The organism is Nocardioides sp. CPCC 206347, assembly GCF_048654605.1.
GTDB lineage: Bacteria > Actinomycetota > Actinomycetes > Propionibacteriales > Nocardioidaceae > Nocardioides.
The window spans coordinates 1010956-1238835 of sequence record NZ_JBMCYZ010000001.1 but is presented as its reverse complement, the minus strand read 5'-3'; the positions used below and the strand labels follow the sequence as shown (position 1 = coordinate 1238835).

Sequence of the window (227880 nt, the reverse complement as noted above, 5' to 3'; positions counted from 1 at the left end):
GCGCCTGCGTGGTCACCGCGGTGACCGCCCAGGACACCACCGGCGTGCGCGCGATCCACCCGGTGCCGCTCGACGTCGTCGCGGCCCAGCTCGACGCGGTGCTCGAGGACCTCGACCCGGTGGCCGTGAAGACCGGGATGCTCGGCACCGCCGAGGTGGTCCGCCTGGTCGCCGAGCGCTGCGCCGGACGGATCCTCGTCGTCGACCCCGTCCTCGTCGCGACGTCGGGCGCGGTCCTCGCCGATGCCGCCGTCGTGCAGGCGTATCGGGACCACCTGCTGCCGGTCGCCACGGTGAGCACCCCCAACGAGGAGGAGTTCATCGCGCTCGGCAGGCCCGACCGGCACGGCGTGATCGTGACCCGCGGTGGCGACATCCCGACCACCAACGACCACGGCACCGGCTGCACCCACAGCAGCGCGCTCGCCGCCCACCTGGCGCTCGGCGCCGACCTCGCCACCGCGGCCGAGCGCGCCGCGGCGTACGTCTCACAACAGCTGAATCTCGGCAAGGACTGGAAGCTCGGCCGCGGCCGAGGACCCGTCGCACACATCCAAGGAGAACACCGATGACCGTCCACCCCGCCCACACGCGGATCCTCAAGAGCGACGACCACAGCGACATCGAGGTCCCGTTCACCCGCGTCGCGCTGACCAACGGCGAGACCTTCGACCGATACTGCACCGAGGGCCCCGGCTCCGAGCCCGAACGCGGTCTGCCCCCGCTGCGTGACGGCTGGATCGAAGGCCGCGGCGACACCGGGACGTACGACGGCCGCGAGCCCCAGCTGCTCGACAACGGCCGCGCGGCGCTGCGTCGCGGTGAGGCCCAGGGGGAGTGGCAGGGCGAGCGTCGTGCCCCCCGCCGCTCGACGGGCGCTCCCGTCACCCAGATGGCCTACGCACGCGCGGGCATCGTCACCGAGGAGATGCGGTACGTCGCCGCGCGCGAGCAGTGCGACGTGGAGCTGGTGCGCAGCGAGGTCGCCGCCGGCCGCGCGATCATCCCCGTCAACGTGAACCACCCCGAGTCGGAGCCGATGATCATCGGCAAGCGGTTCCTCGTGAAGATCAACGCCAACATCGGCAACTCGGCCGTGACCAGCAGCATTGCCGAGGAGGTCGACAAGCTCACCCACGCGATCACGTGGGGCGCCGACACCGTGATGGACCTGTCGACCGGCGACGACATCCACACCACCCGCGAGTGGATCATCCGCAACAGTCCCGTGCCCATCGGCACCGTGCCGATCTACCAGGCCCTCGAGAAGGTCAACGGCGAGGCCGACAAGCTCACGTGGGAGATCTTCCGCGACACCGTGATCGAGCAGTGTGAACAGGGCGTCGACTACATGACCGTCCACGCCGGGGTGCTGCTGCGCTACGTCCCGATGACCGCCCGCCGCGTCACCGGCATCGTCAGCCGCGGCGGCTCGATCATGGCCGGGTGGTGCCTGGCCCACCACGAGGAGAACTTCCTCTACACGCACTTCGACGAGCTCTGCGAGATCTTCCGTCAGTACGACGTCAGCTTCTCCCTCGGCGACGGACTCCGCCCCGGCTCGACCGCCGACGCCAACGACGAAGCGCAGTTCTCGGAGCTCCGGACCCTTGCCGAGCTGACGAAGCGCGCCTGGGAGTACGACGTCCAGGTGATGGTCGAAGGTCCCGGCCACGTCCCGCTGCACCTGGTCGAGGAGAACGTCCGGCTCCAGCAGGACTGGTGCCACGGCGCGCCGTTCTACACGCTCGGCCCGCTCGCCACCGACATCGCACCCGGCTACGACCACATCACCTCGGCCATCGGCGCCGCGACGATCGCCATGCACGGCACGGCGATGCTCTGCTACGTCACGCCCAAGGAGCACCTCGGCCTGCCGAACCGCGACGACGTGAAGACCGGTGTGATCACGTACAAGCTGGCTGCCCACGCCGCCGACCTGGCCAAGGGCCACCCCGGCGCCCGCGACTGGGACGACGCCTTGTCGAAGGCCCGCTTCGAGTTCCGCTGGCGCGATCAGTTCGCCCTGTCCCTCGACCCCGTCACGGCTGAGGAGTTCCACGACGAGACCCTGCCCGCCGAGAACGCCAAGACTGCGCACTTCTGCTCGATGTGCGGCCCGAAGTTCTGCTCGATGAAGATCAGCCAGGACGTGCGGGACCGGTTCGGTGCGGACCTCTCGCCCGAGGACGCCGTGCTCGGGATGAAGGAGAAGTCCGAGGAGTTCCTCGAGCTGGGGGCGTCGGTGTACGTCGAGCCGTCGGCCGGGGTCGTCGAGTAGTCCGAGGGGTGTCTCGTCCGGCGCCTGCGGCGCCGATCCCACCTCGGTCAGGTGCGGGGTGCTTCGGCAGCCTTGGCGGCTGCAGCGGCGCGTTCGACCCACTTGGGGACGTCGCCGTAGCGCTGCATGGGGATGAGTTGTCCGGCGGCGGAATCCTCCACCAGTTGGGCCATCCGGCGGTCGCGGGTGGTTTCCTGCTTGGCGGAGAGGACCCAGTTGGAGCAGACCTTTCGGTAGGTCCTGGTCGCTGCTTGCCAGAAGGCGGTGGCGGCCGGGTTGGCGGCGAGGTCGGCGGCGTAGGCGTCGGGCAGGACGATCTCGCCGTCGACCTCGTGCGTGTACGGCGCCGGGTCGGTCTTGCGCTGTTCCCAGATCGCCAGTCCGCTCGGCTGCATGCGGCCCTCGGCCTTCAGCTGCTCGACGAAGTCGAGGTTGACCTTGCTCCAGTTGCTGGTCTTCTTGCGCGGGCTCCAGCGTTGGCGCCGGGTGTCCTCGTCGATGCGCTGCGCGATCGAATCGATCCACCCCCAGCACAGGGCCACGGGTACGGCTTCCTCCCAGGTCAGCCCACGCTCGGGGACGTGCTTCTTGTTCAGGCCCATCCAGAGCTCGGTCTCGGTGTCGTGGTTCGCTGCGAGCCACGCGTCGAACTCGGCGGCGTCGGCGAAGAAGCGCGCCGGGCGCTCCTCGCTGCCACCCATGCGACCGGGCACTCGATCCTTCGCCATGGCGCCAGCCTGCCACTCGTCACCGACAACCAGGCCCGTGCGACATGCTGGTCCCCATGACCCGACCCACCGTGGCCATCGGTGCCCTCGGCGGCACCATCGCCTCGACCTCCACCGATGGGGCAGAGGTCGTGCCCACGCTGTCGGCCGCGCTGCTGGCCGAGGCGGTGCCCGGCCTTGCCGAGATCGCGGACATCCGGGCCGAGACGCTGGCGATGCTGCCGAGTCCGTCCCTCGACGAACCGACCATCCTGCGGGCACTTCGCTGGGCGCAGGCCGCTGTCGACGCAGGAGCGACGGGCGTCGTACTCACGCAGGGGACGGACACCCTGGAGGAGGCGGCCTACCTGCTCGACCTGTTCTGGGACCGTCCCGAACCGCTCGTGCTGACCGGTGCGATGCGGTCTCCACAAGCGGCTGGGGCCGACGGTCCTGCGAACCTGCTCACGGCGGTGCGCTGTGTCCTCGCGCCGTCGTCGCGTGACCGGGGCGTCCTGGTTGCCTTCGACGACGAGATCCACCAGGCGCGGTGGGTGGCGAAGACCGACTCGATGTCGACGAGCGCCTTCCGTTCGGCGGTGTTCGGGCCGATCGGCCGGTGTGTCGAGGCCGAGGTCGCGTACGGCGTCCCGGCCGGCCGGGTGGCGCCCCTGCGCCTGTCGGCAGGGCAGGAGGCCGACGACCCGCGGGTGCCGCTGCTGGCGACCTACCTCGGGGACGACGGGTACGTCGTCGACGCGATCCGTCCCGATGACGTGGACGGACTCGTGATCGCCGGGTTCGGTGCCGGCCACGTGTCCGCCGCCATGGCCGAGGCGGTCGGCCGGATCGCCCGGCAGGTGCCGGTGGTGTTCGCATCCCGTACCGGCTCGGGGCCCACCGGGCGGGCGATGTATGGCTACCCGGGCTCGGAGATCGACCTCGTCGCCCGCGGCGCGGTCGGGGCCGGCTGGCTGTCGCCGGTCAAGGCCCGGCTGCTGCTCTGGGCGCTGGCATTGGGTGGTCCGCCGAGCCGGCAGGATGTGCTCGACGCGTTCGAGGTCCGCGGCCGCCCCTAGCTCGCACCTCAACCACCGGTGGGCGTCGGGGTGTCGGAGGGCCGGTCGGGCAGGACGTGGGCGACGTAGTCGCGGGCGGAGTCGAAGATGTTGACCTCGTGCCCGGCGACGTCCGACAGCGCCCACCGGTGCTCCATCACCTCGTGGAAGAACTCCGCCGGTGCGATCTTGCGCCGCTGGTCGATCGGCAGGATCTCGACGATCGGCGTGTAGACGGTGGCCAGCCACCGTCGCGCCACCGTCTCGCGGTCCTCGTCGTCGTACCCGCCGTGGGCGGTGAACGCGGCCAGGTCGTTGAGCAGCTTGCGGGCCTGGCTGTCCTCGACGTCGAGGCCGGTCAGCTGGCGCAGCTCGCGGCAGTGGTGTCCGGCTTCGACCACCCGGGGCTGGATCCGGACGCGGTCGGACCCGGCCTGGACGTCGAGCTCGTCGACGTCGAAGCCGAGGTCGTTGAGGCGCCCGATCCGCTGCTCGATCCGGTACCACTCGTCGGTGCCGAACTCCTCCGCGACGGTCAGCTCGTCCCACAGGGCGTGGTAGCGATCGCCGAGCTGGGTGACGATCTCGAAGCCGTCGATGACGACGTCGGTGTCGCCGCTGGCCTGCAGGTCCATCAGCTCCGCGAAGATGTTCTCGGTCGCGACGGTGACGTCGTGCTCGCGCATCGCGTCCGACACGGACTCGTGGTGCTCGCTGGTCTCGGCGTCGACGAGGTAGGCCGCGAATCCCCCTGCACTGCGGCGGAAGAGCGCGTTCGACAACGACACGTCGCCCCAGTAGACGCCGGCCAGGTGCAGCCGGACGAGCAGCACCACGAGCGCGTCGATGAGGGCAGGAACCTGGTCGGGACGCAGGCCGTGCTGGAAGACCGTGCGGTACGGCAACGAGTAGTGCAGGTGCTCGGTGAGCAGCGCCGTCGGCAACGGGTTGCCCTCGATGTCGGTGCGTCCCCGCACCACACCCCGCGGTACGACGGCGGGCTGGCCGAGGCGCTGCAGCGTTCGCAGCATTTCGTACTCACGCAGCGCGATCGCCTCTTCGGTCTCCTTGACCGCGAGGAACTGGTGGTTCACCTGGACCACCCGGACGACGTGTCGCGACAGGCCGAGCGGGAGCGGGACGACGTACTGCCTGTCCCACTCGGCCAGCGGCGTTGACCACGGCAGCTGGAACAGCGCGGGATCGGTGCGGGCGGCCACGACATGGAGCGCCATGACCCGCAACCTACGCGTAAAGGTTCGGCCTCGACAGACGCCAATGATGGACAACACCCCCTCGGCTGCGGTAGGCCTGAGTGACGCAACCCACACTCGGAGGGGGTGGTCTGGTTGATGTTTTCGACTCAGGGCAGACGGCGTCGGAAGGTCGCTCTCGCGGCCACGGCGGTCCTGGCCGCCGGCGCTCTCGCTGCATGCGGTGGCTCCGACAAGCCGGTGCTGAACTGGTACGTCAACCCTGACGGGGTCCCCGTCTTCGAGAGGTACGCCGGGGAGTGCAGCACCAGCGACTACGACATCGAGGTCCAGCTGCTGCCCACGGGCGCAACCGACCAGCGCACCCAGCTCGCCCGCCGGCTCGCCGCGGAGGACTCGTCGACCGACCTGATGAACCTCGACCCCGTCTTCGTCGCGGAGTTCGCCAACGCCGGTTGGCTGAAGGAGGTCGAGGGCCCGATCGCCGACAAGGTCGCGGCCAGCATCGAGGGTGAGGGCGAGTACCTCGCCGGAGCGGCCGACACCGTCACCTGGCAGGACCGGGTCTACGCGATCCCGCTCTGGGCCAACACCCAGGTGCTCTGGTACCGGAAGTCCCTGGCCGAGGCCGCGGGGCTCGACATGTCGAAGCCGGTGACCTGGGACCAGGTGATCGACGCGGCTGCCGACAACGGCGGGACGGTCGGGGTCCAGGCGGACAAGTACGAGGCCTACGTCGTGTGGATCAACGCCCTCGTCCAGGGCGCGGGCGGCTCCATCGTCTCGGACACCGAAGCCGGCCGGGACGCCAAGGTCGACATCGGCTCCGACGCCGGTCGGAAGGCCGCTGCGATCGTCCAGAAGCTCGCGGACTCGAGTGCTGCGCAACCGGACCTGAGCGTCTCGCGTGAGGGCACCAGCCTGGGCCAGATGTTCCCGAAGGAAGGGCCCGGCGAGTTCATGACCAACTGGACCTTCGTCTACAAGAACTACGAGGGCGTCGTCGACAAGCCGGGTGGGCCGACCAAGGAACAGTTCGCCGACCTCGGCTGGGCCCGCTACCCGGCCACGGTCGAGGGCGAGGCCTCCAGGCCCCCGGTCGGAGGCATCGACATCGGGGTGGGTGCCTACTCGGAGCACCCGGACTGGGCCACCGAGGCGGCCGAGTGCATCACCTCCCAGCAGGCGCAGGTGGACCTGGCGCTCGAGGCGGGACTGATGCCCTCGACGAACGCGGCCTACGACGAGGTCGCCGCGAGCGGCCAGTTCCCCAAGGACCTGATCGAGCTCTACCGGACCAGCGTCGACGAGGGTGGCCCCCGTCCGAAGAGCGCCTTCTACGCGATGATCTCCGGCGCCGTCCAGGCCCGGTGGCACTCGCCGAACTCGGTCGATCCGGACAGCACCCCTGAAGATTCCGCGAAGTACCTGAAGGACGTGCTGGAAGGGAAGTCGCTGCTGTGAGTGCCGTGACCGCGCCCAAGACGGGCAAGCCGGCCCTCAGCGACCGGGCCAGGGCAGAGACCAGGCTGGGGCAGAAGCTGGTGGCGCCGGCGATCGTGTTGATGCTGGTCGTCACCGCGTTCCCGATGCTGCGGGCGATCTATCTCTCCACCTTCGACTACGCGCTGACGGCCCCGGACGATCGTGAGTTCGTGGGGCTGAGCAACTACCTCACGGCGCTGAGCGACCCGCTCTTCTGGCAGACCACCGGCGTCACGGTGCTCTACATGGTGGTCACCGTCGCGGTGGAGCTCGTCATCGGCTTCATCTTCGCGATGGTGATGCATCGGGTGATCTTCGCTCGCGGTGTCATCCGTACGTCGATCCTGATTCCCTACGGCATCATCACCGTGGTCTCGGGCTTCGCCTGGCAGTTCGCGTTCTCCTTCCAGAACGGCTTCATCAACGGCTGGTTGCCGTTCATCGGCGACGACTTCAACTGGTTCGGCGAGACCACCCCGGCCGTGGTGGCGATCATGGTCTCGGAGATCTGGAAGACCACACCGTTCATGTCGCTGCTCCTGCTGGCCGGCCTCGCCCAGGTCAGCGAGGACATGCTGGAGGCCGCGAAGGTCGACGGCGCCACCTGGACGCAACGGCTGACCAAGGTGATCCTGCCGAACATGCGGGCGGCGATCATGGTCGCGGTCCTGTTCCGGGCCCTGGATGCGTACCGGATCTTCGACAACATCTTCGTGATGACGTCCGGTGCCGTCAGGACCGAGTCGATCAGCTTCCTGACCTACCGGCAGACCATCGAGCAGTTCCAGGTCGGGATGGGCTCGGCGTTGTCGGTGCTGCTCTTCCTCTCCGTCCTGCTGATCGCCTTCGGAATCGTCAGACTCTTCCGCGTCGACCTGGCCCAAGCACGGCAGGAGTCCTGACATGAACAGTCGCATCACGAGTCGCGTCGGACTGGTCGTGGGCTGCACGTTGATCATGATCTGGTGCCTGCTGCCCGTCGCCTGGATCATCTCGCTGTCCTTCAAGTCCGAGACCGCGATCACCAACGGCAGTCCCGGGTTCTTCCCCGCTGACGGCGGCGGCGCCGGATGGGCCAACTACGAGGCGGTCTGGGACAACGAGCAGTTCCGGCGGGCGATCTTCAACTCCATCGGCATCAGCCTGATTGCCACGGTGCTCTCGGTCGTGGTGGCCACCCTGGCGGCGTACGCCATTGCCCGCCTGGAGTTCCAGGGCAAGAAGCTGGTGCTGTCGTTGTCCCTGGCGATCGCCATGTTCCCGGTGGTGTCCCTGGTCGGTCCGCTGTTCGACATGTGGCGCGTGACCGGTCTCTACGACACCTGGCCCGGACTGATCATCCCGTACATGTCCTTCACGCTCCCGCTGGCGATCTGGACCCTCTCGGCGTTCTTCCGGGAGATTCCGTGGGAGATGGAGCAGGCGGCCCAGGTCGACGGTGCCACGTCGTGGCAGGCGTTCCGCAAGGTGATCGTCCCGCTGGCCGCCCCGGGTGTGTTCACCGCGGCGATCCTGACCTTCTTCTTCGCCTGGAACGACTTCGTCTTCGGCATCTCGCTCACCTCGACCGAGAACGCCCGACCGATCCCGGCCTCGCTGTCGTTCTTCGTCGGCGCCGACCCGTTCAACCGACCGGCGTCGTTGCTGGCTGCCGGCGCCGTCATCGCCACGATCCCGATCATCATCATCGTCCTGATTTTCCAGCGCAAGATCGTTGCCGGGCTGACCTCCGGCGCAGTGAAGGGATAGGTGCTGCTGCCATGGCCGCCATCACGATGAGCCACATCGTCAAGAAGTACGGCGACGGCTTCCCTGCCGTGAACGACATCTCGATCGATGTCGCCGACGGGGAGTTCATGATCCTCGTCGGTCCCTCGGGCTGCGGGAAGTCCACCCTGCTGCGGATGATCGTCGGGCTGGAGGACATCACCTCGGGCGACATGGTCATCGGGGACCGTCGGGTCAACGACCTCGCGACCCGCGACCGCAACCTGGCGATGGTCTTCCAGAACTACGCGCTCTACCCGCACCTGACGGTCTACGAGAACATCGCGTTCCCGCTCCGGCTCGCCAAGATGCCCGAGGCGGAGATCGACAAGCTGGTGCGCGAGGCGTCGACCACGCTCGAGCTCGACGAGCACCTCGAGCGCAAGCCCGGCAACCTGTCCGGTGGACAGCGGCAGCGCGTCGCGATGGGACGAGCGATCGTCCGGCAGGCCGACGCCTTCCTCTTCGACGAGCCGCTGTCCAACCTGGACGCGAAGCTGCGCGGACAGATGCGCACCGAGATCTCGCGACTGCAGAAGCGGCTCGGCATCACGACGGTCTACGTCACCCACGACCAGACCGAGGCGATGACGCTCGGCGACCGCGTCGCCGTCCTCAAGCGGGGAGTCCTCCAGCAGCTGGCCACACCGCGTGAGCTCTACGAGAACCCGGGCAACCTGTTCGTGGCGGGCTTCATCGGCTCGCCGCCGATGAACTTCCTGCCGGCGACGGTCGAGGGGACCTCGGTGCAGCTGCCGTTCGGGAAGGTGGAGATCCCGGCGGACAAGGCCGAGCGGGTCGCCGGCCGTGGGCTGCTCATCGCGGGCGTCCGCCCCGAGCACTTCGAGGACGCCTCACTGGCGTCCGAGGAGGCCCGCACGGGCTCGACGTTCCGCGCCAAGGTCGACGTCGTCGAGTGGCTCGGCAACGAGACCTACGCCTACATCCCGTTCGAGTCCCCGCCCGAGGTGACCCAGCAGCTCCAGCAGCTCGAGAAGGACCTCGACGGTGAGGGCATGCGCACCCAGCTGGTCGTCTCCCTGGACGGTGCGAGCCGGATCAAGGAGGGGGAGGAGGCCGAGATCTGGGTCGATGGCCGCCGCATGCACCTGTTCGAACCGTCGACGGGCGAGAACCTCACCGTGGACCTCGCGAACGCCGGGCGGGTGCTCGGCGCGGAGGCGACCGTCTAGGTCCGCGGTCGGGGCCGCGACGCGTCGTACCTCGCCCACGCGATCGCGGCCTGGAGGTCGGCCAGGTCGCGGAACCAGGTCTCGACCTCGACCTGGCAGGCGACCACCTGCACCTCGGTGTCGTACTCGCTGCACTCCGCCGTGGTCTCCGACAGCGTCGGCGGGAAGAGCGTCGTGCCGTCGTGGTGATGGATGGTGAAGCCGTTGTCGGCGTCGCCCTCGACGGCCACGATCGTGTCGCCCGCCGGCTGCCAGCGCGGTCCGCGGTCGCCGCTCGCTGCGTCGCCGGGCCACGCGAGCACCCCGGCGACCAGGGCCGCGACCACCATCGCCAGCCCTGCCGGCACACCGAATGTCCTCAGTCCCATCTGCACTCCTCGGTCCTCGTGCGCCGACCTGTCCGGCGCGGGAGGCAGACACTAGGAGTGCCGGACCGACCCCGTCGTCCGGACGTGGACGTGCTGTGGAGGACGAGGTCGGAAGCGGCGAGCTGTGGAGACGCGATGGCCCTGCGGGAGGCTCAGGAGGCGGGTGGGGTGGCGCGGTCGGCGTTGCTCCGGATGGCCGCGGTGTACGTCGGGAACAGCGCTGCCGGCATGTCGTGGCCCCAGCCGCTGATCAGGGTGACGCGAGCGCCCGGGATCGCGGCGGCGGTGGCGCGCCCGCCCGAGACGTGCACCATCTTGTCGGCCATGCCGTGCAGGACCACGGTCGGCACCGTGAGGCCGGCGAGTGCCCGGGTGCGGTCGTCCTGGGTGAGGACCGCCATCATCTGGCGCAGGACGCCGGCGCGGGACACGCCCCGGTCGTAGGTGTCCCCGGCGCGCGAGCGCAGCTTCTCCTCCGTCTGGGGGAACCGCGGGGAGCCGATGATCTTCCAGACCGCGACGCTGCCCGCGATGTACGCCTCGCGCTCCGGACCGCGCTTGGCGATCAGCGTCGGGATCAGGCTCGGGTGCTGGCGTCCGACACTGCGGCGCCCGGTCGTCGACATGATGCTGGCCAGGCTGCGCACCCGTTCGGGTGACTCGAGCGCCATGGTCTGCGCGACCATCCCTCCCATCGACACACCGGCGACGTGCGCCGACTCGATGCCGAGGTGGTCGAGCAGCCCGAAGGCGTCGCCCGCCAGGTCGGCGATGGAGTACGGCGCCGCGGTGGGTGCGCCGACGAAGGCCCGGACCAGGTGACCGCGACGCACGCGGCCGGGGCTGCGGGTGGACTTGCCGGTGTCGCGGTTGTCGTAGCGGATGACGTAGAAGCCGGCGGCGGCCAGCTGGGTGCACAGCTCGGTGTCCCACCACGTCATGGGTCCGCCGAGGCCCATCACCAGGAGCAGGGGATCGGAGCCCGGATCGCCGAACGTCTGGTAGCACAGCTCGATGGTCGGGGTCACTGGTGCGAGCAGTTCATCCGAGATGGTCACTTCGGGTGGGGTCGCGTTCTGCGTGGGGCCAGACATGGCTCCAGTGTGCCCAATTGCCGGAAGTTGTCGTTTCAACCACGTAACATCCCGAACGTGAGCAACACGATGGCGCCCTGGTTGCTGCCCGACGGCTACGGCCGCCCGGCACTCGCGGCGCTCCTGCGCGAGGGCAGCGTGGTCACCGAGGCCGGCCGCTTCGCGGTCCGCCGTGGCGCCGCCCGGCACACCCGTCGTCGTACTCCCTTCGCAGGAGGGGCTGCCGCCCGCGCCGCGGAGCCGGTGCTGCTCATTCCCGGATTCCTCGCCGGTGACTGGACGCTGGCCGGGATGAACAGGGAACTGCGCGAGCGCGGTTTTCGCACCTACCGCTCGCACATCCACGCCAACGTCAACTGCACCCTGAAATCGGCGCTCGACCTCGAGGCGCGACTCGAGCGGCTCGTCGAGCGACGCGGCTCGCGGGTGCAGATCGTCGGGCACAGCCTGGGCGGCATGATCGGCCGCGGGCTCGCCGCCCGCCGCCCCGACCTCGTCGCCGGACTGGTGACGATGGGGAGCCCGATGCGCGCCCCGGCCGCGCACCACGCCCTGCTGACCCGCGGCGTGCGCGCCCTCAACCTGCTCTCGGACGCGGGCCTGCCCGGCGTCATGTCGAGCGACTGCGTCGGCGGTGAGTGCGCCCACCTGAGCTTCGTCGAGGTCCAGGAGCCGCTGCCCACCGACGTGCAGATGACGAACATCTACTCCAGGCGCGACGGCATCGTCGACTGGAAGGCCTGCATCGACCCGGAAGGTCGCGCCGTCGAGGTCCGCGCCTCGCACGTCGGACTCGCCGTCGACCCACGGGTCATCGACATCGTCTCGGCGTCACTGCTGCAGCAGAGCGCGGCGTTCGCCCGCGACCTGACGGCGGTCGCAACCGCCTGACGTCGTCGGCCGATCCACCCAAGGAGCGGCTTCGCGTCTCCGCCGGCTCGTCCTGCGCCGTCTCCGACGCAGTTCAAGGCGCTTCGGTGGATCCGTGGACGAGCCTGTGGATGGCCAACTGCAAGGAAGTCGCTGCGATGTGACGATCATCCGGTGCGCGAGGAGACCGCCGACGATCGATCGGTCCTCCTGCATGCGCTGAAGGCCCTCGGAGGAGTGGCGTCCCGCGCCACCTTGATACGAAGCACGTCACGACGCCATGTCGACCGCGGGCGACGCGAGGGGTGGATCAGACAACTCGCCCGCGGCGTGTACGGGCTCCCGGACGTCGATGATGCCTTGTCCGTCGCCGCGTCTGCGCGCGGCGTGCTCAGCCTGACGAGTGCGGCACTGTGGCATGGATGGGCGGTCAAGGCCGTGCCTGAGCTCCCGCACGTGACCCTGGCGCGCGGACGCCAGGTTGCGCCGGACCTCGTCGGTCGGGCGCAGTGGCATCGCTGCGACCTGCATCCTTCGGAGATCGAGGCGGGGATCGTCACCTCGAAGGAGGTGACGCTGATGCAGTGCCTGCGAACGCTGCCGCCAGATGAGGCGCTGGCCATCGCGGACTCCGCTGCCCGCGCCGGGGAGTGGTCCCTGCTGCGGCGCGTGGCGGCGTCGGCTCGTGGCCCGGGCAGCCGACAGCTCCGGGAAGTGGTGAGCGCCGCCAGCGACCAGGCCGCCAACCCGTTCGAGTCGGTGCTTCGCCACATCTGTTCGACCGTGCCCGGTCTGGGCATGGTGCCTCAGGTGTGGATCGAGAGCCACGAGGGACCGGTGCGCCCCGACCTGGTCGATCGCGACAACAGGATCATCGCCGAAGCGGACTCGTTCGAGTGGCATGGCGGGAGGGCGGCCCTGCGTCGTGACGCTCGGCGCTACAACCTGCTCGTGATCGACGGTTGGTGGGTGCTGCGGTTTGCGTGGGAGGACGTCATGTTCGACCCCGACTACGTCCGCCTGGTCCTCACGCAGACCGTGCTCCTCGCACAGCGATCCACCGAACTGCCGTGCCGGCGGTGCGACGCTGCCTGATCGCGCCCCGTCGCTCGCCGTTGGGTGGATCGGACTACGAGCAGGCGTCAGTCGAACGCGATGCTGGAGTAGCCGCGCAGCTTCGAGAGCTGGTGCTCCGAGGTGATGGTGCGGATCGTGCCGCTGCGCGAGCGCATCACCAGGGACTGGGTGGTGGCGCCGCCGGCGCGGTAACGCACGCCGCGGACCAGCTCGCCATCGGTGATGCCGGTCGCGACGAAGAAGCAGTCGTCGCCGGTGACCAGGGTGTCGGTGGTGAGGATGAAGTCGGGGTCGAGGTTGTGGCCGGCGTCGATGGCGCGCTGGCGCTCCTCGTCGTCGGTCGGCCAGAGCCGGCCCTGGATGGTGCCGCCGAGGGCCTTCATCGCGCAGGCCGCGATGATGCCTTCGGGAGTTCCGCCGATGCCGAGCATCAGGTCGATGCCGGTGTCCGCGCGGGCGGCCATGATGGCGCCGGCGACGTCGCCGTCGGAGATGAACTTGATCCGCGCACCGGTGGCCCGGATGTCCTCGACCAGCTGGTCGTGGCGCGGGCGGTCGAGCAGCACGACCGTGACGTCGGACGGGTTGGAACCCTTGGCCTTGGCAACCTGGTGGATGTTCTCGGCGACGGGGTAGCGGATGTCGACGACGTCGGCTGCCTCCGGTCCGGTGACCAGCTTCTCCATGTAGAACACCGCGGACGGGTCGTACATGGTGCCGCGCGGCGAGACGGCGAGGACGGCGATGGAGTTGGCCATGCCCTTCGCGGTCAGGGTGGTGCCGTCGATCGGGTCGACCGCGACGTCGCACTCGGGTCCGGTGCCGTCGCCGACCTGCTCGCCGTTGTAGAGCATCGGGGCGTTGTCCTTCTCGCCCTCGCCGATGACGACGGTGCCGTTCATGCCGATGGTCGAGATCATCACGCGCATGGCCTGCACGGCCACGCCGTCGGCGCCGTTCTTGTCGCCCCGGCCGACCCAGCGGCCCGCTGCCATCGCGGCGGCCTCCGTGACGCGCACCAGCTCGAGGGCGAGGTTGCGGTCGGGTGCGGGCGGCTCCACGGTGAGGGCGTCGTTCATGGGGCGAACCCTATCTGGACGAAGCGTCCAGTCGTGACTTTGGAGGGCGTGCCGGACAACGTCTCGGTGCTAGTGCGCGTAGACGTCGACCTCGGTCGCCTTGACCACGAACGTCGCGATCATCCCGGGGGCCAGCCCGAGCTCCGCCACCGACGCGAGCGTCACGTCGGCGGCGAGGTCTCCGGCGCGGACCCGCACCACGTCGCCGACGGGTTCGAGCTCGGTGATCTGCACCGGGATCGCGTTGCGCGGACTGCCCCCTGGTGCGTCGCGGTGCACGGCGACGGCGGAGGGCCGGAAGACGGCCACGGCGGCGGAGCCGTCGAATGGTGCGGGGTCGGCGGCGGTGCCGTGCAGCACGGTGCCGTCGGGTCGTCGTACGCCTTCGGGGGTGGCGAGGCCGGACACCAGGTTCAGGCCGGCGAAGCGGGCGGCGAACGCGCTCCGCGGCCGGGAGAGTACGACGTCCGCCGGGCCCTGTTCCGCGATCCGACCGCCCTCCATCACCACGACCCGGTCGGCCAGGAGCAGGGCGTCGAGGACGTGGTGGGTGACGATCACGGTGGTGCGGTCGGCGAGGACCCTGCGGAGCAGCTGGCGCAGCGCGGGCGCGACGGAGATGTCGAGCGCGGCCATCGGTTCGTCGAGCAGCAGCAGCCGGGGCTCGGCCGCGAGGGCGCGGGCGACGGCGACGCGCTGGGCCTGGCCACCGGAGAGCTGCGCGGGTCGCCGGCCGGCCAGGTCGCCGGCGTCGACCTCGGCGAGCCAGCGTTCGGCCGTGGTGCGTGCCTCCCGTCGGCTGGCGCCGGTGCTGCGGGGACCGAACGCGACGTTGTCGAGGATGCTCAGGTGGGGGAAGAGCAGCGCCTCCTGGGCCAGCAGGGCGGTGCGGCGGGCGTGGGGCCGGACCCAGCGGTCCGGTCCGGTGACCTCCTCGCCGCCGATCACGACACGGCCGGTGTCGGGCCGGAGCAGGCCGGCGAGCACGGCCAGTGCGGTGGACTTCCCGGCGCCGTTGGCGCCGAGCAGCGCGACGGTCTCGCCCTCGGCGACCTCGAAGGCGATGTCGACGCCGCGGTCGGCGACGGTGGCCTCGATGAGGGCACTCATGATGCCGCCCGAGGACGGACCAGGCCGATGACCAGGACGGCAACCACGACGAGCAGCAGGGACATCGCCACGGCAGCGTCGGCGTCGGTCGCGCGGAGGTTGTAGATCAGCAGCGGCAGGGTCCGGGTGGTGCCCTCGAGGCTGCCGGCAAAGGTGATCGTCGCGCCGAACTCGCCGAGGGAGCGGGCGAAGGCCAGCACCGCGCCCGAGGCGAGGCCGGGGAGGACCAGGGGCAGCGTGACGCGGCGCAGCACGGTGGTGGGTGCTGCGCCGAGCGAGGCGGCCACGACGTCGTACTTCTCTCCAGCGGTGCGCAGCGCCCCTTCGAGGCTGACCACCAGGAAGGGCAGGGAGACGAAGGTCTGGGCGAGGACGACCGCGATGGAGGTGAACGCGATGCGCACCCCGAAGGCCTCGAGGTGCTCACCGAGCAGGCCCTGGCGGCCGAAGGTGGCGAGCAGGGCGATGCCGCCGACGACGGGAGGCAGGACAAGGGGCAGCAGGACGACCGAGCGGAGCAGCCCCAGCCCACGGAACTCGCTGCGCGCGAGCACCACCGCGAGGGGGACGCCGAACAGCAGGCACAGCAGGGTGCTGGCGGCGGACGTGCGGATGCTCAGGCCGAGCGCGGACATCGCCGCGTCGGAGGTGATCAGCGAACCGAAGTCCGCCCAGTTGATGCGGGTGGCCAGCGAGGCCACCGGGAGCACCACGAACACGACGGCCAACAGCGCCGGGATGAACACCCAGCGCGGCAGGCCGACGTGGCGAGTACGAGTCATGACGCCGGCGGTCCGAACCCGGCGTCGGCGAACACCTGCTGGCCCTCGGCGCCGAGGACCAGGTCGACCCATTCCTGAGCGAGGTCGGCGTGGTCCGAGCCCTCGACCACGACCAGCGGGTAGTGGTTGACGGCCGAGGCGGCCTCGGGGAGCTCGATGCCCTCGACCTTGTCGCCGGCGCCCTTCACGTCGGTGACGTAGACCAGTCCGGCGTCGGCCTCGCCGCTCTCGACCTTGGCGAGGACGTCGGTCACGGACTGCTCCTCGCTGACCGGCTCGAGCGTCAGTCCGGCACCGTCGGCGACCGTCCTGGCGGCGTTGCCACAGGGCACCTCGGGTGCGCAGAGGACGAGCTGGAGGTCGTCCCTGGCCAGGTCCGCGAGTGTCTTCACCCCGGCCGGGTTGCCCGGCGGCACGGCGATGACCAGGGTGTTCGTCGCGAACTCGGCCGGGTCGCCCGCGGCGAGGTCGGCCTCGACCAGCTTGGCCATGTTCTTGTCGTCGGCCGACGCGAAGACATCGGCCTCGGCGCCCTCGGTGATCTGGGCGACCAGGTCGGACGAACCGGCGAAGGAGAGCCTGACGTCGACGTCCGGGTGGTCGTCCTCGTACTGCTTCTCGAGCTGTTCGAAGGTCGTGGTCAGCGACGCCGCAGCGAAGACGGTGAGCGTCTCCTTCTCGCCGTCGTCGTTCCCGCAGGCCGCCAGGGGCAGGGCCAGGAGAAGGAGCAGCAACGCCAGGACCCGCGTCATCGGACCGGCCTCTCGACGACGACGTTGGTGGACTTCACCGAGGCGATCGCGCGGACGCCCGGCTCGAGGCCGAGCTCGAGGGCGGCCTCGGTGCTCATGAGGGACACGACGCGGTACGGGCCGCACACCATCTCCACCTGGGCCATCACGGTGTCGGTGACGACCCGGGTGACGATGCCGGTCATCCGGTTGCGGGCGCTGACCTCTCCGGCGCGGGTGCGGTCGTGCTCGGCGTCGTCGAGCAGGGAGGTGGCAAGTGCCGCGAGGTCGGTTCCCGCGATGGCGGTGCGGCCGTCGGCGGTGCTGCTCGGCACCCGGCCGGCGTCGATCCAGCGCCGCACGGTGTCGGTGCTGACGCCGAGGAGCTCGGCTGCCTCGGCCACGCGATAGTCGCTCATGCGTGCATTCTCTCGCATCTGCGTCTGTTTTGGGCCAGAGGGGGCGCATTTGCGTGTACGACGTCCCCGACTGCCGTCCGTCGAGGAGCCGCCGGGATACTTGACCCGTCATGAGCACCCCGAAGACAGAGCCCACCGGAAAGGCCGGCCGCTACCAGCGATCCGCCGCCGGCCTGGTGACCTCGCTGGTCGTGACCGTGATCGGCCTCGGAGCGCTGCTGTACTTCACCGGCGCCTTCCGGCACGACCTGGTGATCAAGCCCGAGGCGATCGACTACGCCGGGACCATCGCATCGGCGCAGCAGGCCGGGCTCACGCCGGTCTATCCCGCGACCCTTCCCGACGGCTGGATCGCGACGGGTGTCGACATCGTTCCCGGCGACGACCCGGTCTTCATGGTCCGCCTGCTGACCGACGACGGCGACTTCGTCGGCGTCCGTCAGGAGGACTCGACGATCCCGGCGCTGCTGGCGAAGTGGGTGGACGAGGAGACGCAGGTCGCCGACGCCTACACCGTTCCTGCCAGCGTGACCGCGCCGGTCGTGCGTGATTGGAAGGGCTACACCGACGACGGTGGTGACACCGCGTTCGCCGCCGAGCTCGGCGACGACTCGCTGCTGGTGTTCGGGTCGGCCTCGGCCGGGGACCTCCAGGTCGTCGTCGACAGCTTGACCACCGAGCCGATCAAGAACTGACCCGGCGGGTCAGTCCTCGTCGGCAGCCTCGAGCACGGCGTCGAGCCGGGCCCGTGCGCCGTCGATCCAGTCCTGGCAGATCGTGGCCAGCTTCTCGCCGCGCTCCCAGAGCGTGAGCGACTCCTCCAGCGTGGTGCCGCCGGCCTCGAGCTGCCGAACCACCTCGACCAGTTCGGCCCGGGCGTCCTCGTAGGACGGGGTCTCGTCAGGCGATTCACTCACGGGTTCTCCTCGATCAGTTCGGTCGTGGTGGCGGTGGCGTTGATCCGGCCGTCGGCGACGCGGACCGTGAGGGAGGCGCCGGGGGCGATGTCGATGGCCGAGGTCACGACGTGGCCGTCGGCGTCCTGGAGCACGGCATATCCGCGCTGCAGGGTGGCCAGCGGGGAGAGCGCCTTGACCCGCGCCCGCCGGTGGTCGATGTCGTCGGCCGCCCGGTCGAGTCGGGTCTCGAGCTGGCGGCGGATCCGGATCCGCCAGTCATCGAGCTCTTCGGCCCGGGCGTTGAGCAGGGTGCGGGGGTCTGCCAGCACCGGGCGGGACCGGATCGCGTCGAGCTGGCCCTGCTCCCGGTCCAGCCGCATGGTCACGGCCTGGCGGATGCGCGCGCGGGCCTCGATCACCCGGCTGCGTTCCTGGAGCATGTCCGGAACGATCAGCTTGGCCGCATCGGTCGGGGTGGATGCGCGGAGGTCGGCGACCAGGTCCAGCAGCGGCGAGTCGGGTTCGTGGCCGATGGCGGAGACGACGGGCGTGCGTGCGGCGGCGACCACCCGGATCAGTCCTTCGTCGGAGAACGGCAGGAGGTCCTCGACCGAACCGCCACCGCGGGCGATCACGATGACGTCGACCTCGGGGTGCGCGTCGAGGCGACGGACCGCCTCGATCACCTCGGCCGCGGACTTGTGGCCCTGCATCGAGGCGTAGGCGATCTCGAAGGACACGGCCGGCCACCGGCGGGTGGCGTTCTCGACCACGTCCCGCTCGGCGGCCGACTTGGGCGCGGTGACCAGCCCGACCCGGCCGGGGAGCGTGGGCAGGCGGCGCTTGCGCTCGGACGAGAACAGGCCCTCCGCGGCCAGGAGCTGCCGGCGTTGCTCCAGGCGGGCGAGCAGCTCGCCCAGTCCGACCATCCGGATGTCGCGCGCCTGCAGGGACATGCTGCCGCGGTTGGCGTAGTACGTCGGCTTCGCGTGGATGACCACCGAGGCGCCCTCGGTCACGGGCGTGGCGAGCCCGTCGAAAAGGACCCGCGAGCAGGTGACCGGCACCGAGATGTCGGCGACCGAGTCGCGCAGCGTGAGGAAGACCGTGGCCAGCCCCGGACGGCGACTGATCTGGGTGACCTGGCCCTCGACCCACACCGCACCCAGCCGGTCGATCCAGCCCGAGATCGCGTTCGCGATCGCACGGACCGGAGCCGGCTTCTCGAGCGAGGTCTCCAGGGTCACGCCCGCGAGCCTATTTGATCGGGCCGACATCGACGGCACAGTGGGGGCGTGACGACAGCCCTGGTGATCGGTGAAGCGGTTCTCGACGTGGTCCAGGCTCCCGGAGCGGCGCCCGTCGAACGGCCCGGCGGCTCGGCCGTCAACGTCGCCGTCGCCCTGGCCCGGCTGGGTCGCCCGGTCCGGATCGCGACCGCCTACGGGCCCGACGCGGCAGGCGAACTCCTCGAAGGGCACCTGCGGACCGCCGGGGTCGACCTCGCGGCCGATCCGCACGTGCTGGCAGCCAGCCCGCGCGCGGACGCCGTCATCGGCGCGACCGGCGCGGCGTCGTACACGTTCGAGGTGGGGTGGCAGCTGCCCGCCGACGTACCGACCGATGCGCCGCACGTGGTGCACGTGACGTCGCTGGCGCCGCTGATGGCGCCCGGCGCAGCGGACGTCCTCGCGCTGGTGGAGCAGCTGAGGGCCACCACCACGGTGTCGTACGACGTCAACCTCCGCCCCGCGATCACGGGCACCGGTCCCGAGGTGCTCGCCGGCGTGAACCGGATGGCGGCACTCGCCCATCTGGTGAAGGCCTCCGACGAGGACCTGCTGGCGCTCTGGCCTGACCAGGACCCGGGGGAGTCGGCGTCCCGGCTCCTCGAGCTCGGTCCGTCGGCGGTGGTCGTGACGCACGGTGACGGCGGCGCGTCATGGCACTCGCGGTGCGGCTGCGACTGGTGCACCGGTGGCATCCACGCCCAGACGGTCGAGGTCGTCGACACCATCGGCGCGGGCGACACGTTCGGTGCCGCACTGATCGACCACCTCTGGCCACTGCTCGGTGCCGGCGGTGCCGACCGGATCGCAGCGCTCGAGGCGGAGGAGTGGATCGCTGCGCTGGAGTATGCCGCCAAGGCAGCCGCGATCACCGTCGGTCGGGTCGGTGCGGACCCGCCGACCCGCGCCGAACTGGGCTAGGGCCCTACGATTCACGCGTGCGGTTGCGGATCGATCTTGCCTATGACGGCACCGAATTCCGGGGCTGGGCCACCCAGCCGGGACTGCGGACGGTGCAGGAAGAACTGACGTCCGCGCTGACGACGGTGCTGCGCATCCCCGACGGTTCGCTCATGGTCACCGTCGCGGGGCGGACCGATGCGGGTGTGCACGCCCGGGCGCAGGTCGCCCACGTCGACGTCCCCGACGACGCGCTCGCCGTCGCGCCCGACCAGATGTACCGGCTCGCGCGCCGCGTCAACGGCGTGCTGGACCGCGACGTCCGGGTGCACCGGATCGGGCCCGCGGCGGAGGGCTTCGACGCGCGCTACTCCGCGCTGTGGCGGCGCTACTCCTACCGGATCGCCGACGCACCGGCCCTGATCGACCCGCTGCGCCGTCGCGAGGTGCTGCGCTGGGGACGGCACCTCGACGGTGACGCGATGAACGAGGCCTCGGCCTCCCTCGTCGGACTCCACGACTTCGCGGCGTTCTGCAAGAAGCGCGAGGGCGCGACGACGATCCGCACGTTGCTCGACTTCGACTGGCGCCGGGACGACAGCGGGATCCTGGTCGGCCACGTCCGCGCCGACGCGTTCTGCCACTCGATGGTGCGCGCACTCGTCGGGTGCGTCGTGGCCGTCGGCGAGGGACGGCGGCCCGTCGAGTGGGCGGCCGAGGTGCTGACCGGTCGTCGACGCGACCAGGGCGTGACCGTCGTACCCGCGCACGGGCTGGTGCTCGAAGAGGTCCGGTATCCCGAGGACTCCGAACTGGCCAACAGGGCGCAGCAGACCGCCGCCCGCCGTACTTCCACCGAGGCGCCCTCATGAGCGACGAGCACTACTTCACCGCCGATCCCTCGGTGCCGTTCCAGCGGGAGACGGCGTACGCCGCCGTCTGGGGCCTCGAGCTCCAGCTCCAGAGCGGGTCGGGCGTGTTCGCCAGGGGCCGCCTGGACAGCGGCACGTCGATCCTCTTCCGGGAGACCGAACCGCCCGCGGGAGGCCGGATCCTCGACCTCGGTTGCGGGTACGGCGTGATCGGGCTCGCCGTCGCGGCGGCGGTGCCGGACGCGGTGGTCACGGCCGTCGACGTCAACCAGCGCGCCGTCCTGCTGGCCAACGAGAACGCGGAGTCGCTCGGGGTCACCGACCGCTTCACGGCGTCGGTGCCCGAGGACGTCCCGGCGGACGCGGAGTTCGATGAGATCTGGTCCAACCCGCCCATCCGGATCGGCAAGGAAGCCCTTCACGAACTGCTGCTGACCTGGCTGCCGCGGCTGGCACCCGACGGCCGCGCCGTGATGGTCGTGGGCAAGAACCTCGGCGCCGACTCGTTGCAGCGCTGGCTCGGCGAGCAGGGATTCCCGACCACCCGGCTGGCCAGCGCCAAGGGCTTCCGGGTCCTCGAGACGCGCCGCGGCTGACCGGCCGCTGTCTAGGGTGGGCGCATGCCCACCGAGTTCACCGTCCGCGGTTCGCACGTCGCCTTCCAGAGCCCCGAGCGGGGCACCGTCCGGGCCACGCTCGGCTTCGAGGGTCCGGCCCTCAAGCCCGTCTACAACCGGGTCGTGTCCGACCTCGACGCCGTGAAGAAGTCGATCCAGGTGCTGCACAACCCCGAGCACGGTCCGGTCACGTGGTGGGCGACCAAGCACATCCGCACCTGGGCCGAACGCCCGTGGAACCAGGACGGCAAGCAGCTGCCGCTGGTGCACCACGCGAGCATCAGCCTCGAGGTGAAGTTCCAGGACTTCACGAAGCTCACCGACTGGGTCGGCCGCAACGTGACCGGGACGGCCGGGTTCAGCCTCGACGGCGTCGTGTGGGCACTGACCGAGAACAACCGGCAGGACCTCGAGAAGGCGGTCCGCACCCGCGCCGTCCAGGACGCCGCGCGCCGAGCCCAGGAGTACGCCGACGCGCTCGGCCTCGGACAGGTCCGGCCCGTCGCGGTGGCCGATGCCGGCATGCTCACCATGGGCATCTCGCCCATGGACGGCGGCGGTGCGGCGCCGTACATGCGCATGGCCGGCATGGCCAAGGACTCCTCGGGAGCCAGCGAACTCGAGCTCTCGCCCGAGGACATCGAGGTCTCCGCGCAAGTCGATGCGCGGTTCGTCGCAGAGTGAATCTCTCCGAGGTGGCGCGGCTGCTCGACCGGCAGGGCGGGCTGACCCACGAGCGCGCCGCCGTGCTCCAGCAGGCGGCGGCACCCGACCGGGCCGGAAGCTACAAGTGCGTGCACCCCGAGCTCGGCGGGCACGGGTGGTCGCACCCGTGGCCCGACGAGGAGATGACGCCGCACGCCTGCTGTCGCGAGCACGAGCACTGCCCGGCCGAATGGGCCAGGCAGTGACGGGCTACCTGCCTACTGCGGCGTCTGCTCGGAGTCGAGCGACACCTTGAGGGTCGAGCCGTAGGGCATCGCCTGCACGATGCGCATCCGCGCGAGCGCCGGGTGCTCGTCGAGCAGCTTCGCCGCGTTGGCCAACGACCGCAGGGCGGCTGTCTCGGCACGCGCCTGCTCGAGCTGGACCTGGGCCTGCTGCTTGGCGGTCACCAGGCTGGCGTAGGCCGTTCGGAGCTCCACCGGCAGCATGACGTCCTTGACCGCGACGTCCGAGACCTCGATCCCGACCGTTTCGGCGGCTGCTCGTGCGGTCGCCGTCAGTGAGGGCCCGAGACCACGGACAGCGGTCAGGGCTTCCTCCACGGGGACGCCGACCAAGGCGTCTCGCAGGGTGACCTGAACGGCCAGGTAGACGACCGCCAGCGGTTGGGCGGTGTGCTCGGTGAACTGGACGGCATCGATGACGCTCCAACGAATCACGGCGGTCACCTTGACCGCGACGCCGTCGGCGGTGAGGACCTCTTGGGGGGAGACCTGCTCCAGCCGTTCGCGGACGTCGACAGGGAAGTACGTCGCGCCGCGGCGCCGCCGATGCTTGCCCGGCTCGAGTGCGCGTGTCGGGTGCCCCGGTCGTTGCTCGAGGAGCCGTTCCCCGGGCGAGGCAATGGTGGTGAAGAGGGACATGACGGCTTCTCCTTTCGCGTTGTCGGCCATCGGTTGAGCTTGTGGAGGTGACGCCGGACGAAGACACACCACCAGCGGGACCGGAACGTCGTACCGACCGTTCCGGTCGCAAGGCTGGGAAGTGCTGATCTCTCCGTCCGACGCCACCAATGCAGAGGATTTGAACCTCGGGCGCTTGCGCGCCTTGCCAGGTGCCTTCGCAGGGCGTTGCGAGGTACAACGCGCAGAATCTGGTTCGGCACGCCGAACCGCCTGCTGATCTCGCAGGGAGAGGCTACGGCGAGAGCGGGCCGGGCACCTACGGATTGATGGGACCGCTCAGCCGACCTTGCCGTACTTGCGGTGGATCGTCTGCTTCGTGACCCCCAGGAGAGTCCCGATCTCCGCCCAGCTCAGGCCGGCGTGGCGCGCCCGCCGCACGGCGACCTCCTCGCGGCGGGCAAGAACCCGTCGTGCCTCGGCGACAGCGGCCAGTTCGGGGACCACCTCGCCGCCATCGCCTGTGCCGACTGCCGTTCTCATGCCGTCAGCATATGCTGACGGTCAGGGTGCGACAACCGCTGTGGCCAGAACGGCAGCGGCATCGCCCTCGACGGGCTTGCGCTTCCACAGCATCAGCAGCAGGTCCGCAGCAGGCGCGGACAGCTCAGCCACCGGCTCGCCCTCACCGAGGTCGAGCGAGCGGTCGAGGTCAGTCGCCACGAACCGCACCGTCCCCTGCAGGGGTGCGGTCCGGCCGAGCTTGATCTGGCGCGGGTAGAACAGCGTCGCGACCTCGTCGACGCCGTCCCACGCGAGCTCGGGGGAGATCGACCACTCCGCTTCGCGTCCCTGGGAGGCGAGGGCGTCGTACAGGTGGATGGTGACTTCCTGGGTCTGGCGGCGGCGCCAGAAGATGCTCCTCGGCTCGGGTCCGAAGGTCCAGACGGTGTCGTCGGGCGCGGTGGTCCGCAGCGCGTCCAGCAGGGTGCTGGCGGCGGCACGGTAGCCCGCTACGAGTGCCGCCCGATCGGTGCCGACGGCCACGGTGTCGCCGTCCGGAGTGCCGGCCGTGATCGCGTGCGCCGCCCATGCGTGCACCCAGCGGGTGTGCTCTCCGAGATCGGCCAGCGTCCAGCCGGGGCAGGCAGGGACCGGTGCTGTCAGGTCGCCGCCTTCCAGCACCTCGGCGAACCGGTCGGTCGTCGTCTGCAGCAGGTCGATCCACTCCATGGCCGAATCCTTGCAGCAGACTCGCAACAGGATTGCGGGTTGCAGCGTTGGAGGTGTGTGGAAGCAGTGATGGAGTCGAGCGGGGCGGACCCGGCCGCGTTCACCGACGCCCCGGCGTTCGATGACTGGGTCGCGGCGCGTGGCCCGGCATTGCTGCGTCTCGCCTACGTGCTGACCGGCAACGCGGCCGATGCGGAGGATGTCGTCCAGGACGCCCTGTCGCGTGCGTTGCCGCGTTGGGACCGGATCGCCCGCGTCGAGAACCCCGACGCGTACGTCCGCCGGATGGTGGTCAACGCGCACACCTCGTGGTGGCGGAAGTTCCGGCGTCGCGAGTCGCCATCGGAGTTCGTCGGTGGCGGCGAGGTCGTCGCCGGTCCGGGCGAGGGTCCCGGGCACGACGAACGGGCGCGGATCTGGGCGGCCTGCCAGGCGCTTCCCGAGGCGCAGCGGACCGCCGTGGTCCTGCGTTTCTACGAACAGCTCGAGTACGACGAGATCGCGGCGTTGACGGGGGTCCGCGAGGGCTCCGTCCGCTCGCGGGTGTCGCGCGGGATCGCCGTACTCAGGACCGAGCTGGGCAACCTGAACGAGCAGGACAGGGGTGAGCGAGATGACTGACTTCGAGGAGCAGGTGGGCGCAACGCTCGCCGCCGTCGCCGAGGAGGCGCCGGACGCGTCCGGCCTGACCGCCGGCGCCCGCCGTCGTCATCGCGTACGACGCCAGCGGCGGATCGCCGTGGGGGGAGTCGCGGCCGCGCTCGTCGTGGCGGTGTCGGCTGTGGCCCTCGGTGCTCGCGACGGCGGGTCGCCTGACATCGCGGAGGATCCGACCGAGACGCCGTCTGCCGCCTGGCAGACGATCTCGGAAGGCGATCTCCGCGCCTCGTTGCCGCCCGACTGGAAGGCCTACGACTGCGGGGGCGACAACGCCGCGGCGAGCCGCAGTGTCTATGCGGCACCCGGTGAGGATCCGTGCGCCGACGGGAGGGGGACCTCCTTCGAGGAGTTTGAGACCTACGAGCCCCTGGATGCTGCGGGGGTGGTGGTTCGGCGGCCGGGCGACGGCCGTGCGTACTGGACCGCCTACGTCCATGTCGATGAGTGGATCTTCAACGTGACCTCCGCCGACCGCGACCTCACGCGCCAGATCCTCGCGACGGCTCGGCTCGACGGGCAGCCGGTGATCGACGGCTCGCAGTGGGTGTCGTTCGAGCGCAACGGCATTGGCTACGACATCCCTGCTTTCTGGGGTGTCGGCGAGAAGGGGGATCGCAGTGGCTATGCCGTCTGCGCGGTGCCGGGCGCGGCGGGTGAGGGGTCAGGTGAGCAACTCGATGACCGGCACTACGGCTTCAACAGGCCCTTCGGGAACCTGCAGGTCACGGTCACTGCGCCGACTCAGGCTGTGGCCGAGATCGTGTGGGCATCACTCAACGAGGCTCCTGACGCGGTCGGTGGCGGGTGTGTCGAGGAGGACTTCAACGTCGGCCTGCTGCCGCCGGAGGGTGGTCCCGGCAAGCCGGTGGAGGGCTCGGAGTCGGCTTCGGTTCCGGGCACCACCGCCGATGCCGCCATTGCGTTCGGTGCGGATCTGGCGCGGTTCCACGCCGCAGGCGAGGACTATCCGATCGACATGTTCGCTGTGGAGAGCCTCATGAAGGACGGCGACCTGGCACCGTTCCAGCCCGGCAACCGGCTCAACATCTACTTCCGGCTGAGGACGCAGCCGGGCGTCCTCTTCTGCCTCGTCAACGAGACCACGGGCGAATACGCCGCCTACGACAGCACGGCGGGCGGATTGATCGGTCAGGGCACCACGGACCCCGGTGGCGTGTCGACCTTCGATGACCGGTGTGCCGCGGAGATCAACGACGGCTGAGGGGGCGATTTCGCGCAGGGGGCAGTTGCGAGGACAGACCGGAATTGAAGGACGACGGCCGCCCAGGATCTCTCCTGGGCGGCCGTCGTTGTGGTGCGGGCTGTGGCCCCACTCCTCAGCCCGCGTCGGTGGTAGCGCAGTCAGCGGTTGGCGGTCATCTTGCGGCGGGCCAGGACAGAGCCTGCTGCGGTCAGTACGCCGCCGCCGGCGAGAACCCACGCCAGGTTCATGCCTTCGTCGTCAGAACCGGCTCCGGCGTCGATGCGGTTCGGGACCTGGACGTCGTCGGCGTCGGAAACGTCGTTCCCGGCAGCCGGCGCCTTGTCGGCCGGCACCTCGTCAGCGGGGACGTCCTCGGGCTTGTCGCCCGGCTCACCGTTGGTGAGGTCGTCGGGGCCTTCGGGGTCGTTGTCGTCCTCGCCGTTGGTCAGGTCGCCGGGGCCCTCGGGGTCGTTGTCGTCCTCACCGTTGGTGAGGTCGCCGGGGCCGTGCGGCTTGGGGTCGTCGTTGTCCTCCGGGTTGGTGATGTCACCGGGACCCTGGGGCTTCGGGTCGTTGTCGTCCTTCGGGATGGCGATGTCGCCGGGGCCCTGCGGCTTCGGGTCCTCGTCGTCCTTCGGGACGGCGATCTCGGCGGGGCCCTCGGGCTTCGGGTCCTCGTCGTCGTGCGGCTGGACGATGATGACCGGGCCGGGCTCGAAGCCGTCGGCGTGAGCGGTTCCAGCGAAGCCGCCGAAGGCGATGGCGCTCGCGGCGAGCGGGGTGGCGATGAGCAGGCGGAGCGCGGTGCGGGTGGTGGTGTTCATGGTGTTCTCCTCAGGTGGTGGGGTCCGTGTGGTTCCCGGTGGCTTGGTGTTCTTGGTGGTAGGAGCGCGTCGGCCTGAGGACCTTGCAGAAACTTCGAGAACCTTCTGGATTCTTTTACGGGGCGTCGGTGGAGTCGCCCCTTCTCGCGGTGAAGTGCCAACACGGGACTGCGCCGAGTGCGGAAGATGAGTGCGGATGCAGCGCGGTGACGCGTACGACGTCACCCGGGCCGTCGGTCACCGGGCATGCCGCTGGCCCCGCTGGTGGGCGGGGTGCGGGGCGTGGTGGCTATTGCTCGGGGTCGGCTGGGTCGACAGTGCGGGGTGGGTCGAGGGCGCGGGTGCCGTCGGGTCCGACGAGGAAGTGGTGGCCTTGGGGGCTGGTCCACAGGTAGTGGCCGGGCAGGACGATCACGTAGCGCCACTTGGAGAAGGTCTTGGCGCGGTGATGTCGTCTGCACAGCGGGACGAGGTTGCAGGGGCAGGTCGCGCCGCCTTGGCCGTGGGGTGTCGCATGATCGAGATCGCAGCGCGTGGCTTGTTTCGGGCAGCCGGGGAACCGGCACGTGTGGTCGCGTAGTTCGACCCGGTGGCGGAGGCGGTCGGGGATCTCGTAGGAATCCACGGGGACGCAGTCGGCGAGGTCGATCACCGGGCGCACGATCACGGTCGTGTTGGGGGCTTGGAGCCATTCCTTGATCTGCGCCGTGCTCACCGGGGCACGGCCTTGCTCCCACCGGCCGACGGGGTTCGCGAACGGGTTGTCCTCGTTGAGGCTGGTGTCGGTGATGTGGACGCTCAGGACGACCTTGCGGCCGGGGTCTCGAGACGGTTGCTGCGCAACCTCCTCGACCTCCGGGTCGTCGGCGAACAGCAGGTCAAGGCCGAGGTCCTGACGGGCCATCTCGCCGACAGACTTGGCCCGACGGACGTCGAAGGAGTCGGTGTCGCCGAGTTGTCCGCGGAGCTTCGCTCGACGGGACAGGGCCTGGTCGAAGTCATGGGCGTCGGCGGCGTCCAGGATCGCGTGGGACTCGACCTGCCCGTTCGCGTCCACGTCGTCGAGGTCCACTCGCCGTCGGTCCGCGGCGGCTTGGCGCTCTTGCTCGGCGCGTTCGGGGTCGAAGCGGATGACCGCTTCGGTGACGAGGCGTTCCAGTTGCGCCCAGCCGACCCCACCAACCGCAGCCAACTGGCGGTCCACAAAGGCCGCGGCGTCGGCGTTGAGCGGGCGGGTGAGGTCCGCGATGCGTTCGGCACGCCACGGCTCCAGGCGACCTTCAACCACTGAGGCGTAGATGCCGGGCAGGCGCCAGGCGCACTCGATGATCCGCCCGACGTACGCCCGCCCACCGTCAGGGGACCTGCCGAGGACGGCGATGAACTCCATCAGGTTGAACTCCGAGACCAGTGGTGCACCGTCGCCGGCGATCGGAACACCGGTGTCGATGACGCCGTCCATGATCGTGGCCGCACCCTCGGTGGTGGTCACGACGTTGTCGGTGGCCCAGTCCACGACGTCGATCCATTCACCGACCACCAGCTCCTGGCGGGTGCGGACCTTGGCCCGGAGATCGGTGAGGATCTCGGCCGTCGTACGGGCACCGTGGCTGCCCGTCAGCGAGGGCTGGGTTCCGAGATCCATACATGTATTAGATCACCGAGGTCCGACATCGCGAAGCGTCGCGAGCCTGCCTGTGGACAGGCGAACGTCCACAGGCAGGCTTGTGGGGAGTTGGTGGACGGTGCGGGGGTTTCGAGGCTCGTCGCTGGCGCTCCTCGCACCTCAACCACCGTGCCGGGTGGTCTCGAGACGGTTGCTGCGCAACCTCCTCGACCAACGGGCAACCGTCGCTCCTCGACCACCGACCGACCTAACTCGGTCGCACCTGCTGGCCCCATGACGGACAATCAAATCTTGTGGGTCACGTAGAGGTCGCAGGTCTCCGGTACGAACTGCCCGATGGGCGGGTCCTTCTCGACGACGTCGCGTTCCGGGTGGGTGAGGGCGCCAAGGTCGCGCTGGTCGGGGCGAACGGTGCGGGCAAGACGACGCTGTTCCGGATCATCACCGGCGACCTCTCCCCCCACGCGGGCGTCGTGACGCGCTCGGGCGGGCTCGGCGTGATGCGCCAGATGGTCGACCGGGGTCTGGCCGAACAGCCGACGGTCGGCGACCTGCTCCTCAGCCTTGCCCCCGAGCGGGTGCGTCGCGCGCAGGCGGAGGTCGACCGGTGGGAGCTCGCGCTCATGGACACCGACGACGAGAAGACCCAGATCGCCTACGCCACGGCGCTGTCGGAGTACGCCGACGCCGGCGGGTACGACGTCGAGGTCATCTGGGACGTCTGCACGGTCAAGGCGCTGGCACTCCCGTACGACCGCGCGAAGTACCGCGAGCTGCGCACCCTGTCCGGCGGAGAGCAGAAGCGGTTGGTGCTGGAGTACCTCCTCGCCGGGCCGGAGGAAGTGCTGCTGCTCGACGAGCCCGACAACTTCCTCGACGTGCCCGGCAAGATCTGGCTCGAGCAGCGGATTGCTGCATCGGACAAGACGATCCTCTTCATCAGTCACGACCGCGAGCTGCTCGCCAACACGGCCACGCACGTCGTGACGGTGGAGCTCGGGGCGGGTGGCGGTGGCAACAGCACCTGGACGCACGCGGGCAACTTCACGTCGTACCACGAGGCCAGGAAGGACCGCTTCGCCCGCTTCGCAGAGCTGCGGCGTCGGTGGGACGAGGAGGAGGCGAAGCTCAAGGCACTGGTGCTGCGGCTGAAGATCAAGGCCGAGTACAACGACGGCATGTCGTCGCAGTACCGCGCCGCGCAGACCCGCCTCCGCAAGTTCCAGGAGGCCGGACCGCCGACCGAGCAGCCGCGCGAGCAGCAGGTCACGATGCGGCTGTCCGGCGCCCGCACCGGCAAGCGCGCCATCGTCTGCGAGGACGTGGAGCTCACCGGCTTGATGAAGCCCTTCGACCTCGAGGTCTGGTACGGCGACCGGTTGGCCGTGCTCGGATCGAACGGCTCCGGCAAGTCCCACTTCCTGCGGCTGCTCGCCACGGGCGGCAGCGACCCCGACATCGAGCACCAGCCCGTCGGTGACGCGGACATCGCTCCGGTCCACCACACCGGCCGAGCCCGGCTCGGTGCGCGGGTGCGCCCCGGATGGTTCGTGCAGACCCACGAACACCCCGAGCTCTCGGGCCGCACGCTGCTGGAGATCCTGCACCGCGGAGACGGCTCGCCGAACGGGCGCAAGGGCATGGGGCGTGAACAGGCCGCTCGGGTGCTGGACCGCTACGAGCTGGCGGCGAGCTCGGAGCAGAAGTTCGAGTCGCTGTCGGGCGGCCAGCAGGCGCGGTTCCAGATCCTGTTGCTCGAGCTGTCGGGCGCGACCCTGCTGCTGCTCGACGAGCCGACCGACAACCTCGACGTCCAGTCGGCCGAAGCCCTGGAGGAAGGGCTTGCAGCCTTCGACGGGACCGTCGTCGCGGTCACCCACGACCGCTGGTTCGCCCGCGGCTTCGACCGGTTCTGCGTGTTCGGGTCCGACGGTTCGGTCTACGAGTCGGACGATCCCGTGTGGGACGAGGCGAGGGTGGTGCGGACGCGATGAGCGAGCTGCAGATCACCGAGCTCCAGCGCGGTGACGAGGCAGGCCTCGCGGCCTGGTCGGACGTGGCGGTCGCCGCAGAACGGCACGATCTCGGCGACAACGCCGAGTACTGGACCCGCGACGAGCTGCTGCCCATGCTGGGCGCTACGACGGGACGCCGTCAGTTCCGGCTGTTCAGCGGAGCGCTGGACGGTGAGGTCGTCGCGGCTGGCCGGATGCTGGTGCCGCTCAAGGACAACCTCGACCTCGCGGAGGTCCACGTCGCCGTTCGGCCCGACGTACGCCGGCGCAGGCTCGGCAGCCAGCTCGTCAGGCACATCGAGGGATGTTCACTGGCTGCGGGGCGTACGCGGCTGGACGCCTTCCCCTCCTGGCAGCACGACAGTCCCGAGGACGGTGCCGGCACCGCGGGCGCGGAGTTCGCCCGGGCCCACGGCTTCACGCTGACGCTCGGCGACATCCAGCGCCAGCTGCACCTTCCGGTCGCCGACGAACTGCTGGAACGGTTGGCGCGGGAAGCGGCGCCGCACCACCTGGGCTACGAGCTCCGGTCCTGGGCGGGGCCGATTCCCGAGAACCTCGTCGTGAGCTGGCTCGAGCTGTCCTCGACCCTGGCCACCGAGGCGCCGAGCGGCACAGGAGTCCACGAGAACGACGCCGTGGACGTTCCGGCGTTCCGGGAGTCCGAGGCCCTCCAGACAGCCCAGGGCCGGACGATGTGGCACACAGTGGCGCTCGACGACACCGGTCGGGTGGTCGCCTACACCCAGCTTGCCGAGACCCTTCGCGACAACCCGTTCCTCTTCCAGTGGGGCACGCTGGTCCATCGGGACCACCGCGGCCACCGACTGGGACTGGCCGTGAAGGTGGCCAACCATCGCGCCCTCCAGGCAGGCAGCGACGTGGCGGGTCGTCGTACCGTCACCTGGAATGCAGGGGTCAACGACCACATGATCAGGATCAACGAACGACTGGGTTTCGTCCGCGGAGCCCGTGGCGGCGAGTTCCAGAAGAAACTGACCTGATCGGTTCCCCGTTGTGCGACTACGGTGGAACCGTCACCGTCCGCACCGAGGAAGGAATGCCCCCATGGCTGCCAGCAACGCGAACGACGACCTCAAGGCCAAGATGCGCGAGGCGCTCGACCGCAAGAACAACAAGGGCAAGACCCTGACCGAGGAAGTCCCGGGCAAGGAGAAGGCCCACGGCTCCGAAGTCGTCGGCGGCGCTCCGAAGATGCACCGCCGCAAGGCCGGTGGCGGCGGCTCCTGACCCTCAGGACCGCCAGGGACCTCAGCCGTCCGAGCCGAGCTTCAGGTCGGTCGTGCTCTCCTTGCCGCCGCGCAGGTAGGTGACCTTCACGGTGTCACCGGGGCGGTAGGAGCGCACGGTCGCAATCAGGCCGTCGCTGTCCTCGATGCGGCGGTCGTCGATCGCGGTGATCACGTCACCCGCCTTGAGGCCGGCGTCGGCGGCGGCCGAGCCGTTCTCCGTCTCCTCGATCTTCGCGCCGGAGACGGTGGTGTCGCTCGAGCCGGCGGTACCGGCGGCGTTGGAGACCTGGATCCCGAGGCGGGCGTGGGTGGGGGCCTCGCCGCCGCGCAGCTGCTCGATGATCGGCAGCACCTCGTCGATCGGGATCGCGAAGCCGAGCCCGATCGAGCCGGACTCGGCGCCCGCTCCGGATCCCGTCGAGCGGATCGAAGCGTTGATGCCGACGAGCTGGCCGTCCATGTTGACCAGCGGGCCACCGCTGTTGCCGGGGTTGATGGCGGCGTCGGTCTGGATCGCCGGGTAGGCGGTCACGTTGCCGTTGGCGTCGCGCGCCACCTGGACCGGACGGTTCAGGGCGCTCACGATGCCGCTGGTGACGGTCGCGTCCAGGCCGAAGGGTGAACCGATGGCGACGACCTGCTCGCCCACGTCGAGGTTGCTGGACTTGCCGAGCGTGATCGGGGTCAGGTTGTCGACGCCCTCGACCTTCACCAGCGCGGTGTCGGTCAACGGGTCCGTGCCGACGATGGTCGCCCGCGCCTTGGTGCCGTCGCTGAACGACGCGGTCACCTCGGCCTGCTTGGCGTCGATCTCCCCGCCCAGCGTGACGACGTGGTCGTTGGTCAGGATCAGGCCGTCGGCGTCGAGGACGACGCCCGAGCCACTGCCCGAGTTGCCGCCCCCGCTCACGTCGAGCGCCACCACGGAAGGCAGTACGGCGGCCGCGACTCCTTCGACGCTGCCGGACGCCGCCTGCTTGTCACCGGTGTCGGCGACCTGCAGCGGAGCGCCTCCGCTCGAGCTGCTCGAGCCGTCGGTCGCGGCGTCGTAGATCGCCGCACCACCGACTCCGGCCCCGCCCCCGACCAACAGGGCTCCGGTCAGCACCAGCACTGCGAATCCCGACCGCCTCGGCCGCCGGAAGGGGGGCGACGGCTGCGCGGGGGATCCGTGGGGGAACAGTGGCGGTGCTGGCGGCGGGGGCAGGACCTGAGTCATGCCTCTACTTTGAGGAGCCTCCCTGTGACTGCGCTGAGACCAGGTTGAGGACTTGCCCTGAGAGTCCTACACCTGGCGGTCGCGCGAATCCCAGTACGGCTTGCGCAGCTCGCGCTTGAGGATTTTGCCCGTGGGGTTGCGGGGGAGTGCCTCGACGAGGTCGACCGAGCGGGGCGCCTTGAAGCGGGCCAGCCGCTCACGGGTCCATTCGATCAGCTCGACGTCCGAGGTGTCGGAGCCGGGCTTGAGGGCAACGACGGCCTTCACGGACTCGCCCCACTGGTCGTCGGGGACGCCGATGACGGCAACCTCGAGGACGTTCGGGTGCTCGGACAGCACGCGCTCGACCTCGGGGGAGTACACGTTCTCCCCGCCGGTGATGATCATGTCCTTGAGGCGGTCCGACACGAACACGTAGCCGTCCTCGTCGACATGGCCCATGTCGCCAGTGCGGAACCAGCCGTCCTCGACCAGGACCTCGGCGGTCGCCTCCGGCTTGTTCAGGAAGCCCTTCATCAACTGCGGTGTGCGGAGCCAGAGCTCGCCGTGCTCGCCGGTCGCCACTTCCTCGAGCGTGGCGGGGTCGACGATGCGGACCTCGCACTCCGGTACTGGCTTCCCGGCTGACAGCAACCGCTCCGGGTGCCCGTCGGTGATCGCGTTGCGGTGGTCCTCGGGCATCAGGTGGGTGGCGACCCCGGACACCTCGGTCAGGCCGTAGACCTGGATGAAGTCGGTGTCCGGCCAGGCCTCCATCGCGGCGCGCAGCAGTGGCGGCGGCATGGGGGCGGCGCCGTACGTGTAGGTCTTGAGGGCGCTGAACAGCTTGACCGCGTCGGGCCCGGACTGCAGCACCTGGGCGAGCACCGCCGGGACGAGGAAGGTGCGGTTGGCACCGGCCATGATCGCGCCGGCGAGCGAGGCGGCGTCGGGCTCGCGGGTCATCACGCTCGGGATGCCGTCGTGGATCCCGAAGAGGACGTACGACGACCCGCCGACATGGAAGAGCGGCATGGCGACCATCGACTTGTCGCCGGGCTCGAATCCCCAGCCGTCGTGGGCGTTCACGGTGTGCTTGACCATGTTGCGGTGCGTGAGCATCACGCCCTTGGGCCGACCGGTCGTGCCCGAGGAGTACATGATCAGGCAGACGTCGTCCTCGAGGACGTCGGGACCGTCGTCGCAGACCACCGAGTCGGCGAGGAACTGCTCGTACTCGTCGCCCTCGGCGCCGTCGGGGGTCACCTCGATGATCTTCTGGACGTTCGGGAGCCGGTCGCGGATCGCCAGGATCGTGGGCATCAGCTCGCTGCCCACGAAGAGCACCTTCGCCCCGGAGTCGTTGACGGCGTAGTCGATCTCGTCGCCCGCCGAACGCCAGTTGATGATCGCGTTGGCGGCGCCGATCGAGCTGGCAGCGAGGCTGATCTCCACGCAGGCCGGGTGGTTCTTGTCGAGGAACGAGACGACGTCACCGCGGGCGATGCCGAGCTCGCGAAGCCCCCCGGCCGCGCGATGCACCCGTTCGTGCCACTGGGCCCACGTCCAGGTCCGGCCGAGGTAGGTCATCGCCTCCGCGTCGGGTGTCGCCGCCGCCCAGTAGTTGAGTCGGTCGTCGACGTACGTCGGCTCCGAGGGGTGGGCCGGGGGCCAGGCCCGGGTGGCTGAAGAGGACCCTGATGGTGACGTTGTCGTCGCGCTCACGTCCCGGATTGTGTCCCAGGTCACAAGGATGCACAACGACCCCCTCAAGGTGTGGCCACTCTCCGTTCACCTCCGTCCACCACGATGGAGAGGTGAATCTCGCGTCGTCGCCCCTTCTCCGCGGCGACGAAGCCCCCGCTGCGAGCACGCTCGTGGAGATCTTCCGCCGTACTGCCGCCGACTTCCCGGACGCGATGGCCCTCGACAGCGGCAACGACACCGTCACCTATGCCGAGTTCGGCGAGGCCGCGGACGTGGTCGCCGACGACCTGGCGGACCTCGGCATCGGAGCCGGCGACAAGGTCGGTGTCCGGCTGCCGTCCGGCACGACCGACCTCTACGTCGCGATCATGGGCATCCTGTTCGCCGGCGCCGCCTACGTGCCGGTCGACGCCGACGACCCCGAGGAACGCGCCCGTCTGGTCTTCGGCGAGGCCGACGTCGCCGCCATCATCGGTGCCGGTCTGGTCATCGAGCCGCTCCGCGAGCGCGGGCCCCGCGACCGTCGCGACCCGCTGCCCGAGGACGACGCCTGGGTCATCTTCACGTCCGGCTCGACCGGGACGCCCAAGGGTGTCGCCGTCTCCCACCGCAACGCGGCCGCATTCGTCGACGCCGAGGCCGGGATGTTCCTGCAGGACCAGCCGCTCGGACCTGCGGACCGGGTGATGGCCGGCCTCAGCGTCGCGTTCGACGCGAGCTGCGAGGAGATGTGGCTGGCCTGGCGGTACGGCGCCTGCCTGGTCCCCGCGCCGAGGGCGCTGGTGCGCAGCGGCGTGGATGTCGGCCCGTGGCTGGTGGCCAACCAGGTCAGCGTCGTGTCGACGGTGCCGACGCTGGTGAGCCTGTGGCCCGACGACGCGCTCGAACACGTCCGGCTCCTGATCTTCGGCGGCGAGGCGCTCCCGCCCGAGCTGGCCGCGCGCGTGATCCGCGAGGGCCGCGAGGTCTGGAACACCTATGGGCCCACCGAGGCGACGGTCGTCGCGTGCGGTGCCCTGGTCACGGCTGACGGCCCGGTCCGGATCGGTCTGCCCCTCGCGGGCTGGGACCTGGTCGTCGTCGACGCCGATGGGCACCCGGTCGCCGAGGGCGAGCGCGGCGAGCTGATCATCGGCGGCGTCGGCCTGGCCCGCTACCTCGATCCGGCGAAGGACGCCGAGAAGTACGCCCCGATGCCGACCCTCGGCTGGGATCGTGCGTACCGCAGCGGCGACATCGTCATCAACGACCCGGCCGGCCTCCTGTTCGCCGGTCGCGCCGACGACCAGGTCAAGGTCGGGGGGCGCCGTATCGAACTGGGCGAGATCGACTCCGCGCTGCTCGCCCTGCCGGGCGTCAGTGCCGCGGCTGCCGCCGTCCGTCGTACGACGACCGGGAACCAGCTCCTCGTCGGCTACATCACCACGACGGGCGCCTACGACAGCAGCGCGGCCACCGCACACCTGCGCGCCACGATGCCGGCGGCCCTCGTCCCGCGGCTGGCCGTCGTCGACGACATCCCGACCCGGATCTCCGGCAAGGTGGACCGCGACGCACTGCCGTGGCCGCTGGCCACGGCCGACCCGGCCGACGTCGGACTGCACGGCACGTCCGCACGGATCGCCGAGGTGTGGCAGCGGGTCATCGGGGCCGCCCCCGACGGCCCGGACTCGAACTTCTTCGACCTGGGCGGCGGCAGCCTCACAGCGGCCCAGGTCGTCACGATCCTGCGCGCCGACCACCCCGAGCTGACCGTCGCGGACATCTACGAGGTGCCGACCGTGACGGGCCTCGCCGCGCTCCTCGACACGCTCGAGCCGTCGGCGCTGGCGGAGCAGAGCCGCAAGGTGATGCCGATCCCGCGCAAGACCCAGCTCGGCCAGGTCGTGGCCGTACCGCTGTTGCGGGCACTCGCCGCGCCACGGTGGATCGCTGGCACGCTCACCCTTTCCCGGCTGCTGCACGACGTCCTCGACGTCGCCTGGCTGCCCGCCGTGTCGTGGTGGGTGCTGGTCCCGCTGCTCGTGGTGTTCGTCAGTCCGGTCGGCCGGATGTTCATGGCGGCCAAGCTCGCCCGGTTGGTCCTGGCCGGCGTCCGGCCCGGGAGCTATCCGCGCGGCGGCAAGGCGCACCTGCGGATCTGGGCCGCTGAACGCCTGGCCGACGAGCTGGGCGCGACCCGGATGGCCGGAGCGCCGTACATCACGTGGTACGCCCGGTTGCTCGGCGCGAAGATCGCACGCGGTGCGGACGTGCACTCGCTGCCGCCGATCACCGGCCACCTGACCGTCGGCAAGGGCGCTTCGATCGAGCCCGAGGTCGACCTGACCGGCTACTGGATCGACGGTGACACCCTGCACGTCGGCGGGATCCGGATCGGCGCCCGCGCGCGCGTCGGCACCCGTTCCATGCTGTGTCCCGGCGCGGTCGTCGGTGACGACGCCGAGGTCGCGCCCGGGTCGGCCGTGTTCGGCGACGTCCCGTCCGGGGAGTTCTGGTCCGGTGCGCCCGCGACCCGTGCGAGCTCCGCCGCGCGCGGCCCCTGGGCCGAGCGGCCCGCGGCCTCGCGGCGGTCCCTCCGCCTCTGGGCGGTGTCCTACGCCGCGGCCGCTGCCGGTCTGGCGCTGCTGCCCTCGATCGCGGTCACCGCGATCGTGCTGCCGGTCCTGCTGCTCGCCGACCTCGACGGGACCGCCGATGCCGGTGAGGCCCTGCGCGCGCTGGCGCCCTGGTTGCTGCCCGGCGTCGTCGCGGGCTGTGTCGTGCTCGCCGGCCTGATCCTCGTCGTCGTGCGCCTGCTCGGCCGCGGCGTGCTCCCGGGCGCGCACCCCCTGCAGAGCCGGCCCGCGTTGAGCGTGTGGGCCACGATCCGCGTGCTCGACGAGGCACGGACCTGGCTGTTCCCGCTCTACAGCTCGCAGCTCACGCCGGGGTGGCTCCGGCTCCTGGGCGCCCGCATCGGCAAGGACGTCGAGGCGTCGACCGTGCTGATGATCCCGTCGCTCACCACCGTCAGCGACCAGGCGTTCCTCGCCGACGACACCCTCATCGGCGGCTACGAGCTCGGCGGCGGCTGGCTGCGCGCCGGCACCGTGAAGGTCGGCAAGCGCGCCTTCGTCGGCAACTCGGCGATGGCGGCCCCCGGCCGCAAGGTCCCGAAGCGATCCCTCGTCGCGGTGCTGTCGGCCGCTCCCGCCCGTCACACGATGAAGGCGGGGGAGTCGTGGCTCGGCAGCCCGCCCGCCCCGCTGCGTCGTGCCACACAGGGCGCCACCGACGAGCGCACCTACGCGCCTCCGCGCCGCCTCAAGGTCGCCCGTGCGTGCTGGGAGATCGCCCGGCTGGTGCCCGTCGCCCTGACCGTCGCCCTGCACGTGGCGGTCGTCCTGGCCACCGTCGCCGTCTGGGCCGAGTACGGCGCCGTGGCCGGCGTGGTCGTCGTACCCGTCGCGTTGTGGCTGGCCGGCCTCGTTGCCGCCCTCGTCGCGATCGCGGCGAAGTGGCTGCTGGTCGGCCGGGTCCGCGCCGGTGCCCACCCGTTGTGGAGCTCCTTCGTGTGGCGCAACGAGCTGGCCGACACCTTCGTCGAGGTGCTCGCGACCCCGTGGTTCGCCGGTCTCGCGACCGGCTCGCCCCTGATCAACCTGTGGTTCCGGGCGATGGGTGCGCGGGTCGGCCGTGGCGTGTGGTGCGAGTCGTACTGGCTGCCCGAGCCCGACCTCGTCGAGCTCGGTGACGGCGCGACCGTCAACCAGGGCAGCGTCGTGCAGACCCACCTGTTCCACGACCGGCTGCTCGTCACCGACACCGTGCAGCTGCGGCGCGGTGCCACCCTGGGCCCGAACTCGGTCGTGCTGCCCGCCGCGGTGCTCGGCCGGCACGCTACCGTCGGCCCGGTGTCCCTGGTGATGAGAGGCGAGACCGTGCCCGACAAGACCCGCTGGATCGGCAACCCGATCGGTCCGTGGGCGGAGTAGTGCCCGAACTCCCGACCGCGGACCCCTATCTGCCCGGCCACGGCGACCCGTCGTACTCGGTCAGGCACTACGACCTCGACATCACCTACGTCCCCGAGGGCAACCGGTTGCGCGGCACCGCTGTCCTCGACGTGGTCGTGGCCACCGAGACCAGCCGGCTGGTCCTGGACCTCGCGCACCTGCAGGCGGGAAAGGTGCGGGTCGACGGCGCGCGCCTGAAGAAGTGGGCCGCGCGCGACGAGCGGCTGGTGCTCCAGCTGGCAGGACCTGCGGCCGAAGGTACCGAGCTGCGGATCACCGTCGCGTACGCCGGTACGCCGCTGCCCGTCATCGACGAGCACCACGGCGACGCCGGCTGGGAGGAGCTCACCGACGGCGTGATCGTCGCGGCCCAGCCCCACGGGGCCCCGACGTGGTTCCCGTGCAACGACCGGCCCGACGACAAGGCGACCTACCGGATCACGGTGTCCGCGCCGACCGGCTACACCGTCGTCTCGAACGGCACGCTGGCCGACCACCGCCGCAGGGCCAGCGTCGAGACCTGGCGCCACGAGATGGACAAGCCGATGGCGACCTACCTCGCCACCGTCCAGATCGGCCGCTACGTCACGGTGCAGCACGACGAGAGGACCCGCACGATCGGGACGCAGGACGCCGATCTCGCCGGCTCCTTCGACCAGCAGCCCGCGATGATGGAGTTCTTCGAGCGCGCCTTCGGCCCGTACCCGTTCGATGCGTACGCCGCCGTCATCACCGACGACGACCTCGAGATCCCGCTCGAGAGCCAGAGCCTGTCCACCTTCGGGCGCAACTTCTGCACCGACGACTGGTCGCACGTGCGGCTGATCGCCCACGAGATGGCGCACCAGTGGTTCGGCAACGCCGTCACCCTCGCGCGCTGGCAGGACATCTGGCTGCACGAGGGTTTCGCCTGCTACAGCGAGTGGTTGTGGTCCGAGGAGTCCGGAGGCCCGCGCACCTGCGACGAATGGGCGCGCCACCACCACGACAAGCTGGCCGACCTCGACCAGGACCTCCTGCTCGCCGACCCCGGCCCCGCTCTGATGTTCGACGACCGCGTCTACAAGCGCGGTGCGCTGACCCTGCACGCGCTCCGCGCCGACGTCGGTGACGACGCCTTCTTCGACGTGCTGCGCGGCTGGGCCGCCCAGCAGGCGGGCGCCTCGGTCACCACCGAGGAGTTCCTCGCCTTCGCGACCGACCGCACCGGCCGCGACGTGGCTGCGTTGCTGGAGCCCTGGCTGTACGACACCGACCTGCCGCCGTACCCGGGCTGAGGCCGGAAAACGGCAGACGCCCCGCGTGGATCACGCGGGGCGCCTTACCGGTCGGGAACCGGAGAGCGGTGGGCTCAGGCCCAGCGCTCCTCGGCCGGCACGAAGTCGAGCGTGCGCGGACCGGTGTAGATCTGCTTCGGACGAGCGATCTTCTGCTCCTTGTCCTGGACGAGCTCCAGCCACTGTGCGAGCCAGCCCGGCGCGCGGCCGATGGCGAAGAGCACGGTGAACATCTCCGGCGGGAACTCCAGGGCCTCGTAGATCAGGCCCGAGTAGAAGTCGACGTTCGGGTAGAGCTTGCGCTTGACGAAGTACTCGTCCTCGAGCGCGATCTTCTCGAGCTCCTTGGCGATCTCGAGGAGCGGGTTGACCCCGGTGACCTCGAAGACGTCGTCGCAGGCCTTCTTGATGATCGTCGCGCGCGGGTCGAAGTTCTTGTAGACCCGGTGGCCGAAGCCCATCAGCCGCTCGTTGCCGGCCTTCACGCCCTCGATGAACGCGGGGATGTTCTCCTTGGTGCCGATCCGGCGCAGCATCTTGAGCACGGCCTCGTTGGCGCCACCGTGCAGCGGGCCGTAGAGGGCGCCGATGCCGGCCGCGACAGCGGAGTACGGGTCGACCTGCGAGGAGCCGACGGAGCGGACCGCGTTGGTCGAACAGTTCTGCTCGTGGTCGGCGTGCAGGATGAAGAGCACGTCGAGCGCCTTGGCGATGCGCGGGTCGGCGGCGTACTTCGTCTCGCTCATCTTGAAGAGCATGGAGAGGAAGTTCTCCGCGTAGGACAGCTCGTTGTCGGGGTAGACGTACGGCTTGCCCTGCGCGTGGCGGAACGACCAGGCGCCGAGGGTCGGCATCTTGGCGATCATGCGCACGATCTGGATGTGCCGGTTGTCCGGGTCCTCGATGTGGCGGGACTCGGGGTAGAACGTCGAAAGGGCCCCGATCGACGCCATCAGCATCCCCATCGGGTGCGCGTCGTACCGGAACCCCTGCATGAAGCCCTTGACGTTCTCGTGCACGAACGTGTGGTACGTGATCTCGTGCACCCAGGCGTCGTACTGCTCCTTCGACGGCAGGTCGCCGTGGACGAGCAGGTAGGCCACCTCGAGGAAGTTCGACTTCTCCGCGAGCTGTTCGATCGGATAGCCCCGGTACTCGAGGATCCCTCGCTCGCCATCGATGTAGGTGATGGCACTGCGGCAGGAGGCAGTGTTGACGAAACCGGGGTCGTAGACAGCCAGGCCGGGGTTTTCCTCATCGGCCTTGATCTTCCCGATGTCGGCGGCCTTGATGGTGCCGTCGACGATCGGGATGTCGTACTCCGCTCCGGTGCGGTTGTCGCGTACGGTGAGAGAGTCAGTCACCCCTGCAACCTAGTCGCCCGCGTCACATCGCGGAAAGACGGTGTCCCGAGGCGTGGCCTGGGACAGATGTCACACCGGCTGCTCCTGGCAGAGGTGTTCGCGGCGTTTTGACCGTGTCCGAGACCCCGCCGTAGTCTTTCCTGCGCGTCTCCTGCCGCTCCGCGCTGCCGTCCTGTACGGCGCCGGGGCAGTCCCGGATCGCCCAACGTCTTCATGAGGCAGTGCCTCCCTGGAGCAGATCGCCGTGAGGCGAGCATGAGTGGGCCGGGCTGAGTTCGTCAGAAGACGTCGCCTGCACGGTGCATCCGCACCGGCGGCAGGCAAGCCCGATCGACATTCGCCGAACGGGTCCACGAACTAACCGAAGAGAGTGAACGCATCATGCGTACCTACGCTCCCAAGCCCGGTGACGTTGAGCGCGCCTGGCTCGTGATCGACGCCACCGACGTCGTCCTGGGCCGGCTGGCCGTCACCGCCGCTGGTCTCCTCCGCGGCAAGCACAAGCCGATCTTCGCGCCGAACGCCGACACCGGTGACTTCGTCGTGATCATCAACGCCGACAAGGTCGCGCTGTCCGGCAAGAAGCGCACCGACAAGATGGTCTACCGCCACTCCGGCTTCCCGGGTGGTCTGACCGCGACCCCCATCGGTCAGGTCATCGACAAGGACGCCCGCAAGGCCGTCGAGCAGGCTGTCTGGGGCATGCTGCCCAAGAACCGCCTCGGTCGCCAGATCATCACGAAGCTCAAGGTCTACAACGGCCCCACGCACCCGCACCAGGCGCAGCAGGCCGTTGCGTACGAGATCACCCAGATCTCCCAGTGACTTCTCAGAGCTGACCAGGACTAAGGACTTTCATCGTGACTGAATCGCAGAACACCGAGGTCGAAGAGACCTTCGAGACCGACGACCAGGGCCTCGCGTACACCAGCGAGACCTCGCCGTCCGACGCCACCCCCGCCGTCCCGGCGACGATCGCCCCCGGCGCGGCCACTGGCCGTCGCAAGGAAGCCGTCGCCCGCGTCCGGATCGTTCCGGGCACCGGCACGTGGACCATCAACGGCCGCGCGTTCGAGGACTACTTCCCGAACAAGCTGCACCAGCAGGTCGCCAACGAGCCCTTCGCGACGCTCGGCCTCGAGGGCCGCTTCGACGTGATCGCCCGTATCCACGGCGGCGGCATCACCGGTCAGGCCGGCGCCCTGCGCCTCGGCGTGGCCCGCTCGCTCAACGCGATCGACATCGACGCCAACCGTCCGGCCCTCAAGAAGGCCGGTCTGTTGACCCGTGACGCCCGCGCGACCGAGCGCAAGAAGGCCGGTCTCAAGAAGGCCCGCAAGGCTCCGCAGTACTCGAAGCGCTGATCTGCCGCAAGGCAATCACGACGACGGGGCCACGCACCGCAGCTGCGGTCCGTGGCCCCGTCGCCCGTTTTCGCAGACAGTCTCACCACCACACGAGGGAGAGCACGTGCCCCGCATCTTCGGCACCGATGGTGTCCGCGGCCTCGCGAACGCCGACCTGACCGCCGAGCTGGTCCTGGACCTGTCCGTCTCCGCCGCCCACGTGCTCGCGGAGCGGGGCGCCTTCGCCGGCCACCGGCCGTTCGCGGTCGTCGGGCGCGACACCCGGATCTCCGGCCAGTTCCTCGAGGCGGCCGTGGTCGCCGGGCTGGCATCGGCCGGGGTCGACGTACTGCTCCTCGGTGAGCTGCCCACCCCCGGTGTGGCGTACCTGACCGCCTCGCTGGGCGCGGACCTCGGCGTGATGCTCTCCGCCTCCCACAACGCGATGCCCGACAACGGCATCAAGTTCCTCGCCCGCGGCGGGGTCAAGCTCGACGACGCGATCGAGGACGCCATCGAGGCGCGCCTCCGGGAGCCCTGGGAGCGGCCCGTCGGCGGCGACGTCGGCCGGGTCACCCCGCACCTCACGGCGATCGACGAGTACGCCGCCCACCTGGTCGCGACCGTGGGCGACCTCGGTCCGGCGTCCGGCGAGCGACGCCTCAAGGTGGTCCTGGACTGCGCCCACGGCGCCGCGTCTGTCGCGGGCCCGAAGGCACTGCGCGACGCCGGCGTGGACGTCGTCGCGATCTGTGCCGAGCCCGATGGCCTCAACATCAACGACGGCTGCGGCTCGACCCACCTCGACGTCCTGCAGAAGGCCGTCCTCGAGCACGGCGCCGATGTCGGCTTCGCGCTCGACGGCGATGCCGACCGCTGCCTGGCCGTCGACGCCGAAGGCTCGATCGTGGACGGCGACCAGATCCTCGCGATCCTGGCCCTGTCCCTGCGCGACGCCGGCCGTCTGGTCGACGACACCGTGGTCGCCACGGTCATGTCCAACCTCGGCTTCGTCCAGGCCCTCACTGCAGCCGGTGTCGTCGTACGGCAGACGGCCGTCGGTGACCGCTACGTGCTCGAGGACATGAAGAACGGCGGGTACTCGCTCGGCGGCGAGCAGTCCGGCCACGTGATCATGAACGAGCACGCGACCACCGGCGACGGCGTCCTCACCGCCCTGCAGGTCCTGCACCGGATGGTGGCCACCGGGTCGTCGCTGCGCGAGCTGGCCGGTGTGATGACCCGCCTTCCGCAGGTGCTCGTCAACGTGCCTGGCGTCGACCGGGCCCGCACCGACGACGCCGAGCTCGTCGCGGCCGTCGTTGCTGCCGAGGCCGAGCTGGCCGGCACCGGCCGGGTGCTGCTGCGGCCCTCCGGCACCGAGCCACTCGTGCGCGTGATGGTCGAGGCACCCACTGCCGAGCAGGCTGACTCCATCGCGCACTCGCTGGCGGACGTCGTACGCCTGCGGCTCACCCTTCCCTGACACTAGGCTCCCCAGCCATGGGGGCTATTCCGGCAGCTGGTGACACGTTCGGTCGATATCGGATCGAAGGCACGCTGGGACAGGGCGGCATGGGAGTCGTCCTCCGCGCACGCCATGTCGAACTCGACCGTGTCGTGGCCCTCAAGCTGATGCTTCCCGAGATGATCGGGGCCGATGACCGGGTGACCCGTTTCCGTGGCGAGGCGATGGCGCTGGGCCGACTCGAGTCTGCCCACGTCGTGCAGGTGTACGACGCAGGCGAGCACGACGGCTGGCTCTACATCGCGACCCAGTTGGTCCCGGACGGCGACCTCTCCGCGCTGCTGGCGGCCGAAGGTCCGCTCGGGCCGGCTGCGGCCCTCGGTCTCATCGACCAGGTCCTGTCCGGCCTCGCGGACGCGCACGCGGTCGGTCTGATCCACCGCGACGTGAAGCCGAACAACGTCCTGCTCCGTCGCGAGACGGCTGGACTGCGGGTCTTCCTCTGCGACTTCGGCATCTCCCAGGTCATCGACTCGGCCTCCCACACCGTCGGCGTGATCGGAACGTGGGCGTACCTGGCTCCCGAACGACTCCGCGGCGAGGCCGCCACTGTGCAGTCCGACCTGTATGCCGTGGGCTGCCTGCTGTGGGAGTTGCTCAGCGGGGCGGCGCCGTACGCCGGGACGATGGCGCAACTGGCGGTTGCCCACGAGACGGCGCCCCTTCCCCAGATGCAGCCCACGGGACCGTGGGCCACCGCTGTCAACCAGGTCCTCGTCCGGGCCATGGCGAAGCAACCCCAACACCGGTTCGCGAGTGCGAGCGAGATGCAGGATGCCGTGCGCGATGCGGCGGGCCGGGCCCATCGTGCCGCGCCAGCCGAGGGCGCGGCGCCCGTCACGGAACTCGGTGGCGCGAATGCAACGGTGTTCGCGGCCTCGGCCCCGGTGATCTCGCCCCCGCCGTCCCCGCCGTCCCTGCAGCCCTCGCCCTCGTCGTACACGCAGCCGGTCTACCCGATGGCTCCGCCCAGGGTGCCCGCGGCGACGCCGCCGCCCCGGAAGGGCAAGGTGCTCGCGATCATCGCTGCGTGCTTCCTGGCCGTGGCCCTCGGCGTCGGGGCAGCGGTCGCCCTGGTGCAGTTGACCGGCGACGACACGGTCACGACCGCGAACGACGACGTCACGACGCGAGGCACCGACAACAGCGCGGGCACCGACACCGCCGCCAGCGCCGGCCCGACCGACGAACTGACCTCGCCCGCACCCGAGCCGGTCGGCGACGTCACCTGCTGGGACGGATCGCGGGTCGTTCGCGTCAGCAACTGCGACCCGACCCCGACGGGGCAGGCTGGTCTGACGTGGGTGTTCCCATCGATGAAGGACCAGGACTGCACCGGCGGTGAACTGACCGGGGACCGCGCGGAGGTGTGGTCGTGCGCCACCACGTTCAACGGCGAGCGGGTGAGGCTGTCCTATTCACGTTGGGACAGTGTGGCGACGGCTCGCTTCGCCTTCGACGCGGAACTCGGCAGCAGTCACACGATCCGCAATCCCAAGGACACCGAGGACGTGTTCGAGGAGTGGATCGCTCCGGGGCGTGGAGGCCATGTCTTCGTGCGGGTCTACGTCGGCTTCCCGTACAGCGTCGAGGTCGAGTCGACGATCCCCTACTCGGGCCCGGACATCGCCATCGACGGGTACGACGTCAACGGCGCCAAGCTGGTGAGGTTCCGACCGCACCGCAGCTTCGCAGGGAACTCCTGACCGGCTCGGTGGAACGACGTCAGTCGAGCCGTTGGTCGAGGAACGCGACCGCGTTCTGGACGGCCTGGTCGTGCCGGGCGTCGAAGATGTGGCGCTCGCCCTCGTAGAGCTCCAGGTCGGCGTCGACGCCGGCCGTCCGGAGCACCCCGAGCGTTGTCTCCGACCACTTCAGGGGGCACACGGGGTCCGCCGTACCGTGCTGGATCAGCACGGACGCGGTGATCTTCGAGAAGTAGGTACGCGGCGACAGGTCTCGATAGAAACCGGGGTTCGCGCTCGGTGCGCCGAACTCGTCTCGGACGGCGTTGCGGTCGGCCGGACTGCCGAGGCTGGCCAGGAGTGCGGTCGCCTGGGCGAAGGTCGAGCTGATGGGGGACAACAGGACGGCTGCGCGGGCGAGGCCGGGGTGGGTCACCAGGACGTTCATCGCGATGCCGCCGCCCATCGACCGGCCGAGTACGCCGATCCGATCAGCGTCGACGTAGTCCTGCGTGCGGAGCGTGGCCAGCGCGTTGATCGTGTCGCGGGTGTAGCCGACCATCGTCTGCTGGTCGAACGGGCCGAGAGGGTCAGAGCCGGCGTGGCCCCGGAGGTCGGTCTGGAAGACGACGAATCCCGCCGCCACGAGGGCGTCCTGCTCCACCTCCAGCCCGCCGCCGGTGCGGTACGCCTTGATCGGGACGCGACCGTGCACGATGACGACGGCCGGGAACGGGCCCTTGCCGCGAGGTCGGAGGAGCACGCCGGTGATGGTCAGCCCGTCACTGCGATAGCGGACCTCCTCGCGGATGTGCCGCCGGGTCGATCCGGCCTCGCGCAGGACGACGAGTTCGCCGGCGTCGGGCGCCTTGGCTGCGATCGCCGGGAGTGAGTACGTCGGGTCGGGCCCGCTGTTCTTCGGCGAACCGGATGCTTCGGGGGCGGGTGTCGTGTTGGCGTTCGCGGCTGGGGTGCGCGAAGGCCCCGCGCCAGGAGCGTCGGGCGCCTCGGTGCCACAACCAGCCGCCGACAGGGCGAATACGAGAGCGGCGCACAGGGCCACGAGGCGTGGGCGGTTCTGTCCCGGTGTCACGGCGCCCCGCGTCAGATCTTGCGCAGGCGCACGTAGCGGACGGAGTGGTCCGCGGTCTTGCGGAGCACCAGCGTCGCGCGGGAGCGGGTCGGCAGCACGTTGCGCTCCAGGTTGGGCCCGTTGATGGAGTCCCAGATCCGGCGCGCCTCGTCGACTGCCGTGTCGTGGCTCAGCGCGGCGTACTTGGCGAAGTAGGACCCGGGGTCGCGGAAGGCCGTCTCGCGCAGGCGCAGGAAGCGGTCGACGTACCAGTCCCGGATGTGGTTGGTGTTCGCGTCGACGAAGATCGAGAAGTCGAAGAAGTCGGACAGGCCCAGGGTGATCCGGCCGTCCTCGCGCACCCGCGCCGGCTGGAGGACGTTCAGGCCCTCCACGATGACGATGTCGGGTCGCTTCACGACCACCTTCTCGTCCGGCATCACGTCGTAGATGAGGTGGGAGTAGACCGGTGCCTCGACCTCGTCCTTGCCCGACTTGATGTCGATCACGAACTTGAGCAGGGCGCGCCGGTCGTAGGACTCCGGGAAGCCCTTGCGCTCGAGCAGGCCGCGCTTCTCGAGCTCCGCATTGGGATAGAGGAAGCCGTCGGTGGTCACCAGGGCGACGTTGGGGTGCTCGGGCCAGCGCGCCAGCATCTGCTGGAGGACGCGCGCGGCGGTCGACTTGCCGACGGCCACCGACCCCGCGAGCCCGATCACGAACGGCGTGCGGGGCGGGGTGAGGCCGTGCAGGAACTCCTCCTGGTCCTGGTGCAGCGCCGAGGCACTGCTGACGCGCAGGCTCAGCAGCCGGGAGAGCGGGAGGTAGACGTCGCGGATCTCGTCGAGGTCGAGCGACTCGCCGAGGCCGCGGAGGCGGTCGAGCTCCTCGGTGGTGAGGGGGCTCTCGGTCTCCGACGCCAGCTTCGCCCACGTCGCCCGGTCGAGCTCGACGTACGGGGACGACTCTCGCTGCGACTCGTCACCAGCCTGAGTCGTGGGGAGGTTGTCCGCCGTGGGACCGGTCACCATGACGACGATTCTTCCAGTGCGCCCCTGCGCGCCTGCGGGCGCGTCCACCGTAGACTCCCTGATCATGTGCGGGATCGTCGGATACATCGGGCCCAGGTCGGCTCAGGACACGATCATCGACGGTCTGCGCCGGCTGGAGTATCGCGGCTACGACTCGGCGGGGGTCGCGGTGGTCAGCGACGGTGACCTGTTCATCGAGAAGAAGGCCGGCAAGCTGGCCAACCTCGAGAAGGTCCTCGATGACGAGCCCATGCCCACCTCCGGGATCGGCATCGGCCACACCCGCTGGGCGACCCACGGACCGCCCAACGACGTCAACGCCCACCCGCACACGGGCTCGGCCCGCCGGGTCGGCCTCGTGCACAACGGCATCATCGAGAACTTCGTCGAGCTCCGCTCCCGCGTCGAGGACGACGGCCACGAACTGCTCTCCGCCACCGACACCGAGATCGTCGCGCACCTCGTCGAGCTCCAGGTCCAGTCCGGCGTCGACCTGATCACCGCCATGCAGCGCGTCTGCCAGCAGCTCGACGGTGCCTTCACGCTGGTCGCGATCGACAGCCAGGACCCCGACACGGTCGTCGCGGCACGCCGCAACTCGCCCCTCGTCGTCGGCCTGGGCGAGGGCGAGAACTTCCTCGGCTCCGACGTCGCCGCGTTCATCGAGTTCACCCGCGAGGCGCTGGAGCTCGGCCAGGACCAGATCGTCGTGATGACCCGCGACGAGGTCCGGGTCACCGACTTCTGGGGCCGGCCGGTCGAGGCCAAGCGCTTCCACGTCGACTGGGACCTCTCCGCTGCGGAGAAGGACGGCCACGACTGGTTCATGCGCAAGGAGATCTTCGAGCAGCCGCGCGCCGTCGCGGACTCGCTGATCGGCCGTCGTACGGCGGCAGGGCAGCTGCAGCTCGACGAGATGCGCCTCGCGGACGAGGAGCTCCGCGACATCGACAAGATCATCATCATCGCCTGTGGGACGTCGTTCTACGCCGGCATGGTCGCGAAGTACGCCATCGAGCACTGGACCCGCACGCCGGTGGAGGTCGAGCTCGCCTCGGAGTTCCGCTACCGCGACCCGATCATCGACTCCACCACCCTGATCGTCGCGATCAGCCAGTCGGGGGAGACGGCCGACACGCTGCAGGCGATCATCCACGCGCGCTCGCAGAAGGCCAAGGTCCTCGCGATCTGCAACACCAACGGGTCCTCGATCCCGCGGGAGTCCGACGCCGTCATCTACACCCACGCCGGACCCGAGATCGGCGTCGCGTCGACCAAGGGATTCCTCACCCAGCTGGTCGCCTGCTACCTCCTCGCGCTCTACATCGCGCAGGTCAAGGGCACCCGCTTCGGTGACGAGATCGACGAGATCATGGAGCAGCTCGAGGCGATGCCCGGGCACATCGAGACCGTGCTCAAGGACGCCGAGTCCGTCTACGAGCTCGCCCGCAAGCACGTCGACACCCGGTCGGTCCTGTTCCTGGGCCGGCACGCCGGCTACCCGGTCGCGCTCGAGGGCGCGCTCAAGCTCAAGGAGCTCGCCTACATCCACGCCGAGGGCTTCGCCGCCGGCGAGCTCAAGCACGGCCCGATCGCCCTGATCGAGGAAGGCCTCCCGGTGTTCTGCGTCGTGCCGCCCAAGGGCCGCGACCAGCTGCACGGGAAGATGCTCAGCGGCATCCAGGAGGTCCGGGCCCGCGGTGCGCGCACGATCTGCCTGGCCGAGGTCGGCGACACCTCCATCGAGCAGTACGCCGACCACCTGCTCCTGCTGCCCAAGGTGCCGGTGCTGCTGCAGCCGCTGGTGGCGGTGCTGCCGCTCCAGCTGTTCGCGTGCGAGCTGGCCACGGCGCTCGGCCACGACGTCGACCAGCCCCGCAACCTCGCCAAGTCCGTCACGGTCGAGTAACGCCTCATGGCCGTGGTGGGGGTCGGGATCGACGTGTGCGAGATCGCCCGGTTCGAGGAGTCGTGTCGTCGTACTCCCGCGCTGGTGGAGAAGCTGTTCGTCGAGGCCGAACGCGGCCGGCACATCAGCTCGATGGCCGCACGGTTCGCGGCCAAGGAGGCCCTCGCGAAGGCGCTGGGCGCCCCCCGCGGGATGGCCTGGCACGACGCGGAGGTGGTCTCCGAGGAGTCCGGTCGCCCTCGCTTCGTGATGCGCGGGACGGTGCTCGCCGAGGCCGATCTGCTCGGCGTGCGCTCGGTGCACCTCTCGCTGACCCATGACGGCGGCATCGCCTCGGCGGTCGTCGTCCTCGAGGACTGACAGTGATCCGCGCGCACACCGTCGAGCAGGTCCGGGCTGCGGAGGCGACGTTGCTCGCCGAGCTGCCGGACGGTGCGTTGATGCAGCGGGCGGCGCACGGTCTCGCATACGCAGTGCTCGACTTCCTCGGCTCCGCCTATGGGCGGCGGGTCGTGCTGCTCGTCGGGTCCGGCGACAACGGCGGTGACGCGTTGTACGCCGGCGTCGTGCTCGCACGGCGGGGCGTGCAGGTCGAGGCGTGGTTGCTCTCGGAGCAGGCGCACGCGGGCGGAGTGGCGGCGCTCAGGACTGCCGGCGGCAGGGTGTGCCCGTTGGTTGAGGTGCGAGGAGCGCCAGCGACGAGCCTCGAAACCACCGGGCCGTTCGACGTCGTCATCGACGGGATCGTCGGGATCGGCGGCCGGCCTGGACTGCGCCCGAACGCCGTGGCTGCACTGGCCGCGCTCGAGGGGATCCCGGTCGTCGCGGTCGACGTGCCGTCCGGGGTCGACGTCGACACCGGCGCCGTGGACGGGCCGCACGTCACGGCGACGCTGACCGTCACCTTCGGCACCCACAAGGGCTGCCACCTGCTCGATCCGGCCGCCCAGGCGTGCGGGGCGATCGAGCTCGTCGACATCGGCCTCGGGCTTCGAGGCTCGCAGGCTCGCACCTCAACCACCGGGTGGAGCTCCCTCGAGGCGCTCCAGCCTGCCGACGTGGCGGCGCTGCTGCCACGCCCCGGCCCGGTTTCGCACAAGTACACCCGCGGTGTCGTCGGCGTGCGCGCCGGCTCCGCGGCCTACCCGGGCGCCGGACTGCTCAGTGTCGACGGCGCGGCGTGCGGCCTCGCCGGGATGGTGCGCTACGACGGCGACCCCGCCGTGAACGACCGGATCCGCGATCGCCATCCCGAGGTCGTCGGTGCCGGTCGGGTGCAGGCCTGGGTCGTCGGGTCGGGCAGCGACACCCACGCGGAGCAGTCGCTGCGTGACTCGCTGGCCGACGACGTGCCGCTCGTCGTGGACGCCGATGCCCTCGCCTTCGCCGAGCTGGCCCGCGGGCGGTCGGCGGTCCTCACGCCGCACGCCGGCGAGCTGGCCCGGATGCTCGGCGTCGAGCGCGCGGCGGTCGAGGCCGAGCCGCTGGCCTTCGCGCTCCGCGCCGCTCACGAATACGACGCCGTCGTACTCCTCAAGGGGCGGCACACCGTGATCGCCGAACCGGGCGGGCGGGTCCGGGTGACGACGTCCGGCACGCCGTGGCTGGCGACGGCCGGGGCGGGCGACGTCCTCGGCGGCCTGATCGGCGCGTTGCTGGCGGGCGCCCTCGATCCGTTCGACGCCGCCTCGGTCGGGTCCTGGTTGCACGGTGCCGCAGCCACGCAGGCAGCGGCGGGAGGCCCGATCGTCGCGTCCGACGTCGCGGTCGCACTCCCGGCCCTCATCGCATCCCTCGACACGGAGTGATGGGAGGATCGGAGCCATGTCCAGCACGTCGGCGCCCCTGGGCCCTGCCGAGATCGTCGTCGACCTCGACGCGATCCGGGCCAACGCGCGACTGCTGCGCGAGACCGCGGGCGTCCCGCTGATCGCGGTGGTCAAGTCCGACGGCTACGGCCACGGCATGGTCGAGTGCGCCCGCGCAGCCCGCGACGGTGGTGCGGAGTGGCTGGCCACGGCCACCATCGAGGAAGCCCTTGCCCTGCGCGCAGCCGGCGTCGACGGTCCGTTGCTGTGCTGGATCACGGCTCCGGGCGCCGACTACGCCGCGGCTGCGGACGTCGACATCGAGGTGAGCGCCTACTCCGTCGACGAGCTCGATGCGATGGCGGCCGCGTTCGCGGGCCGGACCAGCCCGGCGCGGATCCAGCTCAAGGTCGACACCGGCCTGTCCCGCGGGGGAGCACCGCGAGCCGCGTGGGCCGAGGTGTTCGACCGGGCGCGGGTCGGCGAGGAGGCCGGCCACTGGACGGTCACCGGCATCTGGTCGCACTTCGCCTGCGCCGACGAGCCCTCGCACCCGGCCAACGATCGCCAGGAGCGGGCCTTCCGTGACGCGATCGCCCTGGCCGAGGCGCACGGCCTGCGTCCCGGGCTGCGGCACCTGGCCAACTCGGCCGCAACGATCCTGCGCCCTTCCTCGCGGTTCGACGCCGTGCGCTGCGGCATCGCGCTCTACGGCTTGGACCCCGCACCGGGCCAGGCCACCGACATCGGACTGGTGCCGGCGATGACCGTTCGTGGCCCACTGGTGATGGTCAAGGACCTCGCCGTCGGCGACGGCGTCTCCTACGGCCACCACTGGATCGCCGACCGCCCGACCACGGTCGCCCTGGTGCCGATCGGGTACGCCGACGGCATCCCGCGGGCGGCTTCGCGACCCGGCTCGCCCGAGGCCGCAGCGCAGCTGGGGATCGCCGGCAAGAACCGACCGATCCGCGGCACGGTCTGCATGGACCAGGTCGTCGTCGACCTGGACGGTGACTGGCCGTCGGTCGGGACCGAGGTGATCGTGTTCGGTCCACCGTCCGCCGGTGGTCCCACCGCGCAGGACTGGGCCGAGGCGTGCGGCACCATCAACTACGAGATCGTGACGAGGATCGGTGGCCGGATGACGCGACGCTACGTGGGGGTCTCGACAGGCTCGACCACCGGGGACGACTCATGAGGCGCGGTCGGATCCTGGGGTCGGTGGCCGGTGCCCTCGGCATCGCCGCGGCCGGTACGGCGGTCGGAGTCGTCCGCCAGCAACGGCAGATCGGTCGCCGGGCCGGCGAGGACATCCCGTTCGGCACCCTGCGCTCCCCGGAGGTCACCGTCGTCGCCGAGGACGGGGTGCGCCTGTACGTCGAGGTGGACGAGGTCGGCGCCGCGCCCGCCACGGCACCGGCCGGTCCGCTCGAGCGCCTGCTTCGTCGTACCAAGGACGATGCACTGCCGGTCACCGTGGTGTTCGTCCACGGCTTCTGCCTCAACCTCGACTGCTGGCACTTCCAGCGTGCGGCCTACCGCGGGCTGGTGCGGACGGTCTACTACGACCAGCGTTCGCACGGCCGGTCCGGCAACTCCGGTCGCACGCACTCGACCATCGAGCAGCTGGGCCGCGACCTCAAGGACGTCATCGAGGCCGTCGTTCCCGACGGCCCGATCGTCCTCGTCGGTCACTCGATGGGCGGCATGTCCATCGTCGCGCTGGCCGAGCAGTTCCCCGAGTTGATCGGGACCCGCGTGGTCGGGGCCGGCCTGGTCTCGACGACCGCCGGCGGGCTCGACCCGAGCCGGATCCTGCTCCCGATGCTGCCGGCGCGGCTGACGGGCCCCTTCGCCATGGGCGCCGTCCGGACCCTGCACCTGGGCCATCGTGCCGTGGACGTGCTGCGGAAGGCAGGCAGCTCGATCGCCACGGTCGCCACCGACCGGTTCGCGTTCGGCGGCCCGGTGCCACGGGGGTACGTCGAGTTCGTCGACGAGATGCTCGGGGCCACGCCGTTCGAGGTGGTCGCCGACTTCTTCCCGCACTTCGCGAGCCTCGACAAGTTCGACCACGTCGAGAGCCTCGGCCGGATTCCCACGTCCATCATCTGCGGGACCAACGACAAGATCACCTCGATCGGCCACTCGCGCAAGCTGCACTCCCGCATCGCGGACTCCCGGCTGCTCGAGTGCGAGGGCGCCGGGCACATGGTGATCATGGAGCGGCACGAGCTGGTCAACGCCGAGCTCGACCAGCTGATCACCGCAGCGACCGCGAGGGCCGCGACGCGGTGAGCCTCGAGGTCACCGTGGTCGGCCAGGAGGCCGCCGCCGAGGTACTTGCCGTGGTCCGCGCCGCTTTCGCCGCGCGGCCCGTGCTGGACCCACCCGCCGACGCACTCAGCGAGACCGAGGCCTCGATCGCGGCGCTGCTCGCCCCCGGTGGTGGCCTGCTCGCGCGCCTGGACGGCCGCACGGTCGGCGCCGTCGTCCTCGACCCGGACGGCGACGCGCTCTACCTGCGCCGGTTCGGCGTGGACCCCGGCGCTCAGGGCCGCGGCATCGCCCGGGCCCTGGTCCGGGCCGCCCTCGCCGAGGCCGCGCAGCGCGAGGGCCTGCGCCGCCTGGTCATCCTGGCCCGTCAGGAGCTCCCGCTCACCGTGCAGTTCTGGCGCGACATGGGCTTTGCGGGAACGGCCCGGCGGCCGCCGTACGTCGAGATGGCGCGGCCGGTGCCGCACACCGTCGAGGTCCCCACCGCCGACGCGATGCGCGCCCTGGGCGAGCACCTGGCGTCGGTGGTGCAGGCCGGTGACTTGCTGGTGCTCAGCGGTGAGCTCGGCGCCGGCAAGACCACGTTCACCCAGGGCCTGGGCGCCGGGCTCGGCGTCCGCGGCGGCATCACCTCGCCGACCTTCGTGATCGCCCGGGTGCATCCCTCGCTGGCGGACGGCCCGTCCCTGGTGCACGTCGATGCCTACCGGCTCGGCGGCGCTGCCGAGCTGGACGACCTGGACCTCGACACCGACCTCGACGACGCGGTCACGGTCGTCGAGTGGGGGAGCGGCCTGGCCGAGGGGCTGGCCGACGCGTGGCTCGAGGTCCGCATCGGCCGCGCCACGGGCGGCACCGTTGCGGCCGACGTCATCGACCCGGAGGCAGATCCGCGGGTCGTGGAGCTTGACCCGGTCGGCGTGCGCTGGCTCGGCGTGGACCTGCTGGCGCCGTAACCGGATTTCCCCTCTGTAGAGCCTGATCCGGGACCCCGGTCCCGGGACCCCGGTCCCGGGGACCCCCATCCCGGGTCGGCCGTCCATGCGGGTCATGCGAGGTCGTCCGCGCGCAGGTGCCGCGGACCCATCGCTCACTCCTAGCCTCGAATCGAGGGTCAAGGGGAGTGGATCAGATGAGTCTCATGATGAGATGTCGGGCACTGGTTGTGGCGCTGGCGTGTGTCGCCGCGATCGGCCTGCCCATGGACCAGGCCGTGGCACAACGCCAGTCGTCGCCCGCTCTCGACCGCCCCGTCCAGCGTGCCTCGTCCGTGCTCTTCACCGGTCGCTCCTCGCCGCGGGCCGTGGTCCGGCTCCAGGTGCGCGGAACGACCCGTTGGGTGACGGTCCGTACGACGCGCGCGGCGCGTTCCGGCACCTACCGGATCGCCATCCGCTACCCGACGCGGATCCGCAAGTACCGCGTGGTCTCCCGTGGCCGCGCCAGCGGCGTGCGCCAGGTCGGGCCACGCAAGGTCGCCACTCCCGCAGCAGCGCCGACGCCGGCTCCCGCGCCCAAGGACGAGTGCGGTGTCCGGCCCCGTCGCGCGGACGGCTCCTACTACGCCTGCACCTTCCGCGACGAGTTCGACGGGACGGCTCTCGACACGAGCAAGTGGCTGGTCCAGGAGACGTCGTACAGCGGAATGAGCAGCGGCAACCGGGACTGCTACGTCAACGATCCGTCGACGATCGCCGTTGCGTCCGGAACGTTGAGGGTGTCGGCCCGCCGGAACCTCGACGCGTTCACCTGTGCGAGCCCGTTCGGCGCCTTCGAGACCACCTCCACCGCCGGCACCGTGACGACACGGGACCGGTTCGGGCAGACGTACGGTCGCTTCGAGTTCCGGGCGAAGATGCCGGCCGGTGCGGGCATTCCCGGCGCGCACTCGGCCCTGTGGCTCTACCCCCAGGCCCACACCTACGGCCAGTGGCCGCTGTCCGGCGAGGTGGACGTCGCCGAGTGGTTCAGCGCCCGCCCCGGCAAGGTGTATCCCTCGGTGCACTACTCCGGCGAGGTGCCCCTGCTGAGCACCGGCGCCAACTGCCCGATGCCGACCTCGACCAGCGCCTTCCACACCTACGCGGTCGAGTGGACCTCCCAGCAGATGCGGTTCTTCTACGACGGCAAGCTCTGCTTCTCGCACTCCTGGATCCCGCTCGGGCAGATCCGGCCGAAGCCGTTCGACCAGCCCTTCAACCTCGTGGTGACCCAGGTCTGGGGCCACCTCTGGAACGCGCCGACCGACCAGACGGCCGACGCAGCAACGGTCGAAGTGGACTGGGTCCGCGCCTGGCAGTGAGGGCCACCGGGTCGGGCCGGTAGCCTCGACGCCGTGCTGCTCGCCTTCGACACCGCGTCGCCGTCGGTCACCGTCGCCCTGCATGACGGGACCGAGGTGGTCGCTGCCGCGACGGCGGAGATCGGGATGCGGCACGGTGAACAGCTGGCGCCGCTCATCGAGCAGGTCCTCGCCTCCGCCGGCATCACGCCGGCCGGCGTGACCGGCATCGCCGTCGGTGTCGGCCCCGGTCCGTTCACCGGGCTGCGGGTCGGCCTGGTCACGGCCCGGACCCTGGCCCACGTGCTCGACGTCCCCGTCCACGGCGTGTGCTCGCTCGATGCCCTCGCTGCCGAGGCGGTCGCCACGGGGGTGGTGGACGGCGACTTCCTCGTCGCCACGGACGCGCGACGCAAGGAGGTCTACCTGGCGTCGTACGACGGCAACGGGAGGCGTCAGTCTGCGCCGGTCGTGGAGCGCCCGGCGGTGCTCGCCAGTGACCTGCCGGTCGTCGGCGAAGGTGCCGCGCTCTACCCGGACGCGTTCCCGAACGCGCGGACCCCGTTGCGACCGGACGCCGCCTGGCTGGCCCGCGCGGTGATCGCGCAGCAGGTGGAGGTGCTGGGGCCCGAACCGCTCTACCTGCGACGTCCTGACGCCGAGATCCCGCGGGCCGCCAAGGCCGTGCTGCCCGACGGAGCGCCGGCGAAGTGACCTCCCCGGTCGTCCGTGCGGCCCTCGCGGCGGACGTGCCCGCCATCGTCGAGCTGGAAGCCGACGCGTTCCCGCTCGATCCCTGGTCGACGAACCTCGTCAGTGAAGGGGTCAGCGGCTCCCTTCCGACCGTTGCCTACGTCGTCGCCCACGTCGCAGGCGACTTCGCGGGCTACGCCGTGGTCAGTGTCGTCGATGTCGCCGAGCTGCAGCGGATCGCCGTACTGCCGGGGCTTCGGCGCTCGGGTGTCGCCACGGCGCTGCTGGCGGCCGTCCAGGCCCTGGCCGCGGAGGGTGGCGCGGACCGGCTGCTGCTCGAGGTCCGCGAGGACAACGCCGCGGCCCGCGGGTTCTACGAACGTCACGGCTTCACCGAGCTCGGCAAGCGTGCCCGCTACTACCGCGACGGCACCACAGCACTCGTCCTGGCCGCACCGGTCACAATGGTCCCGTGATTCGCGACGAACCGCTGGTCCTCGGCATCGAGACCTCCTGCGACGAGACCGGTGTCGGCATCGTGCGGGGCCACACCCTGCTGGCCGACTCCGTCGCCAGCAGCGTCGAGGAGCACGCGCGCTTCGGTGGCGTCGTACCCGAGGTGGCCAGCCGTGCCCACCTCGAGGCGATGGTCCCCACGATCCAGCGGGCATGCGAGACGGCCGGCATCCAGCTGGCCGACGTCGACGCGATCGCGGTGACCCACGGTCCCGGCCTCGCGGGCGCGCTGCTGGTGGGCGTCGCCTCCGCCAAGGCCCTGGCCCTGGGCCTGGGCAAGCCGATCTACGGCGTCAACCACCTCGCCGCCCACGTCGCTGTCGACCAGCTCGAGCACGGCCCGCTTCCGGAACCCTGCCTGGCGCTGCTGGTGTCCGGTGGACACTCCAGCCTGCTCAAGGTCACCGACATCACCGGCCACGACGGCGGCATCGACCCCATGGGCGCCACCATCGACGACGCGGCGGGCGAGGCCTTCGACAAGGTCGCTCGGCTCCTGGGCCTGCCGTTCCCGGGCGGGCCGCACATCGACCGGGTCGCACGCGAGGGCGACCGGATCGCCATCGACTTCCCGCGCGGGCTGTCGACGCGCCGCGACCTCGAACGGCACCGCTTCGACTTCTCCTTCTCGGGACTCAAGACCTCGGTCGCCCGCTGGGTGGAGGCCCGCGAGCGCAGCGGTGAACCGGTTCCGGTCGCCGACGTCGCCGCCTCCTTCCAGGAGGCCGTCTGCGACGTCCTCGTGCGCAAGGCCCTCGATGCCGCCAAAGCCGAAGGCATCGAGGACCTGATGATCGGCGGCGGCGTCGCCGCGAACTCGCGCCTGCGGGCGATGGCCGAGGAGCGAGCCGGCAAGCTCGGCATCCGGGTGCGGGTGCCCAGGCCCGGACTGTGCACCGACAACGGTGCCATGGTGGCCGCCCTCGGCGCGACGATGGTCGAACGAGGACGTCCACCGTCCCCGCTCGACCTGCCGGCAGACTCGAGCCTGCCGGTCACCGACGTCCTCGCGGGCTGAACCCGGGCCGGGCCGGCCCGGCAGGCCAGGTCAGCCGAGCACGCCGGGCCCGGTGCCCTCGTCGTCGATCCAGTCCTCACCGTCGTCGAAGAGGTCGCGGTCCGGTGACGGGTCACCGTCGCGCTTGCGGCGTGCTCCTCCCGTGCCACCGATGCCACCGATGCCGCCGCGACCGCCGGCACCGCCGCGTCCTCCGCGGCCGCCGGTGCCGCCCGGAACGGCGCCGCCGCCGCGGCCCGTGCTGGTGCCGCGTCCCGCAGCAGTGCCCGGGGCTGCGCCCGAACGACCGAGGGAGCCGGGCCCGCCCGTCCGGCCGCTGCTGCCGATCGAGCCGATGCCGCTGGCCGGGCCGCCGCGACCCAGCAGGTTGCGGATCCCGTTGATCGCGCCCGGGCCGCCGAGCCCGGCCGCGGCCAGGCCGCCACCGATCACGCCCGGATGGGTGAGGCCGCCGGGAAGGCCCGGATCGACCGGATCGACCGGGTCCACCGGATCGACCGGATCGACCGGGTCCACCGGGTCCACCGGCTCGACCGGCTCGACCACCGGAGGCCACACGGGCGGAGGTGGTGGCGGCGGCGGTGGCGGTGGGGGCGGCGGAGGCGGAGGCGGAGGCGGCGGGGGCGGCCAGTCCACGAGCTCGACCGGGTTGAGCGGGTCGTCGTTGGTGCGGACGTCGCTCCCGACCACGACCGGCAGCCGGGGATCGCCGTGGATCGTCTTCATGACGAGGATCGCCTCGGAGTACGCGTCGTTCAGCCTGGCGAGCTTCGCCTGCGCGTCCAGGTCCGCGTTGTTGTAGGCGATCACGCCGGTGTTGTACTGCGCGGCTGCGACGGCGTACTCGATGCTCGCGACCACGGGGAGTCCGGGAAACTGTTCGGGCTTGGGGGGAGTGTCCGACGGACGTTCCGGGGCGCCGGCCTGGGCGGACTGGGCCTCGACCATCGCGGTGTGGACGGACAGCAGTACGTCGGCCGCCCGGATCATCTTCGCCTCCTTGTCCTTGAGGCGTCGGGCGACGAGGCGGAACGCCCGGGCGGCGGAGTCGGCGACACCGGACTCCTCACCGAAGCCGTCGCCGATGTCGTGGGCAGCCTGCTTCAGCGTCCGCCGGACGTCGGTCAGCGACCCGGAGCCCTTGTGCCAGGCGCCGCGTGCCTCCAGGACGTCATCGGGGTCCATCCCCGCCGTCCAGCGCTGCAAGCGCTCCAGGTTCTCGCCGGCCATCAGTTGGTCCCCCCGTCGTTCTGGTGCTCGACCTGCGCGTCGCGGTACGCGTTCGCACCGAGGTCGATGCTCTCGGTCTTCGCCAGCACCAGCTGGATCTCGCCGACGGCCTCCTCGTCCTTGTCGCGGATCAGGTCGCGTGCCTCCCGGACGGCGGTCCGGAAGTCGCGCAGGTCCTTGCGGAGGTCGACGAGGGTGTCGACCACGACGCGGTGGGCGCGCTCGTGGTGGTCGGCCAGGAGGGGCGAGGGCGGTCCGCCGCCGAACGCGCGACCGGAGATGTGTCCCCTGACCGGGAAGTCGACGTCTTTGAGGTTCCTCAGCTCCTCGTTGAGGACCTTGATCACCTTGGTGATCTCGCTCTCGACAACCTTGAGCTCCCGGGGACCGGCGGAGGCGAGGTCTGCTGAGGTGAAGCCGGCAAGATCCAGAAGCACCATGCTGAACGATCCTTCGCCCGAGTTGGAATGACTGAGGCCCCGATACCCGGCCCCCACACCCCCGAAACCGGACCGGCCGGTGGCTAGGGTGAGGAAATGCGTTCTCGGGTCATCGCGGCACTGCTGTTCGTGGTCATCGTTGGCGCCGCGGGCGGCTGCACGTCCGACGACGATCCGGACGCAGGCCACTCACCCGGGCCAACGGGTACTACGTCGACCGCAACGTCCGCCGCAACCTCCACCACGTCCGACGTACCGGTGGTCGATCCGGCGAGCGGCGAGCAGGCCGTCCTCGGCGAGTCGCTGAGCCTCCGGCTGCCGTCCCAGGGCGACTGGTACCTCGACGACAGCGGCGGTTCGATCTTCGCCACGGCGACCGTCGACGGCGTGACCGTGGACATCGGCGGGAGTGACGTCCTGTCCGACGTCGACGCGCTCGACGAGGGGGCGTCGCTCGCCCTCGACGTGCTGGACGACCAGCCCGGGATGACCTATCGACGCGGCGACGACATCACGGTTGCCGGCAAGGTCTGCTGGGTCATCGACGGGGAGAGTGCCGGGAAGCGGTTCAAGGAGGTGGGGACCCTGCACAACGGGCGCATCGTGCACTTCGACTTCACCATCCGCGCCCCCGACGAGCCCGCCTTCGCCAAGGACCTCATCGCATCGGTGATTGCCAGCGTCGAGTGGATGTGACGGTTGCCGAGCGGTCGCTAGGTTGGTGACTCCGGTCATCCAGTGCAGGAGGCAGCATGCAGCAGGTCCGCGCCGTCATCGCTCGCAGCAAGGGAGCGCCCGTCGAGATCGCGACCATCAACGTCCCGGACCCCGGTCCGGGCGAGGCCGTGGTGAAGGTACTGACGTGCGGGGTGTGCCACACCGACCTGCACTACCGGGAGGGCGGCATCAACGACGACTTCCCCTTCCTGTTGGGGCATGAGGCCTCCGGGATCGTCGAGGCCGTCGGACCCGAGGTGACGGGCCTGGAGCCCGGGGACTTCGTGGTCCTGAACTGGCGCGCGGTCTGTGGCGACTGTCGGGCGTGCCGGCGCGGGGAGCCGCACTACTGCTTCAACACCCACAACGCCACGCAGAAGATGACGCTCGCCGATGGTGAAGGCGCCGGCACGGAGCTGTCGCCCGCCCTGGGCATCGGCGCGTTCGCCGAGAAGACCCTCGTGGCTGCCGGGCAGTGCACCAAGGTCGACCCGCAGGCACGCCCCGCGGCGGTCGGCCTGCTCGGGTGTGGGGTGATGGCCGGCATCGGTGCGGCGATCAACACCGGCGCGGTGACCCGCGGCAGGAGCGTCGCGGTCCTCGGTTGCGGCGGCGTCGGCGTGGCGGCGATCGCCGGCTCTGCCCTCGCGGGGGCGAGCCCGATCATCGCGGTCGACATCGACGCGAAGAAGCTCGAGACCGCCCGCCGGATGGGCGCGACCCACGTGGTCGACTCCTCGGTGGTCGATCCGGTCGAGGAGATCAAGCGGATCTGTGCGGAGACCTACGACGGCGCGGACGGCGCCGACGTCGTGATCGAGGCCGTCGGGCGGCCCGAGACCTGGAAGCAGGCGTTCTACGCCCGCGACCTCGCCGGCACGGTCGTCCTGGTCGGCGTACCGACGCCGGACATGAAGGTGCCGGACATTCCGCTGATCGACGTCTTCGGTCGCGGGGGTGCGTTGAAGTCCAGCTGGTACGGCGACTGCCTGCCCAGTCGTGACTTCCCGATGCTGGTCGACCTGTACCGCCAGGGCCGACTCGATCTCGACGCATTCGTGTCGGAGGAGATCGGCCTGGGTGACATCGAGGCCGCCTTCGACAAGATGCACCACGGCGACGTGCTGCGCTCGGTCGTGGTCATCTCATGAGCGGCGCAGTTCGGGTCGACCACGCTGTCACGAGCGGCACCTTCTCCCTCGACGGGGAGACCTTCGACGTCGAGAACAACATCTGGGTGGTCGGTGACGACGAGGAGTGCATCGTGATCGATGCGCCGCACTCGGTCGACGACATCATCGCGGTGGTCGGGACGCGCAAGGTCCGGGCGATCGTGTGCACCCACGCGCACGACGACCACGTCCGGGTCGCACCCGAGCTCCGGGAGCTCGTGGTCGCGCCGATCCTGCTGCACCCCGACGACCGGACGCTGTGGACGATGACCCACCTCGACCACCTCTGGGACGTCGACCTGTCGGACGGCCAGGTCCTCGCGGTTGCCGGTACGACGTTGCGGGTGCTGCACACGCCCGGCCATGCGCCGGGCGCGGTGTGCCTCTACGCGCCGGACCTGGGGTGCGTGTTCACGGGCGACACCCTGTTCCAGGGCGGGCCGGGTGCGACCGGTCGTTCGTTCAGCGATCGTCCGACGCTGGAGGCATCGATCCGGGCGAACCTGTTCGCGCTGCCCGACGACACGGTCGTGCACACCGGCCACGGGGCCGACACCACGATCGGCGCAGAGGCCGCGACACTCGGTCGCGACTGATCCCGCGCGGGCCCGGCGTCAGCGCCGGGCGTTGCGGAACGGCCGGATGAGCAGGTCGTTCACGGCGGCGACGAGCGACCGCAGGGAGATCCGCACGTCAGCCCCTGGTCGCGAGGACGGCGGCCACGATGATCAGGATGATCCCGAGGATGCCGAGGATGGGCAGGCCCGTCGTGCGGTGCCCGCGGTGGGCGCCGGCGTCGGCGGCGTTGGCGGCACGCTCGATGGCGGGCATCGGTCCTGTCGCGCGGTGCTTGACGGTCACGTGGTTGGACATCTCTCACTCCTTGGTCCCGAGGTGTTCGAGAGTCCAGACGCGCTGGGCCCCGGAACATCACGCGATTTCCGGAGAAGGTTCCCTGACGCCGGCCGGGACGTGGCTCAGAACGGCTGGACGAGGAGGGCGGTGCCCTCGCCGGCAACGCGGGTGAGCACGATCGTGCCCTCGTTGTCGCCGCTCAGTGCCAGCCGCTTGCGCAGCTGCTCGGGGACGACGTCGACACCGCGCTTCTTGATCGTCAGTCGTCCGATGCCGCGTTCGCGCAGCGCCGCCTTGAGCTGCTTCTCCCGGTAGGGGAGCTCCTCGACGACCCGGTAGCCGCGTGCAAAGGGCGAGCGGAACGCGGAGTCGCCCATCACGTACGCGATCTTCGTGTCCAGCAGGCCACCGTCGACGCCGGCCGCGACGGCGGTGACCAGGCCTGCGCGGATGACCGCGCCGTCGGGTTCGTAGAGGTAGGCGCCGACCGGCCGTACGCCGACGGCCGCCGGGCCGGGGTCGTCCTCGTCGGTCAGGCTGGCGAGTCCGCCGGACCCGATGACGGTCGCGCGGCGGGCCACGGTCGCGGTCCGCCCTGCCCACAGGGCGGCTTCCTTGACCTCGCCCTCGTCACTGACCCATTCGGCCTCGACGCCTTCGGGGATCAGCGTGTGCGGGATGCCGGGGGCGACCTTGACGCAGGCGTCGCGCCGGAGGAGTCCTTCGACCCAGGTCCACGGCGGGGTCCAGTCCTCGACCCGGAAGCTGCGCCCCGCGCCGGTACGACGCGCGGGATCGGCGAAGGCGATGTCGAAGGCCCGGTGGTCGATCTCGGTGGCGTCGGCGACCTGCACCGCTCCGGCCAGGCCAAGGGCAGCAAGGTTCGCTTCGGCGACCGCCACCCGCACCGGGTCGAGGTCCACGCCGGCGCACACGATCCCGGCCCGCGACGCAGCGATCAGGTCGCCACCGATCCCGCAGCCGAGGTCGATCAGGCTGGTCGCCTCGAACGCCGTGTAGCGGCCGGCCCGGTGCTCGGCGACCCGGAGCCGCGTGGACTGTTCCAGCGCGTCCGGCGTGAAGTACATCCGCGGCGCGAGGTCACCGAACTTCGCCACCGCGCGGACGCGCAGGTCCACCTGCGTGAGTGCCGTTGCCGCGCGTTCCGCGGACGTCGTACGACGAAGGGCGGAGCCCGCGGCCAGGGCGCTCGCGCCACTGTCGACGAGCGCGGTCGCCTCCGCGAGGAGGGTCTGGCCGTCGTCGGTCAGCAGCCACCGGAAGGCATCGAGGTCCACCCGGTGATCCTGTCAGGTCGTGACGGACTCCGGAGTCGCGCTGTCGGTGTCCTGGTGCGCGTCCTTGGTCGCATCGCCGTGCCCGGGCCACCAGGCAGCGTGTCCCAGGAGCGAGGTCAGCGCCGGCGTGAAGAACATCGACATGACGAACGCGACGATGAGGATGCCGACCGCGAGCGCGAAGCCCATCGACACGATCAGCGTGTTGCCGCCGAGCATCAGGGACGCGAAGGTGCCGGCCAGGATGACGCCCGCGGCGGCAATCGTCGGCCCCGCGTGCGTCACGGCCTGGGCGGCCGCCTCGTGCGGATCGCGCCCTTCCCGCGCCTCCTCGCGCAGTCGGGCGATCATCAGGATGTTGTAGTCCGTCCCGAGCGCGGTGACGAACAGGTAGATGTAGATCGGCAGCATGAAGATCAGGCCGGACTCCCCACCGATGAACTGGAACGCGATCACGGTGAGGCCGAGGGTCGCTGCGAAGCCGAGGGCGACCGCGGCCATCAGGAACCACGGTGCGACCAGGCTGCGCAGGAGCAGCGCGAGGATCACCATGATGACGAGCGCGGCCACCGGGAAGACCACCTTGTAGTCACGGGCCATCGCTGCCGACATGTCGGCGAAGATGCCGGGCGTACCGCCGACATAGGCCTCGGTCCCCTGGGGAGCGGCCTCGTGGGCAGCGTCGCGGATGGGCCCGCTGACGTTGTCCTGGGCGACGTCGGAGACCGGGTCGTCGGACAGGGTCAGGTAGTACTGGAAGGCGGACTGGTCCGCGGACGGGACCGGACCGGCCACCTCGTCCACGCCCTTGGCCTTGCCGAGGGCCGTCTTGAACGCCTCGAGCTGGTCAGGCGTGACGGTGGTGCCCTTGGCGTCGACGAGGACCGGGACGGGTTCGGCGGCACCGGCGGAGAAGTGCTCCTGGAAGGTCTCCATCGCCTCGGTCGACTCGACGCCGTCCGGCAGGCTCGAGTTGAAGTCGAAGGACGGGTTGAAGCTGAGGGCGAAGATCGCGAGCACCGCCATCGCTCCGCCCGAGACCAGCGCTGTGCGTCCGGGGTGGCGGCCGACGGTGTTGCCGAGCTTGATGAAGGTGCCGTGCTTCGGCTCCTTCTGCCACGACTTCGAGGGCCAGAAGAGCGCCTTGCCGAGCAGCGACACGAGGGCCGGCACCAGGGTCAGCGCCGCGATCAGCGTGACGAACACGGCGATCGCCAGGGCCGGGCCGATCGCCCGGAAGATGCTCAGCGAGCTGAGGATCAGCGCCATGAACGCGACGATCACCGCGCCGCCGGCCGATGCGATGGCCTCGCCGGCCCGGTCGAGGCTGTGGACGACGGAGTCGCGGACAGCGGCGCCCTGGCGCATCCGTTCGCGGTGCCGGAACAGGAAGAACAGGATGTAGTCGGTGCCGACGCCGTACAGGACGACGATCAGGATCTGCTGCACCGACGAGTCGGCCTTGAGGTCGAAGATGTCGTTGGCCCAGGCGATCGCGCCGGTGGCGATCGAGGAGACGAGGCCGACGACCACGATCGGGAGCAGACAGATCAGCACGCTCCGGAAGATCAGGGCGAGCAGGCCGACGATGAGCACGACCGTCGCGATCGCGACGATCAGCAGGGTGGTCTCGCCCGATTCCTGCGAGTCGAGGCCCTGGGGCACCGCGCCCGTCGTACGGATCTCGAGGTCGGTGCCCTTCTCGAGGTCGCCCAGTTCCTTGCGGAGGTCCTTGGCGTCGTCGAAGGCCTGCGGGTCGTACCCGGTGGCGCCGTCGGCGAGCGGGACGATGCCGAACATCACCGTCTCGTCGGCGGACAGGTTGGGCTTGCCCTCCTCGTTCTGGGTGATGACCAGCTGCTGGAAGGTCTTCTTGCCCAGCGTCGGGGCGACCTCCTTCGCGATGTCGGTGGCCGCGGTCTGGTCGGCGGCGGTCAGCTTCGCGCCGTCCTTGCGCTCGATGACGAGGATCGCGCCGGGGGAGAAGGCGTCGGAGAACTTGTCCTCCTGCAGCTTCAGGGCCTGGATCGACTCGTAGTGGTCGGGCAGGAACTCCGAGTTGTCCTGGGTGGACTCGAGGGCGGGTGCCGTGGCGCCGACAATGACGGCGATCAGCACCCACGCGGCGATGACGAACCAACGGAACCGAGTCACGAACCGACCGAGCGCAGCGAACATGCTGGAACGCTATCGGCGCAACGGTGCTGTCGGTCAACCGACTTTGGTAGGGCCGTGCCGGAACTTCGGGCATCTCGACCAGGGGTCGCTCTGGCACTCCCTTGCGGAGAGTGCTAGTTTCGTGGTTGGCACTCTCGGACCGAGTGTGCCAATGCTGACCGGGAAGTCCGCTTCCCGGCTCACGCCCACCGAACCCAAGCAGTCAGCTCAGAAAGTGGAGGTCGACATCGTGTCGGTCAACATCAAGCCCCTCGAGGACCGGATCGTCGTCAAGCCCCTCGAGGCGGAGCAGACCACCGCGTCCGGCCTGGTCATCCCCGACACCGCCAAGGAGAAGCCCCAGGAGGGCGAGGTCCTGGCGATCGGCCCCGGTCGCATCGACGACAACGGCAACCGCGTGCCGCTCGACGTTTCCGTCGGCGACAAGGTCATCTACAGCAAGTACGGCGGCACCGAGGTCAAGTACTCCGGCCAGGAGTACCTCATCCTCTCTGCGCGCGACGTCCTCGCCGTTCTCGCCTGATTCCGTTTCCTCCGTTGAAGGCGCTGCGCTGATTCGCGTGGCGCCTTCAGCACTTCCCAAGGAGTAGCAATGCCCAAGATCCTGGAGTTCAACGAGAACGCCCGGCGTGCGCTCGAGCGCGGCGTCGACGCCCTCGCGAACACCGTCAAGGTGACGCTCGGCCCGAAGGGCCGCTACGTCGTCCTCGACAAGAAGTGGGGCGCGCCGACCATCACCAACGACGGCGTGACCGTCGCGCGTGAGATCGAGCTGGACGACCCGTTCGAGAACCTTGGTGCCCAGCTCACCAAGGAGGTCGCGACCAAGACCAACGACGTCGCCGGTGACGGTACGACGACCGCGACCGTCCTGGCGCAGGCGCTGGTGCACGAGGGCCTGCGCGCCGTCGCCGCCGGTGCGAACCCGATGGGCCTCAAGCGTGGACTCGATGCGGCTGCTGCCGCTGTCGGCGACGCGCTCAAGGACGCCGCTCGCGAGGTCGACGACGAGAAGGACATCGCCTCCGTGGCGACCGTCTCCTCGCGCGACAGCCACATCGGCGACCTGCTCGCCGAGGCGTTCGGCAAGGTCGGCAAGGACGGTGTGATCACCGTCGAGGAGTCCAACACCCCTTCGACCGAGCTCGAGTTCTCCGAGGGCATGCAGTTCGAGAAGGGCTACATCTCGGCCTACTTCGTCACCGACGCGGAGCGCCAGGAAGCCGTCCTCGACGACCCGTACATCCTGATCAACCAGGGCAAGATCTCGGCGATCGCCGACCTCCTGCCGCTGCTGGAGAAGGTCATCCAGGCCGGCAAGCCGCTGTTCATCCTCTGCGAGGACGTCGACGGTGAGGCGCTGTCGACCCTGGTCGTCAACAAGATCCGCGGCACGTTCAACGCGGTTGCCGTCAAGGCGCCTGCGTTCGGCGACCGTCGCAAGTCGATCCTCCAGGACATCGCGGTGCTCACCGGCGCCACGGTCATCTCGCCCGAGGTCGGCCTCAAGCTCGACCAGGTCGGTCTCGACGTGCTGGGCAGCGCCCGCCGCATCGTCGTGACCAAGGACAACACCACGATCGTGGACGGTGCCGGCGACGCCGCTGCCGTCGCGGGTCGCGTCGAGCAGATCAAGAAGGAGATCGAGACCTCCGACTCCGACTGGGACTCCGAGAAGCTGCAGGAGCGCCTGGCCAAGCTCGCCGGCGGCGTCGTGGTCATCAAGGTCGGTGCCCACACCGAGGTCGAGCTCAAGGAGAAGAAGCACCGGATCGAGGACGCCGTCTCCGCGACGCGCGCCGCGATCGAGGAGGGCATCGTGCCCGGCGGTGGTTCGGCCCTGATCCACGCCGTGTCGGTGCTGGACGACGACCTCGGCCTCACCGGTGACGAAGCCACCGGCGTCCGGATCGTCCGCAAGGCCGCCGACGAGCCGCTGCGCTGGATCGCCGAGAACGGCGGCGTCAACGGCTACGTCATCACCAACAAGGTGCGCGAGGGCTTCGCCGAGAACGGTGCGAGCTTCGGCTACAACGCCGCCACCGGCGAGTTCGGCGACCTGGTCGCCCAGGGCGTCATCGACCCGGTCAAGGTGACCCGGTCGGCGCTCGTCAACGCGGTCTCCATCGCGGGCCTCCTGCTCACGACCGAGACGCTGATCGTCGACAAGCCGGTGGACGAGGAGCCCGACGCGGGCGGCCACGGACACGGCCACGGTCACGGCCACTGATCCACGGCCCTGATCGACTGATCAAGCACCGACCCGTCGTACTCCGGTACGGCGGGTCGGTGTCGTTTTCGGGTTGCAGGAATCCCCGCCTCAGCGGGGATTCCTGCGCTTCCTGGCTGTTGCAACGGCCAGGAAGCGCAAGCACAAGTCAGGGAGTACGACCCGCGGGGCGGAAGCGACGGGTGGTACGACGGTCACTCGCGCCCGCGGAGGAAGCTGACCCGCATCGGGCGCAGCTCCGGCGTCATCAGGCCGGCGGCAATGGCTGGATCGGCCTGCATGATCGCCCGAGCGGCGTCCTCGTCCTCGGCGTCGAAGATCGTGATTCCGGTGTTGGTGTCGCCGAAGGTCGGACCAGCGAGGACCAGGGCTCCCTCGGCCAGCTGCTGTTCGAGGTAACCCGCGTGCGCCTGCATGAGCGCGGACTCCTCCTCGGTGATCGTCTCGATGAAGCGGTCCCGCGGGGGATGGAGGAAGTACACCCAGCTCGGCATGGCCCAAGGCTGCCACGGACTGGCTCACTGCAAGAAGGTGTTCGTCGCAACATTGGTGATCGCCTGCTGTCACCTCGGTCCGGCATAGTGAGCACATGTTGTGGCGAGTGCGTGCCGGATTGCCCGATCGACCGGGGGCCCTGGCGGAGCTCGCTGCGGCGTGCGGCCGGGCCGGGGTCAACATCCAGACCGTCCAGGTCTTCCCCGACGAAGGCTCGGTGACGGACGAGCTCGTGCTGCAGGTGCCGGCGGACTGGACCCGTGACCACTTGCTCGACCTCGTTTCCAGTGCCGGCGGGGCCGCGGTCTCCGCGGTGCCGGTGACCACCGCCGCGCTCGAGGACCAGCCGACCCGTTACGTCCAGGCCGTGCGCGCGATCATCGCCCAGCCGGCCACCTTCCCCGACGTGGCGGCCCACCTGTTCGACGCCGACGTCGCGGCCAGTGACGCCTCCGCCGACGTCCTCGAGATGACGGTGGGTGGTTCGGCGACGATCCAGATCCGTCGTACTCCGCCCTTCACGGCGACCGAGCGCGCCCGCGCAGCTGCGCTGGCCGAGCTGGTCGGGGAGGTGCTGGACGCCCAGGCCCCGCCCGCCCCGCACCAGCCCGGTGCGGGCGATCCCGACTACGTCCGGGACGGCTCGGTGGTCTCCGCGCTCGCGGGCGGCAAGGTCGCGGGCCGTGCCGAGGTGACGGTCGGGGAGAGCGCTGACCACCCCTGGCCGGTGGACCTGTGGGTCGATCCGGCCTGGCACCGCCGGGGCGTCGGGACCCGTCTGCTCGCCGAGGTCGCGCGGGTGGCGCGGGCCCAGGGTGCCGAGGAGATCGTGCTCACCGCGCCCTCCGAGACCCGCGCCGTGCTCCCGATGGTGCTGGCTGCGGGTATGCGCGGACGGATCCGCATGGCGGGGGATTCGCTCACCGTGCGGATCGCGATCACCGACCTCCGAGGGTGAGCAGCGCAACACCGCAGTGACTTTGTGAAAGTATTCACAAGGCGGTAGCGTCGACTCCGTGTTGACCCCCGATGTCGTCACCAGCGTCCTTGCCGAATTCACGGCCCATCTCGCCACCGAGGCCGAGCCCGCGGGCCTGCTCCCGGCTCGCCAGCAGATGGCGCTCTCGTTGGGCTGGCACATCATCCTGGCCTGCTTCGGCGTCGCGTTCCCCGCGATGATCTTCGCGATGCACGTGCGCGGCATCCGCCGCAACGACCCGGTCGCTCTGGGCCTTGCCCAGCGCTGGGCGAAGGTCTCCGCGGTGCTGTTCGCCATCGGCGCCGTGTCCGGCACCGTGCTCAGCTTCGAGATGGGCGTGCTCTGGCCCGGCCTGATGGGGACGTACGGCGACGTCCTGGGACTGCCGTTCGCCTTCGAGGGCCTGGCCTTCTTCCTGGAAGCGATCTTCCTCGGCATCTACCTCTACGGCTGGGGCCGGATGCCTCCGAAGCGGCACGTGATGATGGTGCTGCCGATGGCGATCACGGGGATCATCGGCGCCTACTGCGTCCTCGCGGTCAACGCCTGGATGAACGTCCCGACCGGGTTCAAGATGGTCGACGGCGAGGTGACCGACGTCCAGCCCTGGGCGGTGCTGTTCAACCAGCACGCGTTCCTGCAGTTCGCCCACATGTGGGTCGGCGCCTACATGCTCGCCGGGTTCTCGGTTGCCGGCGTGTACGCCGTCGGGATGCTCCGCGGTCGCCGCGACGCCCACCACCGGCTCGGCTTCATGGTGCCCTTCGTGTTCGCGTCGATCGCCGCCGTCACGCAACCGTTCGTCGGCCACGTCCTGGGCTTCGGGCTCGACGACCGGCAGCCGGCCAAGCTGGCCGCGTTCGAACTGGCGGAGACGACCGAGAGTCCCTCACCCCTGCGGCTCGGTGGCGTGCTCGTCGACGGTGAGGTCAAGGGCGCGATCGACATCCCGTACCTCGGCTCGCTGATCGCCATGAACTCCCCGGACAAGCCGGTCCCCGGCCTCGACACCATTCCCGAGGACGAGCACCCACCGGTCAACATGACCCACCTCGCGTTCCAGACCATGGTCGGCATCGGCACCCTGCTCGCCGGAGCCGTCGTGCTGTTCTGGGTCCAGCGACGGCGCGGCAAGGACCTGCTGGAGAAGCGCTGGTTCCTCCGCTTCGCGGCGGTCGCCGGGCCCCTGGCCGTGATCGCCCTGGAGTCCGGGTGGATCGCCACGGAGGTCGGCCGCCAGCCCTGGGTCGTGTACGGCGTCATGCGCACCACCGACGCCGTCGGGGACTACACCGCGAGCCTGTGGTGGCTGCTCGGGACCACGACCGTCGTGTACTCGCTGATGACGTGGGGTGCGGTCGTCGTACTCCGGTCGATGGCGCGACGCTGGCGCGAAGGGGCGATCGACCTGCCGAGCCCCTACGCGCCGGATGTGCGGGCCGAGCGATGAGCATCGAGGTCGCCGTCGCTGCGGCGCTGTTCGTCGGGATCATTGCGTACGCCGTGCTCGGCGGTGCCGACTTCGGGTCCGGCTTCTTCGACCTGACGGCCGGGAGCAGCCGCCGTGGAGCGGAGCTGCGGACGCTGGTCGACCACAGCATCGGGCCGGTGTGGGAGGCCAACCACGTCTGGCTGATCTACGTGCTGGTGATCTGGTGGACGGCGTTCCCCGAGTCGTTCGCGGCGGCGATGTCGACGCTCGTTCTGCCGCTGCTCCTCGCCCTGCTCGGCATCGTGCTGCGGGGAGCGAGCTTCGCGTTCCGCAAGTTCTCCGAGACCCTGGGCCAGGCCCGCCTGTTCGGCGTCATCTTCGCCGCGTCGTCGATCATCACGCCGTTCTTCCTGGGCACGGTCGCGGGCGGCATCGCGTCCGGCCGGGTGCCGCTCGAAGGCACGGGGGACCGCTGGTCCTCGTGGGTCAATCCGACGTCGCTGTTCGGGGGCGTGATCGCTGTCGGCACGTGTGCGTTCCTCGCCGGGACGTTCCTCGTCGCCGATGCGGCGCGGTCCGGCCAGGCCCGGCTGGCCGACGAGCTGCGCATCCGCGCACTGGGTGTCGGCGTGGTGACCGGTGCGGTGGTGTTCGCGGCGCTGGTGCCGATCGACCACGATGCGCCGACGCTCGCGGCCGGCCTCGAGGGCCGGGCGGCACCGCTCGTGGTGCTTGCTGCGCTGGCCGGCCTCGCCACGCTGGTGCTGCTCTGGCGCCGGCGTTATTCCATCGCCCGGCTCGCCGCGGTCGTCGCCGTGGCGTCGGTCGTGTCCGGCTGGGGCGTCGGGCAGTACCCCTGGCTGCTCGTCGACGAGGTGACCATCGTGGACGCGGCAGGAGCGCAGGCGACCCTGCAGGCTCTGCTGGTGGCCGTCGCGGTGGCGGTCGTGGTCGTCGTACCGCCGTTGGCCTATCTGTTCCGGCTCACCCAGTCGGAGGAGTGGACGCGCCCGGACCACTGACGGCACGAGGGCTCGGCGTCCCGTCGAGCCACCTCGCTCCGGCCCGCCACGCCGCGAGGCCGAGGACGACGAGCGACAGGGGCTGGGCGACCAGCATGGTCAGGATGTAGCCGATCCACAGCGTGCCGCTGATGGCGCTGTCCTCGGCGACCGGGACCAGTGCGTCCACCACGAACAGCACGAGCAGCAGGGCCGGGAGGACGCCGACCAGCGCGAGGCGGCGCCGGCCGGCCCGGTGCAGCAGGACGGCGATGCCGACGAGCCACGCCGCGACCAGGTGGTTCGCCATCGGGAGCAGCGCCTGCGTGCCGATCATGTGGGTGCCGAGGTAGGCGGACTCGGCCCAGCCCCGGTCCGTCTCCGCGATGTAGCCGATGGTCCCGTGCGAGGTGTGCCGGATGATCCCGGCGAACAGGTAGCTCGCGCCGGCGATGACCGCCAGGGTCGTCACGGTGAGCAGGCCCAGTCCGAGGTCACCGCGTCGGGCCACCGCCTGGGCGAAGCCCAGCGCGGCCACGATCAGCGCCGTCCCGCACACGACGAGGGCGAAGCCCGCGAGGCCGTAGCGGTACGCCGATTCGTCGAGGAAGCGCAGGCCGTCGGCCGCGTTGTCGGTGTCTCCGCGCGCCGTTCCGGCGAGCTCGATGACCGGGGCCGCCCCGAGCATGACTCCGGCGATCGCCGCCGCAGCGGCAGGCGCCCTGTCCATGCGGCGATTCTCGCAGAGAACAGCGATTCTGGCGCTAGGCGTGGTTACCGAGGCGCCAGCCGCCGATGGGGAGCGCCAGTGCCGTCGCCGGTCCCCACGAGCCGGGCTCGTAGGTCTCGGTCGGCGGCCGCCGGTCGAGCACCGGCTGGAAGATCTCCCAGAGCCGGTCGACCTCCTCGGAGCTGATGAACAGCGTCCGGTCACCGCGCATCACGTCGAGCAGCAACCGCTCGTAGGCCTCCAGCGGGTCGGCGTCGGGGACGTCGCAGACGAGGTCGAGGCGGAACACGCCCTCCACCAGCGCCATGTCCGGGCCCGGTCGCTTGGCACGCACGTCGATCGCGATCCGCGGCTGGTCCGCGAGCTCGATGACCAGCTCGTTCGGCTCCGGCGTGCCGCCGTGGGCGGGCTTGAGCCAGCGGTGTCGCGGGTCGCGGAACCGGACCGTGATCGTGCGCCGGCCGTCGGCCAGTGCCTTGCCGGTGCGCAGGTAGAACGGGACGTCACGCCAGCGGTCGTTGTCGATCCAGAGCTCGGCGGCGACGAAGGTCTCGACGGTGGAGTCGTCGGCGACGTCGGGCTCGTCGCGGTAGCCGTCGTACTGGCCGAAGACGACGCGCTCGGGGTCGATCGGGCGCAGTGCCGAGAAGGTGGCTGCCTTGGCGGCCCGGATCGCCGAGGCACGGAAGGCATGCGGGTCCTCCAGTGCGACGAAGCCGAGGAGCTGGGTGAGGTGGGTGGTCACCATGTCGCGCAGGCACCCGGTGCCCTCGTAGAAGCTCCCGCGGCCCTCGACGGTCAGCTTCTCGGGTACGTCGATCTGGACCGACTCGATCGTGTGCCGGTTCCACGCGGGCTCGAACAACCCGTTCGCGAAGCGCAGCGCGAGGATGTTCTGCACCGCTTCCTTCCCGAGGAAGTGGTCGATGCGGAAGACCTGGTCATCGGCGAAGGCCGAACCCAGCACCGCCTGGAGGTCGCGGGCCGTCGCGAGGTCGGTGCCGAACGGCTTCTCGGCCACCAGGCGCGAGCGGCTGACGAGATCCTCGCGATCGAGCATCCCGACCATTCCCTTGACGGCGCCCGGCGGCACCGAGAGGTAGAACAGGCGTCGTACGTCGCCCAGCAGGCACTGCGCGTCCTCCAGGAGCCGGTCCTCGGCAGTCTCCACGGCGCGCGCCAGCTCGGTGCCGTCATCGGCGGTCGACGCGACGAAGCGGATCCGGTCGAGCAGGGGCTCGGCGATCGCCTCGTCGACCTCGCCGACGAACTCGGCGAGCGCGGCCCGGACGTGTCCGCGGAACTCCTCGTCGGTGCCGGGGGAGCGGCGTCCACTGCCGATCACCGCGAAGTGCGTGGGGAGTCGCCCGGCGGCGGCGAGCCGGTAGAGACCGGGGAACAGTTTGCGGCTCGCGAGATCACCCGTGGCGCCGAACAACACCAGGACGTGCGGGGGCAGGTCAGAGGTCACACCCCCAGAGTGTCGGATCAGTCAAGCCCTGCCCCTAGAATGTGGGAGTGGAGGTCCCCGACAAGTTCGCAGCCCTTGGTCTCACCTACGACGACGTGCTGCTGCTGCCGGGTCATTCCGACCTCGCGCCGGACGACATCGACACGAGTACGCGCCTGACGCGCGACATCATGATCAAGGCGCCGCTCATCAGCGCCGCCATGGACACCGTGACCGAGTCGCGGATGGCGATCGCCATGGCCCGCCAGGGCGGCATCGGCATCCTGCACCGCAACCTCTCCGCCGAGGAGCAGGCCTACCAGGTCGACCTCGTGAAGCGGACCCAGACCGGGATCATCTCCAACCCGGTCACGATCGGGCCCGACGCGACGCTCGAGGACCTCGACCGGATCTGTGGCGAGTACCGCGTCTCCGGCCTCCCGGTCGTCGACACCGACAACCGCCTGCTCGGCATCTGCACCAACCGCGACCTGCGCTTCACGCCCGTTGCGGAGTGGGCGACCACCAAGGTCGACGAAGTGATGACGCCGATGCCGCTGATCACCGGCCCGGTCGGCATCAGCCGTGACGACGCCACCCTGCTGCTGCGCCAGCACAAGCGCGAGCGCCTTCCCCTCGTCGACGAGCAGGGTCGCCTCGGCGGCCTGATCACGGTCAAGGACTTCGTGAAGTCCGAGCAGTTCCCCCTCGCGTCCAAGGACGCCAGCGGCCGCCTCCTCGTCGGCGCGGCCATCGGCTACTTCGGCGACGCGTGGGAGCGGGCCACCAGCCTGATCGATGCGGGCGTCGACGTACTCGTTGCCGACACGGCGCACGGCCACGTCACCCTGCTGCTCGACATGGTCCGTCGTCTCAAGACCGACCCGGCCACCCGGCACGTCCAGGTCATCGGCGGCAACGTCGCGACCCGCGAGGGCGCCCAGGCGTTCGTCGACGCCGGCGCGGACGCGGTCAAGGTCGGCTTCGGCCCGGGCTCGATCTGTACGACGCGCGTGGTCACCGGCTGTGGTGTCCCGCAGGTCACCGCGGTCTACGAGGCCGCTCTGGCCGCCCACCCGGCCGGCGTCCCGGTGATCGCCGACGGTGGCCTGCAGCAGTCCGGCGACATCGCGAAGGCGATCGTGGCCGGTGCCGAGTCCGTGATGATCGGCTCCATGCTCGCCGGTTGCGAGGAGTCGCCCGGCGACGTCGTCTTCCACCTGGGCAAGCAGTACAAGGCGTACCGCGGCATGGGTTCGCTCGGTGCGATGTCCTCGCGCGGCAAGAAGTCGTACTCGAAGGACCGGTACTTCCAGGCCGAGGTCACCAGCGACGACAAGATCGTCCCCGAGGGCGTCGAGGGCCAGGTCGCCTACAAGGGCCCGGTCTCCGGTGTCGCCCACCAGCTGATCGGTGGCCTCTCGCAGTCGATGTTCTACGTCGGCGCGCGCACCGTTCCCGAGCTCCAGGAGAAGGGCCGGTTCATCCGGATCACCTCCGCCTCCCTCAAGGAGAGCCACCCCCACGACGTCGAGATGACGATCGAGGCGCCGAACTACCACCGGAGCTGAGCCTCTCGGATCTCCCTCCCCTTCGGCCGTCCTGAGCGTTTCGCCGCCGGGTTTGAAGGTCATTCCGTACGGGGTAGGACTGACCACCGGTCGACGAACGAGAGGGACAGGCATGCCGAGTGGAAGTGGCGAAGGCTTCGGAGTTGAAGTCGGACGTGTGTGGCGTGCGGGAGCAGTGCTTCTCCCCAAGGTTTCCGGAGTCCTCGGGGAGGCGAGTCGTCCGCTCACCGACAGCCACAGTTGGCTGATGTCACGGACCCCGGGCCTGGGCGAGGACCCGAGTGCGAAGTTCGACGCGCTGCAGAGCCTGATCAAGAAGGCCGTCGACGACTCTCGCGACGCCATCGACACCTGTGCCCAGGCGCTGGTCTGGGCTGCCGAGGACTACGAGCTGACGGACCAGGCGGCACGCGATGCCTATGTGCGGGAGAAGCAGCGGGTGGACTCGTGACGTTCAGCGAATATGACCTTCCGGGCCGGGCCAGCGAGCTCCTGGCGGCACAGAAGGACGCCCTGGAGGATCATGGCGAGGACTGCGACCAGTACGACATCCCGTCGGACGAGATCCTCGGCATCTACGACGACTTCGCGTCGCTGCCCTCGCCCGACAACTTCGGCACGTACACCGACGGACTGCTGACCACGATGGAGAAGCTCGCAACAGGCGGCTACAGCACGGGCCAGACCGACGGGTCGACCGGGGTGGCGAGCAGCGTGCTCGACCTGACCATCTCCGCGGGCGACGAGGTCGACGACTGGACGGGCAAGGGCGCGGACCAGTTCAACATCTGGACTGACGGCTGGAAGACCGGTGTCTCCAACCAGTTCGCCGCGACGGTCGCCCTGCGCATCCTGCTCAATGCCGAGGCCGCCGTGTGGACCGGAGTCCTGAAGGACCTCGATGACCTGTCGAACGCAGCGACGAAGGCGATGAAGGCGGTCACCGAGTGCAATGGTGACGACGTGACGATCGCGCTCAGTGTCGCGACGGCCGTCGTTGGCATCGCTGCTGCCATCCCGACTGCGGGCACGTCACTCTCGCTGGTCGCGGTCGCCGGTGCTGGTCTCGGTGTCGCCAGCACTGGAATGCAGGTCTACGACGCAGCTTCCAAGCCGGAGCCCAAGATCAGCTCGTGCTGTCCGCGTTGTTGCATCGACGATGTCAAGGACGCCCTCAAGGACATCAAGACGCACACGCGCGAGGCCGAGGAGAAGATCGCCAAGGACCTGGACAAGAACATCAACATCATCAACGGAGCCTGGTCGGAGTTCTGCAAGCCGGCCCCCGCGTTGGGCAGTGTGCCGCGCAAGAACGTTCATGGCTATGACGGACTGGGGAGCTTCCCGGGATGAGCGACACCAACGAGTTCCGCGAACGGTGGGACGAGACCGTTGTCGTCACCGAATCGCCCAACGGATCGGTGATCGTCCAGAACCGCGCTGACCAGGTCATCGAGGTGCGTATTGACGACGGCTACTTCAACCGGGCGTCACTCGACCAGCTGCGCACCCAGGTCACGGCCGCGCTGCGCCTCGCTGTCGCCGATCGCTTCCGGGCCTACCGCTCGATGCTGCGTGACGTTTCCGGCCTCCCGTTCGGGCAGGCAGAGCGAGGCCGCCGGCCGCACGCCGACGAGAAGCGCCGGAAGTCGGAGGAGCTCCACATCGAGGGATCCTCGGCCGACGGGACGGTGACGGTCAGTGCGATCGGACTGCAGCACATCACGGTGTCGATGGATGGCGGCCTCTGGGCCTCCGGCGATCGTCACACCCTTGAGAGCAACCTGGGCGCTGCCTGCACCAGCGCGGTCCAGGCCCAGTTCGCAGGCATGAAGGAGCTCACGCACTGATGGCATCGGTCAGGAACACGGTCGCCCTCGCCGCCGGCGCCGTCGTCGTCGCCGTGGGGCTCACTGCCTGTCAGAGCAGCAGTGACACCGGTCGGGTGCTGGACGAGCGGCCCGCCGGCGTGGAGGGTGACGACCTCACGGTTCGGGTCCCGAGCGCCGAGATCGTGTTCACCGTCGGATCGCCAGTCGACGAGGTCGACGGCGTCGACGCACCGGGGAACGGCGCCATCGTCCCGATCGGCTGGAAGGTGACCAGGCAGCCCGCCGGCCCGTTTGCAGGCTTCACCGCGGAGTCCGAGGTGGAGGTCGTCACCGACGAGGGGTCCATCGACCTGGTGACGATCGACGACGAGTCCGGTGCCGACGCGGCCGCCTGGGTCGTCGTACCCGGAAACGGTGAGGACGTCGAGCTGCGCGTGACCTACGACGGCGTCGCGCAGACGGTCTCGACCGGCGGAGAGAGCGAGTACGGCGCCGCGGCGGCGTACTACGACCCGGCCGCCGACGGCATCGACGTCCCCTGTGGTGCAACGGTGTGGAAGCGCGAGGACCTGCTCCTCGAATGCCGTACGACGGCATGGGTGCTGCCCCATGCCCCCGATTCCGGTTGGGCTGACGAAGGGTCGGTCTATGCCGTCGTCCAGCCTCGCCTCCGGCTGGAGCGCATCCTCGACGCCACCCAGCGTCTCGAGACGGTCTTCGTCCAGGACCGGTCGACGCTCGACGGGAAGGCACCGGCTGTCGCTCTCGAGCGCGGCGACTCGGGCACGGGCTCGGTCGGCGGTGTCCTGGTCGCGCAGGTGCCGTCGGGCGGAGACCACGTCTGGCAGGCCAGCCTCGGCTTCGAGATCACCGAAGGCGCCCGTAAGGGTGAGGCCGTCGCCCTGGAGGCGGACCTGCCGTTCCGTGGCCGATAGGCTGCCCCAGTGACTGACATCGAGATCGGCCGCGCGAAGCGCGCGCGCCGTGCCTATTCCTTCGACGACATCGCCATCGTGCCGTCGCGGCGCACCCGCGACCCGGAGGAAGTCAGCATCGACTGGCAGATCGACGCGTACCCCTTCACGCTGCCGATCATCGCCGCCCCGATGGACTCGGTGATGTCGCCGTCGACGGCGATCGCCTTCGGTCGCCACGGCGGCCTCGGCGTGCTCAACCTCGAGGGCCTCTGGACCCGGTACGACGACCCCGAGCCGTTGCTCGAAGAGGTCGCCGGGTTGCAGGGCGAGGAGGCAACGCGTCGCCTGCAGGCGATCTACACCGAGCCGATCAAGCCCGAGCTGATCACCGCCCGGTTGCGCGAGATGCGCGACGCCGGTGTGACGGTCGCCGGTTCGCTGTCGCCGCAGCGCACCAAGGAGTTCGCCAAGGTCGTCACGGACGCCGGCGTGGACCTCTTCGTCATCCGCGGCACCACGGTCTCTGCCGAGCACGTCTCCAGCCAGGCCGAGCCGTTGAACCTCAAGGAGTTCATCTACGAGCTCGACGTCCCGGTCATCGTCGGCGGCTGCGCCACCCACCAGGCGGCGCTGCACCTGATGCGCACCGGTGCTGCGGGCGTGCTCGTCGGCTTCGGTGGCGGTGCCGCCCACACGACGCGCACCGTCCTCGGTGTCGCCGTGCCCATGGCCAGCGCCGTGGCCGATGTCGCGGCCGCGCGCCGTGACTACCTCGACGAGTCGGGCGGCCGCTACGTCCACGTGATCGCCGACGGTTCGATCGGCACCTCCGGCGACCTGTCGAAGGCAATCGCCTGTGGCGCGGACGCCGTGATGGTGGGCTCGCCGTTCGCGCGCGCCACCGATGCGCCGGGTCGCGGCTTCCACTGGGGTGCCGAGGCGCACCACGCCGACCTCCCGCGCGGCCAGCGCGTCCAGCTCGAGCAGGTCGGCACGATCGAGGAGATCCTCTTCGGCCCGTCCCGCGTCGCCGACGGGACGATGAACCTCATCGGTGCCCTCAAGCGTTCGATGGCCACCACCGGCTACACGGAGCTCAAGGAGTTCCAGCGGGTGGAGGTCGTCGCCACCTGATGTCGATCGTCGCAGTCGCGTGAGCGTCGACAGCGCCCGGGAGGAGCCCGGGACACTGGCGATGGGCACGGCTGCGGGTCGATGGGTCCTGCTGGCCACCGTCCTCGGGTCGGGACTGGCCATGCTCGACGCGACGGTCGTCAACGTCGCGCTCGGCCGGATCGGGGAGGACCTCGAGGCGGGATTCTCCGGCCTGCAGTGGACGATCAACGCCTACACGTTGACCCTCGCGGCACTGATCCTGCTCGGCGGCTCGCTCGGCGACCGGTTCGGTCGACGGAGGGTCTTCCTCGTCGGGGTCGTGTGGTTCGCCCTCGCCTCGGTGCTGTGCGGCCTGGCGCCGAACATCGAGACCCTGATCGCGGCCCGTGGCCTGCAGGGTGTCGGTGGTGCGCTGCTGACCCCGGGCAGCCTGGCGATCATCGCGGCGTCGTTCCATCGCGACTCCCGTGCGGCCGCCGTCGGCGCGTGGTCAGGTCTCGGCGGGATCGCGGCTGCCATCGGACCGCTGGTCGGTGGCTGGCTCGTCGAGCTGCACTGGCGCCTGGTCTTCCTGGTGAACGTGCCGGTGGCGTTGCTGGTCGTCCTGGTCACGCTGCGCCACGTGCCCGAGAGCCGTGACCCGAACGCCGCGGACCGGCTCGACGTCGCCGGCACGGTGCTCGCCGCTGTCGGCCTCGGTGCGATCACCTTCGGGCTGACCCGGGCCGGCGACGTCGGTTTCAACGGGTCCGTGATGGGAGCCTGCGGCGCCGGCCTGGCCTGTCTGGCTGCGTTCGTGGCGGTCGAGGCCCGGTCGACGCACCCGCTCGTGCCCCTCGACCTCTTCCGCAGCGCCCAGTTCAGCGCTGCCAACGTCGTCACCTTCATGGTGTACGCCGCCCTGGGCGTCGTGTTCGTCTTCCTGGTGCTGCAGCTGCAGGTCGTGACGGAGTGGTCGCCGATCAAGTCGGGCTCGGCGATCCTGCCGGTCACGGTCGTAATGCTGCTGTTCTCGGCACGATCGGGTGCCCTGGCGCAGCGGATCGGGCCGCAGCTGCCGATGACGATCGGCCCGCTCCTGGCGGCCGCCGGCGTGCTCTGGATGGGTCGCATCGATGCCGGGTCGTCGTACTTCGTCGACGTGCTGCCGCCGGTCGTGCTGTTCGGTGCCGGACTCACCCTGCTCGTGGCGCCGCTGACCGCGACGGTGCTCGACGCGGCCGAGAGCCGTCATGCCGGTGTCGCATCGGGGGTCAACAACGCGGTCGCGCGCACTGCTGGGTTGATCGCGGTCGCCGCGATCCCGGTCGCCGTGGGGATCGGCGGCGTGGACTACGCCGACCCGGTCGCCTTCGACGCGGGGTACGGGCATGCGATGACCATCAATGCCGCACTGCTGCTGGCCGGCGCGGTCCTGTCGGCGTTGTTCATCCGGCGGCCGCTGGCCGCGGATCGGCTCGCGATCGAGGAGTGCGCGCACTGCGGCGTCACCGCGCCGCAGCTGCACCCGATCGAGCACGACTAGCCAACGGGGTCAGGGCGCAGGCCGCGGGTCAGCGTCGCGGAGATCCGGTCGACCCACGCGTCGTCGAGCTCGTCCGGTGTGAGCAACAGGCCGGCGAGCACGGCTCCGATCGCCAGGCGCAGGACGTCGTCCGCGCGCGCCTCGGAGTGGGCGTCGCCGTCGGCGACGGCCTTCTGCAGTCGCTGCTCGAGGGCCGCGAACACCCCGGAGAACCGCCGCATCATCGCTGCGTGGAGGTCCGGCCAGGTGCCGACCTCGGCGAGCAGTCCGGGGAGTGCCGCGGCGCCGATCGGTGAGCACAACGTGTCCCGTGTTCCGCGGACGACGCCGACGATGTCGGAGGCGAGGTCGTTGCCCAGGACCAGGTCCTGGGCGAGCTCGTCGGGGAACGCGGCCTCGTGGATCAGGTGGGGGAGCGCCGGCCACCGGCGATACAGCGCCGCCTTCGTCGTACCGGCTCTCTCGGCGACCGCCGCGACGGTCACCGCGGCGTAACCGCCCTCGGTCAGCAGGTCGCGTACGGCGGCCAGCAGTGCCTGTTCGATGCGCGGATCCCGCGGGCGCCCAGCGCCGCGGACCACCTCGTCGATGTCGTTCCCCATGGCCTCTTCCCCTATTACGACACCGAAGGTACCGTAATCCTCCGTTGACAACTAGAACACGTTCTAACAGGCTGAATCCAGGAGGCCCCCATGTCGCAGTCAGAGTTGCCTGCCGAGATGACGTTGCAGCGCTCGAGCCGCGACCAGTCCGCAGTCCACGACCAGCTCGAAGCCTGGTTGACCACGGTGCTGCCCTCGGGGTCCGACCCGACGGTGACCCTGCTCGCCGGCGTCGACAGCAACGGCATGTCCAGCGAGACCGTCCTGCTCGATGTCACGGTGACGGAGGGCGGGGAGCGGGTCACGGGCGCCTACGTCGCCCGCGTCGCGCCCGCCCCGGAGGACCTGCCGGTGTTCGCGGAGTACCGCCTCGGTGACCAGTACGACGCCATGCGGCTCGCCGCCGAGCTCACCGACGTCCCGGTCCCGGCCGTGCGCTGGTTCGAGCCGACCGGCGACGTCCTCGGCACGCCGTTCTTCCTGATGGACCGGGTCGAGGGCGTCGTACCGCCGGACGTCCTGCCGTACACGTTCGGTGACAACTGGCTCTTCGACGCGACGCCCCAGCAGCAGCAGCATCTCCAGCAGTCCAGCGTCGAGGTGCTCGCGAAGCTGCACGCCATCCCGGATGCGGCCACGACCTTCGCCTTCCTGGACCCGGCCGTTGCCGGCCACCAGGGGGCGACGCCGCTCGCCCGCAACCTCGCCCGCACGCGGTCCTGGTACGACTACGCGCTCTCTGCCGACGCGGACAGCGTGCGCTCGCCGCTCATCGAGCGCGGACTCGCGTGGCTCGAGACGAACCTGCCGTCCGACGAGGGCGAGCCGGTGCTCGTGTGGGGCGATGCCCGCATCGGCAACGTCATGTACGACGACTTCGCCCCGGTGGCCGTGCTGGACTGGGAGATGGCCACGGTCGGCCCGCGAGAGATGGACCTGGCGTGGATGGTCTTCGCGCACCGGGTCTTCGACGAGATCGCCCGGATGCTGGGGGTGCCCGGCATGCCCGACTTCCTGCGCGCCGAGGACGTCGCGTCGGCGTACACGGTGGCCAGTGGCGTCGAGGTCGGCGACCTGACCTGGCACCAGATCCACGCCGCGGTGCTGTGGGGCTGCGTGTTCCTGCGCACCAGCGCCCGCCAGATCCACTTCGGCGAGATCGAACGGCCCGAGGACCCCGAAGCGGTCTTCCACCACCGGCCTCTGTTCGAGGCGCTCCTGGAAGAGGTCGGCGCATGAGCAGTGCGCACGGCGAGTACGTCGGCCTCGGTCCGCTCGACGAGTACCCGATCCACCAGCTGCCGCGTCCCGTCGCCTGGGCGGGCAGCAGCGACCGCAACTTCTACGACCGCTGCTACCTCAACGCCCACGACCGCACGGGGGACCTGTTCCTGATCACCGGGCTCGGCTTCTACCCGAACCTCGGCACCAAGGACGCGTTCGTCCTGCTCAGCCGGGACGTCGACGGGCGCCGGGAGCAGACGGCCGTGCACCTCAGCGACGCGGCCGACCCGCGCGGCGCCGACCGGATGCAGCAGCAGGTCGGGGACTACCGGATCGAGGTGATCGAGCCGCTGCGGAAGCTGCGCGTCGTGCTCGAGGAGACCGAGGGCATCGCGCTCGACCTGACGTGGGAGGGCTCCTTCGACGTCGTACAGGAACTGCCCCACGTGATGCGCCAGGGGTCGAACACCATCCTTGACGCGCAGCGGTTCGCGCAGGTCGGCACCTGGGAGGGAACGATCAACGTCGACGGCTCCGACATCGCGGTGACGCCCGACCGCTGGGTCGGCAGCCGCGACCGGTCGTGGGGCATCCGTCCGGTGGGCGAAGCGGCCCCCGGCGGCAAGCCTGCGGACCCGGCCTTCGAGGGGATGTGGTGGCTCTACGTCCCGATGCGGTTCGAGGACTTCTGCGTCGTGATCATCATCCAGGAGACGCCCGACGGGTTCCGCACGCTGAACGACTGCACCCGAGTGTGGAAGGACGGTCGGGTCGAGCAGCTCGGCTGGCCCCGCGTCGAGATCCGGTACGCGGCCGGCACGCGTGTCCCGACCGGCGCCACCATCCACTGCACCACTCCCTCGGGGGAGGGCCTCGTCCTCGAAGTCACCTCGAAGCTGCCCGTGCCCATCCACGTCGGCGGTGGGTACGGCGGTGACTCCGACTGGACGCACGGCGTCTGGAAGGGCGCCGGCTTCACCGAGCGCCTCACCTACGACATGAACGACCCGGCCGTCGCCGGACGGGTGATGTTCGGGGTGATCGACCACGTCGGCCATGCCGTCGCCCACGGCGCCGGAGTCGACGTACCCGGTGGTGCCGAGGGGTGGGGGCTCTTCGAGCACGGTGCCCTCGGCCGCCACGATCCCAGCGGCTTCGCTGACTGGTTCGACCTTGCGTGATCACGAAGTGTGGGAAATGGGGGTGCGAAGTGTGACTAGTTGCCACATCTCGCACCCCGATCTCCCACACTTCGTGCCCCCATTTCCCACACTTCGTGCAACCAAGGAGACCCCATGACCCTCGACCGCGACGCACTCTTCATCGGTGGTGCGTGGACCAAGCCCGCGACGGATGCCGTGCTGGAGGTGGTCTCGCCGCACTCGGAGGAGGTCGTGGCGCGGGTGCCGGAGGGCTCGACGGCGGACATCGATGCCGCCGTGGCCGCTGCCCGGCGGGCCTTCGACGAGGGCCCGTGGCCGCGGATGGCGCCGGAGGAGCGGATCGCGATCATCCAGAACCTCTCGGGCCTGTACGCCGCACGACTCGACGAGATGGCGAGCGTGATCAGTACCGAGATGGGCTCGCCCATCTCGTTCAGCAGCCTCGCCCAGGCACCGGCCCCGTGGATGCAGATCGAGGCGTTCCTCGCGATCGCGCGGGAGTTCCCGTGGGAGTCGACGCGCCCCGGCGTGCTGGGTGCCGACGTCCTCGTGCGCCACGAACCGGTCGGTGTCGTCGCCGCGATCCCGCCGTGGAACGTCCCCCAGTTCACCGTGCTGTCCAAGCTGATCCCGGCGCTGCTCACCGGCTGCACCGTCGTCGTGAAGCCCGCGCCCGAGACGCCGCTCGACTGCTACCTGCTGGCCGAGATGCTGATCGAGGCCGGTGTGCCCGAGGGTGTCGTCAGCATCGTCGCGGGTGGTCGCGAGGTGGGAGAGCACCTGGTCAGCCACCCGGGCGTCGACAAGGTCGCGTTCACCGGATCCACCGCGGCCGGCCGGCTGATCGGCGCGATCTGCGGCCAGCAGCTGAAGCGCGTCTCGCTGGAGCTCGGCGGCAAGTCGGCCGCGATCATCCTCGACGACGCGGACGAGACCACCGCGATCGAGGGGCTGAAGTTCCTCGGCGTGATGAACTCCGGCCAGGCGTGCGTCGCCCAGACCCGCGTGCTGGTCAGCCGCGACCGCCACGACGCCTTCGCCGATGCCCTCGCGGCCGCGATCGGCGGCATGGTCGTCGGCGACCCGATGGACCCCGCCACCGAGATCGGTCCGATGGTTGCGGCGCGCCAGCAGGAGCGCGTGGCGTCGTACATCCGGATCGGCCAGGACGAAGGTGCCCGGCTCCTCACCGGCGGCGACGGCCGTCCCGAGGGCCTCGACACGGGCTGGTACGTCCGCCCGACCGTCTTCGCGAACGTCGACAACAAGATGCGGATCGCGCAGGAGGAGATCTTCGGCCCCGTCCTCTCGGTCATTGCGTACGACGACGTGGCCGATGCCGTCCGGATCGCCAACGACTCGGACTACGGACTGGCCGGGACGGTGTGGACCGCGGACCACGAAGCCGGCCTCGAGGTGGCCCGCGGGGTGCGGACCGGCACCTACGGGATCAACACCTACACGATGGACTTCGCTGCGCCGTTCGGTGGCTACAAGGCCTCGGGCACGGGGCGGGAGTTCGGTCCGGAAGGGCTCGCGCAGTACACCGAGATGAAGTCGGTCTACCTGTCTGCGCCGGCCATGTAGCGGACCCGCAACAGCAGCGCGAGTGACGGGGTTCCGGGATCGTCTACATCGACGACCGCGCGCAGCAGGGTCGGGTCGTCGCCGACCACCATCAGGCCCTCGACCTTGGCGACCTCGCCGTCGACCAGCGGCAGGGGTAGGACATCTGTCACGACGCCGTCGACGAGCAGTGCCAACGCGCTGCCCGTGACCGGGCCGTCGTCGATCACGTTGGGGCTGTCCTCGGCCGCGGCGCTCACCAGCACGCTGCCGTCGGGGAGGGTGACGGCGTCGGTGATGGCCAGGCCGATGCCGTTGACGTCGCCGAGGTCGTAGGTGCGGGCGTGGGTGATGTCGATGGCGGCTGGATCCAGCTGGCCCGCCAGGGCGGCCAGGACCTGGTTGACGTCGAGGTCGACGCTCCCGGACGGCATGCCAGCTGACGGCAGGCCGCGCTGGAACCACCGCAGCGCACCGCGCACCAGGCAGCTGCCTTCCAGGTTGAGGACGGCGACGTCGACATCGAGTTCTTCGGCAACCTTCGCGTAGAGCGGCGTCATGTCCGTGGCGGAGATGTGGGGCCGGCCGTCCCTCAGGACGGCCAGCGCCCAGCGCATCCGCGCCGGTGACGAACCGGAGCCCATCATCAGCACCGCTTGCTCGCCGTCGACCTCGACCGGACAGGCCGCCTCGAGGTCGGGCTTGAGGTGCTTGGTCCCCGCGTGCTTCTCGAAGGTGTCGAGGCCCTCGACGGCTTCGAGGAGCCGGACGGCCGTCACGGCGTCAGGCGTGCACCAGGCCGCGTGCGTCGCGTCGTCCTGGACGACGAGGAACCCCGCGCCGAAGGGCGCGACAGCGGACGCCGCGCGGACGGGCGAGCCGTCGGGGAAGCGGAGCGGGGTGACGTCCTCCAGTTCGACCTGCACGGGGGGAGTCTTGCGCACCCGGGCGGCATGCAGGACCTGGGCAGCGGTCTCGCGACGGCCACCCAGGCAGCCCCGGCAGGTGAGCATGGAGCACCTCGACCACCGGGCTGCAAGGTCACTGCAAGGCTGTCCCGGCACGCTCGGTCCTGTCAGGATGAGACGAGCCGAGGAGCCGAACATGTCCCAGCCATCAGCGGTCGACCGCTTCCTGGAGGCCGTTCGTTCCGGCCGGATCGACGAGTGTGACGCCTGGTCGCCGGACGCCACCCTGGACGCCACGGTGCCGAACTGGCGCTTCCACCGGACCGGCGCGGACCAGATCCGTGAGACCTACCGCGGGTGGTTCGCCGACCCGGGTGCGTTCGAGCAGTTGCGCCGCGAGCCCACGAGCAGGGGTGAGGTCGTCGACTACACGTTGTCGTGGACCGAGGGCGGGATCCCGCATGCCGCCCACCACGCCCACCTGCTCGACGTCGTCGACGACCAGATCGTGGCCGACGTGGTGCTGTGCGGCGGCCGCTGGCCGGCGTCGTTGCTGGCCGAGATGGAGGCCGCAGATGTCTGACCTCCACCCGGTCCTCGACTCCGTCGACGCCCTGCTCGTCGGCGCCACCGACTGCACTCCGCTGGACGCGCCCGGCAAGTCGGGCGCCGTGCTGGACCGGGTCACGATCGACGGGGCGTCCTACGTCGTGAAGTACCTCGACCACGACGGCGACTGGTCGCTGCGGGCAGCGGGAGTCCCCGGCAGCTCGACGGTTGCCCTGTGGCGACGCGGCATCCTGGCCGCCCTGCCCGACGAGATCGTGCAGCCGATCGTCGCGGTCGCCCACGATCGCGAACGGCCGACCCTGGCGGCCGTGCTGATGCACGACGTCGGGGAGACGCTCGTGCCGGCCGTCGACGACCCGATCACGACGGAGCAGAACGACCGGTTCCTCGACCACATGGCGGCCGTCCACGCGGAGTTCTGGGAGACCGACCTCGACATCGACGTGGTCTCGCCGACGGATCGCTACCTGGAGCTGTCGCCGCGGATGGCGGCTGCGGAAGCGGCGCTCGGTTCCGACCACCTCGTCCCCAGGCTGGTGGCGCAGGGCTGGCCGCTGCTCGAGACCGTCGCGCCCAAGGCAGCGGCCATCGTCGTACCGCTGGTGCATGATCCGGCGCCGCTGGTGGACGCCCTCGCCGCGACGCCCAGCACGCTCGTCCACGGCAACTGGAAGCTCGACAACCTCGGCACCGACGCCGACGGCCGCACTGTGCTGCTCGACTGGGAGACGCCGGGTCGGGGAGCAGCAACGGCCGACCTGGCGTGGTACCTCGCCATCAACTGCCGTCGCCTGCCCGTCACCAAGGAGGAGGCCATCGACACCTACCGCGCCGCCCTCGAACGGCGCGGCGTCGACACCGCGCCGTGGTGGGACGCCCAGATCGCGCTGAGCCTGCTCGGCGCCCTGGTCCAGTTCGGCTGGGAGAAGGCCTTCAGCGGGTACGACGACGAGCTGGTCTGGTGGGAGCAGCGGGCCGTCGAAGGAGCAGCGTTCCTCGCGTGACCGCGATCGGCTCGGCCTACGACCTCTCCGCTGCCGCCTGGCGGAGCGGCCCGGCTGCGCTGTACGCGCGGCTCGCCGGCGCGATGCTCGACGACGCCCGACTCCCGTTGGCCGGGGTGACGGTGCTCGATGCGGGCGCCGGGACCGGGGTCGCGGGGGAGCAGGCCGCCGCGCGTGGTGCGGCCCGGGTGGTCGCGGTCGACCTGGCACCGCGGATGCTCCCGCGGTCCCCGGCGCTCGCGGTCGGTGGCGACCTGCTGCGGTTGCCGTTCCGTGACGGAACCTTCGACGTGGCGGTCGCGGCGTTCAGCCTCGGCCACGCACCGGATCCCGCGCAGGCGCTGGTCGAGCTGCGTCGGGTGTCCGCGACGTTGGTGGCGTCCGCCTTCCCTGTCGGGTGGACCCACCCCGCGAAGGACGTGGTGGACGGCGCGCTTGCCCAGCGAGGCCATCGCCCGCCGGACTGGTACGTCGCCTTCAAGGACGGTGCCGAGGCGCGGGTGGGTGCCGCCGACCGCCTGGCGGACCTGGCCGCTGCGGCCGGCTACCGGTCGGTCCGCGTGGGGCGCGTCGACGTCGACGGTGGCCTGGCGACGCCGGCCGACATGGTCGCGTGGCGACTCGGCATGGCGCACACGGCGCCCTTCGTCGCCGGGCTCTCCTCGGCGGAGGTCGCCGGCGTGCGGGCCGAGGCCGAGGCGGCGCTCGTGGGTGCGCCCGCGGTCGTCGTACCGATGCTGGTGCTCAGCGCGACCTAGACAGCGCCTCGTGGCGCCATGCCTCCAGCCGGCGGGTGGCGTCGGAGCGCAGGGTGTCCGCGTGGTCGCCGCTGCGACCAGCCAGGCCGACGACGAGCTCCTCGGCGCGATCGAGCCAGCGTTCCTGGCCGAGCTCGGCGCCGGTCTGCCCGGCCCACCACCAGGCCTCGATGCCGACCGAGCGCTCGACCTCGGCGAGGTCCGCCCAGGCGTGGTCGAGGTCGACCGGTTCGCCGAGAGCCGCCCGCGCCCGGTGCACGACGAGACGGGCGCACGAGACGTAGCGCGGCACTCCCGCCGACGCGGCCGACGTGGAGAGCGTCGACGCCACCTCCAGGGCCTTCTCGGCAGAACCACCCAGCAGGAGGACCTGTGCGTCGAGCAGGTGCAGCTTCATCTGCAGCCGCCAGCCGAAGACCAGGTCGCCCACCAGCGCGACCCGCGCCTGGTCGAGCAGCACTCTCGCTCCGTCGGGGTCCCCGGCCCGGATCCGCGCATCGGCGAGGTCCTCGAGTGCCGCGACCAGCACCTCCGGGATCACCACGCCGTCGACGGTGGCGACTGCCTCCTCGTGCGCGTCGACACCTGCGCTCGTCGCGCCGAGGTTGCGCAGCACCCAGCCGCCGAAGTTCACTCCGCGGCCGGCGAACCGGGGTACGTCGCGCCTCGCGACTTCTGCCGTGTAGCCGGCGAAGCAGGCCAGCGCCTCCTCGCCACGGCCGGCGACCGCGAGCGTGTGACCGGTGAACAGCAGGGCGTGAAGAGAGGCCGGCGTGTGGGTGACGCTGACACCCGGCCGGGTGACCGGGCGCAGCAAGCCGAGAGCTTCGTCGACGTTGCTCCGGTGGGCGTGCAGCACCCCGAGCCAGGCGGCGGCCTCGAGCCGATCCTCGCCCGTCGCGTCCCGCAACGCCGTGTCCAGCCTGCGGCTGGCGCGCGCCAGGTCGCCCTGCGCGTGCAGGAACCGCCCCGACGCGACGAGGCAGCGGGTGCGGGTCCGGTCGTCCTCCGCGCCGAGCGCACCGTCGTCCGCGTACGACGTCGCGTCATCGAAGCGGCGGTCGAAGTAGGCCGCCCAGGCGGCTGCCTCCCAGCGCTCCGGTCCCGCTTCCGTCGCTGCGAGCGCGTCCTCCTCGGCCGCCCGGTAGCGCCCGCGGCGGATCCGCACCCGGGCGCGTTCCAACCGGGTCTGGTCGTCGGGCACCAGGGTGAACGACTCGTCGAGGAGCTCCTCCGCGGTCGCGTGGTCGAACCGCTCGGCGGCCCGGGCAGCGGCCGCGCGCAACGACACCGAGGCGAGCAGGCGGTCACCGCCGAGTCGCGCGTGCTCGGCCACCGCCGACGGATCGGCGTCGGCCCGTCGGGCGAGGGCCCGTCCGGCCTCGCGGTGGAGCAACGCAGACCGGCCGGACGTCGTACCCGAGACCAGCGCGACGCGGACGAGGTCGTGGCGCAGCTGCAGGCGGCCGGCGTTGTCGACGAGCAGGCCGTGTCGCACCGCACGCTCGGCGTCGGTGAGGACCTCGAGGGTGCCCCGGCCCAGGACTCCCGCGAGCAGGTCGATGTCGAGGTCGCCGCCGAGGATCGCGGCGGTGCGGACGAGGTCGCCTGCCGGGCCGAGCTGGTCACAGCGGGCCGTCACCGCGGCCACCAGTGACTCGGGCAGCTCGCCGGCCGCAACCGCGGCCAGCTCGGCGAGGAACAGGGGGTGCCCGCCCGAGCGGAGGTAGAGGTCGTCGGCGCGGTCGTTGCCGACGATGGCCGCGACGTGCTCGCGATCGAGGGGGCCGAGGCTGACGAAGTCGGTGGCCGGCAGCGGGCCGCCCTCGTCCGGGCGGCCACCGAGGACCACGACCAACGGCACCGGCCGCCGCTGGAGGTAGGTCAGCCAGTCCGCCAGCGTCGGGCCCGCCAGGTGCGCGTCGTCGATGACCACCACCACACACCGGTCGCCCGCGATCCGGGCGAGGACGCGGGACACCGCCGCATAGACGACCGACGGTCCCAGGGACGGGTCGATGGCGGGCGAGCTCTCGCCGGTCGTGCCGAGCAACGCCGCGAGCAGGGCGTCGTCCTCGCCCAACAGTGCAGCAGGGTCCGGCGACTCCTGGACGTACCGCCCGATCGCGGACAGTACGACGTCCAGGGGTGCCGCGCGGTCGAGCGCCCCGCACGTGCCGGTGAGGACCCGGTCGCCGAGGTCCTTGCGGGCGGCGGCCCAGTTGGTGAGCAGGGTGGTCTTCCCGATCCCGGCCTCACCGGCGACCAGCGCGACCCGGGGGAGCCGTTCGGCCAGGGCCCGGCCGATGAGGGCGTCGAGGTGGGCGACCTGGCTGTCCCGACCGACGAGCGCCGGCGTCAGGGACACCGCGGTGGCGGCCGGGACCTCGCCGCGCAGGATCGAAAGGTGCAGCGCCTCCGTCTCCTCGGAGGGGTCGGCGCCGACCTGCTCGGCCAGGACCTCCCGCAGGGAGGCGTACGCCGACAACGCGAGTGCCGGACGGCCGCCGGCCGTCTGCGCGCGCATCACGGTCCGCCAGGCCTGTTCGTCGAGGGGGTCGGTCCCCGTGTCGGCCGAGGCGATGTCCAGCGCGTCGCGCCACTGACCGGCGTCGAGCAGGGCGGTCGCGGCGACGCGTCGGGCGCGCTGCACCAGGCGGTTCGCGGCGTCCGTCTCGGCCGCGGCCCAGGCCGATTCCGCGCGCACCTCGGGGACGGGGCCGCGCAGCAGGGCGAGGCCCACGCGTGCCGCCGCGGCCGCTCCCGCGATCTCGCCGGCCGCCTGGCGCCGTTCGACCTCGCCGACCACGGCGTCGACCTCGGCGAGGTCGAAGCTGTCGGCGCACAGGCGGTACCCGCCGTCGGTGCGCTCGACCCGCTCACGACCCAGCGCGCGCCGGAGCCGGCTGGCCAGGACCGCCAGCTGGTCGCTGGGGCGCGCGGGCGGATGGTCGCCCCACAGGGCATCGACGAGGGCATCGACGGGAACCGGGCGACCGCGGGACAGGGCGAGCAGCTGGAGCAGGCCCCGGGTCTTCCTGTCCAGCTGCGTCAGATCGGTTCCGTCGACCGTGAGTTCCCCGAGCACTCGCACGGAGAGCGCGCCCACGCGCGTCATCGTACGCCGCGCCGGTCAGGGCCTCGCGTAGTTCGACGCACCCCACCAGTCGACGACCACGACCGGCTCGTCCCCGACCACCCACGCGTCGTGGCCCTCCGGCAGCGAGGTCACGTCGCCGGCGGTGGCGGTGAACTCGGTGCCGTCGGCCATCTTGATCGCCAGGGTGCCGCTCACGTGGTACTGGAAGTGCGGTGCCTCGCACAGGTGGGTGCCGGCGATCGGCTTCACGTGCTCGGACCAGCGCCACCCCGGCTGCAGCGTCAGCCGGCCGATCTCGGCGCCACCGACGACGACCAGGTCGACGTTGCCGCGTTCGAACGATCGGGTCTCGTCGGGCTTCTCGAAGCTCTTCTGTTCGGTGTTCTGGGTGCTCATCGCAGGTCTCCTCCACGGGGTGGGCGACGCCGGTCGTCGCGCTGAGCAGAGCCTGCGCCGGCCACCTTGCAGAGTCCTTGCAGCCGCCTCTCGAGGCTCCGCAACGGCTCCAGAACGGCTCGGGACGGCTCCGAAATGGCCCGAAATCAGTGCTTGACACGGATAATGGATGTGTAAAGCGGCACATCTGCTACCGATCAGTAGCGTCGGTGACGCCGCTCACCTACTCTCGTCACATGAGCGAAGCCAATCCCGGTTCCGGAGCGCCTGGTGGCGCCGCAGATCCCGCTGTCGGCGGGCCGCACGATCCCGAGCACGACCCCCGGGCGTCGTACGCCCTGGAGCCGGAGTACGTCGCCCGGCTGACCGACCGCGTCCTGGCCACCACGGGCACGACCACCCAGGTCACCTCGCCGATCAACGGCGCCCCGCTGGCGAACATCCCGCAGTCGAGCACCGAGGACGTCGCCGAGGCGTTCCGCCGGGCCCGCAAGGCCCAGGCCGTGTGGGCGCGGGTGTCGATCGACGAGCGCGCGCGCATCCTGCACCGCCTGCACGACATCGTGTTCGACCGGCAGGCCGAGATCATGGACCTGATCCAGCTCGAGTCCGGCAAGGCCCGCAAGCACGCGTACGACGAGCCGCTCCACATCGCGCTGACCGCCCGCTACTACGCCCGCACCGCCCACCGGCACCTCGACTCCGAGCGTCGTCCGGGCGTCATCCCCGCGCTCACGCGGCTCGAGGTCAACCGGGTGCCCAAGGGTGTCGTCGGCATCATCTCGCCGTGGAACTACCCGTTCACGATGGCGCTCTGCGACGGCCTGCCCGCCCTGCTCGCCGGCAACGCCGTCGTCACCAAGCCCGATGCCCAGACCATGCTCTCGGCGCTGCTCGGTGCCGAGCTGCTCGAGGAGGCCGGCTTCCCGCGTGACCTGTGGCAGGTCGTGGCCGGACCCGGCCGCGAGCTCGGTACGCCGATCATCGAGCGTGCCGACTACATCTGCTTCACGGGCTCGACCGCGACCGGCAAGATCATCGCCCGCCAGGCCGCCGAGCAGCTGATCGGCTGCTCGCTCGAGCTCGGTGGCAAGAACCCGTTCCTCGTGCTCCGTGACGCCGATGTCGAGCGTGCCGCCGAAGGCGCCGTACGCGCGTCCTTCTCGAACGCCGGCCAGCTCTGCGTGTCGGTCGAGCGGATGTTCGTCGCCGACCAGGTCTACGACCGCTTCGTGGAGCGCTTCGTCGCCCGCACCAAGGCGATGTCGCTCGGCGCGAACCTCGAGTGGGGTGTCGACATGGGCCCGCTCATCTCGGCCGACCAGCTCGAGACCGTCGAGGCCCACGTGGCCGACGCCGTGGCGAAGGGCGCCCGCGTGCTCGCCGGCGGCCGCGCACGGCCCGACCTGGCGCCGTACTTCTTCGAACCGACGATCCTCGAGGGCGTCACGCCCGAGATGACCTGCTTCGGCAACGAGACCTTCGGTCCGGTGATCTCGCTGTACCGCTTCCACGACGAGTCCGACGCGATCGCGCGCGCCAACGACGGCGACTACGGCCTCAACGCCGCGATCTACAGCAAGGACGGCGACCGCGCCCGCGTGATCGCCCGCCAGGTCAAGTGCGGCACGGTCAACATCAACGAGGCGTTCGGTGCGACCTTCGCGAGCATCGATGCCCCGATGGGAGGCATGCGTCAGTCCGGAATGGGACGTCGTCAGGGCGCCGAGGGCATCCATCGCTACACCGAGGTCCAGTCGGTCGCCCAGCAGAAGCTGATGCGGTTCGGGCCGATGTTCGGGATGTCGGACGAGACCTACTCCAAGGTCACCACCGCCACCTTCCGCCTGATGGACAAGCTCGGACGGGCCTGACCCGATGACTGATTTCGACTACGACGTCCTGGTCATCGGCTCCGGCTTCGGCGGCTCCGTCAGCGCGTTGCGGCTGACCGAGAAGGGCTACCGGGTCGCCGTCCTCGAGGCCGGTGCCCGGTTCACCGACGACGACCTCCCGGAGAACGGCGGCGACGCCAAGCGCTTCGTCTTCCGGCCCGAGCTGGGGATGTACGGGATCCAGCGCATCGACCTGGTCAACGACTGCTTCATCCTCGCGGGTGCGGGCGTCGGCGGCGGATCGCTCGTCTACGCCAACACGCTCTACGAGCCGCTCGACCCGTTCTACAAGGACGCCCAGTGGGCGCACATCACGGACTGGAAGTCCGAGCTGGCGCCGTACTACGACCAGGCCAAGCGGATGCTCGGCGTGACCGAGTACGCCCGGATGACGCCCGCTGACAACGCCATGAAGAAGGTCGCGGACGAGATGGGCGTCGGCGACACGTTCCACGCGACCCCGGTGGGCGTCTTCTTCGGAGCGCCCGGACAGCCCGAGGGCGAGAAGGTCGAGGACCCGTTCTTCGGCGGTGCCGGACCGGACCGCAAGACCTGCATCAACTGCGGCTCCTGCATGACCGGCTGCCGTCACAACGCCAAGAACACGCTGGTCAAGAACTACCTCTACCTCGCCGAGCAGAACGGCGCCGCCATCCACCCGCTGACGACCGTCACCGACGTGCGTCCGCTGCCCGAGGGTGGCTACGAGGTCACGGCCCGCTGGACCAAGGCGAAGCTGTCGCGCAAGTCGGCCGTCAAGACCTTCCGGGTGGAGCAGGTCATCTTCTCCGCCGCGGCGCTCGGCACGCAGCGGTTGCTGCACCGGCTCAAGGCCGAGGGATCGCTCCCGGAGATCTCCGACCGGCTCGGCGTCCTCACCCGCACCAACTCCGAAGCCATCCTGTGGGCGACGGCCAACGATGACGCGGTCGACTGGTCGGAGGGCGTGGCGATCACGTCGTCGTTCCACCCCGACGAGCACACGCACATCGAGCCGGTCCGCTACGGCCCCGGCCGCAACGTGATGCCGCTGATGGCCACCGTGCTCGTCGACGAGGTCGAGGGCGAGAACCGGCTGAAGACCTGGGGCAAGGAGCTGTGGAAGCAGCGCGGGGGCATCAAGGACCTCTACTCCCTGAACACCTGGTCGCGCCGCACCGTCGTCGCGCTCGTCATGCAGACGCTGGACAACTCGATCACGACCGTCTGGCGCCAGCGGGGACCGCTCAGCTACATGTCCTCGACGCAGGGCCACGGTGCGCCGAACCCGACGTACATCGCTCCCGCCTACGACGCCGTACGGCGCCTGGCGAAGGCGATGAACGCCAAGGAGGCCTACGGCAGCCTCGGTGAGCCGCTCGGGATGCCGCTGACGGCCCACTTCATCGGGGGCTGCGCGATCGGCGACAGCCCGTCGACGGGCGTCGTCGACCCGTACCAGCGGATGTACGGGTACCCGGGGCTGCACATCGCGGACGGTTCCGCGATCTCGGCCAACCTCGGCGTGAACCCGTCGCTGACGATCACGGCGCAGGCCGAGCGGGCGATGTCCTTCTGGCCGAACAAGGGCGAGGAGGACGCACGACCGGCCCTCGGGGACGCCTACGAGCGGATCCAGCCGGTCGCTCCCCGGAGCCCTGTCGTCCCGGCGGATGCCCCCGGTGCCCTCCGGTTGCCGATCGTCGGGGTCAGCTGAAGGGTCAGGCGTGATTTCTGGGCGGTTCGGAGCTTTCCGGGCCGCCCAGAAACATTGGGGAAGTTGTCGGGTGACGGCGTAACCCGACCACGGCGAGGTCGTTGAACCAGCGAGCCCGGAGATTCACGCTCCCTCCCGAAGCCCGGGCTCGGTCCAAGCACTGTCCAACAGCTGCGTGGACAATCAGGGCCCGACCACCCTCCCTCCCCGGTCGGGCCCTGGTGCATTTTTCGGTGCATTTTTCGCCGGCCCGCTACCGCGCGGCGCACGGACCGGGCGCTTCTCCACAGGGCCACAGAAGTGTCTTGACATACTTGTATGGGCACATCAAGATTCTCCCGTCGGCAGCGCTCGGCTGCCACTCCATCTCGGGAGGTTCACATGTTCGCTCTGACCCGTTCCACCGCAGCGTTGGTGCTCTCCACCGCTGCCGCGGCCCTCACGCTCGCCGCTGGCCCCGCCTCCGCGGCGTCCTACAACTGGCATTCGTCCTCGGATCCGCTGATCGCCTGGGAGGACGGGGCCCAGCAGGCGCTCGCCTACGGCACGTCCTACCAGAAGGACGGGTTCTTGAAGAACCACACCAATTACCGGGACCCCCGGCCGGGCGGTGACGACGTCTACACCGAGACGACGTACTCCTACTACAAGTGGTGCAACACGGCGATCCAGTGGTGCAGCGAGGTCGGCAAGGACCAGAGCGCCCGCGACGACAGTGGAAAGTGGCAGAGCCAGTACGACGCCGACGACTACTCCTCCCGCAACGCCGAGCGTGGTCGCATCTTCTCGAAGGTGTGCGAGGACCAGAACAACAGCGGCGACCCCTGCAGCCGCAAGCCCTACTTCACGTTCTCCCTCTGACCTGATGAGCGTTGTCGTCGACGACCTTCGCTGCAGCTACGACCGTCGCCGCCCGCCGGCGGTCGAGATCGACCTGCTCGACATGGGGCCGGGAGTGTGTGGGCTGGTGGGGGTCAATGGCGCCGGCAAGTCCACGCTGCTGCGGTCCCTGGCCGGCTCGCGCCGACCGGAGAACGGTCGGATCCGGGTCGACGACGTGTCGCTCTACGGTCCGGACAGGCGCCAGGTGCTGGGGCGCATCGGCTACATGCCCCAGTACCTGGAGCTGCCCGCCGAGATGCGGGTGTCGGATGCGCTGGCGTACGCGAGCTGGGTGCGAGGAGTGCCACCCGGGACCGCCCGGGCGCGGAATCCTCAGCTCCTGGACCGCGTCGGGCTCTCTCGCCGGGCAGCTGATCGGGTGGGTCAGCTGTCCGGCGGGATGAACCGGCGCCTCGCCCTGGCAGTCGCCCTGGTCACCGACCCGGACGTGCTCCTGCTCGACGAGCCCACCACCGGTCTCGATCCCGAGCAGCGGGCCGCTCTGCGCGACATCGTCTCGGGCCTCAGCGCCAGCGCGGTCACCGTGCTGAGCAGCCACGTGATGGAGGACGTCGCGATGATGGCGAGCCGGATCGCGGTCCTGCATGAGGGGCGACTGCTCCATGACGGCACGGTCCAGGAGTTCGTCTCCGAGCGCGGCGGACCCGAACGCTCGCCGGAGTTCGCCTTCCTCGCGACGATCGCGGCAGGTGCGGCATGAGCGCACGGTTGGCCTGGCTGGGTGGCCGTTGGGCGATCCTGGCCCAGTTCGGCGCGCTCCTGGCGGCGGGCGTGCTCTGGGTTGCGCCGCGGTCGACCTCCTGGGTCGGTTCCTGGAAGCAGGCACTCGATTTCGGCGCGGGCGCGACTGCATTCATCGGTCCCATCGCCGCCGGTGCTGCGTGTCTTGCCTACGCCCGTCTGCGCCGCTCCGCCCTGAGCGATGTGCTCCTGCAGAGCCAACGGGACTGGTGGGTCTGGTTGCAGCCAGCCGTGGCGGTCTGGGGGTTGGCCTCGGCTGCCCTGGTGGTCCTCGTGGTGGGCGTCACCGGGCTGGCGAGCGCGGCCGGTGTGCCGTCGTACTGGGGCAGCTCGTGGATCGTCATCCCCGCGCTCGCGGTCCTCGCGGCCCAGACGGCCATCGGCGCCGCTGTCGGCTTCTCCAGCGGCCGGGCCTGGCTCGCGCCGCTCGTGGTCGCCGGGGTGTTCTCGATCAGTTTTCTCACGTCGTCCCAGGTGATTCCCGAGCTGTTCAACACCGGTGGGGTGACCGGCACCCTGTCGGGCCAGGTCTTCGTGGTCCGGTCGGTGCTGATGCCCGCCGTGGCCGCTGTGGGCATCGTGGTGATGGTCCTGGTGGCCGCTGCCCCGAGGTTGTTCTGGGCGACCTGGCCGCGTCGCGGTGTGGTCGTCCTCGGCGCCGCTGCGCTCGTCGTCGGCTGGCTGGGGGCGCCGGCCAGCAATGACGACCGGTACGAGTTGCTGTCTCGACCGCCCCAGACCTGCTCTGGCGCGCAGCCGCAGGTCTGTGTGTTCGAGGAGACGCCGCGACCGCTCGCCGACCTCGTTGCCCGTGTCGAGCGGCAGGCCGCCTTCCTGTACGACGCCGGCGTCAGTGTCCCCGAGCGCTTCACCCAGCACTACGTGACGCAGGACCACGACCCGTCCGACGGTGTCGTGCACCTCATCGGCGACGACGAGTCGAGCTCCTCGGTCAGTGATGACTCGGCCACCGACACCCTCGTCACGCCGGCCCTCTGTGCTCAGGACTACGGCGCGGAGCCGTCGTACCTCGCGATGGATGCTCGCCACCTGCTGGGCCGCTGGCTCCAGGTACGTGCCGGGATCCGGCAACCGGCGCGTGGCGACAGCGACCGCGCCTGGTTGCTCGGCGACGGCGACCAGCAGGAGGCATGGGTGCGCGACGTCTACCGCCAGTTGCGGACCTGCGCGTTCGAGGAGATCACGATCCCTGATGGCGTGGGATAGGCGCTGCTTCGCCGTCATCCGTGCCTGGGGCCTCGGCGTGAGTCTCGTGGCAGGCGTGGTCCTCGCGGGGGTGGTGCTGGTCGTGGGCGACGTCTACCTCGACCTGCCGGCGCTGCGGGACAGGGTCCGGATCGTGCACGTCTTCCCGGGGCTGGCAGCGGTCGTGCTTCCCTTCCCGCTCGTCGACCGCACCCCCGGATTGACGCTCCTGTCCGTGCGGCCTCCAGCCGTGCTCGCCCTGCTCCGGCTGGGGGGTGTCCTCCTCACCTCTGCACCGGTCGTGGTCGCCGTCTTGCTGGTGGGCTGGACGCTGCCCGGCGCGCTGGTCGTCGTCGCCTTCGTCGGCATCGCCGCGGCCGCCTGTGCCCTCGCCGGTCTGTGGTACTGGGTGCCGATGATGGGCCTGCTGGTCGTCTGGCTGCAGTGGGGATCGCGTGAGCAGGTGGTCACCGCCGGGTGGGTGTGGCTGGTTGCCGACCTCGCCGTGCTGGTGGTCGGAGGCATTGGGTACGTCGCCATCGGCGCCCGGCGCGTGCGGCGCGTGGTCCGGGAGGTCGGCACGAGTTCGGGGAGTGGGCGCCCCGCCGATACGATTCGCCCATGACGGCGCCCGGGGAATCCACGCACGAGTCCGAGCACGACCTGGTCCTGGTGGTGGACTTCGGGGCGCAGTACGCCCAGCTGATTGCCCGCCGGGTCCGCGAGGCCCGGGTGTACTCCGAGATCGTGCCGCACACGATGCCGATCGCCGAGATGGTCGCGCGTGGTCCGAAGGCGATCATCCTGTCCGGTGGGCCGTCCTCGGTCTACGAGACCGGCGCCCCGACGCTCGACCCGGCGCTCTTCGAGGCCGGGGTCGCCGTCTTCGGCATGTGCTACGGCTTCCAGCTGATGGCCCAGGGCCTCGGTGGGACGGTCTCCGCGACCGGTGCCCGGGAGTACGGCCGCACCCGCGTGCAGGTGGGCCACGCCGGCACCCTGCTCGGTGGCATCCCGACCGAGCACAACGTGTGGATGTCGCACGGCGACTCCGTCACGGCGGCACCCGAGGGCTTCGCCGTCCTCGCCTCGACCGAGTCGACGCCGGTCGCGGCCTTCGAGAACGTCGAGCGTGGCTTCGCCGGTGTGCAGTGGCACCCCGAGGTGCTGCACACCGAGCATGGCCAGAAGGTCCTCGAGCACTTCCTGTGGGACGTCGCGGGGTGCCGCCAGACCTGGACGATCGGCAACATCGCCGAGGAGCAGATCGAGCGGATCATCGCGCAGATCGGCCCCGACGGGCGCGCGATCTGCGGCTTGTCCGGTGGCGTCGACTCCGCCGTCGCCGCCGCGATCGTGCAGAAGGCGATCGGCGACCGCCTCACCTGCGTGTACGTCGACCACGGCCTCATGCGCAAGGGCGAGACCGAGCAGATCGAGCGCGACTTCGTGGCGTCCACGGGCGCCAAGCTGGTCGTCGTCGACGCGGAGAAGCAGTTCCTCGACGCACTCGAGGGCGTCTCCGACCCGGAGACCAAGCGCAAGATCATCGGCCGCGAGTTCATCCGCACCTTCGAGGCGGCCGAGCTCGACATCATCAAGGACGCGCCCGAGGGCACCAAGGTCGGCTTCCTGGTCCAGGGGACGCTCTACCCGGACGTCGTCGAGTCCGGCGGGGGCGCCGGCACCCACAACATCAAGTCCCACCACAACGTGGGCGGCCTGCCCGAGGACCTCGAGTTCGAGCTCGTCGAGCCGCTGCGCACCCTGTTCAAGGACGAGGTCCGCCTCGTGGGCGAGCAGCTCGGCCTGCCAGCCGACATCGTGTGGCGCCACCCGTTCCCCGGCCCCGGCCTCGGCATCCGGATCATCGGCGAGGTCACCCGCGAACGCCTCGACATCCTGCGCGAGGCGGACGCAATCGCCCGCGAGGAGCTGACCGCCTCCGGCCACGACCGCGAGATCTGGCAGTTCCCGGTGGTCCTGCTCGCCGACGTCCGCTCCGTCGGCGTCCAGGGCGACGGCCGCACCTACGGCCACCCGGTCGTCCTGCGTCCCGTCACCTCCGAGGACGCGATGACTGCTGACTGGGCCCGCCTGCCCTACGACGTCCTCGAGAAGATCTCCACCCGGATCACCAACGAGGTCCGCGAGGTCAACCGGGTGACCGTCGACATCACCTCGAAGCCGCCCGGCACCATCGAGTGGGAGTAGGACAGGTGCTCTGACCTGCGGAAACGTGGCTCGGTTTGTACCTGTTGGGTATTCCACGGCCGCATGGCCATGGTGGTCGGAGTGGACGGCGCGCCGCCGGCATCAGCGGCCCTCTGCCGAAGAAGCGGCGCGGACGCAACCGGTCTTAGCTCCGGACCTGGATCGGGAGTTCAAGCTGCGGAAGCAACGCCTCAAGCTGGCCGGCGTACGCCGAACTCACCTGGTCATACAGGTCGGGTGTTCTCGGTGACAGCACGTCGAGAACCAGGGCGTACCTCATAGGCTCGGACGTACGACTCGGGCCACCGCCGTCCCGGGCGTTGTAATGCACATCGAAAACGGGCCGCTTCAGAGAACTTCCTCTGAACCGCTGTTCGCGATGCAGCACCGTCTCCCACTTCTGCGCGTCGCCGCGAAGCACGTGTTCGGGGTCGAATGCCCCAGTCTTGAAGAAGCTCTGAGACTTCGGGTCGACCGCGCCGTCATTGAACTTCTGGTGGTGAGGGCGGAATGTAACTTCCAGGCCGGCGCGGGTGTAGTTGCCAGGGTCTTCTGGGTCCACATGCGTGGCATAGCAGAAGGTTGCGCGGATAGTGACGAATCCCTTCAGTTCCCCCTGGGGGAGCGGGACTTCGGCGCGGAGGTACTTACTCGGCGATAGCTCCCCCTGGTAGACCACCCGAACCATGCCATCGCCGCAGAGCGCCATCTCGTCGATAGCAGCCGGGAGTCTTCCCCACCCCACGTCTACACGTGGCTGACTGCTGTCATCGGACGAGTGAACGAGCAGCGCCTTGATGGCCAGTGGGCTCAAGCGCGAACCAAAATGCGCGCGGAGGCCGACAGCTGATCGGAGCGCGAGTGGCGAGGCGAACGACGTCCCCATCGTTCGCGCAATGCCAGGCACTCCATCAGGTTCATAAACCAGAAACGGCTCGGTCTGTGTACCACCGAAGGCCAAGAGATCCGGCTTGACGACGCCGGGGCTGCGGCCCGGTCCGACTGAGCTGTAGCTGGCCCGCTTCCATCCGTCGCGGGAGGTATCGGCGGCGCCGATCGACACGCCGTTGACGCAATCGGCCGGGACCTGAATCCGTGGCTCGACGTCGTCCCCCGTGTTTCCGACCGCAATCGTGGCAAGTGATCGACCGTCCGAAAGGTACTCGTCAAGGACTGCCGTCCAGGCATGCACTTCATCATCCTCAACGGGCATGTAAGGCCCAATGCTGAGGTTGAGAAACTCATACTGGCGATCCGTCAGGACGTCCTGAATGCGGCTCAGCACGTCATACAGTTCGAATGGGTCGGCTGCGGCGTCGGCGTCGATCACGCGGAAGTGGTCGACATGGCAGTAGGGCTGCGGAGCGGCTTGCCCAGGTGTGAGGTTGCCGAACAGCAGAGCGGAGGTGACATCATGACCATGATCTGCCTGGCCGGCACCCGGCGTGCCGATCTCGTCGGGCTCGTGGGCCGTCGCCCATCTGCCCAACACATGCGAATCCGGAAGGCCGCCGTCAAAGACCGCAACTCGAAAGTCTGGCAGCTGCGGCCCTGCTGTCGGCAGAGGGGAAGGCTCTAGGTCAGGTGCTGGTCGTGAACGCTCAACCTGACCGATCGACCGCATCCGGCCTACCGGGCGCGCAACGCGGAGGAACCCAAACGCAGCCAGTTCCTCGATTCGATCAATGGGCGACAAGACCGGAACGAAACAGAGGCCGCCCGCATAGAGGCGCTTGCCGAGACGGGCATCGACGCCAAGGTCTGCCGCGTAGTCGGCGAACCCCTCGACGATGAAGGCATCCTGACGCGAGTCGGCAGCGTGGAGCACTACTTCAAGAGCTTCGATCGGCTGGCCTTCATACTCTGACCCCATGCGCAGGCGCTCAGATGGAGACTGGACGCGAATGTTCTCCAAGCGGGTTAGCTCGTCGGGCAAGGTCCGGGCTCGCTCACGAAGCCTTGACTCCACATCCGCGCCGTTCGCTGCTGCGTTGGCGAGGTCGCCAATATCGTCGGCGAGCCGTCGAAACGCTTCACGGTGCCCCGCGATGAACAGTTCCGTTGATGGCACTGGACGCAGCTCATCTTGTCGAGTCCATTGATCGGGCTGGACCTCGACAGGTCGGCTGCCGACGTGCCGAAGGTTGAACTGAGCGAGCAGCTGCTGCGGGAAGTACGACTTCGCAATGGCTTGCGGGTGCATGGTCAGGACACCTACTGCTTCGCCACCAGGGCACGCGGCGCTTGGGAGGTCGCTCATTGCGTCGGCAGCGCTCGCTGCCTTGCCCGCGAGGCGTTCCACCGCATCCTCGACGCTATACGGCGGCTGAGTCGGTCCGCCGCCAGAGGGCGCCGGCACTGGTGCTGTGAGCCGCTCCCCGTAGCCAAGGAGGTACCTCGGTGTTTCCGTCATGACTGTCCCCTCTCATCGCTGTGTTTGCGCAACGTGTCACGACTTACGCCAGTCAGTTGACTGACCCGACGCTGGCTGAGGCCGCCCCCCGCCATCAGGTTCGTGGCCAGTCGCACGCGATCGGTGGTCGGCAGCGTTTCGATTCGTCGCCGCTGCGCATCCAGGAGTTCGTCGTCCAGCGTGCGTCCCCGGAGCACGGCCTTACGTCGAGCCATCTGTACATCGCTCTCCAACGTGCTCAACGACGCACCTGCCGAAGCCTCTACCACCAGCTCGGCAACCCCGGGGTCAAGCGATTCGCCAGCGAGCAACTGGCCAAGCGCCGACCTCCGAGCCCCGAGGGTCGGATAGCTGAAGTTCAGCGTGGCCTCGAAACGTCGCCATACGGCCGGATCCAGTAGCTCTGCGTGGTTGGTCGCTGCCAGCAGTAGCGATCCGTCTGGCCATCGATCGATCTCTTGGAGGAGCACTGTGACAAGTCGCTTGAGCTCGCCGATCTCGGTGGAGTCATCCCGACGCTTGGCCACGGCGTCTAGCTCGTCCAGCAGGAAGACGCACGGAGTAGTCCGCGCATGCTCGAAGACTCGATGAATGTTTGTTCCAGTCCGCCCGAGGAAGCTGCTCATCACCGAGGCCAGGTCCAGGACTAGCAGGGGCTTCTCCAGACGACGGGCCATCCAGCGGGCAGCCAAGGTCTTGCCGACTCCCGGTGGTCCGACCAGCAGGGCCGTCCTCGTGGGCGCGAGTCCCTGTGTGTAGAGCGCTTCACTCTGTTCGTGTTCGGCGGCGATCTGCTCAAGCTCCTCGCGCAAGGCCGTCTCCAAGATCGGTTCGACCTGGAGCATCACGGGGTCTTCGCGCCGCAGGAGCGGCAGCCGGGAATCCTGGTCAACCGGCTCGCTGGTGACGGCGCCAGTGGCGCTGCGGACCGGAGCCGCTCGGAGAATGCTCACCAACGCCTGCGCGGCGGGCGGGTCGACGTCTCGCAAGGATCGTGCGAGACGTCGGAGCAGTGGGGGTGCATCGGCCTTGTCGCTGGCTGCCGCGAGCGCGGCCAACTGGACGAACTGCACCCTCGAAATGGATATCTGGTCCGTTGTTGATTCGTCAGATTTCGCGCTCATGAGGACAACATAGCGCACCGGATGGACTAGTGGTCCAGCATCGAGAAAAAACTAGTCCACTCTGATCCATCTGCTGCCCGTCGACCGACCTGTGCATGGCGTTGCCGCTGTCGTGGTCGGGGGGCCGCGCATCGCCGCTGCGCCGGGGTATGGGTTGGGCCCATCGGCGAACTGTTGTCGCCATTGGGGTCCGGGCTTGGCCGGCGATTGTCCACGTGGCGCTCGTACGATGCTCTCGCGCTCCATCGAACGGACCTGTTGCGCTGGCGCTCGTTCGGAGCGGGTGGAGTCAGGAGAACAGCCGTGAGACCCGGAACGTGAAGGCCCTGTGCGATCTTCACGATGACGTCGAGAGTTGGGTTTCTGGCGCCCGTCTGCCAGGAATCGCGAGAACCGACCTCAAACGGACGCTGGAGCGGTGTCCTGGAGGCGACAGGCTGAGGTACACATCATGAGTGCCCTCATATGTACTCGTGGCTCAGGGGAGTGAGCGCGTAGCGCTGCCTGGGAGTGAGGCTCAGCAGGTGAGGTTCTCGGTCGCGGCCGCTCCACGGGCCACGACCACCTGACGCTCCTCGAGCACGGTGCCGGCCGGGTTCTCGCAGGTGAGGGTCCAGGGCTCGGTGCCACCCGCGCCGGCCACGGCCGGCCGGGTCGACGGGTTGACGTGCCAGGTCCAGGTCCCGCTCGCCGGCACCACCATCGTGGAGTCCAGGGTGTCGGTGAAGGTCGCGCCCTCCCAGGTCGAGGTCGGGAACGTCTTCGTCAGCCGGAGGGTGACGCCAGCGGGCGCCGTACCCTCGATGACCGAGTGCCTGGCCGTGTTGAGGGTGCTCTCGGCGCCGATCAGGAAGGCTTCGCGGACGCCGCCGGCGGGCACCTTCTTGGTCCCACCGGTGTAGAGGGGGACGACACTGGCGAACTGTGGATGGAACCCGTTGGTCCCGAGCTCGAAGGTGACGCCGAGCCCGCCGGTCACTGAGTACGACCAGTCCTCGGTGGTGCCGGTGGTGTCGTACAACTGCCATCCGTAGATGCTCTGGTAGCCCATCTGAGCGGCCATCTGGTCGCCCAAGGACTTCAACAAGGCCTCGTCGTGGGCCAGGCCGTCGGCGGAGTACCCCGGTGGCCGCAGCACGAGGGCGCCGTAGGTGTGGTTGGAGATCTGCGTGAGGACCTGGCGCGAGGAGATCAGCTCCTGGATGTTCCGGGTCTCCGGCTCGCTGAACGGCCCGCCACCCCGATAGGTCTCGTCGTTGAGGAAGGGCGAGGCGCCCGGTCCGCCCCACTTGGCGCCGTAGTTGCGGTTCAGGTCCACGCCGAGCGCGCGGTTGGCGCGCAGCGCGCAGGCCCCTGCGGCGGGCAGCTGCCCGTCGGTCATGCGGCAGTTCTTCCGCTTCAGCTCGTAGGCGCCGCTCCGGCTGACCTGGAAGCCGTCCGGGTTCACGACCGGAACGATCAATACCCGGATGTTGTCGAGGATGTTGTCGATCCGTGCGGTCGCGGAGTTCTGCAGGAGGTCGTACGCGAACTCGATGGCGACCTCTGCGGACGGCCACTCACGCGCGTGGTGTGCACCCAGCAGCAGGAACGTCGGCCTGCCGTCGCTGGCAGCCACGTCGTTGCTGATCTCCACGGCCTGCACGGTGCGGCCCTCGAGGCTGGTGTGGTTCAGGGCGACCAGACGGGTCTGCGTGGGGTGGGCCGCCGCGAGCGCCGCCATCTCGGTGCCGTAGTCGGCGAGTGTGCGGTACGTCGTACGACCTGAGGGGAGGGTGGAGCCGCCGGGCTTCGCGGCGGCGTACGCCTTGTCGGCTTCGACGCGCTCGCGTTCGGCTGCCGCCACGTCCTTGACGACGACCTGGCCCGAGAGGCCGGCCCGGGCCAGGGCGGACCGGTCCGCCTTGGTTGCGAGGATGACGTCGATGGAGTCGACGCCCACGGTGCCGGCGATGTCGAGCCCCAGCCGGGCGACCTGATTGCGAACGGCCTTGGTCGGTGTCGCGATCCGCACGATCTGGGTGGGCGTGTCCGCGGCGGCGGGCGACGTCGGTGCGCCTGCCGCGGAGAACCCCAGCGTCAGTGGCAGCCCGAGCACGAGTGCTGCTGCGGCACCGAGGAGGGCGAACTTCTGCTTCTGCGCGTTCATGGTCATTCCGGCCCCCAGGGGTGAGCGACTGCCGACTCGACCCTAGACCCGCAAATGGCTCGGGGCGATCCCTCGCTTTGGATACCGGGTTGCGGCGTCCCGGCCAAAACTAGAACACGTTCCGGTAGCGTCGGGGTGTGAGCAAGGCACAGTCCCTGACCCGTGTGGCGCTCGCGTACGTCGCCGCTTTCGGTGTCGCGACGGCCTGGTTGCTGTGGGGTCCGGACACCCGCTGGCTCTGGCTCGACGGACTGGTCGCGGACCTGCTGGCGACGCTCGTGGTCTTCGCGGCGAGCCGGATCCACCGCAACTCGAGCTTCTACGACGCGTACTGGAGCATCCTGCCGCCGTACCTCGCCGTCTACTGGTGGCTGGCCGCGGACGCGCCCGGCGTCAGCGACGGGCGCGGCTGGCTGGTGCTCGGTGTGATCGCCGCGTGGGCGATCCGGCTGACCGGCAACTGGATCTACGCGTTCCCCGGGCTGCACCACGAGGACTGGCGATACCCGCTGGTGCGTGAGCGGGCGGGGCGCATGGAGCTCCTCGCCGACCTGGTCGGCATCCACGTGGTCCCGACGCTGCAGGTCTTCCTCGGCCTGCTCCCTGTGTACGCCGCCGTGGCCCTGCCCGGACGTGACGTGAACTGGCTGGACGGGGTGGCCGTCGTGGTCGGCCTCGCTGCCGTGGCGCTCGCGTTCGCCGCCGACCTGCAGATGTATCGGTTCGTCCGGACCCGTCGGCCGGGCGACGTGATGGACCGCGGGCTCTGGGCGTGGTCGCGGCACCCCAACTACTTCGGTGAGATCAGCTTCTGGTTCGCGATGGGCCTGTTCGGCCTCGCGGCTTCGCCGGGTGACTGGTGGTGGGTGCTGATCGGCACCGTCGCGATGGTCGCGATGTTCCAGGCGGCCAGCATCCCGATGATGGAGGGACGCAGCCTCGAGCGGCGGCCGACGTACCAGGAGGTCATCGAGCGGGTGCCGCGCCTGGTGCCGCGACCGCCACGAAGGTCCGCGTGAGTCGGCCGAAGGTGGTCATCGCCGGGCTCGGTGACAGCGGGCTGCTGACGGCGATCCATCTGGCACGTCACGAGGAGCTCGACGTCGTCGGTGTCTCCGCGAAACCTGGTCTCGTCAGCGGGCAGGAGCTCGGGATGCGCCTGGCCGACCCGGACGCCTGGGCCCGGGACCACCGCTACCAGTTCGATCGCTTCACGCGTCTCGACCGCGTCCGGACGGTCCATGGCGAGCTCGTCGACCTCGATGTTGCGGGGCGTGCGCTCACGGTGCGCGGGCTCGACGGCCACGCGTCGTCGGAGCCGTACGACGTGCTGGTGCTCGCCACGGGGGTGGCGAACGGCTTCTGGCGGCAACCCCGGCTGCAGACCGACGACGAGGTCGACCTCGACCTCGCGCAGTCCCACGGGCAGGTCGCGGAGGCCGGCACGGTGGTGATCGTCGGCGGCGGGGCCGCGGCGGTGAGCACTGCCCTCCAGGTCGCGATCCGCTGGCCCGGCAAGCAGGTGCTGCTCTGTTTCCCCGGCGACCGCGCCCTGCCGCGCCACCACTTCCGCACCTGGGACCACGTACGACGTCGGCTGCTCGCCGCGGGCGTCGACCTCCGTCCGGGCCACCGCGCCGCACTGCCCGACGGGTTCGCCTGTGACCGGATCACGACGGGCCCGGTCGAGTGGAGCACGGGCCAGGACCCGACGCCGGCCGACGCGGTGGTGTGGGCGATCGGGCGCGTGCGTCCGAACACGGGGTGGCTGCCGTCGTACCTCCTCGACGAGGAGGGCTTCGTCCGCGTCGAGCCGACGCTGCAGGTGCCGGGTCATCCGGAGGTGTTCGCGATCGGTGACGTCGCCGCCACCGACGAGCTGCGGTCCTCGGCGCGCAACCGCGCGGACAAGCTGCTGGCCGCCAACATCCGGGCCTTCGTTGGCGACGGTGACCTCAAGACCTTTCGGGCTCCGCGTCGTCGGTGGGGCTCGGTCCTCGGTGTGGAGCCGGACGGGCTCCGGGTGTACGCGCCGTCCGGGCGACCGTTCCGGTTCCCGGCGTGGACGATCCGGTCGATCCTCCAGCCGTTGATCGTGGAGCGCGGGATCTACGGCGGCATCCGTCGGCGCTGACGCCCGTTCATCGAACCTTCACCGCTGGCGGTGGTGGGCGGGGGTGGTCCGGATTACCGTCAGGGTGTCCCGCATCCCTGCTCGGAGGTCTCATGCGCCGCACGTCCCGCGTCCTCGTCCCGCTCGCCGCCCTGGCCCTGCTCGCGTCGGGCCTCGGTGCCACCGTCGAGGTCGCCGGTGCGGCACCCCCACGCCTCGACGGTGTGGATCCGGTGCGGTTCGCCACCTTCAACGCGTCCCTCAACAGGAGCGTGGCCGGCGAGCTCGTCGCCGACCTCTCCAGCCCGGACGACCCCCAGGCCCGCAACGTGGCCGAGACGATCCAGCGGGTCGACCCGGACGTCGTACTCATCAACGAGTTCGACCACGCGCCCGCCGCCGTCGACCTGTTCCGTGACAACTACCTCGAGGTGTCGCAGAACGGCGCCGACCCGGTGGAGTTCCCCTACGCCTACGTCGCTGCGTCGAACACGGGCATCCCCAGCGGCTTCGACCTGAACAACAACGGCCAGGTCGGCGGCGGTGACGACGCATTCGGCTTCGGGCTCTTCCCGGGCCAGTACGGCCTGGTCGTGTACTCGAAGTACCCGATCGACACGGCTGCGGTCCGCACCTTCCAGACCTTCCGCTGGGCCGACATGCCGGGCGCGCTGCTCCCGGACGACCCGGCGACGAGCGCCCCTGTCGACTGGTACTCACCGGAGGAGCTCGCAGTCTTCCGCCTCTCCTCGAAGTCGCACTGGGACGTCCCGATCAAGGTGGGGCGGGACACCGTGCACTTCCTCGTGTCGCACCCGACGCCCCCGACCTTCGACGGTGTCGAGGACCGCAACGGGAAGCGCAACCATGACGAGATCCGGTTCTGGGCCGACTACGTCTCCGGCCCGGCGCGCGGCGGCTACATCTACGACGACGAGGGCCAGTACGGCGGCCTGCGGCCCGGCTCGAGCTTCGTGATCGCGGGCGACCAGAACGCCGATCCCGAGGACGGTGACTCGGTCGACGACGCGATCCTCCAGCTGCTCGACCACCCCCTGGTCAACAGCCGGTTCGCGCCCTCGTCGGCCGGTGCTCCCGAGGCTGCGCTCCTGCAGGGCGGTGCGAACCTCACGCACACGGGCGACGCGAGGTACGACACCGCCGACTTCGCCGACGGTGCGCCGGGCAACCTGCGGGTCGACTACGTCCTGCCGTCCCGTCGGCTGAAGGTGCGGGGCGGAGGAGTGTTCTGGCCGACGGTGGCCGACCCGCTGTACCGACTGACCGGGACCTTTCCGTTCCCCACGTCCGACCACCGCATGGTCTGGGTCGACGTGCGCTGACCCTGCACGTCCCGCTGCCGGGGCGCGTTCGGTCCTAACCTGACGACGTGGAATCACTCGCCTTGGCGTTCTCGTCCGGCTGGGCCAGCGGCATCAACAGCTATCTCGTCGTGCTCGTCCTCGGGCTGGCGGACCGGTTCGGCACGGTCGAGACGATCCCCGACGTCCTCGGGCGCTGGGAGGTGCTCGTGGTCGCGGGGCTGCTCTACGGCTTCGAGTTCGTGGCCGACAAGATCCCGTACGTCGACTCCGGCTGGGACGTGATCTCGACGGCGATCCGGCCCGTGGTCGGTGGGGTGATCGGTGTCCTGATCGCCGGGGACTCGGGCTCGCTCAACGAGATCACGGGTGGCCTGGTGGGCGGGTCGACCGCGTTCGCATCGCACTCGGTGAAGACCGGGACCCGGATGGCCGTGAACACCTCCCCGGAGCCGTTCACCAACATCGGCATCAGCCTCGGCGAGGACATCACGGTGCTCGCGGTGGTCGTGTTCGCCGTGCAGCACCCCTACGTCGCGGCCTCGATCTCGCTGGTGCTGCTGCTCCTGGGCCTGGTCACGCTGTGGCTGGCCTGGCGGATCATCCGGCGCGGGTGGCGGCGATTCCAGGCGTGGTGGGAGCGGCGGCGGGGCGGTTCGACGGCGGCGGACCTGCCGGGACCCTTGACTTAGTTCAAGACTCGTACTAAATATGAGGGGTGCCGCTCGTCCTCGGTGTGGACTCCTCCACCCAATCAACCAAGGCCCTGCTCGTCGATGCCGACGACGGGGCCGTGGTGGCGCGCGGGTCGGCCGCTCATCCGCCGGGGACCGAGGTCGATCCACGGGCCTGGCTGCGCGCCTTCGACGAGGCAACGTCCGGGCTGCTGGAGCGGGCCGACTCGGTCGCGGTGGGCGGGCAGCAGCACGGCATGGTCGTGCTCGACGCCTCCGGTGACCCGGTCCGCGACGCCCTGTTGTGGAACGACACGCGTTCGGCTGCCTCCGCGGTCCAGCTGATCGACGAGCTGGGCGGTCCGCAGGCGTGTGCCGACGCGTTGGGCAGCGTCCTGGTCGCCTCGTTCACCAGCACCAAGCTGCGCTGGCTGCGCGACCACGAGCCGGCCGCCGCTGCCCGGGTCGCGGGCGTGCTGCTGCCCCACGACTACGTGTCCGCGCACGCGGCTGCCCCGGGGACGCCACCCTTCACCGATCGCGGGGATGCGTCGGGGACCGGCTACTTCTCGGCCGGTGCGCTGGGTGGGGTGGGCCGGTGGCGGCCGGACCTGCTCGCCTCCGCGCTCGGCCGGGAGGCGGAGGTGCCGGCTGTCGTGGCCCCTGGCCTCATTGCGGCCGAGACGCGTGGCGGCAAGGTGATGGCGGCCGGCACCGGCGACAACATGGCCGCCGCTCTCGGCCTCGGCCTCGGTCCCGACGACGTGCTGGTCTCCATCGGCACCTCGGGGGTGGCGTCCACGGTGGCCGCCCACGCGGTGGCCGACGGCACTGGGACCGTCACCGGCTTCGCCGACGCCACCGGCCGCTACCTCCCGATGGTGACCACCATGAACGCCGCCGGGATCCTCGACCTGCAGGCCCGTCTGCTCGGTGTCTCCCATGCGGAGCTGGCCACCCTCGCGCTGGCCTCGACACCCGGCGCCGGCGGCGTCACCCTGTCGCCCTACTACGGCGGCGAACGCACCCCCAACCTCCCCGCCGCCACCGGGACCTGGGCCGGACTGCACCCCGGCACCACCCGGGCCGACCTCGCTCGCGCTGCCGTCGAGGCGCTGCTCTGCTCGCTCGCCGACGCGGTCGACGCCCTGGTGGCACGGACCGGCGTCGAGCCCCGGCGCGTCCTGCTCGTCGGGGGAGCGGCCCGCAGTCCCGCCGTCCGGGCGTTCGCCCCTTCGTTGCTGGGCCGTGACGTCGTACTCCCTCAGGAGGGGGAGTACGTCGCCCGCGGGGCCGCGCGCCAGGCTGCCTGGGCGCTGGCCGGTACTGCCCACCCACCCGCCTGGCCGCTCCCGATCGCCGGGACCCTGACCGGTCCTCCGGACCCCGAAGTCCGCGAGCGCTATGCCGCGCTCCGCGACGCCCTCCACCGAGATGAGGAATCACGATGAACCGCCCGACGCCTACCCCCGCCGACAAGTTCTCCTTCGGGCTCTGGACAGTGGGGTGGCAGGCCCGCGACCCGTTCGGCGACGCCACCCGCGCACCGATGGATCCCGTGTACGCGCTGGAGAAGCTGGCCGCGATCGGTGCCTACGGCGTGAACTTCCACGACGACGACCTGATCCCGTTCGGGTCCGATGACGCGACCCGGGATGCCATCATCGAGCGCTTCCGCAAGGGCCTCGCCGAGACCGGTCTCGTGGTCACCACTGCCACCACCAACCTGTTCACGCACCCGGTGTTCAAGGACGGTGCGTTCACGTCGAACTCCCGCGACGTCCGGCGGTTCGCGATCCGCAAGGTGATGCGCAACATCGACCTGGCCGCCGAGCTCGGTGCGAAGGTCTACGTCTGCTGGGGCGGGCGCGAGGGCGCCGAGTACGGCGCCTCGAAGGACGTCGGCGTCGCCCTGGACCGCTACCAGGAGGCGTTCAACGTCCTCGGCGACTACGTCACCGACCAGGGCTACGACATGAAGTTCGCCATCGAGCCGAAGCCCAACGAGCCGCGAGGCGACATCCTGCTCCCGACGGTCGGTCACGCGCTGGCGTTCATCGAGACCCTCGACCGCCCCGAGCTGGTCGGCGTCAACCCGGAGATCGGGCACGAGGAGATGGCGGGGCTCAACGCTGCTGCTGGCTACGCCCAGGCGCTGTGGCAGGGGAAGCTCTTCCACATCGACCTCAACGGCCAGAACGGACCGAAGTACGACCAGGACCTCCGTTTCGGGGCCGGCAACGTGCGCGGCGCCTTCTGGGTCGTCGACACCCTGCTCTCGGGCGGGTACGACGGTCCGGTGCACTTCGACTACAAGCCGGTGCGACCGGAGACGGATGCGGGCGTGTGGGTCTCGGCGCAGGCGTGCATCGACAACTACCTGTTCCTGCGCGACAAGGTGCGGGCGTTCCGGGGCGATCCCGAGGTGCAGGCTGCGCTCGAGGAAGCGGGCCTGCCGGAGCTCGCCGTACCCACCCTCGGTGCGGGGGAGGGCTGGCGGGAGCTCCAGTCGTGGCCGCTGCCGGACATCGAGGCGCTGGCGGCGCGGGAGGTCGCGATGGAGCGGCTCGACCAGCTCGCCCTCGAGCACCTGTACGGCGTCCGTGGCTGACGCCACCGAGTCGCTCCGCCGGCGCAACGCCGCGGCGTTGCTTCGCACCCTGCGGTACGACGGCCCGGCAAGCCGTGCGGAACTGGCTCTGCGCACCGGGCTGGCCAAGGCCACCGTCGGCACGATCGCGGGCGGCCTCGAGGAGGCCGGCGTGGTGCGCGAGCTGGAGCAGGTGCGCAGCGGCGAACGCGGCCGGCCCGGTCAGCGCCTGACGCTGGCGGACGGCCGTCCCGTCGGCGTGGGCTTCGAGGTCAACGTCGAGTACGTGTCGGCCGTGGTGCTCGACCTGGCCGGCACGCCGCGATGGCAGGTCACCCGGCCGGTGCCGGACGTGGCCGACGTCGGCGTGGCGCTCAGTGCCCTGGCCGACGAGGTCGCGGCCCGCCTGTCCGCGGACGGTCTGCATCCGGTCGGTGCTGCTGTCGCGCTGCCCGGACTGGTCGACGGCGACGACCGCACCGCGGTCTGGACGCCGAACCTCGACCTGACGGGAACGGGCGTGGCCGACGCCGTCGACGGGGTCTTCGGCTGGTCGGCCCGGACCCGGGTCGTCAACGACGCCGACTGTGCCGCCCTCGCCGAGCTGCGCCTCGGCGCCGGTCGCGGCGCGGGCCATCTGCTCTACCTCACCGGAACGGTCGGCATCGGAGCCGGCATCGTCTCCGACGGGCAGCTGCTGCGCGGCGCCCGTGGCTTCGCCGGCGAGGTCGGCCACCTGCCGATCGGCGAGCCCGGGGCGGTCTGTGGTTGTGGCCGGACGGGGTGCTGGGAGGCCTCCGTCGGCCTGCACGCGCTGCTCGCGGCCGTCGGGATGGAGGAGTCCGGTACGCCGCGGGAGACCGCGGCCGAGGTGGCCCGGCGGGCTGCGGGATCCGAACAGGTCCAGGCGGGCGTCGTACGGATCGGGCAGCTGCTGGGCAGTGGACTCGGCATCGTGTCCGGTGTCCTGGATCCTGAACGGATCGTCCTCGGCGGCTACTTCGTCCCGCTCGGCGACCTCGTGCTGGCGCCTGCCGCTGCCGAGCTCGACGCCGCGGTTGCGCTGGGTGGCCGCGCCCGACCTGACCTCCGCCTCGGCGAGCTCGGCACGGAAGCCGCCGCCACCGGCGCCGCCGAACGTGCCCTCGACGACGTCTTCACCGGCACCCTCGACCTGCTCGGCCAGCGCTAGCCGGCGAGACGGGCCGGGGCGTCCGTGACCGCGGCAGCGAGGCTGGCGACCGGGTCGTTGAACACGGGCTCCATGGCCATCTCCGCGGCGCCGAGCAGGACCGAGTCGGTCTCCAGGCCGGGCAGGGTCAGGCGGACCGCCTCGTTGGCTGGTCGCAGCGCCCGTTCGGCGAGCCCGGCCGTGACCTCCGCCCGACAGAGCCGGAAGAGCGGACGGAAGCAGCCGCCGAGGATCACCACGCTGGGGTTGAAGATGTTCACGACTGCGGCCAGGCCACGGCCCAGCTCGGTGGCGATCGGGCGCAGCTCGCGCGCCGGTGTGGTCATCTCGTCGAGCGTGGCACCGAGCCGCGCGGCCTGGTCGACGGGGACCCTGAGCGCCTGCGCGATGGCGTGGGCGCCGACCACGGTCTCCCAGCAGCCGCGGCTCCCGCAGTGGCACGGGATCCCGCCCGGGGCATGGCAGAGGTGCCCGACCTCGCCGGCGTAGCCGGCCACGCCTTCGAGCCGGTGGCCGCCGGTGATGACTCCGGCACCGACACCGACGTTGCCCGAGAGGAAGACCAGGTCGTCGATCTTCTGCGCGGCACCGCGCCGGTGCTCGGACAGCGCGCCGAGGTCCGCGTCGTTGCCGAGCGCGATGGGTACGTCGAGGGCCAGCGCCGCAAGGACGATCGAGCCGAACGAGACGTCGTGCCAGTTGAGGTTCGGGGCGTGCCGGATCAGGCCGTCGCTGCGTCGTACCAGACCGGGGACGGCGACGCCGATGCCGAGCAGCGGCGCATCAGCGGGGGAGAGGGCGACGACCTGGCGGATCAGGGCGGCGACGGTCGCACCCACCTGCCACGCCTCCGTCTCCTCCGGGATCGGCGCGCTCGCGCGCTGGCCGACACGTCCGCCCAGCCCGACGCAGGCGACGGTTGCCTGGTCGACGCCGAGGTCGACCGCGACGACGTACGGACCGTCGTCCCGGATCCGTACGCCGGCCGAGGGTCGCCCGGCGCCACGGCGTTCGGTCGCGGGGCTGGCGTGCTCGATCAGGCCGAGGGTGTCGAGCTCGCCCACCAGGCCGGCGATCGTCGAGCGGTTCAGGCCCATCCGGCCCGTCAGGTCGGCCCGCGACAGCTCGCTGGCGTCGTGGACGTGGCGCAGGAGGGTCCCGAGATTGTGGCGCCGGACGGCTTCCTGGTTGGTCCCCGTCCCGCGCTGTGCCCCCGCCATGCCTAGACCCCGGTCGCCGAGCGACGGCGGCGCGAGACGGCGTCCACGCTCGCGGCCAGCAGCAGCACGCCGCCGGTCACGATGAAGTTGATGTAGCTGGCCTGGTCGAGCAGCCCGAGCCCGTTGGGGATGGTGGCGATCACCAGGCCACCGATGACGGCGTCGATGGCGCGACCCCGACCGCCGAACAGGCTGGTGCCACCGATCACGGCCGCGCCCACGGCGTACAGCAGCTCGTTGCCGCCGCCGGATCCCGGCGAGACCTTGCCGGTGTACGACGCCGCGAGGATGCCGGACACCGCAGCCATGCCGGAGCAGATGACGAAGGCAGCGATCTTCATCCGCGTGACGTTGATGCCGGCGCGACGCGCTGCCTCGGCGTTGCCGCCGACGGCGTACAGGTGGCGTCCGAAACGGGTGCGGGTCAGCACGAAGGTCCACAGGAGCAGCAGGGCAATGACCACGGGGGCGACCCAGGGGATGCCGCTGATGTTGAAGATGGCGGGGTTGACCGCGCGGTTCTGGCTGAGGAGCGCGGTGAGCCCGAGCACCACCACGGCGAAGGCGACGATCTGGACGCCCACCAGCGCCATCGGCTTGTGCACCAGTCCCTTGGCCACCCGGGAGCGGTGCTGCCAGAGCGTCAGGCCGGCGAAGCCGAGCACGAGCACCACCGCCGCGACCCACCCCACGCCGACGGGCACGTTCTTGATCGAGAGTCCCCGCAGCACCTCGTCGTTGAAGCGGAGCGAGCCGCCCGAGCCGATCAGCTTCAGGGGGACTGCCTGCAGGGCGAGGAAGAACGCGAGGGTGACCACGAAGGACGGGATCCCGAGAAGGGACACCAGGACACCGATGGCGAGTCCGATGAGGGCACCCACCGCGATGCCGGCCAGTACGGCGCCCCACCAGGGCCAGCCGTGGTCGAGGATGACCAGGGCGGTGATGGTCGCCGAGGCGCCGCCGGCGACGCCGGCGGACAGGTCGATCTCGCCGAGCAGCAGGACGAAGACCAGTCCCATGGCCAGGACGCAGATGGAGGCGGACTGGATGACCAGGTTGGTCAGGTTGTACGTCGTCAGGAACTTGTCGTGCGACAGCGCGAACACCGTGAACAGCACGGCGAGCCCGAGCAGCGCGGGCAGGGAGCCCATGTCGCCGCCGCGCAGGCGGTTGACGTAGTCGCGGGCGGCATCGCCGATGGTGGCGGCGCTGCGGCCGTCGCCGGTGAAGTCGGACTCGGGGAGACCGGGGCCGGGGGCGTAGGGGGCAGGGGTCGTGGACTGGGCGCTCATCGCACTCCTCCTCAGATCGTCGCCGCGGCGACGTCGCGAATGCCGAGATCGCCGGAGCGTCCGGCGGTGATCAGTTCGACGACCTGGTTGTGCGTCACGCTCGAGGTCGGTACGTCGGCGGCGACCCGCCCGAGGTAGAGCGCCGTGATCCGGTCGGCCACCTCGAAGACGTCGTTCATGTTGTGCGAGATCAGCACGACGCCCAGGCCACGGTCGGCGAGGCGCCGGACCAGGTCGAGCACCTGCCGGGTCTGGGCGACCCCGAGCGCAGCGGTCGGCTCGTCGAGGAGCACGATCCGGGAGTTCCAGAGCACGGCCTTGGCGATCGCCACTGTCTGGCGTTGACCACCGGAAAGGCTGGCCACGCTCTGGCGCACGGACTTGACGGTGCGCACGGAGAGCGAGGCGAGGGTCTCGCGGGCGCGGTCCTCCATCGACATGTCGTCCAGGACCAGGCCCTTGCGGGTCTCCCGGCCGAGGAACATGTTCTGCACGATGTCGAGGTTGTCGCACAGTGCGAGGTCCTGGTAGACGACCTCGATCCCGAGGGCTGCGACGTCACGGGGATTGCTGACGTGGACGGGCGTTCCCTCGAAGAGGTAGTCGCCGCTGTCGCGGCCGTAGATGCCCGCGATCACCTTGACCAGGGTCGACTTGCCGGCGCCGTTGTCTCCGACGAGTGCGGTGACCTGCCCGGGGTAGACCGCGAAGTCGACGTCATGCAGGACGTGCACCACCCCGAAGCTCTTGTTCACACCGCGCAGCTCCAGCAGGGGCTGCGGGCCGGGTTCGGCGTACTCGTTGCTCATCACGGCCCTCCATTGGGCTGAAGATTGTTGTTCGGTCCAACGAACTTTGTCGGACCGGGAGGCCCCGCGCCAGCACCTGGGTGCCGGCGCGGGGACCGGTGGGGGGTCAGGACAGGCCGGCGGCCTTGCAGGCGTCGGCGAAGTCGGCGGTGCAGACGTCGGCGAGCTTCTGGCCGCCGTCGTCGATCACGTCGCCGACGTTGTCCTTGGTGATGGCCTTCGGCTCCAGCAGGATCGAGGGCACCTCGCGGCCGCTCTCCGAGTCCTTCGTGGTGCCGGTGGTCTCGGCGTCCTTGCCGCTGGCCAGGGCGATCGCGGCCTCGGCGAGGGCATTGGCTTCCTGCGTCGCCGACTTGTAGACCGTCATGCACTGGGTGCCGGCGAGGATGTTCTGCAGGCCCTCGACCGTCGCGTCCTGCCCGGTCACGGGCACCTTGCCGGCGAGCCCGTTGCCCTCGAGGATCGAGATGACCGCGCCGCCGAGACCGTCGTTGGCCGCCAGCACGCCGTCGACCTTGCCGTCGGCCTGGGTGTAGAGCTGCTGGAAGATCACCGCAGCCTCCTCGTTGTCCCACTCGGGAACGGCCTGCTCGCCGACCTTCTTGTAGGACGTGATCTTGTCCAGGACGCTGTGCGCGCCCGCTGAGAACAGCGTGGCGTTGTTGTCCGTCGGGGAGCCGTTGAGGTAGATGATGTTGGCGTCCTTGTCGCCGAGGCAGTCGGCCAGGCCCTGGCCCTGCAGCTCGCCGACGACGGTGTTGTCGAAGGAGACGTAGTACTCGGCCGAGCCCTCGAGGGTGAGCCGGTCGTAGTCGATCGTGGCGACGCCCTGCGACTTCGCCTTCTCCTGGATGGCCGCACCCGAGGCGGAGTCGAGGTTGACGATGGCCAGCACGGTGACGCCGTCGGCGATCATCGAGTCGGCGATCTGGGCCATCTTCTCCGCGTCGCCCTCGGCGTTCTGGATGCTGTACTCGACCCCGGCCGCCTTGAAGGCGGTCTCGAGGGCGGGACGGTCGGCGCTCTCCCAGCGGACCGACGACTCCGTGTCGGGGAGGATCACGCCGATCTTGCCCTCGATGGCGTCCTTGTCGCCGGCCGAGTCCGTGCCGTCGTCCGATCCACAGGCCGAGAGGGAGAGGGCGAGCCCGAGTCCCGCAGCCACTACCGCGAAGTGCGTGCGCTTCACATCAACCGCCTCCTAAGCGATGCCGGCTCGATGGCGTCGTCGGTCGGCGCGCACGTGCCAGTCATATGTTGTTCCAAACAACATATGGAGTGATCGACGTCACGTCCAGAGGTCGACGGCATTCTTTTCCTGCGACATGCCGACTTTCTCAGTTCCGGGCTCCGTTCGCCGATGGCTGGAGTGTCCGATCCGGCGGAATCCGTCCGCGAGGGGAGAGCATGGCGACCACGGCCGCGCGACGAATGAGCGTTGTCGAGGTCGAGCACGCCCTCGACAACGGCCACCTCCAGGTCCACTACCAGCCCTGCTACGACCTGCGGACCGGCGAGATCGTCGCCGTCGAGGCGCTCGCGCGGATCAGGGACCCGGCCAGTGGCGTGGTCCACGCACCCGACGCGTTCCTCGGCGTGGCCGAGCAGACCGGGCTGGTCACCCGGCTCGATGCGATGGTCTTCGCGATGGCCGCGCAGCAGGTGGCGCGCTGGAGGGCCCAGCCCGGCGGAGCGCGGCTCTGCCTGGCCATCAACCTGTCCGCGGCCGATCTCGACGACCCAGACCTGGCCGATCGGTTCGTGCGCGTCGCGGCCCGCGCCGGCCTGCCCCTCGACGCCGTCATCGTCGAGCTGACCGAGACCCTGCTGTCCCGGACCGGCCGCGGACACGAACAGGTCCTGTCGACCCTCGCCGACCTGGGCTGCAACATCACGCTCGATGACTTCGGCACCGGGAACGCGAGCTTCGACTACCTGCGGCGCTTCCGGGTCGATGGCATCAAGGTGGATCGCTCCTTCGTGCAGTTCCTCGGCACCGGTGGGCCGCAGGAGCGGATGGCTGAGTCACTGCTGAGGTTCTGCCTCTCGCTGGGGGTCCATGTCGTCGCCGAGGGAATCGAACGGCCCGAGCAGGTGGCGGCCCTGCGGCGCCTCGGTTGTGCGCTCGGGCAGGGCTTCTTGATGAGCCGGCCGCTGGACGCGATCACGTTCGAGGCCCTGATGGCCGTCGAGGGCGGCGCCTCGAGCGCGCTGGCCCATCCGGTTGCTGCGGTCACCCTGCAGGACGTGTCGGTACGACGCCCGTCCCGTCGATTCGCCTCCCTGGACCGGGCAGCGACCACTGCGTTGGCGGCCCTGGTCTGCGTGGCCCTCATCGCCATCGCGGTGATCGCCACCGCTGACCGTCGGGCGAGCCAGGCGTCCCTCGGTGTCTCCGTGCAGCAGAGACTGACCGCGGTCGATGCGCTGGCGGCCCGGCAGGTCGACGTACAGCTCGGAGGACTGCGCGACGTGGTCGCCGCGTATGCCCGCAACGACGAGGTGCGGCGCGCCCTGAGTGACCGGGACCCCGGGCTCATCAGTGCCTCGCTGGCCGCCCTGGGATCGGCCACCACGGGTGTCTTCAGTTCTTCGCTCTATGACGCCTCGGGCAACCTGATCGACCTCGCACCCAAGCCGGACCCGAGCCTGGTGGGACGCAACTTCGCCTACCGCGACTGGTACGTCGGCGCTCGCCATGCGGAGGGCGCGTACGTGTCCGAGGCCTTCCAGCTGCTGGCGCCGGGTCGCCCCTGGGCGCTCGCCGTGGCGGCCGCCGTCCGGGCAGGCAACGGGAGGATCTCCGGGTACGTCGTCGCGACGATGACGCTGACGGCACTGCAGGAGCAGCTCGATGACGTGCTGGACCACCACGGCATCAGCGTCACGTTGGTCGACGGCCGGGGCACCACCCTGGCGGCGCCCGATGACCGGATCGGGCTGCCCACGAGCGACCCGCGTCTCGCTGGACGACGCGAGGACTCCAGCAACCCGGGGGACGACACCGTCTGGGCAGTGCACGAGGTGGCGGCGATCGGCGGCTGGCTGCTGGCCGAGCAACCCGGTGCGGCGGCGCTCGGCTCCCGTGACGGCGAGCTCAGCACCGGCGTCCTGCTCGTGGTCGTCGGTGCTGCGCTGGTGGCGGTGCTCCTGTGGCTGGCGGCCGATCGGCGCCGGCGTCGGTTGAAGTCCGACCTGCGGGACGCGAACGACTGGTTGATGTCGATCATGACGGCCACGCCCACTCCGCTGGTGATCACCGACAGCTCCGACCAGGTCCGCCTGGCCAACCCCGCGGCGGGTGCCCTGTGGGCGGTGCCGCTCGAGCTGCTCGTCGGCCAGGACCTCACTCGCTGGTTGCCGACGCGTGACCACCCGGAGATCGAGGGCGGCGGATTCCACGCACGGATCGTCGATGCGAGGGGCGACGTGCGCCTGGTCGACGTTCGAACGCAGGAGGTCGGAGGCCCTCGCGGAGAGCTGATGTACCTCCACGTGCTGGTCGACGTGACGCCGCACCGCCAGGAGCAGGACCGGTTGCGCGCCGAGGGACGTGTCGACCCACTGACCGGAGTCGGCAATCGGCTGGACCTGGACGAGGCGCTTGCGGCGGCCCTGGCGCCGGGCGGGTCGACGTACGCGCTGGTCATGCTCGACCTGGACGGCTTCAAGGGTGTCAACGACCTGCTGGGACATGCCGTGGGCGACAGCCTGTTGTGCGCGGTGGCGCAGTCGCTGATCGAGGGGACTGCGCGACAGGACCGCGTCACCCGGATCGGCGGTGACGAGTTCATGCTGGTGGTGCACGTGGACCATCCGGCGCAGTGCTCCGGGCTCGCGGCCCGGCTGCGCGGCGTCGTGCAGCGCGCGATCGACGCCCACCCGTCCTCGGGCCACGTCCGGGTCGGCGTCAGCGTGGGCGCGGTGCTGGTGGCCGACGACACGGATGCCACCGAGCTGATGCGCCGTGCAGACCAGCGGATGTACGAAGCGAAGCGGACCGGGCGGGCGTCCGGCCGCACTCACCGGACGGTCGGGACTCCGTAGAGGGTCGTCCGCTCGCGAACGGTCCGGTCGATGCCCGCGCCGATCTCGACGAGTTCGGCGACGGTCTTCGCGCTGCCGTGCTCGGAGCCGGCCATCCGGGAGATGGTCTCCTCCATGAGGGTGCCGCCGAGGTCGTTGGCGCCGGCGTTGAGCATCGCGCGGGTGCCGTCGACGCCGAGCTTGACCCAGGAGGTCTGGATGTTGCGGATCCGGCCGTGCAGCAGGATGCGGGCCATCGCGTGGACCGCGAGGTTGTCGCGCAGGGTCGGACCCGGACGCGCGACGCCGGCGAGGTAGATCGGTGCGGAGGTGTGCACGAACGGCAGCGGCACGAACTCGGTGAACCCGGTCCCGCCGTTCTCGAACGCCGTGTCCTGGATGCCCTTGAGGACGTTGAGGTGGCCGACCCAGTGCCGCGGGTTGTCGACGTGGCCGTACATCATCGTCGAGGTCGTGGGCAGGCCGATGCGGTGCGCGGTCGAGACGATCTCGACCCAGGTGCGGGTCGGGAGCTTGCCCTTGGTCAGCACCCAGCGGACCTCGTCGTCCAGGATCTCCGCGGCGGTGCCGGGCAACGACCCGAGGCCGGACTCGCGGGCCTTGATCAGGAAGTCCTCGATCGACAGGCCGGTGCGGGCGGTGCCGTTGACGACCTCCATCGGCGAGAACGCGTGCACGTGCATCTCGGGCACTCGCTGCTTCACGGCAGCGGCGATGTCGAAGTACGCCGTCGCGGGCAGCTCGGGGTCGATGCCGCCCTGCATGCAGACCTCGGTCGCGCCGAGGTCCCACGCCTCCTGGGCGCGGTCGGCGACCTCGTCGTAGGACAGGGAGTAGGCGTCGGCGTCGGTCTTGCGCTGGGCGAACGCGCAGAAGCGGCAGCCGACGTAACAGACGTTGGTGAAGTTGATGTTCCGGTTGACGACGTAGGTGACCTCGTCACCGACCGTCTCCTTGCGGAGGTGGTCGGCCAGCGCGATGACCTCGCGGAGCAGGTCGCCCTCGGCGGTCATCAGGGTCAGCGCGTGCTCGTCGGACAGGTTGCCCGGATCCTTCTCCGCAGCGCGCAGGGCTGCGTGCCCCTCGGTGGTTGAGGTGCGAGCGCCAGCGAGCCTCGAAACCCCGTCGGCAGCTTCCTGGACCGAGGCCCAGTCGCCGTAGACCGAGCCGAAGTCGCTGCGCCGGTCGTCGGTGCGGCCCTCGGTGTCGACGGCCGCGTGCAGGTCCGTACGGCCGGCGGACTCGAAGCCGCCGTCGGGCTCCTGCCACGGCAGGCCGGTCGGCTTGATGCCGGGAACGGCCAGGCCGTCGGGTCCGGCAAGTGCGGCGACGTGTCCGGCGACGCGGGGGTCGAGCCAGGCCTGGCCGTCCTGGAGTGAGCCCACGACGTACTCCGGGTGGATGGTGAGGCGGGCCTTGAGGTCGAAGCCGCACGTGGCGGTGATCGAGCGCAGCCGCTCGAGCGAGGGCCAGGGGCGTTCGGGATTCACGTGGTCCGGGGTCAGTGGCGAGACGCCGCCCCAGTCATCGACACCGGCGTCGAGCAGTGCACGGCACTCCTCGAGGTCGACCAGGTTCGGGGGCGCCTGGATCCGTGCCTTCGGTCCCAGCACGAGGCGGGTGACGGCGATCGCGGCGCGGTACTCCGCGAGGTCGAGGTCGTCGACGTGCCGCATCGCGGTGTCGGGCTTGGCGCGGAAGTTCTGGACGATCACTTCCTGCACCGCGCCGTACGCGCGCATCGTGGCGCGCAGAGCGAAGATCGTCTCGGCCCGCTCCGTCAGCGTCTCGCCGATCCCGACCAGCAGGCCGGTGGTGAACGGGATGCCGTGGCGGCCGGCGTCCTCCAGGACGCGCAACCGGACGTCGGGGTCCTTGTCGGGGGAGCCGTAGTGGGCCTCGCCCCTGGTCTCGAACAGTCGACGTGAGGTGGTCTCGAGCATCATCCCCATCGAGGGGGAGACGGGCTTGAGGCGGTTCAGTTCCTCCCACGACATCACGCCGGGGTTGAGGTGGGGCAGCAGTCCGGTCTCTTCCAGCACCCGGATCGCCATCGCCCGGATGTAGGCCAGCGTCGAGTCGTAGCCCTGCTCGTCGAGCCACGCCTGTGCCTCGGGCCAACGGTCCTCGGGCCGGTCGCCCAGGGTGAACAGGGCCTCGAGGCAACCGAGCTCGGCACCCTGGCGGGCGATGTCGAGGATCTCGTCAGGAGACAGGTACGGCGCCCGGCCCTCGCGTGCGGCCTGGGCGGGTGTCTCGACGAAGGTGCAGTAGTGGCACCGGTCCCGACACAGCTTGGTGATCGGGATGAACACCTTGGGGGAGTACGTCACCACGCCCGGACGGCCCGCGGCGACCAGGCCGGCGTCGCGCACCTTCGCGGCGGCGGCGGCGAGCCGATCGAGGTCCGCGCCCGTGGCAGCCAGCAGCACCGTCGCCTCATTGAGGTCGAGTGCGGCTCCGCGCTCGGCACGTGCGAGTGCTCGGCGGATCTGTTGGGGGGTGGGGCCTTCGGTCATGGCGAGTCCTACGGTACCGGGTGGACACCCAAACTAGAACTCGTTCTACTCACTGGGTGGGCGGGCGGCGTCAGTTCCTGATCCTCGTCTTCAGCTTCCCGACCTTCGCGACGAACGCGCCGTCGTAGGACCGGGGGAAGCTCCAGGTGACCAGCCGGCCGCGGCCACCCGGAACGACGGTGACGGTGTCGGAGCAGGATCCACTGACGGCCAGGCAGTTGCCGCCGTTGCTGGTGTAGCGCGCGGTGATGCTGGCGAAGTCCTTGAAGCCCTCGTAGTGCAGTTCCCAGGCGACACATCCGGGGGCCGCGGTGCACTTCTTTGCCCGCTTCCACCAGATCCGCTTGGGTTGTGACTTCCCGCAGAACCTGGCCTGCGACTCCGACGTCGTTCCCCACGGATAGGTCGCGACCGCCTGCGCCTGCACGCAGGCCTGGCTGTCGCCTTGCTCGGTGTCGATCTCGACACTGGTGCCGCTCAGCGGCGTCCAGCTTCCGGGGCCGCCGGTGTTGATGACGACCTTGCCGTTCGCCGCGTCGGGCTGCTCGGCGAAGTTGAAGTCGACCGCGCGATAGGCGGCCTTTGCCGTGGCCTTCGGGACGGCTGGCGTCTCCACGTAGCAGGCGTCGAGCTCCTCGATCGCCTTCGCGTGGCCCTTCTCTGCGCTGTCGTCACTGTCCGCGTCCGACAGGGTGAGCGACTCCTGTGCGAGGTAGGCGCCCACGGTGTCGGTGCTGATGTCGTCGAGGCAGTCGGTGTCGTCGAGCTCCCAGGTCTTGCCGATCTGGTCTGCCCAGTCGTCGGAACAGTCCAGGAGCTTCTCGGAGTACGACGTCGCGTCCGCCACCTGCCACTCGCCGGTGTAGATCCATCCGCCGCCGGAGTCGGGCTCGATCAGGCCGCGCTCCTCGAGCTCACCCGAGCGCGACTCGTGGACCAGGTCGTCGACGGCGCACTCGACCTGGTCCCGGTCGGCCCATTCCGGCACCTCGACACCGTCGACGATGGTCGACACGGCGTCCTTGTCGGAAGCGCTGAGCGGCCCGATGCCGAACCGGCCGGTGAAGTACAGCCACCCGGTGACAGCGACCCCGGCGACCAGCAGCAGGGCGAGCCCGAGGCCGAGGAACAGTGGCCAGCGCCGCTTGCGCGGCGGTCGGCCGTACGACGGCGGGCCGCCGTAGCCACCCGGGGCGGGCCGTACGGCGGCTGTCCGAACTGGGTCGGGGCGGAGGGCGGCTGTGCGTTGGGCGGCTGCGCGTAGGGCGGAGGTCCCGCCGGTGGCGGGCCTGAAGGTGGCGGGCCTGACGGGGGCGGGCCCTGGGGTCGGGGCCAGCCGGGTGTTCCGTTGCCGCTCACGTCGTACTCCCTGTGCTTCCGCGGGCCGCCCGTTCGGCCCGCGGAAGCATCGTAGGCAGCGGAGGTCGTCTCGAAACCTCTGCGGGTCACACGCCTGCTGTGACCTTGTCCGGTTCGGTGGCCGGCGGCTCAGCCGGTGCGTCGCCCCGGTCCAGGTTGCTCGGCCACCAGATCTTGCCGCCGAGGTCGAGGTTGATGGCCGTGACCAGCACCGACCGGACGATCATCGTGTCGAGCAGGACGCCCAGTGCCACGGCCACGCCCAGCTCGGCAAGGAATACCAGCGGCAGCGAACCCAGGATCAGGAACGTTGCGGCGAGGACGAGACCGGCCGAGGTGATCACACCGCCCGTGGAGGACAGGGCGATCAGCGAGCCGGACCGTGTCCCGTGGATCGCGGTCTCCTCGCGGACGCGGGTCATCAGGAAGATGTTGTAGTCGATGCCCAGGGCGACCAGGAACACGAACGCGAACAACGGGAATCCTGGATCGGATCCGGCGAAGCCGAAGACGTACTCGAACAGCAGCGCAGAGATGCCGACCGCGGCTCCGAACGACAGCACCACGGTGGCGATCAGGATCACCGGAGCGACCACGGCCCGCAGCAGTGCCAGGAGGATCAGGAACACCACGACGAGGACCAGCGGGATGATCACCAGGTTGTCGCGGTTCGCTGCGACCTTGGTGTCGAGGTAGAAGCCCGAGCCTCCACCGACGATCGCATCGGCCCCGTCGACGGCATGCACCGCATCCCGGCTGGCCTCGACGATGTCGAACGCCTTCTGGGACGAGATGTCCGCGGAGATGGTGGCCTCGAAGTACGACCGACCGTCAGCGATCGGAACGGCCGCCTCGGGAGCGCCCAGTCCGTCGATTCCGCTCAGCGACTGCTCGACCGCGTCGATCCGGTCGGTGTTGGCAACGACCTGGATCGTGTTGGAGGCGTCCTGCAGGCCGTGCTCCTCGAGCAGCTTCTGGCCCTTGATGGAGTCGAACTCCTTCGTGTAGGTGTCCTCGGTCGACAGGCCGCCGGTGTCCAGGCGGAACAGGCCGAGGCAGGCGACCAGGAGCAGCCCGGTGGTGACCACCCAGACGGTGCGGGGGCGCGGCTTGATGGCGTTGCCCACCTTCGCCCACAGGCCGGAGCTCGTCGGCTCGGCGGAGCCGAAGTCGGGCCGGCTGTGCACGCCGGTCCAGTGCTCGATCCCGACCTGGATGAGGACGAGCAGGCCGATGAAGGCGGCGAATCCGCCGAGGCCGGAGAGCAGCCCGCCGATCGTCCCGGCCGCGTCGCCGTCCTGCTTGCCCAGCACGACGCCGAGCGCAGACACGACGATGCCGCCCACGAGCATGCCGGCGCCGGTCTTGACCCAGGCGCGGTGGTTCTCCTTCGTCGGGCCGAAGACCCAACGACCGCAGATCACCAACAGTGCGGGGAGCAGCGTGACCATCACCAGGAAGGTGGCAGCGATACCGACCGCGACGACCGGACCGAGGCCGGCCGTGGAGTTCAGCTCGGCGAAGACCAGGCAGAGCATGCCGATGCAGACCGTGGCCGCACTGGCGAGGATGGCCGGTGCCGCGCGGTGCAGGGCGAAGGACATCGCTTCGTGACGGTTGTCGTGGCGGCGCAGCTCCTCGCGGTAACGAGCGACGAGCAGCAGGGCGTAGTCGGTGCCGGCGCCGATCACCAGGATGCTCAGGATCGCCTGGCTCTGGCCGTTCACGGTGAGGTCGGCGTACCTCGCGAGGAGGTAGACGATGCCGGTGGCGATGAAGTTCGCGAAGACGGCACAGAGCACCGGCAGGATCCAGAGGACTGCGCTGCGGTAGGTGAGCAGGAGGATGATGACGACGGCGAGCAACGTCAGGAAGATCAGGTCAGTGTCGATGCCTTCGAACGACTCGGCCGAGTCGGCCGCCTGGCCGCCGAAGCCGGCCAGGTGCACGGTCACGCCGTCGATCCTCGCGATGTCACGGATCTCGTCGGCCGCGTCCGGGATGGCGTTCCAGCCCTCGTCGCCGAAGTTGAGCACGAGGTACAGGTAGGCGACGTCGTCGTCGGTGGACTGCAGCTGCTGGGGGAGGTTGAGCTGTTCGGCGACGTTGGGCGACAGGACGTCGGCCTTGCCGTCGTCGTTGTCGTCGGTGACGCCCTTGACGTCGGCCGCGATCTTCGCCGCCTGCTTGTCCATCGCTGCGAGGTCGGCGTCGGTCAGGCCACCCTTGCGGTGGTAGACGACGAGGGTCGGGATGTCGTTGGGGTCGACGGAGTCGGACAGCTCCTCGAGGACCTTGGTGGACTCGGCTGAGGCGGGGAGCCAGGAGGACGCCTCGTTGTTCTGGACGTCGACCAGCTTGGCGTTGAGGGGGGCGAGGGCGAGGGCCGCGAAGATGACGACGACCGCAACGATCCATTTGGTGATGGGGCCGGTCAGCTTTCCGGCGATCTGACGGTGCATGGGCAGAACTCTTCCAGTGAGGACCGACAACGGCATCAGGATTTCTCCCTATCTGACCCTGAGGGAACCCCGGAATCATCGCCGGGCGGGAACTTTTGCCGTCCCGCCGCTCACCAGACACCGAACGGCCCCCGAATGTGACATTCGAGGGCCGTGCGGTGGTGCGGATCTAGAGGCCGAGGAACCGGCCGATGATCTCCTTCTGGATCTCGGTGGTGCCGCCGTAGATCGTCTGGATCCTCGTGTCGGCGTACGCCTTCGCGATGGGGTACTCCAGCATGTAGCCGTAGCCGCCGTGCATCTGCAGGCCCTGGTCGACGATCTTCTTCTGCAGCTCCGTGGTCCACCACTTCGCCATCGACGCGAGCGACGTGTCGACCTCGCCCTTGTTCAGCTGCTCGATGCAGTGGTTGACGAACACCCGCGCGATGTAGGCCTCCGTGGCCATTTCCGCCAGTGTGAAGCGGGTGTTCTGGAACTTCCCGATCGGCTTGCCGAACGCCTCGCGCGTCTTCACGTAGTCGAGGGTGAGGTCCAGGACGTGCTCGATCGCAGCGATCGCGATGCAGGCGATCGAGATCCGCTCCTGGGGCAGGTTCTGCATCAGGTAGATGAAGCCCTGGCCCTCCTCGCCGAGGAGGTTCGCCTTGGGCACGACGACGTTGTCGAAGCTGAGCTCGGCGGTGTCCTGCGCCTTCAGGCCGAGCTTCTCGAGGTTCGCACCGCGGTGGAAGCCCTCCACGCCGCGCTCGACGACCAGCAGGCTGATGCCGCGCGCACCGGCGTCAGGGTCGGTCTTGGCGACCACGATGACGAGGTCGGACAGGATGCCGTTGCTGATGAACGTCTTCGAGCCGTTGAGGACGTAGTGGTCGCCCTTGTCGACGGCCGTGGTCCGGATGCCCTGCAAGTCGGATCCCGCGCCGGGCTCGGTCATGGCGATCGCCGTGATGATGTCGCCGGACACCGTGCCGGGCAGCCACCGCTTCTTCTGCTCGTCGTTCCCGATCGCGATGAGGTACGGAACGATGATGTCGGTGTGGACCGAGAAGCCCGGACCACTCGCCCCGGCGCGGGCCTGCTCCTCCGCCACGACGGCGTTGTAGCGGAAGTCCTTGATCCCCGGGCCGTCGTACTCCTCTGGAACCTCGAAGCCCAGCAGCCCGGCAGCGCCGGCCTTGCGCCACAGCTCGCGGTCGACGACGCCGTCCTTCTCCCACTGGTCGTGGAACGGCTTCACCTCGCGCTCCATGAAGGTGCGGACCGTCTTGCGGAAGTCCTCGTGCTCGGTCTCGTAGATCGTGGGGCGGTCCGGCATCAGGACACCCACTCCTTGATCTGCGCGATGGTGGCGGCGGGGTCCTCGGAGGCGGGGGAGACGGACAGGTTGGTCACGCCCGACTCCTTGAACGCGGCGATCCGCTCCTTGACGTACGACGCCGGGCCGACCAGGTTGCCGGCCTCGAGCCACTCGAGGGGGACCAGTGCTTCGGCCTCCTTCTTCTTGCCCGAGAGGTAGAGGTCCTGGATCTCCTTGGCCTCCTTCTCGAAGCCGTACTCGCAGGCGAGCTGGTTGTAGAAGTTCTTGTCGCGCGCACCCATGCCGCCGACGTACAGGGCATACAACGGGCGCATGAAGTCGAGGAATGCCTTGGTCTCGGGGCCTTCGCCGATCGCGACCATGCCGCCGGCGCAGATCTCCAGCGGCTTGAGGTCGGCGGAGCGCTTCGCGGCACCGCGAGCCAGGGGATCGCCCCACACCTGCTGGGCCTTCTCGGGGAAGTAGAGGAACGGCAGCCAGCCGTCGGCGACCTCGGCGGTCATTGCGACGTTCTTGTCGCCGAGCGCGGCAACCCAGATCGGGAGGTCGGCGCGCTCGGGGCGGTTGAGGAGCTTCAGCGGCTTGCCGAGGCCGAGGCCCTGGCCTTCGGGCAGGGGGACCTGGAGGGTCTTGCCCTGGTAGTCGAGGCGCTCGCCGCGCAGGCCCATCCGGAGCACCTCGATGACCTCGCGGGTGCGCGTCAACGGGCGGTCGTAGGCGATGCCGTGGAATCCCTCGATCACCTGCGGGCCGGAGGCTCCGAGGCCGAGCACGGCGCGGCCGCCGGAGACGTTGTCGAGGCCGGCAGCGGTCTGGAGCAGGGCGCCGGGGGTGCGGGAGTAGACGTTGAGGATGCCGGCGGCGATCTCGACCGTCTCGGTCTTGGCGGCGAGGTAGCCGAGCAGGGTGGGGGCGTCGAAACCGTACGGCTCGGCCACCCAGATCATGTCCAGTCCGGCCTTCTCGAGCGCGACGACCTGGTCGGCGGACTCACGGGGATTTCCGGCATAGATGAGTGGCATCGAAAGCTTCATGGGCCCACTGTGACAGTATTACTGTCACGATCGCAAGGGTCTCGTCATCGGGACGCCGGTCGCCGCCCGCTCCGCTTCCCTGTTAGGTAGATCCCGTGACAACTGACGCTGCTGCCCGTGAAATTCCTCGCTACACCGTTGCCGTCATCGGTGGCACCGGCCCCCAGGGCAAGGGCCTGGGCTACCGCTTCGCACGCCACGGTCACGACATCGTGCTGGGCTCCCGCGCCGCCGAGAAGGCCGAGGTCTCCGCGGCCGAGGTGACCTCGCGCCTCGAGGGCGTGGCCGGTGCCGGTGCCGCTCGTGGCGCCAGCAACGCCGACGCGATCGCGGCCGCCGACGTCGTCCTGCTGGCCGTTCCGTACGACGGCCACGACGACCTCGTCGCGTCGCTGGCTGCTGACGGGGCGCTCGCGGGCAAGACCGTCATCTCCTGCGTCAACCCGCTGGCCTTCGACAAGCGCGGCGCGCACGGTCAGGTCGTCAAGGGCGGCGAGGGCTCCGCTGCCGAGTCAGCCCAGGAGCTCGCGCCCGACGCGACCGTGGTCGGTGCGTTCCACAACGTCTCCGCGGTCGGCCTCTGGAGCGACGACGACTTCCTCGACGAGGACGTCATCGTGGTCGGCGACTCGGTCGAGGGCAAGCAGGTCGCCATCGACCTCGCCGCTTCCGTCACGGGCCGCGAGGGCATCGACGGCGGCAAGCTGCGGCTCGCTCGCGTGCTCGAGCCCTTCACCGCCGTACTCATCTCGATCAACCGGAAGTACAAGGTGCACGCGGGCATCCGGGTGTCGGGACTCGACGCCCACTGACCTACGGCGCCTGCGCGAACTCGCCGGCGAGGCGATCGAGGATCGCCTTGCTGGCGGTACTGACGTTCCAGGCGAGGTCGTCCTCCATCGCCCACCGGTCGCCACCGCACAGCGCAGACGTCTGGACCGTGTCGCCCCACGAGGTCTGCCCGACGATCCGGCCGGGCGTGTAGCAGGCGGGCGTGATGCCGGCTGGTTCCGACGTCTGCATGTCGGCCACCAGCACCGCGAGATCCGCTGCGGGGATGGGGATGGCCGGTCCGGGACCGTCGGAGCAGTAGACCGCCTCGGTGATGTCGGCCGCACGCCCCACCGGCGACGGCTGGGGATTGCAGGAGAGGTCGGCGGCGGGGGTGGTCGCCGGTGGTTTGGAAGCGTCGCGCTGCTGGCGGAGCAACGCGCTGTAGCGGGCCCACAGTGCCTCGGGATCGCTGCGGAAGTCGTCGTCGCCGACGGTGACGGTGTGGCAGCCGTAGAGCTCGCCCGCGACGACGACGGTCGAACCGTCGGGGTAGCCGAACACGATCTGGTAGCCCGGCCCGAGGTCCATGGTGCAGGCGGTGTTCGGTCCCGATGCCGGGTAGGCGTCGAGCCCGTTGACGGTGTCCGTGAGCTCGTCGACGCCCGTGACCAGCGCGTCGTCCGGTACGTCGAACTCGGTGCCCGCGCCCTGGCAGAGGCGCGCGGAGACGGCACCTGGCCGAACACCTTCGCCGACCTTGCCGGTGGCCCCGTCGGGGAAGCCGGCGGCCGGGACGGCAGGGCAGGTGACGGGCGGCGGTTCGGCCGGGTCACTCGCCCGGTCGGAACCGTCGCCGTTGACGCTCCAGATCACGGCGCCGCCGACCACGACGGCGGCAGTGCCGAGCACGCCGGCCGCCCGCAGGCGACGACCCCGTCGCGCCTTCGCTGTCGCGCGGTGCGCCCGGTCGGCCGCCTCCGGCGGAGTGGGTACGGCGGCCGCGAGTCCGTCGCGCAGCCACTGGTCGTCGTACTCGGTCATCAGGAGTCCTCTCGTTGCAGGCGGGGAGAGGTGCGCAGGGCGGTCAGTGCACGGGAGCACTGGCTCTTCACGGTGCCGACGCTGATGCCGAGGACGCCGGCGGCCTGGGCCTCGGACAGGTCCTCGAAGTAGCGCAGGACCACGACGGCGCGTTGTCCGCGCGGCAAGCCCTCGAGCGCGGCCAGCAGGTCGTTGCGGGCGTCGGCGTCGGGAGCGTGCCCGGGCCCCTCGGGCAGGTCGCCGGTCGGCCGTTCGCCACGCCACTTCCGCCGCCACCACGAGATGTACGTCGTGAACATGACCCGGCGCACGTAGGGCTCGAACCCGTCGATGCCGACCCGGTCGAACGCGCGCCACGACTTCGCCAGCGCGGTCTGCACGAGGTCCTCGGCCAGCTGGTGGTCGCCGGTGAGCAACCACGCGGATCGCCACAACGCGCTGCCCCGGGCGCTGACGAACGCGTCGAAACCGTCAGTGCTGTCGGGACTGTCCGCACCCACGGAGTCCACGCCTGCCTGCGGCATCGGCCCGTCCACCACCGTTCGCTCCATGAACACCCCTCTCACCAGTCCAAAGCGGCGGGAGGTGAGCAAAGGTTGTCAGGCCTGGCGATCCTTGTCGCCCGAGTCGTCCAGCGAGTCGCCTGCCGAGTCGCCTGCCGAGTCGCCTGCCGAGCGGTGCAGCCAGCCCCTCATGTGGGCGGGACCGCCGCCGTGGTGCGAGCCGAGGTGGCCGTAGTTGCCGACGTGCTCGACCCATGCGGGCGTCTCGTGCTGGCGGGGGCCGCGCAACACCGCGGCCAACAGGCCGAGGGCACCGGCAACCAGCCACGGCAGCGGCAGGATCCAGCGGGCGTTGTCCAGCTGGACGGTGTCGCTGATGAGCAGCGCCCACACGATGACCAGTCCGACGAAGGCGGTGCCCATCACCAGGTGTCCGGTGTTCACGGCGTGGCGACCGGACGGCCGGGCCGGGGGCTTGCGGTCCTCGCGGGGCCGCTCGATCGGATCGAAGACGTCGTCGGTGCTCATGCTGCGTCCTTCTCGCTGTGGATCTCGATCTGGCCGAGGAACACCTCGGCGTTGATCGTGAGGGTCGGTTCGTCGGAGTCGCCGAAGATGGCCCTGTCGTCGTTCTCGGACTTGTGGCCGAAGAGGATCGCCTCGCCGGCTTCCATCTTGGCGTCGGCGACCACGCGCAGGCCGTCGTCGGGCACGATCACCTCGATGCGGCCGAGGCCGGCCTCGAGGTCGAGCTTTCTGTCCTTGAGCTCGTCGAGATCCTTGATCCTGGTGAGGTCGATGATGATCTCGCCGGCACCCACGTCGTAGCTGGACCTGAGCTCGGCTGCCGTGTCCGGTCGCTTGACGGTCTGCCCCGCGTCGACGTTGTCGACCACCGAGGTCACCGCCGTCGCGAGCGCCGCGATCAGGCCGATGAAGATCAGCCCGCCGGCGCGGCCGTAGAACGAACCGACCAGCAGCATCACGCCGACCACGCCCAGCACGGTCACGGGGTACGCCGACGGCGCGACCTCGACGCCGGCCAGGTGCAAGGTGGCGACGACTCCGATGGCGAACGCGGCGAGCGCGATCGTGAAGGGGAACAGCAGCGGGCCCCGTCGCTTCGGATCGACCAGCCGCGGCGGCGGGGGCGGACCCGGCCGATAGCCCGGGTACGTCGGCGGTTCGGCCATCTGGCCGGGAACCGGCGGGAACGTGCGGGACTGCTTGGCCTGCTTGCCGCCGAAGATGACCAGGAACACCAGGCCGACGACCAGCACCGGCCAGGGGAACTCGGGTCCTCCGAACGTGTCGCCGACCATCGAGGCAATCGTGAGGACGCCCGCGATGATGAGCGCCGCCGTCCGGATCCCCTCGTCGACGTTGATCACCGCGTCGCCGTCGTGCTCGTCGGGGAGCAGGAGCCACGCGACGCCGTACAGGATCAGGCCGCCGCCCCCGAAGAACGTGAGGACCACGAACGCGACCCGCACCAGGAGGGGGTCGATGTCGAGGTGGTGGGCGATGCCGCCGGCCACGCCGGAGATCTTCCGGTCAGTGCGGCTACGGCGCATCCGGCCCAGGTCGCGGACCTCGTCGCGGGTCACGCGGGGTCCGGTGGAACCCGGCTCCTGGCCCGAGGGGCCGGGTCCGTGCTCGGTGTCGGTCGGTGAGTTCATGGCTCCAAGCCTGCGGTGTCTGGCGCCTGCGCACCATCGGGGACTGCCCTGATCCTGCCGCATCGGGCAGGGGTCGGTATCAGGGTCGGATCAGGGTCGTTCCCCCTGCTCCGGCGGGGTGCGCTGTGTGACGATGGATGCATCATGACAACGCCCCTGACCACTGTCGGCCCGCCTGCGCCCGGCCCGTTGCCGTCGCGCCACGACGTACGGCGCGCGTGGCGCGACCTGCGCCACCCGGTCCTCGGTGGCGTGGCGTCGGGCCTGTCGGCCCACCTCGCTGTCCCGGTGCTGTGGGTCCGCGTGGCGTTCGTCGTGGCGACCCTCGCCGGCGGCTCCGGTGTCGCTGCGTACGCCGCCCTGTGGGTGATGCTCCCGCCCGGACCGCCGCCGTGGGTGCTCGCCCCGGGACTCGAGAGCGCCACCCGCGACGGGCGACGCCCCGGCCGGGCCCGGCGGCTGTCGGACATCGGGCCGGTCATCACCCTGTCCGCGCTGGGCATCGGCGCGATCTTCGCGACGGGTGCCCTGCTGGGCAACGGCTGGTGGGTGTGGCCGCTCGGCATCGCGGTCGCGGGCGTGGCCCTGTTGTGGCGCCAGGCCGACGAGGCGCAACGCGAGCGCTTCATCGACGCGACCGGCAAGGTCGACCCGATCCGCGTGGTGCTCGGTGGCGGCGGCTGGGCGGCGTGGGCGCGGATCGCGGCCGGGGTCGCGCTGGTCGTCATCGCGCTGGTCCTCTTCGCGGTGCGCGACGGGTCCCTGTCGCTGGCCCGCGACGCGACCATCGCGATCCTGCTCGGCATCGGCGGCATCGCGATCGTGCTCGGCCCCTTCGTCTACCGGCTGATCGCCGAGCTCGCGGGCGAACGCGAGGAGCGGGTGCGGACCCAGGAGCGGGCCGACGTGGCGGCGCACCTCCACGACTCCGTGCTCCAGACCCTCGCCCTGATCCAGAAGAACCCGGCCGACGCGGCCCGTCTCGCGCGTGCGCAGGAACGCGACCTGCGGGCCTGGCTGTTCACCGGGGAGTCGCTCGACGAGGCCACGGTCGCCAGCGCGCTGCGCTCGGCGGCGGCCGAGATCGAGGACGCCTACGGCATCGCTGTCGACGTGGTCGCCGTCGGTGACTGCGACTACGACGAGGCGGCCCGCCCGATCGTCGCGGCGGCGCGCGAGGCGACCGCGAACGCCGCCAAGCACGCCGGTGTGCCGCGCGTGGACGTCTATGCCGAGATCACGCCCGGCGGCATCGACGTGTTCGTCCGCGACCGTGGTGTCGGCTTCGACCCGGACGCCACCCCCGAGGACCGCCTCGGCGTGCGCCGGAGCATCATCGACCGCATGGAGCGGCACGGCGGACGCGCGGAGATCAGGTCTGCGCCCGGCGAGGGGACCGAGGTGCGGCTGCACCTGGACCACAAGGCCGACGCGAAGTCCGACCAGGCCGCAGCCCAGGCCGCAGACCAGGACAACCAGCAGGGAGACCCATGAGCCAGCCCGTCCGCGTGGTCGTCGTCGATGACCACGCCATGTTCCGCCGGGGCGTCAGCGCCGAGCTCGGCTCCACGGGCGCCGGTCGCGTCGACGTCGTGGCCGAGGCCGCCGATGTCGACGAAGCGGTGGCGGCCGTGCTCGAACACCGGCCGGACGTCGTACTGCTGGACGTGCACCTGCCCGGCGGCGGCGGCGTCGAGGTGATCCGCCGCGTCAACGACTCCGAGGTCCGGTTCCTGGCGCTGTCCGTCTCCGACGCGGCCGAGGACGTCATCGGCACGATCCGGGGCGGTGCCCGCGGCTACGTCACCAAGACGATCACCGGCCCCGAGCTGGTCGACGCCATCGCGCGCGTTGCCGACGGTGACGCCGTGTTCTCCCCGCGACTGGCGGGCTTCGTCCTCGACGCCTTCGCGGGCGCCGGCATCTCGGCGGACCTCGCCAGCGTCGACGAGGACCTCGACCGGCTCACCGAGCGGGAGCGCGAGGTGATGCGGCTGATCGCGCGCGGCTACTCCTACAAGGAGGTCGCCAAGGAGCTCTTCATCTCGATCAAGACCGTCGAGACCCACATGTCCTCGGTACTGCGGAAGCTGCAGCTCTCCTCCCGCCACGAGCTGACCCGCTGGGCATCGGACCGCAGGCTGCTGTGAACCGCGGCACGGTGGTGGCCGTCGTCGCAGCGGTGGCGCTGGCCGGCTGCTCCAGTGGTACGACGAACCCGACCCCGCAGCCGTCGACGACACCCCCCACGTCGGGCTCGCCGACCCCCACCGCGCCGTCGCCCTCCAGCGCACCCGACCCCGGGCCGTCGTACTCCGACTGGGAGCTGGGCGTCCACGTGCTACCCGTCGATGCCGACGGCTTCGGCGAGATCAGGCCGACACCGAAGGCCCTGCGGGTGCGTCGTTTCCCGACTGCCGACCTGCTCCCGGCCCCGACCGATGACGCGTTCCACTCGTCGATCGGGCCGGTGACACGGGCGATCCGTACCCGGATGGGGGAGACCTGGTCCTCCGCCTGCCCCGTCGGCCTGGATGGTCTTCGCTACGTCAACGTCAGCTTCCGCGGCTTCGACGGCAAGGCGCACACCGGTGAGCTGGTGGTCGCGGCCCGGGAGGCCGAGGGCGTGACATCGGTGTTCAGGGCGCTCTTCGCCGCCGACTTCCCGATCGAGGAGATGCGCCTGCCGACCACCGCCGACCTCGATGCGCCTCCCACCGGCGACGGCAACAACACCGCCGCACTCGTCTGTCGCGCAGCGCGGGGCACGACCACCTGGTCGGCGCACGCCTACGGCCTGGCGATCGACGTCAACCCGTTCCTCAACCCGTACTCCAAGGGAGCCCTGGTCCTGCCGGAGCGCGCGTCGGCGTACCTCGACCGGACCCGCAGCCAGCCCGGGATCATCCACTCCGGGGACCTGGTCGTGCGCGAGTTCGCGCGCATCGGCTGGAGCTGGGGCGGGTCATGGAGCTCGCTGAAGGACTACCAGCACTTCACCGCGACGGGCAGGTAGCCGGCAGCGCGGCGGGAGGCGCCGGCGGCAGCTTGCTGCCCTAGAGTTCGGGCATGGAGACCGTCCGCCTGATCCTGTTGATCGTCCATATCCTTGGCTTCTCGGCCCTGATCGGCGGACTGCTCGCCCAGGTCGGCCCGGGGGACAAGAAGGTCACCGGTGTCATGCGTGACGGCGTCGGCACCGCCTTCCTCGCCGGACTGCTGCTGGTCGGCGTCCTCGAGGGCGGCGACGACCCGGTCAACCACGGCAAGGTCGCCGTCAAGCTCCTCATCGGCCTGGTCCTGCTGGTCCTCGTGATGGCGAACATGCGCAAGGAGAAGATCCCCAACGGCCTCTGGGCCGGCCTCCTGGCGCTCGCGATCATCGAGGTCGGCGTCGCCGTGCTCTGGTCGCCGGTGCACAGCTCCTGACCGACCGCGGCTCCGTCGGCCCAGCGCCGTAGGCTGGCAGGAGCATGAGTACGACGCCCCCGGCCCTGACCGCAGACCTCCTCCTCGAGGGCCTCAACGACCCGCAGCAACAGGCCGTCCAGCACGAAGGTGCGCCCCTGCTGGTCGTGGCCGGTGCCGGGTCGGGCAAGACCCGTGTGCTCACGCGGCGGATCGCGTGGCTGATCGCCGTCCGCAAGGCGCACCCCGGTTCGATCCTCGCGATCACCTTCACCAACAAGGCCGCGGCGGAGATGAAGGAGCGGGTCAGCGACCTGGTCGGCAACCGCGCCCGGATCATGTGGGTCAGCACGTTCCACTCGGCCTGCGTGCGGATCCTGCGCAAGGAGGTGGAGCACCTCGGCTACGAACGGCTCAAGTCGAACTTCTCGATCTACGACAGCCAGGACCAGAAGCGCCTGATCACCCTGGTGCTCAACGACCTGGAGATCGATCCCCGCCGATACCAGCCGGGTCCGGTGCTGCACTGGATCAGCAACCACAAGAACGAGCTGCGTGACCCCGAGGACGTCGCCGCCGAGGCGACCAACGCCAGCGACGAGACCTACGTGGCGGCGTACCGGCAGTACCAGCGGCGGCTGCGCGAGGCGAACGCCTTCGACTTCGACGACCTGATCATGGAGACGGTCCGGCTCTTCCAGCTCAAGCCGGAGGTGCGGGAGACCTACCGCCGCCGGTTCCGGCACGTCCTGGTCGACGAGTACCAGGACACCAACCACGCGCAGTACTCCCTCATCCAGCAGCTCTGCGGCCAGCAGTTCGAGGAGTCCCCGGACCCCGACACCCTCGACGGCGTGCCTGCTGACCGGGTGCCCCCGGCCGAGCTGATGGTCGTCGGCGACGCCGACCAGTCGATCTATGCGTTCCGCGGTGCCGACATCCGCAACATCATGGACTTCGAACAGGACTTCCCCGACGCGCGGACCGTGCTGCTCGAGCAGAACTACCGCTCCACCCAGACCATCCTCAGCGCCGCCAACGCGGTCATCGAACGCAACGAGAGCCGCAAGCCGAAGCGGCTGTGGTCCGACGCCGGGGACGGCGAGAAGATCGTCGGGTACGTCGCCGACGACCAGCACGACGAGGCCCGTTTCGTCTCCGGCGAGATCGACAAGCTCACCGACGGCGGGCTGCGTCCCTCCGACATGGCGGTGTTCTACAGGACCAACGCGCAGTCGCGGGTGTTCGAGGAGATCTTCATCCGCACCGGCCTGCCCTACAAGGTCGTCGGCGGCACGCGCTTCTACGACCGCAAGGAGATCCGCGACGCGCTCGCGTACCTGCGGATGCTGGTCAACCCGGATGACGCGATCTCCGTACGACGGATCCTGAACACGCCGCGGCGGGGGATCGGTGACCGCGCGGTGCTGGCGATCACCATGTTCGCCGACAGGGAGCGGATCACGTTCTGGGAGGCCCTGCAGCGTGCCGACGAGGCACCGGGCCTGGCGACGCGGAGCCAGACGCAGATCGAGGGCTTCGTGACGATGGTCAACGAGCTCCAGCAGATGGTCGCGGCCCGCGAACGGCCCGACGTCATCCTGGAGACGGTGCTCGACCGCTCCGGCTACCTCGCCAGCCTCGAGGCGTCCGACGACATGCAGGACGAGGGCCGCCTGGAGACGCTCGGCGAGCTGGTCGCGGTCGCCCGCGAGTTCGCCGAGGACCCCGTCGCCGGCCCGTCGGCCGACCCCGCGGACGTGGACGCCGGCACGGTCGAGCCCGGGCTGGGCGACTTCCTCGAGCGCGTCGCGCTGGTGGCCGACGCCGACCAGATCCCCGATGCCCCCGAGGACGACCCGGACGCGCCGGAGGACAAGGGCGTGGTCACCCTGATGACGCTCCACACCGCCAAGGGCCTGGAGTTCCCCGTCGTGTTCCTCACCGGCCTGGAGGACGGCGTCTTCCCGCACTCCCGGTCCCTCGGCGATCGTCCCGAGCTCGAGGAGGAGCGCCGGCTGGCCTACGTCGGCATCACCCGAGCCCGCCAGCGCCTCTACGTCTCGCGGGCGGTCGTGCGCTCGGCCTTCGGCGCCCCCGCGCACAACCCGGCGTCCCGGTTCCTCGCCGAGCTGCCGATCGACCTCGTCGACTGGCGGCGCACCGAAGCCCGGCAGATGCAGTGGTCGCGCCCGTCGTACGCCTCCAGCAGTCGGGAGTACGCCGGCGGCGGCTCCGGTACGACCAGCCTGGGGCAGCCGACCGCGGCCGGGCGCCGCAACTTCAGCTCCGCAGCGGCCCGCGCCGACGCGGCCGCCAAGTCACGACCCTCGCGGCCGATCCCGGTCCTGGCGCCGGGCGACAAGGTCACCCACGACTCGTTCGGCCTGGGCACGGTCGTGTCCGTCGAAGGAGCCGGCGACAAGTCCGTCGCGTCGATCGACTTCGGTTCCGACGGCGTCAAGCGCCTGCTGCTGCGCTACGCCCCCGTCGACAAGCTCTAGAAGAGCGTTACGGCGTCACTCCATGCACGCGGAGGGCCGCGTCGGGGTCGACCGGGTCGCCGCCACCGGGGCGGACCTCGAGGTGCAGGTGCGGGCCGGTCACGTGGCCGGTGCTGCCGACGTATCCGATGATCTCGCCGCTGCGGACGGTGTCGCCGGCGGACACGGCGAAGGACGACTGGTGGCAGAACCACAGCTCGGTGCCGTCCTCCAGGGTCAGGACGGTCTTGTTGCCGTAGGCGCCGTCGGAGCCGGCGGAGGTGACCACACCGTTCGTGACGGCGCGGATCGGCGTGCCGCCGGGAGCGGCGAAGTCGAGGCCGGTGTGGTAGCTCGACCACAGGCCGTACTCACCGAAGGTCGCGGTGAGGCGGTAGCTGTCGAGCGGGAGCACCCAGCGGTTCAGGGCGATCTCGGCGGCTTCCTTCTCGGCGGCCTGGGCGAGCTCGCCGAGCGCGCTGTTGCGCTCCTCGGCGTGGCGCTCGGCCTCGGCGACGAGGTCGGTGCCGGCGGCCTGGGCGAGGGTGTCGCGGTCCGAGTCGCGGCTGACGCTCTGGGAGCGCCCGCCGACGACGCCGTTGCCGAAGGACCCGGTCATGGCGTTCGAGGCGGTGAGGCGGTCGGTGGCCGAGGCCAGCTCGGGATCGGTCGAGACGACCGCGCCACCGATCGCGATGGCGAGCGTGGCCACACCGACGGCGACGGGCAGCGAGGGCAGGCCGCGGAACAGCGGTCCGCGGGAGCCGACGTGCTTGACCGCGCGGCGCTTGCCGGCGGGCTGGACGGCCCGCAGCGTGGTGGCCGAGGAATCGGTCAGGGGGTCGAACAGGGGGATGTCGCGGAGCGCCGGCAGCTCCACCGTGGGAGCGCGGTCGGGCACGTACGCCGGCGAGCCGACCGCCTCGACCAGGGTCAGGACCGGGGCAGGCGCCGGAAGCGGAGCGAGGACAGGAGCTGGAGCGGGGGCAGGAGCGGGGGCCGCGGCCCGGATGGCCGGTGCGGCGGGGGCAACTTCGAGCGTCGCGGTCGTCTCGGCAGCTCGACCAGCCATGCGCTTACCGACGTACTTCTCGGTGGACTCGGCGCGGGAGGTCGAGCGGCGGCGCGCTGCGCGGGGATCCGCTCGGTGGTTACCCATCGACTGCTGACTCCTTGGGGGGACGATCCTGCAGGCCGTTTCAACCTGGGCCCTGTCGTCCGAGTCGCCCGAGAAGAGGGCTTCGATCAAGGTGGCCGCCGGGTGGCGACCAGGTGAAACTTGCGTCACCGACCATAACCGATGCCCGGCGGCCCCCGAAATCCCAGGGGGTGTCGCCTGTGGACGATCGTGTGACGGCTGAGTGACGTGCGGGTGACCCGCGACGAGCCCGTGACCGTCGTCACGTCGCCGGGGCCGGACTCGTCCTACTCGCCAGTCACGACTAGTGTGCCCGAGGGTGCGCCGCCGTGCGCACCACCCTCTGACCCAGATGTGAGGACGTAGCAGTGGACCTGATGGAATATCAGGCGAAGGAGCTCTTCGCCAAGCACGGTGTGACGACGACCCTCGGTGTGGTCGTCGAGACCCCCGAGGCCGCGAAGGCCGCCGCCGAGGAATTGGGCGGCGTGACCGTCGTCAAGGCGCAAGTCAAGGCCGGCGGCCGTGGCAAGGCTGGTGGCGTCAAGATCGCCAAGACGCCCGACGAGGCGTTCCAGTACGCGACCGACATCTTGAACCTCACGATCAAGGACCTCCCGGTCAACCGGGTCCTGATCACCCCCGCGACCCCGCCGGAGGAGGAGTACTACTTCTCCTTCCTGCTGGACCGGTCGAACCGCCAGTACCTCTGCATCGCGTCCGTCGAGGGTGGTGTCGAGATCGAAGAGGTCGCGAAGACCAACCCCGACGCCGTGAAGAAGATCGCCATCGACCCCGGCAAGGGAGTCGACGCGGCGAAGGCGCGCGAGATCGCGACCGAGGCCGGCTTCCCGGAGCCCGTCTTCGAGCAGGCCGTCACGATGATCGAGAACCTCTACAAGGTCTTCGTCGAGGAGGACGCCACGCTCGTCGAGGTGAACCCGCTCGCGCGGCTCGCCGGTGACAAGCTGGAAGCCCTCGACGGCAAGGTCTCGCTCGACGAGAACGCCTCCGAGGTGCGCCACCCCGACCACGAGCACTTCGAGATCCGCGAGGACGCCGACCCGCTCGAGGCGAAGGCCAAGGACCTCGGCCTCAACTACGTCAAGCTCGACGGTGCCGTGGGCATCATCGGCAACGGCGCGGGCCTGGTCATGTCGACCCTCGACGTCGTCGCGTACGCCGGCGAGAACCACGGCGGCGTCACGCCTGCCAACTTCCTGGACATCGGCGGCGGCGCCAACGCCGAGGTGATGGCCAACGGCCTCGACGTGATCCTCAACGACGCGCAGGTCAAGTCCGTGTTCGTGAACGTCTTCGGTGGCATCACCGCGTGTGACGAGGTCGCGAAGGGCATCGTCGGTGCTCTCGAGCTCCTCGGCGACGCCGCCACCAAGCCGCTCGTGGTCCGCCTCGACGGCAACAACGTCGAGCTGGGTCGCCAGATCCTGGCCGAGGCCAACCACCCGCTGGTGACCCTCGTCGACACGATGGACGGAGCGGCCGACAAGGCCGCCGAGCTCGCGAACGCCTGAGGGGACGAGACATGAGCATTTACCTGAACAAGGACAGCAAGATCATCGTCCAGGGCATCACCGGTGGCATGGGTGCGAAGCACACTGCCCTGATGATCGAGTCCGGCGCGACGATCGTCGGCGGCGTCAACGCCCGCAAGGCCGGCACCACGGTCACCCACAAGGACGCCGCTGGCGCCGACGTGGAGCTCCCGGTGTTCGGCACCGTGTCGGAGGCGATGAAGGAGACCGGCGCGAACGTGTCGGTCCTGTTCGTCCCGCCGGCCTTCACCAAGGACGCGGCCATCGAGGCGATCGACGCCGAGATGCCGCTGATCGTGGTCATCACCGAGGGCGTGCCGGTCCAGGACTCCGCCGAGGTGTGGTCCTACCTGCAGGGCAAGTCCACCCGGATGATCGGCCCGAACTGCCCGGGCATCATCACGCCCGGCGAGTCGCTGGCCGGCATCACCCCGCACACCATCGCGGGCAAGGGCCCGGTCGGTCTCGTGTCGAAGTCGGGCACGCTGACCTACCAGATGATGTACGAGCTGCGTGACTTCGGCTTCTCGACCGCCATCGGCATCGGCGGCGACCCGATCGTCGGCACCACGCACATCGACGCCCTCCAGGCCTTCGAGGAGGACCCGGAGACCAAGGTGATCGTCATGATCGGCGAGATCGGCGGCGACGCCGAGGAGCGTGCGGCGCTCTACATCAAGGACAACATCACCAAGCCGGTCGTCGGCTACGTCGCGGGCTTCACCGCCCCCGAGGGCAAGACGATGGGCCACGCCGGCGCCATCGTCTCCGGCTCGGCCGGTACCGCGGCTGCCAAGCAGGAGGCCCTCGAGGCCGTCGGCGTCAAGGTCGGCAAGACGCCGTCCGCGACCGCTGCCCTGGCGCGGGAGATCCTGCAGTCGCTGTGAACCCGTTGGTCGAGGAGGTCGCGTAGCGACCGTCTCGAGACCCGAAGCCCCGCCACTCTCGCGAGTGGCGGGGCTTCGTTCCTTTTGTACGACGACGGCTCAGCAGCCAGCTTCGGTGAAGGCGCACATCCGGGCGATCACGTCGGCCGACTCCGCGGTGATCTCGTCGACGATGACGTTCTCCCGGCCCTGCGGGTTGCCCGAGTGGCCGGAGTGGGCGACGACCAGGACGGAGAGGCCGACGCGGACCACGAGGAGCGTCTCCCCGAAGGTCGTCGATGCCCCGTTGAACTCGTCCCAGCCGAGCACGGCGAACGACTCGCCGCCGACGGTGCCTTCGCGAACCGCCCACTTCGGTGTGTAGCCGTCGTCGCGGGTCTCGCCGACCGGGCAGTCCATGAAGATCGTCCGGATGTCCCCGATGGCGGCGATGGCCTCGTCGACCGTGGAGTACGTCGTCAGCTGCCGGGTGCGGTAGTCCTCCACGTTCGACCACTGGGCCGTCAGCCGGTCGGCGTGCGGTGCGTCCGGCAGCGCCGTCTCGCAGGGAGCGAAGGGCAGCGGCTCCAGGTCGCGAGCGGGTCCGACGATGCCGTCCTCTCCGGGCTCGGCCTCGCTGGCGTCCGGCCAGCGGGAGATGAGCGGGAAGTCCGGTGCAATCGCCGGGTTCACGGTGCTGCTGGTGGGTGCCGACGGGTCGGAGGTCGTCGGGGAGCCCGGTTCGTCCGCTGCTCCGTCCAGCCGGTCGGCTGCCTTCGGGATCATCCGCTTGACCGGCGTTCCGCCCTCCTCGTCGAGGAAGTTGTAGTCCTGGCCGTTGATCGTCACTGCGATCGCCGCGATCCGGTCGCCCTGGAGGACGAGGCCGGTCTCGTTGATGTAGCTGGTCTCACCGAGCGGGTCCTCGGACTCCGGCTCCAGCGTCCAGTTGAGGTCGTAGATGACGGCCTCGGTGCCGGAGGACACGGGGACGGTCCGTGCGTCGGGCACGACGTTGGTGCGGTCGGCATCGGGGAACTCACAGTCGAGGACCCACTGGGCGAACGTGTCGTACGCCGAGCGTGCAGCCGCCGGGGACGTGAACTCCGCGATCTGCTCGACCAGCCGGTCACGAGGCGCCTCCGGTGGGGCGACGTCACCGGGGTCGAGCTGCGGGACGTACTCGAAGGCGCGGGTGAAGCTGTTCGTCGCACCCAGCTCGCTGAGCGCCTGCTGCTGGCACGGGTGGTACACCGCCTGGCCGTCGCCCTCGAAGGTCTCGCTGGTGCGCCAGGGCGTCTTGTCGTTCGGGAAGTACTCGGTGTCCGCGTCGCGGAGCAGGTTCTCGGCGCTCAGCGACTGCGCGTTCGCCTTGTCGTCGGCGATGTCGTTGTTGTCGTCGGCCTTCGGGTTGCCTCCGGCGATCGCGAGGATCGGGACGGCGACAGCGGCCACGGCCAGGGCCGAGGCGCCCGCCACCAGGGCAGTACGACGGCGGCGGATCTGGTCGCCGCGGCGTCGGACGGCGGCTGCGGAGAGCGGCATGTCGCCTCCTGTTCCTGTGCTGAAGTCGTCGCCGAACCGGGACAGATCGTTGATCGGGTCGTGCTCAGACATGGGTCATCCCCCCTCCCGCGAGGCCGGTCTCGTCGGCCAGCAGCGCGGCCAGGGCCACGCGTCCCCGGCTGAGCCGGGCCTTGATGGTTCCCTCGGGAACGCCCACCTCGGCAGCGACCTGCTGCACCGGGAGGTCGGCGATGTGGTGCAGGACCAGCGCCTGGCGCTGGGCCTCGGGCAGTCGCTTGAGGGCGGCCACCAGGGCGACGTGCGACTCGTCGACCGCCGGAGCGACGCCGCTGTGGCCGACCGCCCGGTCGGGCGAGCGCTCACCGCGCTTGCGACGGCGCCACCTGCTCACCGCGATGCGGTAGGCGGTGGTGCGAACCCAGGCTTCCGGGTACTCGGCCCTGTCCAGCTTGCGACGGTGGGCCCAGGCGCGAGCGAACGCCTCCTGGACGCACTCGGTGGCCTCATCGAAGTCCCCGATCATCGCGTAGACCTGGCCGGTCACCCGTCGGAACGACGCTGCGTAGAACTCGTCGAATTCGTTCGCCTCCACGTCGACCTCCTCACGGACCGATCTGCGCGCCCCCAGGTGGGGCTGTCGGGAGTGATACGCCCGACGCAGGGGCGGGGTTGCATCCCTCTCCGAACTTTCCGGATCGAGCTTTCCCGAGGGTACGGCGACGGGTCGGTCAGCCGGCCTTGTACGCCGCCATCACGGCGAGCCGCTCGAGGGTCCGTCGGGTCAGCGCCACGAAGTCGCTCTCGGCGATTCGGGCGCGCGGCGCGGCGACGAACACGAGGAGGGAGACCGAGGTGCCGCTGCGGAGCACGGCGACGTCGTACTCGACGGTGCGGTCGCCGGGCAGCGCGGTGCTGAGGCGCCAGGCGGTCAGCGCGGACTTGCCGGTGCTGCTGTTCGCGAGCTGCTTCACCTCGGTGCCGGCGCTCTTGTCGAGGTCCGGGCAGGCCGCGATCTGCTCGCGGATTCGGCGCACGAAGGCGCGTGCGGTCTCGACCGGGAGCGCCCCGACGGTCTGGGTGAGGCCGACCTCCGGCGGCAGCTTGGACTCGCTCAGGACGAAGGTGCGGAACTGGTTGGCCTGGATCTTCGTCTTGCGGAAGGTCCCGAACAGGTGCGCCGTCGTGCAGCCGATCGCGCCGGAGTCGACCCGGTCCTCGGTCAGTGCGGTCGCCGGGGTGCCGACCCACGGGCCCTGGTCGCGGCTCAGCGGCGGCAGGTCGACCTCGGAGAGCATCCACGGCACCTTGCCGACGGGGTACGCCGCCCGGTTGACCAGCTTCGTGTCGGTCCGTGCGCACGCCCCACCGTCGGCCAGCGCGCAGAGCCGGTTGACGGCAGCGGACAGCAGCGCGGCGACACCCTCGCGGCGTACTGCCGCGCCGGCGGTCGTGGTGGCGACCGAGGTGGTCGTGGTGAACAGGCCGGAGCGGGCCACCCCGACGACGTACTTGGTCTTGTCCACCCGCGAGCGCAGCACCATCAGGCTGGCCTGGTCGCCGACTCCGGGCAGGTCGGCGGTGCTGACCAGCTGGATCCGCGGGATCGCGGACGGGTCGTCGGCGGGGGTGGGACACGAGGTGAGCCAGCGCAGGGTGCGGCGGTAGGTGCGGATCGCGCGCGGCTCGGCCGCGGACGCCTCGGCGAACTGGATCACCGTGCGGGTGGCGGTCCTCGGTGGGGCGTTGCGGAAGGCGCGGACCCACGCGGCGGTGCCCTGCGGGTCGGCGTACCGGTCGGGCTGGCAGGGGAGGACCCGGCCGTTGCCGGTGGAGTTGTCGACGGTGCCGCTCAGCTGCCAGCCGCGGCCGGGGAGTGTGTCCTGGACGGTCTGCAGCTGCAGCAGTGCTGTGTCGGGCAGCGTGTTGATGGCAGGTCCGGACGGCGGAGGCGCGGTCGCGGCGGGGATGCCCTCACGGTGCAACGTCGGGCGGGCGCCCGTGGCATCCATCGCGACCGCGCCGCTGGCGACGAGCGCGACCACGGCGGTCGCGCCCCCGATGATCGTGTGGGCGCGGCGGCGGGCGATGCCCGCGCGGCGGATGATCGTCACCCGCGGCCAGGTGACGCTGCGGGTCGCCGGCGCCAACGAGTTGAACGACAGCGGGATCGCCGACGTGGGGATGTTCAGCTGCGTGGCCAGCTGTGCCGCGCCGAGCTGCAGCTCACGCTCGGCTGCTTCCAGCGGCAGGCCCACCTCGTGGGCCATCTCGTCCATCGACACCGCGGCCAGCTGGGTCAGCAGGAGCGCCTTGCGCTGGGCGAGGGGCAGTGCGGCCAGGGCGTCGAGGATGTTGCGGCTCTGCTCGTCGAGGTCCTTGCGCCGCCGCAGCGGACGGGTGTTGCTGCGGCGCAGCGCCTTGCGCCACGCAGCGGGGCGGACCGACATCTCCGGGTCGGCCAGCCGGGAGGTCTTGCGCCAGTGGTGCCACGCGACGACGTACGCCTCCCGGACCGCGCTGCGGGCCACCGAGAGGTCCCCGGTCAGGGCGAAGGTCTGCAGCAGCAACCGGTCACGGGCGTCGCGGTAGAAGGCGTCGAAGCTCGCGGTGAGGTCCGCGTTGCTGACGTACGACGGCGCGCCGGCGGGCTGGGCGTCGGACGGCGAAGCGGCGTTCGGGCGGGACACGGTCATGACCCGACAACCGTACGACCATCGGGGTTGTTGCGGCGTGGCGACCCACCTCGCTCAGGGTCCGGGCGTGAAGATGGACGCACCATGACGTCGCTCCAGTCCTCCTCGGCGCGCAGCACCGGTGCCGCCCGCACTGCCAAAGGCGGTCGGACTGACGCCGCGCTGCGCCAGGACCTCGCCACCAGCCGCCCGCTGGTGCCGACCGCGACCATCGGCGGCGCGCTGGCCGCCGGCGGACCGCTGCTGGTCTGCCTGGCCGTGGCCGTCGTGGGCTGGTTCCTCACCAACGCCGGCGGCGAGGGCAGCCCGAGCGGCGCGCTGCGGGTCGGCGCGCACGGCTGGCTGGCCGCCCACGGCTCGGGCGTCTCCGTCGAAGGCATCCGGCTGACCGCGATCCCGCTCGGCCTCACCCTGCTGTGTGCCTGGGCGACCTGGCGGGTCGGTCACCGGGTCGGCGAGTCGGTCTCCGGACACGGTCCCGACGCCGCCCGGATCGCCGACGGCGAACGGGACTGGACCGTCCCGATCGCTTCGGGGCTGTTCACCCTCGGGTACGCCGTCGTGGGTGTCGTCGCGTGTGCCGTTGCCTCGACGGCGGCGTCGTCCCCGAGCCCGGCACGCGTCGTGCTCTGGTCGATCCTGGTCGGTGGAGTGGCCGGGATGCCTGCCATCGCCCTCGGCTCCGGCCGCGCCTCGATCTGGCTGCCCGTCGTCCCGGACGCGGTGCGGGACGTCGCGCAGGTGGCCTGGCGGATCCTGCGCACCTGGTTCGCGATCAGCCTGTTCGCCCTCTTCGCAGCGTTCGTCCTGGACTTCTCGACCGCCGCCAACGTGGTCTCCCAGCTGCACGCCGACGCCGGCGCCATCGCGCTGATGGCGCTCGCGACCGCCGCGGTCCTGCCCAACGCAGTGCTGTTCTCCAGCTCCTACGTCCTGGGCCCGGGTTTCGCCGTCGGCACCGGCACCACGGTCTCGACGAGCCTGGTCGTGCTCGGCCCGCTCCCGATGTTCCCCCTGCTGGCCGCACTCCCCGACCAGGGCCCGACCCCGTGGTGGACCGGCTGGCTGATGGTCATCCCCGTCGTCGTCGCCGCGGTCGTCGCGGGCCGCGTGCAGCGTGACCGCCCGGTCCTCGCCTGGGACCGGGCCGCCATCCGCGGCTGCGCAGGCGGCATCACAGCGGGCGTCGTACTCGCCATCCTCACGGCGTTCGCCGGGGGAGCGGTCGGCCCCGGCCGGATGAGCGCCGTCGGGCCGTACACCTTCGACGTCCTGCTCCACGCCATCACGTCCTTCGGGATCGGGGGCGTCGCCGGCGCCCTGCTCGTGTGCTGGTGGCAGCGTGACGGCGGCGACTGGCTGAGTGCGCGCCTCGGTGCGGTCCGGGCACGGTTGCCGCGGCTCCCGTTCCGTCGCTGAACCCCTAGACTCCGGGCCGTGCCATCGCCCACCCGCCTCGTCGTCCTCGTGTCCGGCTCGGGCACGAACCTCCAGGCGTTGCTGGACGCCTGCACCGACGAGGCGTACGGCGCGAAGGTCGTCGCGGTGGGTGCGGACCGCGAGGGCATCGAGGGCCTCGCCCGGGCAGAGGCAGTGGGCGTGCCGACGTTCACCGCGAAGGTGAAGGACTACACCTCGCGGGAGCACTGGGACCGCGCCCTGGCGGACAAGGTGGCCGCGTTCGAGCCCGACGTCGTCGTACTCGCGGGGTTCATGAAGCTGGTCGGCGAGACCTTCCTCGACGCCTTCGGTGGGCGCACGGTCAACACCCACCCGGCCCTGTCGCCGTCGTTCCCCGGGATGCACGGGCCGCGCGAGGCGCTGGAGTACGGCGTCAAGGTGACCGGTGCGACGTTGTTCATCGTCGACGCGGGGGTCGACACGGGCGCGATCGTCGCCCAGACCACCGTTCCCGTCGATGACGACGACACCGAGGAGACGCTCCACGAGCGGATCAAGGTCGCCGAGCGGGCGATGCTGGTTGACGCGGTCGGCAAGATGGCCCGGGAGGGCTTCTCGGTCGAGGGGCGCCGGGTTCGCTTCGGAGGCTGACTCAGAAGTAGAATCGCCGGCACACGACTGGCGCAGGTGGGCAACCACCAGGGAGTGACGAGTCGGCATCGATCGCCTGGGTGCCCTCATCGACTGGCATCGACCGATGAGGAAACTGAATCGCCATGACTGACCGGATCCAGATCAAGCGCGCACTGATCTCCGTCTTCGACAAGACCGGCCTCGAGGACCTCGTCCGCGGCCTCCACGACGCCGGCGTCGAGCTCGTCTCGACCGGCGGCTCGGCCGCCCTGATCGACAGCCTCGGCCTGCCTGTCACGAAGGTGGAGGACCTCACCGGCTTCCCCGAGTGCCTCGACGGCCGCGTGAAGACGCTCCACCCACGCGTCCACGCCGGCATCCTCGCCGACCGTCGCCTGCCCGAGCACGTGCAGCAGCTCGAGGAGCTCGAGGTCGCGCCGTTCGACATCGTCGTCGTGAACCTCTACCCGTTCGCGGCCACGGTCGCCTCCGGCGCCGGCATCGACGACTGCATCGAGAAGATCGACATCGGCGGCCCCTCCATGGTCCGCGCCGCCGCCAAGAACCACCCCTCCGTCGCGATCGTCACCGACGGTGCCGACTATGCGCGGGCCCTCGAGGCCACCCGGGAGGGTGGCTTCACCCTGGAGGAGCGCAAGGCGCTCGCCGCCAAGGCGTTCGTCCACACGGCGACGTACGACGTCCAGGTCGCCTCCTGGATGGGCAGCGTGCTCACCGACAGCACCGTCGAGGACGGCATCAGCACCGGCTTCCCGGCCTGGGTCGGCGGCACCTACGACAAGTCCGCGGTCCTCCGGTACGGCGAGAACCCGCACCAGCCCGCCGCGCTCTACCGCAACGGCTTCGGGCCGGGTGGCCTCGCGGCTGCCGAGCAGCTGCACGGCAAGGAGATGTCCTACAACAACTACGTCGACACGGACGCGGCCCGCCGGGCGGCGTACGACCACGGTGACCTCCCGACGGTGGCGATCATCAAGCACGCCAACCCGTGCGGCATCGCCGTCGGCGCCGACGTGGCCGAGGCCCACCGCCGCGCCCACGAGTGCGACCCGGTCTCCGCGTTCGGCGGGGTCATCGCGACCAACGTGAACGTCTCGAAGCAGATGGCCGAGCAGGTCGCCGAGATCTTCACCGAGGTCATCGTCGCCCCCGGGTACGACGAAGGCGCGGTCGAGGTGCTGCAGGGCAAGAAGAACATCCGGATCCTCGTCGCCGAACCGCTCGCACAGGGTGGCGTCGAGACCCGCCCGATCAGCGGCGGCCTGCTGATGCAGCACGCCGACCGCTTCCAGGCCGATGGCGACGACCCGGCCAACTGGACGCTCGCGACCGGACAGGCTGCCGACGAGCAGACCCTCGCCGACCTCGCGTTCGCGTGGCGCTCGGTGCGGGCCGCGAAGTCCAACGCGATCCTGCTCGCCACCGGCGGTTCCTCGGTCGGCATCGGCATGGGCCAGGTCAACCGCGTCGACTCCTGCAGGCTCGCGGTGACCCGGGCGGGGGAGCGGGCCACCGGTTCGGTGGCCGCGTCCGACGCCTTCTTCCCGTTCGCCGACGGCCCGCAGATCCTGCTCGACGCGGGCGTGAAGGCGATCGTGCAGCCGGGTGGCTCGGTGCGTGACGACGAGACCATCGCGGCCTGCGAAGCGGCGGGGGTCACCATGTACTTCACCGGCACCCGGCATTTCGCGCACTGACAGGATGACCACCGTGACTGCACAGAAGCTCGACGGCTCCGCCACTGCGGCGGCCATCAAGGACGAACTGCGTGCCCGCGTCGCCGCGCTGAAGGAGCAGGGCATCACGCCCGGTCTCGGCACGGTCCTGGTCGGTGACGACCCGGGCTCGCGCTGGTACGTCAACGGCAAGCACAAGGACTGCGCGGAGGTCGGCATCGCGTCGATCCGCGTCGACCTGCCCGAGGTCGCCACCCAGCAGGAGATCGAGGACGCCGTCGCGGCCCTCAACGAGGACCCTGCCTGCACCGGCTACATCGTGCAGCTGCCGTTGCCGCGCGGTCGCGACGAGAACCGCGTGCTCGGCCTGATCGACCCTGCCAAGGACGCCGACGGCCTGCACCCGACCAACCTCGGCTGGCTGGTCCTCGGCAACGAGGCGCCGCTGCCGTGCACGCCGTACGGCATCGTCGAGCTGCTGCGTCGCCACGACGTCCCGATCGCGGGGGCCAACGTGGTCGTGGTGGGCCGCGGCATCACCGTCGGTCGTCCGCTGGGCCTGCTGCTGACCCGCCGGTCCGAGAACGCCACCGTCACGCTGTGCCACACCGGCACCGTCGACCTGGCCGCGCACGTGCGCGAGGCCGACATCGTGGTCGCTGCCGCCGGCGTGCCCGGCATCATCACCGCCGACATGGTCAAGCCCGGCGCGGCCGTGCTCGACGTCGGTGTCAGCCGGGTCGATGGCAAGATCGCCGGGGACGTCGCCGATGACGTCTGGGACGTCGCGGGCTGGGTGTCGCCGAACCCGGGTGGCGTCGGACCGATGACGCGCGCGATGCTGCTGGCCAACGTGGTCACCATGGCCGAGCAGGCCGCGCACGAGGGCGGGAAGGCAGCGCACTGAACGACGACCTGGAGGGCGTAGCGGCGGTCCCGGTCACCCCGGAGCCGGTGCCTATCGGCGAGCGCGCGCCCCGGCGCTACGCGCCCGCGACGATCGGCGGCTTCTGCTATCTCGCGATCCTGGGCGGCACCCTTGCCGGCGTCGTCGTCGCGGCCATCTCCGACTGGCGGCTCGGAATCACGATCATCTCCGGAGTGCTCGGCTTTGCCGCCGTCATGCGGCTCGCGCTGCCGGAGAAGGACGCCGGCATGCTCGCCATCCGCCACCGCTTCCTGGACGTCACGATCCTGCTGGCCATCGGGATCACCTTGTTCCTGCTGGCCCAGACGATCCCGGATCAGCCGGTCTAGCGCGAGTTGGGGTTTGTCACCCCCGAGTTGTACGAAAACACCACACCCCACGACCTACGGGCCGCGGGGTGTGGTGTTTTCGTACAACTCGGGGGTGACAAACCCCAACTCGCGTCAGATGAGGCCGAGCTCCGTGACGGCAGCCTTCTCGTCGGCGAGCTCGGCGACGGACGCGTCGATCTTGCCGCGCGAGAAGTCGTCGATCTCGAGGCCCTGGACGATGCTCCAGTCGCCGTTCGCGGTGGTGACCGGGAACGAGGAGACGAGGCCCTCGGGGACGCCGTAGGAACCGTCGGAGACGACGGCCATGGAGACCCAGTCGCCGGCCGGGGTGCCGTTGAGCCAGTCGCGGGCAGCGTCGCAGGTCGCCGAGGCGGCCGAGGCGGCCGAGGAGGCGCCACGGGCGTCGATGATCGCCGCGCCGCGCTTGGCGACGGTCGGGATGAACGTGTCGGCGATCCACGCCTGGTCGTTGACGACCTCGGCAGCGTTCTTGCCACCGATCTCGGCGTGGAAGATGTCGGGGTACTGGGTGGCCGAGTGGTTGCCCCAGATCGTGATCTTCTTGATGTCGGTGACGTCCGAGCCGGTCTTGGCGGCCAGCTGCGAGATCGCCCGGTTGTGGTCGAGGCGGGTCAGCGCCGAGAACCGGTCCTTGGGGATGTCAGGGGCGTTCGTCGCGGCGATGAGCGCGTTGGTGTTGGCCGGGTTGCCGGTGACACCGATGCGGACGTCGTCAGCAGCGACCTTGTTGAGGGCCTTGCCCTGCGCGGTGAAGATCGCGCCGTTGGCGGCCAGCAGGTCGCCGCGCTCCATGCCGGGGCCGCGCGGGCGGGCGCCGACGAGCAGGGCGAGGTTGACGCCGTCGAAGACCTGCTCCGGGTCCGAGCCGATGACGACACCGGCGAGGTTCGGGAACGCGCAGTCGTCGAGCTCCATCACGACGCCCTCGAGGGCCTTGAGGGCCGGCTCGATCTCGAGCAGGCGGAGCTCGACGGGACGGTCACCGGCGATGGCGCCGCTGGCGATGCGGAAGAGCAGGCTGTAGCCGATCTGGCCGGCTGCGCCGGTCACGGCCACCTTGAGCGGGGTGGTGCTCACAGGAAGACTCCTAAGGGGATACGTGCGGACGCCAGCGACGCTAGCAGCGCTCGGGCGGGCGTGGGGACCCGGGCAGGGATGCGAGACGATGGCTCCATGTGGACCCAGGGGTGGACGCAAGGGTGGGCGCGCGGTCGGTCGTCGGTGGTCGCTGCTGCGCTGGTCGCGACCGCGCTCTCGGGCTGCGGTTCGGCTTCCGAGCCGAGCCCGCCCACGGGCGTCGACGGACTCGAGATCCCGACGCCGGCCCTGACCGCGGCGGACTTCGTGCCGCGCATCGACAACCCCTGGCTGCCGCTGGTGCCCGGCAACGTGTGGGTCTACTCCTCGACGTCGAGCGACGGCGAGGAGAAGATCACGGTCACCGTCCTCGACGAGACCCGCACGATCGGCGGTGTCACCGCGACCGTCGTCCACGACGTCGTCACCGACGCCGAGGGGGAGCTGGTCGAGGACACCTTCGACTGGTTCGCCCAGGACACGGCCGGCAATGTCTGGTACCTCGGCGAGGCCACGACGGAGTACGACGAAGGCGAGACCTCCACCGAAGGTTCCTGGGAGGCCGGGGTCGATGGGGCCGAGGCCGGCCTCGCGATGGCGGCCGCCCCACGGATCGGCGACGGCTACAAGATGGAGTACCTGCGCGGAGAGGCCGAGGACCAGGCGGCCGTGCTGGCGCTCGATGCCACGGCGACGGTCCCGGCCGGAACGTTCGAGGACCTGCTGGAGACCGAGGACACCACGCCGCTGGAGCCGGGCCTGGTCGAGCACAAGCTGTACGCGAAGGGCACCGGCCTGATTCGCGAGGAGACGACCGCGGGTGGCGACGAGGTCGTCGTACTCGTGTCCTTCACGCAGGAGTAGCCCGGAAATGACCACGGGGCCCGTCATGAAGACAGGCCCCGTGGGGAGTTAGCGCTCGACCGATGTCGAGTTCCCGGTCGGCAGCGCGGCGGGAGGCGTCGAAGGCGAGCTTGCTCGCCCGGATCAACGCCGGAGACGCGCTCGACCCAATGTCACTGCGGGGGACGCACCTGCGTCTGGTCGCTGGCGGGCGGAGCCCAGCCACCGGCCTGCGGTGCCTGCGGCGCCGCGGGCTGCGCGGGGATCCACTGCTGCGAGGCGGGGTCCCACTGCCAGCCGTCCTGGATGATCGGCTGCTCCGCCGGTGCACCCGGGGCCACCTGCCCCTGGTTCCACTGCTGCGTGAACGCCGGGTTGGAGGAGCCGCCGCTGCCGAAGTTCAGGCCCGATCCGGGGACCGGGTCCTCGCCGTGGCCGAACAGGAGCGGGTAGAGCAGACCGGCCACCGCACCGCCGATGAGCGGGGCGGGGATGAACGGCCAGAGCTGGACGAGCCAGTCGCCGCCGCTGAAGATGGCCGGGCCGATCGAACGCGCCGGGTTGAGCGAGGTGCCGGTCAGCGGGATCAGCATGAAGTGGATGACCGCGAGGGTCACACCGATGGCCAGCGGCGCCATCATCGCGTTCGCGGCGTTGCGCTTGTCGGTGACGGCGAGGATCACGAAGACGAACAGGAACGTGAAGATGACCTCGATGAGGAACGCCGCCCACCACGCGTAGTCGTAGCCACCGGCGCTGAAGCCGTTCGTGCCGAGCGGAGCGTCGACGTCGAACGCCTCGAAGCCGTCGATCCCGAGCAGCAGGATCATCAGCACGAGTGCGCCGGCGATGCCGCCGGCGATCTGGGCGCCGATGTAGGTGATCGCGTCCTTCCACGACGTACGGCCGCCCAGCGCCGCGCCCACCGAGACGGCAGGGTTGAAGTGGCCGCCGGAGACCCGTCCGAAGGCGTAGGCCATCAGGGTCACGGTCAGGCCGAACGCCAGGCCGGTCTGGACGATCTCGCCGCTGTTGACCACGGCGACGCCGCAGCCGATCAGGACGAGCGCGAAGGTGCCGATGAACTCGGCCAGGAGCTTGTGGACCGTGGTCGGTGGTGCTTCGACGGAGGCGTCAGCCATGGCTACGTCAGTCATATCTCTTCTCTTCCTCGGATCGGGTCCCGAAAGCGAACCGGGTTACGCCATTCACTCTAATCACTAGGGTGGGGGTCGAACGGGACGCCGGTCCCACGCGTCAGGTATCTTGACGTCAAGAATCCCATCCCACGGCCCAGGAGCGACGCCCGGAATGTCGAGCATCATCTACACCCACACCGACGAGGCGCCGCTGCTCGCGACGTACTCCTTCCTCCCGATCGTCGAGGCGTACGCCGCCAAGGCAGGTGTCGCGTTCGAGACGCGCGACATCTCCGTGGCTGCGCGGATCCTCGCCCAGTTCGGCCTCGCCGACGACGCCCTGACCGAGCTCGGTGAGCTGGCCAAGACGCCCGAGGCCAACATCATCAAGCTCCCCAACGTCTCCGCCTCGATCCCGCAGCTCAAGGGCGCGATCAAGGAGCTGCAGGGCCAGGGCTTCGACATTCCGGACTACCCGGAGGCGCCCGCGACCGACGAGGAGAAGGCGGTCCGCGCCAAGTACGACAAGATCAAGGGCTCCGCGGTCAACCCGGTCCTGCGTGAGGGCAACTCCGACCGTCGTGCCCCCGCGTCGGTGAAGAACTACGCGAAGAAGCACCCCCACACGAACAAGCCGTTCCCCGAGGGGTCGAAGACCAACGTCGCGACCATGAAGGACAACGACTTCGCGCACAACGAGAAGTCCGTGACCCTCGCCCAGGACGACACCCTGTCGATCGTCCTCGAGACGTCCGCCGGCGACACCATCGTGCTCAAGGAGGGCCTCAAGGTCCTGGCCGGCGAGATCGTCGACGGCACGAAGATGGAGGCCGCGCACCTGCAGGCCTTCCTCGCCAACGCGCTCGCCAGGGCCAAGGCCGACGACGTGCTGTTCTCGCTGCACCTCAAGGCCACGATGATGAAGGTCTCCGACCCGATCATCTTCGGACACGTCGTGAAGGCCTACTTCGCTGACGTCTTCGAGAAGTACGGCGCCGATCTGGCTGCCGCGGGCCTGTCGGCCAACGACGGCCTCGGTGCCATCCTGTCCGGCCTGGACGCACTGCCGAACGGCGCCGAGATCAAGGCCGCCTTCGACGCCGCCCTCGCCTCGGGTCCGCGCCTGTCCTACACGAACTCCGACAAGGGCATCACGAACCTGCACGTGCCCTCCGACGTGATCGTGGACGCCTCCATGCCCGCCCTGGTCCGCAACGGCGGCCGCCTGTGGGGCTCCGACGGCGGCGAGGACGACACCCTCGCGGTCATCCCGGACTCGTCGTACGCCGGCGTCTACCAGGCCGTCCTCGACGACGTGAAGCGCAACGGTCCGCTCGACCCGGCCACCATCGGCACGGTTCCCAACGTCGGCCTGATGGCCCAGGCGGCCGAGGAGTACGGCTCGCACGACAAGACCTTCGAGATCGCCCAGAACGGCACCGTCCGCGTCCTGGCGTCGAACGGTGACGTGCTGATCGAGCACGACGTCGAGGCCGGCGACATCTGGCGTGCCTGCCAGACCAAGGACATCCCGGTCCAGGACTGGGTGAAGCTCGCGGTCACCCGTGCCCGTGCATCCTCGACGCCGGCGATCTTCTGGCTCAACGAGTCGCGCGCCCACGACGCCGAGATCATCAAGAAGGTCCGCACCTACCTCGCCGACCACGACACCGACGGCCTCGAGATCCAGGTCCTCTCGCCCGAGCTCGCCTGCACCTACTCCCTCGAGCGCCTGCGCAAGGGCGAGGACACGATCTCGGTGACCGGCAACGTGCTGCGTGACTACAACACCGACCTGTTCCCGATCCTCGAGCTCGGCACCTCGGCCAAGATGCTGTCGGTCGTCCCGCTGATCGCGGGCGGTGGCCTCTTCGAGACCGGCGCCGGCGGTTCGGCGCCCAAGCACGTCGAGCAGCTCGTCAACGAGAACTACCTGCGCTGGGACTCGCTCGGCGAGTTCTTCGCCCTCGTTCCCTCGCTGGAGAAGTACGCCGAGCAGGCCGGCGCCCCGGCTGCGCAGATCCTGGCCGACGCCCTCGACCGGGCCACGGGCACGTTCCTCGACGAGGACCGCTCGCCCGGCCGCAAGCTCGGCACCACGGACAACCGCGGCTCGCACTTCTACCTGGCGCTCTACTGGGCCGAGGAGATCGCTGCGCAGACCGAGGACGCCGACCTGGCTGCCCTGTTCAAGACGCTCGCCGAGACGCTTCGTGCGAACGAGGACAAGATCGCGGCCGAGCTGATCGCGGTCCAGGGTTCGCCGGCCGACATCGGTGGCTACTACCACCCGGACGCGGAGAAGACGTCCGCCGTGATGCGCCCGAGCGCAACGCTGAACGGGGCCCTCGCCGCCTTCTGATTGATGGCGCGAGCGCGTCGCCCATCGAGCCGGCCACACGGACCCTTCGGGCCCGCGGGCCGGCTCGATGCGGCTTCGCCGCGGGCGCCGCGCTGCCGCGCGCGCAGTTGACTTTCCGTTGGGTTGCGTCGTCCTGGCGGCAAGCCTGCCTGAATTGCGCCTTCGGGACAGCAGGTCATTCGGAGGCGGTTGTCGATGCCGCCAACTACTCTCGATTCAGTGACGACGACGTTGACCCGGGCCGCTGCGCCCGCCGCGGCCGTCAGTGACGATCCCGCGCGTCGCGTCGACTGGCGCCGGATGCGCGGTCGCGCGGCCGGGTACGCCGTCGCCGCCGTTGCCATCGGGGCCCTCGCCCAGGCGCTCGGCACCGTGGTCGCCGGACGGCTCGCTGACCACCCGACCGGGACGCTCGTCGCCTGGCTCGCCGCGCTGGTGGTCGGCGCCGCACTGGTCGACACGTCCGGCCGGATCGTCTGGGCCGGGGTGGTCGACCGTGCCGAGGGACGCCTGCGGGGTGACCTCCTGAGCGCCGCCCTGCAGCAACCCCTGGAGCACCTCACCGAGCAGGCCGTCGGCGAAGTGCTGGACCGGGTCGACGACGACACCCACGAGGTCGGCACCCTGCTGCGCCAGCAGATCTGGATGGCGATGCGGACCACCTTCGGCGCGGTGCCGATGTGGGTCGTCGCCGGGGTGACCTGGTGGCCGGCGGCCATCCTGTTCCCCGTCGTCGGCGCCGTGACGGTGTGGGTGATGAAGCCGTCGCTGATCCAGATCTCCCGGCTGAAGGTGATCGAGGAGGCCGCGTGGACCGACCACGCCGCCGCACTCGAGGAGGGCATTGCCGGGCGCGACGACCTGCGGACGAGCCGTGGCCAGGCCTTCGCCGTACGACGCCTGGCGCAGCTGTCGGCGGACGTGCACGAGAAGTTCCGGCGGGTGCTGATGGTCGAGGCCGGGCTCGCGATCAAGGTCGGGCTGCTGCTCCACGGGCTGCTGGTCGCCGTCGCCGTGTCGGGTGTCGCGCTGGTCAGCCATGGCGACCTCGGCCTGGCCCGTCTGGTCACCCTGTTCCTGGTCACCACGATCTTCGTCGGCCAGATCAACCAGCTCGCCCACCAGCTGCCCGACATCCAGGCCGGGCTCGGCGCGGTGCTGCGGCTGCGCCAGCTGCTCGGTGTCGAGGCCGAGCCGGTCGGCGGCGAGCCGGTGCCCGGTGGCGCCCTCGACCTGCGCATCCGGGGCCTCGACTTCTCCTACGCCGAGGGCACCTTCGGACTGCGCGACGTCCATCTGGTCGTCGAGGCCGGACACACCCTCGCCCTCGTCGGTCGCACCGGCTCGGGCAAGTCGACGCTCGCCTCGCTGCTCTCGCGCGCGGTCGACCCGCCGCCCGGCACGATCTTCCTCGGCGGCATCGACATCACCACCCTCGATCTCCACGAGCTGCGGCGTCGCGTCGGGGTGGTCACCCAGCGCACCGAGATCCTCGCCGGCACGCTCGCCGAGAACATCGCACTGTTCTCCGACACTCCCTGCGAGGAGATCGAGGCAGCGGTCGACGAGCTCGGCCTCACCGACTGGGTCGACGGGTTGCCCGACGGCCTGGACACCCTGCTCGGCCCCGGCGGCACCCGCCTGTCGGCAGGAGAGGAGCAGCTCGTCGCCTTCGCGCGCCTGCTGGTCCGCCACGTCCAGGTCGTGGTCCTGGACGAAGCGACCGCCCGGATGGACCCGGTCACCGAGGCCCGCGTCGTCGCCGCCGCCGACCGGCTGATCAAGGGTCGCACCGGCGTGCTCGTCGCGCACCGGCTCGGCACCATCGAGCGCGCCGAGATGGTCGCGGTCCTCGACCACGGCCGTGTCATCCAGCAGGGGCTGCGCGCTGCGCTCGCGGAGGTCGACGGCCCGTTCCGCCGCCTCGTCACCGCCAGCCTGGCCAACGCGGGGACCGATCCCTACGACAGCCCCGCCGCCGAGGAGTCATTGGACGCAGACCCCGGCGCGTCGGTGGGTGGGCGTCGTCGTACCGGACCTGTGCCGGAACGGCCGGCCATCGGCCCCGGCCCCACGCTCACCCGCGGTACGTGGCACGCGATGTGGGTGCGGCCGATGTGGGGCATCTACTCCGTGCTGCTGTTCCTCGGCGGCAGCATCTTCGCGCCGCTCGGTGCGATCACCGGACTCCTGTGGGGCCTGGTCGTCCAGCGGCTCGCCGCGGGGCAGACGCCGACCGTGATGACGGGCCTGCTGGTGGCCGGCCTGCTGGTCGCGCCGATCCTGCTCGCCGACGCCTTCCGTCGCTACCCGCGGTGGTGGATCGAGGTGATGTTGCGCGTGCGGATGTCGGTGCTGGTCGGCCAGATCCGCACCCACCGGTTGCCGCGCACGCCCCCGGGTGAAGTGGTCGCCCGGTCGATGGACGCTGACCGTTTCGCGCGCTACTCCGACCGTTGGGTCGACTTCGTCAACGGCATCCTGATCGCGTTCATCACCATGATCGCCGGTGGCACGTGGCTGGCCGGCGCGGTGCTGTTCGCCGTGATGACGTCGAGTGCCCTCGCCTCGTCGCTGGGCCGGCCGATCGCCGGCCGGTCGGCCGCCCGGTCCTCGACGGCCCGGGCCGGCTTCGGCCGTGCGCTGGTGTCCGCCGTGGAATCGGCGCGCACCGTCAAGCTCGCCGGCCGGACGCCGGACGTCCACGCGCACCTGCGCAGGGTCGACAGCGGCCGGGTCGAGGCGGCGGTCTTCGAGCATCGCGTGCAGGCCTTCCTCGACGGCGTGCCGATCGTGATGGTCCAGGTCGGCGTCGTCACGGCGTGGGCGCTCTTCTGGCTCGACGTGTGGGGCCTGGCCACCGCCCTCCTGGTCGCGACCGCGGTCAACGGCTTCGACTGGTTCGGCCGGGTGGCCGGCGCCGTCGTCACCGAGGCGCCGGGCGTGCGTGCCTGGCAGCGCGCGACCAGCCGGTTCGCCGGGGGCCGTGACCTGATGGAGCTGCCTGCGGGCATCGACCTGGTGACCGGAGCGGCTCCCGACCCTGTCGAGCCGGCGCGGGTGCCCCTCGAACGGCTCGAGCTGAGCGGCGTCTCCGCACTGCACGACGACGGCACCATCGGTGTCGCCGGCGTCGACCTCACCGTCGAACGCGGCGAGCTGGTCCTGCTCGTGGGTCAGGTCGGCTCGGGCAAGTCCAGCCTGCTGTCCGCACTGGCCGGCCTGATCGACCACACGGGGGAGGTGCGCTGGAACGGCGAGCAGGTCACCGATCCGGAGGTGTTCCTGCGCCCGGGCCAGGTCGGCCACGTCGCCCAGGTCCCGCGGGTGCTGTCCGGCACGTTCTCCGACAACGTCCGGCTGGGCCACGACCGCGCCTTCGACCGCCCGGTCCAGGCAGCGCGCCTGGCCCAGGACGTGGACGAGGCCGGTGGCGCCGATGCGGTGGTCGGCCACCGCGGGGTGCGGCTGTCCGGTGGCCAGGTCCAGCGCCTGGCGCTGGCGCGCGCCCTCGCGGCCGACACCGAGCTGCTGCTCGCCGACGACGTCTCCAGTGCCCTGGACGCCGCGACCGAGGTCGAGCTCTGGGCGGCGCTCCGCGAGCGCCACACGACCGTCATCGGGGCGACCTCGAAGCGGGCCGCGCTCGCGCAGGCCGACCGGGTCGTGGTGCTGGTCGACGGCGAGGTCGCTGCCGTCGGTCCGTGGGTCGACCTCGCCCCCGACTGGGGCCACCTCGCGGGCTGAGTCAACCAGTGAGGTCAGCCGTCGAGTCCGAGGAAGCTTCGACTCGCTGTCTCGACGAGCTCCTCGGGCGAGGCCGTGACGGCGCCGTCGAGCCACGCCGTGACGAGCTCGGCCATGCCCCCGATGAACAGCAGGCCAGCCAGTTCGTCCTCGTGGCGGAGCGGACGGTGCAGGTCGTGGGCCTGCTCGGCGGCGAGGTGCGCGAAGTGGCGCAGCAGTTCGGTGCGGCGCGAGCGGAGGGCCGGCATGGCCCCTGCCTCGATGATGGCCACGCGTCCCTTGCGGGGGTCAGCAACCAGCAGGTCGATGAAAGCCGCCACCGCCGCCCGGATCCGTTGCGTGGGGTCATCGCCGGCCATGTCGGCAGCGGCCAGGGCCGTCGTCTCGATCTCGGTGGCGACCGCTTCGAGCACCGCGCGCTGGGCCTCGTCGAGGCCGGTGAAGCTCTCGTAGAAGTAGCGCTCGCTGAGGCCTGCTTCTCCGCACACGGCGGTCATCGTCGTACGTGTCCCGGGGTCAGCCCAGACTGACAGCGTGGCGTCGAGCAGGCGACCCCTGCGGGCGTCAGCACGCTCTGCGGCGCTCACGCCCTTGTAGATCCCCGACTGCACGGCCACGTCCCCAGCCTTGCACGTCCAATCCCGGAAGAGAAGGTTGACAGGGCGTACTTCCTGAATGAGGCTGTGCCAGCAGAGGTGCGGCAACGAGGTCGCAACCGAGGAGGTCGGCGAATGACGGCAGCACAGCAAGCACGCGACCTTCCGGTCGTCCAGCGCGGCGACAGGGGCCTGCCCTTCTTCGGCCGGGTGGCCGACTACGCCCGTGATCCGGTGGCGCTGATGCAGCACCAGTGGGACACCTATGGACCTGTCTCGCCCTTTCCCTTCCTGGGCCAGACGTTCGTGATGCTGCTCGGGCCCGATGCCTGCGAAGAGGCGTTTCGCAACGCAGACAAGGCGTTCGCCAACGGGCCGGCCTGGGGTCGACTGGTCGGTCCGTTCTTCAACCGGGGACTGATGCTCCTGGACTTCGAGGAGCATCACGTGCACCGGCGGATCATGCAGGAGGCCTTCACTCGCGACCGGCTCGCGTCGTACGTCGAGCCGATGCACCCGGCGATCGCCCAGGGCATCGATGCCTGGCAGGGCGGACCCGGCTTCCGCTGCTACCCGGCGCTCAAGCAGCTCACGCTCGACATCGCCGCCGACATCTTCATGGGCGGCGCCGAGGACACCTCGGCGGCCCAGATGGAGCGGGTCAACCTCGCCTTCATCGCCTGCGTGCAGGCGGCGTCCGGAGTGGTCCGCGGCAACGTCCCGATGACCCGCTGGGGCCGGGCCCATCGCGGCCGGGCCGTGCTGGAGGAGTTCCTGCGCCACTACCTGCCGGCGAAGCGGGCGACGCGCAGCGACGACCTCTTCTCGGTGCTCTGCCACATCGAGACCGGCGACGGCGAACGCTTCAGCGACGACGACGTCGTCAACCACATGATCTTCCTGATGATGGCTGCGCACGACACCTCGACGATCACCACCTCCACGATGCTCCAGCACCTGGGCCAGCATCCGGCGTGGCAGGAGCGCTGTCGCGCGGAGTCGATGGCACTCGGCGACTCTCCGACGCTGGCGGAGCTGGATCAGCTGACCTCGCTCGACCTGGTGATGAAGGAAAGCCTCCGGCTCCGTGCTCCTGTGCCCATGCTCGCGCGGGCGACTGTCAAGGACACCGTCGTCCAGGGCGTACGCATCCCCGAGGGCACGCAGGTGGCGATCGGCGTCCAGCACTCCCACCTGATGCCGGAGCTGTGGACCGACCCCACCCGCTTCGACCCCGACCGGTTCGGGACGGAGCGCCGCGAGGACAAGGCGCACCGCTATGCGTGGTCGCCCTTCGGCGGTGGGGTCCACAAGTGCATCGGCCTGTACTTCGCCGGCGCCGAGGTGAAGGCGATCATGCACCACGTCCTGCGCACCCGTCGCTGGAGCGTGGACCCCGGCTACGTCGCGCCCCTGGACAACCACTCACTGCCGTTCCCGAAGGACGGCCAGCCCATCGACCTCGTCCGACTCTGAAAACCAACCGGAGGAATCCCGTGTCCAGCTCCCTTGCAGGACTGTCCATCATCGTCACCGGAGGTGCGCGCGGCATCGGCCGGGCCACCGTCGACCGCTTCGCCCGTCAGGGCGCAAAGGTGGCTGTCGGCGACCTCGACCTCGCGTTGGTGACCGAGGTGGCCAGCGCGTACGACGGCAACGTCGCCGCCGCGCGCCTGGACGTCAGTGACGTCGAGTCGTGGACGGCGTTCCTTGCCGAGGTCGATCACCTCGGCCCGTGGGACGTGCTCGTCAACAACGCCGGGATCATGCCGCTCGGCTCCGTCCTCAAGGAGCCCGAGAGCGTCGCCCGCACGATCATGGACGTCAATGTCCACGGCGTGATCAACGGGACCAAGGCCGTCGTGCCGGGCATGGTCGACCGGGGTCGGGGCCATGTGGTCAACGTGGCCTCGGCCGTCGGTCGGGTCGCCGTGTCGCACGGAGCGACCTACTCGGCATCGAAGTTCGCCGTGGTCGGTTTCAGCGAGGCCATCCGGCAGGAGCTGGCGGCAGACGGGATCGACGTCACGGTGGTCCTGCCGACGGTGGTCCAGACCGAGCTCGCATCCGGCGTGCCGGCCGCCCGAGGCATCAAGCCGGTGACGGCCGAGGACGTCGCTGCGGTGATCGAGGCCGCGGTGCTCAAGCCACGTGCAGAGATGTGGGTCCCGCGCTGGACCCAGGGCCTGGGCAAGTCGGCGCTGGCCCTGCCCCGATTCGTCCAGGACGCCATGTCCCGCGCGACCAAGGCCGGCGACGTGTTGAGCTCGGCCGATACGGCTGCACGCGCCGCCTACGAGGAGCGCGCGCGCCGCGGGGCGCGCGACGCGAAGGAATAGTCCAGCGGCTGGCCCGGTTACGATCCCACGTGACTTCTACGCCGACGACGACCTCGACCGAGGCCAGCCCGGCGGTGTCCCACGCCCGACCCGCGCTGGCGATCCTGGCGCTCGCGGTCGGCGGTTTCACCATCGGTACCACCGAGTTCATGACGATGGGCGTGCTGCCCGAGGTGGCCGAGGGCGTCGACGTCTCCGTGCCGACGGCCGGCCACATCATCTCCGCCTACGCGATCGGTGTCGTGGTCGGCGTACCGATCCTGGCGTTCTTCGGGGCGGCGCTGCCGCGTCGGGCGATGCTCGTCTGGCTGATGGGCGCGTACGGCGCCTTCAACCTGCTCAGCGCGTTCGCCCCGAGCTTCGAGGTGCTCACGGTTGCCCGGTTCCTCGACGGCCTGCCGCACGGCGCCTACTTCGGGGTGGCGAGCCTCGTGGCGGCCAGCCTCGTGACGCCCGAACGCCGCGGCCGCGCCATCGCGAGCGTGATGCTCGGCCTCTCGATCGCGAACGTCGTCGGCGTCCCGCTGGCCACCTTCCTCGGCCAGCAGGTCGGCTGGCGGGCGACGTACCTCCTCGGCGGCCTGCTCGCCCTGGCGACCATGGCCATGGTGCTGGCGGCCGTGCCGTCGGTGCCGGGCGACGCGGAGGCCAGCGGCCGCAAGGAAGCCCGTGAGTTCTTCGGCAGCCTGCAGGTCTGGCTCACGATGGCCGTCGGTGCGGTCGGCTTCGGCGGGATGTTCGCGGTCTACTCCTACATCGCCAAGACGGTCACTGCCGTCGGTGGTCTCGAGCGCGGCACGGTTCCCGTGTTCGTGCTGGCGCTCGGGCTCGGCATGGTCGTCGGCACCTGGCTGGCGGGCGAGCTCGCCGCGTGGTCGGTGTATCGCAGCCTGATCCTGTCCGGCGCGACCGGCATCGTGCTGATGCTCGTCTACTACGTCGCCGCGCCCACCGGATGGGGCCTGCTGCCCGTCGCGTTCCTGGTCACCGCCACCGGTTCGGTGCTGGTGGTCAACCTCCAGCTGCGACTGATGGACGTGGCCGGGGGAGCGGTCACGCTCGGTGCCGCGATGAACCACGCCGCGCTCAACATCGCCAACGCGCTGGGCGCCTGGCTCGGTGGCCTGGTCATCGCCGCCGGGTACGGCTACCGCGCGCCGGCGCTCGTCGGTGCCGGGCTTGCCGCCGTCGGTGTCGCGATCCTGCTCGTCTCGGCGGTCGTGCACCGCCGCAGCGCAACTGCCTAGCGCGCCGCCGCGGACGCCAGCGCCCGCTGCTGGTTGGTCGTGGTCACGTACAGGATCCGGCACCACTGCACGCAGGCGACGGCGAGAGCGCCGGCGTTGATCCACTCGATGGTCGGCAGCGCCTCGATGAAGCCCGGGTCGGTCGAGGTCGACGCCGACGCGGCCACGCGGCTGCCGAAGAGGTAGACCAGCCAGGCCGCCCACCAGAGCCCGAGCCCGACAGTTCGACCCTCCGGGCGGCTGGCGTCCTGCACGTCGCGGACCACCTGGAACGGGAACCACAGGGACACGATCGGGACCCACCAGCCCAGCCACACCCAGACCCGACCGCGTTGGTGGGGGACGCGCGGGGCGATCGCCATGGTGTTGGCGCGGGCGAACTGCAGCCACAGGCAGGACACGACGTACGCCCCGATCAAGAAGGGGAAGAGCAGTAGCGCGAGGCCGTCGTACGAGGTGAAGACGTCGTAGGTGCTGTAGCCGGCGCGGGCCGCGTCAGCGAACTCCTTCGAGGCGGGACCCGAGGCGATGGCGATGACGACCGCGAGGAGGGCCAGGACGATCGCGAGCACCCCGCTCGCGACGGCCAGCGCCGTCGGGGCGCTGCGTTGCGGGGCAGCGGGCCACGCGGCACCGGAGGGCGGAGTGGCCGGATACGCCGGGCCGGGCCACGGCGAAGGCTCCCGAGAGGGCTCAGTCATGAGCGCGAGTGTAGGTCCGCTGAGGGACCACCGCAGGGGATCCGCGTTTCACGCCCATCTGCATCCCTGCGACAATCGCCCTCATGTCTGCCACGACTGAGCACACGCCTGTACCGGAAACCGCTCAGCCGGCGGCGCCCGAGGGTGCGGCACGTCCGCGGGTCCTCTCCGGGATCCAGCCGACCTCGGACTCCTTCCAGCTCGGCAACTACGTCGGGGCGATCCGCCAGTGGGTGGACCTGCAGCGTGACCACCAGCCGTTCTTCTTCATCGCCGACCTGCACGCGATCACCGTGGAGTGGGACCCCAAGGTCCTGCGCGAGCGGACCCTGCGCAGCGCAGCCCAGCTGATCGCCGCGGGCGTCGACCCCGCGAAGTCGTCGATCTTCGTGCAGAGCCACGTGCCGGCCCACCCGCAGCTGGCCTGGGTCCTCAACGGCCTGACCGGCTTCGGCGAGGCCCGCCGGATGACCCAGTTCAAGGACAAGTCGGCCAAGGGTGGCGAGGGTGCGGCCAGTGTCGGCCTGTTCACGTACCCGATCCTGCAGGCCGCCGACATCCTGCTCTACCGCCCGCACTACGTGCCGGTCGGCGAGGACCAGCGCCAGCACCTCGAGCTGACCCGCGACCTCGCGCAGCGTTTCAACGGCCGGTTCAAGAAGACCTTCCGGCTGCCCGAGCCGTACATCCTCAAGACCACCGCCAAGATCTACGACCTGCAGCACCCCGAGAAGCGGATGTCCAAGAGCGTGGGTGGCGCCGGGTGCGTGTTCCTGCTCGACGACCCGAAGGCCACGGCCAAGAAGATCCGCTCCGCCGTGACGGACTCCGACACGAGCATCCGGTTCGACCCCGAGGCGAAGCCGGGCGTCAGCAACCTGCTGACCATCTACTCCGCCCTCACCGGCGAGGCCGTCACCGCCCTCGAGGAGCAGTACGCCGGCAAGATGTACGGCGACCTGAAGAAGGACCTCGCCGAGGTGGTGGTCGGCTTCGTGACCCCGTTCCGGGAGCGCACCCTGGAGCTGCTGGACGACCAGACGTACCTGATGAAGGTGCTGGCCGACGGTGCCGCGACGGCCGGTGCGGTCGCCGAGGCCACGCTCAAGGATGTCTACCAGCGGGTCGGCTTCGTCGCCCCGTCCGCCCCGACCCCCGCGGCGGGCTTCTGATGCCTGTCATCGGTGTGGCCGTCGCGGTGCCGGAGCCCTGGGCGTCCGAGCTCTACGACTACCGCCTCGAGATCGGCGATCCCACCGCCGAGGGCGTGCCGAGCCACATCACGCTGATCCCGCCGATCGAGGTCGACGGTGACCTCGGCGAGATCGAGGAGCACCTCGCGACCGCCGGCGCCAGCATCGACGCGTTCACCGTGCACCTGCGCGGCACCGGCACCTTCCGCCCGGTCTCGCCGGTCGTGTTCGTCGGGCTCGTCGAGGGCATCTCCCAGTGCGAGCTGCTCGCGGACGCTGTACGACGGGGGCCGCTCGCGGTCGACCTCGGCTTCCCCTACCACCCCCACGTGACCGTCGCCCATCACCTGGACGACGTCGCCCTGGACCGGGCGTTCGAGGACCTGGCCGGATTCGATTGCCGGTTCGGGGTACAGGAGTTCCACCTGTACGTCCACCACGAGGAGGAGGGCTGGAAGGCCACCCGCACCTTCCCCCTGAGATGAGCCCTGCCGAACGCCTGAAGCAGCAGATCTCCAGACTCCGCGCTCGTTCGGCGGTGGTCGATCATGCGGTGCGCACCCAGGAGCACTTCTCCGAGGTCAAGGGCAGCCAGCAGGCCGGGGGCGTCACCTACTTCGGCTTCCTCTCGGTCTTCCCCGTCCTGGCGCTCGCCTTCTTCGCCGTCGGGTACGTCGCCAACGTCTTCCCCGACGCGCAGGACGCGCTACTCGACGCGATCGACGAGGTGCTGCCCCACCTCGTGGGCGACCAGCCGAACGAGGTGCCGCTGGAGGACATCCAGGACGCCGCCGGCGCGGTCGGGCTGATCGGACTGGCGGGTGTCCTCTACGCCGGCCTGGGCTGGCTCTCGTCGCTCCAGACGGCACTGATCGTGCTCTTCGAGATGCCCGAGCGGCTCCAGCCCAACTTCGTCATCGGCAAGCTGCGTGACCTGCTCACGCTCGTCGTGCTGGGTGCGGTGCTCATGCTCAGCGTGGCCGTGTCGGGCGTGCTGACCCGTCTGTCGGAGCAGGTCCTGGACCTGGTCGGGCTCGGCAGCGGCCTCGGCTGGCTGGTGGCCCTGGTCGCGCTCGCCTTCGGCCTCGCGGCGTCCGCGCTGCTGTTCTTCCTCATGTTCCGCCTGCTCGCCCGCCCGCCGGTGCCGTCGCGTTCCCTCTGGTCGGGCGCCTGGCTCGGGGCGATCGGCTTCGAGGTGCTCAAGCAGCTCTCCAGCCTGCTGCTCACCGGGACCCGCGGCCAGCCGGCCTTCCAGGCGTTCGGGATCGCGCTGATCCTCCTGGTGTGGATCAACTACTTCTCGCGGGTGACCCTCTACGCCGCTGCGTGGGCGCACACCAGTCCCGCAGCACGGGCCGAGCGCGATGCGCGCAACGCTGCGGTCCTGCCGATGGCGGTGGCGACCGTGACGCGGCCCGAGCCGGACGCCGCGCCAGGACGTGCCTGGGCACCTCCCCTGGCGGTCGGTGGCGTGCTGGGCCTCCTCCTGGGTGCCCGGCTCGGCCGGCGCCGGCGCGACTGAGCCGCTCTGGGAGGATGAGCGGGTGAAGTTCGAACGCAAGCACGCCATCCTGCTCCTGACCGTCGCGGCCTGGAACGTCTTCTCCTTCGGCAACTTCGCGAAGAACCTCTACTCCGCGTACGACGCCGGCGAGGACCGTGCCACCGGGTACTGGGTCGCCCACTCGGTGCTCATCGTCGTGAACTTCGTGATCGCCGGCCTGCTCGGCTCGCTGGGCTGGAAGGCCCTCAGGGCGTCGAGGTCCTCAGCCCAGGGCGCCGAGTAGGAAGTACGTCGTCATCGGGCCCTTGCCCTTGATGTCGACCACCTGCGGGGCGCTGAAGGTGTAGCGGCTCTCCAGCAGGGCGTGGGTGGTCGCCGACACCTGGATCCGGTGCGGTCGACCGTGTGACTCCATCCGGCTGGCCGTGTTCACGGTGTCGCCCCACAGGTCGTAGGTGAACTTGCGCTGGCCGATGACGCCGGCGACCACCGGGCCCGAGGAGATGCCGATCCGCATGGCGATCGGGCTCGGCCAGCCCGCGGCGAGCCGGGTCGATGCCCGTTGCATGTCCATCGCGAGCTCGGCGAGGGACGCTGCGTGGTCCCTGTCCGGCGTCGGCAGCCCGGCCACGGCCATGTAGGCGTCGCCGACGGTCTTGATCTTCTCGATGCCGCGCTGGTCGCAGAGCCGGTCGAACTCGCTGAACATCGTGTCCAGCAGGGACACGAGCTCCTCGGCGGTCAGGCTCTCGGAGACCGTCGTGAAGCCGACGATGTCGGAGAACAGCACACTGACGTTCGCGGCCGACTCGGCGATGGCGCCGCGCTCGGTGCGCAGCCGGGTGGCGATCGCGGCGGGCAGGACGTTGTGCAGCAGCTCGTCGGAACGAGCCTGCTCCATCTCGACGTCGCGCTGGCGCAGGTAGTCCGTGCGGCGCAGCTTCTCCAGCGCGTAGGCGATGAGGAGCGCGATCGAGGTCAGTCCGATCGCCGGAGCCACGTGGTTGGCGACCCCTTCGGTGCCACCGCTGAAACCGGGGAGCCCGAGACAGATGGCGGCGTACAGCGCCGACGCTGCGACGGCCGCGTGCATCCGCAGGCGCAACAGCCCGATTCCGCCGAGCAGGGTGACGGTGCAGGACGCACGGATGTACTCGCTCGTGGCATCGGTCATGGCGGCGAACGCCGTGCCCAGGCTGATCAGCGTGACCGACAGCAGCAGCACGCTGAACAGCTGGAAGTGGCGCTCGACGAACGAGGCCCGGCGCAGGGCTGCTGCGACGACGAAGACGGGGATCACGACGCCGTATCTCAACGCGAAGGCGGGGCCGACGTCATCGGGGATGACGAGGACGTCGATCAGGCTGTAGAAGGCGGTGAAGAAGACGCCGATCCACAGCGCGAAGACCGCCTGGTCGGCGCCGGCGCCGTCGTCGTACGCGACGAAGTCCCGCTCGACCTCACGCTCGTCGAACTCGAGCATCCAGCGCGCCATCGGCATCTGCGCGTGGCGCTCGTGCATCCACGCCCTGATCGGCTTGACCCCCACAGGCTGATGGTGCCAGAAGCCGGAACGCAACGACGCCGCATCAGCCAAGGCTGATGCGGCGTCGTCAGGGACGTGCTGTGCTGCTGCGAGGGGTCAGAGACCCATCTTGAGCGCGGTGCGCAGGTCCTTGTTGAGCTGCGAGATCACGTCGAGCGGGATCTCCTTCGGGCAGGCAGCGGCACACTCACCGATGTTGGTGCAACCGCCGAAGCCCTCGTGGTCGTGCTGGCCGACCATGTCCACCACGCGCGTGTAGCGCTCGGGCTGGCCCTGCGGGAGCTCGCCCAGGTGGGTGATCTTCGCGCCGAGGAACAGCGAGGCCGAACCGTTAGGGCACGCTGCGACACAACCGCCGCAACCGATGCAGGTGGCCACGTTGAAGGCACGCATGGCCTTGTCCCGCGGAGCCGGCACCGAGTTGGCCTCGGGGGCCGAACCGGTGTTGGCGGAGATGAAGCCACCCGCCTGGATGATCCGGTCGAACGCGCCGCGGTCGACGACGAGGTCCTTGATGACCGGGAACGGCTCGGCACGCCACGGCTCGATGGTGATCGTGTCGCCGTCGGAGAAGGAACGCATGTGCAGCTGGCAGGTCGTGGTGACCTCCGGGCCGTGCGCCTCGCCGTTGATCATCAGCGAACACATGCCGCAGATGCCCTCGCGACAGTCGGAGTCGAACGCGATGGGCTCCTCGCCCTTCTCGTTCAGCTGCTCGTTGAGGACGTCGAGCATCTCGAGGAAGCTCATGTCCGCCGAGATGCCGGAGACCTGGTAGGTGTGGATGCCGCCCTTGTCGTCCGGACCGCTCTGGCGCCAGATCTTGAGGGTGAGGTTCATGTCGCCCGCGCTCACTTGTAGGACCTCTGCTTCATCTCGATGGCGGTGTAGATCAGGTCTTCCTTGTGCAGGACGGGGCCGTTCTCGGCACCCCACTCCCACGCGGCGACGTAGGCGAACTCGTCGTCGTGACGCAGCGCCTCGCCGTCCTCGGTCTGCGACTCGCCACGGAAGTGGCCGCCGCAGGACTCACGCCGGTTGAGGGCGTCGATGCACATCAGCTCACCGAGCTCGATGAAGTCGATGACGCGGCCGGCGCGCTCGAGGCTCTGGTTGAGGGTGTCGGCGGAACCGAGCACCTTCAGGTTGGTCCAGAAGTCGGCCTTGAGCTCACGGATCAGGTCGATCGCCTTGCGCAGGCCGTCCTCGGTCCGCTCCATGCCGCAGTACTCCCACATGATGTTGCCGAGCTCCTTGTGGTAGCTGTCGGCACTGCGGGTCCCGTTGATGGAGAGGAACTTCGAGATCCGTTCCTCGACCTGCTTCTTCGCCTCGACGACCGCCTCGTGGGACTCGTCGATCTTGTCGAACGGGCCGTCGGCGAGGTACTCGCGGATGGTGTTCGGGAGGACGAAGTAGCCGTCGGCCAGGCCCTGCATCAGCGCCGAGGCGCCCAGGCGGTTGGCGCCGTGGTCGGAGAAGTTCGCCTCGCCCGAGACGAACAGTCCCTCGATGTTGGACTGCAGGTGGTAGTCGACCCACAGGCCGCCCATGACGTAGTGCACGGCGGGGTAGATCCGCATCGGCATCTCGTACGGGTTCTCGCCGGTGATCCGCTCGTACATGTCGAGGAGGTTGTCGTACTTCTCCTCGATGGCGTCCTTGCCGAGGCGCTTGATCGCGTCGCCGAGGTCGAGGTAGACACCCCGACGGAAGTCGCCGACCTTCGGGCCGACGCCGCGACCCTCGTCGCACATGTTCTTGGCCTGGCGGGAGGCGATGTCGCGGGGGACAAGGTTGCCGAAGGACGGGTAGATCCGCTCGAGGTAGTAGTCGCGGTCCTCCTCGGGGATGTCCCGCGGGTCCTTCTCGCAGTCCTCGGCCTTCTTGGGAACCCAGATCCGGCCGTCGTTGCGGAGCGACTCGGACATCAGAGTCAGCTTCGACTGGTGCTCACCGGAGACCGGGATGCAGGTCGGGTGGATCTGCGTGTAGCAGGGGTTGGCCATGTAGGCGCCCTTGCGGTGTGCACGCCAGGCGGCGGTGACGTTGGACCCCATCGCGTTGGTGGAGAGGAAGAAGACGTTGCCGTAGCCACCGGTGGCGAGGACGACGACGTCGGCGAGGTGGGTCTCGATCTCGCCGGAGACCATGTCGCGGGCGATGATGCCGCGCGCCTTGCCGTCCACGACGATCAGCTCGAGCATCTCGTGGCGGGTGAAGGACTCCACCGTGCCGGCGGCGACCTGGCGCTCCATGGCCTGGTAGGCGCCGATCAGCAGCTGCTGTCCGGTCTGGCCGCGGGCGTAGAACGTGCGCGAGACCTGGACGCCACCGAAGGAACGGTTGTCGAGCAGGCCGCCGTAGTCACGGGCGAAGGGGACACCCTGCGCGACGCACTGGTCGATGATGTTCGCCGAGACCTCGGCGAGGCGGTAGACGTTCGACTCGCGCGAGCGGTAGTCGCCGCCCTTGACCGTGTCGTAGAAGAGGCGGAACGTCGAGTCGCCGTCCTCCTTGTAGTTCTTGGCCGCGTTGATGCCGCCCTGGGCAGCGATCGAGTGGGCCCGGCGCGGGGAGTCCTGGTAACAGAAGGACTTCACGTTGTAGCCGGCCTCGCCGAGCGTGGCGGCAGCAGCGCCGCCGGCCAGGCCGGTGCCGACGATGATCACGTTGAGCTTGCGGCGGTTGGCCGGGTTGACCAGGCGGTTCTCGAACTTGCGGGTGGTCCAGCGGTCCTTGATCGGACCGGTGGGAGCGTTCGGGTCGACGAGCTTGTCGCCGAGCGTGTAGTAGCCGCGCGCGTCGTCGGACTTCTGCTCGGAGGGGTCGTTGAGCGGCGTCAGGCCGTCGTGGAGGGTGCTTCCAGCCATGGTGGGGAGCTCCTTACTTCTCGATGAGGCCGAAGAGGACGGACAGGGGGACCAGCGAGAAGCCGCCAGCGATCACGATCGCGACGATCCAGCCGGCCGCCCGCGCCCGGTTCCGGGAGCTGGCGGTGTTGGTGAAGCCGAGGGTCTGCAGCGAGCTGAACGTTCCGTGGTGCAGGTGCAGGCCGAGCGCGACCATCGCGATCAGGTAGATGACCGTCATCCACGGGGTGTCGAAGGTGTCGACGAGGAGCTGGTAGGGGTTGTCGTCGCCGGTCGAGCCGTTGCTCGGGTTGATCTTGACGATGGTGAAGTTGAGCAGGTGCCACACGATGAAGAGGAGCAGCGTCAGCCCGCCCCAGCGCATGGTGCGCGAGGAGAGCGACGAGCCGCGGTTCTTCTTCGCGACGTACTTCACCGGGCGGGCCTTGGCGGCGCGGTGCCACAGCGCGATGGCGCAGGCGATGTGGACGATGATCGCGGCCAGCAGGCCCACGCGCATGATCCACAGGAAGCCCTCGTACGGGAGCATCGGCTCCCCGAGCTCGCGCAGGTGGTGCGCGTACTCGTTGAAGGCCTCCTCGCCGGCGAAGGCCTTGAGGTTGCCGTACATGTGCCCCACTACGAAGCCGATGAACAGCAGGCCGCTCAGGGCCATCAGGAGTTTCAGGGCGATGGTTGACCGGGCTGCACGGGAGCCCTTCACCAATTCAGGTCGCGTCGTCGTTGCCACGAGGGGTCACGCTACTCCCGCTACTGACCGGTAGGTGACACGGATCATGTGAGATATGCACGTAAGGGGAGCCTTACCCGCCGTCGCCGGCGCCGCAGCGGCCTCGACGAACCGATAAGCATTGGTTGTCAAAGAATCAAAACTTCATTGTTGACCAGCGGTGGGCGACCGGACACGCTGGAAAGATGAAGAAGGCCCCGATCGAGGACCCCGCGGACGACCTCGAGGTCACCCCGCCGAAGCACTACGCCGCCGGCGTCCCTGCGGTGCGCCACGCGATGGAGTACTCCTTCGAGCAGACCACGGTGAAGCGCAGCCTGCTCACCCTGCTGAACCTCAACCAGGTCAAGGGCTTCGACTGCCCCGGCTGCGCCTGGCCGGAGCCGGACCACCGCCACAGGAACGAGTACTGCGAGAACGGCGCGAAGCACATCAACGACGAGGCGACCAGCCGCCGCGTCACGCGTGACTTCTTCGCGAAGCATTCCGTCGACGAGCTCGACGGCAAGTCGGACTACTGGCTCAACCAGCAGGGCCGGCTCACCGAGCCGATGGTGAGGCGCCCCGGCGCCACCCACTACGAGCCGATCGCGTGGGACGACGCGTTCGGGATCATCGCCGACGAGCTCAACGGGCTGGCCTCGCCCGACGAGGCGATGTTCTACGTCTCGGGCCGGCTCAACAACGAAGCCGCCTTCCTGCTCCAGCTGTTCAGCCGGGCGTTCGGCACCAACAACCTGCCGGACTGCTCGAACATGTGCCACGAATCGAGCGGCTTCGGCCTCGGCGAGACGCTCGGCATCGGCAAGGGCAGCGTCCAGCTCGAGGACATCTACAACAGCGACCTGGTCTTCGTCGTCGGCCAGAACCCCGGCACTAACCACCCGCGGATGCTCTCCGCACTGGAGCACACGAAGAAGAACGGCGGCCAGGTGATCGCCGTCAACACGCTGCCCGAGGCCGGACTGATGCGGTTCAAGAACCCCCAGCAGCCCAGCGGCGTGATCGGCAACGGCATCCAGATCGCCGACCTGTTCCTCAAGATCCGCCCCGGTGGCGACCTGGCCCTCTTCAAGATGCTCAACAAGCTGGTCCTCGAGTCGGGAGACCTCGACCGCGACTACATCGACAAGCACACCACCGGCTTCGAGGAGTTCGCGGCGCAGGGCGCCGACATCACCTGGGAACAGACGCTCGAGGCCACGGGCCTGGCCCGCGAGGAGATCGAGGCCGTCCACGAGAAGGTGCTCGCCAGCAGGTCGGTCATCGTCTGCTGGGCGATGGGCCTGACCCAGCAGAAGCACGGCGTGCCGACGATCCGCGAGATCGTGAACTTCCTGATGCTGCGCGGCAACATCGGCAAGCCCGGCGCGGGCGTCTGCCCGGTGCGCGGCCACTCCAACGTCCAGGGCGACCGGACGATGGGCATCTGGGAGCAGATGCCCGACCGCTTCCTCGACGCGTTGGGTGCCGAGTTCGACTTCGAGCCGCCCCGCAAGCACGGCGTCGACTCGGTCGCGGGCGTCCGGGCGATGCGCGACGGGAAGGCCCGGGTGTTCGTCGGGGTCGCGGGCAACTTCGTCCGCGCGATGTCCGACAGCGACGTCACCGAGGCCGCCCTGCGCAACTGCACCCTGACGGTGCAGATCTCCACCAAGCTCAACCGCTCGCACACCGTCACCGGGGAGACGGCGCTGATCCTGCCGACCCTGGGACGCAGCGACAAGGACGTCCAGGCCGGACGCGAGCAGTACGTCACCGTCGAGGACTCGATGAGCTCGGTGCACCGCACCCACGGCAAGCTGGCCCCCGCCTCGAAGCACCTGCTGAGCGAGGTCTCGATCATCACCCGGCTGGCCCGGCGCACGCTCGGCGAGAGCCCGGCGATCCCGTGGGCGGAGTTCGAGGTGGACAACGACGCGATCCGTGACCGGATCGCGCGCGTCGTACCCGGCTTCGAGGACTTCAACGAGCGGATCCAGAAGCCCGGCGGCTTCACGCTGCCCAACCCGGTCAACCGGGGCGTGTACCCGACCCCGAGCGGCAAGGCGGTCTTCTCGATCAACGTGCTCGCGTGGCTCGAGACGCCGCCGGGGCACCTGATCCTGCAGTCGCTGCGCTCGCACGACCAGTGGAACACCGTCCCGTACGCCCTGAACGACCGTTACCGCGGCATCCACAACGCGCGGCACGTGCTGATGGTCAATCCGGACGACATCGCCGAGCTGGGCTTCCAGGACGGCGACCAGGTCGACATCGTCAGTGTCTGGGAGGACGGCAGCGAGCGTCGGGCCCGCAACTTCACCCTGGTGGGCTATCCCGCGAGCCGTGGGTCCGCGGCGTCGTACTACCCCGAGACGAACGTGCTCGTGCCGCTCGACAGCGTTGCGACGGGCAGCAACACGCCGACCTCCAAGGGAGTCCTGGTGCGACTGGAGCCCGTTGCCACCGCTGACTGACCGCCGCCACGCCTTCCGGGTGGTCCTCGGGCTCCTGGTTCCGGGGCTGCTGCTCCTGGTCGCCGGCCGTCCCGAGCTGATCCTGTACGCCGTCTTCGGCTCCTTCGCCGGGATGTACGGGCGACTCGAGGCTCCTCGGGAGCGGCTGCGCCACCAGTTCCACGGCGCGGGAATGCTGGTGACCGGCGTCGGTCTGGGAACGGCGCTGTCGCACGGGCACGTCCCTGCAGCCGGGCTGGTGCTCGCGATCACCGCCTTCGCGACGATCGGGTCGCTGGTGACCGACCGGTTGAGACTGCGTCCGGGTGGGCCGTTCTTCGGGATCTTCGCCCTCGGTGCCACCGCCACCGTGGCTCCCGGGCTGGTGAGCCTGTGGGGTGCGCTCGCCATCTGCGCGGGGACGGCTGTGTGGTGCATGGCGCTCGGGATGAGCGTGGGGACCACTGAGGACGCACACGACGAGGGCCTTGGCACGCTGCCTCCCGGCGCTGTCGTGCACGCCCTGCGCTACGCGCTGGCGACGGCTGCAGCCGGACTGGCCGGGACGGCCCTGGGCCTCGACCACGCCAACTGGGCGATGGCTGCGGCCGCCGTGCCGCTGGCGGTCGTCAGCGCGGGCGAGCCCGTGGAGCTGGCCGCGGTGGTCCATCGTGCCGTCCACCGCGTGGGCGGCACGCTCGTCGGGCTCATGGCCACGGCGCTGATCCTGCTGCTGGAGCCGAGCCCGACGCTGCTCGCGGCGGCCGTGATGGTGCTGTTGTTCCCCACCGAGCTCTTCATGAGCCGGCACTACGGCGTCGCGCTCGGCTTCTTCACGCCGCTGATCATGTTGATGACCGAACTGGCGGCTCCCTCCGAGCCCGTCACCATGCTGGTTGCCCGGGGCGTGGATACCGTGATCGGAGTGGCAGCCGGTGTCGCCGCTGCGGCGTTGGTCCGCGGCACCCGGGGCATCACCCAGGAGGACAGGAGCAGGCAATGGGCCGTGTGACTGCACGACGGAAGGTGCTGCGGATCCGCGACGGCGTCGTGGACCAGCGCCCCGACACCCTCGCTACCGAGGAGCCGATGGAGATCCGGGTCGGTGGCCGGGCGCTCACGATCACGATGCGCACGCCGGGCGACGACTTCGACCTCGCCGTCGGCTTCCTGGTCAGCGAAGGCGTCGTGCGTTCGACGTCCGACGTGCTCTCGGCCCGCTACTGCGCCGGCGCCACCGAGGACGGCACGCACACCTACAACGTGGTCGACGTCGGCCTCGACCCGTCCCTGCCGCCCCTGGACGCCTCGCTGGAGCGCAACTTCTACACGACCTCGTCCTGCGGGCTGTGCGGCAAGGCCAGCCTCGACGCCGTACGCACGGCGTCGACGTGGTCCGTCGCGGACGACCCGCTGCGGATCACGCCGGAGGCACTGGCGCAGCTGCCCGAACGCCTCCGTGAGGAGCAACGGGTCTTCGACCGCACGGGCGGCCTCCATGCGGCGGCCCTCTTCAGCGCCGACGGCGAGCTGCTCTGCCTGCGCGAGGACGTCGGCCGGCACAACGCCGTCGACAAGGTCATCGGGCACGCGGTGCGCAACGGGATGCTGCCGCTGCGCGAGACGATCCTGATGGTGAGCGGCCGGGCGTCGTTCGAGCTGGTGCAGAAGGCCGTGATGGCCGGCATCCCGATGATGGCCGCGGTCTCGGCGCCCTCCTCCCTCGCGGTCGACCTCGCCGAGGAGAACGGCCTCACGCTGGTCGGCTTCCTGAGGGGTGCGTCGATGAACGTCTACTCCGGTACGGAGCGGTTGCTGGTCGCCGAAACGGTGTGACCGGACGGGTCTGGTCAGGCCCGCAGGGCGCGCTGGACCGCCCGCGTCCTCGCGACGTCGACCAGTGCCTGCGCCAGCATCGACTCGGGACCGTGGCCGGCGAGCACGAGGCCGACGTGGAACGAGCGCTTCGGCGGCGGCAGCGGGATCAGCCGGGTGCGCTCCGGCACGCCGAAGTTCGGCACCCACGTGTGGGGTACGACGCTCGAGAGCCCCATCGACGTGACGTGGGCGTAGAGCGCCGACACCGTGTCGGTCTCGACGGTGATGCGTGCGTCGCGGCCGGTGTCGGCCAGGTAGCCGTCGATGATCCGGCGGTTCTGCATTTCACCGGTCAGCTGGCACAGCTGCGCGGTCGCCGCTTCGGCCCACGTGATGCTGGAGCGGTCGCCGTACTCGCCGTCGATGGGGGTGAGGAAGAGGTAGCGCTCCTGGTAGAGCGGCACGACCTTCACGCGGCCGAGGGGCTCGCCGTCGACGTACGTCATGCCGACGTCGATGTCGAAGTCGTTGAGGCGGGTGACGATCTCGCGTGACGACATCGACTCGAGGTGGAAGCGGACCAGCGGATGCTTCTCGTGCAGGGGAGTGGTCAGCAACGACGACACCGTGAGCGCGGTCGGGATCGCACCGATCCGCAGGGTGCCGCTGAGGCCGCCGCGCATGGTGGTGAGTGTCTGGTCGAGCGACGCGCGTTCGGCAAGGATCCGCTTCGCCCAGCGCAGCACCTCCTCGCCCTCGGGGGTGAAGCCCTCGAACCGCTGGCCACGCTGCACGATCTGCACGCCGAGCTCGGACTCCAGCTTCCGGATACCGGCTGACAGTGCGGGTTGCGTGACGTGGCACTCCGCTGCGGCGCGTCCGAAGTGGCTCTCGCGCGACAAGGCGGCGAGGTACTCCAGGCGGCGCAGCAGCATGGGGCATCAATACCAGACCGCGTCACTAGGCTGGCCGACATGACGGCAACCTCCAGCACGAAGCGCCCGCCGCTGGTGGCCACCGCCGTACCTCGTCTGCTGGGTGCCCTCACGGCCGGGTCCGCAGCCGGCGCCGCCGTTGCGGTCAGCGATCCCGAGGTCGGCGTGCTGACCGGCATCGTCGTCACCTGCACGGCCTATGTCGCCGTCGGATGGCTCGTCCTGTGGCCGATGGACGCCGACGCCACCCGGGTCAATGCCACCCATGAGGACCTGCGCCCCGTCGCCACCGAGCTCGTCGTCGGAGGCGCTGCGCTGTCCGGGCTGGGAGGCATCGTGATGCTGATGCTGGCGGGCGGGGACCACGCGGGTCGCGGACCGGCCGCGCTGGCGCTGGCCGGGGTCTTCATGGCCTGGGCGTCGCTGCACCTGATGTACGCGACCCGCTATGCGCACCTCTACTACGGCGGGACGCCGGGCGGCATCGACTTCAACTCCGACGATCCGCCGGCCTTCCGGGAGTTCTTCTACTTCAGCTACAACCTCGGCATGACCTACCAGGTCTCCGACACCGCCGTCTCGAGCTCGCCGATCAGGGCGGTGGTGCTGCGGCACTGCCTGTTCTCGTACGTCTTCGGTGCCGCGATCCTCGCCACGACGATCAACCTCGTGGTCGGGATCGTCGCGAGCTGAGCTTCAGGCGGTCACCGCGACGTTCGCGGGGTAGTGGGCGGCGATCAGCTCGTCCACCGCGTCGGTCCAGGTACGACGACCTGCCGCCTCGCGCCCGGCGGTACCGAGCAACCCGCGGTGCGGGTCGGCGGCGACTGCCGTGACGGCCCGGGCGAGGTCGCGCGGGTCCGAGGCGTCGTACAGGACACCCGTCTCCAGGTGGGACACCACGTGGCGGGCACCGCCGGCACGCGGAGCAACGACGGGCACGCCCGCCGAGGCCGCTTCACGCAACGCGTGGCAGTCGGTCTCGTGCTCGCCGGGGTGCACCAGCAGGTCCAGCGTCGGCACGGCCACCGTCAGGTCGCCGACACCGAGTGGCCCGGTGAAGCGGGCGTCCGGCAGGCGCCGGGCCAGCCACTCGCGCTCGGGTCCGCCGCCGATCACGACGAGTCGGATGCCGGGAACCGCGGCCAGGTCCGCGAGGCGTCGTACGCCGGCAGCCTTGTGGAGACCGCCGACGTAGCCGACGACGACGCGGCGGCCCTCCTTCGACTTCGCCTTCGACCAGGAGCCGTGCAGCCACTGGTCGCGAAGCGCTGGGGTGAAGGCGGCGGGGTCGACACCGGGCAGCCACAGCTGGGCGTCGATGCCGAGCTCGGCGGCGCGCTCCACCATCCAGGGCGAGGTGACGAGGACGCGGTCCGCACGCTCGGCGACCTTGGCACGCCAGTAGTCGGCGGCGAGGTCGAGCACGGGGGACTGTTCGACGGCGAGGGTCGGCACACCGGCGCGGGCCGCGTGCTTGAGCGCCTTGCGGCCGATGGCACGGGGGGAGTGCACCTGCACCAGGTCGGGCTCGAACGCCTCGACGGCGTCGCGGACCTGCGCGCCCGTGGGCTCGAGTGGGCGGACCCGCACGACGTCGCAGCCGCGGTAGCTCGCCAGGCCGGGGCCCGGCGCGATGATCCGGACCGTGTGGCCCCGGTCGATGAGCCGGTCGGCCGTGGCCTTGAGCGTCGTGGTGGTGCTGTCGACCGCGGGGTAGAAGGTCTCGGTCGCAAGAACGATCTTCATGGTTCCCACCCTCGGGTCCGGACGTGGCGCGGGTCTGAGCGTCGGGAGGGCCCGGGGTGTACGTCAGGTGAATCTCAGTCCTCGAGGCCGAGAGTCCGCAGGGGCAGGTCACCGCGCTCGATGTCGCCTGCGACCTTCCTGATCTGGTCGCGGCTCTGCCGCCAGTTGCCGGCCTGGACCTCCCAGTAGGGGGAGAAGCCCTTGCGGGCTTCGACCCACCAGTGCTTGCCGAGCGCGATCCGGCCGATGACGGCAAAGGGAAGGAGAAGGAGGATGAGAAGGACCTCAAGGGTGAGGAAGAGGCCGACCAAGACGACCGGCAGCACGAAGAAGCCGATGACGAGAAGGATGAGGAAGCCGATGGGGTCGTCGACGCCGTCGAGCCAGAGGCTGGGGTCGACCTTGTGGCGATGAGGGCGCCACGGCAACCAGCGGCGAGTGACACGCCAGACCTGACCGTGGTCGTCGATCACCTTCACGGGTGCAGTGTTCAGGGTGGGGCAAACTCCCTGGCTTCCTACTGACCGGTAGCCCGGAGATTGGTCACACATCCGTGACAGCGGTCCTGTCACGGATAGTCTTGTCGCTCGTGACTGAAACGCCCCTGCCGTTGGCGCAGCCCGAGGACGTGCACACGCGCGCCGATTGGGAGGCTGCCACCGCTGCCGTTCTCCGCAAGACCCGCAAGCTCAGCGACACCGATCCCGACGCTGCGGTGTGGGACAAGCTGACCCGGAAGACGCTGGACGGCATCGGGATCACGCCGATCGGCACGCCGGCCGACCTCGAGGGCGTGCAGACCAGTGGGCGTCCGACCCGCGCAGGTGCCTGGGACATCCGGGCCCGGATCGCCGGTCCCGACGCGAAGTTGCTCAACGAGCAGGCGCTCGTGGACCTCGACGGCGGCGTCACCTCCCTGTGGGTGCAGGCCGGCCCCGACACGGACCTCGAGACGCTGCTCAACGAGGTGCTGCTCGACCTCGCGCCCGTCGTCCTGGACCCGGTCGGTGACCCCGTTGCCGTCGCGACGGCCTTCCTCGACACGTTCGAGACCGGCACCTACACGAACCTGCACCCCGACACGAACCTCGGCGTCGACCCGATCGGAGCCTCGCTCCGGGGCCTCGTCGAGGCGGAGACGCAGGCGAACGTCGACCACGTCGTCGCGGTCGCGAAGCTCGCGATCGAGCGCGGTGTGCGTGGCCTCGTCGTCGACGCCACCGCGGCGCACGACCTCGGCGCCAGCGACGTGCAGGAGCTCGGCTACAGCATCTTCGTCGCCACCACCTACCTGCGCGTGCTGGCCGAGGCCGGCATCGAGCCCGCCGTCGCTGCGGACCTGATCGAGTTCCGCTACGCCGCGACCGACGAGCAGTTCCCGACGATCGCCAAGCTGCGCGCTGCCCGCCGGCTCTGGGCGCGGGTGCTCGAACTGTCCGGCGTGAGCGCCGAGCAGCGCCAGCACGCCGTCACGAGCCGGCCGATGCTGACCAAGTACGACCCCTACGTGAACATGCTCCGCACGACCGTCGCCGCCTTCGCGGCCGGTGTCGGCGGCGCGGACGCCGTGACGGTCCTGCCGTTCGAGACGCCGGTCGGCCAGCCCGACCTCTTCGGCCGCCGGATCGCCCGCAACGTGTCGCACCTGCTCATCGACGAGTCACACGTCGCCAAGGTCGCCGACCCCGCCGGTGGCGCCTACGCCGTCGAGAAGCTGACCGACGACCTCGCCGTCGCGGCCTGGGCCGAGCTCGCGCTGCTCGAGACGGACGGCCTGGACGCCCTCCGTGACCGCATCGCCGACGTCGTGGCCCGCCGCGAGGCCGAGATCGTCACCCGCAAGCGCCCGATCACCGGCCTGACGGAGTTCCCGAACCTCGCCGAGGTCCTGCCGGAGCGTGCCCCGTCCGAGGACGGCGCCTCGGTCCGCCGGTACGGCGCCTCGTTCGAGGCCCTGCGCGACGCGCCCGCCGCGAGCCCGGTCTTCCTGGCCACGCTCGGCACCGTCGCGCAGCACACCGCCCGCGCCACCTTCGTCAGCAACCTGCTGGCCGCCGGTGGCATCGCGGTCGACGTCGCCGGACCGACCTCGAGCGCCGAGGACCTCCTGGCGTCGTACGACAAGCAGGCGGTGGTGTGCCTCGCCGGCACCGACGACGCCTACGCCGAGTGGGGCGGCGCAGCCGCTGCCGCGCTGCGTGAGGCGGGCGCCGTACACGTGATCATCGCCGGGAAGGCGACCGACTGGGCTGACGACAGCGCAGCGATGGGCGTCGACGCCCTGGCCTTCCTGAACCGCACGAGGGAGAAGCTGGCATGAGCATTCCTAAGAGTTTCGGGGATCTTCCCCTCGCGTCGGCCGGCGCGACCGCCGGCGCGAGCGGGACGCCCGGGGTCGACTCGTGGCGCAGCCCCGAGGGCATCGACATCAAGCCGTTCTACGGACCGGACGACCTCGCCGGCCTCGACGCGCTGGACACCTGGCCGGGCCTGAGCCCGTTCCTGCGTGGCCCGTACCCGACGATGTACACGACCCAGCCGTGGACCGTCCGGCAGTACGCCGGCTTCTCCACCGCCGAGGAGTCCAACGCCTTCTACCGCCGCAACCTCGCGGCCGGCCAGAAGGGCCTGTCGGTCGCCTTCGACCTGGCGACCCACCGCGGCTACGACTCCGACCACCCGCGGGTGCGCGGCGACGTCGGCATGGCCGGTGTCGCGATCGACTCGATCTACGACACCCGGACGCTGTTCGAAGGCATCCCGCTGGACCAGATGAGCGTCTCGATGACGATGAACGGCGCGGTGCTCCCGGTGCTCGCGCTCTACATCGCCGCGGCCGAGGAGCAGGGGGTGAAGCCGGAGCAGCTCTCGGGGACCATCCAGAACGACATCCTCAAGGAGTTCATGGTCCGCAACACCTACATCTACCCGCCGGCGCCGTCGATGCGGATCATCTCCGACATCTTCGCCTTCACCAGCCAGCGGATGCCGCGCTTCAACTCGATCTCGATCTCCGGCTACCACATGCAGGAGGCCGGGGCGACCGCCGACCTCGAGCTCGCCTACACGCTGGCCGACGGTGTCGAGTACATCCGTGCCGGCCTCGAGTCGGGCCTGACCATCGACCAGTTCGCGCCGCGCCTGTCGTTCTTCTGGGCGATCGGCATGAACTTCTACATGGAGGTCGCGAAGATGCGCGCGGCCCGCGCGCTGTGGAGCCGGCTGGTCCGCGAGTTCAACCCGCAGAACGCGAAGTCGCTGTCGCTGCGGACCCACTCGCAGACCTCGGGCTGGTCGCTCACCGCGCAGGACGTGTTCAACAACGTCGGTCGTACGGCGATCGAGGCGATGGCCGCGACGCAGGGCCACACCCAGTCGCTGCACACCAACGCCCTCGACGAGGCGATCGCGCTGCCGACGGACTTCTCCGCCCGGATCGCGCGCAACACCCAGCTGCTCCTGCAGCAGGAGAGCGGCACCACCCAGACGATCGACCCGTGGGCCGGCTCGTACTACGTCGAGAAGCTCACCCACGACCTCGCCGAGCGCGCCTGGGCCCACATCCAGGAGGCCGAGGCCGCCGGCGGCATGGCTGCGGCGATCGAGCAGGGCATCCCGAAGATGCGCATCGAGGAGGCCGCTGCCCGCACCCAGGCGCGGATCGACTCCGGCGCGCAGAAGGTCATCGGCGTCAACACGTTCCGCCTGGCCGTCGAGGACAAGCTCGACGTGCTCAAGGTCGACAACGACGACGTCTACCGCCAGCAGGTCGCCAAGCTCGAGCGCCTGCGCGCCGAGCGCAACAGCGCCGACGTCGAGGACGCGCTGCACGCGCTGACCCGTAGCGCCGAGTCCGGCGACGGCAACCTGCTCGACCTCGCGGTCGCCGCGGCCCGCAACAAGGCCACGGTCGGCGAGATCTCGGATGCGCTCGAGAAGATCTACGGCCGCCACCAGGCCGTGATCCGTACGATCAGCGGCGTGTACCGCGACGAAGCCAACCTGGCCAACGACGGCGCCGGCGACTCACTGGTCGCGCAGACCCGCGCCGCCACCGACGAGTTCGCCGAGGCCGAGGGCCGACGTCCCCGCATCCTCGTCGCGAAGATGGGCCAGGACGGCCACGACCGCGGGCAGAAGGTCGTCGTCTCGGCGTTCGCCGACATGGGCTTCGACGTGGACGTGGGTCCGCTGTTCTCCACGCCCGAGGAGGTTGCGCAGCAGGCGATCGACGCCGACGTCCACATCGTCGGTGTCTCCTCGCTGGCCGCCGGCCACCTCACCCTGCTGCCGGCGCTGAAGACCGCGCTGGCCGAGCAGGGCCGTGACGACATCATGGTCGTCATCGGTGGCGTGATCCCGCCCGACGACGTACCGACGCTGAAGGAGATGGGCGCCGCGGCGGTCTTCCTCCCGGGCACGGTCATCGCGGAGTCGGCGCTGGACCTGCTGGCCAAACTCGGCGCCGGCCTCGGGCACTGATCCCTCGCCCGTGGACGAACGAACGACAGCACTGGTCGAGACCCTGCTCCAGGGGATTCGTTCGGGCAGCCGCGCACAGATGGCCCGCGCCATCACGCTGGTCGAGTCGACGGCGCCACGGCACCGGGAGGCAGCGCGCGAGCTGCTGACGGAACTGGCGACAAACCCCAACTCGGGCGTGACAAACCCCAACTCGGGCGTGACAAACCCCAACTCGGCGATCAGGGTCGGGATCTCGGGGGTCCCGGGTGTCGGCAAGTCCACGTTCATCGAGGCGCTCGGCAGTCAGCTGACCGCAGCCGGCCACAAGGTCGGCGTACTGGCGGTGGACCCGTCGAGCGTCCGGACCGGTGGCTCGGTGCTGGGCGACAAGACCCGGATGTCCCAGCTCTCGGCGGATCCGAACGCCTTCATCCGGCCGTCGCCGTCGGCCGGCACGCTCGGCGGGGTGGCCCGGGCCACGACGCAGTCCATGGCCGTCCTCGAGGCCGCCGGGTACGACGTCGTGCTGGTCGAGACCGTCGGTGTCGGCCAGTCCGAGGTGACCGTCGCGGGGATGGTCGACACGTTCCTGTTCCTCACGCTCGCGCGCACGGGCGACCAGCTCCAGGGCATCAAGAAGGGCATCCTCGAGCTCGCGGACGTCATCGCGGTCAACAAGGCCGACGGTGACCGCGAGATGGAGGCCCGCGGAGCCGCGCGTGAGCTGGCGGGCGCGCTGCGCCTGGTCCGCGGACACGGGGAGTGGGCGCCGCCCGTCGTCACCTGCTCCGGCCTGACCGGCACCCGCGTCGACGAGGTGTGGGACCAGGTCCAGCTGCACCGCGAGCACCTCGGTGTCGAGGGCCTCGCACGCAAGCGGGCCGAGCAGCAGCTGGAGTTCACCTGGGCGCTGGTGCGCGACGAGCTCGCCCAGCGGCTGCGTCACAGCAAGGCGGTCCGGGCGGTGCAGGACGAGGTCCGCACGGCCGTGCTCGCGGGTGACCTGACCGCGCCGCTCGCGGCCGATCGTCTGCTCGCCGCCTACGACACCGAGTAGACGGCGTAGGTTTGGCTTCGTGGAATCACGCAACACCTCCGACCTGCTGGCGCTTGCCGCCTCCGTCGTCGAGAAGTACGACGGCGAGCTGGTCGCGTTGCGTCGCGATCTCCACCAGCACCCGGAGCTGTCGTGGCACGAGGGACGCACGATGGACGTCGTGGGGGAGCACCTCCTCCGGTCGGGCTGGCGGGTCACCCGGATGCCGCGCAGCGGGATCCTCGCCGACATCGGCGTCGGCGGTCCCCGGGTCGCGTTGCGGGCGGACCTCGACGCCCTCCCGGTCGGGGACCTGACCACCGAGAGCTGGCGCAGCGAGAACGAGGGCGTGGCCCATGCGTGCGGCCACGACGTCCACACGGCAGCGCTCGTCGGCGCCGCCCACGCGCTCGGCGAGGTGCACCAGCAGGGTTTGCTGCGTGGCCAGGTGCGCCTCCTGTTCCAGCCGGCCGAGGAGGTCATGCCCGGCGGTGCCAAGCACCTGATCAACCACGGCGCGCTCGAGGACGTGGACCGGATCTTCGCCCTGCACTGCGATCCGTCGGTGGACGTCGGCGCCATCGGCCTGCGCACGGGCCCGATCACCAGCGCGGCCGACCGGATCGACGTACGCCTCGAAGGAAACGGTGGGCACACCTCCCGTCCCCACCTGACCGGTGACCTGACCTTCGCGCTGGCCAAGGTCGCCAGCGAGCTCCCTGCGGTCCTGAGCCGTCGGATGGATCCCCGCGCCGGCGTCAGCGTCGTGTGGGGCGTGCTGCAGGCGGGGTCGGCACCGAACGTCATCCCCGACCACGGCATGGCCAGCGGCACCGTCCGGATCCTCGAGGCGGAGGCCTGGGCCTCGTGCGAGGCGGTGGTCCGTGAGGCGGTCATCGACATCGTGCGCCCCTACGGCGTCACCGCCACCGTCGACTACCTGCAGGGCGTCCCGCCGGTCGTCAACGACCGCCTCAGCGTCGCGATGATCGCCTCGGCCGCCGACGAGCTCCTCGGCCTCCATCACCGCAAGGAGGTCGAGCAGAGCCTCGGCGGCGAGGACTTCGGGTGGTACCTCGAGCAGGTCCCGGGCGCGATGTTCCGCCTCGGCACCCGCACGCCGGGTGGCGCACGCTACGACCTCCACCAGGGTGACTTCCTGGTGGACGAGCAGGCGGTCGGCTTCGGTGCGCGGATGATGGCCGGGGTGGCCATCAACGCGCTCGGCTCGCGCTAGAAGGACGGGGCTCGAGACGGTTGCTGCGCAACCTCCTCGACCAGCGGCTTAGCCCTTCCGGTAGGGGATTCCGTCGGCGGCAGGTGCCCGCGAGTGCCCGACGAGTCCGGCGACGGCGATGATGGTGACGACGTACGGCAGCATCAGCATGAACTGGCTCGGCACCGGCGAACCGATCACCGACAGCACCCCCGACAGGTTCGTCGCGAAGCCGAACAGCAGCGCTGCGAGGGTCGCACGGACCGGGTCCCAGCGACCGAAGATCACGGCCGCGAGCGCGATGTATCCGGCACCGTCGGTCATCTCCTCGCCGAACTGCGGGACCGAGACCAGCGTGTACGTCGCACCGCCCGCGCCGGCGATCAGGCCGGCGATGATCATCGTGGTGTAGCGGGTCCGGTTGACCTTGATGCCGACGGTGTCGGCCGCCTTCGGGTGCTCGCCGACGGCGCGGACCCGCAGGCCCCACCGGGTGCGGTAGAGCGCCCAGGCCACCGCGAAGACCGCGAAGTACATCAGGTAGACGAGGATCGTCTGGCGGAACAGCACCGGCCCGATGACGGGGATCTCGCCGAGCAGCGGGATGGGGATCCGCTCGAAGTGCGGCGGGCTGTTCAGGCCCTCGGTGTTCTCGGCGAGGATCTGGCCGAACAGGAAGCTGGTCAGGCCGATCACCAGCACGTTGAGCACCACGCCCACGATCACCTGGTCGACGAAGTACGTGATCGCGAAGAAGCTCAGGACCAGCGCGACCAGGGCACCGGCGCACATCGCCGCGACCAGGCCGCCCCACGGGGATCCGACGATAGTGCCGAACATGGCCGCGGCGAACGCGCCGAACAGCAGCTGGCCGTCGATGGCGATGTTGACGACGCCGGCCCGTTCGCCGAGGACACCGCCGAGGGCGCCGAACACGAGGGGCACGGCGAGCGCGATGGAGCCGCCGAGCAGGCCGATCACCGGTACCGCGGCACCCGCCGCGGCCCAGCACAGGAAGCCGGTCATCGCGAGCACCGAGAACAGCGCCACCAGCCACAGGGGAGTACGACGACCGCGGCTCACCAGGAACGCGGACGCGACGGTGCACAGCGCGAGCAGGATGACGATCGTGGTGACCGAGGGCGTCGAGGGGACGGTGATCTCGGGCAGTTCGAAGAGGTCGGTGTCGGTGGCGAGGCGGAACGTCGTGTCGCCCTGCCGCGACTTGAGGGCGACGAGGAGCGAGACCAGCATCGTGACGACGCCGAGGACGATCGGGGCCTTGAGCGCGCCCCGCATGCTCGTGGCGACGGGGATGTCGTCGTCGATCGGCACCGGAACCTTGACCGGGGTGCTCATGCGGTCGCCTCCTTCGGAAGCCGGAACAGCGCTCGCACCAGTGGCGGCGCGGCGATGAAGAGGACGATCAGGGACTGGACCACCAGCACGATCTCGATCGGGATCCCCTCGGACGCCGACATGGCGAAGCCGCCGGCCTTGAGGGCACCGAACAGGATGCCCGCGGCGAGGATGCCGAGCGGCCGGGAGCGACCGAGCAGCGCGACGGTGATGGCGTCGAAGCCGATGCCGGCGTCGAGGTCCACCGTCACGCCGCTGGTGGCGGTGCCGAGGATCTGGTTGACGCCCGCGAGCCCGACGAGGCCACCGGCGATCAGCATCACCGAGATGTAGGTGCGTCCGACGTTGATGCCCGATGCCTGCGCGGCGTCCGGGTTCTCGCCGACGGCGCGGAAGCGGAAGCCCATCGCGGACTTGTTGAGCAACCACCAGACGAACACCACGGCCACCAGGGCCATGACGAACCCGAGGTGCAGGTTGAACTTGTCGCCGAGGAGCTTCGGCAGGATCGCCGACTCCGGCATCGCCTCGGACTTCGGGTTGCCCGAGCCCGGCGCCTGGAGCCAGCTCTGCTGGGACAGGGCGTAGAAGACGAGGTAGTAGCCGACGTAGTTGAGCATGATCGTGACGATCACCTCGTGGGCGCCGCTCTTCGCCTTGAGCACACCGGCGATACCGGCCCACAGGGCGCCGGCGAGGGCACCGGCGAGGACCGCCAGCGGCAGGTGCAGCACCAGCGGCAGGTCGACGCTGACGGCGACCCAGCCCGCGGCGGCACCGGCGAGCAGCATCTGGCCACGCCCGCCGATGTTGAACAGGCCGGCGCGGAACGCCAGTCCGACGCCGAGGCCGGCGAGGATCAGCGGACCGGAGTACTTGAGCGTCTCGGTGATCGGCCGGATCCGGGTCTCGAACAGCTCCGCGTCGGAGTTGTAGATCGCGCCGCGGAACAGCGCGCCGTAGGCACCGGAGATGGCCTCCTCGACCGCGGAGAAGAAGTCACCGGGCCGCGCGCCGATGTAGCCCGCGGCGGCGCGGACGTCCGGGTCGGTCACCAGGATCATCAGCGATCCGACCAGCACCGCGAGCAGGACGGAGAGCACCGAGACCAGGGCGTGGCCCGTGGCGATCTCGCGGAGCACGCCCTGCCACTGGCTGGGAGAGCCCGCTTCCTTCCCGGGCACGTCGTCCTCCGGCACCTCGACCTCGACGCCCGCAGGTTCGGGGGCCGCTGGGGGCTCCGGCGCCTTGGGCACCTCGGACTTCTCCGGCTCCGGGTTCTCCGGCACGCCCTTCTTCCCGCGCCTCATGCCACGATCCCTTCGGGCCGCTCGCCGGCCATCATCAGGCCGAGGGTCTCCCTGGGGGTGTCTGCGGGCACGATGCCGATGACCTTTCCGCGGTACAGGACCATGATCCGGTCCGACAGGGCAGCGATCTCGTCGAGCTCGGTGGAGACCAGCAGGACGGGGACGCCGGCGTCGCGGGTCGCGACGACCTGCTTGTGGATGAACTCGATGGAGCCGACGTCGACACCGCGGGTCGGCTGCGCGGCCACCAGCAGGCGCAGGTCGCGCGACAGCTCGCGCGCCACGACGACCTTCTGCTGGTTGCCGCCGGAGAGCTGTCCGGCAGTCGCGTCGATGCCACTCGCCCGGACGTCGTACTCGACCAGCTTCTCGCTGGCGAAGGTCTCGAGGATCTTGCGGCGGATCGTTCCGAAGCGGACGAACGGCTTGCCGTGGCTGCGGTTGAGCATGAGGTTCTCGGAGAGCGTGAAGTCGCTGACGAGGCCGTCGACCTGGCGGTCCTCGGGAATGAAGCCGACACCGGCGTCGAGCACCTTGCGGACCGACTTGCCGGCCAGCTGGTGGCCGTCGAGCTCGATGGATCCCTTGACGTGGGACTGCAGGCCGAGCAGCGCCTCGGTGAGCTCGGTCTGCCCGTTGCCCTGGACCCCGGCGACGCCGAGCACCTCGCCCGTGGCGATGGAGAAGCTGATGCTGTCGAGGTGGATGTGCCCCGTGGCGTCGATGACCTGGAGGTCCTTGACGACCAGGGCGTCGGCGCCGGGCTTGGCGGGGTCCTTGTGCACGGTGAGCTCGACCGGGCGGCCCACCATGAGGGCGGCCAGCTCGGCGTTGGTCGCGGTGGGGCTGGCCTCGCCGACGACCGCGCCGCGGCGGATCACGGTGATCCGGTCGGCGATCGCGCGGACCTCGCGGAGCTTGTGGCTGATGAAGACGATCGAGGTGCCGGATTCCTTGAGCTGGCGCATGATCGCCATCAGCTCGTCGGTCTCCTGCGGCGTGAGGACGGCGGTCGGCTCGTCGAACACGAGGACCCGCGCGTCGCGCGAGAGGGCCTTGATGATCTCCACCCGCTGCTGGACGCCGACGGGCAGTGTCTCGATGAGCGCGTCGGGGTCGACGTCGAAACCGAACCGTGCGGAGATCTCACGCACCCGTTCGCGGGCCGCGTCGATGTCGAGCGAGCCGGCGAAGCCGGTGGACTCGTTGCCGAGCATGACGTTCTCGGCGACCGTGAAGACAGGGATGAGCATGAAGTGCTGGTGGACCATGCCGATGCCGGCAGCCATCGCGTCACCGGGACCGGCGAACGTCATCGGCACACCGTCGAGCATGATCTCGCCCTCGTCGGCCTGGTAGAGGCCGTAGAGCACGTTCATCAAGGTCGACTTGCCGGCGCCGTTCTCCCCGAGGAGCGCGTGGATCTCACCTTCCTCGACGGTGAGCGAGATCCGGTCGTTGGCAACCAGGGGGCCGAATCGCTTCGTGATGCCCCGCAGTTCAAGCGTCATGAACGGATCCTTACCGAGCGGGCGAACAGATACCAGTGAACTCGCCATGAATCTGTGGGCGAGGAAACAGACCGGGGGAGGCCGGCCCTGTGGCCGACCTCCCCTGGAGCCTGTCGTGCGGTGTTACGTGGTGCTACTTGTTGAGGTACGACGTGACCGGGATGGAGCCGTCGATGATGCCGGCCTTCACGGTGTCGAGCTCGCCGGCGAGCGTGTCGGAGATCTTGCTCTCGAAGTTGTGGAACGGCGCGATGCCGACTCCGTCGTTCTCGAGCGTGCCGACGTACGCCTCGGCGTCGAACTTGTCCTCACCGGCGGCGACGACCGCTTCGAACGTGGACGTCTTCATGTTCTTGAGGATCGACGTGAAGATGACGTCGGCCGTCTTCGGGTCGGTCTCGAAGAAGTCGGCGTCCACGCCGACGAGGGCGATGTCCTTGCCCGAGTCGGCGATCGCGGTCAGCGCGCCCTGGTAGATCGGACCACCGACCGGCAGGATGATGTCGGCGTTCTGGTCGAGGATCTGCTTGGCGGTGTTGGTCGCCTTCTCGTTGGCGTCGAAGCCACCGGTGAAGACGCCCTTGTCGTTGCCCTCCCAGCCGACGAGCTTGACGTCCTTGCCCTTCTCCTTGGCGTAGTACTCCACGCCCTGCTTGAAGCCGTCCATGAAGATCGTCACGGTCGGGAACGGCTGGCCGCCGTAGGTGCCGACGACGCCCGTCTTCGTGTAGTCAGCGGCCGCGTAGCCGGCGAGGAACGCCGCCTGCGCCGTGTCGTACAGGATCGGCTTGATGTTGTCGGCGTCCTTCGTGCCGTTGAAGTCGTTGTCGGCCGCGTCATCGATGAGGATGTACTCGATCTCCGGGTTGGCCTTCGCGGACTCCACGGTGGCAGCGGAGAGGGCGAAGCCGACCGTCACGATCGCGTTGCAGCCCGCGGTGACGAAACCGTCGAGAGCACCGGCGTAGTCGTTCTCGTTCTTGGACTCGAATTCCTTGTACTCGCTGTTCAGCTCCTTGGCCGCGTCCTTCACGCCCTCGTAGCTCAGCTGGTTGAACGACTTGTCGTTGAAGCCGCCCGCGTCGGAAAGGATGCAGGGGAGGAAGTCGCTCTTCTCGTCGGCCTTCTCGTCGGGTGCGTCGCCGCATGCGGCCAGGGCCGCGCTCGCCATGAGTGCCACGGCTGCGGCCGCCGACGTCCTCTTCCAGGTCTTCACAAATGTCCTCCAGGTCGACGCCCGCCGCTGGGGCAGGTCAGTGATGTACGGGTGTGGTGCTCCGGTGCATCCTCACCCACCGCCCGCTCCGCGGGAAGCACCTTGGATGAAACGGTTACCAACTTGGGACCATTTCTTGTGGTGCTCCGGGGGCGCGACCGAAGATCCTCGTGCCGGTGACAGGCAGGGCGCTAGGTTGGCCGGGTGGTCGACTGGGACGCCCTGCAAGCCGCTGCGATCGAGATCTCGGCGCACGCCTACGCGCCGTACTCCGGCTATCACGTCGGCGCGGCCGCGCTGGCGGACGACGGGCGGCTGCTCGTCGGGTGCAACGTCGAGAACGCCGCGTACGGCGTCACGCTGTGCGCTGAGTGCGGACTGGTGTCCCAGCTGCACGCGACCGGGGGTGGGCGGCTCACCCACTTCGTCTGCGTCAACGGCTCCGGCGAGGTGATCATGCCGTGCGGGCGCTGCCGCCAGCTGCTGTGGGAAGCAGGCGGAGCGCCGCTCGAGGTGCTCACCCCGGAGGGCGTGCTCACGATGGAGCAGGTGCTGCCGCAGGCGTTCGGCCCGGCGAACTTGATCCGACCGTAGGGTTCGGGCATGGCCGGAAACCACGACGCCGTCGAAGTCATCATCGCCAAGCGCGACGGCGGCACGCTCACCACCAGTCAGATCGACTGGATGGTCGATGCGTACACCCGCGGCGCGGTCGCCGACGAACAGATGTCGTCGCTCGCGATGGCCATCCTGCTCAACGGCATGGATCGTCGCGAGATCGCCGACTGGACGGCGGCGATGATCGCTTCCGGCGAGCGGATGGACTTCTCCTCCCTGTCGCGGCCCACCGCCGACAAGCACTCGACCGGCGGTGTGGGCGACAAGATCACGCTGCCGCTCGCCCCGCTGGTGGCGGCGTGCGGGGTAGCGGTCCCGCAGCTGTCGGGTCGCGGGCTCGGCCACACGGGCGGCACGCTCGACAAGCTCGAGTCGATCCCCGGCTGGCGCGCGCTGCTCTCCAACGAGGAGATGCTCACGCAGCTCGAGGACGTCGGCGCGGTCATCTGTGCGGCGGGTGACGGCCTCGCGCCCGCTGACAAGAAGCTCTACGCCCTGCGCGACGTGACCGGCACCGTCGAGGCGATCCCGCTCATCGCGTCGTCGATCATGAGCAAGAAGATCGCCGAGGGCACGGGCGCGCTGGTCCTCGACGTGAAGGTCGGCAGCGGCGCCTTCATGAAGTCGGAGGATCGCGCCCGCGAGCTGGCCGAGGTGATGGTGGCCCTGGGCAAGGACGCCGGCGTGAACACCGTCGCGCTGCTCACCGACATGGACACGCCGCTCGGCTTCACCGCCGGCAACGCGATCGAGGTCACCGAGTCGGTCGAGGTGCTCGCCGGCGGCGGCCCGGCCGACGTCGTCGAGCTCACCGTGGCGCTTGCCCGCGAGATGCTCACCGCAGCCGGTCGCCCTGACATCGACCCGGCGGCGAAGCTGGCCGACGGGTCCGCGATGGATGCGTGGCGGCAGATGATCAGCGCGCAGGGCGGCGACCCTGCTGCGGCCCTGCCGGTGGCCCGCGAGTCGCACGTGGTCACGGCTCCTGCCGACGGCGTGCTGACCCGGCTCGACGCGATGGCCGTCGGCCTCGCCGCCTGGCGCCTGGGCGCCGGCCGGGCGCGCAAGGAGGACCCCGTGCAGGCCGGGGCCGGTGTCGTCTGGCATGCGCGGCCGGGCGACGAGGTGGTGGCCGGGGCACCGCTCTTCACGCTGCTCACCGACACCCCGGAACGCTTCGAGCGGGCGTTGGCCTCCCTCGAGGGCGGGTACGACATCGCGGCTCCCGGGACGTCCTACGACGCCCGGCCCCTCGTGATCGACCGCATCGGGTAGGAATGAATCATGGCGAGTGAACTGACGACCGAGCTGCTGCGGGCGGCTCCCAAGGTGCTCCTGCACGACCACCTCGACGGTGGGCTGCGACCCGCGACGATCCTCGAGCTCGCCTCCGAGGTCGGCCACGAGCTGCCGGAGTCCGACGCCGAGGCGCTCGCGGCCTGGTTCGCCGAGGCCGCTGACTCGGGTTCCCTGGAGCGGTACCTCGAGACCTTCGCGCACACGGTCGGGGTGATGCAGACGGCCGACGCACTGACCCGGGTCGCCCGCGAGTGCGTCGAGGACCTCGCCGCGGACGGCGTCGTCTACGCCGAGATCCGCTACGCGCCCGAGCTCCACGTCGAGGCCGGGCTCGACCTGGCCGACGTGGTCGCGGCCGTGCAGAAGGGGTTCGAGGAGGGCATGGCCGCGGCCGGCGGGACGATCATCGTCCGCCACCTGCTCACCGCCATGCGGCAGGCCGCGCGCGCCATGGAGATCGCCGAGCTCGCCATCCAGTGGCGCGACCGCGGCGTCGCGGGCTTCGACATCGCCGGTCCGGAAGCGGGCTTCCCGCCCACCCGGTTCATCGACGCGTTCGAGTACCTCCAGCGCGAGAACTCGCACTTCACCATCCACGCCGGCGAGGGCTTCGGCCTGCCGTCGATCTGGGAAGCCGTGCAGTGGTGCGGCGCCGATCGGCTCGGCCACGGCGTGCGGATCGTCGAAGACATCTCGTTCGAGGACGACGGGACGCCCGTGCTGGGCCGGCTGGCGTCGTACGTCCGTGACAAGCGGATCCCGCTCGAGATGTGCCCGTCGTCGAACGTGCAGACCGGCGCGACCGCGTCGCTGGCCGAGCACCCGATCAGGTTGCTCGCCGCGCTGCGGTTCCGGGTCACGGTCAACACCGACAACCGGTTGATGAGCCGTACGTCGCTCAGCCAGGAGTTCGGGCTGCTGGCCGAGACCTTCGGCTACGGGCTGGCCGAGATGGAGTGGCTGACCGTCAACGCGATGAAGTCCGCCTTCATCCCGTACGACGAGCGGTACCGGCTGATCACCGAGACCATCAAGCCCTGGTACGCCGCGCAGCGCTGACGCTCAGGCCACGAACCAGACGTGGCTCCACCCGGCGACGCCGATGTGGTTGCCGGCCCATTCCTCCTCGGTCACGCGGACCAGCCGCCCGCGGGCAGGGTCGAACACCTGGATCGCGCCGTCCAGCACGGCGACGGCGAGGATGACGTGGCGGGGCAGCCAGCGGCTGCCGATGTAGACCGCGACGGGGCGGGTGGCGAGCTGCTCGCGCACGACCTCGTAGGCGATCGCAGGGCGCGGTCGCGCGAACACGGTGGCGACGTGCTGGCCGGTCAGGACGCGCAGCAGGTTCACGATCGCCCACGGCGGCGTGCCGAGGGCGCGCGGCCACGGCATCTGGAAGCGGTCACGTGCGCTGGTCGCGGACGTGAGGACCCGGTGCTCGTCCTTGATCTCGGCTGCGGCCCCCTCGCCGGCGGCCGGTCGCCACTCGGTCAGGATCGCCCTGGCAGCAAGGGCGCTGGCGGCGCCGCAGCTGCGCGGATCGGGCTGCTTGAGGGTGGACGGGTCGAGGTCAGCTGGCCAGCGCATGGTCGTCGCCCTCCGGGTCGCGCAGGTCGGCGAACGCGCGGTCGCCCGTGGCCACGCGGCAGCCGGCAGCGACCGCGCGTCGGACGACCTGCCGCTGGGCGCGGGCGAGAGCCAGGCCACGACGGAGCAGGACCAGCGGTGGCTTGCGGTGTTCGTGGAGGTCGCGGGTCAGCCGCCGCCAGAAGGTGACGGCCGGGTGCTGGGTGATGCAGTACGCCGCCTCGAGCATGCCCGAGCGACGGCACTCCTCGACCACCTCGGCCGCGAAGATGCCCTCGGCGCAGAACCGCGTGGCGCCGTTCAGGTCCAGGCGCTGGGTGCCGGTCCGCCTGCTCTCGGAGATCGAGTAGATCGGGACCTCGGTCGCGCCGTTCGTGCAGAGCTCGCGCAGGGCAGTGAGTGCGTCGTCGCGGTGCCAGGTCCCCGGGTGGTCCCAGTCGACGAGGCCGGCGTTGGCGCCCTCGGTGATCTGCGGCAGGTCCGGCTCGTCGCCGTCACGGTAGAAGTCGTCGAGCCGCAGGGTCGGCCAGCCGTGCGCCTTCTCCAGGCGCTCCGCCAGCCGCGACTTTCCCGATCCCGAGGGGCCGGCGAGGACGATCACACGCGCGGTCATGGGAGTCGAGTCTGCCGCATTTCGTCCCGTCCGCGCAGTCCGCGCACGATGGCGGCGAGTGCCTCGTCCAGCTGGGCGTCGGTGCACCCGCCGAACCCGATCACCAGGCCGTGCCGGGTGGTGGACCGGCAGTAGTCGGCGAGCAGGGGGACGTCGTAGCCCTTCGTGCGGGCCGAGGCGTGGGCAGCCTGGGCCTGGGCCCGCGGGAGCTCGAGGGTGGCGTACATGCCGGCGATCGGCCCGGTGGTCCGGGAGTACGGCGCCAGTGCGGCGGCGACCCGCTCGCTCCGCTCCGCATAGGTGCGACGGGCAGACCGGACCACCTTGTCGACGTACCCGTCGCGGAGCAGGGAGAGGTAGGCGCGCTGGACCGGCCAGGACGCGGTGTCGTGGGTGATGGCGCGCATCTGGTTGAGCGGGTCGAGGAGTGCGGGCGGCGGGACCATCCAGCCGAGCCGCATGCTCGGCGCGACCGTCTTGCTGGCGGTGCCGAGATAGGCGACCCGCGTGCGGTCGAGGGACGCGAGGGCGGGCACGGGCGCGACGTCGTAGCGGAACTCGGAGTCGTAGTCGTCCTCGATGACCAGGGCTCCGCTCGCGCGGCTCGCGTCGAGGAGGGCGAGGCGTGCGGACCCCGACATGGTCGGGCCGAGGGGATGCTGGTGGGCCGGAGTGACGTAGGCGCCGGCGCAGGTCGAGAGCGTGGTTGCGTCGGGTGGCGGCCCGAGTGCCGGCAGGTCGACGACCTCGCGCCCTGCCAGGCGGATCGTGGTGACGGCGGCGCGGTACCCCGGGTCGTCGACGGTGACGGGGCCGGGAGGGAGGACGCCGAGGAGGTGGCGCAGGCCGTCGGTGGTTCCTGCGGTCACCAGGACCTCGTCCGGATCGCAGTCCAGGCCTCGGATCCGGCCCAGCCGGGCGGCGATCTCGGTGCGGAGCTCGGGCAGTCCGCGCGGGTCGTCGTACCCCGCCGGCGGGCGGGCGGTCGACACGTCGCGCCAGGCCCGGCGCCAGAGCGTGGTGTAGCGCGGGTCGATCCACGGGGTGCCGGCATCGAGGCGCAGGAGGGGCCGGGGTGTGGGGGCTCGTCGTCGCGTGCGGCTGGGGGTCGGGGTGGCCGGGGCGCTCGCGGACACGAAGGTGCCGGAGCCGTGGCGGCCCTCGAGCCAGCCCTCGGCGACGAGCTGTCCGTAGGCCACTTCGGTGACCGCGCGGGCGACGCCGAGCTCGGTGGCCAGGGCGCGGCTGCTGGGCAGGCGGTCGCCTGCGGCGAGGCGACCGTCGGTGACCTGGCGGCGGATCTGGTCGGCGAGCTGTCCGCCGAGGGGTCGTCGGTCGTCCCGGTCCAGGACGACGGCGAGGGTGGCTGCCATGCGAGTGTCCTGCCGTAGTGGTGCGTGATTGGCCCGTGTGTGCAGGCCACTTGCGCACGAGTCTAGAGGCATGAGCACCGAAGCGCCCCTGTCGCCGACGCCCCGAACGACCATCACCCGAGGTCGCAACCGGATGGTGTCCGACCGCGCCGAGCTGCACCGCTTCCTCGCCGACGGTCTGGTGGCCCACCTCGGGGTGACCGTCGGCGACCACCCGCTGGTGCTCCCCGCCGCCTATGCGATCGACGTCTCCGGACCGGATGCAGGCGGGACGCTCTACGTGCACGGGTCCGTCGCGGCGGGGTGGTTGCGGCAGGCGCAGGGCGGCACGGTCTGCGTCACGGTGACCGAGGTCGACGGCCTGGTGGCCGGCCGTTCGGCGTTCCACCACTCGATGAACTACCACTCGGCAGTGGTCATCGGAGCGGCGCGGATGGTCGACGACGAGGAGGAGCGGCAGCACGCCCTCGACCTGATCGTCGACCACATGATCCCCGGCCGGTCCGCCACTCTGCGGCCCAGTACCCGCAAGGAGCTCGCAGCGACCGCGGTGCTGGCGATCCCGCTCGCCGAGGCCTCGATGAAGGCGCGCGCCGGGGACCCGGTCGACGAACCCGACGACGTGGCAGCCGGCGTGTGGGGTGGCTGCATCCCGCTGGCTCGTGTCTCGTCGGGTGCCGTGTCCTCGGCCGACTCGCACGGCGACGTACCCGAGGATGTCGCACGCCGCGCCGTGGCGTTTGCCGGCGGTCGTGCCCGTCATTGAAAGTCGGTGGCTGCGGGGACCCCGCCCCGCGAGGATGACTGCCATGGACGATCCTGGCCGATTCCTCGCGGCGTACGACGAGCAGCTCCGGACCGACGCCGAGACACCGAGCGCGGTCGCCGTGACGAGGCATGGTCCGTTGCGGCTGGTGACGTTCGCAGGTGGTCGCGGGTTCATCACCTATCAGGACCTCGACGGTGCGGACGCCACGGGCATCGTTCGACTCGTCGAAGCGGCACTCGCGCACTACCGGGCGGATCCCGAGATCACTCGGGTGGAGTGGAAGACCCGGGGGCACGACGAGGCGCCGGGACTGCACCAGTGCCTTGTCGATCACGGGTTCGTCGCTGAGGAAGCCGAGTCCATCATGATCGGCGAGGCACAGAGCCTGGCGGTCGACGTACCTCTGCCCGACGGCGTGACGCTGCGACAGGTCACCGCCCGGGACGACGTCTTCGCGATGAGTGCGATGAGTGCGCAGGCCTTCGGCGACTCGCCCAGTGAGGGCGTGGAGATGGCTGAGGCGCTGCTCCGCCGACTGTCCCTCGATGACGGGATGGAGCTGTGGGTCGCCGAAGCGGGCGGCCAGGTCGTCTCCGCAGGCCGCCTCGAGCCGGTTCCGGGGACCGACTTCGCCGGGATCTGGGGCGGCTCGACACTCAAGGAGTGGCGTGGCCAGGGGATCTACCGGGCACTGACGGCAGCGCGGGCGCGGTCGGCACTGCGTCAGGGCAAGACGTTCATCAACAGCGACTCCACCGAGTACTCGCGCCCCATCCTCGAGAGGTACGGCTTCGTCAAGGTCTCCACCACCACGCCGTACCTCTGGCAGCGCAGCTGACGGCGCCGGACGTCCTGTGTCCTCCAGGTTGATTGATGTCAATCAACCTGGAGAACAGGTCAGATCCCGATCGGGTGCCAGACCGTCTTCGCCTCGACGAACGCGGTCATCCCGGCGAGCCCCGGATCGGCGGTCCAGTCCGGCTCGGCGGCAGGCGCGCGGCGTACTCGCTTGAGGTTGTCGGCCGCAGCCACCTCGAGGGAGGTCGCGAGCTCGGCGTCACCGGCGATGCCGGCGAGGTCGATGGCGTTGACGTCCATGTGGGAGGCCAGCCAGGGGCCGAGGGTGGCCGCGTCACCGGTGAGGATGTTGATGACACCACCCGGCACGTCGGAGGTCGCGAGGACCTCGGCGAAGGTGACCGCCGGGAGCGGACGCGCGTACGACGACACGACCACCGTGCTGTTGCCGGTGACGATGACGGGCGCGATCACGGAGACCAGGCCGAGCAGCGAGGACGCTTGCGGGGCCAGGACGCCGACGACGCCGGTCGGTTCGGGGGCGGTGTGGTTGAAGAACGGGCCCGCGACGGGGTTGGCGTTGCCGATCACCTGGGCGAGCTTGTCCGCCCAGCCGGCGTACCAGACGAGGCGGTCCACGGCCTGGTCGACCTGGTTGCGCGCGGCAGCAGCCGTGGCGCCCTCGGACTGGCGGACGGCCTCCTCGAACTGCGGGCGACGGTCCTCCATCACCTCGGCGATCCGGTAGACGACCTGGCCGCGGTTGTAGGCCGTCCGCGAGGACCAGCCGTCGAACGCCTTGCGTGCTGCGACGACGGCGTCGCGGACGTCCTTGCGCGACGCCAGTGCCGCGTTCGCCACGAACTTCCCCTTGCTGTCGGCCACTTCGTAGGAGTAGCCCGACTCCGAGCGCGGGAACGCGCCGCCGATGTAGAGCTTGTAGGTCTTGCGGACGTCGATGCGTGCCATCAGCGCTTCCCCCCGGAGATGTCCTCGGCCTTGAGGTAGGCAGCCAGGCCCTGCCGGCCACCTTCGCGGCCGTAGCCCGATTCCTTGTAGCCGCCGAACGGGCTGGCGGGATCGAATTTGTTGAACGTGTTGGCCCACACGACGCCGGCTCGGAGCTCGGACGCCATGTGCAGGATCCGCGAGCCCTTCTCGGTCCAGACCCCGGCCGACAGGCCGTACGGCGTGTTGTTGGCCTTCTCGACGGCCTCGGCCGGAGTGCGGAAGGTCAGCACGGACAGGACCGGGCCGAAGATCTCCTCGCGGGCGATCCGGTGGGCCTGGGTGACGCCGGTGAAGACCGTCGGCGCGAACCAGAAGCCCGAGGAAGGCAGGTCGCAGGCCGGCGACCAGCGGTCGGCGCCCTCGGCGTCACCGATGCCGGTGAGCTCGTGGATCCGCGCGAGCTGCTCGGCGGAGTTGATCGCACCGATGTCGGTGTTCTTGTCGAGCGGGTCGCCGACGCGGAGCGTGCTCATCCGGCGCTTCAGCTTCGTGAGCACCTCGTCAGCGATCGACTCCTGCACCAGCAGCCGCGATCCCGCACAGCAGACGTGGCCCTGGTTGAAGAAGATGCCGTTGACGATGCCCTCGACGGCCTGGTCGATGGCCGCGTCGTCGAACACGATGTTGGCGGCCTTGCCGCCGAGCTCGAGGGTGACCTTCTTGTCGGTCCCCGCGACCGCGCGCGCGATGGCCTTGCCGACGTCGGTCGACCCGGTGAAGGCGACCTTGTCGACGTCCGGGTGGCTGACGATCGCCTGGCCGGTCGAACCGGCGCCCGTGACGATGTTGACGACGCCGGGCGGGAGGTCGGCCTGCTGGCAGATCTCGGCGAACAGCAGGGCCGTCAGCGGTGTGGTCTCGGCCGGCTTCAGGACGACGGTGTTGCCGCACGCGAGCGCCGGCGCGATCTTCCACGCGAGCATCAGCAGCGGGAAGTTCCACGGGATGACCTGGCCGGCCACGCCCAGCGGCTGCGGGTTCGCACCGAGCCCGGCGTGCTCCAGCTTGTCGGCCCAGCCGGCGTAGTAGAAGAAGTGAGCGGCGACGATCGGTACGTCGACGTCCCGGCTCTCCTTGATCGGCTTGCCGTTGTCGATGGACTCCAGGACGGCCAGCTCGCGGCCGCGCTCCTGAATGATCCGGGCGATCCGGAAGAGGTACTTGGCCCGTTCCTTGCCCGACATCCGCGACCACCCGCGGAACGCGCGCCGCGCGGCCTTCACGGCGAGGTCGACGTCCGCGTCACTGGCCTCGGCGATCTCGGCGAGGGTCTCCTCGGTGGCCGGGTTGATGGTCTTGAACGACGAGCCGCGTCCGTCGACGAACTCGCCGTCGATGAACAGGCCGTACGACGCCTTGATGTCGACGATGCTGCGCGACTCGGGCGCAGGGGCATATTCGAAGGCCATGTCCTCAGTCCAGGGTGAAGTAGTCGGGACCGCTGTAGCGGCCGGTCGTCAGCTTGGTGCGCTGCATCAGCAGGTCGTTGAGGAGCGTCGACGCACCGAACCGGAACCAGTCCGGGTCCAGCCAGTCGTCGCCGGCGATCTCGTTGACCATCACGAGGTACTTGATCGCGTCCTTGGCCGTGCGGATGCCGCCCGCGGGCTTCACACCGATCTGCACGCCCGTCGCCTCGCGGAAGTCGCGGACCGCCTCGAGCATCACGAGCGTGACGGGCAGCGTCGCCGCCGGCTGCACCTTGCCGGTGGAGGTCTTGATGAAGTCGGTGCCGGCGAGCATCGCCAGCCACGACGCGCGGCGGACGTTGTCGTAGGTCTGCAGCTCGCCGGTCTCGAAGATCACCTTGAGGTGGGCGTGCGTGCCGTCCGGCCGCACGCACGCGTCGCGGACGGCGACGATCTCCTCGAACACCTGGAGGTAGTGACCCGCGAGGAAGGCACCGCGGTCGATCACCATGTCGATCTCGTCGGCGCCCATCGCGACGGCGTCGCGCGTGTCGGCGAGCTTGATGTCCATGGACGCGCGGCCGCTGGGGAACGCGGTGGCCACGGCCGCGACGTTCACCTGGTCGCCGACGATCGCCTTCACCTCACCGACCAGGTCGCCGTACACGCAGACGGCGGCGGTCGAGGGGCAGGTCGGGTCGGCCGGGTCCGGGTGCAGCGCCTTCGCAGCGAGCGCCCGCACCTTGCCGGGAGTGTCCTGGCCCTCGAGGGTCGTCAGGTCGACCATGCGGATGGCCAGGTCGATCGCCCATGCCTTCGCGGTCGTCTTGATCGAGCGCGTCCCGAGTCCTGCTGCGCGTGCTTCGGCGCCCACCTGGTCGACGCCCGGCAGGCCGTGCAGGAACCGGCGCAGCGATGCTTCGCTGGCCGTCACTTCGGAGTACGCCGCGAGTCCCGGATGGGGATCGGTGGGGGCGGTGGTCGGCATCTGCCCAGCATAGGGTTGCGGGCGTGGAGAGCGAAGGCGTGAAGAAGGCGGAACGGTTCAGCACCGGCGGCATGGTCGGCGGCGTGTGCGGGATCGTCGGCGTCGCGGTCGTGCTGGTGCTGGGCAGCCTCGACTCGACGAACAGCATGCCGGCCTGGGCCTACCCGGCCGGTGCGCTCGCGATGGTCCTGATCTGGACGGTGCTGCTGCGTCCTGCGCTGGTGCTCGGCGAGCACGACGTGGAGCTGCGCAACATCCTGCACAGTCGCTGGATCCCGTACGCGCGGATCACCGAGGTCATGGTCGAGCTCGTCACCACGTTCGTCACCGACGAGGGCAAGTACGTCGCCAGTGGCTTCGGGCGCTCCCGGCGCAGGATCCGGCGTGACACCCGCGGCCTCGTCGAGGAACAGCCGTCGAATCCGTCGCTCGGCTGGATGGTCAAGAAGAAGCTCGAGCGCCGCATCGATGACGCCCGGTTCCTGGGTGGCGAACCGGGTTCCCTCCGCCATGCCTGGGCGTGGCCCGAGATCGCCGCGCTGGTGGTGGCGGCCGTCGCGACCCTGGTGACGTTGGTCGTCAGCTGAGGCTCGTCAGAGCCCCGCTGCGGTCGCGATGTCGGTGCGCAGCGCGAGCAGGCCGGTGGCCGCCTCGGTGCGGGCCGTCGCGACGTCGTCGTCACGGACGGGGACGACCACCTCGAGGTAGCACTTGATCTTCGGCTCCGTCCCGCTCGGGCGTACGACGACACGGCCGCCGTCCGCGGTGCGATAGCGCAGCCCGTCGGTCGGCGGCAGGTCCTTCGACCCGGTGGTCAGGTCCTCCACGGACACCACGGCGGACCCGCCGAGCGTGGTCGGCGGCGTGGCCCGCAGCTGCGCCATGGCGGCCGCGATGACGGACAGGTCGGTCACGCGCACCGACAGCTGGTCGGTCGCGTGCAGGCCGTAGGTGACGGCGATGTCGTCGAGCAGGTCGAGCAGCCCGCGACCCTCGGCCTTCGCCGCGGCCGCGATCTCGCAGAGCATCAGCGCCGCGGAGACGCCGTCCTTGTCGGCGACGTGCGTCGGGTCGACGCAGTAGCCGAGCGCCTCCTCGTAGCCGAAGACGAGGTCCGGCAGCCGGCCGATCCACTTGAAGCCGGTGAGGGTCTCGACGTACGGCTGGCCATGGGCGGCAGCCATCGTGCCGAGCAGCGACGAGGACACGATCGACGTCGCATAGACGCCCTGCTTGCCCGAGCGCAGCAGGTGGTCGCCGAGCAGCGAACCGACCTCGTCGCCGCGCAGCATCCGCCAGCCATCCGGGCCGGGCACGGCCGCGGCGGCCCGGTCGGCGTCGGGGTCGTTGGCGATCACGATGTCGGCACCGTTGGCGGTCGCCAGCGCGATGGCGAGGTCGATCGCGCCGGGCTCCTCCGGGTTCGGGAAGGCGACGGTCGGGAAGTCGGCGTCGGGGTGTTCCTGGGCCGGAACGATCTCCGGGGCGTCGAAGCCGGCGGTCTCGAGCACGGCAGGCAACGCGCTCGCGCCGACGCCGTGCAGCGGCGTGTAGACGATCTCCAGGTCGCGCGGTCCGTCGCCGGCGATGCCGGCGGCCCGGTCGAGGTAGGCGTCGATGATGCCCTCGTCGAGAACCCGGCCCTTGGCGGCCTTCAGTGACGCGCGCGGCACGGACGCGAGCGATCCGACCGCGTCGATCCGCTCGGCGATGCCGCTGTCGGCCGGCGGCACGATCTGGCTGCCGTCGCCGAGGTACACCTTGTAGCCGTTGTCCTGGGGCGGGTTGTGGCTCGCGGTCACCATCACCCCCGCGACGCAGCCGAGCTCGCGGATCGCGAACGCCAGCAGCGGCGTCGGCAACGGACGGGGGAGCAGCAGCGGGCGCAGGCCCGCCCCGCTCATCACCTCGGCCGTGTCCTGGGCGAACACGTCGGAGTTGTGGCGGGCGTCGTACCCGATGACGACGGAGGCGCCCGGCTCGGCGCCCTCGCCGAGGAGGTACGACGCCAGGCCGGCCGCCGCCCGGATCACGACGATGCGGTTCATCCGGTTGGGCCCCGCACCGAGCTCGCCGCGCAGGCCCGCCGTACCGAACTCCAGCGTCCCGCGGAAGCGGTCGGCCAGGTCGGCCTGGGCCGCGGCGTCACCGCCCTCGACCGCCGCGATGATGCTGGAGAGCTCGGCACGGGTGTGCTCGTCGGGGTCCTCGGCGAGCCAGGCCCGGGCGCGGGAGATGAGGACGTCGGCGTCGGGCGTGGTCATGCAGGGCAGGTTAGTGCTCAGGCATCGATGGTGGTCATGTCGCCGTACCGCGCACCCGCCACGGCGTCGCGCGGGACCGCGTCCGCGAGGGCTGCCAGGTCCGCCTCCGTGAGGACGAGGTCCGCGGCGCCGATGTTCTCCTCGAGGTACTTCACCCGCTTGGTGCCGGGGATCGGTACGACGTCCTCACCCTGGGCAAGGACCCAGGCGAGGGCGAGCTGTCCCGGGGTGCAGCCGTGCTGTGCGGCGATCTCGGTGATCCGGTCGACGAGGACCAGGTTGGTCGCCAGGTTGTCTCCCTGGAAGCGCGGGAAGTACGCGGTCGAGCGGCTGTCGCCGGCGTCCGGCTCGGCGGTGATCGCGCCCGTCAGGATGCCCCGGCCGAGCGGTGAGTAGGGCACCAGGCCGATGCCGAGCTCGCGGATCGTCGGGAGGATCTCGTCCTCGATGTCGCGGGTGAAGAGGGAGTACTCCGTCTGGAGGGCGGTGATCGGGTGCACGGCGTGTGCGCGCCGGATCGTCTCCGCCGAGGCCTCGGACAGCCCGAGGTGGCGGACCTTGCCGGCCTCGACGAGCTCCTTCATGGCGCCGACGGTCTCCTCGATCGGGACGGTCTTGTCGACGCGGTGCTGGTAGTAGAGGTCGATGTGGTCGACGCCCAGCCGCTGGAGCGAGGCGTCGCACGCCGCATGCACGTACTCCGGTGTGCCGTTGATCCGGATGCGTGTGCCGTCGGCACCGCGCTCGTTGCCGAACTTGGTGGCGAGCTGGACCTCGTCGCGACGACCTGCGATCGCCTTGCCGACGAGCCGTTCGTTGGTGAACGGGCCGTACATGTCGGCGGTGTCGAGGAACGAGCCGCCGAGGTCGAGGGCGCGGTGGATGGTGGCGATGCCGCCGGCCTCGTCGGGGGAGCCGTAGAACTCCGACATGCCCACGCAGCCGAGGCCGAGGGCGGAGACGGTGAGGGGAGAGGTCGTGCCGAGAATGCGTGTCGAGAGGGTCATGTCCACCAGCAAACTCCTTGGAGTGCGCTCCAGGTCAAGCGATCGCCCTCGATCGGCGCAGGCGGTCCTCGTAGATGCCGATCTTGTGGTCGATCGCACCCAGGTGCGACGTGACCTCGGCGAGCTGCTGCAGGACGTGCTCGCGATGCGCCTGGAGGAGCTCGAGCCGCTGCGGCTCGTTGCCGTCACCCGCCCGGACCAGGTCGGCGTACCGGCGTACGTCGCGGATGGGCATGCCGGTGGCGCGCAGTCGCGTGACGAGGACGATCCAGCGGACGTCCTCCTCGTCGTACCGGCGATGGCCCGAGGACGAGCGCGGGACCGGACGGAGCAGGAGGCCGTCCTTCTCGTAGTAGCGCAGCGTGTCGGAGGAAAGGCCGAGCGTCTCGGCAGCCTCCGCGATCGTGAGTCCGGGCATGCCCGAGTGTCGCTCCTGAAGTGCACTCCAGGTCAAGCCCGCCGGGATGCACGCCGGTCGTCCATGATGGAGGGGTGCGCCGGTCCTACTCCTTCGCGAGCTCGTGGGAGGTCGCTGCGCCCGTGGATGCGGTCGCGACCGCGCTGACCGACCTCGAGCACTACCCGCAGTGGTGGCCCCAGGTGCGCGCGGTCGCCAAGCTCGGCCCGGACACCGCATGGGTGCGCTGCCGGTCGGCGCTGCCGTACACGCTCGACCTGGTCCTCGACGCCGTCACCCGGCTCCCGCCGGTGGTCGAGGTGAGGATCAGCGGTGACCTCGAGGGGTACGCCCGGTTTGCGCTCGCGGCGACGACCGGTGGCACCCGGCTCGACTTCCAGCAGGAGGTGGTGGTGTCCGGAGTGTTGGGGGCCCTGTCGGGGATCGCCCGCCCGGTGATGACGTGGAACCACGACCGGATGATGGCGGGTTGTCGCGAGGGGTTGGCGCGGCACGTGCTCGCTGGTTGAGTGCGAGGCGCTGGGTGCGCGTGACCGCCGGTGGTTGAGGTGCGAGGAGCGTAGCGACGAGCCTCGAAACCCCCACCTGTGGACAACTCGGCCTGATCAGAGGCCCGTGTCGGAGGCCGCGCGGTCGTGTTGATGGCAGGGCTGTCGGCCATCAGGCTTCCTCGGTCCTTGGGTCCTCGAGCGAGTTGAGTACAGCAACCCTGCCCAAGGTGCGCCAGAACCGCGAGGCTCCACCCATGCAGCCCGAGCAAGGACCCGTCCCGACCGGCGGGAAGCGACTGGCTCCTGCCGCACTCCTCGTCGCGATCGTGGCGTCCATGTGGCTTGTCGGTGGAGCTCACATCTGGCGCGTCGAGGTCCGAGAAGTCGCAACCTTCGGGCTGGAACAAACGCCGCCTGGAACAGTCGGGGACCCCGGCTGGCTTGTCACCGCGCTGTTCACGATTCCGTTTGCGATGGTCGTGGGCTGGACGCTGAGACGCAGCCGCAGCCGATGGCCTGTCGCGATCGTGGCCACGATTCCAGCGGTCGCGATGGCGGTCTGGTTCTCGGTGTTGTTCATGGCCGGCCGATTCGCTGGCGACGACAGCCCCGTCGAGACGTTCGAGATCGAGTTCGCCTGGCTCATGTTCGGGTGCACGGCGTCCCTTCACGCCGTGACCGTAGGTGTCGCGACGATTCCCGTCAGGGTGTGGGCGGGCCTGATCTGCCACCGCAGCGATGTCCGGAATTAGATTGCGAGTGCTGATGGAGCGCGAAGGCCTGATCCGCCACCTCGTTCTGGCGGCGCTGGGCGCGGTCTTGCTGCTGGTCCTCTCGGGTCCGTTGCACTGGGGCCCAGTCTTGGATTTCGAGGGATGGGTGTGGGCTGCGTTGCTCGTGCCGGCGGTGGCGCTCGGTGCAATGGCGGGGCTTCTTGACGGCGCGCTCACTGCCTCGGCTGAGGCGGGAGCCGCCGGCCGGTTGTTCGCCGTCGTGCTCGAACTTGCCGTCTTGGTGCCACTGTGGTGGGTCGCGGTGTTCATGCTGGGTTGGTCGGGGCAGATCGACGGGCAGAGTGCCGACCCGTCCACAGTGATGGTGCCGATCGTGGGTTGGTTGGTCGGCCCCACGGTGCTGCACCTCGTGGCCGGCAAGCTCCGGCAACACCTACGAGCGTCCCCGGGTTGGCTCCGATCGGAGCCCAGTTCCGCCCTCCACGACCAGTAACCGCTCCCCGGCGCGACGCGCCATCCGCGGGTGTGGTTCCTGAGCCGCTTGCCCAACTGCTGGCTGGCGTCAGGACGATGAACCGGTCGAGCTGAGCGCCCGCTGCTTCGCGATGAACTTCGTGGCCATCTTGTTCACGAAGGTGGGTGCGAGCCGACCGATCCGCCAGGCCATCCGGGCCTGCCGCGGCTCGATGACCAGCGCCCGGTCGGCGGCCACCGCCTCGAGGGCGCGCAGGGCCAACAGGTCGGGGTCGACGGGGTTCTTGATGCCCTGGCCCTCGAGGTAGAAGTCGCGGCCGCGGAACGCGCCGAACTCGCCCTTGTCGAGGATCGGGGTGTCGACGGCCGCCGGACAGACCGCGGTGACGCCGACGCCGTACGCCGCTGCCTCGGTCCGCAACGCCAGGGACAGCCCGACCACCGCGTGCTTGGTGGTGACGTACGACGTCATCAGGCCGGCCGCCATCAGTCCGCCCATCGATGCCGTGTTGACGATGTGGCCGGAGCCTTGCCTGATCATCTGCGGGTACGCCGCGTGCACGCCGTGGACGACGCCGCGGATGTTGACGTCGATGATCGCGTTCCACTGGTCGAGCGTGAGGTCCTCGGTGTTGCCGAGGAAGGTGATGCCGGCGTTGTTGAACATCAGGTCCAGGCGACCGTGGGTGGCGACCACGGCTTCGACGGCTTGCTGCACCTCGGCGGCGGAGGTGACGTCGACCCGACGAGCGGTCGCGGAGCCGAGCCCGGTCGCCGTACGAGCCACCGACTCGGCGCCGGCGAGGTCGACGTCCGCACACACGACGTGCGCGCCCGCGCCCACGAGGGCCCGGGTCAGCGCGGCGCCGATCCCGGAGCCACCCCCAGTGACGATGGCGGTCCTGCCGGTGAGGTCGGGGGAGCTCATGCGAAGGCCTTCTCGATCAGCCCGACGAGGTCGGGGTAGCGCTTGAGGTGGGCGCCGCCGTTGATGGCGAGCACCTCGCCGGTGATCCACGCGGCGTCGTCGGAGAGCAGGAAGCGGACGGCGGCGCCGATCTCGGACGGTTCTCCGGAACGGCCGAGCGGGGTGTTCTCGAGGTAGTCCTCGCGGATGCCGGCGATGTCCATCGCGGGCGTCGTCAGGGGAGTGACGACCAGGCCCGGCGCGACCGCGTTGACCCTGACCTGGCGGTGCGCCAGCTCCAGTGCGGTGACCTCGGTGAGGGCGACCAGGCCCGCCTTCGCTGCACAGTACGCCGCCAGGCCGGTTCCCGGCTGACGGGCATTGAGCGACGACAGGGACACGAGCGAGCCGCCGTCGGCGATGCGCTTCCCGGCGTGCTTGAGCACGAGGAAGGCGCCGGTCAGGCAGACGTCGACGACGCGCCGCCACTCGGCCGCGTCGTGGTCGACGACGCGGGACAGCGTGCTGACGCCCGCGCAGTTGACGACGCCCGTGAAGCTGCCGTGGTCCGCGACCACCCGCTCGAAGAGGGCCTCGACGGATGCCTCGTCGGTGACGTCGACCTCCACGTCCGCACCGGTTCCCGGGAGGTCGCCGATCACGACGCGATGGCCGGCGGCAGCCAGGGAGTGGGCGGTGGCGGCCCCAATCCCCGAGGCGCCTCCGATGACGACCGTTACCCGCATGAACCCATCTCCTGACATTCGTCTGTTCCAGTTGACACGTGTCAACTCGCGGTCCTAACGTGACGCCCGTCACCCGAAGTTGTCAAGCCGACTGTCTAGGAGAAACGAATGCGACGCTCGACTGTCGCCGTGATCGGGGCCGGCATCAGCGGCCTGACGATGAGCAAGATGCTCGCCGACTACGGGCTGGAGTTCGCGACCTTCGAGTCCTCGGACCGGGTCGGCGGCAACTGGGCGTTCGGCAACCCGAACGGTCACAGCAGCGCCTACAAGTCGCTGCACATCGACACCTCGAAGCACCAGCTGTCCTTCAAGGACTTCCCGATGCCCGACGAGTACCCCGACTTCCCGCACCACACCCAGGTCAAGGAGTACCTCGACAGCTACACCGACGCGTTCGACCTGCGCCGCCACATCGAGTTCGAGAACGGCGTGCTGGCCGCCCGTCGGCTGCCCGCCGGGGAGGGCGGCTGGGAGCTCGAGACCGAGCGCACCGGCACCCGCCGCTTCGACGTCCTGCTCGTCGCCAACGGCCACCACTGGGACCCGCGCTTCGCCGAGAAGCCCGGCGAGTTCACCGGTACGACGATGCACTCGCACGCGTACATCGACCCGAGCTCGCCGTACGACCTCAAGGGCAAGCGGATCCTGATCATCGGCCTGGGCAACAGTGCTGCCGACATCGCCGTGGAGCTGTCGAGCAAGACGCTCGACAACGAGGTGATGATCTCGACGCGATCGAGCGCGTGGATCGTGCCGAAGTACTTCGCAGGCAAGCCGGCCGACAAGTACTACCGGACCTCGCCGCACATCCCGTTCGCATGGCAGCGCAAGTTCGTCCAGGTCATGCAGCCGCTCACCGCCGGCCGGCCCGAGGACTACGGCCTGCCGACGCCCAACCACAAGTTCTTCGAGGCGCACCCGACCCAGTCGGTCGAGCTGCCGCTGCGGCTGGGATCGGGCGACCTGAGCGCCAAGGGCGACATCGAACGCTTCGACGGTCAGACCGTGCACTTCGTCGACGGCACGTCCGCGGACTTCGACGTCGTCATCCACGCGACCGGGTACAACATCACGTTCCCGTTCTTCGACCCCGAGTTCCTCAGTGCGCCCGAGAACCACATCCGGCTCTACAAGCGGATCTTCAAGCCGGGCATCGACGACCTCGCCTTCATCGGCTTCGCCCAGTCCACGCCGACCCTCTTCCCGTTCGTGGAGTGCCAGACGCGACTCGTGGCGGCCTGGCTGGCAGGTCGCTACGCGCCGCCGTCCGAGGCCGAGATGGAGCGCGTCATCGACGAGGACACGCAGAAGTACACCGCGCACATGGTGCAGCGGCCGCGGCACACGCAGCAGCTCGACTTCTTCCTCTACGAGCACGACCTCCGGGTCAAGGAGATCCCTGCCGGTGGCGTCCGGGCAGGAGCGGCGCGATGAGCGGTCCCACGGACTCCGCGGGCGAGGAGCGCAGCTGGGCGCGGATGGTCGACCGGCGCAGCGTCAACCGCGGCGACCTGCGCCGCGCAGCGCTGCTCGAGGCCTTCGACGAGCTGCTCCGCGAGCAGAGCCTCGAGCAGGTCAACGTCGCGGAGATCTCGCGTCGCGCGGGCGTGACGCGCTCGGCGTTCTACTTCTACTTCGAGAGCAAGGCCGTCGCCGTCCTCGCCCTGATGGCGGAGCTGTACGACGACGCGTCGGAAGCCACCGACCTGCTGGTCAAGGCCGAGGGTGAGCCGCGGGAACGGGTCCGCAACGTCCTGGCCACGCTGTTCGACTCGGTGGACCGGACCCCGCACACCTACCGTGCACTGCTCGAGGCCCGGGCCAGCAGCCCGTCCGTGCAGGAGCTCTGGGATGCGGGTCGCGCCGAGTTCGCGACGATGGTCGCGGACATGATCCGCCGCGAGCGGGCCAGCGGGCACGCCATCGACGGCCCCGATGCGGCAGCCCTCGCCGCCGTGCTCCTCGACCTGAACGACCACTCGATCGAGCGTCACGCCCGGGGTTCCGGACCGGGTCGGGAGCAGCACATCGACGCCATCACCCACCTCTGGATCCAGGCCATCTACGGGAGCACCTCGTGACGAACTTCAGCTTCACCTCCTCCGGCGTGCGTTGTGCCGCCACCCACTTCGCGCCAGCAAGCCTCGAGACCAGGGCACCGGTCGTCGTCCTCGCCCACGGCCTCGCGGGCACGCAGGACTCCGGCCTGGCGCCGTTCGCCGAGGCGTTCGCCGCCGCCGGCATCCACGCCGTCACCTTCGACTACCGCGGCTTCGGGGCCAGTGACGGAGATCCGCGCCAGGTCGTCTCCCTGGCAGGACAGGTCGCCGACGTGCATGCCGCGATCGACGCCGCGAAGCGGCTCGACGGCGTCGACCCGGAGCGGGTGGTCCTGTGGGGGATCTCGCTCGGTGGCGGTCACGTCGTGTCGGTGGCGGCGGAGCGGTCCGACGTGGTCGCGGTGATCTCGGCCGTCCCGATGGTCGACGGTGTGGCCGCGGGTCGACTTGCCCTGCAGCACCACAGCGCCGGCCAGCTGCTGGCGTCGACGGGCCGTGGCGTGGTCAGTGCGCTGCGTCGCAAGGCCGGGCGTGGGCCGTCGATGATCCCGGTGGTGGCGATGCCCGGTGAGGTCGGCGCGCTGACGTTGTCGGGCGCCTACGAGGACTACCACTCGATCGCCGGGCCGACCTGGCGCAACGAGGTCGCTGCGGACGTCGTGATGGAACTGGGCGGCCGCGCGCCGGCGAAGGCGGCGGCCGGACTGTCCGTGCCGTGGCTGGTGCAGGTCGCCGACTTCGACCGCAGCGCCCCGCTCCACGCCGCGATGAAGGCCGCGTTCAGTGGCCGGGCCGAGGTCCGCCACTACCCGGGCGACCACTTCGACCTCTTCCCCGGCAAGGCCTTCCACGAGCCCGCGGTGCAGCACGCCCTGCACTTCCTGAGGCGCCACCTGGGCCTGGCCGACGTGGTCGCGAGCGAGCCGGAGGCCGTTCGTGTCTGACACCGTTCGCGCACTCCTGCTCCAGCACGCCGAGCGCGACTCCGTCGCCCTCCGGTACGACGACCGCACCTGGACCTGGCGCAGCTACCTCGGCGAGGCAGCGGCCCGCGCCCATGTCCTGCGCGACATGGCTGATCCGGCGCGGCCGTTCCACGTCGGCGTACTGCTTCCGAACACACCCGAGATGGCGTTGGCCATCGCTGCGGGCGCGATCGGCGGCCATGTCACGGCGGGCATCAACGCGACGCGTCGGGGTGCGGCGCTCGCCGCCGACGTGCGCCGGGCGGACTGCCAGGTGCTGCTGATTGACAACGAGCACCTGCCGCTCCTGGCGGGCCTGGACCTCGGTGGTGCGGTGGTCATCAACACCGACGACGCGGGGTGGGCGAATCGGGTGGCAGCCGCACCGACCGGCACCGACGGGTTCCCCGACGTCGGGGCGATGGACACGTTCATGCTGATCTTCACGTCGGGCACCAGTGGCGATCCCAAGGCCGTGCAGGTCGCCCACTTCATGGTCGTGATGGCCGGCTCGGTCCTCGCCGACAAGTACGAGCTGGGCACCGAGGACGTCGTCTACTGCTCGATGCCGCTGTTCCACAGCAACGCGGTGATGTCCGGGTTCGCGGTGAGCGTGGCGTCGGGCGCAGGCCTGGCGGTTGCGGACTTCTCCGCGCGGAGCTTCCTCGACGACATCCGGCGCCACGGGGCGACGTACCTCAACTACGTCGGGAAGCCGCTCGCCTACGTGCTGGCGACGCCCGCGCAACCGGACGACGCCGACAACCCGTTGCGGTACGCCTTCGGCAACGAGGCCGCCGACCGGGACATCCGCGAGTTCGCCGAGCGCTTCGGATGCTCCGTGTGGGACGGCTTCGGTTCGACCGAGACGGCGATCATCATCACGCGCACGGAGGACACCCCAGCCGGGTCGATCGGCGTCCCGTTCGACGGCGTTGCGATCTACGACCGGGAGACCCGGCAGGAGTGCCGCCGTGCGGTGCGTGACGCGGATGGTCGCGTCGTCAACCTCGACGATGCGGTCGGTGAGCTGGTGAACACGCAGGGCGCCGGGTTCTTCGCCGGGTACTACAACGACGAGCGGGCCACGGCGGAGCGGCTCGACGGTGGCATGTACTGGTCCGGCGACCTCGCCTACCGGGACGCGGACGGCTTCGTGTTCCTCGCCGGCCGGACCGATGACTGGTTGCGTGTCGACGGCGAGAACATCGCGGCCGCGCCCCTCGAGCAGCTGCTGCTGCGCCACGACGCGATCTCCCAGGCCGCGGTCTACGCCGTCGCCGACGAGCGGGTCGGCGACCAGGTGATGAGCGCGTTGGTGTTGCGGCAGGGCGCCGTGCTGACCCCGGAGGACTTCGGTGCGTTCCTGCACGCGCAGGCGGACCTGTCGCCGAAGGCGTGGCCGCGCCATGTGCGGATCGCGGAGGCGCTGCCGAGCACCGCCACGAACAAGGTGCTCAAGAGGGAGCTGCGCGCCGAGGGTGTGGCCACGACCGACCCCGTGTGGGCACGTGGCGAGCGAGAGAGGACCTACCGATGAGCTTCGACGTGATCGTGAAGAACGGCCGCTGGTTCGACGGCACGGGTGCTGCGTCCGCCGTCCGCAACCTCGGCGTCCGCGACGGTCGGGTCGTCGAGATCAGCGAGACCGACCTCGATGAAGCGGAGTGCCCGCGGGTCATCGACGCCGCCGGCCACTGGGTGATCCCGGGCATGGTCGACATCCACACGCACTACGACGTCGAGGTGCTGGTGCAGCCCGCACTGGTCGAGTCGCTGCGCCACGGTGTCACCACGATCCTGCTCGGGTCCTGCTCGCTGTCGACCGTCCACGCGAGCCCGTCCGATGCGGGTGACCTGTTCGGCCGCGTCGAGGCGATCCCGCGCCCGTACGTCGTCGGCGCACTGGACGACACCAGGACCTGGACGACGGCGGGGGAGTACGTCGCCGCACTGGAGGCCCTGCCGCTCGGGCCGAACGTCGCTGCCTTCATCGGGCACTCGGACATCCGGGCCGCCCGGATGGGCCTGGAGCGGTCGACCGACGCCGCGGTGAGGCCGACGGCGGCCGAGCTGGCGCAGATGGAGGCCGACCTGGTCGACGCACTCGATGCTGGTTTCGTCGGCATGTCCTCGCAGCAGCTGATGTTCGACAAGCTGGACGGCGAGACCTGCCGCTCGCGGACCCTGCCGTCGACGTACGCACGACGCAGGAGCGGCGCCGCCTCAACAAGGTACTGCGGGCCAGGGGCCGCGCGCTGCAGGGCGGACCGGATGTCGCCAAGCCGCAGAGCCTGGTCACGATGGCCTTCAGCAGCTGTGGCTGGGGATTCAAGCCGGCGCTCAAGGTCAGCCTGCTGTCGGCCGCCGACATCAAGGCGATCCCGCTGGTCGCGCACCTGTTCCCGCTGATCGCCCGCTGGGTGAACCGCTTCGGCGGCAACTTCCGGTTCCAGCACCTGCCGGTGCCGTTCGAGGTCTACGCCGACGGCATCGCCCTCGTGGTGTTCGAGGAGTTCGGCTCGGGTGCTGCGGCACTGCACCTGTCGGACCAGGTCGACGCACAGCGTGCGTTGCTCGCCGACGCTGCGTATCGCCGTACCTTCCGCAAGGACTACGACAAGAAGTACGGACCGCGCGTGTGGCACCGCGACTTCTTCGACGCCGAGATCACCGAGTGCCCGGACGTCTCGGTCATCGGCAAGACCTTCGGTCAGGTCGGCGTCGACCGTGGCGGGATGCATCCCGTCGACGCGTTCCTCGACCTCGTCGTCGAGCACGGCGACAAGGTCCGCTGGCGTACGACGATCTCCAACCACCGCCCCGCGGTGCTCGATCGTCTCGCCGCCGACCCCGGGGTTCAGCTCGGGTTCTCCGACGCCGGTGCGCACCTGCGCAACATGGCCTTCTACAACTTCGGCCTGCGGCTGTTGCGGCGGGTGCGCGACGCCGAGCAGGCGGGTCGCCCGTTCATGACCGTCGAGCACGCGGTCCACCGGCTCACCGGCGAGCTCGCCGACTGGTACGACATCGACGCCGGTCGCCTCCGTGTCGGCGACCGGGCCGACCTGGTCGTCATCGACCCTTCGCGACTCGACGCGTCGCTGGACGCCTACGCCGAGGACCCGATCCCGGCGTTCGGTGGCCTGTCGCGGATGGTGAACCGCAACGACGCCACCGTGGTCTCGGTGCTGGTCGGTGGTGAGGAGGTCTTCGCCTCGGGTACTGCGGGTTCGGCTGTCGGAGTGCGTCGAACGGGCAAGTTCCTGCGGGCTGGTCGCGTGCGGACTGTGGAGAACTCGGGCTGATCGGGGGCTTGTGTCGGTGGGTTCTGGTCCAATACTCGTATGGCAATCGGGTGCGGGCAGGGCGAGCAGGATCGGCTGGTGGAGATGTCCGTCGGCAATGTCCTGGCGTTCGTCGAGGGCCAGCATGCTGCGCGGGTGGAGGCTGAGCGGAACATCCTGAAGGCCGCCTACCAGTGGGCGGTCCTGCATTCGCCTGACCGGTTGCCGCTCTCGGACAAGCGGGGTCGGGAGCGGGCCAAGCGTGCGGGTGGTGTGGGGACGCCGTTGATCACCGAGTACGCCGCGGCAGCGTTCGGGGCCCGGATCCAGACCAGTCCGTACGGGGCGAAGAAGTTGATCGCGGACGCGGTCGACATCAAGCTGCGGCTCCCACGGATCCAGTCCCGGGTCGACGCCGGTGAGGCGCGTACCGGTCATGCCCGCCACGTTGCCGAGGCGACCCGGGAGCTGTCCGAGTCGGAGGCGGCGTGGGTCGATGCCGAGGTCGCGGAGTCGTGTGACGGCCGGTTGTCGTGGACCCGGTTCCAGGCGTTGGTGGAGGGCAAGGTCGCCGCCGCAGCCCCCGAGTTGGCGCGGTTGAAGGAAGAGGCCGCAGCCCGGGAGGTGTTCGCCCGGATGTCGCGGGTCAACAAGCACGGCATGGCCACCTACACGGTCCACGCTGATGCGATGACCATCGCCGGCATCAATGCCGCCGCCAACGCGGTCGCCGACTCCGAGGACCTGAAGGAAGCGATGCCCGACGCGTCGGCCAACCAGCGCCGGGTCGCGGCCGTCGCGCGGCTGATGAACCCGGCCGCGCACCTCGACCCAACGGTGGGGCCGGTGAAGGTGCGGGTGAAGGTCTACCTGCACCTGTACGGCGACTCGCCCATCGCCCGCCTGGAGGGCCACGGCCCGGTCACCACCGACTGGGTCCGCCACCAGGTGGCCCGGCTGGGCCTGGGTGGCAACGTGCGGGTGGCACCGGTGATCGACCTGAACAACCAGGCACCGGTCGATGCGTACGAGATCCCGTCCCGGATGAGGGAGGCAGTGCACCTGATCCATCCCGGTGACGTGTTCCCCTACGCGGCCAACACCAGTCGGCGGATGGACCTGGACCACGCCATCCCGTACTCCGAGGGCGGGCCCACCACGGTGGGGAACCTCGGACCGTTGACCAGGACCCATCACCGGATCAAGACGCATGCGGGTTGGGAGGTACGACAACCCTTCCCCGGGATCGTGATCTGGCGAGATCCCCACGGGGCGCACTACCTGGTCGATCAGACCGGAACACGGAGAGTCACCGGCACCACCGGCGACCAGACCCTCACGCCCGCAGAACTCCACTTCACCCAAAGGCTCATCAACCACCTCGCCGCCTGACACCCCGCCCGTTGGTGACCACGCGGGTCGCAGAACAGCGCTGTCATGCCGAGATGAGCTTCAGAGGTGGTTGCCCTGTTCGTCGAGTCGCACTGATCTAGCCGCTGTCGGAGCTGGACTCCCGACCACCACGGGATTCAGAGGACCGGGCGACGAATGCGACCGATTGCGGCCCGCGCACCGTGCGGATAGGAAACACTGGCCGACATGGGCTCGCACCAACGATCGCGTGGCATGACCGTCGCTATCACCCTGGTCCTGTTCGTGGCGAGTCTCATCACGCTCCACGCAGCCGGTTTCATCCTGTTCGACGACACGACGGGCTACGGCACGGACACCTCCGGCGTGGGCCTGCTAGTCGCCCTGCTTCTGGCTCTGGGGGCGCTCGTCACAGCCTTCGGCGACCCGATCTCCCGCCGTGTCCTGGGCGGCGCCCTGGCGGTTCTCGACGCCACAATCATCGCGATCGGGGCTTCGGACAACGGGTTCCGGTTCTTCTGGACCACCTACGAAGGCGAGCTCCTCCAGTTCGAAGTCGTGCTGGGCCTCGTCGCGCTGGTACTGCTCACACCCTCCTTCCTCCGCCCAACGGAATCACCCCACTTGGCTGCCGCCTCGACTTCGACAACCTTGAACGGGCAGAACCTCACGACTTGGTCGCGCGCCAGCCTCTACCTCTGTGCTCTCGTCGTCGCAATGTTCATCGCCTTCGGCATCGGCATCGCCCACTTCGAGGCAACCCAGTGCAGCGGACCCGACTTCGGTGGGGAGTGCGACCTCGCCGCGCTCGAAGGACTGCTGTTGGCCGCTGGCGCGTTCGTGCTCGGCGTGATCGCCATCCTCGTAATTGAGGTGAGCGGCGCCGTCAGGCGTCGAGCCGCCGCCCGAGGGCAACACCAGCGCGCCAGCTTGTAGACCGCGCAGCAAGCTCCTCGGCCCGGCGCACTGCCTCGTCGGGGCGGGAGCCGGACCAGGCCGCGACCTGCTCAACGTGCCGATGATCGCACCGACCGGCTGAGCCGCTGAACGTTGTTCACGATCGGGCAGGATGTGCGGGTGATCGATCGACGAACGCTCCGACGCATGTTCCTGTCGAGCTTCAGATCCATTGACCTGGCCTACGTTGGCGACGGATGCCAAGTCGCGCACCCGACACTCACTTGGTCAATCTCGCTGGTCGTCGACGGCAGCGGAGCGAGCGCTCCCTACCGCCTGGTCCTGGGTGCGTCACTACTTCAACTTGGAGTACTTGCTCCCCGCAATGCGGAGGACTGCTACATGTTCTTGCCGCTTGGGTATGAGCGCAGCCAGGTGAACCCAGATCTGCCATACATGCCTGATCCCGCGTTCCCGGAGTGGCCCGGCACTGATGAGGAGAGAGCCGGCGCCATCGCTCGTTGCGTAGCCGGCACGGTGCGATACGCACGAGAGGTCGACTCTGTGGACGCATTGCGCACGCGCTACTCGGGCGGCGACTACGACAGCGCGTTCATCATGGCGCCGATGCGCGAGCTCCTGGCTGATCACAGCTGAAGGCGCTCGTCCGCTGCTGCCGCGGAGCGCGCGGCCGTGGCGATGTGCGGACGGGTCTGGGGAAGGAGCCTAGGTCGACGGCTGGTACCAGTTGTAGGGCCGCTCGTCGCCGGGCACCGTTAGACGGGACTTCCGCAGATTCAGTCGGTCGAGGGCAACGCAGGAGGACCGCTCGCCGGGTAGGACGCGAAAGAGATGAGCGGTCAACGGCCACTCGTTGAGGATCCAGTCGTTCACGGCTTCGACCACAACCTCGGCCAGGCCGGTGTCTTGCTGGTCTTGGCGAAGCCAGAAGGTGACCATGGCCGACGCGAGCGGTGTTTCGTCGATGAGCCGTCGATCTGCCTCTGCGGAGAATAGGTATTCGCGAAGCGGATTCAGGTACAAGCAGCCGAGCGCCTCAGTCCCCGATGGGGCGAGGAGCACAAACGTGAACGCGCGGCGGTTGTTGTGGTCGTCCTCGTGCTTCGCGACCAGTTCAAGATCGTCCGAGAACGTGAACCCTTCGACAGGCCACCGGCCATCACTGTGGACGCGGATGACTTCCGGGCTTGCCATGTACGACGCGTAGTCCAACGCAGCCGTGGCCGCGGTGAGCGGGGTCGCAATGAATCGCTCATGCTGCAGTCCCGTTGGAACCGAGGCCTTGTCGTCGAGCATCGCTTCCTTCTCGCGTTCGAAGTCAGCGGCACAGTACGCGTTTCGGCGCAGTCGCGCCGCGCGCGTTCAACGATGACGGGCGCGGACGTAACGGATCTGCGGACCACGCCGGGCTACGAGAACGAAGCGAACACGGCCATCGAAGGACCTGGCATCACCACCCGGTCTTGGCATACGCGGGGCCCACGGCGCTGATCCCGAGCGGCGGCGACGACCAACCGACAACCCTTGCGCGCCGAACGGTCCAGGGTCGCCCGGTGGAGTTCGTGCGCGGCCAGCACAGCTCGATCCAGATGCTGAGGTTCAACCTTGGTCCCGACACCTGGCTGCTGGCATCACTGGATCGAGATCGCGCGACGTCCAGCGATGACCGAACACTTGCACTGGCCGCGGTTCTCCTTGCGGAGGGCCCGCGACCAGGCGGGCCGGGCTAGCGACGCACCGAGGCGAACCGCACGACGGTGGTGCTGGCCCTGACCTTGCTGTCACCCGGGTACGACGCCACGACGGCGTACCTTCCGACCCTCAGCCTGGGCAGCCACACGGTCGCGAGGCCGGCTTCGTTGAGCCTGATCCGGGTGGTCCGGAGCACCGTGCCGTTGCTGTTCCTCAACCGCACCGTGATGACCCCGGTGGCGGCGCCGACACCGCCACCGGTCACGCGGATCCGGAGGCTGCCCGTGCGCCAGGGGGTGGGCTTGCGGTTCCAGCCGATGCTCCACACCGCAGCGACCCTGGCCACGGTGAAGGTCGTGGAACTGGTCGTCGGGTTCACGTTCGCGTCGCCGGCATAGGTGGCGACCAGCGCGTAGGTGCCGGGCTGTCGCCGCGTCAGCGCGACGGTTGCGGAGTCGTTGTCGTCGAGCGGCGCCGACGTGGACATGAGGACGGCGCCGGCCAATGTCTTCACCTGGACCTGGATGTTCCCTGTGGGCGATCCGACCGAGGAGTTGATGAACACCGTCGCGGATCCGGCCACCAACGGCGTCGGCACCCTGGTCACCGAGATCGAGGCGGTGGAGGTCGCCTTCTCGATCGTGTAGACAAGGGTTCCCTCTGCCTCGGTGATGTCGCCGTTGCCCGGGTAGAACGCGGTGAGCGTGTAGTCGCCGGCGTATCCGGGCAGCAGGGTCACCTCGGCTTCGCCCTCGACCAGGGGCAGCGTGTCATTGGTGAGTACGACGTCGGCACTGTTGGTGACGGTGACCTCGACGGTGCCGGTGGCGGGGTTGCCTTCGTCGTCCGTGACGGTGATCGTCGCGGTACCCGCGAAGTCCTGGCTCGGGGCGAGGTCGAGCGCGATGGCCACGAAGCCGGGCTCGGCCGCGCGCACGCCAGCGCCCGCTCCCGCAGCCTGGGCCGCGGGAGTGCCGGCCGGGCTCAGGACGGACGCTCCCGTGGCGGTGAGAGCGACGGTGACGAGGCCGGCGATGCTCCGGCGTACGGACTTCATCGGCTTCCCTTCAATCAACGAGCATACGACTCCTGCCGCCAGGGCGGTGCCGTCAGGACGTGGCGCTCGTGAAGCGCCGGCCGACCCGGGCGAGCACCTCGACGAGCTCCGCGGGCTCCTCGACGGTGAAGTCGCAGTCGAGGTTCGCGAGGACCATCACCGGCCAGTCGAGGCTGTCGGTGTTCATCGTCATCACGCAGGTGTCGCCGGTCGCCTCGACCGTCCCCCACCGGCCCATGTAGGCCTCGACGTCGGCCGCGGGCGCGGCCATCCGCACCCGGACCTGGTGGCGCTGGGGGCGGTTGCGGAGACCGTTGTTGACGAAGGCGACCGCATCGCCACCGGGCACTTCGCGGGGTGCGAACCGCTGCCCGGTCGTGGTCGGCGTACCCGCGATCCGGTCGATCCGGAAGGACCGCCAGTCGTGGCGGTCCCGGTCGTACGCGACGAGGTACCAGCGGCGCCCGATGTTGACCATTCGGTGCGGCTCGACGCGTCGCGTGGTCGCGGCCCCATCGGCCGCGGTGTAGCCGAAGGACACCGGCTCGTCGTCACGACAGGCCTGGGCGAGCGTGGTCAGCACCTCCGCGTCGAGCGTCGGCCCGCCGGACCAGGGGAGCGCGTCGGTCTGCGTCTTGAGCGCATCCATTCGCCGGCGCAGGCGCGGCGGCATCAGGCCGATCACCTTGGTCAGCGCCTGCACGGCGGTGTCCTCGAAGCCGGGTACGCCGCCGCCGGCCGCCGAGCGGAGGCCGACCGCGATGGCGACCGCCTCGTCGTCCTCGAGCAGCAGCGGAGCCATCGCGCCGCCCGCCCGCAGCTGGTAGCCGCCGGCCACCCCGCGCACCGCGTCGACGTCGTAGCCGAGGTCGCGCAGTCGCTCCACGTCGCGGCGCACGGTGCGCTCGCTGACCTCCAGCCGGTCGGCCAGGTCGCCACCGGCCCAGAACCGATGGGTCTGCAGCAGGGACAGCAGGCGGAGCATCCGGGCGCTCGTACTCATGTTCTCCAGACTAGTTCTGATTCAGGACAGAAACTGACCTAAAGGCTCCTTAGCGTTGTCGTCATGGAGATGAACCAGAGCAAGTTCCAGAACAGTGGCCCGGTGATCCGCACCGTCGGACTGACCCGCCACTTCACGCGAGGCAAGGACACGATCGAGGCCGTGCGCGGCCTCGACCTGGAGGTGGCGGCCGGCGAGCTGGTCGCCTTCCTCGGACCGAACGGCGCCGGCAAGTCGACGACGTTGCGGATGCTCACGACCCTGATCGCGCCGACCGAGGGCTCCGCGGAGGTCGCCGGCTTCGACGTCGTCCGCGACCGCGCCGCCGTCCGGCGCTCGATCGGGTACGTCGGCCAGGGCAATGCCGCGGGCCACCAGTTCCGCGGCCGCGACGAGGTGATGTGCCAGGCCCGCGCACACGGCCTGTCGCGCCGCGACGCGCGCATCCGCACCGAGGAGCTGCTCGAGGCGTTCGACCTGACCGAGCACGCCGGCCGGCCGGTCGCCCAGCTGTCGGGCGGCCAGCGTCGTCGGCTCGACGTTGCGATCGGTCTGGTGCAGGAGCCGCCGATCCTGTTCCTCGACGAGCCGTCCACCGGCCTCGACCCGCAGAACCGGGCCAACCTGCAGGAGCAGGTGCGCCGGCTCAACGCCGACCTCGGCACCACGATCGTGCTGACGACGCACTACCTCGAGGAGGCCGACGCCCTTGCCGGCCGCGTGATCGTCATCGACCACGGCGAGGTGATCGCCGACGACACCGCCGGTGCTCTCAAGTCGGCCCTCGGGGACCTCGTCGCGATGGAGTTCGCCGACGTGCACGCCGCTCGGGCAGCAGCCGAGCGGGCCGACCGCATCGCCGGCGCGCAGATCACGGTCAACGGCACCCACGTCTCCGTGCGCGCCGCCTACGGCCGCGACGCGGCGCCCGGCCTGGTCGCCGACCTCGCCGCCGTCGGCACACCTGTCACCCGCCTCGAGGTCGCGGGCCCCACGCTCGACGACGTCTTCCTCAACCTCACCGGCCGCAGCCTGCGTGAGTCCCAGAACGAGAACGCCACGACCGCCACGACTGAAGGAGCGGCAGCATGACCATCGACATCGAAGCCCCCACGGCCACGGCGCCCGCCGTTCGTCGTACCCCTGTCCCGGCGAAGCCGGTCGGCCTGGTCGCCGACATCGTCAACGTCCTCGTCCGCGAGCTGCAGCCGGTGCTGCGCCAGCCCGTGTCCGTGCTGTTCGCGATGGTGCAGCCGCTGGTCTTCCTCGGCCTGTTCGCGCCGCTGCTGCCGGACACCGGCGACGGCGCGGCACTGCAGTGGTTCGTGCCCGGCATCGTGGCCATGACCGCGCTGATGAGCGCGTCGTTCACCGGAGCCAACCTGAGCGAGGAGATCATCAGCGGCTCCTTCGAGCGACTGCTCGTCTCGCCCGTCCGGCGCTCCGCCCTCATGGTCGGGAAGTCGCTGCGCGAGATGGTGCCGCTGGTCCTGCAGACCGTGATCATCGTGGCCGTCGTGACGCCTTTCAGCTTCGACCTGCACCTTCTCGGCGTGCTGACCGGCATCGTGGTGCTCGTCCCGTTCAGCGTCGGCCTCGGCGCGCTGAGCCTGGCGCTCGCCATCGCGGCGAAGGAGCAGGCGTGGGTGTTCTGGACCGTGCAGCAGACGGCGATCTTCCCGCTCCTGCTGCTCAGCGGAGTGCTGCTGCCGATCGACGGGGCGCCGGGCTGGTTGAAGACCGCCTCCGACCTCAACCCGATGAAGTACGTCGTCGACGCCGAGCGGCACCTGTTCGCAGGGTCGTTCCCGATGGACACCCTGGCAGCCGGCTTCGGTGCCTCGGTCCTGGTCGGTGCGTTCGGCCTGTGGGTCGGCGTGCGGACGATGAACCGGGCGAGCTAGGCCCGCCCCAGCTTCAGATGCGCGGCACCACCCGGGTGAGCAGGTCGCCCATCCGGGTGGCTGCTGCGCGTCCGGCCTCAAGCACCTCGGCGTGGTTGAGCGGCTCGCCGCTCATGCCCGCAGCGAGGTTGGTGACCAGGCTGATGCCCAGGATCTCCATCCCTGCCTCGCGGGCGGCGATCGCCTCGAGCGTCGTACTCATGCCGACGAGGTGGCCGCCGAGGACGCCGGCCATCCGCACCTCGGCCGGGGTCTCGTAGTGCGGTCCGGGGAACTGGACGTAGACGCCCTCGTCGAGCGACGGCTCGATCTCGCGGCACATCTCGCGCAGGCGGCTGGAGTACAGGTCGGTCAGGTCCACGAAGTTGGCGCCGACGATGGGGGACTGGCCGGTCAGGTTGATGTGGTCGCTGATCAGCACCGGGGTGCCGGGCGTCCAGGTGGGCTTGAGGCCGCCACAGCCGTTGGTGAGCACGATCGCGCGACACCCGGCCGCGGCCGCTGTACGCACGCCGTGCACGACCGCAGCGACACCGCGGCCCTCGTAGTAGTGGGTGCGGCTGAGGAACACCAGCAGGTGCTGGTCGACGCCACCGTCGACGCCCGGCACGCGGATCGACCGGATCTTGCCGGAGTGGCCGGCGACGGCCGACGCTGCAAAGCCGGGCAGGTCGGTCACGTCGATCTCGGTGGTGTTCGCACCGCCCGACCCGTCGAGCGCGTCAGCGGCGGGCAACCACCCCGAGCCGAGCACGAGCGCGACGTCGTGGCGCGCCACGCCCGTCAGCTCGGCCAGACGGGCGGCGGCCGCATCGGCC

The 227880-nt window shown here is 70.2% G+C and carries 206 protein-coding genes (2 of these 206 cut by a window edge); 123 read left to right on the top strand and 83 right to left on the bottom strand.

Going from position 1 to position 227880, the window contains the following annotated elements; genetic code table 11:
* A protein-coding gene (locus ACOACQ_RS05910) for a hydroxymethylpyrimidine/phosphomethylpyrimidine kinase (protein WP_420287837.1) crosses the window boundary here: on the top strand, positions 1 to 572 show its 3' portion. Its footprint begins 100 nt before the window's first position; the window shows 572 of its 672 coding nt (coding positions 101-672); its start codon lies beyond the left edge, outside the window; it ends in the stop codon at positions 570 to 572.
* Positions 569 to 2281 carry a phosphomethylpyrimidine synthase ThiC gene (gene thiC / locus ACOACQ_RS05905; RefSeq protein ID WP_378597628.1) on the top strand — a complete coding sequence of 571 codons (1713 nt, stop codon included), beginning with the start codon at positions 569 to 571 and terminating at the stop codon, positions 2279 to 2281. The genes ACOACQ_RS05910 and thiC overlap by 4 nt, the downstream gene beginning before the upstream one ends.
* 47 nt (positions 2282 to 2328) lie before the next feature.
* Here thiC and ACOACQ_RS05900 read toward each other — a convergent pair whose 3' ends face one another.
* A complete protein-coding gene (locus tag ACOACQ_RS05900; RefSeq protein ID WP_420287836.1) occupies positions 2329 to 3009 on the bottom strand; it encodes a YdeI/OmpD-associated family protein in 681 nt (226 codons plus the stop codon).
* A gap of 56 nt (positions 3010 to 3065) precedes the next feature.
* On the opposite strand from ACOACQ_RS05900, the gene ACOACQ_RS05895 reads away from it, so the two are divergent.
* Positions 3066 to 4067: an asparaginase gene (locus ACOACQ_RS05895; RefSeq protein ID WP_420287835.1), complete on the top strand. Its 1002-nt coding sequence runs from the start codon at positions 3066 to 3068 to the stop codon at positions 4065 to 4067.
* A gap of 8 nt (positions 4068 to 4075) precedes the next feature.
* Here the strand turns inward: ACOACQ_RS05895 and ACOACQ_RS05890 are convergent, their stop codons facing one another.
* A complete protein-coding gene (locus ACOACQ_RS05890) occupies positions 4076 to 5281 on the bottom strand; it encodes a DUF4032 domain-containing protein (protein WP_420287834.1) in 1206 nt (401 codons plus the stop codon).
* A gap of 117 nt (positions 5282 to 5398) precedes the next feature.
* On the opposite strand from ACOACQ_RS05890, the gene ACOACQ_RS05885 reads away from it, so the two are divergent.
* From ACOACQ_RS05885 to ACOACQ_RS05870, 4 genes are read left to right on the top strand one after another with little or no spacing between them, the layout of a single operon-like run.
* Positions 5399 to 6724, top strand: a complete 1326-nt coding sequence (locus tag ACOACQ_RS05885; RefSeq protein WP_420287833.1) for an extracellular solute-binding protein — start codon at positions 5399 to 5401, stop codon at positions 6722 to 6724.
* A 5-nt stretch (positions 6725 to 6729) separates the two neighbouring features.
* A complete protein-coding gene (locus ACOACQ_RS05880; protein WP_420287832.1) occupies positions 6730 to 7647 on the top strand; it encodes a carbohydrate ABC transporter permease in 918 nt (305 codons plus the stop codon).
* 1 nt (position 7648) lies between these two features.
* Positions 7649 to 8494 carry a carbohydrate ABC transporter permease gene (locus ACOACQ_RS05875; protein ID WP_378596790.1) on the top strand — a complete coding sequence of 282 codons (846 nt, stop codon included), beginning with the start codon at positions 7649 to 7651 and terminating at the stop codon, positions 8492 to 8494.
* An 11-nt stretch (positions 8495 to 8505) separates the two neighbouring features.
* Positions 8506 to 9705: an ABC transporter ATP-binding protein gene (locus ACOACQ_RS05870; protein ID WP_378596791.1), complete on the top strand. Its 1200-nt coding sequence runs from the start codon at positions 8506 to 8508 to the stop codon at positions 9703 to 9705.
* On the opposite strand, the gene ACOACQ_RS05865 is transcribed toward ACOACQ_RS05870, so the two are convergent.
* Both ACOACQ_RS05865 and ACOACQ_RS05860 read right to left on the bottom strand, forming a co-directional pair.
* Positions 9702 to 10073, bottom strand: coding sequence for a hypothetical protein (locus ACOACQ_RS05865; RefSeq protein ID WP_378596792.1), 372 nt, complete (start codon positions 10071 to 10073; stop codon positions 9702 to 9704). The two genes, ACOACQ_RS05870 and ACOACQ_RS05865, sit on opposite strands and share 4 nt — an antisense overlap.
* 152 nt (positions 10074 to 10225) lie before the next feature.
* Positions 10226 to 11167: an alpha/beta fold hydrolase gene (locus tag ACOACQ_RS05860; RefSeq protein WP_420287831.1), complete on the bottom strand. Its 942-nt coding sequence runs from the start codon at positions 11165 to 11167 to the stop codon at positions 10226 to 10228.
* A gap of 57 nt (positions 11168 to 11224) precedes the next feature.
* Between ACOACQ_RS05860 and ACOACQ_RS05855 the strand changes: the two genes are divergently transcribed.
* Positions 11225 to 12058, top strand: coding sequence for an esterase/lipase family protein (locus ACOACQ_RS05855; protein ID WP_420287830.1), 834 nt, complete (start codon positions 11225 to 11227; stop codon positions 12056 to 12058).
* A gap of 153 nt (positions 12059 to 12211) precedes the next feature.
* Positions 12212 to 13132, top strand: coding sequence for a hypothetical protein (locus ACOACQ_RS05850; protein WP_420287829.1), 921 nt, complete (start codon positions 12212 to 12214; stop codon positions 13130 to 13132).
* 47 nt (positions 13133 to 13179) lie between these two features.
* On the opposite strand, the gene glpX is transcribed toward ACOACQ_RS05850, so the two are convergent.
* The 5 genes from glpX to ACOACQ_RS05825 all read right to left on the bottom strand — a co-directional run bounded on the left by glpX (position 13180) and on the right by ACOACQ_RS05825 (position 17235).
* A complete protein-coding gene (glpX, locus tag ACOACQ_RS05845; RefSeq protein ID WP_378596796.1) occupies positions 13180 to 14193 on the bottom strand; it encodes a class II fructose-bisphosphatase in 1014 nt (337 codons plus the stop codon).
* Positions 14194 to 14262: 69 nt separating this feature from the next.
* Positions 14263 to 15303: a sulfate/molybdate ABC transporter ATP-binding protein gene (locus tag ACOACQ_RS05840; RefSeq protein ID WP_378596797.1), complete on the bottom strand. Its 1041-nt coding sequence runs from the start codon at positions 15301 to 15303 to the stop codon at positions 14263 to 14265.
* Complete coding sequence (locus tag ACOACQ_RS05835; RefSeq protein ID WP_378596799.1) at positions 15300 to 16085, bottom strand: ABC transporter permease; 786 nt, start codon at positions 16083 to 16085, stop codon at positions 15300 to 15302. Before ACOACQ_RS05835 ends, ACOACQ_RS05840 begins: the two co-directional genes overlap by 4 nt.
* Complete coding sequence (gene modA / locus ACOACQ_RS05830) at positions 16082 to 16837, bottom strand: molybdate ABC transporter substrate-binding protein (RefSeq protein ID WP_420287828.1); 756 nt, start codon at positions 16835 to 16837, stop codon at positions 16082 to 16084. The genes ACOACQ_RS05835 and modA overlap by 4 nt, the downstream gene beginning before the upstream one ends.
* A complete protein-coding gene (locus ACOACQ_RS05825) occupies positions 16834 to 17235 on the bottom strand; it encodes a TOBE domain-containing protein (protein ID WP_420287827.1) in 402 nt (133 codons plus the stop codon). Before ACOACQ_RS05825 ends, modA begins: the two co-directional genes overlap by 4 nt.
* Positions 17236 to 17345: 110 nt before the next feature.
* Here ACOACQ_RS05825 and ACOACQ_RS05820 point away from each other — a divergent pair, with 110 nt between their 5' ends.
* Entirely contained in the window at positions 17346 to 17930 is a 585-nt protein-coding gene (locus ACOACQ_RS05820) for a DUF4245 family protein (RefSeq protein WP_378596802.1), read from the top strand.
* Positions 17931 to 17939: 9 nt separating this feature from the next.
* Here ACOACQ_RS05820 and ACOACQ_RS05815 read toward each other — a convergent pair whose 3' ends face one another.
* Entirely contained in the window at positions 17940 to 18152 is a 213-nt protein-coding gene (locus ACOACQ_RS05815; protein WP_420287826.1) for an exodeoxyribonuclease VII small subunit, read from the bottom strand.
* Positions 18149 to 19381 carry an exodeoxyribonuclease VII large subunit gene (xseA, locus tag ACOACQ_RS05810; protein ID WP_378596805.1) on the bottom strand — a complete coding sequence of 411 codons (1233 nt, stop codon included), beginning with the start codon at positions 19379 to 19381 and terminating at the stop codon, positions 18149 to 18151. The genes ACOACQ_RS05815 and xseA overlap by 4 nt, the downstream gene beginning before the upstream one ends.
* Positions 19382 to 19429: 48 nt before the next feature.
* Here xseA and ACOACQ_RS05805 point away from each other — a divergent pair, with 48 nt between their 5' ends.
* The 5 genes from ACOACQ_RS05805 to ACOACQ_RS05785 are packed head-to-tail and all read left to right on the top strand — an operon-like array spanning position 19430 to position 22723.
* The gene (locus ACOACQ_RS05805; RefSeq protein WP_420287825.1) at positions 19430 to 20344 is read left to right on the top strand and encodes a PfkB family carbohydrate kinase; all 915 of its coding nucleotides are present in this window, start codon (positions 19430 to 19432) and stop codon (positions 20342 to 20344) included.
* 17 nt (positions 20345 to 20361) lie between these two features.
* Positions 20362 to 21195: a tRNA pseudouridine(38-40) synthase TruA gene (gene truA / locus ACOACQ_RS05800; RefSeq protein WP_378596808.1), complete on the top strand. Its 834-nt coding sequence runs from the start codon at positions 20362 to 20364 to the stop codon at positions 21193 to 21195.
* A complete protein-coding gene (locus ACOACQ_RS05795; protein WP_420287824.1) occupies positions 21192 to 21791 on the top strand; it encodes a class I SAM-dependent methyltransferase in 600 nt (199 codons plus the stop codon). Before truA ends, ACOACQ_RS05795 begins: the two co-directional genes overlap by 4 nt.
* A gap of 24 nt (positions 21792 to 21815) precedes the next feature.
* Positions 21816 to 22496 (top strand): SIMPL domain-containing protein, encoded by a 681-nt coding sequence (locus ACOACQ_RS05790; RefSeq protein WP_378596811.1) that lies wholly within the window; start codon positions 21816 to 21818, stop codon positions 22494 to 22496.
* Complete coding sequence (locus tag ACOACQ_RS05785; RefSeq protein ID WP_420287823.1) at positions 22493 to 22723, top strand: hypothetical protein; 231 nt, start codon at positions 22493 to 22495, stop codon at positions 22721 to 22723. The genes ACOACQ_RS05790 and ACOACQ_RS05785 overlap by 4 nt, the downstream gene beginning before the upstream one ends.
* A gap of 12 nt (positions 22724 to 22735) precedes the next feature.
* On the opposite strand, the gene ACOACQ_RS05780 is transcribed toward ACOACQ_RS05785, so the two are convergent.
* The 3 genes from ACOACQ_RS05780 to ACOACQ_RS05770 all read right to left on the bottom strand — a co-directional run bounded on the left by ACOACQ_RS05780 (position 22736) and on the right by ACOACQ_RS05770 (position 24613).
* Positions 22736 to 23401 carry a slipin family protein gene (locus ACOACQ_RS05780; protein WP_420287822.1) on the bottom strand — a complete coding sequence of 222 codons (666 nt, stop codon included), beginning with the start codon at positions 23399 to 23401 and terminating at the stop codon, positions 22736 to 22738.
* A gap of 318 nt (positions 23402 to 23719) precedes the next feature.
* Positions 23720 to 23923, bottom strand: coding sequence for a helix-turn-helix domain-containing protein (locus ACOACQ_RS05775; RefSeq protein WP_420287821.1), 204 nt, complete (start codon positions 23921 to 23923; stop codon positions 23720 to 23722).
* Positions 23924 to 23944: 21 nt separating this feature from the next.
* Positions 23945 to 24613: a maleylpyruvate isomerase family mycothiol-dependent enzyme gene (locus tag ACOACQ_RS05770; protein ID WP_420287820.1), complete on the bottom strand. Its 669-nt coding sequence runs from the start codon at positions 24611 to 24613 to the stop codon at positions 23945 to 23947.
* Positions 24614 to 24682: 69 nt separating this feature from the next.
* On the opposite strand from ACOACQ_RS05770, the gene ACOACQ_RS05765 reads away from it, so the two are divergent.
* Together ACOACQ_RS05765 and ACOACQ_RS05760 are read left to right on the top strand one after the other, a co-directional pair.
* Complete coding sequence (locus ACOACQ_RS05765; protein WP_378596815.1) at positions 24683 to 25234, top strand: SigE family RNA polymerase sigma factor; 552 nt, start codon at positions 24683 to 24685, stop codon at positions 25232 to 25234.
* Positions 25218 to 26495 (top strand): hypothetical protein, encoded by a 1278-nt coding sequence (locus ACOACQ_RS05760; RefSeq protein ID WP_420287819.1) that lies wholly within the window; start codon positions 25218 to 25220, stop codon positions 26493 to 26495. The genes ACOACQ_RS05765 and ACOACQ_RS05760 overlap by 17 nt, the downstream gene beginning before the upstream one ends.
* A 140-nt stretch (positions 26496 to 26635) precedes the next feature.
* Here ACOACQ_RS05760 and ACOACQ_RS05755 read toward each other — a convergent pair whose 3' ends face one another.
* Together ACOACQ_RS05755 and ACOACQ_RS05750 are read right to left on the bottom strand one after the other, a co-directional pair.
* Positions 26636 to 27301 (bottom strand): hypothetical protein, encoded by a 666-nt coding sequence (locus ACOACQ_RS05755; protein WP_420287818.1) that lies wholly within the window; start codon positions 27299 to 27301, stop codon positions 26636 to 26638.
* Positions 27302 to 27590: 289 nt separating this feature from the next.
* Positions 27591 to 28946 (bottom strand): DUF222 domain-containing protein, encoded by a 1356-nt coding sequence (locus tag ACOACQ_RS05750; protein ID WP_420287817.1) that lies wholly within the window; start codon positions 28944 to 28946, stop codon positions 27591 to 27593.
* Between the two features lie 275 nt (positions 28947 to 29221).
* Between ACOACQ_RS05750 and ACOACQ_RS05745 the strand changes: the two genes are divergently transcribed.
* From ACOACQ_RS05745 to ACOACQ_RS05735, 3 genes are all read left to right on the top strand, one after another.
* Positions 29222 to 30922, top strand: a complete 1701-nt coding sequence (locus tag ACOACQ_RS05745) for an ABC-F family ATP-binding cassette domain-containing protein (RefSeq protein WP_378596277.1) — start codon at positions 29222 to 29224, stop codon at positions 30920 to 30922.
* Positions 30919 to 31947: a GNAT family N-acetyltransferase gene (locus ACOACQ_RS05740; protein ID WP_420287816.1), complete on the top strand. Its 1029-nt coding sequence runs from the start codon at positions 30919 to 30921 to the stop codon at positions 31945 to 31947. The genes ACOACQ_RS05745 and ACOACQ_RS05740 overlap by 4 nt, the downstream gene beginning before the upstream one ends.
* 64 nt (positions 31948 to 32011) lie before the next feature.
* Positions 32012 to 32194 (top strand): DUF5302 domain-containing protein, encoded by a 183-nt coding sequence (locus ACOACQ_RS05735; RefSeq protein WP_378596279.1) that lies wholly within the window; start codon positions 32012 to 32014, stop codon positions 32192 to 32194.
* A 21-nt stretch (positions 32195 to 32215) separates the two neighbouring features.
* Here ACOACQ_RS05735 and ACOACQ_RS05730 read toward each other — a convergent pair whose 3' ends face one another.
* Together ACOACQ_RS05730 and ACOACQ_RS05725 are read right to left on the bottom strand one after the other, a co-directional pair.
* Complete coding sequence (locus ACOACQ_RS05730; protein ID WP_420287815.1) at positions 32216 to 33310, bottom strand: S1C family serine protease; 1095 nt, start codon at positions 33308 to 33310, stop codon at positions 32216 to 32218.
* 171 nt (positions 33311 to 33481) lie between these two features.
* Positions 33482 to 35119: a long-chain-fatty-acid--CoA ligase gene (locus ACOACQ_RS05725; protein ID WP_420287814.1), complete on the bottom strand. Its 1638-nt coding sequence runs from the start codon at positions 35117 to 35119 to the stop codon at positions 33482 to 33484.
* A 92-nt stretch (positions 35120 to 35211) separates the two neighbouring features.
* On the opposite strand from ACOACQ_RS05725, the gene ACOACQ_RS05720 reads away from it, so the two are divergent.
* Complete coding sequence (locus ACOACQ_RS05720) at positions 35212 to 39078, top strand: Pls/PosA family non-ribosomal peptide synthetase (protein WP_420287813.1); 3867 nt, start codon at positions 35212 to 35214, stop codon at positions 39076 to 39078.
* Positions 39078 to 40376 carry a M1 family metallopeptidase gene (locus ACOACQ_RS05715; protein ID WP_420287812.1) on the top strand — a complete coding sequence of 433 codons (1299 nt, stop codon included), beginning with the start codon at positions 39078 to 39080 and terminating at the stop codon, positions 40374 to 40376. Before ACOACQ_RS05720 ends, ACOACQ_RS05715 begins: the two co-directional genes overlap by 1 nt.
* Before the next feature lie 74 nt (positions 40377 to 40450).
* On the opposite strand, the gene ACOACQ_RS05710 is transcribed toward ACOACQ_RS05715, so the two are convergent.
* The gene (locus ACOACQ_RS05710) at positions 40451 to 41740 is read right to left on the bottom strand and encodes a citrate synthase (protein WP_420287811.1); all 1290 of its coding nucleotides are present in this window, start codon (positions 41738 to 41740) and stop codon (positions 40451 to 40453) included.
* A 381-nt stretch (positions 41741 to 42121) separates the two neighbouring features.
* Here ACOACQ_RS05710 and rplM point away from each other — a divergent pair, with 381 nt between their 5' ends.
* The 4 genes from rplM to ACOACQ_RS05690 all read left to right on the top strand — a co-directional run bounded on the left by rplM (position 42122) and on the right by ACOACQ_RS05690 (position 46320).
* Positions 42122 to 42565 (top strand): 50S ribosomal protein L13, encoded by a 444-nt coding sequence (gene rplM / locus ACOACQ_RS05705; protein WP_056708437.1) that lies wholly within the window; start codon positions 42122 to 42124, stop codon positions 42563 to 42565.
* Positions 42566 to 42600: 35 nt separating this feature from the next.
* Complete coding sequence (gene rpsI, locus ACOACQ_RS05700) at positions 42601 to 43104, top strand: 30S ribosomal protein S9 (RefSeq protein WP_082573206.1); 504 nt, start codon at positions 42601 to 42603, stop codon at positions 43102 to 43104.
* Positions 43105 to 43210: 106 nt separating this feature from the next.
* Positions 43211 to 44572: a phosphoglucosamine mutase gene (gene glmM / locus ACOACQ_RS05695; protein ID WP_378596286.1), complete on the top strand. Its 1362-nt coding sequence runs from the start codon at positions 43211 to 43213 to the stop codon at positions 44570 to 44572.
* A 17-nt stretch (positions 44573 to 44589) separates the two neighbouring features.
* A complete protein-coding gene (locus tag ACOACQ_RS05690) occupies positions 44590 to 46320 on the top strand; it encodes a serine/threonine-protein kinase (protein ID WP_378596287.1) in 1731 nt (576 codons plus the stop codon).
* Between the two features lie 19 nt (positions 46321 to 46339).
* Here ACOACQ_RS05690 and ACOACQ_RS05685 read toward each other — a convergent pair whose 3' ends face one another.
* Positions 46340 to 47392, bottom strand: coding sequence for an alpha/beta hydrolase family protein (locus tag ACOACQ_RS05685; RefSeq protein ID WP_420287810.1), 1053 nt, complete (start codon positions 47390 to 47392; stop codon positions 46340 to 46342).
* An 11-nt stretch (positions 47393 to 47403) separates the two neighbouring features.
* Positions 47404 to 48402 (bottom strand): type I pantothenate kinase, encoded by a 999-nt coding sequence (gene coaA, locus ACOACQ_RS05680; protein ID WP_378596290.1) that lies wholly within the window; start codon positions 48400 to 48402, stop codon positions 47404 to 47406.
* 64 nt (positions 48403 to 48466) lie between these two features.
* On the opposite strand from coaA, the gene glmS reads away from it, so the two are divergent.
* The 10 genes from glmS (at position 48467) to tsaD (ending at position 58907) form a co-directional block, all read left to right on the top strand.
* Positions 48467 to 50311 carry a glutamine--fructose-6-phosphate transaminase (isomerizing) gene (gene glmS / locus ACOACQ_RS05675; protein ID WP_420287809.1) on the top strand — a complete coding sequence of 615 codons (1845 nt, stop codon included), beginning with the start codon at positions 48467 to 48469 and terminating at the stop codon, positions 50309 to 50311.
* A gap of 6 nt (positions 50312 to 50317) precedes the next feature.
* Positions 50318 to 50671, top strand: a complete 354-nt coding sequence (locus tag ACOACQ_RS05670) for a holo-ACP synthase (RefSeq protein WP_378596292.1) — start codon at positions 50318 to 50320, stop codon at positions 50669 to 50671.
* Positions 50672 to 50673: 2 nt separating this feature from the next.
* Entirely contained in the window at positions 50674 to 52119 is a 1446-nt protein-coding gene (locus ACOACQ_RS05665; RefSeq protein ID WP_420287808.1) for an NAD(P)H-hydrate dehydratase, read from the top strand.
* 16 nt (positions 52120 to 52135) lie between these two features.
* Entirely contained in the window at positions 52136 to 53320 is a 1185-nt protein-coding gene (alr, locus tag ACOACQ_RS05660) for an alanine racemase (protein ID WP_420287807.1), read from the top strand.
* Complete coding sequence (locus ACOACQ_RS05655) at positions 53317 to 54420, top strand: alpha/beta fold hydrolase (RefSeq protein ID WP_420287806.1); 1104 nt, start codon at positions 53317 to 53319, stop codon at positions 54418 to 54420. Before alr ends, ACOACQ_RS05655 begins: the two co-directional genes overlap by 4 nt.
* Positions 54417 to 55355, top strand: coding sequence for a tRNA (adenosine(37)-N6)-threonylcarbamoyltransferase complex ATPase subunit type 1 TsaE (tsaE, locus tag ACOACQ_RS05650; protein ID WP_420287805.1), 939 nt, complete (start codon positions 54417 to 54419; stop codon positions 55353 to 55355). Before ACOACQ_RS05655 ends, tsaE begins: the two co-directional genes overlap by 4 nt.
* A gap of 257 nt (positions 55356 to 55612) precedes the next feature.
* Positions 55613 to 56701, top strand: a complete 1089-nt coding sequence (locus tag ACOACQ_RS05645; protein WP_420287804.1) for a glycoside hydrolase family 16 protein — start codon at positions 55613 to 55615, stop codon at positions 56699 to 56701.
* Between the two features lie 33 nt (positions 56702 to 56734).
* The gene (tsaB, locus tag ACOACQ_RS05640) at positions 56735 to 57394 is read left to right on the top strand and encodes a tRNA (adenosine(37)-N6)-threonylcarbamoyltransferase complex dimerization subunit type 1 TsaB (RefSeq protein WP_420287803.1); all 660 of its coding nucleotides are present in this window, start codon (positions 56735 to 56737) and stop codon (positions 57392 to 57394) included.
* Entirely contained in the window at positions 57391 to 57849 is a 459-nt protein-coding gene (gene rimI / locus ACOACQ_RS05635; protein ID WP_420287802.1) for a ribosomal protein S18-alanine N-acetyltransferase, read from the top strand. Before tsaB ends, rimI begins: the two co-directional genes overlap by 4 nt.
* Positions 57849 to 58907, top strand: a complete 1059-nt coding sequence (gene tsaD / locus ACOACQ_RS05630) for a tRNA (adenosine(37)-N6)-threonylcarbamoyltransferase complex transferase subunit TsaD (protein ID WP_378596305.1) — start codon at positions 57849 to 57851, stop codon at positions 58905 to 58907. Before rimI ends, tsaD begins: the two co-directional genes overlap by 1 nt.
* Before the next feature lie 30 nt (positions 58908 to 58937).
* On the opposite strand, the gene ACOACQ_RS05625 is transcribed toward tsaD, so the two are convergent.
* Both ACOACQ_RS05625 and ACOACQ_RS05620 read right to left on the bottom strand, forming a co-directional pair.
* Positions 58938 to 60137, bottom strand: coding sequence for a hypothetical protein (locus ACOACQ_RS05625; protein ID WP_420287801.1), 1200 nt, complete (start codon positions 60135 to 60137; stop codon positions 58938 to 58940).
* Positions 60137 to 60577 (bottom strand): hypothetical protein, encoded by a 441-nt coding sequence (locus ACOACQ_RS05620; RefSeq protein WP_378602639.1) that lies wholly within the window; start codon positions 60575 to 60577, stop codon positions 60137 to 60139. The genes ACOACQ_RS05625 and ACOACQ_RS05620 overlap by 1 nt, the downstream gene beginning before the upstream one ends.
* 96 nt (positions 60578 to 60673) lie before the next feature.
* Between ACOACQ_RS05620 and ACOACQ_RS05615 the strand changes: the two genes are divergently transcribed.
* The 3 genes from ACOACQ_RS05615 to ACOACQ_RS05605 are packed head-to-tail and all read left to right on the top strand — an operon-like array spanning position 60674 to position 63062.
* Entirely contained in the window at positions 60674 to 61273 is a 600-nt protein-coding gene (locus tag ACOACQ_RS05615) for a hypothetical protein (RefSeq protein WP_420287800.1), read from the top strand.
* A gap of 56 nt (positions 61274 to 61329) precedes the next feature.
* Positions 61330 to 62445: an S-(hydroxymethyl)mycothiol dehydrogenase gene (locus tag ACOACQ_RS05610; protein WP_378602645.1), complete on the top strand. Its 1116-nt coding sequence runs from the start codon at positions 61330 to 61332 to the stop codon at positions 62443 to 62445.
* Positions 62442 to 63062 (top strand): MBL fold metallo-hydrolase, encoded by a 621-nt coding sequence (locus tag ACOACQ_RS05605; RefSeq protein ID WP_420287799.1) that lies wholly within the window; start codon positions 62442 to 62444, stop codon positions 63060 to 63062. Before ACOACQ_RS05610 ends, ACOACQ_RS05605 begins: the two co-directional genes overlap by 4 nt.
* A gap of 97 nt (positions 63063 to 63159) precedes the next feature.
* Here ACOACQ_RS05605 and ACOACQ_RS05600 read toward each other — a convergent pair whose 3' ends face one another.
* The 3 genes from ACOACQ_RS05600 to ACOACQ_RS05590 all read right to left on the bottom strand — a co-directional run bounded on the left by ACOACQ_RS05600 (position 63160) and on the right by ACOACQ_RS05590 (position 66797).
* A complete protein-coding gene (locus ACOACQ_RS05600) occupies positions 63160 to 63339 on the bottom strand; it encodes a hypothetical protein (protein WP_420287798.1) in 180 nt (59 codons plus the stop codon).
* Positions 63340 to 63443: 104 nt separating this feature from the next.
* Positions 63444 to 64619, bottom strand: coding sequence for a THUMP-like domain-containing protein (locus ACOACQ_RS05595; RefSeq protein WP_420287797.1), 1176 nt, complete (start codon positions 64617 to 64619; stop codon positions 63444 to 63446).
* Between the two features lie 12 nt (positions 64620 to 64631).
* Positions 64632 to 66797 (bottom strand): MMPL family transporter, encoded by a 2166-nt coding sequence (locus ACOACQ_RS05590; protein ID WP_378602654.1) that lies wholly within the window; start codon positions 66795 to 66797, stop codon positions 64632 to 64634.
* Positions 66798 to 67026: 229 nt separating this feature from the next.
* Here ACOACQ_RS05590 and groES point away from each other — a divergent pair, with 229 nt between their 5' ends.
* Both groES and groL read left to right on the top strand, forming a co-directional pair.
* The gene (gene groES, locus ACOACQ_RS05585; protein ID WP_378602688.1) at positions 67027 to 67320 is read left to right on the top strand and encodes a co-chaperone GroES; all 294 of its coding nucleotides are present in this window, start codon (positions 67027 to 67029) and stop codon (positions 67318 to 67320) included.
* Positions 67321 to 67389: 69 nt separating this feature from the next.
* Entirely contained in the window at positions 67390 to 69027 is a 1638-nt protein-coding gene (gene groL, locus ACOACQ_RS05580) for a chaperonin GroEL (RefSeq protein ID WP_420287796.1), read from the top strand.
* A 194-nt stretch (positions 69028 to 69221) separates the two neighbouring features.
* Here groL and ACOACQ_RS05575 read toward each other — a convergent pair whose 3' ends face one another.
* Entirely contained in the window at positions 69222 to 69521 is a 300-nt protein-coding gene (locus ACOACQ_RS05575) for a YciI family protein (protein ID WP_378602657.1), read from the bottom strand.
* Positions 69522 to 69616: 95 nt separating this feature from the next.
* Between ACOACQ_RS05575 and ACOACQ_RS05570 the strand changes: the two genes are divergently transcribed.
* The 3 genes from ACOACQ_RS05570 to ACOACQ_RS05560 are packed head-to-tail and all read left to right on the top strand — an operon-like array spanning position 69617 to position 72955.
* Positions 69617 to 70480, top strand: a complete 864-nt coding sequence (locus tag ACOACQ_RS05570) for a GNAT family N-acetyltransferase (RefSeq protein WP_378602659.1) — start codon at positions 69617 to 69619, stop codon at positions 70478 to 70480.
* Positions 70481 to 70538: 58 nt separating this feature from the next.
* On the top strand, positions 70539 to 71951 hold the full coding sequence (locus tag ACOACQ_RS05565; RefSeq protein WP_420287795.1) for a cytochrome ubiquinol oxidase subunit I: 1413 nt from the start codon (positions 70539 to 70541) through the stop codon (positions 71949 to 71951).
* A complete protein-coding gene (locus tag ACOACQ_RS05560; RefSeq protein WP_420287794.1) occupies positions 71948 to 72955 on the top strand; it encodes a cytochrome d ubiquinol oxidase subunit II in 1008 nt (335 codons plus the stop codon). Before ACOACQ_RS05565 ends, ACOACQ_RS05560 begins: the two co-directional genes overlap by 4 nt.
* Here ACOACQ_RS05560 and ACOACQ_RS05555 read toward each other — a convergent pair.
* Positions 72918 to 73664: a hypothetical protein gene (locus ACOACQ_RS05555; RefSeq protein WP_378602665.1), complete on the bottom strand. Its 747-nt coding sequence runs from the start codon at positions 73662 to 73664 to the stop codon at positions 72918 to 72920. The two genes, ACOACQ_RS05560 and ACOACQ_RS05555, sit on opposite strands and share 38 nt — an antisense overlap.
* A gap of 34 nt (positions 73665 to 73698) precedes the next feature.
* Positions 73699 to 75135, bottom strand: coding sequence for a glucose-6-phosphate dehydrogenase (gene zwf, locus ACOACQ_RS05550; RefSeq protein ID WP_420287793.1), 1437 nt, complete (start codon positions 75133 to 75135; stop codon positions 73699 to 73701).
* A 47-nt stretch (positions 75136 to 75182) separates the two neighbouring features.
* Between zwf and guaB the strand changes: the two genes are divergently transcribed.
* The 7 genes from guaB (at position 75183) to ACOACQ_RS05515 (ending at position 82075) form a co-directional block, all read left to right on the top strand.
* Entirely contained in the window at positions 75183 to 76685 is a 1503-nt protein-coding gene (gene guaB / locus ACOACQ_RS05545; protein ID WP_378602671.1) for an IMP dehydrogenase, read from the top strand.
* Between the two features lie 247 nt (positions 76686 to 76932).
* Positions 76933 to 77136, top strand: a complete 204-nt coding sequence (locus ACOACQ_RS05540) for a hypothetical protein (RefSeq protein ID WP_378602674.1) — start codon at positions 76933 to 76935, stop codon at positions 77134 to 77136.
* The gene (locus ACOACQ_RS05535) at positions 77133 to 78038 is read left to right on the top strand and encodes a hypothetical protein (RefSeq protein WP_420287792.1); all 906 of its coding nucleotides are present in this window, start codon (positions 77133 to 77135) and stop codon (positions 78036 to 78038) included. The genes ACOACQ_RS05540 and ACOACQ_RS05535 overlap by 4 nt, the downstream gene beginning before the upstream one ends.
* A complete protein-coding gene (locus ACOACQ_RS05530; protein ID WP_420287791.1) occupies positions 78035 to 78535 on the top strand; it encodes a hypothetical protein in 501 nt (166 codons plus the stop codon). The genes ACOACQ_RS05535 and ACOACQ_RS05530 overlap by 4 nt, the downstream gene beginning before the upstream one ends.
* The gene (locus ACOACQ_RS05525) at positions 78535 to 79452 is read left to right on the top strand and encodes a hypothetical protein (RefSeq protein WP_420287790.1); all 918 of its coding nucleotides are present in this window, start codon (positions 78535 to 78537) and stop codon (positions 79450 to 79452) included. The genes ACOACQ_RS05530 and ACOACQ_RS05525 overlap by 1 nt, the downstream gene beginning before the upstream one ends.
* Before the next feature lie 9 nt (positions 79453 to 79461).
* Positions 79462 to 80568 carry a GuaB3 family IMP dehydrogenase-related protein gene (locus ACOACQ_RS05520; RefSeq protein WP_420287789.1) on the top strand — a complete coding sequence of 369 codons (1107 nt, stop codon included), beginning with the start codon at positions 79462 to 79464 and terminating at the stop codon, positions 80566 to 80568.
* 19 nt (positions 80569 to 80587) lie between these two features.
* Complete coding sequence (locus ACOACQ_RS05515; protein WP_420287788.1) at positions 80588 to 82075, top strand: MFS transporter; 1488 nt, start codon at positions 80588 to 80590, stop codon at positions 82073 to 82075.
* On the opposite strand, the gene ACOACQ_RS05510 is transcribed toward ACOACQ_RS05515, so the two are convergent.
* Positions 82072 to 82677: a TetR-like C-terminal domain-containing protein gene (locus ACOACQ_RS05510; RefSeq protein WP_420287787.1), complete on the bottom strand. Its 606-nt coding sequence runs from the start codon at positions 82675 to 82677 to the stop codon at positions 82072 to 82074. The genes ACOACQ_RS05515 and ACOACQ_RS05510 overlap by 4 nt on opposite strands.
* A gap of 90 nt (positions 82678 to 82767) precedes the next feature.
* Here ACOACQ_RS05510 and ACOACQ_RS05505 point away from each other — a divergent pair, with 90 nt between their 5' ends.
* From ACOACQ_RS05505 to ACOACQ_RS05495, 3 genes are all read left to right on the top strand, one after another.
* Positions 82768 to 83916, top strand: a complete 1149-nt coding sequence (locus tag ACOACQ_RS05505) for a phosphotransferase family protein (protein ID WP_420287786.1) — start codon at positions 82768 to 82770, stop codon at positions 83914 to 83916.
* Complete coding sequence (locus ACOACQ_RS05500; RefSeq protein ID WP_420287785.1) at positions 83913 to 85082, top strand: hypothetical protein; 1170 nt, start codon at positions 83913 to 83915, stop codon at positions 85080 to 85082. Before ACOACQ_RS05505 ends, ACOACQ_RS05500 begins: the two co-directional genes overlap by 4 nt.
* A gap of 114 nt (positions 85083 to 85196) precedes the next feature.
* Positions 85197 to 86651 (top strand): aldehyde dehydrogenase, encoded by a 1455-nt coding sequence (locus ACOACQ_RS05495; protein WP_420287784.1) that lies wholly within the window; start codon positions 85197 to 85199, stop codon positions 86649 to 86651.
* Here ACOACQ_RS05495 and ACOACQ_RS05490 read toward each other — a convergent pair.
* Positions 86627 to 87643 carry a DUF6910 family protein gene (locus ACOACQ_RS05490; RefSeq protein ID WP_378598117.1) on the bottom strand — a complete coding sequence of 339 codons (1017 nt, stop codon included), beginning with the start codon at positions 87641 to 87643 and terminating at the stop codon, positions 86627 to 86629. The two genes, ACOACQ_RS05495 and ACOACQ_RS05490, sit on opposite strands and share 25 nt — an antisense overlap.
* A gap of 91 nt (positions 87644 to 87734) precedes the next feature.
* Between ACOACQ_RS05490 and ACOACQ_RS05485 the strand changes: the two genes are divergently transcribed.
* From ACOACQ_RS05485 to ACOACQ_RS05475, 3 genes are read left to right on the top strand one after another with little or no spacing between them, the layout of a single operon-like run.
* Positions 87735 to 88121 carry a hypothetical protein gene (locus ACOACQ_RS05485; protein WP_378598119.1) on the top strand — a complete coding sequence of 129 codons (387 nt, stop codon included), beginning with the start codon at positions 87735 to 87737 and terminating at the stop codon, positions 88119 to 88121.
* Complete coding sequence (locus ACOACQ_RS05480) at positions 88114 to 89112, top strand: phosphotransferase (protein WP_378598121.1); 999 nt, start codon at positions 88114 to 88116, stop codon at positions 89110 to 89112. The genes ACOACQ_RS05485 and ACOACQ_RS05480 overlap by 8 nt, the downstream gene beginning before the upstream one ends.
* Entirely contained in the window at positions 89109 to 89870 is a 762-nt protein-coding gene (locus tag ACOACQ_RS05475; protein WP_378598123.1) for a class I SAM-dependent methyltransferase, read from the top strand. The genes ACOACQ_RS05480 and ACOACQ_RS05475 overlap by 4 nt, the downstream gene beginning before the upstream one ends.
* Here the strand turns inward: ACOACQ_RS05475 and ACOACQ_RS05470 are convergent.
* A complete protein-coding gene (locus tag ACOACQ_RS05470; RefSeq protein WP_378598125.1) occupies positions 89857 to 92979 on the bottom strand; it encodes a BTAD domain-containing putative transcriptional regulator in 3123 nt (1040 codons plus the stop codon). The two genes, ACOACQ_RS05475 and ACOACQ_RS05470, sit on opposite strands and share 14 nt — an antisense overlap.
* Before the next feature lie 24 nt (positions 92980 to 93003).
* The gene (locus ACOACQ_RS05465) at positions 93004 to 93366 is read right to left on the bottom strand and encodes a cupin domain-containing protein (RefSeq protein ID WP_378598127.1); all 363 of its coding nucleotides are present in this window, start codon (positions 93364 to 93366) and stop codon (positions 93004 to 93006) included.
* 236 nt (positions 93367 to 93602) lie between these two features.
* On the opposite strand from ACOACQ_RS05465, the gene ACOACQ_RS05460 reads away from it, so the two are divergent.
* The 7 genes from ACOACQ_RS05460 to guaA all read left to right on the top strand — a co-directional run bounded on the left by ACOACQ_RS05460 (position 93603) and on the right by guaA (position 102021).
* Positions 93603 to 95240 (top strand): succinic semialdehyde dehydrogenase, encoded by a 1638-nt coding sequence (locus tag ACOACQ_RS05460; RefSeq protein ID WP_420287783.1) that lies wholly within the window; start codon positions 93603 to 93605, stop codon positions 95238 to 95240.
* Between the two features lie 4 nt (positions 95241 to 95244).
* A complete protein-coding gene (locus ACOACQ_RS05455) occupies positions 95245 to 96957 on the top strand; it encodes a GMC oxidoreductase (protein ID WP_378598130.1) in 1713 nt (570 codons plus the stop codon).
* 381 nt (positions 96958 to 97338) lie between these two features.
* On the top strand, positions 97339 to 97818 hold the full coding sequence (locus tag ACOACQ_RS05450) for a hypothetical protein (protein ID WP_378598132.1): 480 nt from the start codon (positions 97339 to 97341) through the stop codon (positions 97816 to 97818).
* 4 nt (positions 97819 to 97822) lie between these two features.
* Entirely contained in the window at positions 97823 to 98560 is a 738-nt protein-coding gene (locus tag ACOACQ_RS05445; RefSeq protein WP_378598134.1) for an ABC transporter ATP-binding protein, read from the top strand.
* The gene (locus ACOACQ_RS05440) at positions 98557 to 99828 is read left to right on the top strand and encodes a DUF7224 domain-containing protein (RefSeq protein ID WP_378598136.1); all 1272 of its coding nucleotides are present in this window, start codon (positions 98557 to 98559) and stop codon (positions 99826 to 99828) included. Before ACOACQ_RS05445 ends, ACOACQ_RS05440 begins: the two co-directional genes overlap by 4 nt.
* Positions 99815 to 100432 carry a hypothetical protein gene (locus ACOACQ_RS05435; RefSeq protein WP_378598138.1) on the top strand — a complete coding sequence of 206 codons (618 nt, stop codon included), beginning with the start codon at positions 99815 to 99817 and terminating at the stop codon, positions 100430 to 100432. The genes ACOACQ_RS05440 and ACOACQ_RS05435 overlap by 14 nt, the downstream gene beginning before the upstream one ends.
* The gene (guaA, locus tag ACOACQ_RS05430) at positions 100429 to 102021 is read left to right on the top strand and encodes a glutamine-hydrolyzing GMP synthase (protein ID WP_378598140.1); all 1593 of its coding nucleotides are present in this window, start codon (positions 100429 to 100431) and stop codon (positions 102019 to 102021) included. The genes ACOACQ_RS05435 and guaA overlap by 4 nt, the downstream gene beginning before the upstream one ends.
* 145 nt (positions 102022 to 102166) lie before the next feature.
* Here the strand turns inward: guaA and ACOACQ_RS05425 are convergent, their stop codons facing one another.
* The 3 genes from ACOACQ_RS05425 to ACOACQ_RS05415 form a co-directional block, all read right to left on the bottom strand.
* Complete coding sequence (locus tag ACOACQ_RS05425) at positions 102167 to 104323, bottom strand: S8 family peptidase (RefSeq protein WP_378598142.1); 2157 nt, start codon at positions 104321 to 104323, stop codon at positions 102167 to 102169.
* A gap of 107 nt (positions 104324 to 104430) precedes the next feature.
* A complete protein-coding gene (locus tag ACOACQ_RS05420; protein ID WP_378598144.1) occupies positions 104431 to 105558 on the bottom strand; it encodes an AAA family ATPase in 1128 nt (375 codons plus the stop codon).
* Positions 105559 to 106075: 517 nt separating this feature from the next.
* A complete protein-coding gene (locus ACOACQ_RS05415) occupies positions 106076 to 107707 on the bottom strand; it encodes a M14 family metallopeptidase (RefSeq protein WP_378598146.1) in 1632 nt (543 codons plus the stop codon).
* 137 nt (positions 107708 to 107844) lie between these two features.
* On the opposite strand from ACOACQ_RS05415, the gene ACOACQ_RS05410 reads away from it, so the two are divergent.
* The 7 genes from ACOACQ_RS05410 to ACOACQ_RS05380 all read left to right on the top strand — a co-directional run bounded on the left by ACOACQ_RS05410 (position 107845) and on the right by ACOACQ_RS05380 (position 115598).
* Positions 107845 to 108726 carry a DUF1295 domain-containing protein gene (locus ACOACQ_RS05410; protein ID WP_420287782.1) on the top strand — a complete coding sequence of 294 codons (882 nt, stop codon included), beginning with the start codon at positions 107845 to 107847 and terminating at the stop codon, positions 108724 to 108726.
* Positions 108723 to 109841, top strand: a complete 1119-nt coding sequence (locus tag ACOACQ_RS05405) for an FAD-dependent oxidoreductase (RefSeq protein WP_420287781.1) — start codon at positions 108723 to 108725, stop codon at positions 109839 to 109841. The genes ACOACQ_RS05410 and ACOACQ_RS05405 overlap by 4 nt, the downstream gene beginning before the upstream one ends.
* A gap of 92 nt (positions 109842 to 109933) precedes the next feature.
* Entirely contained in the window at positions 109934 to 111163 is a 1230-nt protein-coding gene (locus ACOACQ_RS05400; protein WP_420287780.1) for an endonuclease/exonuclease/phosphatase family protein, read from the top strand.
* Between the two features lie 47 nt (positions 111164 to 111210).
* Positions 111211 to 111834 (top strand): DUF4126 domain-containing protein, encoded by a 624-nt coding sequence (locus ACOACQ_RS05395; protein WP_420287779.1) that lies wholly within the window; start codon positions 111211 to 111213, stop codon positions 111832 to 111834.
* 26 nt (positions 111835 to 111860) lie between these two features.
* Positions 111861 to 113267 carry an FGGY-family carbohydrate kinase gene (locus ACOACQ_RS05390; RefSeq protein WP_420287778.1) on the top strand — a complete coding sequence of 469 codons (1407 nt, stop codon included), beginning with the start codon at positions 111861 to 111863 and terminating at the stop codon, positions 113265 to 113267.
* Positions 113264 to 114427 (top strand): xylose isomerase, encoded by a 1164-nt coding sequence (xylA, locus tag ACOACQ_RS05385; protein WP_378598158.1) that lies wholly within the window; start codon positions 113264 to 113266, stop codon positions 114425 to 114427. Before ACOACQ_RS05390 ends, xylA begins: the two co-directional genes overlap by 4 nt.
* Positions 114420 to 115598: an ROK family protein gene (locus ACOACQ_RS05380; protein ID WP_420287777.1), complete on the top strand. Its 1179-nt coding sequence runs from the start codon at positions 114420 to 114422 to the stop codon at positions 115596 to 115598. The genes xylA and ACOACQ_RS05380 overlap by 8 nt, the downstream gene beginning before the upstream one ends.
* Here ACOACQ_RS05380 and ACOACQ_RS05375 read toward each other — a convergent pair.
* The 4 genes from ACOACQ_RS05375 to ACOACQ_RS05360 form a co-directional block, all read right to left on the bottom strand.
* Positions 115595 to 116818, bottom strand: a complete 1224-nt coding sequence (locus ACOACQ_RS05375; protein ID WP_420287776.1) for an ROK family protein — start codon at positions 116816 to 116818, stop codon at positions 115595 to 115597. The two genes, ACOACQ_RS05380 and ACOACQ_RS05375, sit on opposite strands and share 4 nt — an antisense overlap.
* A gap of 2 nt (positions 116819 to 116820) precedes the next feature.
* Complete coding sequence (locus ACOACQ_RS05370; protein WP_378596033.1) at positions 116821 to 118113, bottom strand: sugar ABC transporter permease; 1293 nt, start codon at positions 118111 to 118113, stop codon at positions 116821 to 116823.
* Between the two features lie 11 nt (positions 118114 to 118124).
* Entirely contained in the window at positions 118125 to 118922 is a 798-nt protein-coding gene (locus ACOACQ_RS05365; RefSeq protein ID WP_378596032.1) for an ATP-binding cassette domain-containing protein, read from the bottom strand.
* 106 nt (positions 118923 to 119028) lie between these two features.
* Positions 119029 to 120111 carry a sugar ABC transporter substrate-binding protein gene (locus ACOACQ_RS05360; protein WP_378596031.1) on the bottom strand — a complete coding sequence of 361 codons (1083 nt, stop codon included), beginning with the start codon at positions 120109 to 120111 and terminating at the stop codon, positions 119029 to 119031.
* A 218-nt stretch (positions 120112 to 120329) separates the two neighbouring features.
* Between ACOACQ_RS05360 and ACOACQ_RS05355 the strand changes: the two genes are divergently transcribed.
* Complete coding sequence (locus ACOACQ_RS05355; RefSeq protein WP_420287775.1) at positions 120330 to 122969, top strand: EAL domain-containing protein; 2640 nt, start codon at positions 120330 to 120332, stop codon at positions 122967 to 122969.
* On the opposite strand, the gene ACOACQ_RS05350 is transcribed toward ACOACQ_RS05355, so the two are convergent.
* From ACOACQ_RS05350 to ACOACQ_RS05330, 5 genes are all read right to left on the bottom strand, one after another.
* Positions 122945 to 125488, bottom strand: coding sequence for a bifunctional FO biosynthesis protein CofGH (locus ACOACQ_RS05350; RefSeq protein WP_420287774.1), 2544 nt, complete (start codon positions 125486 to 125488; stop codon positions 122945 to 122947). The two genes, ACOACQ_RS05355 and ACOACQ_RS05350, sit on opposite strands and share 25 nt — an antisense overlap.
* A gap of 70 nt (positions 125489 to 125558) precedes the next feature.
* Positions 125559 to 126503, bottom strand: a complete 945-nt coding sequence (locus tag ACOACQ_RS05345; RefSeq protein ID WP_420287773.1) for a hypothetical protein — start codon at positions 126501 to 126503, stop codon at positions 125559 to 125561.
* Between the two features lie 430 nt (positions 126504 to 126933).
* Positions 126934 to 129309 carry an MMPL family transporter gene (locus tag ACOACQ_RS05340; protein ID WP_420287772.1) on the bottom strand — a complete coding sequence of 792 codons (2376 nt, stop codon included), beginning with the start codon at positions 129307 to 129309 and terminating at the stop codon, positions 126934 to 126936.
* Positions 129310 to 129478: 169 nt separating this feature from the next.
* A complete protein-coding gene (locus ACOACQ_RS05335) occupies positions 129479 to 130627 on the bottom strand; it encodes an acyl-CoA dehydrogenase family protein (protein ID WP_378599218.1) in 1149 nt (382 codons plus the stop codon).
* Complete coding sequence (locus ACOACQ_RS05330) at positions 130627 to 131664, bottom strand: LLM class F420-dependent oxidoreductase (RefSeq protein WP_378599221.1); 1038 nt, start codon at positions 131662 to 131664, stop codon at positions 130627 to 130629. The genes ACOACQ_RS05335 and ACOACQ_RS05330 overlap by 1 nt, the downstream gene beginning before the upstream one ends.
* A gap of 95 nt (positions 131665 to 131759) precedes the next feature.
* Here ACOACQ_RS05330 and npdG point away from each other — a divergent pair, with 95 nt between their 5' ends.
* Positions 131760 to 132476: an NADPH-dependent F420 reductase gene (npdG, locus tag ACOACQ_RS05325; RefSeq protein WP_420287771.1), complete on the top strand. Its 717-nt coding sequence runs from the start codon at positions 131760 to 131762 to the stop codon at positions 132474 to 132476.
* A 1-nt stretch (position 132477) separates the two neighbouring features.
* Here the strand turns inward: npdG and ACOACQ_RS05320 are convergent, their stop codons facing one another.
* Genes ACOACQ_RS05320 through ACOACQ_RS05305 form a run of 4 tightly spaced genes read right to left on the bottom strand, consistent with a single transcriptional unit; the run spans position 132478 to position 135661 of the window.
* Positions 132478 to 133479, bottom strand: a complete 1002-nt coding sequence (locus ACOACQ_RS05320; RefSeq protein WP_420287770.1) for a hypothetical protein — start codon at positions 133477 to 133479, stop codon at positions 132478 to 132480.
* Positions 133479 to 134030, bottom strand: coding sequence for a SigE family RNA polymerase sigma factor (locus tag ACOACQ_RS05315; RefSeq protein WP_420287769.1), 552 nt, complete (start codon positions 134028 to 134030; stop codon positions 133479 to 133481). Before ACOACQ_RS05315 ends, ACOACQ_RS05320 begins: the two co-directional genes overlap by 1 nt.
* A gap of 48 nt (positions 134031 to 134078) precedes the next feature.
* Complete coding sequence (locus ACOACQ_RS05310; protein WP_378599234.1) at positions 134079 to 134510, bottom strand: hypothetical protein; 432 nt, start codon at positions 134508 to 134510, stop codon at positions 134079 to 134081.
* Entirely contained in the window at positions 134507 to 135661 is a 1155-nt protein-coding gene (locus tag ACOACQ_RS05305; protein WP_420287768.1) for a PspC domain-containing protein, read from the bottom strand. The genes ACOACQ_RS05310 and ACOACQ_RS05305 overlap by 4 nt, the downstream gene beginning before the upstream one ends.
* 144 nt (positions 135662 to 135805) lie before the next feature.
* On the opposite strand from ACOACQ_RS05305, the gene ACOACQ_RS05300 reads away from it, so the two are divergent.
* Genes ACOACQ_RS05300 through pcrA form a run of 5 tightly spaced genes read left to right on the top strand, consistent with a single transcriptional unit; the run spans position 135806 to position 141573 of the window.
* A complete protein-coding gene (locus tag ACOACQ_RS05300) occupies positions 135806 to 137155 on the top strand; it encodes a PspC domain-containing protein (protein WP_420287767.1) in 1350 nt (449 codons plus the stop codon).
* Positions 137152 to 137811, top strand: coding sequence for a LuxR C-terminal-related transcriptional regulator (locus ACOACQ_RS05295; protein WP_378599243.1), 660 nt, complete (start codon positions 137152 to 137154; stop codon positions 137809 to 137811). The genes ACOACQ_RS05300 and ACOACQ_RS05295 overlap by 4 nt, the downstream gene beginning before the upstream one ends.
* Positions 137808 to 138677: a M15 family metallopeptidase gene (locus ACOACQ_RS05290; protein WP_378599246.1), complete on the top strand. Its 870-nt coding sequence runs from the start codon at positions 137808 to 137810 to the stop codon at positions 138675 to 138677. Before ACOACQ_RS05295 ends, ACOACQ_RS05290 begins: the two co-directional genes overlap by 4 nt.
* A gap of 53 nt (positions 138678 to 138730) precedes the next feature.
* Positions 138731 to 139090 (top strand): hypothetical protein, encoded by a 360-nt coding sequence (locus ACOACQ_RS05285; RefSeq protein WP_378599249.1) that lies wholly within the window; start codon positions 138731 to 138733, stop codon positions 139088 to 139090.
* A gap of 44 nt (positions 139091 to 139134) precedes the next feature.
* Complete coding sequence (pcrA, locus tag ACOACQ_RS05280) at positions 139135 to 141573, top strand: DNA helicase PcrA (protein ID WP_420287766.1); 2439 nt, start codon at positions 139135 to 139137, stop codon at positions 141571 to 141573.
* A gap of 7 nt (positions 141574 to 141580) precedes the next feature.
* Here pcrA and ACOACQ_RS05275 read toward each other — a convergent pair whose 3' ends face one another.
* Complete coding sequence (locus ACOACQ_RS05275; RefSeq protein ID WP_420287765.1) at positions 141581 to 142711, bottom strand: M23 family metallopeptidase; 1131 nt, start codon at positions 142709 to 142711, stop codon at positions 141581 to 141583.
* A gap of 347 nt (positions 142712 to 143058) precedes the next feature.
* On the opposite strand from ACOACQ_RS05275, the gene sucC reads away from it, so the two are divergent.
* Together sucC and sucD are read left to right on the top strand one after the other, a co-directional pair.
* On the top strand, positions 143059 to 144225 hold the full coding sequence (gene sucC / locus ACOACQ_RS05270; RefSeq protein WP_378599260.1) for an ADP-forming succinate--CoA ligase subunit beta: 1167 nt from the start codon (positions 143059 to 143061) through the stop codon (positions 144223 to 144225).
* An 11-nt stretch (positions 144226 to 144236) separates the two neighbouring features.
* Positions 144237 to 145133 (top strand): succinate--CoA ligase subunit alpha, encoded by an 897-nt coding sequence (gene sucD, locus ACOACQ_RS05265; protein WP_378599263.1) that lies wholly within the window; start codon positions 144237 to 144239, stop codon positions 145131 to 145133.
* 99 nt (positions 145134 to 145232) lie between these two features.
* On the opposite strand, the gene ACOACQ_RS05260 is transcribed toward sucD, so the two are convergent.
* The 3 genes from ACOACQ_RS05260 to ACOACQ_RS05250 form a co-directional block, all read right to left on the bottom strand.
* Positions 145233 to 146729 carry a hypothetical protein gene (locus tag ACOACQ_RS05260; protein WP_420287764.1) on the bottom strand — a complete coding sequence of 499 codons (1497 nt, stop codon included), beginning with the start codon at positions 146727 to 146729 and terminating at the stop codon, positions 145233 to 145235.
* A complete protein-coding gene (locus ACOACQ_RS05255) occupies positions 146722 to 147231 on the bottom strand; it encodes a SigE family RNA polymerase sigma factor (protein WP_378599271.1) in 510 nt (169 codons plus the stop codon). The genes ACOACQ_RS05260 and ACOACQ_RS05255 overlap by 8 nt, the downstream gene beginning before the upstream one ends.
* A gap of 136 nt (positions 147232 to 147367) precedes the next feature.
* On the bottom strand, positions 147368 to 149332 hold the full coding sequence (locus tag ACOACQ_RS05250; RefSeq protein ID WP_378599274.1) for a hypothetical protein: 1965 nt from the start codon (positions 149330 to 149332) through the stop codon (positions 147368 to 147370).
* A gap of 84 nt (positions 149333 to 149416) precedes the next feature.
* On the opposite strand from ACOACQ_RS05250, the gene ACOACQ_RS05245 reads away from it, so the two are divergent.
* The 5 genes from ACOACQ_RS05245 to ACOACQ_RS05225 all read left to right on the top strand — a co-directional run bounded on the left by ACOACQ_RS05245 (position 149417) and on the right by ACOACQ_RS05225 (position 154320).
* Positions 149417 to 150751 (top strand): DUF6350 family protein, encoded by a 1335-nt coding sequence (locus ACOACQ_RS05245; protein WP_378599276.1) that lies wholly within the window; start codon positions 149417 to 149419, stop codon positions 150749 to 150751.
* Between the two features lie 18 nt (positions 150752 to 150769).
* Positions 150770 to 151384 (top strand): phosphoribosylglycinamide formyltransferase, encoded by a 615-nt coding sequence (purN, locus tag ACOACQ_RS05240; protein ID WP_378599279.1) that lies wholly within the window; start codon positions 150770 to 150772, stop codon positions 151382 to 151384.
* Positions 151385 to 151509: 125 nt separating this feature from the next.
* Positions 151510 to 153084: a bifunctional phosphoribosylaminoimidazolecarboxamide formyltransferase/IMP cyclohydrolase gene (gene purH, locus ACOACQ_RS05235; RefSeq protein WP_378599282.1), complete on the top strand. Its 1575-nt coding sequence runs from the start codon at positions 151510 to 151512 to the stop codon at positions 153082 to 153084.
* A gap of 13 nt (positions 153085 to 153097) precedes the next feature.
* Positions 153098 to 153970: a bifunctional methylenetetrahydrofolate dehydrogenase/methenyltetrahydrofolate cyclohydrolase gene (locus ACOACQ_RS05230; protein WP_378599285.1), complete on the top strand. Its 873-nt coding sequence runs from the start codon at positions 153098 to 153100 to the stop codon at positions 153968 to 153970.
* Positions 153971 to 154017: 47 nt separating this feature from the next.
* A complete protein-coding gene (locus tag ACOACQ_RS05225; protein ID WP_378599288.1) occupies positions 154018 to 154320 on the top strand; it encodes a DUF3017 domain-containing protein in 303 nt (100 codons plus the stop codon).
* Between the two features lie 114 nt (positions 154321 to 154434).
* On the opposite strand, the gene ACOACQ_RS05220 is transcribed toward ACOACQ_RS05225, so the two are convergent.
* The gene (locus ACOACQ_RS05220; RefSeq protein WP_378599291.1) at positions 154435 to 155421 is read right to left on the bottom strand and encodes a malate dehydrogenase; all 987 of its coding nucleotides are present in this window, start codon (positions 155419 to 155421) and stop codon (positions 154435 to 154437) included.
* Positions 155422 to 155517: 96 nt separating this feature from the next.
* Between ACOACQ_RS05220 and ACOACQ_RS05215 the strand changes: the two genes are divergently transcribed.
* Positions 155518 to 156285, top strand: a complete 768-nt coding sequence (locus ACOACQ_RS05215) for a hypothetical protein (protein ID WP_420287763.1) — start codon at positions 155518 to 155520, stop codon at positions 156283 to 156285.
* Between the two features lie 152 nt (positions 156286 to 156437).
* Here ACOACQ_RS05215 and ACOACQ_RS05210 read toward each other — a convergent pair whose 3' ends face one another.
* Positions 156438 to 157406 (bottom strand): MIP/aquaporin family protein, encoded by a 969-nt coding sequence (locus ACOACQ_RS05210; RefSeq protein ID WP_420287762.1) that lies wholly within the window; start codon positions 157404 to 157406, stop codon positions 156438 to 156440.
* Positions 157407 to 157575: 169 nt separating this feature from the next.
* Between ACOACQ_RS05210 and ACOACQ_RS05205 the strand changes: the two genes are divergently transcribed.
* Together ACOACQ_RS05205 and ACOACQ_RS05200 are read left to right on the top strand one after the other, a co-directional pair.
* Positions 157576 to 159765 (top strand): NADP-dependent isocitrate dehydrogenase, encoded by a 2190-nt coding sequence (locus ACOACQ_RS05205; protein WP_420287761.1) that lies wholly within the window; start codon positions 157576 to 157578, stop codon positions 159763 to 159765.
* Positions 159766 to 159984: 219 nt separating this feature from the next.
* Positions 159985 to 163512, top strand: coding sequence for an ATP-binding cassette domain-containing protein (locus ACOACQ_RS05200; protein ID WP_420287760.1), 3528 nt, complete (start codon positions 159985 to 159987; stop codon positions 163510 to 163512).
* A gap of 14 nt (positions 163513 to 163526) precedes the next feature.
* On the opposite strand, the gene ACOACQ_RS05195 is transcribed toward ACOACQ_RS05200, so the two are convergent.
* Entirely contained in the window at positions 163527 to 164129 is a 603-nt protein-coding gene (locus ACOACQ_RS05195; RefSeq protein WP_420287759.1) for a TetR/AcrR family transcriptional regulator, read from the bottom strand.
* Positions 164130 to 164243: 114 nt separating this feature from the next.
* On the opposite strand from ACOACQ_RS05195, the gene ACOACQ_RS05190 reads away from it, so the two are divergent.
* Genes ACOACQ_RS05190 through ACOACQ_RS05180 form a run of 3 tightly spaced genes read left to right on the top strand, consistent with a single transcriptional unit; the run spans position 164244 to position 167694 of the window.
* The gene (locus tag ACOACQ_RS05190) at positions 164244 to 165584 is read left to right on the top strand and encodes a cytochrome P450 (RefSeq protein ID WP_420287758.1); all 1341 of its coding nucleotides are present in this window, start codon (positions 164244 to 164246) and stop codon (positions 165582 to 165584) included.
* A 20-nt stretch (positions 165585 to 165604) separates the two neighbouring features.
* Positions 165605 to 166447: an SDR family oxidoreductase gene (locus ACOACQ_RS05185; protein WP_420287757.1), complete on the top strand. Its 843-nt coding sequence runs from the start codon at positions 165605 to 165607 to the stop codon at positions 166445 to 166447.
* Positions 166448 to 166476: 29 nt separating this feature from the next.
* A complete protein-coding gene (locus tag ACOACQ_RS05180) occupies positions 166477 to 167694 on the top strand; it encodes an MFS transporter (protein ID WP_378599314.1) in 1218 nt (405 codons plus the stop codon).
* Here the strand turns inward: ACOACQ_RS05180 and ACOACQ_RS05175 are convergent.
* Entirely contained in the window at positions 167691 to 168395 is a 705-nt protein-coding gene (locus ACOACQ_RS05175; RefSeq protein ID WP_420287756.1) for a DUF4328 domain-containing protein, read from the bottom strand. The two genes, ACOACQ_RS05180 and ACOACQ_RS05175, sit on opposite strands and share 4 nt — an antisense overlap.
* 83 nt (positions 168396 to 168478) lie before the next feature.
* Between ACOACQ_RS05175 and trpS the strand changes: the two genes are divergently transcribed.
* The 4 genes from trpS to ACOACQ_RS05155 all read left to right on the top strand — a co-directional run bounded on the left by trpS (position 168479) and on the right by ACOACQ_RS05155 (position 171375).
* On the top strand, positions 168479 to 169567 hold the full coding sequence (trpS, locus tag ACOACQ_RS05170; protein WP_378599323.1) for a tryptophan--tRNA ligase: 1089 nt from the start codon (positions 168479 to 168481) through the stop codon (positions 169565 to 169567).
* Complete coding sequence (locus ACOACQ_RS05165; protein WP_420287755.1) at positions 169567 to 170073, top strand: 2'-5' RNA ligase family protein; 507 nt, start codon at positions 169567 to 169569, stop codon at positions 170071 to 170073. Before trpS ends, ACOACQ_RS05165 begins: the two co-directional genes overlap by 1 nt.
* A gap of 68 nt (positions 170074 to 170141) precedes the next feature.
* Positions 170142 to 171110: a YihY/virulence factor BrkB family protein gene (locus tag ACOACQ_RS05160; protein ID WP_420287754.1), complete on the top strand. Its 969-nt coding sequence runs from the start codon at positions 170142 to 170144 to the stop codon at positions 171108 to 171110.
* A 22-nt stretch (positions 171111 to 171132) separates the two neighbouring features.
* On the top strand, positions 171133 to 171375 hold the full coding sequence (locus ACOACQ_RS05155) for an SCO4848 family membrane protein (protein WP_420287753.1): 243 nt from the start codon (positions 171133 to 171135) through the stop codon (positions 171373 to 171375).
* Here ACOACQ_RS05155 and ACOACQ_RS05150 read toward each other — a convergent pair.
* The 4 genes from ACOACQ_RS05150 to ACOACQ_RS05135 all read right to left on the bottom strand — a co-directional run bounded on the left by ACOACQ_RS05150 (position 171355) and on the right by ACOACQ_RS05135 (position 176241).
* Complete coding sequence (locus ACOACQ_RS05150; protein WP_378599334.1) at positions 171355 to 172641, bottom strand: adenylate/guanylate cyclase domain-containing protein; 1287 nt, start codon at positions 172639 to 172641, stop codon at positions 171355 to 171357. The two genes, ACOACQ_RS05155 and ACOACQ_RS05150, sit on opposite strands and share 21 nt — an antisense overlap.
* 93 nt (positions 172642 to 172734) lie before the next feature.
* Positions 172735 to 173478 carry a succinate dehydrogenase/fumarate reductase iron-sulfur subunit gene (locus tag ACOACQ_RS05145; protein WP_378599369.1) on the bottom strand — a complete coding sequence of 248 codons (744 nt, stop codon included), beginning with the start codon at positions 173476 to 173478 and terminating at the stop codon, positions 172735 to 172737.
* Positions 173479 to 173489: 11 nt separating this feature from the next.
* Entirely contained in the window at positions 173490 to 175511 is a 2022-nt protein-coding gene (locus tag ACOACQ_RS05140) for a fumarate reductase/succinate dehydrogenase flavoprotein subunit (protein ID WP_378599337.1), read from the bottom strand.
* Positions 175512 to 175524: 13 nt separating this feature from the next.
* Positions 175525 to 176241: a succinate dehydrogenase cytochrome b subunit gene (locus ACOACQ_RS05135; RefSeq protein ID WP_378599340.1), complete on the bottom strand. Its 717-nt coding sequence runs from the start codon at positions 176239 to 176241 to the stop codon at positions 175525 to 175527.
* Between the two features lie 185 nt (positions 176242 to 176426).
* Here ACOACQ_RS05135 and ACOACQ_RS05130 point away from each other — a divergent pair, with 185 nt between their 5' ends.
* The 3 genes from ACOACQ_RS05130 to fdhD are packed head-to-tail and all read left to right on the top strand — an operon-like array spanning position 176427 to position 180515.
* A complete protein-coding gene (locus ACOACQ_RS05130; protein WP_420287752.1) occupies positions 176427 to 178700 on the top strand; it encodes an FdhF/YdeP family oxidoreductase in 2274 nt (757 codons plus the stop codon).
* Positions 178684 to 179691 carry an FUSC family protein gene (locus ACOACQ_RS05125; protein WP_420287751.1) on the top strand — a complete coding sequence of 336 codons (1008 nt, stop codon included), beginning with the start codon at positions 178684 to 178686 and terminating at the stop codon, positions 179689 to 179691. The genes ACOACQ_RS05130 and ACOACQ_RS05125 overlap by 17 nt, the downstream gene beginning before the upstream one ends.
* Positions 179679 to 180515 carry a formate dehydrogenase accessory sulfurtransferase FdhD gene (gene fdhD, locus ACOACQ_RS05120; RefSeq protein WP_420287750.1) on the top strand — a complete coding sequence of 279 codons (837 nt, stop codon included), beginning with the start codon at positions 179679 to 179681 and terminating at the stop codon, positions 180513 to 180515. Before ACOACQ_RS05125 ends, fdhD begins: the two co-directional genes overlap by 13 nt.
* 14 nt (positions 180516 to 180529) lie before the next feature.
* Here the strand turns inward: fdhD and ACOACQ_RS05115 are convergent, their stop codons facing one another.
* On the bottom strand, positions 180530 to 181432 hold the full coding sequence (locus tag ACOACQ_RS05115; RefSeq protein ID WP_378599352.1) for a LysR family transcriptional regulator: 903 nt from the start codon (positions 181430 to 181432) through the stop codon (positions 180530 to 180532).
* A gap of 39 nt (positions 181433 to 181471) precedes the next feature.
* Here ACOACQ_RS05115 and ACOACQ_RS05110 point away from each other — a divergent pair, with 39 nt between their 5' ends.
* On the top strand, positions 181472 to 182125 hold the full coding sequence (locus ACOACQ_RS05110) for a DUF1345 domain-containing protein (RefSeq protein ID WP_420287749.1): 654 nt from the start codon (positions 181472 to 181474) through the stop codon (positions 182123 to 182125).
* A gap of 3 nt (positions 182126 to 182128) precedes the next feature.
* Here ACOACQ_RS05110 and ACOACQ_RS05105 read toward each other — a convergent pair whose 3' ends face one another.
* The gene (locus ACOACQ_RS05105; protein ID WP_420287748.1) at positions 182129 to 183181 is read right to left on the bottom strand and encodes a glycosyltransferase; all 1053 of its coding nucleotides are present in this window, start codon (positions 183179 to 183181) and stop codon (positions 182129 to 182131) included.
* Positions 183182 to 183255: 74 nt separating this feature from the next.
* A complete protein-coding gene (locus tag ACOACQ_RS05100) occupies positions 183256 to 183660 on the bottom strand; it encodes a hypothetical protein (RefSeq protein ID WP_378599363.1) in 405 nt (134 codons plus the stop codon).
* Positions 183661 to 183770: 110 nt separating this feature from the next.
* Between ACOACQ_RS05100 and ACOACQ_RS05095 the strand changes: the two genes are divergently transcribed.
* Genes ACOACQ_RS05095 through ACOACQ_RS05080 form a run of 4 tightly spaced genes read left to right on the top strand, consistent with a single transcriptional unit; the run spans position 183771 to position 189918 of the window.
* Positions 183771 to 185501: a methylmalonyl-CoA mutase family protein gene (locus ACOACQ_RS05095; RefSeq protein ID WP_420287747.1), complete on the top strand. Its 1731-nt coding sequence runs from the start codon at positions 183771 to 183773 to the stop codon at positions 185499 to 185501.
* Positions 185498 to 187663, top strand: coding sequence for a methylmalonyl-CoA mutase (gene scpA, locus ACOACQ_RS05090; RefSeq protein WP_420287746.1), 2166 nt, complete (start codon positions 185498 to 185500; stop codon positions 187661 to 187663). The genes ACOACQ_RS05095 and scpA overlap by 4 nt, the downstream gene beginning before the upstream one ends.
* Positions 187664 to 187673: 10 nt before the next feature.
* On the top strand, positions 187674 to 188702 hold the full coding sequence (meaB, locus tag ACOACQ_RS05085) for a methylmalonyl Co-A mutase-associated GTPase MeaB (protein WP_420287745.1): 1029 nt from the start codon (positions 187674 to 187676) through the stop codon (positions 188700 to 188702).
* Between the two features lie 19 nt (positions 188703 to 188721).
* On the top strand, positions 188722 to 189918 hold the full coding sequence (locus ACOACQ_RS05080) for an amidohydrolase (RefSeq protein ID WP_378598844.1): 1197 nt from the start codon (positions 188722 to 188724) through the stop codon (positions 189916 to 189918).
* Between the two features lie 48 nt (positions 189919 to 189966).
* Here the strand turns inward: ACOACQ_RS05080 and ACOACQ_RS05075 are convergent, their stop codons facing one another.
* From ACOACQ_RS05075 to ACOACQ_RS05060, 4 genes are all read right to left on the bottom strand, one after another.
* On the bottom strand, positions 189967 to 191256 hold the full coding sequence (locus tag ACOACQ_RS05075; protein ID WP_378598841.1) for an ABC transporter permease: 1290 nt from the start codon (positions 191254 to 191256) through the stop codon (positions 189967 to 189969).
* Positions 191253 to 192566: an ABC transporter permease gene (locus ACOACQ_RS05070; protein ID WP_378598838.1), complete on the bottom strand. Its 1314-nt coding sequence runs from the start codon at positions 192564 to 192566 to the stop codon at positions 191253 to 191255. The genes ACOACQ_RS05075 and ACOACQ_RS05070 overlap by 4 nt, the downstream gene beginning before the upstream one ends.
* Positions 192563 to 194077 (bottom strand): ABC transporter ATP-binding protein, encoded by a 1515-nt coding sequence (locus ACOACQ_RS05065; protein WP_378598835.1) that lies wholly within the window; start codon positions 194075 to 194077, stop codon positions 192563 to 192565. The genes ACOACQ_RS05070 and ACOACQ_RS05065 overlap by 4 nt, the downstream gene beginning before the upstream one ends.
* Before the next feature lie 133 nt (positions 194078 to 194210).
* Positions 194211 to 195293 carry a BMP family lipoprotein gene (locus tag ACOACQ_RS05060; protein WP_378598832.1) on the bottom strand — a complete coding sequence of 361 codons (1083 nt, stop codon included), beginning with the start codon at positions 195291 to 195293 and terminating at the stop codon, positions 194211 to 194213.
* A gap of 204 nt (positions 195294 to 195497) precedes the next feature.
* Between ACOACQ_RS05060 and ACOACQ_RS05055 the strand changes: the two genes are divergently transcribed.
* Genes ACOACQ_RS05055 through ACOACQ_RS05045 form a run of 3 tightly spaced genes read left to right on the top strand, consistent with a single transcriptional unit; the run spans position 195498 to position 198269 of the window.
* On the top strand, positions 195498 to 195887 hold the full coding sequence (locus tag ACOACQ_RS05055; protein ID WP_378598830.1) for a cytidine deaminase: 390 nt from the start codon (positions 195498 to 195500) through the stop codon (positions 195885 to 195887).
* A 9-nt stretch (positions 195888 to 195896) separates the two neighbouring features.
* Positions 195897 to 197186: a thymidine phosphorylase gene (locus ACOACQ_RS05050; protein WP_378598828.1), complete on the top strand. Its 1290-nt coding sequence runs from the start codon at positions 195897 to 195899 to the stop codon at positions 197184 to 197186.
* A gap of 9 nt (positions 197187 to 197195) precedes the next feature.
* Positions 197196 to 198269 (top strand): adenosine deaminase, encoded by a 1074-nt coding sequence (locus tag ACOACQ_RS05045; protein ID WP_420287744.1) that lies wholly within the window; start codon positions 197196 to 197198, stop codon positions 198267 to 198269.
* Between the two features lie 3 nt (positions 198270 to 198272).
* Here the strand turns inward: ACOACQ_RS05045 and ACOACQ_RS05040 are convergent, their stop codons facing one another.
* The 3 genes from ACOACQ_RS05040 to ACOACQ_RS05030 are packed head-to-tail and all read right to left on the bottom strand — an operon-like array spanning position 198273 to position 200786.
* Positions 198273 to 198800: a hypothetical protein gene (locus ACOACQ_RS05040; protein ID WP_378598823.1), complete on the bottom strand. Its 528-nt coding sequence runs from the start codon at positions 198798 to 198800 to the stop codon at positions 198273 to 198275.
* Complete coding sequence (locus ACOACQ_RS05035; RefSeq protein ID WP_378598820.1) at positions 198784 to 199413, bottom strand: AAA family ATPase; 630 nt, start codon at positions 199411 to 199413, stop codon at positions 198784 to 198786. The genes ACOACQ_RS05040 and ACOACQ_RS05035 overlap by 17 nt, the downstream gene beginning before the upstream one ends.
* The gene (locus tag ACOACQ_RS05030) at positions 199410 to 200786 is read right to left on the bottom strand and encodes a PLP-dependent aminotransferase family protein (RefSeq protein ID WP_420287743.1); all 1377 of its coding nucleotides are present in this window, start codon (positions 200784 to 200786) and stop codon (positions 199410 to 199412) included. Before ACOACQ_RS05030 ends, ACOACQ_RS05035 begins: the two co-directional genes overlap by 4 nt.
* Before the next feature lie 70 nt (positions 200787 to 200856).
* On the opposite strand from ACOACQ_RS05030, the gene ACOACQ_RS05025 reads away from it, so the two are divergent.
* A complete protein-coding gene (locus tag ACOACQ_RS05025; RefSeq protein WP_420287742.1) occupies positions 200857 to 201552 on the top strand; it encodes a pyridoxamine 5'-phosphate oxidase family protein in 696 nt (231 codons plus the stop codon).
* Positions 201553 to 201595: 43 nt separating this feature from the next.
* A complete protein-coding gene (locus ACOACQ_RS05020) occupies positions 201596 to 202393 on the top strand; it encodes a GNAT family N-acetyltransferase (RefSeq protein WP_420287741.1) in 798 nt (265 codons plus the stop codon).
* Between the two features lie 59 nt (positions 202394 to 202452).
* Here the strand turns inward: ACOACQ_RS05020 and ACOACQ_RS05015 are convergent, their stop codons facing one another.
* The 3 genes from ACOACQ_RS05015 to deoC are packed head-to-tail and all read right to left on the bottom strand — an operon-like array spanning position 202453 to position 205761.
* Entirely contained in the window at positions 202453 to 203322 is an 870-nt protein-coding gene (locus tag ACOACQ_RS05015; protein WP_420287740.1) for an aldehyde dehydrogenase family protein, read from the bottom strand.
* On the bottom strand, positions 203322 to 204773 hold the full coding sequence (locus tag ACOACQ_RS05010; RefSeq protein ID WP_378598802.1) for an aldehyde dehydrogenase family protein: 1452 nt from the start codon (positions 204771 to 204773) through the stop codon (positions 203322 to 203324). Before ACOACQ_RS05010 ends, ACOACQ_RS05015 begins: the two co-directional genes overlap by 1 nt.
* 4 nt (positions 204774 to 204777) lie before the next feature.
* On the bottom strand, positions 204778 to 205761 hold the full coding sequence (deoC, locus tag ACOACQ_RS05005) for a deoxyribose-phosphate aldolase (RefSeq protein WP_420287739.1): 984 nt from the start codon (positions 205759 to 205761) through the stop codon (positions 204778 to 204780).
* A gap of 23 nt (positions 205762 to 205784) precedes the next feature.
* On the opposite strand from deoC, the gene ACOACQ_RS05000 reads away from it, so the two are divergent.
* Positions 205785 to 206348 (top strand): hypothetical protein, encoded by a 564-nt coding sequence (locus ACOACQ_RS05000; RefSeq protein WP_420287738.1) that lies wholly within the window; start codon positions 205785 to 205787, stop codon positions 206346 to 206348.
* A 6-nt stretch (positions 206349 to 206354) separates the two neighbouring features.
* Here ACOACQ_RS05000 and ACOACQ_RS04995 read toward each other — a convergent pair whose 3' ends face one another.
* From ACOACQ_RS04995 to ACOACQ_RS04985, 3 genes are read right to left on the bottom strand one after another with little or no spacing between them, the layout of a single operon-like run.
* Complete coding sequence (locus ACOACQ_RS04995) at positions 206355 to 208046, bottom strand: phospho-sugar mutase (protein ID WP_420287869.1); 1692 nt, start codon at positions 208044 to 208046, stop codon at positions 206355 to 206357.
* Complete coding sequence (locus ACOACQ_RS04990; RefSeq protein ID WP_420287868.1) at positions 208043 to 209032, bottom strand: aldo/keto reductase; 990 nt, start codon at positions 209030 to 209032, stop codon at positions 208043 to 208045. The genes ACOACQ_RS04995 and ACOACQ_RS04990 overlap by 4 nt, the downstream gene beginning before the upstream one ends.
* Before the next feature lie 34 nt (positions 209033 to 209066).
* Positions 209067 to 209450 (bottom strand): MerR family transcriptional regulator, encoded by a 384-nt coding sequence (locus tag ACOACQ_RS04985; protein ID WP_420287737.1) that lies wholly within the window; start codon positions 209448 to 209450, stop codon positions 209067 to 209069.
* A gap of 74 nt (positions 209451 to 209524) precedes the next feature.
* Between ACOACQ_RS04985 and ACOACQ_RS04980 the strand changes: the two genes are divergently transcribed.
* From ACOACQ_RS04980 to ACOACQ_RS04970, 3 genes are all read left to right on the top strand, one after another.
* Entirely contained in the window at positions 209525 to 209959 is a 435-nt protein-coding gene (locus tag ACOACQ_RS04980; RefSeq protein WP_420287736.1) for an SRPBCC family protein, read from the top strand.
* 236 nt (positions 209960 to 210195) lie between these two features.
* Positions 210196 to 210693, top strand: coding sequence for a hypothetical protein (locus ACOACQ_RS04975; protein WP_420287735.1), 498 nt, complete (start codon positions 210196 to 210198; stop codon positions 210691 to 210693).
* Between the two features lie 13 nt (positions 210694 to 210706).
* Positions 210707 to 211168, top strand: a complete 462-nt coding sequence (locus ACOACQ_RS04970) for a hypothetical protein (RefSeq protein ID WP_378598785.1) — start codon at positions 210707 to 210709, stop codon at positions 211166 to 211168.
* A 69-nt stretch (positions 211169 to 211237) separates the two neighbouring features.
* Here the strand turns inward: ACOACQ_RS04970 and ACOACQ_RS04965 are convergent, their stop codons facing one another.
* Together ACOACQ_RS04965 and ACOACQ_RS04960 are read right to left on the bottom strand one after the other, a co-directional pair.
* Positions 211238 to 212077, bottom strand: coding sequence for an SDR family NAD(P)-dependent oxidoreductase (locus ACOACQ_RS04965; protein ID WP_420287734.1), 840 nt, complete (start codon positions 212075 to 212077; stop codon positions 211238 to 211240).
* Positions 212074 to 212802, bottom strand: a complete 729-nt coding sequence (locus tag ACOACQ_RS04960; RefSeq protein ID WP_420287733.1) for an SDR family NAD(P)-dependent oxidoreductase — start codon at positions 212800 to 212802, stop codon at positions 212074 to 212076. The genes ACOACQ_RS04965 and ACOACQ_RS04960 overlap by 4 nt, the downstream gene beginning before the upstream one ends.
* A 108-nt stretch (positions 212803 to 212910) precedes the next feature.
* Here ACOACQ_RS04960 and ACOACQ_RS04955 point away from each other — a divergent pair, with 108 nt between their 5' ends.
* The 9 genes from ACOACQ_RS04955 (at position 212911) to ACOACQ_RS04915 (ending at position 222042) form a co-directional block, all read left to right on the top strand.
* Positions 212911 to 214239 (top strand): flavin-containing monooxygenase, encoded by a 1329-nt coding sequence (locus ACOACQ_RS04955; RefSeq protein WP_420287732.1) that lies wholly within the window; start codon positions 212911 to 212913, stop codon positions 214237 to 214239.
* On the top strand, positions 214236 to 214886 hold the full coding sequence (locus ACOACQ_RS04950) for a TetR/AcrR family transcriptional regulator (RefSeq protein ID WP_420287731.1): 651 nt from the start codon (positions 214236 to 214238) through the stop codon (positions 214884 to 214886). Before ACOACQ_RS04955 ends, ACOACQ_RS04950 begins: the two co-directional genes overlap by 4 nt.
* On the top strand, positions 214883 to 215809 hold the full coding sequence (locus ACOACQ_RS04945) for an alpha/beta hydrolase (RefSeq protein ID WP_420287730.1): 927 nt from the start codon (positions 214883 to 214885) through the stop codon (positions 215807 to 215809). Before ACOACQ_RS04950 ends, ACOACQ_RS04945 begins: the two co-directional genes overlap by 4 nt.
* Positions 215802 to 217370: a fatty-acid--CoA ligase FadD1 gene (gene fadD1, locus ACOACQ_RS04940; RefSeq protein ID WP_420287729.1), complete on the top strand. Its 1569-nt coding sequence runs from the start codon at positions 215802 to 215804 to the stop codon at positions 217368 to 217370. The genes ACOACQ_RS04945 and fadD1 overlap by 8 nt, the downstream gene beginning before the upstream one ends.
* Entirely contained in the window at positions 217367 to 218242 is an 876-nt protein-coding gene (locus tag ACOACQ_RS04935; protein ID WP_420287728.1) for a hypothetical protein, read from the top strand. The genes fadD1 and ACOACQ_RS04935 overlap by 4 nt, the downstream gene beginning before the upstream one ends.
* Positions 218134 to 219138 (top strand): hypothetical protein, encoded by a 1005-nt coding sequence (locus ACOACQ_RS04930; RefSeq protein WP_420287727.1) that lies wholly within the window; start codon positions 218134 to 218136, stop codon positions 219136 to 219138. Before ACOACQ_RS04935 ends, ACOACQ_RS04930 begins: the two co-directional genes overlap by 109 nt.
* An 84-nt stretch (positions 219139 to 219222) precedes the next feature.
* Positions 219223 to 220509 (top strand): HNH endonuclease signature motif containing protein, encoded by a 1287-nt coding sequence (locus tag ACOACQ_RS04925; protein ID WP_420287867.1) that lies wholly within the window; start codon positions 219223 to 219225, stop codon positions 220507 to 220509.
* Between the two features lie 234 nt (positions 220510 to 220743).
* On the top strand, positions 220744 to 221424 hold the full coding sequence (locus ACOACQ_RS04920) for a hypothetical protein (RefSeq protein ID WP_420287726.1): 681 nt from the start codon (positions 220744 to 220746) through the stop codon (positions 221422 to 221424).
* Between the two features lie 141 nt (positions 221425 to 221565).
* A complete protein-coding gene (locus ACOACQ_RS04915) occupies positions 221566 to 222042 on the top strand; it encodes a hypothetical protein (RefSeq protein WP_420287725.1) in 477 nt (158 codons plus the stop codon).
* A 69-nt stretch (positions 222043 to 222111) separates the two neighbouring features.
* Here ACOACQ_RS04915 and ACOACQ_RS04910 read toward each other — a convergent pair whose 3' ends face one another.
* From ACOACQ_RS04910 to ACOACQ_RS04900, 3 genes are all read right to left on the bottom strand, one after another.
* Entirely contained in the window at positions 222112 to 222702 is a 591-nt protein-coding gene (locus tag ACOACQ_RS04910; RefSeq protein ID WP_420287724.1) for a hypothetical protein, read from the bottom strand.
* A 430-nt stretch (positions 222703 to 223132) separates the two neighbouring features.
* Complete coding sequence (locus tag ACOACQ_RS04905; RefSeq protein ID WP_420287723.1) at positions 223133 to 224155, bottom strand: Ig-like domain-containing protein; 1023 nt, start codon at positions 224153 to 224155, stop codon at positions 223133 to 223135.
* A gap of 52 nt (positions 224156 to 224207) precedes the next feature.
* Positions 224208 to 225158, bottom strand: a complete 951-nt coding sequence (locus tag ACOACQ_RS04900; protein WP_420287722.1) for a helix-turn-helix transcriptional regulator — start codon at positions 225156 to 225158, stop codon at positions 224208 to 224210.
* 63 nt (positions 225159 to 225221) lie between these two features.
* Between ACOACQ_RS04900 and ACOACQ_RS04895 the strand changes: the two genes are divergently transcribed.
* Positions 225222 to 226250, top strand: coding sequence for an ABC transporter ATP-binding protein (locus ACOACQ_RS04895; RefSeq protein WP_420287721.1), 1029 nt, complete (start codon positions 225222 to 225224; stop codon positions 226248 to 226250).
* Positions 226247 to 227062 carry an ABC transporter permease gene (locus ACOACQ_RS04890; protein ID WP_420287720.1) on the top strand — a complete coding sequence of 272 codons (816 nt, stop codon included), beginning with the start codon at positions 226247 to 226249 and terminating at the stop codon, positions 227060 to 227062. Before ACOACQ_RS04895 ends, ACOACQ_RS04890 begins: the two co-directional genes overlap by 4 nt.
* A gap of 13 nt (positions 227063 to 227075) precedes the next feature.
* On the opposite strand, the gene ACOACQ_RS04885 is transcribed toward ACOACQ_RS04890, so the two are convergent.
* Positions 227076 to 227880, bottom strand: partial view of a purine-nucleoside phosphorylase gene (locus ACOACQ_RS04885; protein WP_420287719.1) — the 3' portion only. Its footprint extends 29 nt past the window's final position; 805 of the gene's 834 nt are visible here — the last part of the coding sequence; its start codon lies off the right edge, out of view; it ends in the stop codon at positions 227076 to 227078.

Coding starts and splice junctions, on each gene's coding strand:
- ACOACQ_RS05485 (WP_378598119.1), top strand. CDS start 87,735: ATGTCCCAGCCATCAGCGGTCGACCGCTTCCTGGAGGCCGTTCGTTCC.
- ACOACQ_RS05275 (WP_420287765.1), bottom strand. CDS start 142,711: ATGGGTAACCACCGAGCGGATCCCCGCGCAGCGCGCCGCCGCTCGACC.
- ACOACQ_RS05500 (WP_420287785.1), top strand. CDS start 83,913: ATGAGCAGTGCGCACGGCGAGTACGTCGGCCTCGGTCCGCTCGACGAG.
- ACOACQ_RS05625 (WP_420287801.1), bottom strand. CDS start 60,137: ATGGCCGGCGAGAACCTGGAGCGCTTGCAGCGCTGGACGGCGGGGATG.
- ACOACQ_RS05145 (WP_378599369.1), bottom strand. CDS start 173,478: ATGAACCTCACCCTCAAGATCTGGCGCCAGAGCGGTCCGGACGACAAG.
- ACOACQ_RS05460 (WP_420287783.1), top strand. CDS start 93,603: ATGAGCGAAGCCAATCCCGGTTCCGGAGCGCCTGGTGGCGCCGCAGAT.
- ACOACQ_RS05570 (WP_378602659.1), top strand. CDS start 69,617: ATGTTGTGGCGAGTGCGTGCCGGATTGCCCGATCGACCGGGGGCCCTG.
- ACOACQ_RS04910 (WP_420287724.1), bottom strand. CDS start 222,702: ATGCTCGACGACAAGGCCTCGGTTCCAACGGGACTGCAGCATGAGCGA.
- ACOACQ_RS05765 (WP_378596815.1), top strand. CDS start 24,683: ATGGAGTCGAGCGGGGCGGACCCGGCCGCGTTCACCGACGCCCCGGCG.
- xylA (WP_378598158.1), top strand. CDS start 113,264: ATGAACCGCCCGACGCCTACCCCCGCCGACAAGTTCTCCTTCGGGCTC.
- ACOACQ_RS05750 (WP_420287817.1), bottom strand. CDS start 28,946: ATGGATCTCGGAACCCAGCCCTCGCTGACGGGCAGCCACGGTGCCCGT.
- ACOACQ_RS05335 (WP_378599218.1), bottom strand. CDS start 130,627: ATGCCGGACCGCCCCACGATCTACGAGACCGAGCACGAGGACTTCCGC.
- ACOACQ_RS04890 (WP_420287720.1), top strand. CDS start 226,247: ATGACCATCGACATCGAAGCCCCCACGGCCACGGCGCCCGCCGTTCGT.
- ACOACQ_RS05075 (WP_378598841.1), bottom strand. CDS start 191,256: ATGAGCACCCCGGTCAAGGTTCCGGTGCCGATCGACGACGACATCCCC.
- ACOACQ_RS05260 (WP_420287764.1), bottom strand. CDS start 146,729: ATGTCTGAGCACGACCCGATCAACGATCTGTCCCGGTTCGGCGACGAC.
- ACOACQ_RS05365 (WP_378596032.1), bottom strand. CDS start 118,922: ATGAGCAACGAGTACGCCGAACCCGGCCCGCAGCCCCTGCTGGAGCTG.
- ACOACQ_RS05655 (WP_420287806.1), top strand. CDS start 53,317: ATGAGGCGCGGTCGGATCCTGGGGTCGGTGGCCGGTGCCCTCGGCATC.
- ACOACQ_RS05420 (WP_378598144.1), bottom strand. CDS start 105,558: ATGAGCGCGAAATCTGACGAATCAACAACGGACCAGATATCCATTTCG.
- ACOACQ_RS05210 (WP_420287762.1), bottom strand. CDS start 157,406: ATGGCTGACGCCTCCGTCGAAGCACCACCGACCACGGTCCACAAGCTC.
- ACOACQ_RS05860 (WP_420287831.1), bottom strand. CDS start 11,167: ATGTCTGGCCCCACGCAGAACGCGACCCCACCCGAAGTGACCATCTCG.
- ACOACQ_RS05775 (WP_420287821.1), bottom strand. CDS start 23,923: ATGAGAACGGCAGTCGGCACAGGCGATGGCGGCGAGGTGGTCCCCGAA.
- glmS (WP_420287809.1), top strand. CDS start 48,467: ATGTGCGGGATCGTCGGATACATCGGGCCCAGGTCGGCTCAGGACACG.
- ACOACQ_RS05300 (WP_420287767.1), top strand. CDS start 135,806: ATGACAACGCCCCTGACCACTGTCGGCCCGCCTGCGCCCGGCCCGTTG.
- ACOACQ_RS05560 (WP_420287794.1), top strand. CDS start 71,948: ATGAGCATCGAGGTCGCCGTCGCTGCGGCGCTGTTCGTCGGGATCATT.
- ACOACQ_RS05110 (WP_420287749.1), top strand. CDS start 181,472: ATGACGGCAACCTCCAGCACGAAGCGCCCGCCGCTGGTGGCCACCGCC.
- trpS (WP_378599323.1), top strand. CDS start 168,479: ATGTCTGCCACGACTGAGCACACGCCTGTACCGGAAACCGCTCAGCCG.
- ACOACQ_RS05040 (WP_378598823.1), bottom strand. CDS start 198,800: ATGCGCTGGCCAGCTGACCTCGACCCGTCCACCCTCAAGCAGCCCGAT.
- ACOACQ_RS05115 (WP_378599352.1), bottom strand. CDS start 181,432: ATGCTGCTGCGCCGCCTGGAGTACCTCGCCGCCTTGTCGCGCGAGAGC.
- ACOACQ_RS05740 (WP_420287816.1), top strand. CDS start 30,919: ATGAGCGAGCTGCAGATCACCGAGCTCCAGCGCGGTGACGAGGCAGGC.
- ACOACQ_RS05865 (WP_378596792.1), bottom strand. CDS start 10,073: ATGGGACTGAGGACATTCGGTGTGCCGGCAGGGCTGGCGATGGTGGTC.
- ACOACQ_RS05690 (WP_378596287.1), top strand. CDS start 44,590: ATGGGGGCTATTCCGGCAGCTGGTGACACGTTCGGTCGATATCGGATC.
- ACOACQ_RS05070 (WP_378598838.1), bottom strand. CDS start 192,566: ATGAGGCGCGGGAAGAAGGGCGTGCCGGAGAACCCGGAGCCGGAGAAG.
- ACOACQ_RS04965 (WP_420287734.1), bottom strand. CDS start 212,077: ATGAGCTCCCCCGACCTCACCGGCAGGACCGCCATCGTCACTGGGGGT.
- groL (WP_420287796.1), top strand. CDS start 67,390: ATGCCCAAGATCCTGGAGTTCAACGAGAACGCCCGGCGTGCGCTCGAG.
- ACOACQ_RS05175 (WP_420287756.1), bottom strand. CDS start 168,395: ATGACTGAGCCCTCTCGGGAGCCTTCGCCGTGGCCCGGCCCGGCGTAT.
- ACOACQ_RS05250 (WP_378599274.1), bottom strand. CDS start 149,332: ATGACCGTGTCCCGCCCGAACGCCGCTTCGCCGTCCGACGCCCAGCCC.
- ACOACQ_RS04960 (WP_420287733.1), bottom strand. CDS start 212,802: ATGCGGGTAACGGTCGTCATCGGAGGCGCCTCGGGGATTGGGGCCGCC.
- ACOACQ_RS05025 (WP_420287742.1), top strand. CDS start 200,857: ATGAGCACCGAAGCGCCCCTGTCGCCGACGCCCCGAACGACCATCACC.
- ACOACQ_RS04920 (WP_420287726.1), top strand. CDS start 220,744: ATGACCGTCGCTATCACCCTGGTCCTGTTCGTGGCGAGTCTCATCACG.
- ACOACQ_RS05445 (WP_378598134.1), top strand. CDS start 97,823: ATGAGCGTTGTCGTCGACGACCTTCGCTGCAGCTACGACCGTCGCCGC.
- ACOACQ_RS04905 (WP_420287723.1), bottom strand. CDS start 224,155: ATGAAGTCCGTACGCCGGAGCATCGCCGGCCTCGTCACCGTCGCTCTC.
- ACOACQ_RS05355 (WP_420287775.1), top strand. CDS start 120,330: ATGGCGACCACGGCCGCGCGACGAATGAGCGTTGTCGAGGTCGAGCAC.
- ACOACQ_RS05555 (WP_378602665.1), bottom strand. CDS start 73,664: ATGGACAGGGCGCCTGCCGCTGCGGCGGCGATCGCCGGAGTCATGCTC.
- ACOACQ_RS05605 (WP_420287799.1), top strand. CDS start 62,442: ATGAGCGGCGCAGTTCGGGTCGACCACGCTGTCACGAGCGGCACCTTC.
- scpA (WP_420287746.1), top strand. CDS start 185,498: ATGAGCATTCCTAAGAGTTTCGGGGATCTTCCCCTCGCGTCGGCCGGC.
- sucD (WP_378599263.1), top strand. CDS start 144,237: ATGAGCATTTACCTGAACAAGGACAGCAAGATCATCGTCCAGGGCATC.
- ACOACQ_RS05340 (WP_420287772.1), bottom strand. CDS start 129,309: ATGCACCGTCAGATCGCCGGAAAGCTGACCGGCCCCATCACCAAATGG.
- ACOACQ_RS04925 (WP_420287867.1), top strand. CDS start 219,223: ATGTCCGTCGGCAATGTCCTGGCGTTCGTCGAGGGCCAGCATGCTGCG.
- ACOACQ_RS05450 (WP_378598132.1), top strand. CDS start 97,339: ATGTTCGCTCTGACCCGTTCCACCGCAGCGTTGGTGCTCTCCACCGCT.
- ACOACQ_RS05495 (WP_420287784.1), top strand. CDS start 85,197: ATGACCCTCGACCGCGACGCACTCTTCATCGGTGGTGCGTGGACCAAG.
- ACOACQ_RS04900 (WP_420287722.1), bottom strand. CDS start 225,158: ATGAGTACGAGCGCCCGGATGCTCCGCCTGCTGTCCCTGCTGCAGACC.
- purH (WP_378599282.1), top strand. CDS start 151,510: ATGACTGACCGGATCCAGATCAAGCGCGCACTGATCTCCGTCTTCGAC.
- ACOACQ_RS05320 (WP_420287770.1), bottom strand. CDS start 133,479: ATGACCGAGTACGACGACCAGTGGCTGCGCGACGGACTCGCGGCCGCC.
- ACOACQ_RS04935 (WP_420287728.1), top strand. CDS start 217,367: ATGAGCTTCGACGTGATCGTGAAGAACGGCCGCTGGTTCGACGGCACG.
- ACOACQ_RS05530 (WP_420287791.1), top strand. CDS start 78,035: ATGAGCGACACCAACGAGTTCCGCGAACGGTGGGACGAGACCGTTGTC.
- ACOACQ_RS04970 (WP_378598785.1), top strand. CDS start 210,707: ATGGAGCGCGAAGGCCTGATCCGCCACCTCGTTCTGGCGGCGCTGGGC.
- ACOACQ_RS05600 (WP_420287798.1), bottom strand. CDS start 63,339: ATGTCCAACCACGTGACCGTCAAGCACCGCGCGACAGGACCGATGCCC.
- ACOACQ_RS05575 (WP_378602657.1), bottom strand. CDS start 69,521: ATGCCGAGCTGGGTGTACTTCCTCCATCCCCCGCGGGACCGCTTCATC.
- ACOACQ_RS04950 (WP_420287731.1), top strand. CDS start 214,236: ATGAGCGGTCCCACGGACTCCGCGGGCGAGGAGCGCAGCTGGGCGCGG.
- ACOACQ_RS05480 (WP_378598121.1), top strand. CDS start 88,114: ATGTCTGACCTCCACCCGGTCCTCGACTCCGTCGACGCCCTGCTCGTC.
- ACOACQ_RS05130 (WP_420287752.1), top strand. CDS start 176,427: ATGAAGAAGGCCCCGATCGAGGACCCCGCGGACGACCTCGAGGTCACC.
- deoC (WP_420287739.1), bottom strand. CDS start 205,761: ATGCCGACCACCGCCCCCACCGATCCCCATCCGGGACTCGCGGCGTAC.
- ACOACQ_RS05105 (WP_420287748.1), bottom strand. CDS start 183,181: ATGAAGATCGTTCTTGCGACCGAGACCTTCTACCCCGCGGTCGACAGC.
- ACOACQ_RS05035 (WP_378598820.1), bottom strand. CDS start 199,413: ATGACCGCGCGTGTGATCGTCCTCGCCGGCCCCTCGGGATCGGGAAAG.
- ACOACQ_RS05755 (WP_420287818.1), bottom strand. CDS start 27,301: ATGAACACCACCACCCGCACCGCGCTCCGCCTGCTCATCGCCACCCCG.
- ACOACQ_RS05615 (WP_420287800.1), top strand. CDS start 60,674: ATGCGTTCTCGGGTCATCGCGGCACTGCTGTTCGTGGTCATCGTTGGC.
- ACOACQ_RS05735 (WP_378596279.1), top strand. CDS start 32,012: ATGGCTGCCAGCAACGCGAACGACGACCTCAAGGCCAAGATGCGCGAG.
- ACOACQ_RS05820 (WP_378596802.1), top strand. CDS start 17,346: ATGAGCACCCCGAAGACAGAGCCCACCGGAAAGGCCGGCCGCTACCAG.
- ACOACQ_RS05350 (WP_420287774.1), bottom strand. CDS start 125,488: ATGACCGAAGGCCCCACCCCCCAACAGATCCGCCGAGCACTCGCACGT.
- ACOACQ_RS04930 (WP_420287727.1), top strand. CDS start 218,134: ATGGCCTTCAGCAGCTGTGGCTGGGGATTCAAGCCGGCGCTCAAGGTC.
- ACOACQ_RS05045 (WP_420287744.1), top strand. CDS start 197,196: ATGGCGAGTGAACTGACGACCGAGCTGCTGCGGGCGGCTCCCAAGGTG.
- ACOACQ_RS05455 (WP_378598130.1), top strand. CDS start 95,245: ATGACTGATTTCGACTACGACGTCCTGGTCATCGGCTCCGGCTTCGGC.
- ACOACQ_RS05050 (WP_378598828.1), top strand. CDS start 195,897: ATGGCCGGAAACCACGACGCCGTCGAAGTCATCATCGCCAAGCGCGAC.
- ACOACQ_RS05305 (WP_420287768.1), bottom strand. CDS start 135,661: ATGAACTCACCGACCGACACCGAGCACGGACCCGGCCCCTCGGGCCAG.
- modA (WP_420287828.1), bottom strand. CDS start 16,837: ATGACGCGGGTCCTGGCGTTGCTGCTCCTTCTCCTGGCCCTGCCCCTG.
- ACOACQ_RS05205 (WP_420287761.1), top strand. CDS start 157,576: ATGTCGAGCATCATCTACACCCACACCGACGAGGCGCCGCTGCTCGCG.
- ACOACQ_RS05795 (WP_420287824.1), top strand. CDS start 21,192: ATGAGCGACGAGCACTACTTCACCGCCGATCCCTCGGTGCCGTTCCAG.
- ACOACQ_RS05770 (WP_420287820.1), bottom strand. CDS start 24,613: ATGGAGTGGATCGACCTGCTGCAGACGACGACCGACCGGTTCGCCGAG.
- ACOACQ_RS05375 (WP_420287776.1), bottom strand. CDS start 116,818: ATGGCGGGGGCACAGCGCGGGACGGGGACCAACCAGGAAGCCGTCCGG.
- ACOACQ_RS05465 (WP_378598127.1), bottom strand. CDS start 93,366: ATGAGCACCCAGAACACCGAACAGAAGAGCTTCGAGAAGCCCGACGAG.
- ACOACQ_RS05490 (WP_378598117.1), bottom strand. CDS start 87,643: ATGCTCACCTGCCGGGGCTGCCTGGGTGGCCGTCGCGAGACCGCTGCC.
- ACOACQ_RS04955 (WP_420287732.1), top strand. CDS start 212,911: ATGCGACGCTCGACTGTCGCCGTGATCGGGGCCGGCATCAGCGGCCTG.
- ACOACQ_RS05505 (WP_420287786.1), top strand. CDS start 82,768: ATGTCGCAGTCAGAGTTGCCTGCCGAGATGACGTTGCAGCGCTCGAGC.
- ACOACQ_RS05415 (WP_378598146.1), bottom strand. CDS start 107,707: ATGAACGCGCAGAAGCAGAAGTTCGCCCTCCTCGGTGCCGCAGCAGCA.
- ACOACQ_RS05020 (WP_420287741.1), top strand. CDS start 201,596: ATGGACGATCCTGGCCGATTCCTCGCGGCGTACGACGAGCAGCTCCGG.
- thiC (WP_378597628.1), top strand. CDS start 569: ATGACCGTCCACCCCGCCCACACGCGGATCCTCAAGAGCGACGACCAC.
- ACOACQ_RS05190 (WP_420287758.1), top strand. CDS start 164,244: ATGACGGCAGCACAGCAAGCACGCGACCTTCCGGTCGTCCAGCGCGGC.
- coaA (WP_378596290.1), bottom strand. CDS start 48,402: ATGGTGACCGGTCCCACGGCGGACAACCTCCCCACGACTCAGGCTGGT.
- ACOACQ_RS05285 (WP_378599249.1), top strand. CDS start 138,731: ATGGAGACCGTCCGCCTGATCCTGTTGATCGTCCATATCCTTGGCTTC.
- ACOACQ_RS05510 (WP_420287787.1), bottom strand. CDS start 82,677: ATGGGGAACGACATCGACGAGGTGGTCCGCGGCGCTGGGCGCCCGCGG.
- ACOACQ_RS05825 (WP_420287827.1), bottom strand. CDS start 17,235: ATGAGCGACTATCGCGTGGCCGAGGCAGCCGAGCTCCTCGGCGTCAGC.
- ACOACQ_RS04895 (WP_420287721.1), top strand. CDS start 225,222: ATGGAGATGAACCAGAGCAAGTTCCAGAACAGTGGCCCGGTGATCCGC.
- ACOACQ_RS05435 (WP_378598138.1), top strand. CDS start 99,815: ATGGCGTGGGATAGGCGCTGCTTCGCCGTCATCCGTGCCTGGGGCCTC.
- ACOACQ_RS05330 (WP_378599221.1), bottom strand. CDS start 131,664: ATGAAGCTTTCGATGCCACTCATCTATGCCGGAAATCCCCGTGAGTCC.
- fdhD (WP_420287750.1), top strand. CDS start 179,679: ATGGGCCGTGTGACTGCACGACGGAAGGTGCTGCGGATCCGCGACGGC.
- ACOACQ_RS05780 (WP_420287822.1), bottom strand. CDS start 23,401: ATGTCCCTCTTCACCACCATTGCCTCGCCCGGGGAACGGCTCCTCGAG.
- ACOACQ_RS05610 (WP_378602645.1), top strand. CDS start 61,330: ATGCAGCAGGTCCGCGCCGTCATCGCTCGCAGCAAGGGAGCGCCCGTC.
- alr (WP_420287807.1), top strand. CDS start 52,136: ATGTCCAGCACGTCGGCGCCCCTGGGCCCTGCCGAGATCGTCGTCGAC.
- ACOACQ_RS05895 (WP_420287835.1), top strand. CDS start 3,066: ATGACCCGACCCACCGTGGCCATCGGTGCCCTCGGCGGCACCATCGCC.
- ACOACQ_RS05315 (WP_420287769.1), bottom strand. CDS start 134,030: ATGGAGCGAACGGTGGTGGACGGGCCGATGCCGCAGGCAGGCGTGGAC.
- ACOACQ_RS05245 (WP_378599276.1), top strand. CDS start 149,417: ATGACGTCGCTCCAGTCCTCCTCGGCGCGCAGCACCGGTGCCGCCCGC.
- ACOACQ_RS05370 (WP_378596033.1), bottom strand. CDS start 118,113: ATGAGCGCCCAGTCCACGACCCCTGCCCCCTACGCCCCCGGCCCCGGT.
- pcrA (WP_420287766.1), top strand. CDS start 139,135: ATGAGTACGACGCCCCCGGCCCTGACCGCAGACCTCCTCCTCGAGGGC.
- ACOACQ_RS05010 (WP_378598802.1), bottom strand. CDS start 204,773: ATGGCCTTCGAATATGCCCCTGCGCCCGAGTCGCGCAGCATCGTCGAC.
- ACOACQ_RS05870 (WP_378596791.1), top strand. CDS start 8,506: ATGGCCGCCATCACGATGAGCCACATCGTCAAGAAGTACGGCGACGGC.
- rplM (WP_056708437.1), top strand. CDS start 42,122: ATGCGTACCTACGCTCCCAAGCCCGGTGACGTTGAGCGCGCCTGGCTC.
- ACOACQ_RS05875 (WP_378596790.1), top strand. CDS start 7,649: ATGAACAGTCGCATCACGAGTCGCGTCGGACTGGTCGTGGGCTGCACG.
- ACOACQ_RS04975 (WP_420287735.1), top strand. CDS start 210,196: ATGCAGCCCGAGCAAGGACCCGTCCCGACCGGCGGGAAGCGACTGGCT.
- guaA (WP_378598140.1), top strand. CDS start 100,429: ATGACGGCGCCCGGGGAATCCACGCACGAGTCCGAGCACGACCTGGTC.
- ACOACQ_RS05525 (WP_420287790.1), top strand. CDS start 78,535: ATGGCATCGGTCAGGAACACGGTCGCCCTCGCCGCCGGCGCCGTCGTC.
- ACOACQ_RS05295 (WP_378599243.1), top strand. CDS start 137,152: ATGAGCCAGCCCGTCCGCGTGGTCGTCGTCGATGACCACGCCATGTTC.
- ACOACQ_RS05840 (WP_378596797.1), bottom strand. CDS start 15,303: ATGAGTGCCCTCATCGAGGCCACCGTCGCCGACCGCGGCGTCGACATC.
- ACOACQ_RS05030 (WP_420287743.1), bottom strand. CDS start 200,786: ATGGCAGCCACCCTCGCCGTCGTCCTGGACCGGGACGACCGACGACCC.
- ACOACQ_RS05885 (WP_420287833.1), top strand. CDS start 5,399: ATGTTTTCGACTCAGGGCAGACGGCGTCGGAAGGTCGCTCTCGCGGCC.
- ACOACQ_RS05065 (WP_378598835.1), bottom strand. CDS start 194,077: ATGACGCTTGAACTGCGGGGCATCACGAAGCGATTCGGCCCCCTGGTT.
- glpX (WP_378596796.1), bottom strand. CDS start 14,193: ATGAACGACGCCCTCACCGTGGAGCCGCCCGCACCCGACCGCAACCTC.
- ACOACQ_RS05620 (WP_378602639.1), bottom strand. CDS start 60,577: ATGGTGCTTCTGGATCTTGCCGGCTTCACCTCAGCAGACCTCGCCTCC.
- ACOACQ_RS05215 (WP_420287763.1), top strand. CDS start 155,518: ATGTGGACCCAGGGGTGGACGCAAGGGTGGGCGCGCGGTCGGTCGTCG.
- ACOACQ_RS04985 (WP_420287737.1), bottom strand. CDS start 209,450: ATGCCCGGACTCACGATCGCGGAGGCTGCCGAGACGCTCGGCCTTTCC.
- ACOACQ_RS05165 (WP_420287755.1), top strand. CDS start 169,567: ATGCCTGTCATCGGTGTGGCCGTCGCGGTGCCGGAGCCCTGGGCGTCC.
- ACOACQ_RS05015 (WP_420287740.1), bottom strand. CDS start 203,322: ATGGCACGCATCGACGTCCGCAAGACCTACAAGCTCTACATCGGCGGC.
- ACOACQ_RS05590 (WP_378602654.1), bottom strand. CDS start 66,797: ATGTTCGCTGCGCTCGGTCGGTTCGTGACTCGGTTCCGTTGGTTCGTC.
- ACOACQ_RS05540 (WP_378602674.1), top strand. CDS start 76,933: ATGTCACGGACCCCGGGCCTGGGCGAGGACCCGAGTGCGAAGTTCGAC.
- ACOACQ_RS05440 (WP_378598136.1), top strand. CDS start 98,557: ATGAGCGCACGGTTGGCCTGGCTGGGTGGCCGTTGGGCGATCCTGGCC.
- ACOACQ_RS05890 (WP_420287834.1), bottom strand. CDS start 5,281: ATGGCGCTCCATGTCGTGGCCGCCCGCACCGATCCCGCGCTGTTCCAG.
- ACOACQ_RS05790 (WP_378596811.1), top strand. CDS start 21,816: ATGCCCACCGAGTTCACCGTCCGCGGTTCGCACGTCGCCTTCCAGAGC.
- ACOACQ_RS05400 (WP_420287780.1), top strand. CDS start 109,934: ATGCGCCGCACGTCCCGCGTCCTCGTCCCGCTCGCCGCCCTGGCCCTG.
- ACOACQ_RS05670 (WP_378596292.1), top strand. CDS start 50,318: ATGGCCGTGGTGGGGGTCGGGATCGACGTGTGCGAGATCGCCCGGTTC.
- ACOACQ_RS05900 (WP_420287836.1), bottom strand. CDS start 3,009: ATGGCGAAGGATCGAGTGCCCGGTCGCATGGGTGGCAGCGAGGAGCGC.
- ACOACQ_RS04990 (WP_420287868.1), bottom strand. CDS start 209,032: ATGACCCTCTCGACACGCATTCTCGGCACGACCTCTCCCCTCACCGTC.
- ACOACQ_RS05835 (WP_378596799.1), bottom strand. CDS start 16,085: ATGACTCGTACTCGCCACGTCGGCCTGCCGCGCTGGGTGTTCATCCCG.
- ACOACQ_RS05310 (WP_378599234.1), bottom strand. CDS start 134,510: ATGAGCACCGACGACGTCTTCGATCCGATCGAGCGGCCCCGCGAGGAC.
- ACOACQ_RS05140 (WP_378599337.1), bottom strand. CDS start 175,511: ATGGCTGGAAGCACCCTCCACGACGGCCTGACGCCGCTCAACGACCCC.